This window comes from Mucilaginibacter sp. McL0603 (assembly GCF_049992945.1).
In the GTDB taxonomy this organism is placed as follows: Bacteria; Bacteroidota; Bacteroidia; order Sphingobacteriales; family Sphingobacteriaceae; genus Mucilaginibacter.
Genome location: NZ_CP188251.1, coordinates 1,672,260 through 1,902,945 on the forward strand (window position 1 = coordinate 1,672,260; position 230,686 = coordinate 1,902,945).

At 41.1% G+C, this 230,686-nt stretch carries 206 protein-coding genes, 3 tRNA genes and 1 pseudogene (2 of these 210 only partly in view); 121 read left to right on the forward strand and 89 right to left on the reverse strand.

Translation table 11 applies throughout. The features are described from left to right. On the forward strand, positions 1-478 hold the 3' portion of the coding sequence (locus ACPPVU_RS07740; RefSeq protein WP_426671114.1) for a response regulator transcription factor. It extends 248 nt beyond the left edge of the window; only the last 478 of its 726 coding nucleotides appear in the window; its start codon lies off the left edge, out of view; it ends in the stop codon at positions 476-478. A gap of 137 nt (positions 479-615) precedes the next feature. On the opposite strand, the gene ACPPVU_RS07745 is transcribed toward ACPPVU_RS07740, so the two are convergent. After that, on the reverse strand, positions 616-1,914 hold the full coding sequence (locus ACPPVU_RS07745; protein WP_426671115.1) for a vitamin K epoxide reductase family protein: 1,299 nt from the start codon (positions 1,912-1,914) through the stop codon (positions 616-618). Between the two features lie 155 nt (positions 1,915-2,069). Next, complete coding sequence (locus ACPPVU_RS07750) at positions 2,070-2,411, reverse strand: hypothetical protein (RefSeq protein WP_426671116.1); 342 nt, start codon at positions 2,409-2,411, stop codon at positions 2,070-2,072. A 471-nt stretch (positions 2,412-2,882) separates the two neighbouring features. Between ACPPVU_RS07750 and ACPPVU_RS07755 the strand changes: the two genes are divergently transcribed. Both ACPPVU_RS07755 and ACPPVU_RS07760 read left to right on the forward strand, forming a co-directional pair. After that, on the forward strand, positions 2,883-3,008 hold the full coding sequence (locus ACPPVU_RS07755) for an endonuclease/exonuclease/phosphatase family protein (RefSeq protein WP_426672190.1): 126 nt from the start codon (positions 2,883-2,885) through the stop codon (positions 3,006-3,008). Positions 3,009-3,131: 123 nt separating this feature from the next. Next, positions 3,132-3,653, forward strand: a pseudogene (locus tag ACPPVU_RS07760) (exodeoxyribonuclease III); the annotation flags it as partial. A 9-nt stretch (positions 3,654-3,662) separates the two neighbouring features. Here ACPPVU_RS07760 and ACPPVU_RS07765 read toward each other — a convergent pair. The 5 genes from ACPPVU_RS07765 to ACPPVU_RS07785 form a co-directional block, all read right to left on the reverse strand. Further along, the gene (locus ACPPVU_RS07765) at positions 3,663-4,100 is read right to left on the reverse strand and encodes a DUF1810 domain-containing protein (protein WP_426671117.1); all 438 of its coding nucleotides are present in this window, start codon (positions 4,098-4,100) and stop codon (positions 3,663-3,665) included. Between the two features lie 43 nt (positions 4,101-4,143). Continuing rightward, the gene (locus ACPPVU_RS07770; RefSeq protein ID WP_426671118.1) at positions 4,144-4,809 is read right to left on the reverse strand and encodes an HAD family hydrolase; all 666 of its coding nucleotides are present in this window, start codon (positions 4,807-4,809) and stop codon (positions 4,144-4,146) included. A gap of 177 nt (positions 4,810-4,986) precedes the next feature. Then, positions 4,987-5,385, reverse strand: coding sequence for a hypothetical protein (locus tag ACPPVU_RS07775; protein ID WP_426671119.1), 399 nt, complete (start codon positions 5,383-5,385; stop codon positions 4,987-4,989). Positions 5,386-5,809: 424 nt separating this feature from the next. After that, positions 5,810-7,213 (reverse strand): aminopeptidase P family protein, encoded by a 1,404-nt coding sequence (locus ACPPVU_RS07780; protein ID WP_426671120.1) that lies wholly within the window; start codon positions 7,211-7,213, stop codon positions 5,810-5,812. 144 nt (positions 7,214-7,357) lie between these two features. Continuing rightward, entirely contained in the window at positions 7,358-8,584 is a 1,227-nt protein-coding gene (locus ACPPVU_RS07785) for a vanadium-dependent haloperoxidase (protein WP_426671121.1), read from the reverse strand. Positions 8,585-9,131: 547 nt separating this feature from the next. Between ACPPVU_RS07785 and ACPPVU_RS07790 the strand changes: the two genes are divergently transcribed. The 7 genes from ACPPVU_RS07790 (at position 9,132) to ACPPVU_RS07820 (ending at position 16,156) form a co-directional block, all read left to right on the forward strand. Next, positions 9,132-9,422 (forward strand): YciI family protein, encoded by a 291-nt coding sequence (locus tag ACPPVU_RS07790; RefSeq protein WP_426671122.1) that lies wholly within the window; start codon positions 9,132-9,134, stop codon positions 9,420-9,422. A gap of 382 nt (positions 9,423-9,804) precedes the next feature. Next, a complete protein-coding gene (locus ACPPVU_RS07795; protein ID WP_426671123.1) occupies positions 9,805-11,994 on the forward strand; it encodes a penicillin acylase family protein in 2,190 nt (729 codons plus the stop codon). Positions 11,995-12,033: 39 nt separating this feature from the next. Continuing rightward, a complete protein-coding gene (locus ACPPVU_RS07800) occupies positions 12,034-12,507 on the forward strand; it encodes a hypothetical protein (protein ID WP_426671124.1) in 474 nt (157 codons plus the stop codon). Positions 12,508-13,002: 495 nt separating this feature from the next. Continuing rightward, the gene (locus ACPPVU_RS07805; protein ID WP_426671125.1) at positions 13,003-13,482 is read left to right on the forward strand and encodes a hypothetical protein; all 480 of its coding nucleotides are present in this window, start codon (positions 13,003-13,005) and stop codon (positions 13,480-13,482) included. 101 nt (positions 13,483-13,583) lie between these two features. Next, positions 13,584-13,772, forward strand: coding sequence for a YtxH domain-containing protein (locus tag ACPPVU_RS07810; protein WP_426671126.1), 189 nt, complete (start codon positions 13,584-13,586; stop codon positions 13,770-13,772). Positions 13,773-13,978: 206 nt separating this feature from the next. Then, entirely contained in the window at positions 13,979-15,568 is a 1,590-nt protein-coding gene (locus tag ACPPVU_RS07815; protein ID WP_426671127.1) for a Na+/H+ antiporter, read from the forward strand. A gap of 300 nt (positions 15,569-15,868) precedes the next feature. Further along, positions 15,869-16,156: a DUF3892 domain-containing protein gene (locus ACPPVU_RS07820; RefSeq protein WP_426671128.1), complete on the forward strand. Its 288-nt coding sequence runs from the start codon at positions 15,869-15,871 to the stop codon at positions 16,154-16,156. Between the two features lie 13 nt (positions 16,157-16,169). Here ACPPVU_RS07820 and ACPPVU_RS07825 read toward each other — a convergent pair whose 3' ends face one another. Both ACPPVU_RS07825 and ACPPVU_RS07830 read right to left on the reverse strand, forming a co-directional pair. Next, positions 16,170-16,619, reverse strand: a complete 450-nt coding sequence (locus tag ACPPVU_RS07825) for a KTSC domain-containing protein (RefSeq protein ID WP_426671129.1) — start codon at positions 16,617-16,619, stop codon at positions 16,170-16,172. A 398-nt stretch (positions 16,620-17,017) separates the two neighbouring features. Beyond that, positions 17,018-19,882, reverse strand: coding sequence for a TonB-dependent receptor (locus ACPPVU_RS07830; protein WP_426671130.1), 2,865 nt, complete (start codon positions 19,880-19,882; stop codon positions 17,018-17,020). 254 nt (positions 19,883-20,136) lie between these two features. Here ACPPVU_RS07830 and ACPPVU_RS07835 point away from each other — a divergent pair, with 254 nt between their 5' ends. The 7 genes from ACPPVU_RS07835 (at position 20,137) to ACPPVU_RS07865 (ending at position 29,372) form a co-directional block, all read left to right on the forward strand. Beyond that, positions 20,137-21,213: a sensor histidine kinase gene (locus ACPPVU_RS07835; protein WP_426671131.1), complete on the forward strand. Its 1,077-nt coding sequence runs from the start codon at positions 20,137-20,139 to the stop codon at positions 21,211-21,213. Beyond that, on the forward strand, positions 21,210-21,956 hold the full coding sequence (locus tag ACPPVU_RS07840) for a LytR/AlgR family response regulator transcription factor (protein ID WP_426671132.1): 747 nt from the start codon (positions 21,210-21,212) through the stop codon (positions 21,954-21,956). Before ACPPVU_RS07835 ends, ACPPVU_RS07840 begins: the two co-directional genes overlap by 4 nt. 115 nt (positions 21,957-22,071) lie before the next feature. Next, entirely contained in the window at positions 22,072-23,079 is a 1,008-nt protein-coding gene (locus tag ACPPVU_RS07845; protein ID WP_426671133.1) for a hypothetical protein, read from the forward strand. 901 nt (positions 23,080-23,980) lie between these two features. Continuing rightward, positions 23,981-24,892 (forward strand): sugar phosphate isomerase/epimerase family protein, encoded by a 912-nt coding sequence (locus ACPPVU_RS07850; RefSeq protein WP_426671134.1) that lies wholly within the window; start codon positions 23,981-23,983, stop codon positions 24,890-24,892. 343 nt (positions 24,893-25,235) lie between these two features. Continuing rightward, positions 25,236-25,928 (forward strand): ABC transporter ATP-binding protein, encoded by a 693-nt coding sequence (locus ACPPVU_RS07855; RefSeq protein WP_426671135.1) that lies wholly within the window; start codon positions 25,236-25,238, stop codon positions 25,926-25,928. 2 nt (positions 25,929-25,930) lie between these two features. Further along, a complete protein-coding gene (locus ACPPVU_RS07860; RefSeq protein WP_426671136.1) occupies positions 25,931-28,492 on the forward strand; it encodes an ABC transporter permease in 2,562 nt (853 codons plus the stop codon). A 118-nt stretch (positions 28,493-28,610) separates the two neighbouring features. Next, entirely contained in the window at positions 28,611-29,372 is a 762-nt protein-coding gene (locus ACPPVU_RS07865) for an arylesterase (RefSeq protein WP_426671137.1), read from the forward strand. Between the two features lie 63 nt (positions 29,373-29,435). On the opposite strand, the gene ACPPVU_RS07870 is transcribed toward ACPPVU_RS07865, so the two are convergent. Then, entirely contained in the window at positions 29,436-29,582 is a 147-nt protein-coding gene (locus ACPPVU_RS07870; RefSeq protein WP_426671138.1) for a hypothetical protein, read from the reverse strand. 393 nt (positions 29,583-29,975) lie between these two features. On the opposite strand from ACPPVU_RS07870, the gene ACPPVU_RS07875 reads away from it, so the two are divergent. The 17 genes from ACPPVU_RS07875 (at position 29,976) to ACPPVU_RS07955 (ending at position 47,831) form a co-directional block, all read left to right on the forward strand. Continuing rightward, the gene (locus ACPPVU_RS07875) at positions 29,976-30,170 is read left to right on the forward strand and encodes a hypothetical protein (protein WP_426671139.1); all 195 of its coding nucleotides are present in this window, start codon (positions 29,976-29,978) and stop codon (positions 30,168-30,170) included. A gap of 265 nt (positions 30,171-30,435) precedes the next feature. Next, on the forward strand, positions 30,436-31,014 hold the full coding sequence (locus ACPPVU_RS07880; protein ID WP_426671140.1) for a hypothetical protein: 579 nt from the start codon (positions 30,436-30,438) through the stop codon (positions 31,012-31,014). A 104-nt stretch (positions 31,015-31,118) separates the two neighbouring features. Beyond that, positions 31,119-31,544, forward strand: a complete 426-nt coding sequence (locus ACPPVU_RS07885; RefSeq protein ID WP_426671141.1) for a DUF1801 domain-containing protein — start codon at positions 31,119-31,121, stop codon at positions 31,542-31,544. Positions 31,545-31,729: 185 nt separating this feature from the next. Further along, complete coding sequence (locus ACPPVU_RS07890; RefSeq protein WP_426671142.1) at positions 31,730-32,617, forward strand: AraC family transcriptional regulator; 888 nt, start codon at positions 31,730-31,732, stop codon at positions 32,615-32,617. Positions 32,618-32,841: 224 nt separating this feature from the next. Then, positions 32,842-34,098: an L-fucose:H+ symporter permease gene (gene fucP / locus ACPPVU_RS07895; RefSeq protein WP_426671143.1), complete on the forward strand. Its 1,257-nt coding sequence runs from the start codon at positions 32,842-32,844 to the stop codon at positions 34,096-34,098. 13 nt (positions 34,099-34,111) lie between these two features. Beyond that, positions 34,112-35,470 carry an alpha-L-fucosidase gene (locus ACPPVU_RS07900; RefSeq protein WP_426671144.1) on the forward strand — a complete coding sequence of 453 codons (1,359 nt, stop codon included), beginning with the start codon at positions 34,112-34,114 and terminating at the stop codon, positions 35,468-35,470. 217 nt (positions 35,471-35,687) lie between these two features. Continuing rightward, positions 35,688-36,608: an MBL fold metallo-hydrolase gene (locus ACPPVU_RS07905; RefSeq protein WP_426671145.1), complete on the forward strand. Its 921-nt coding sequence runs from the start codon at positions 35,688-35,690 to the stop codon at positions 36,606-36,608. 17 nt (positions 36,609-36,625) lie between these two features. Next, entirely contained in the window at positions 36,626-36,961 is a 336-nt protein-coding gene (locus tag ACPPVU_RS07910; RefSeq protein WP_426671146.1) for an L-rhamnose mutarotase, read from the forward strand. Positions 36,962-37,105: 144 nt separating this feature from the next. Then, positions 37,106-38,764: a UxaA family hydrolase gene (locus tag ACPPVU_RS07915; RefSeq protein ID WP_426671147.1), complete on the forward strand. Its 1,659-nt coding sequence runs from the start codon at positions 37,106-37,108 to the stop codon at positions 38,762-38,764. Between the two features lie 103 nt (positions 38,765-38,867). Next, on the forward strand, positions 38,868-39,632 hold the full coding sequence (locus tag ACPPVU_RS07920; RefSeq protein WP_426671148.1) for an SDR family NAD(P)-dependent oxidoreductase: 765 nt from the start codon (positions 38,868-38,870) through the stop codon (positions 39,630-39,632). A 75-nt stretch (positions 39,633-39,707) separates the two neighbouring features. Further along, positions 39,708-40,559 (forward strand): fumarylacetoacetate hydrolase family protein, encoded by an 852-nt coding sequence (locus ACPPVU_RS07925; protein ID WP_426671149.1) that lies wholly within the window; start codon positions 39,708-39,710, stop codon positions 40,557-40,559. Then, positions 40,546-41,385: an amidohydrolase family protein gene (locus ACPPVU_RS07930; protein ID WP_426671150.1), complete on the forward strand. Its 840-nt coding sequence runs from the start codon at positions 40,546-40,548 to the stop codon at positions 41,383-41,385. The genes ACPPVU_RS07925 and ACPPVU_RS07930 overlap by 14 nt, the downstream gene beginning before the upstream one ends. Positions 41,386-41,480: 95 nt before the next feature. After that, positions 41,481-42,254, forward strand: a complete 774-nt coding sequence (locus tag ACPPVU_RS07935) for an SDR family oxidoreductase (protein WP_426671151.1) — start codon at positions 41,481-41,483, stop codon at positions 42,252-42,254. Positions 42,255-42,413: 159 nt separating this feature from the next. Then, complete coding sequence (locus ACPPVU_RS07940) at positions 42,414-44,129, forward strand: IlvD/Edd family dehydratase (protein WP_426671152.1); 1,716 nt, start codon at positions 42,414-42,416, stop codon at positions 44,127-44,129. Positions 44,130-44,138: 9 nt separating this feature from the next. Next, positions 44,139-44,906: an SDR family NAD(P)-dependent oxidoreductase gene (locus ACPPVU_RS07945; protein ID WP_426671153.1), complete on the forward strand. Its 768-nt coding sequence runs from the start codon at positions 44,139-44,141 to the stop codon at positions 44,904-44,906. 218 nt (positions 44,907-45,124) lie between these two features. Next, a complete protein-coding gene (locus tag ACPPVU_RS07950; protein WP_426671154.1) occupies positions 45,125-46,783 on the forward strand; it encodes an ATP-binding cassette domain-containing protein in 1,659 nt (552 codons plus the stop codon). Continuing rightward, positions 46,776-47,831 (forward strand): glycosyltransferase family 1 protein, encoded by a 1,056-nt coding sequence (locus ACPPVU_RS07955; RefSeq protein ID WP_426671155.1) that lies wholly within the window; start codon positions 46,776-46,778, stop codon positions 47,829-47,831. Before ACPPVU_RS07950 ends, ACPPVU_RS07955 begins: the two co-directional genes overlap by 8 nt. 114 nt (positions 47,832-47,945) lie before the next feature. Here ACPPVU_RS07955 and ACPPVU_RS07960 read toward each other — a convergent pair whose 3' ends face one another. From ACPPVU_RS07960 to ACPPVU_RS07985, 6 genes are read right to left on the reverse strand one after another with little or no spacing between them, the layout of a single operon-like run. After that, a complete protein-coding gene (locus tag ACPPVU_RS07960) occupies positions 47,946-49,043 on the reverse strand; it encodes a glycosyltransferase family 4 protein (RefSeq protein WP_426671156.1) in 1,098 nt (365 codons plus the stop codon). 14 nt (positions 49,044-49,057) lie between these two features. After that, entirely contained in the window at positions 49,058-49,975 is a 918-nt protein-coding gene (locus tag ACPPVU_RS07965) for a hypothetical protein (RefSeq protein WP_426671157.1), read from the reverse strand. A 24-nt stretch (positions 49,976-49,999) separates the two neighbouring features. Beyond that, complete coding sequence (locus ACPPVU_RS07970) at positions 50,000-50,950, reverse strand: hypothetical protein (RefSeq protein WP_426671158.1); 951 nt, start codon at positions 50,948-50,950, stop codon at positions 50,000-50,002. Continuing rightward, the gene (locus ACPPVU_RS07975) at positions 50,943-51,953 is read right to left on the reverse strand and encodes a polysaccharide deacetylase family protein (RefSeq protein WP_426671159.1); all 1,011 of its coding nucleotides are present in this window, start codon (positions 51,951-51,953) and stop codon (positions 50,943-50,945) included. The genes ACPPVU_RS07970 and ACPPVU_RS07975 overlap by 8 nt, the downstream gene beginning before the upstream one ends. Before the next feature lie 22 nt (positions 51,954-51,975). Further along, positions 51,976-53,124, reverse strand: a complete 1,149-nt coding sequence (locus ACPPVU_RS07980) for an amidohydrolase family protein (RefSeq protein ID WP_426671160.1) — start codon at positions 53,122-53,124, stop codon at positions 51,976-51,978. Beyond that, a complete protein-coding gene (locus ACPPVU_RS07985) occupies positions 53,111-53,863 on the reverse strand; it encodes a class I SAM-dependent methyltransferase (RefSeq protein ID WP_426671161.1) in 753 nt (250 codons plus the stop codon). Before ACPPVU_RS07985 ends, ACPPVU_RS07980 begins: the two co-directional genes overlap by 14 nt. A gap of 234 nt (positions 53,864-54,097) precedes the next feature. Between ACPPVU_RS07985 and ACPPVU_RS07990 the strand changes: the two genes are divergently transcribed. From ACPPVU_RS07990 to ACPPVU_RS08010, 5 genes are all read left to right on the forward strand, one after another. Continuing rightward, entirely contained in the window at positions 54,098-55,600 is a 1,503-nt protein-coding gene (locus ACPPVU_RS07990; protein ID WP_426671162.1) for a B12-binding domain-containing radical SAM protein, read from the forward strand. Positions 55,601-55,614: 14 nt separating this feature from the next. After that, positions 55,615-56,352, forward strand: a complete 738-nt coding sequence (locus tag ACPPVU_RS07995) for a class I SAM-dependent methyltransferase (protein ID WP_426671163.1) — start codon at positions 55,615-55,617, stop codon at positions 56,350-56,352. Positions 56,353-56,354: 2 nt separating this feature from the next. Beyond that, the gene (locus ACPPVU_RS08000; protein ID WP_426671164.1) at positions 56,355-57,401 is read left to right on the forward strand and encodes a radical SAM protein; all 1,047 of its coding nucleotides are present in this window, start codon (positions 56,355-56,357) and stop codon (positions 57,399-57,401) included. A gap of 61 nt (positions 57,402-57,462) precedes the next feature. Beyond that, positions 57,463-58,932 (forward strand): B12-binding domain-containing radical SAM protein, encoded by a 1,470-nt coding sequence (locus ACPPVU_RS08005; RefSeq protein WP_426671165.1) that lies wholly within the window; start codon positions 57,463-57,465, stop codon positions 58,930-58,932. After that, positions 58,929-59,753, forward strand: coding sequence for a class I SAM-dependent methyltransferase (locus tag ACPPVU_RS08010; RefSeq protein ID WP_426671166.1), 825 nt, complete (start codon positions 58,929-58,931; stop codon positions 59,751-59,753). Before ACPPVU_RS08005 ends, ACPPVU_RS08010 begins: the two co-directional genes overlap by 4 nt. A gap of 105 nt (positions 59,754-59,858) precedes the next feature. Here the strand turns inward: ACPPVU_RS08010 and ACPPVU_RS08015 are convergent, their stop codons facing one another. The 8 genes from ACPPVU_RS08015 to ACPPVU_RS08050 form a co-directional block, all read right to left on the reverse strand. Next, entirely contained in the window at positions 59,859-60,779 is a 921-nt protein-coding gene (locus ACPPVU_RS08015; protein WP_426671167.1) for a nucleotidyltransferase domain-containing protein, read from the reverse strand. A gap of 33 nt (positions 60,780-60,812) precedes the next feature. Beyond that, positions 60,813-62,171 (reverse strand): O-antigen ligase family protein, encoded by a 1,359-nt coding sequence (locus ACPPVU_RS08020; protein WP_426671168.1) that lies wholly within the window; start codon positions 62,169-62,171, stop codon positions 60,813-60,815. Further along, complete coding sequence (locus tag ACPPVU_RS08025) at positions 62,110-63,240, reverse strand: DUF1972 domain-containing protein (RefSeq protein ID WP_426671169.1); 1,131 nt, start codon at positions 63,238-63,240, stop codon at positions 62,110-62,112. Before ACPPVU_RS08025 ends, ACPPVU_RS08020 begins: the two co-directional genes overlap by 62 nt. Beyond that, entirely contained in the window at positions 63,237-64,313 is a 1,077-nt protein-coding gene (locus tag ACPPVU_RS08030) for a glycosyltransferase family 4 protein (RefSeq protein ID WP_426671170.1), read from the reverse strand. Before ACPPVU_RS08030 ends, ACPPVU_RS08025 begins: the two co-directional genes overlap by 4 nt. A gap of 145 nt (positions 64,314-64,458) precedes the next feature. Next, on the reverse strand, positions 64,459-65,421 hold the full coding sequence (locus tag ACPPVU_RS08035; RefSeq protein ID WP_426671171.1) for a glycosyltransferase: 963 nt from the start codon (positions 65,419-65,421) through the stop codon (positions 64,459-64,461). Further along, a complete protein-coding gene (locus ACPPVU_RS08040) occupies positions 65,411-67,141 on the reverse strand; it encodes a hypothetical protein (RefSeq protein ID WP_426671172.1) in 1,731 nt (576 codons plus the stop codon). The genes ACPPVU_RS08035 and ACPPVU_RS08040 overlap by 11 nt, the downstream gene beginning before the upstream one ends. Positions 67,142-67,354: 213 nt before the next feature. After that, positions 67,355-68,791, reverse strand: a complete 1,437-nt coding sequence (locus ACPPVU_RS08045) for a lipopolysaccharide biosynthesis protein (RefSeq protein WP_426671173.1) — start codon at positions 68,789-68,791, stop codon at positions 67,355-67,357. Between the two features lie 83 nt (positions 68,792-68,874). After that, positions 68,875-69,687, reverse strand: a complete 813-nt coding sequence (locus ACPPVU_RS08050; protein ID WP_426671174.1) for a glycosyltransferase family 2 protein — start codon at positions 69,685-69,687, stop codon at positions 68,875-68,877. Between the two features lie 400 nt (positions 69,688-70,087). On the opposite strand from ACPPVU_RS08050, the gene ACPPVU_RS08055 reads away from it, so the two are divergent. From ACPPVU_RS08055 to ACPPVU_RS08075, 5 genes are read left to right on the forward strand one after another with little or no spacing between them, the layout of a single operon-like run. Continuing rightward, positions 70,088-70,720: an RNA polymerase sigma factor gene (locus ACPPVU_RS08055; protein WP_426671175.1), complete on the forward strand. Its 633-nt coding sequence runs from the start codon at positions 70,088-70,090 to the stop codon at positions 70,718-70,720. 2 nt (positions 70,721-70,722) lie between these two features. Further along, on the forward strand, positions 70,723-72,159 hold the full coding sequence (locus ACPPVU_RS08060; protein ID WP_426671176.1) for an outer membrane beta-barrel protein: 1,437 nt from the start codon (positions 70,723-70,725) through the stop codon (positions 72,157-72,159). 1 nt (position 72,160) lies between these two features. Then, positions 72,161-72,703: a YceI family protein gene (locus ACPPVU_RS08065; protein ID WP_426671177.1), complete on the forward strand. Its 543-nt coding sequence runs from the start codon at positions 72,161-72,163 to the stop codon at positions 72,701-72,703. A 29-nt stretch (positions 72,704-72,732) separates the two neighbouring features. Further along, the gene (locus ACPPVU_RS08070; protein WP_426671178.1) at positions 72,733-73,701 is read left to right on the forward strand and encodes a DUF5777 family beta-barrel protein; all 969 of its coding nucleotides are present in this window, start codon (positions 72,733-72,735) and stop codon (positions 73,699-73,701) included. An 11-nt stretch (positions 73,702-73,712) separates the two neighbouring features. Next, a complete protein-coding gene (locus ACPPVU_RS08075; RefSeq protein ID WP_426671179.1) occupies positions 73,713-74,138 on the forward strand; it encodes a ubiquinol-cytochrome c reductase iron-sulfur subunit in 426 nt (141 codons plus the stop codon). Positions 74,139-74,545: 407 nt separating this feature from the next. On the opposite strand, the gene ACPPVU_RS08080 is transcribed toward ACPPVU_RS08075, so the two are convergent. Continuing rightward, positions 74,546-75,631 carry a substrate-binding domain-containing protein gene (locus ACPPVU_RS08080; protein ID WP_426671180.1) on the reverse strand — a complete coding sequence of 362 codons (1,086 nt, stop codon included), beginning with the start codon at positions 75,629-75,631 and terminating at the stop codon, positions 74,546-74,548. Positions 75,632-75,762: 131 nt separating this feature from the next. Here ACPPVU_RS08080 and ACPPVU_RS08085 point away from each other — a divergent pair, with 131 nt between their 5' ends. Further along, positions 75,763-76,152, forward strand: a complete 390-nt coding sequence (locus ACPPVU_RS08085; RefSeq protein WP_426671181.1) for an iron chaperone — start codon at positions 75,763-75,765, stop codon at positions 76,150-76,152. Positions 76,153-76,213: 61 nt separating this feature from the next. Here ACPPVU_RS08085 and ACPPVU_RS08090 read toward each other — a convergent pair whose 3' ends face one another. From ACPPVU_RS08090 to ACPPVU_RS08105, 4 genes are all read right to left on the reverse strand, one after another. Beyond that, positions 76,214-76,747, reverse strand: coding sequence for an OmpA family protein (locus ACPPVU_RS08090; RefSeq protein ID WP_426671182.1), 534 nt, complete (start codon positions 76,745-76,747; stop codon positions 76,214-76,216). A 124-nt stretch (positions 76,748-76,871) separates the two neighbouring features. Next, positions 76,872-77,291: a DoxX family protein gene (locus ACPPVU_RS08095; RefSeq protein ID WP_426671183.1), complete on the reverse strand. Its 420-nt coding sequence runs from the start codon at positions 77,289-77,291 to the stop codon at positions 76,872-76,874. A gap of 22 nt (positions 77,292-77,313) precedes the next feature. Continuing rightward, entirely contained in the window at positions 77,314-77,925 is a 612-nt protein-coding gene (locus tag ACPPVU_RS08100; RefSeq protein ID WP_426671184.1) for a class I SAM-dependent methyltransferase, read from the reverse strand. Between the two features lie 60 nt (positions 77,926-77,985). Further along, positions 77,986-78,822: a hypothetical protein gene (locus ACPPVU_RS08105; RefSeq protein ID WP_426671185.1), complete on the reverse strand. Its 837-nt coding sequence runs from the start codon at positions 78,820-78,822 to the stop codon at positions 77,986-77,988. 652 nt (positions 78,823-79,474) lie between these two features. On the opposite strand from ACPPVU_RS08105, the gene ACPPVU_RS08110 reads away from it, so the two are divergent. The 5 genes from ACPPVU_RS08110 (at position 79,475) to ACPPVU_RS08130 (ending at position 86,262) form a co-directional block, all read left to right on the forward strand. After that, positions 79,475-80,089 carry a response regulator transcription factor gene (locus ACPPVU_RS08110; protein ID WP_426671186.1) on the forward strand — a complete coding sequence of 205 codons (615 nt, stop codon included), beginning with the start codon at positions 79,475-79,477 and terminating at the stop codon, positions 80,087-80,089. 98 nt (positions 80,090-80,187) lie between these two features. Next, positions 80,188-81,270: a DUF4856 domain-containing protein gene (locus ACPPVU_RS08115; RefSeq protein ID WP_426671187.1), complete on the forward strand. Its 1,083-nt coding sequence runs from the start codon at positions 80,188-80,190 to the stop codon at positions 81,268-81,270. Positions 81,271-81,348: 78 nt separating this feature from the next. Further along, positions 81,349-82,455 (forward strand): imelysin family protein, encoded by a 1,107-nt coding sequence (locus tag ACPPVU_RS08120; RefSeq protein WP_426671188.1) that lies wholly within the window; start codon positions 81,349-81,351, stop codon positions 82,453-82,455. Between the two features lie 4 nt (positions 82,456-82,459). Then, complete coding sequence (locus ACPPVU_RS08125; protein ID WP_426671189.1) at positions 82,460-83,827, forward strand: HTTM domain-containing protein; 1,368 nt, start codon at positions 82,460-82,462, stop codon at positions 83,825-83,827. Between the two features lie 2 nt (positions 83,828-83,829). Continuing rightward, positions 83,830-86,262, forward strand: a complete 2,433-nt coding sequence (locus tag ACPPVU_RS08130; protein ID WP_426671190.1) for a TonB-dependent receptor domain-containing protein — start codon at positions 83,830-83,832, stop codon at positions 86,260-86,262. 83 nt (positions 86,263-86,345) lie between these two features. Here the strand turns inward: ACPPVU_RS08130 and ACPPVU_RS08135 are convergent, their stop codons facing one another. From ACPPVU_RS08135 to ACPPVU_RS08145, 3 genes are all read right to left on the reverse strand, one after another. Next, complete coding sequence (locus ACPPVU_RS08135) at positions 86,346-87,809, reverse strand: hypothetical protein (RefSeq protein ID WP_426671191.1); 1,464 nt, start codon at positions 87,807-87,809, stop codon at positions 86,346-86,348. A gap of 71 nt (positions 87,810-87,880) precedes the next feature. Next, positions 87,881-90,676 (reverse strand): TonB-dependent receptor domain-containing protein, encoded by a 2,796-nt coding sequence (locus ACPPVU_RS08140; RefSeq protein WP_426671192.1) that lies wholly within the window; start codon positions 90,674-90,676, stop codon positions 87,881-87,883. Between the two features lie 149 nt (positions 90,677-90,825). After that, entirely contained in the window at positions 90,826-91,293 is a 468-nt protein-coding gene (locus tag ACPPVU_RS08145) for a MarR family winged helix-turn-helix transcriptional regulator (RefSeq protein WP_426671193.1), read from the reverse strand. A gap of 813 nt (positions 91,294-92,106) precedes the next feature. On the opposite strand from ACPPVU_RS08145, the gene ACPPVU_RS08150 reads away from it, so the two are divergent. From ACPPVU_RS08150 to ACPPVU_RS08175, 6 genes are all read left to right on the forward strand, one after another. Beyond that, positions 92,107-92,976: a hypothetical protein gene (locus tag ACPPVU_RS08150; RefSeq protein ID WP_426671194.1), complete on the forward strand. Its 870-nt coding sequence runs from the start codon at positions 92,107-92,109 to the stop codon at positions 92,974-92,976. Positions 92,977-93,052: 76 nt separating this feature from the next. Further along, a complete protein-coding gene (locus tag ACPPVU_RS08155) occupies positions 93,053-93,661 on the forward strand; it encodes an RNA polymerase sigma factor (protein WP_426671195.1) in 609 nt (202 codons plus the stop codon). An 87-nt stretch (positions 93,662-93,748) separates the two neighbouring features. Then, entirely contained in the window at positions 93,749-94,729 is a 981-nt protein-coding gene (locus tag ACPPVU_RS08160; RefSeq protein WP_426671196.1) for a FecR family protein, read from the forward strand. A 215-nt stretch (positions 94,730-94,944) separates the two neighbouring features. Beyond that, positions 94,945-98,523 carry a SusC/RagA family TonB-linked outer membrane protein gene (locus tag ACPPVU_RS08165; protein WP_426671197.1) on the forward strand — a complete coding sequence of 1,193 codons (3,579 nt, stop codon included), beginning with the start codon at positions 94,945-94,947 and terminating at the stop codon, positions 98,521-98,523. Between the two features lie 23 nt (positions 98,524-98,546). After that, on the forward strand, positions 98,547-100,079 hold the full coding sequence (locus ACPPVU_RS08170; RefSeq protein ID WP_426671198.1) for a RagB/SusD family nutrient uptake outer membrane protein: 1,533 nt from the start codon (positions 98,547-98,549) through the stop codon (positions 100,077-100,079). A 62-nt stretch (positions 100,080-100,141) separates the two neighbouring features. Then, complete coding sequence (locus ACPPVU_RS08175) at positions 100,142-101,434, forward strand: YdcF family protein (protein WP_426671199.1); 1,293 nt, start codon at positions 100,142-100,144, stop codon at positions 101,432-101,434. 91 nt (positions 101,435-101,525) lie between these two features. Here ACPPVU_RS08175 and ACPPVU_RS08180 read toward each other — a convergent pair whose 3' ends face one another. Together ACPPVU_RS08180 and acpA are read right to left on the reverse strand one after the other, a co-directional pair. After that, complete coding sequence (locus ACPPVU_RS08180) at positions 101,526-103,328, reverse strand: cytochrome-c peroxidase (protein ID WP_426671200.1); 1,803 nt, start codon at positions 103,326-103,328, stop codon at positions 101,526-101,528. A gap of 96 nt (positions 103,329-103,424) precedes the next feature. Next, positions 103,425-104,783, reverse strand: a complete 1,359-nt coding sequence (gene acpA, locus ACPPVU_RS08185) for an acid phosphatase (protein ID WP_426671201.1) — start codon at positions 104,781-104,783, stop codon at positions 103,425-103,427. An 806-nt stretch (positions 104,784-105,589) separates the two neighbouring features. Between acpA and ACPPVU_RS08190 the strand changes: the two genes are divergently transcribed. From ACPPVU_RS08190 to ACPPVU_RS08215, 6 genes are all read left to right on the forward strand, one after another. Next, complete coding sequence (locus ACPPVU_RS08190) at positions 105,590-106,021, forward strand: hypothetical protein (protein WP_426671202.1); 432 nt, start codon at positions 105,590-105,592, stop codon at positions 106,019-106,021. Between the two features lie 261 nt (positions 106,022-106,282). Further along, complete coding sequence (locus ACPPVU_RS08195; protein WP_426671203.1) at positions 106,283-107,506, forward strand: triple tyrosine motif-containing protein; 1,224 nt, start codon at positions 106,283-106,285, stop codon at positions 107,504-107,506. A gap of 20 nt (positions 107,507-107,526) precedes the next feature. Next, positions 107,527-108,168, forward strand: coding sequence for a response regulator (locus ACPPVU_RS08200; protein ID WP_426671204.1), 642 nt, complete (start codon positions 107,527-107,529; stop codon positions 108,166-108,168). Positions 108,169-108,208: 40 nt separating this feature from the next. Then, positions 108,209-108,607: a hypothetical protein gene (locus ACPPVU_RS08205; RefSeq protein ID WP_426671205.1), complete on the forward strand. Its 399-nt coding sequence runs from the start codon at positions 108,209-108,211 to the stop codon at positions 108,605-108,607. A gap of 2 nt (positions 108,608-108,609) precedes the next feature. Next, positions 108,610-109,266 carry a hypothetical protein gene (locus tag ACPPVU_RS08210; RefSeq protein WP_426671206.1) on the forward strand — a complete coding sequence of 219 codons (657 nt, stop codon included), beginning with the start codon at positions 108,610-108,612 and terminating at the stop codon, positions 109,264-109,266. Between the two features lie 631 nt (positions 109,267-109,897). Further along, positions 109,898-111,517 (forward strand): tyrosine-protein kinase family protein, encoded by a 1,620-nt coding sequence (locus ACPPVU_RS08215; protein WP_426671207.1) that lies wholly within the window; start codon positions 109,898-109,900, stop codon positions 111,515-111,517. Positions 111,518-111,552: 35 nt separating this feature from the next. Here ACPPVU_RS08215 and ACPPVU_RS08220 read toward each other — a convergent pair whose 3' ends face one another. From ACPPVU_RS08220 to ACPPVU_RS08270, 11 genes are all read right to left on the reverse strand, one after another. Further along, a complete protein-coding gene (locus ACPPVU_RS08220) occupies positions 111,553-112,605 on the reverse strand; it encodes an NAD-dependent epimerase (RefSeq protein WP_426671208.1) in 1,053 nt (350 codons plus the stop codon). Positions 112,606-112,625: 20 nt separating this feature from the next. Next, positions 112,626-114,980 carry a GumC family protein gene (locus ACPPVU_RS08225; RefSeq protein WP_426671209.1) on the reverse strand — a complete coding sequence of 785 codons (2,355 nt, stop codon included), beginning with the start codon at positions 114,978-114,980 and terminating at the stop codon, positions 112,626-112,628. 36 nt (positions 114,981-115,016) lie between these two features. Further along, positions 115,017-115,814: a polysaccharide biosynthesis/export family protein gene (locus ACPPVU_RS08230; protein ID WP_426671210.1), complete on the reverse strand. Its 798-nt coding sequence runs from the start codon at positions 115,812-115,814 to the stop codon at positions 115,017-115,019. A gap of 39 nt (positions 115,815-115,853) precedes the next feature. Further along, entirely contained in the window at positions 115,854-117,224 is a 1,371-nt protein-coding gene (locus tag ACPPVU_RS08235) for an exopolysaccharide biosynthesis polyprenyl glycosylphosphotransferase (protein WP_426671211.1), read from the reverse strand. Between the two features lie 211 nt (positions 117,225-117,435). Continuing rightward, the gene (locus ACPPVU_RS08240; protein ID WP_426671212.1) at positions 117,436-118,560 is read right to left on the reverse strand and encodes a glycosyltransferase family 4 protein; all 1,125 of its coding nucleotides are present in this window, start codon (positions 118,558-118,560) and stop codon (positions 117,436-117,438) included. Between the two features lie 22 nt (positions 118,561-118,582). Beyond that, positions 118,583-119,656, reverse strand: coding sequence for a glycosyltransferase (locus tag ACPPVU_RS08245; protein ID WP_426671213.1), 1,074 nt, complete (start codon positions 119,654-119,656; stop codon positions 118,583-118,585). Between the two features lie 29 nt (positions 119,657-119,685). Then, positions 119,686-121,542, reverse strand: a complete 1,857-nt coding sequence (gene asnB / locus ACPPVU_RS08250) for an asparagine synthase (glutamine-hydrolyzing) (RefSeq protein WP_426671214.1) — start codon at positions 121,540-121,542, stop codon at positions 119,686-119,688. A 15-nt stretch (positions 121,543-121,557) separates the two neighbouring features. Then, positions 121,558-122,736 carry a glycosyltransferase gene (locus ACPPVU_RS08255; RefSeq protein ID WP_426671215.1) on the reverse strand — a complete coding sequence of 393 codons (1,179 nt, stop codon included), beginning with the start codon at positions 122,734-122,736 and terminating at the stop codon, positions 121,558-121,560. Positions 122,737-122,743: 7 nt separating this feature from the next. Continuing rightward, complete coding sequence (locus ACPPVU_RS08260) at positions 122,744-124,117, reverse strand: glycosyltransferase family 4 protein (protein WP_426671216.1); 1,374 nt, start codon at positions 124,115-124,117, stop codon at positions 122,744-122,746. Beyond that, complete coding sequence (locus ACPPVU_RS08265) at positions 124,117-125,436, reverse strand: hypothetical protein (protein WP_426671217.1); 1,320 nt, start codon at positions 125,434-125,436, stop codon at positions 124,117-124,119. The genes ACPPVU_RS08260 and ACPPVU_RS08265 overlap by 1 nt, the downstream gene beginning before the upstream one ends. Continuing rightward, a complete protein-coding gene (locus ACPPVU_RS08270) occupies positions 125,405-126,769 on the reverse strand; it encodes a lipopolysaccharide biosynthesis protein (protein ID WP_426671218.1) in 1,365 nt (454 codons plus the stop codon). The genes ACPPVU_RS08265 and ACPPVU_RS08270 overlap by 32 nt, the downstream gene beginning before the upstream one ends. A gap of 200 nt (positions 126,770-126,969) precedes the next feature. Here ACPPVU_RS08270 and ACPPVU_RS08275 point away from each other — a divergent pair, with 200 nt between their 5' ends. The 14 genes from ACPPVU_RS08275 to ACPPVU_RS08340 all read left to right on the forward strand — a co-directional run bounded on the left by ACPPVU_RS08275 (position 126,970) and on the right by ACPPVU_RS08340 (position 142,773). After that, positions 126,970-127,851: a heparin lyase I family protein gene (locus ACPPVU_RS08275; protein ID WP_426671219.1), complete on the forward strand. Its 882-nt coding sequence runs from the start codon at positions 126,970-126,972 to the stop codon at positions 127,849-127,851. Between the two features lie 227 nt (positions 127,852-128,078). Next, entirely contained in the window at positions 128,079-129,008 is a 930-nt protein-coding gene (locus ACPPVU_RS08280; RefSeq protein ID WP_426671220.1) for a heparin lyase I family protein, read from the forward strand. 252 nt (positions 129,009-129,260) lie between these two features. Further along, on the forward strand, positions 129,261-131,045 hold the full coding sequence (locus ACPPVU_RS08285; protein WP_426671221.1) for an HAD-IIIC family phosphatase: 1,785 nt from the start codon (positions 129,261-129,263) through the stop codon (positions 131,043-131,045). Beyond that, on the forward strand, positions 131,032-131,274 hold the full coding sequence (locus ACPPVU_RS08290) for an acyl carrier protein (protein WP_426671222.1): 243 nt from the start codon (positions 131,032-131,034) through the stop codon (positions 131,272-131,274). Before ACPPVU_RS08285 ends, ACPPVU_RS08290 begins: the two co-directional genes overlap by 14 nt. Before the next feature lie 176 nt (positions 131,275-131,450). Then, positions 131,451-132,725, forward strand: a complete 1,275-nt coding sequence (locus ACPPVU_RS08295) for an MBOAT family O-acyltransferase (RefSeq protein ID WP_426671223.1) — start codon at positions 131,451-131,453, stop codon at positions 132,723-132,725. 6 nt (positions 132,726-132,731) lie between these two features. Next, positions 132,732-133,637: a hypothetical protein gene (locus ACPPVU_RS08300; RefSeq protein WP_426671224.1), complete on the forward strand. Its 906-nt coding sequence runs from the start codon at positions 132,732-132,734 to the stop codon at positions 133,635-133,637. 251 nt (positions 133,638-133,888) lie between these two features. Further along, a complete protein-coding gene (locus tag ACPPVU_RS08305) occupies positions 133,889-134,479 on the forward strand; it encodes an RNA polymerase sigma factor (protein ID WP_426671225.1) in 591 nt (196 codons plus the stop codon). Next, the gene (locus ACPPVU_RS08310; protein WP_426671226.1) at positions 134,472-135,197 is read left to right on the forward strand and encodes a hypothetical protein; all 726 of its coding nucleotides are present in this window, start codon (positions 134,472-134,474) and stop codon (positions 135,195-135,197) included. The genes ACPPVU_RS08305 and ACPPVU_RS08310 overlap by 8 nt, the downstream gene beginning before the upstream one ends. A gap of 12 nt (positions 135,198-135,209) precedes the next feature. After that, a complete protein-coding gene (locus ACPPVU_RS08315) occupies positions 135,210-136,568 on the forward strand; it encodes a S8 family serine peptidase (RefSeq protein WP_426671227.1) in 1,359 nt (452 codons plus the stop codon). Positions 136,569-136,572: 4 nt separating this feature from the next. Continuing rightward, positions 136,573-139,320, forward strand: a complete 2,748-nt coding sequence (locus ACPPVU_RS08320; protein ID WP_426671228.1) for a CHAT domain-containing protein — start codon at positions 136,573-136,575, stop codon at positions 139,318-139,320. Between the two features lie 166 nt (positions 139,321-139,486). Continuing rightward, a complete protein-coding gene (locus ACPPVU_RS08325) occupies positions 139,487-139,918 on the forward strand; it encodes a hypothetical protein (RefSeq protein ID WP_426671229.1) in 432 nt (143 codons plus the stop codon). Between the two features lie 257 nt (positions 139,919-140,175). After that, positions 140,176-140,763 (forward strand): TetR/AcrR family transcriptional regulator, encoded by a 588-nt coding sequence (locus ACPPVU_RS08330; RefSeq protein WP_426671230.1) that lies wholly within the window; start codon positions 140,176-140,178, stop codon positions 140,761-140,763. Between the two features lie 93 nt (positions 140,764-140,856). Then, on the forward strand, positions 140,857-141,594 hold the full coding sequence (locus ACPPVU_RS08335) for an SDR family oxidoreductase (RefSeq protein WP_426671231.1): 738 nt from the start codon (positions 140,857-140,859) through the stop codon (positions 141,592-141,594). A 141-nt stretch (positions 141,595-141,735) separates the two neighbouring features. Beyond that, positions 141,736-142,773 (forward strand): alpha/beta hydrolase, encoded by a 1,038-nt coding sequence (locus tag ACPPVU_RS08340; protein WP_426671232.1) that lies wholly within the window; start codon positions 141,736-141,738, stop codon positions 142,771-142,773. Between the two features lie 76 nt (positions 142,774-142,849). On the opposite strand, the gene ACPPVU_RS08345 is transcribed toward ACPPVU_RS08340, so the two are convergent. Continuing rightward, positions 142,850-143,218, reverse strand: a complete 369-nt coding sequence (locus tag ACPPVU_RS08345; protein WP_426671233.1) for a winged helix-turn-helix transcriptional regulator — start codon at positions 143,216-143,218, stop codon at positions 142,850-142,852. Between the two features lie 121 nt (positions 143,219-143,339). On the opposite strand from ACPPVU_RS08345, the gene ACPPVU_RS08350 reads away from it, so the two are divergent. Both ACPPVU_RS08350 and ACPPVU_RS08355 read left to right on the forward strand, forming a co-directional pair. After that, entirely contained in the window at positions 143,340-144,302 is a 963-nt protein-coding gene (locus ACPPVU_RS08350) for an NADP-dependent oxidoreductase (protein ID WP_426671234.1), read from the forward strand. A gap of 54 nt (positions 144,303-144,356) precedes the next feature. Further along, the gene (locus ACPPVU_RS08355; protein ID WP_426671235.1) at positions 144,357-144,722 is read left to right on the forward strand and encodes a putative quinol monooxygenase; all 366 of its coding nucleotides are present in this window, start codon (positions 144,357-144,359) and stop codon (positions 144,720-144,722) included. A gap of 339 nt (positions 144,723-145,061) precedes the next feature. Here ACPPVU_RS08355 and ACPPVU_RS08360 read toward each other — a convergent pair whose 3' ends face one another. Next, the gene (locus ACPPVU_RS08360) at positions 145,062-146,177 is read right to left on the reverse strand and encodes an alkene reductase (protein WP_426671236.1); all 1,116 of its coding nucleotides are present in this window, start codon (positions 146,175-146,177) and stop codon (positions 145,062-145,064) included. A gap of 136 nt (positions 146,178-146,313) precedes the next feature. On the opposite strand from ACPPVU_RS08360, the gene ACPPVU_RS08365 reads away from it, so the two are divergent. Next, on the forward strand, positions 146,314-146,682 hold the full coding sequence (locus tag ACPPVU_RS08365) for a winged helix-turn-helix transcriptional regulator (RefSeq protein WP_426671237.1): 369 nt from the start codon (positions 146,314-146,316) through the stop codon (positions 146,680-146,682). Positions 146,683-146,722: 40 nt separating this feature from the next. Here the strand turns inward: ACPPVU_RS08365 and ACPPVU_RS08370 are convergent, their stop codons facing one another. Further along, the gene (locus ACPPVU_RS08370) at positions 146,723-147,118 is read right to left on the reverse strand and encodes a winged helix-turn-helix transcriptional regulator (RefSeq protein WP_426671238.1); all 396 of its coding nucleotides are present in this window, start codon (positions 147,116-147,118) and stop codon (positions 146,723-146,725) included. A gap of 72 nt (positions 147,119-147,190) precedes the next feature. On the opposite strand from ACPPVU_RS08370, the gene ACPPVU_RS08375 reads away from it, so the two are divergent. Both ACPPVU_RS08375 and ACPPVU_RS08380 read left to right on the forward strand, forming a co-directional pair. Beyond that, the gene (locus ACPPVU_RS08375; RefSeq protein WP_426671239.1) at positions 147,191-147,931 is read left to right on the forward strand and encodes an SDR family oxidoreductase; all 741 of its coding nucleotides are present in this window, start codon (positions 147,191-147,193) and stop codon (positions 147,929-147,931) included. 186 nt (positions 147,932-148,117) lie between these two features. Continuing rightward, positions 148,118-148,291, forward strand: a complete 174-nt coding sequence (locus ACPPVU_RS08380; protein WP_426671240.1) for a sigma-70 factor domain-containing protein — start codon at positions 148,118-148,120, stop codon at positions 148,289-148,291. A 31-nt stretch (positions 148,292-148,322) separates the two neighbouring features. Here the strand turns inward: ACPPVU_RS08380 and ACPPVU_RS08385 are convergent, their stop codons facing one another. Beyond that, complete coding sequence (locus ACPPVU_RS08385; protein WP_426671241.1) at positions 148,323-148,706, reverse strand: VOC family protein; 384 nt, start codon at positions 148,704-148,706, stop codon at positions 148,323-148,325. 97 nt (positions 148,707-148,803) lie between these two features. Then, entirely contained in the window at positions 148,804-149,619 is an 816-nt protein-coding gene (locus tag ACPPVU_RS08390) for a helix-turn-helix domain-containing protein (RefSeq protein WP_426671242.1), read from the reverse strand. A gap of 96 nt (positions 149,620-149,715) precedes the next feature. Here ACPPVU_RS08390 and ACPPVU_RS08395 point away from each other — a divergent pair, with 96 nt between their 5' ends. Next, positions 149,716-150,480 carry an SDR family NAD(P)-dependent oxidoreductase gene (locus ACPPVU_RS08395; protein WP_426671243.1) on the forward strand — a complete coding sequence of 255 codons (765 nt, stop codon included), beginning with the start codon at positions 149,716-149,718 and terminating at the stop codon, positions 150,478-150,480. A 153-nt stretch (positions 150,481-150,633) separates the two neighbouring features. Here the strand turns inward: ACPPVU_RS08395 and ACPPVU_RS08400 are convergent, their stop codons facing one another. The 3 genes from ACPPVU_RS08400 to ACPPVU_RS08410 all read right to left on the reverse strand — a co-directional run bounded on the left by ACPPVU_RS08400 (position 150,634) and on the right by ACPPVU_RS08410 (position 155,003). Then, entirely contained in the window at positions 150,634-151,026 is a 393-nt protein-coding gene (locus ACPPVU_RS08400; RefSeq protein WP_426671244.1) for a DUF302 domain-containing protein, read from the reverse strand. Positions 151,027-151,296: 270 nt separating this feature from the next. Further along, complete coding sequence (locus ACPPVU_RS08405) at positions 151,297-152,679, reverse strand: sigma-54-dependent transcriptional regulator (RefSeq protein ID WP_426671245.1); 1,383 nt, start codon at positions 152,677-152,679, stop codon at positions 151,297-151,299. Then, positions 152,676-155,003 (reverse strand): histidine kinase dimerization/phosphoacceptor domain -containing protein, encoded by a 2,328-nt coding sequence (locus tag ACPPVU_RS08410; RefSeq protein ID WP_426671246.1) that lies wholly within the window; start codon positions 155,001-155,003, stop codon positions 152,676-152,678. Before ACPPVU_RS08410 ends, ACPPVU_RS08405 begins: the two co-directional genes overlap by 4 nt. 363 nt (positions 155,004-155,366) lie before the next feature. On the opposite strand from ACPPVU_RS08410, the gene ACPPVU_RS08415 reads away from it, so the two are divergent. From ACPPVU_RS08415 to ACPPVU_RS08445, 7 genes are all read left to right on the forward strand, one after another. Continuing rightward, a complete protein-coding gene (locus ACPPVU_RS08415; protein ID WP_426671247.1) occupies positions 155,367-157,103 on the forward strand; it encodes a sigma-54 interaction domain-containing protein in 1,737 nt (578 codons plus the stop codon). 306 nt (positions 157,104-157,409) lie between these two features. Then, a complete protein-coding gene (locus tag ACPPVU_RS08420) occupies positions 157,410-157,694 on the forward strand; it encodes a hypothetical protein (RefSeq protein ID WP_426671248.1) in 285 nt (94 codons plus the stop codon). 152 nt (positions 157,695-157,846) lie between these two features. Further along, entirely contained in the window at positions 157,847-158,470 is a 624-nt protein-coding gene (locus tag ACPPVU_RS08425) for a polysaccharide deacetylase family protein (protein ID WP_426671249.1), read from the forward strand. Between the two features lie 29 nt (positions 158,471-158,499). Continuing rightward, complete coding sequence (locus ACPPVU_RS08430; protein ID WP_426671250.1) at positions 158,500-158,805, forward strand: hypothetical protein; 306 nt, start codon at positions 158,500-158,502, stop codon at positions 158,803-158,805. 301 nt (positions 158,806-159,106) lie between these two features. Next, on the forward strand, positions 159,107-160,156 hold the full coding sequence (locus ACPPVU_RS08435) for an efflux RND transporter periplasmic adaptor subunit (protein WP_426671251.1): 1,050 nt from the start codon (positions 159,107-159,109) through the stop codon (positions 160,154-160,156). A gap of 16 nt (positions 160,157-160,172) precedes the next feature. After that, the gene (locus ACPPVU_RS08440) at positions 160,173-163,286 is read left to right on the forward strand and encodes an efflux RND transporter permease subunit (protein WP_426671252.1); all 3,114 of its coding nucleotides are present in this window, start codon (positions 160,173-160,175) and stop codon (positions 163,284-163,286) included. A 3-nt stretch (positions 163,287-163,289) separates the two neighbouring features. Next, on the forward strand, positions 163,290-164,573 hold the full coding sequence (locus ACPPVU_RS08445) for a TolC family protein (RefSeq protein ID WP_426671253.1): 1,284 nt from the start codon (positions 163,290-163,292) through the stop codon (positions 164,571-164,573). A gap of 252 nt (positions 164,574-164,825) precedes the next feature. Here the strand turns inward: ACPPVU_RS08445 and ACPPVU_RS08450 are convergent. From ACPPVU_RS08450 to ACPPVU_RS08460, 3 genes are all read right to left on the reverse strand, one after another. Further along, a tRNA-Lys gene (locus ACPPVU_RS08450) sits at positions 164,826-164,898 on the reverse strand. A 110-nt stretch (positions 164,899-165,008) separates the two neighbouring features. Continuing rightward, positions 165,009-165,965, reverse strand: a complete 957-nt coding sequence (locus ACPPVU_RS08455; protein ID WP_426671254.1) for a WD40/YVTN/BNR-like repeat-containing protein — start codon at positions 165,963-165,965, stop codon at positions 165,009-165,011. Positions 165,966-166,015: 50 nt separating this feature from the next. Continuing rightward, on the reverse strand, positions 166,016-166,453 hold the full coding sequence (locus ACPPVU_RS08460; protein ID WP_426671255.1) for a DUF2147 domain-containing protein: 438 nt from the start codon (positions 166,451-166,453) through the stop codon (positions 166,016-166,018). Between the two features lie 203 nt (positions 166,454-166,656). On the opposite strand from ACPPVU_RS08460, the gene ACPPVU_RS08465 reads away from it, so the two are divergent. Together ACPPVU_RS08465 and ACPPVU_RS08470 are read left to right on the forward strand one after the other, a co-directional pair. Then, a tRNA-Leu gene (locus ACPPVU_RS08465) sits at positions 166,657-166,740 on the forward strand. A 92-nt stretch (positions 166,741-166,832) separates the two neighbouring features. Continuing rightward, positions 166,833-166,916: transfer RNA gene (locus ACPPVU_RS08470), tRNA-Leu, on the forward strand. 316 nt (positions 166,917-167,232) lie between these two features. Here the strand turns inward: ACPPVU_RS08470 and ACPPVU_RS08475 are convergent. Together ACPPVU_RS08475 and ACPPVU_RS08480 are read right to left on the reverse strand one after the other, a co-directional pair. Beyond that, entirely contained in the window at positions 167,233-167,685 is a 453-nt protein-coding gene (locus ACPPVU_RS08475) for a hypothetical protein (protein WP_426671256.1), read from the reverse strand. A 24-nt stretch (positions 167,686-167,709) separates the two neighbouring features. After that, positions 167,710-168,387 (reverse strand): terminase large subunit domain-containing protein, encoded by a 678-nt coding sequence (locus tag ACPPVU_RS08480; RefSeq protein ID WP_426671257.1) that lies wholly within the window; start codon positions 168,385-168,387, stop codon positions 167,710-167,712. A gap of 65 nt (positions 168,388-168,452) precedes the next feature. On the opposite strand from ACPPVU_RS08480, the gene ACPPVU_RS08485 reads away from it, so the two are divergent. Continuing rightward, entirely contained in the window at positions 168,453-169,022 is a 570-nt protein-coding gene (locus ACPPVU_RS08485; protein ID WP_426671258.1) for a hypothetical protein, read from the forward strand. Between the two features lies 1 nt (position 169,023). Here the strand turns inward: ACPPVU_RS08485 and ACPPVU_RS08490 are convergent, their stop codons facing one another. Then, entirely contained in the window at positions 169,024-169,476 is a 453-nt protein-coding gene (locus ACPPVU_RS08490) for a terminase small subunit (RefSeq protein ID WP_426671259.1), read from the reverse strand. 163 nt (positions 169,477-169,639) lie between these two features. Here ACPPVU_RS08490 and ACPPVU_RS08495 point away from each other — a divergent pair, with 163 nt between their 5' ends. The 6 genes from ACPPVU_RS08495 to ACPPVU_RS08520 all read left to right on the forward strand — a co-directional run bounded on the left by ACPPVU_RS08495 (position 169,640) and on the right by ACPPVU_RS08520 (position 175,270). Next, on the forward strand, positions 169,640-170,152 hold the full coding sequence (locus tag ACPPVU_RS08495) for an antitoxin Xre/MbcA/ParS toxin-binding domain-containing protein (protein ID WP_426671260.1): 513 nt from the start codon (positions 169,640-169,642) through the stop codon (positions 170,150-170,152). Between the two features lie 130 nt (positions 170,153-170,282). Further along, positions 170,283-170,747, forward strand: coding sequence for an RES family NAD+ phosphorylase (locus ACPPVU_RS08500; RefSeq protein WP_426671261.1), 465 nt, complete (start codon positions 170,283-170,285; stop codon positions 170,745-170,747). 170 nt (positions 170,748-170,917) lie between these two features. Next, on the forward strand, positions 170,918-171,667 hold the full coding sequence (locus ACPPVU_RS08505) for an SDR family NAD(P)-dependent oxidoreductase (RefSeq protein WP_426671262.1): 750 nt from the start codon (positions 170,918-170,920) through the stop codon (positions 171,665-171,667). Positions 171,668-171,799: 132 nt separating this feature from the next. Beyond that, complete coding sequence (locus tag ACPPVU_RS08510; protein ID WP_426671263.1) at positions 171,800-172,381, forward strand: TetR/AcrR family transcriptional regulator; 582 nt, start codon at positions 171,800-171,802, stop codon at positions 172,379-172,381. A 139-nt stretch (positions 172,382-172,520) separates the two neighbouring features. Beyond that, on the forward strand, positions 172,521-173,123 hold the full coding sequence (locus tag ACPPVU_RS08515) for a TetR/AcrR family transcriptional regulator (protein ID WP_426671264.1): 603 nt from the start codon (positions 172,521-172,523) through the stop codon (positions 173,121-173,123). Positions 173,124-173,128: 5 nt separating this feature from the next. Next, on the forward strand, positions 173,129-175,270 hold the full coding sequence (locus tag ACPPVU_RS08520; RefSeq protein WP_426671265.1) for a beta-N-acetylhexosaminidase: 2,142 nt from the start codon (positions 173,129-173,131) through the stop codon (positions 175,268-175,270). A gap of 104 nt (positions 175,271-175,374) precedes the next feature. Here the strand turns inward: ACPPVU_RS08520 and ACPPVU_RS08525 are convergent, their stop codons facing one another. From ACPPVU_RS08525 to ACPPVU_RS08555, 7 genes are all read right to left on the reverse strand, one after another. Next, positions 175,375-175,884: a DUF4760 domain-containing protein gene (locus ACPPVU_RS08525; RefSeq protein WP_426671266.1), complete on the reverse strand. Its 510-nt coding sequence runs from the start codon at positions 175,882-175,884 to the stop codon at positions 175,375-175,377. Between the two features lie 203 nt (positions 175,885-176,087). Further along, a complete protein-coding gene (locus ACPPVU_RS08530) occupies positions 176,088-177,071 on the reverse strand; it encodes an aldo/keto reductase (protein WP_426671267.1) in 984 nt (327 codons plus the stop codon). A 2-nt stretch (positions 177,072-177,073) separates the two neighbouring features. After that, entirely contained in the window at positions 177,074-177,487 is a 414-nt protein-coding gene (locus ACPPVU_RS08535; RefSeq protein WP_426671268.1) for a (R)-mandelonitrile lyase, read from the reverse strand. Between the two features lie 143 nt (positions 177,488-177,630). Further along, positions 177,631-178,221 carry a flavodoxin family protein gene (locus ACPPVU_RS08540; protein ID WP_426671269.1) on the reverse strand — a complete coding sequence of 197 codons (591 nt, stop codon included), beginning with the start codon at positions 178,219-178,221 and terminating at the stop codon, positions 177,631-177,633. 6 nt (positions 178,222-178,227) lie between these two features. Next, positions 178,228-178,737, reverse strand: coding sequence for a nuclear transport factor 2 family protein (locus tag ACPPVU_RS08545; RefSeq protein WP_426671270.1), 510 nt, complete (start codon positions 178,735-178,737; stop codon positions 178,228-178,230). A 29-nt stretch (positions 178,738-178,766) separates the two neighbouring features. After that, a complete protein-coding gene (locus ACPPVU_RS08550; protein ID WP_426671271.1) occupies positions 178,767-179,228 on the reverse strand; it encodes a cupin domain-containing protein in 462 nt (153 codons plus the stop codon). A 65-nt stretch (positions 179,229-179,293) separates the two neighbouring features. Beyond that, positions 179,294-180,280 carry an aldo/keto reductase gene (locus ACPPVU_RS08555; protein WP_426671272.1) on the reverse strand — a complete coding sequence of 329 codons (987 nt, stop codon included), beginning with the start codon at positions 180,278-180,280 and terminating at the stop codon, positions 179,294-179,296. Positions 180,281-180,438: 158 nt separating this feature from the next. Here ACPPVU_RS08555 and ACPPVU_RS08560 point away from each other — a divergent pair, with 158 nt between their 5' ends. The 5 genes from ACPPVU_RS08560 (at position 180,439) to ACPPVU_RS08580 (ending at position 185,143) form a co-directional block, all read left to right on the forward strand. Then, entirely contained in the window at positions 180,439-181,335 is an 897-nt protein-coding gene (locus ACPPVU_RS08560) for a helix-turn-helix domain-containing protein (RefSeq protein ID WP_426671273.1), read from the forward strand. 140 nt (positions 181,336-181,475) lie between these two features. Beyond that, positions 181,476-181,946, forward strand: a complete 471-nt coding sequence (locus ACPPVU_RS08565; protein ID WP_426671274.1) for a (2Fe-2S)-binding protein — start codon at positions 181,476-181,478, stop codon at positions 181,944-181,946. Continuing rightward, entirely contained in the window at positions 181,943-182,557 is a 615-nt protein-coding gene (locus ACPPVU_RS08570) for a hypothetical protein (RefSeq protein ID WP_426671275.1), read from the forward strand. The genes ACPPVU_RS08565 and ACPPVU_RS08570 overlap by 4 nt, the downstream gene beginning before the upstream one ends. Positions 182,558-182,609: 52 nt before the next feature. After that, positions 182,610-184,766: a molybdopterin cofactor-binding domain-containing protein gene (locus ACPPVU_RS08575; protein ID WP_426671276.1), complete on the forward strand. Its 2,157-nt coding sequence runs from the start codon at positions 182,610-182,612 to the stop codon at positions 184,764-184,766. A gap of 26 nt (positions 184,767-184,792) precedes the next feature. After that, the gene (locus ACPPVU_RS08580) at positions 184,793-185,143 is read left to right on the forward strand and encodes a hypothetical protein (protein WP_426671277.1); all 351 of its coding nucleotides are present in this window, start codon (positions 184,793-184,795) and stop codon (positions 185,141-185,143) included. Between the two features lie 210 nt (positions 185,144-185,353). Here the strand turns inward: ACPPVU_RS08580 and ACPPVU_RS08585 are convergent, their stop codons facing one another. Continuing rightward, complete coding sequence (locus ACPPVU_RS08585) at positions 185,354-186,421, reverse strand: SDR family oxidoreductase (protein ID WP_426671278.1); 1,068 nt, start codon at positions 186,419-186,421, stop codon at positions 185,354-185,356. 102 nt (positions 186,422-186,523) lie between these two features. Further along, positions 186,524-187,090, reverse strand: coding sequence for a Crp/Fnr family transcriptional regulator (locus tag ACPPVU_RS08590; RefSeq protein ID WP_426671279.1), 567 nt, complete (start codon positions 187,088-187,090; stop codon positions 186,524-186,526). Between the two features lie 381 nt (positions 187,091-187,471). Between ACPPVU_RS08590 and ACPPVU_RS08595 the strand changes: the two genes are divergently transcribed. Then, the gene (locus ACPPVU_RS08595) at positions 187,472-188,755 is read left to right on the forward strand and encodes an epoxide hydrolase family protein (RefSeq protein WP_426671280.1); all 1,284 of its coding nucleotides are present in this window, start codon (positions 187,472-187,474) and stop codon (positions 188,753-188,755) included. A gap of 175 nt (positions 188,756-188,930) precedes the next feature. Continuing rightward, positions 188,931-189,512, forward strand: a complete 582-nt coding sequence (locus ACPPVU_RS08600; RefSeq protein ID WP_426671281.1) for a PH domain-containing protein — start codon at positions 188,931-188,933, stop codon at positions 189,510-189,512. 84 nt (positions 189,513-189,596) lie between these two features. On the opposite strand, the gene ACPPVU_RS08605 is transcribed toward ACPPVU_RS08600, so the two are convergent. The 3 genes from ACPPVU_RS08605 to ACPPVU_RS08615 all read right to left on the reverse strand — a co-directional run bounded on the left by ACPPVU_RS08605 (position 189,597) and on the right by ACPPVU_RS08615 (position 191,608). After that, a complete protein-coding gene (locus ACPPVU_RS08605) occupies positions 189,597-190,478 on the reverse strand; it encodes a helix-turn-helix domain-containing protein (protein WP_426671282.1) in 882 nt (293 codons plus the stop codon). Positions 190,479-190,481: 3 nt separating this feature from the next. Next, positions 190,482-190,895, reverse strand: a complete 414-nt coding sequence (locus tag ACPPVU_RS08610; protein ID WP_426671283.1) for a DUF1348 family protein — start codon at positions 190,893-190,895, stop codon at positions 190,482-190,484. A 179-nt stretch (positions 190,896-191,074) separates the two neighbouring features. After that, complete coding sequence (locus tag ACPPVU_RS08615; RefSeq protein WP_426671284.1) at positions 191,075-191,608, reverse strand: carboxymuconolactone decarboxylase family protein; 534 nt, start codon at positions 191,606-191,608, stop codon at positions 191,075-191,077. Between the two features lie 259 nt (positions 191,609-191,867). Here ACPPVU_RS08615 and ACPPVU_RS08620 point away from each other — a divergent pair, with 259 nt between their 5' ends. Then, positions 191,868-193,115, forward strand: coding sequence for a hypothetical protein (locus ACPPVU_RS08620; RefSeq protein WP_426671285.1), 1,248 nt, complete (start codon positions 191,868-191,870; stop codon positions 193,113-193,115). A 305-nt stretch (positions 193,116-193,420) separates the two neighbouring features. Here ACPPVU_RS08620 and ACPPVU_RS08625 read toward each other — a convergent pair whose 3' ends face one another. Continuing rightward, complete coding sequence (locus ACPPVU_RS08625) at positions 193,421-195,169, reverse strand: glycoside hydrolase family 13 protein (RefSeq protein ID WP_426671286.1); 1,749 nt, start codon at positions 195,167-195,169, stop codon at positions 193,421-193,423. 277 nt (positions 195,170-195,446) lie between these two features. On the opposite strand from ACPPVU_RS08625, the gene ACPPVU_RS08630 reads away from it, so the two are divergent. Next, on the forward strand, positions 195,447-196,676 hold the full coding sequence (locus ACPPVU_RS08630) for a hypothetical protein (RefSeq protein ID WP_426671287.1): 1,230 nt from the start codon (positions 195,447-195,449) through the stop codon (positions 196,674-196,676). A 137-nt stretch (positions 196,677-196,813) separates the two neighbouring features. Beyond that, positions 196,814-197,392, forward strand: coding sequence for a hypothetical protein (locus tag ACPPVU_RS08635; protein ID WP_426671288.1), 579 nt, complete (start codon positions 196,814-196,816; stop codon positions 197,390-197,392). Between the two features lie 118 nt (positions 197,393-197,510). On the opposite strand, the gene ACPPVU_RS08640 is transcribed toward ACPPVU_RS08635, so the two are convergent. Further along, positions 197,511-198,266 (reverse strand): hypothetical protein, encoded by a 756-nt coding sequence (locus ACPPVU_RS08640; protein WP_426671289.1) that lies wholly within the window; start codon positions 198,264-198,266, stop codon positions 197,511-197,513. A gap of 407 nt (positions 198,267-198,673) precedes the next feature. Here ACPPVU_RS08640 and ACPPVU_RS08645 point away from each other — a divergent pair, with 407 nt between their 5' ends. After that, positions 198,674-198,967 carry an RNA recognition motif domain-containing protein gene (locus ACPPVU_RS08645; RefSeq protein WP_426671290.1) on the forward strand — a complete coding sequence of 98 codons (294 nt, stop codon included), beginning with the start codon at positions 198,674-198,676 and terminating at the stop codon, positions 198,965-198,967. A gap of 254 nt (positions 198,968-199,221) precedes the next feature. Here ACPPVU_RS08645 and ACPPVU_RS08650 read toward each other — a convergent pair whose 3' ends face one another. Both ACPPVU_RS08650 and ACPPVU_RS08655 read right to left on the reverse strand, forming a co-directional pair. Then, positions 199,222-199,572: a hypothetical protein gene (locus ACPPVU_RS08650; RefSeq protein ID WP_426671291.1), complete on the reverse strand. Its 351-nt coding sequence runs from the start codon at positions 199,570-199,572 to the stop codon at positions 199,222-199,224. Positions 199,573-199,610: 38 nt separating this feature from the next. Beyond that, entirely contained in the window at positions 199,611-200,771 is a 1,161-nt protein-coding gene (locus ACPPVU_RS08655) for an MFS transporter (protein WP_426671292.1), read from the reverse strand. A 99-nt stretch (positions 200,772-200,870) separates the two neighbouring features. On the opposite strand from ACPPVU_RS08655, the gene ACPPVU_RS08660 reads away from it, so the two are divergent. The 3 genes from ACPPVU_RS08660 to ACPPVU_RS08670 all read left to right on the forward strand — a co-directional run bounded on the left by ACPPVU_RS08660 (position 200,871) and on the right by ACPPVU_RS08670 (position 202,488). Then, complete coding sequence (locus ACPPVU_RS08660) at positions 200,871-201,431, forward strand: hypothetical protein (RefSeq protein WP_426671293.1); 561 nt, start codon at positions 200,871-200,873, stop codon at positions 201,429-201,431. Beyond that, complete coding sequence (locus tag ACPPVU_RS08665; RefSeq protein WP_426671294.1) at positions 201,432-202,121, forward strand: CPBP family intramembrane glutamic endopeptidase; 690 nt, start codon at positions 201,432-201,434, stop codon at positions 202,119-202,121. Positions 202,122-202,197: 76 nt separating this feature from the next. Further along, positions 202,198-202,488 carry a HigA family addiction module antitoxin gene (locus ACPPVU_RS08670; protein WP_426671295.1) on the forward strand — a complete coding sequence of 97 codons (291 nt, stop codon included), beginning with the start codon at positions 202,198-202,200 and terminating at the stop codon, positions 202,486-202,488. Here the strand turns inward: ACPPVU_RS08670 and ACPPVU_RS08675 are convergent. Next, positions 202,485-202,973 carry a peptide deformylase gene (locus ACPPVU_RS08675; RefSeq protein WP_426671296.1) on the reverse strand — a complete coding sequence of 163 codons (489 nt, stop codon included), beginning with the start codon at positions 202,971-202,973 and terminating at the stop codon, positions 202,485-202,487. The genes ACPPVU_RS08670 and ACPPVU_RS08675 overlap by 4 nt on opposite strands. Positions 202,974-203,054: 81 nt before the next feature. On the opposite strand from ACPPVU_RS08675, the gene ACPPVU_RS08680 reads away from it, so the two are divergent. Continuing rightward, positions 203,055-203,426, forward strand: a complete 372-nt coding sequence (locus ACPPVU_RS08680; protein WP_426671297.1) for a DUF6717 family protein — start codon at positions 203,055-203,057, stop codon at positions 203,424-203,426. A 64-nt stretch (positions 203,427-203,490) separates the two neighbouring features. Here ACPPVU_RS08680 and ACPPVU_RS08685 read toward each other — a convergent pair whose 3' ends face one another. After that, positions 203,491-203,646 carry a hypothetical protein gene (locus tag ACPPVU_RS08685; protein ID WP_426671298.1) on the reverse strand — a complete coding sequence of 52 codons (156 nt, stop codon included), beginning with the start codon at positions 203,644-203,646 and terminating at the stop codon, positions 203,491-203,493. Positions 203,647-203,721: 75 nt separating this feature from the next. Continuing rightward, a complete protein-coding gene (locus tag ACPPVU_RS08690; protein WP_426671299.1) occupies positions 203,722-205,428 on the reverse strand; it encodes a patatin-like phospholipase family protein in 1,707 nt (568 codons plus the stop codon). A 178-nt stretch (positions 205,429-205,606) separates the two neighbouring features. On the opposite strand from ACPPVU_RS08690, the gene ACPPVU_RS08695 reads away from it, so the two are divergent. Then, positions 205,607-205,831, forward strand: a complete 225-nt coding sequence (locus tag ACPPVU_RS08695) for a hypothetical protein (protein WP_426671300.1) — start codon at positions 205,607-205,609, stop codon at positions 205,829-205,831. 247 nt (positions 205,832-206,078) lie between these two features. On the opposite strand, the gene ACPPVU_RS08700 is transcribed toward ACPPVU_RS08695, so the two are convergent. Continuing rightward, a complete protein-coding gene (locus ACPPVU_RS08700; protein ID WP_426671301.1) occupies positions 206,079-207,941 on the reverse strand; it encodes an ATP-binding protein in 1,863 nt (620 codons plus the stop codon). 412 nt (positions 207,942-208,353) lie between these two features. Here ACPPVU_RS08700 and ACPPVU_RS08705 point away from each other — a divergent pair, with 412 nt between their 5' ends. The 5 genes from ACPPVU_RS08705 to ACPPVU_RS08725 all read left to right on the forward strand — a co-directional run bounded on the left by ACPPVU_RS08705 (position 208,354) and on the right by ACPPVU_RS08725 (position 216,750). Further along, complete coding sequence (locus tag ACPPVU_RS08705; protein WP_426671302.1) at positions 208,354-209,082, forward strand: hypothetical protein; 729 nt, start codon at positions 208,354-208,356, stop codon at positions 209,080-209,082. A gap of 204 nt (positions 209,083-209,286) precedes the next feature. Next, positions 209,287-212,673, forward strand: coding sequence for a two-component regulator propeller domain-containing protein (locus tag ACPPVU_RS08710; protein ID WP_426671303.1), 3,387 nt, complete (start codon positions 209,287-209,289; stop codon positions 212,671-212,673). A 163-nt stretch (positions 212,674-212,836) separates the two neighbouring features. Beyond that, entirely contained in the window at positions 212,837-213,358 is a 522-nt protein-coding gene (locus tag ACPPVU_RS08715) for a nuclear transport factor 2 family protein (RefSeq protein ID WP_426671304.1), read from the forward strand. A 112-nt stretch (positions 213,359-213,470) separates the two neighbouring features. Beyond that, positions 213,471-214,814, forward strand: coding sequence for an ATP-binding protein (locus tag ACPPVU_RS08720; protein WP_426671305.1), 1,344 nt, complete (start codon positions 213,471-213,473; stop codon positions 214,812-214,814). A 376-nt stretch (positions 214,815-215,190) separates the two neighbouring features. After that, on the forward strand, positions 215,191-216,750 hold the full coding sequence (locus ACPPVU_RS08725; protein ID WP_426671306.1) for an ATP-binding protein: 1,560 nt from the start codon (positions 215,191-215,193) through the stop codon (positions 216,748-216,750). Positions 216,751-217,542: 792 nt separating this feature from the next. Here the strand turns inward: ACPPVU_RS08725 and ACPPVU_RS08730 are convergent. The 3 genes from ACPPVU_RS08730 to ACPPVU_RS08740 form a co-directional block, all read right to left on the reverse strand. Continuing rightward, a complete protein-coding gene (locus ACPPVU_RS08730) occupies positions 217,543-217,677 on the reverse strand; it encodes a hypothetical protein (protein WP_426671307.1) in 135 nt (44 codons plus the stop codon). A 475-nt stretch (positions 217,678-218,152) separates the two neighbouring features. After that, positions 218,153-218,503 carry a response regulator gene (locus ACPPVU_RS08735; RefSeq protein WP_426671308.1) on the reverse strand — a complete coding sequence of 117 codons (351 nt, stop codon included), beginning with the start codon at positions 218,501-218,503 and terminating at the stop codon, positions 218,153-218,155. A 416-nt stretch (positions 218,504-218,919) separates the two neighbouring features. Further along, on the reverse strand, positions 218,920-221,511 hold the full coding sequence (locus ACPPVU_RS08740) for a BamA/TamA family outer membrane protein (RefSeq protein WP_426671309.1): 2,592 nt from the start codon (positions 221,509-221,511) through the stop codon (positions 218,920-218,922). A 442-nt stretch (positions 221,512-221,953) separates the two neighbouring features. On the opposite strand from ACPPVU_RS08740, the gene ACPPVU_RS08745 reads away from it, so the two are divergent. Next, a complete protein-coding gene (locus ACPPVU_RS08745) occupies positions 221,954-222,724 on the forward strand; it encodes a hypothetical protein (protein WP_426671310.1) in 771 nt (256 codons plus the stop codon). Between the two features lie 284 nt (positions 222,725-223,008). Here the strand turns inward: ACPPVU_RS08745 and ACPPVU_RS08750 are convergent, their stop codons facing one another. The 4 genes from ACPPVU_RS08750 to ACPPVU_RS08765 form a co-directional block, all read right to left on the reverse strand. Further along, positions 223,009-223,809: a hypothetical protein gene (locus ACPPVU_RS08750; RefSeq protein ID WP_426671311.1), complete on the reverse strand. Its 801-nt coding sequence runs from the start codon at positions 223,807-223,809 to the stop codon at positions 223,009-223,011. 270 nt (positions 223,810-224,079) lie between these two features. Next, positions 224,080-224,871: a hypothetical protein gene (locus ACPPVU_RS08755; RefSeq protein WP_426671312.1), complete on the reverse strand. Its 792-nt coding sequence runs from the start codon at positions 224,869-224,871 to the stop codon at positions 224,080-224,082. 158 nt (positions 224,872-225,029) lie between these two features. After that, positions 225,030-226,736: a M56 family metallopeptidase gene (locus ACPPVU_RS08760; RefSeq protein ID WP_426671313.1), complete on the reverse strand. Its 1,707-nt coding sequence runs from the start codon at positions 226,734-226,736 to the stop codon at positions 225,030-225,032. Between the two features lie 143 nt (positions 226,737-226,879). Continuing rightward, the gene (locus tag ACPPVU_RS08765) at positions 226,880-227,281 is read right to left on the reverse strand and encodes a BlaI/MecI/CopY family transcriptional regulator (protein WP_426671314.1); all 402 of its coding nucleotides are present in this window, start codon (positions 227,279-227,281) and stop codon (positions 226,880-226,882) included. A 347-nt stretch (positions 227,282-227,628) separates the two neighbouring features. Between ACPPVU_RS08765 and ACPPVU_RS08770 the strand changes: the two genes are divergently transcribed. After that, on the forward strand, positions 227,629-228,282 hold the full coding sequence (locus tag ACPPVU_RS08770; protein ID WP_426671315.1) for a hypothetical protein: 654 nt from the start codon (positions 227,629-227,631) through the stop codon (positions 228,280-228,282). A 273-nt stretch (positions 228,283-228,555) separates the two neighbouring features. On the opposite strand, the gene ACPPVU_RS08775 is transcribed toward ACPPVU_RS08770, so the two are convergent. From ACPPVU_RS08775 to ACPPVU_RS08785, 3 genes are all read right to left on the reverse strand, one after another. Beyond that, positions 228,556-229,710: a hypothetical protein gene (locus tag ACPPVU_RS08775; protein ID WP_426671316.1), complete on the reverse strand. Its 1,155-nt coding sequence runs from the start codon at positions 229,708-229,710 to the stop codon at positions 228,556-228,558. A 9-nt stretch (positions 229,711-229,719) separates the two neighbouring features. Then, positions 229,720-230,370, reverse strand: a complete 651-nt coding sequence (locus tag ACPPVU_RS08780; RefSeq protein ID WP_426671317.1) for a hypothetical protein — start codon at positions 230,368-230,370, stop codon at positions 229,720-229,722. Positions 230,371-230,531: 161 nt separating this feature from the next. Further along, positions 230,532-230,686: the 3' portion of a hypothetical protein gene (locus tag ACPPVU_RS08785; RefSeq protein WP_426671318.1), read on the reverse strand. 82 nt of this gene lie beyond the right edge of the window; only the last 155 of its 237 coding nucleotides appear in the window; the start codon falls outside the window, past its right edge — the gene reads right to left on this strand; it ends in the stop codon at positions 230,532-230,534.

The following is a 230,686-nucleotide window of genomic DNA, read 5'->3' on the forward strand; positions in this document are numbered from 1 at the left end:
TTTTCCTGCCAAAGAAATTGCGGTTTTAAAAGTGGAGCTGACTAAATTTATTCAACTAAACGACACTTCAAAAGTATATTCTTTTTTTCAGCGGGTAAGGCCAAATCCCGATGTTGATTATAAATGGTACCTTACTAACAGCCGGCTTTACCCAAAATTAGCAAAAGACACTGCGTTAAAAGTTATGCATGTTTCTGTAGAAGTAAATCAGCTCAGTTACGTTGGTAAAAAACTGAATTATTTGTGTGATCAAGATGAGTTTGTAATAAAAAACTATGATAAGTACGCTTTATTGAGTTGCAGGGAAAAAGAGATAATTAAGCTGATTGTTGGAGGAAACCACAGTTATACTATATCAGAGATGTTATTCATATCGTTGAACACGGTGAATAACCACAGAAAAAATATTTTAAATAAACTCAAGCTGAAAAGCCTTTCTGAACTTATTAAATTCGCGATTGCTTTTAATTTATTGTAGGTACTTTGTAATGGCAAACAAACTTGGTAGTTAGTTAATATGTTAGTGACATCAAGCAGGTTCAAATTTTGCCTGGAAAAATTTAATTTATTTTTTTTAAAATTTCTTTACTATAAAAAGTTGAACAAGGTACAGATTTAATTTTTAGCTGTATTTGAAATTTCAGTTGTTGCCAGGCCAGTACGTTGAAGTTCATAATTAATTAGGATTTGCAACGACTGAAAACGAATGTCATTTACGCGACGCCCATCCAAAAATACGGTGGGTGTTGCACTTACCCCCAGGCGGATTGCAAGGTCTATGTTCCTTTTAACTTTGGAGATGGCTGAGTCCCCCACACGGTCATTTTCAAAACGTTGGGTGTTTAGATTCAGTTTTAATGCGATTAAAGAAACGGTTTTATGAATATTATTTAGATCGGTCGCGAATAATTCATTATGAAAGCTCCAAAACTTCCCTTGTCTTCTCGCCGCTTCGGCAGCAAGGGCGGCTTCACATGCTCTTGGGTGGAGATCTTTGGTCATTAAAGGGTTACAAGCTGTTCCGAGAGGGAAGTGTTTGAAAACAATGTTAATCCCGCCTCCATTTTTATTGCTTAAAGCCGCCAATACGCGTGAGAAGTACCGGCAACCAGGGCAGGTAAGGTCACTAAACACAACCAATTGTACCGGTGAATGCGCTGAACCTAAAACAGGGTCGTCACTGTCTATGGGTATATTTTCCTGATGTTGGGATTTAAATTCATTTATAATTGCCAGGGGCTGGGCCGGGGCATCAGGCGAACTGCCATTTGGCGCCGCTATTTGTCTTAAATCAAAATAAAAAGCGCTTATAGTAAGCACAAACATCGATATACCAATTATTTTTTTTCTCGTTAAATCTTTAAAATAACTATTATTCTGATATTCTGAGTTCGCCGGGCGGAATTTAAGGAATTGCGAATAAGAATATCCGATGGCTTTAGGCATTGAGAAAAAAAGCAGCAAATTTATTGCGTGAATAACCGTACAGAGCGGACAAAAAAGTGTTGGTATGAACAGCATTAAGGCTAAAAGGGTTAAACTCGCTACGGAGGCCGTAAGTGTTAAAATAAAAATGCCGGCCATGGCTTCTTTTTTGAAAAGGTTGCCCGCAAGCGTTTTCACCGCCACAAAAATAGCTAAGGTTAAGTAATAAATTATGCCCCAGGCCGCAAGAGGAAGCCCCAATATATAAGAAACTGAACTTTTTAGCGCGTTATCACAACCCTTCCCGAATATTGACGAACAAACATCTGGTTTTGCGGCTGCCTCAACGCCCGTAATAATATTATGACGATAAAACAGATAGCCGGATATAATTGTTCCGGCAATTATTAAAGCTAAAGAACTGAATTTTAAAAAACCAATGCGTTGCTGATTGCCATCTGATGAGCCGGATGCAGTCTTTTTTTCCATAGTCGAATAGCATTTAGGTTATACATATTAAAAAACAAAACACTGCAATGCCAAAATGGGCAAAGCAGTGTTTTGTTAAGTTAAATCAGCTATCATTTTTCAACTGTATCAAATATGGATTTGATCACAGGAAAACTGAAAAGCCCGGCTACACTTTAATGGCTATTAAAGTGGCATATAAGTGTTGCCTGGCCGCTCGCACTCACAGTTTCGTGGCTTTGGGTGGTAACACCAGCAAATGTGCCGCACTCGAAGCCTGAATATACCACTGCCTGGCCTGTAGTATTGCCGACAGTAGCCTCGCATCTGATCATACCATTTCCTGAAGAAGTTACCACGGCATGGCTCATATCGGTAAAAACAAAGTTGCCGTTACCATCAAACATTCCACAGCCGAAGTCATTAATAACTGCCGCGCCGTCTGCAACGCTTTTCCAGCTTATTAATGCAACAGATAAGAAAATAATTGCTATAAAGGAGATCATTAGCTTTTTCATAATTTAAGTTTTTAGATATGTGAATTTTTTTAATAAAATTAGTAATTGGATATTCTTTGTTTAAAAGAAATACAGGAGGACTCTTATTTAAATTGTTGATATTCAATTTCTTTTATTTAATAGAAAGGAAGTAACTTTTGAGCCCAAATCAATTTGACTCAATAAACTTTTTTAAATGCAAGAAAGGATGATGTTCTTTGGCTTAAATTTTGGAATTGGTTGTCAGCAACGGTTATTTGGCAGAGGTTATATTGCGCTAATTGTATGAGTTAAAGTTACTTTCATAGTTTAATTGCCGCAATAGCTATACATAGCTATTTTAGTGCTATTTTGAGAAAATTATCGCAATATCTTTGCTATATCTTAATTATCTTTCGGTCAAATAAACGCAGGGGCACTATAATTCATCAAAAATTGCCCGTCGAGATTAGCCTGGCACATGCAATATTTATAAAATTTTTAATATGAAAAATAGCTACTTATAATGTAAATGGAGTAAATGGACGTTTGCCTGTTCTGCTCCGTTGGCTCAAAGAAACAGCACCGGATGTTGTTTGCCTGCAAGAGCTGAAAGCACCCCAAGGAAAAATTCCCTGAAAAAGCTTTACAGGATGCGGGTTATAATGCGATATGGCACGGGCAAATAAGCTGGAATGACGTAGCGATACTTTCACGCAGCGGAGATATCAGGGAGCTTAGGCGGCCACTCCCGGCGATCCTGATGACAGTCATAACCGCTATATTGAGGCTGTGGTGAACGATGTTACCGTTGGCTGTCTTTATCTTCCGAATGGCAATTCGGCTCCCGGACCGAAATTCGACTATAAGCTGCGCTGGTTTGAGCGCCTCACCGTACACGCCGCTGAACTTCTTGCATCCGATATGCCCGTTATACTCACAGGAGACTTTAACGTGATGCCTACGGATCTGGATGTTTACAAACCTGAGCGTTGGGTGGATGATGCGCTTTTCAGGCCGGAAACGCGGGCGGCTTTCAAGAAACTTGCTGAACAGGGGTGGACCGATGCGATACGAAAACTTTATCCTGATCGGAAAATTTATACCTTTTGGGACTATTTCCGTAATGCGTACGCCCGCGATGCAGGTTTACGTATTGATCATTTACTGCTTAGTCCGAAGCTTGGTGATAGGCTGACTGCTGCAGATGTTGACCGTAATGTGCGCGGATGGGAAAAGTCAAGCGATCATGCACCGGTGTGGATTGAACTGGCCGACGAGTAACCGGAGCATTTATTTCGTTGTTTGTTTATCTATTATTTGTAAAGTCTTATTATCCATTATCCCATTAAAAAACTTATCCAAAACCAACTGGAAAACGGGATTGGCGTTTGGTAGTGAAGAAAACAGTGTAATAGAGGACTTTAATTTTAGATCATCCGGACTTCCGAATATTTTGTGTGCATCATTACCATTAAGTTTAAGCAATTCGTTGCAGATTTGGATCAACCTGCTTCCTAAAACAGGATGCTTAATATATTCTTCGGCTTCCTTAATACCTTTAATAGCGTAATACCGTGAAATTTCGCTAAAACCTAAACCTTCAATCTGTGGAAAAATATACCACATCCAATGACTTTGTTTTCTGCCATTCTTAATTTCCGATAGCGCTGTTTGAAAGACGGCCTCCTGGGCGTCGACAAACCTGTTCAGGGTCTTCTCTTTTATCATATAAGATGATATTTTGCAGAATAATAGTTAATGACTAATATTTTCAAATCAAATCATTTCTGACCATATAATCTTTAGCGCTGTTAAAGTCCGGAAATAACTGATCTGCAATTCCAAGTTTATCATGCTCATCAGTATTGCTTTGAATGGCGAAGCAGGTTAAACCCGCTGCCTTTGCAGATTTTATTCCGTTTATGGTGTCTTCAAATACCAGGCAATTTTCCTTTTCGCAGCCAAGCTTTTCGCGGCAAGTATTATAGCTTTCAGGATCGGGTTTGCTTTTAGTTACTTCGCTTCGGGTAATTATCAGTTTAAAATATTTACCTAATCCATTTCTTTCAAAAATAGCTTCAACATCTTTCCTTGGGCTTGATGTTACCAGGGCAAGTATTAGATCCTTTTGATGAAAATATTCCAATACATCTGCAACATGGGGCATCAGGTTAACATCTTTTGTTTTTAGGCGCTCGAGTGTTAAGTTTTCCCTTCTTTCAATTACTTCCGACAGTGGGGTGTCGATATTGTATTTTTCTATTAAATTTTTAGCATTGGTGGGTAGCGGCACACCAGCGTAGTTTTTCAGCCAGTCGTCATAAGTTAATTTTACGCCTGATTCCTCTAATATCTCATTCCAGCACTCAAAATGGAAAAATTCAGAATCAATTAATGTCCCATCGAGATCGAACATCAATGCTTTTAGGTTTTGCATGATAAAACTTAATTTAGGTAAGATCCAAATTAAAGGGTAAATATTAAAATATTGGTGCTTTTGACCTTTCAATATCTTGCTCTTTCAAACAGCGTTTCGATATACATTACGGAGGAGATGCCTCGCTGCCTAGTCGGAGCGACAAATTCTTTTTTTGTACGTTGTTATCCCTTTAATCTAAAACACTATTGTTAAAAGTACCATCAAAATAAAAAAACCAATATAAAAGCCGACGCCATAAAGCGTCCATTTAAACATTTCTTTGGCTTTCCTGTCGTATCCGTCTGCTTTAAAAGTGCCGGCAAACATCACTTGTATTATTCCAGGACAAATAGCAGCAAATATTTTCCATTCTATTCCGAGCGGCTCATTAGCTTTGCGCTTATCAAGTTGTAGATTCTGTTCAATATCTTCTTTTGCAGTGATAACTTCTGCTTCGGATAAATTGCGCCTGGCAAATTCGTTGGTTGCCGCCTCAAATGCTGCGGGCTGGTAATCGCCTGGTGCACTATTTAATATCCTTATCAGATCAGCATCTGAGCGCTTACGCATTACCTCGTCAAACTCGTTATTCATGTTGTTGGTTTAGGTTGTCTATTTGATTTCTAAAATATGAAATATTTTGGAAAGGATGGAATTCATTTTTGCATCGCAGATGCGGGATTACGTTAATCACTCATTTCTGACTGACAATATCCTCCTATTTGAATCTTCTTACAAAAGGTGCTCCTTTAGGAGCAAAATGTCGGTAGCATAATAAAAGCGGCTTCTTTGTGCCGTAGGTACAATGCCTGGCCATTGTATTTAATATAAAAATGCGGGAGAATGTATTGCACCTATGGCGCAAAGAAATATTATATTATCTTTTCTACCGACATGTTACCCCGCTGGGGTAATTCATAGGAATGCATGCTGTAGGCTAGAAAAGAGATCGGGTTGATACATATTAATAGCAATGGGTTTCAAAGGTTTCAAACCCATCGCTATTGATATGTAATATTTATCCTTTTAATCTCTCAATCTCCTTCAACGTTTTTGGCAGATATTTACCTAATAGTTGATGCCCGGTATTCGTGATCAGGAAATTATCCTCTATGCGTATCCCGCCGAAATCGCGGTAGGTGTTCAATACGTCATAATTAATAAAATCGACATATTTTTTTTCGGCCTGCCAGCGGTCTATCAGTTCGGGTATAATGTAGATGCCGGGCTCAACGGTCAGCACAAAACCGGCCTCCAATTCGCGCCCCAGGCGTAATGATTTTAGTCCGAATATGGATGTTTCTTTTTTTAGGGTATCGGTATAACCTACATAAGGCTCGCCAAGATCTTCCATGTCATGGGTATCCATACCCAGCATATGGCCTAACCCGCATTGAAAAAACATGGTATGCGCACCGGCTGCTACGGCTTCGGCAGGGTCGCCCTTCATCAGGCCAACCTGCGATAAACCTTCTACCAGTTTTTGGCAGGCTGCTAAGTGGATATCTTTATACCTTACCCCCGGTTTCAACATGCTGATAGCATGATCCATTGCGGCAAGAGTTACCTCATAAAGTTCTTTTTGCCTGGTAGTAAAGCTGCGTCCTACCGGGAAGGTACGGGTAAGGTCACCGCCATAATGCATAGCGTTTTCTGCACCTATATCACTTAATACCATCCGACCTTCCTGTAAAGTATTGCCGTAGTAATGGGTATGCAACGTTTGTCCGTATGTGGTGATAATAGCAGGGTAACCCAGATGCGAGTTGTTGGCGATGGCCACTTCATGGGCTTTGGCTACCAGCTCATACTCCTTTATACCAGGTCGAGCATGCTTTATTACGGCAAGCATCATATCGACACTTATGGATACGGCTTTTTCCATTTCGGCGACCTCAAGCGGAGTTTTGATCACGCGTTGCGCTATAACAGCTTTGATCAGTTTTACGGATACATAATCGGCAACATCCTCCAAACTGGTGTTGAACCAATTGGCGAGTTTTATTTTATTTTCGGGGCGATAGGGTGGCAGGATATGCACCTTTCTGCCGGCTATTAAAGCTTTATGAACGTAATGAATGATCTGGTCGTAAGGCTTGGTTTGGGTAACGCCAACCATTGCAGCCATTTCACTTACGGTAGGCAGGGTGCCGGTCCAAACGATATCATCGATGGTCAGTTCGTTACCAAAGATTACTTCTTCGCCTGTATCGGTGTCGATCACAGCAGCCAGAGACTGTACATCCAGTCCGAAGTAGTAAAGAAAACTGCTGTCCTGCCTGAAGAGATAGGTATTGTCCTTATAGTTCATGCTGCTATCCTCGTTGCCCAGCAGCAAAATAAGGCCATCCTGACCGATATGTTGGGTTAAAATACGTCTGCGGTCGGTATAAACCTGTTTGTTAAAAAGGTTGAGTTCCATGCCGCAAATATATTCATCCTGGAGAAGAAAGGATGTATTTGAAATGTAACATCCCTTGTGAATATCGAACACCGAATAAAAAATATCGAATGAGGAATTAAACTTCGATATTCATCATTCAATATTCAGTGTTCGATATTCTAATTATTTCCTCTTAGGTCCATTAACCAGCACATAATCTGCTACCTGTTTGCCCAACTTTTGTGCGGCTTCATTTTCGAAAGTATAATGTATACCGCCATAAATACGGCTCCAGCCATTTTCCCATTCACCATTGCTCAGTGATTTGATGGTCCGGGCAGGTTCGCCTGGCGTGGTTGTATGGAGTTGGATAGTATCCTTATCACCATAAAATTTCTTTAACACTTCGAAGCCTGCTGTAACCGTTCCGCAATGCCCGCAAGGGTAGGATGGATGCGGAGGGGTTTCCAATAATGGTTTCCACTTTGCGTAATTATTGGTTACGCTACCATCGGCATCAGCGTTCAATGCAGTAACAGGTCGCCATAACAAATAATTGTATTTGCCATCCCAGATAGCTATACGTGCATCAGCTTCGGCAATATCAGCCAGAACGAAAGCAAGTGCGTTTACTTCCAACGAGGTTTTGTGTGCAATGGCCAGTGCTCGGGCAGCTTCGTTTACGGTTAGTTCTGCATCCTGTTTATAAAATTGTGCGATGTGGGTTTGATCTTCAGTACGTTTGGCACTCGTGGATGAGCCCAACTCGTCAACTAATGCCAGTGCCTTTTTAAAGTCGTCGGTACCAACAGCAGGCGGAGCTACCGGGCGAAATTGTGTATTCGACTTCAACAGGAAAGGTTTTATAGTACCCCATTGCTGATTGATGCCGGGTATAAATCCGGCTGGCGTAGGGCGGTACTGACCTACACCGGGCTTTGCCGGACCGGGATAGCCTACATTCGGATCGGCCCCGTCATTGGCGCGCAAGGCGATAATGTCTGCTGCTGACGCTGCACCGACAGCTTTTCCCGCATCAACAGGGCCATCATTAACCAGGCTTAAACTATTAGCAAGTGCTGAATCAATATGTGGCTTTTGAGCAGGGAAATAATTGACTAATACGTCATGTGCAGCTTGTGCTACTGCAGCCTGTGCTGACGCAGGACCTGATGGAGGTGCGTAAAAATGATACGGTGTGCCAATATGTTTGATTGAGTTAACAGCGTCGTACACAGCAATGGCTTCAATGGCCTCGATGCGACTGCCCAGGTTGCTGTTATATTTGGCCACTTTGGTAGCCTTTACGGTAATCAAATTCCAATCGGTAATCACATCTGCTGATGCCGAAAAGGTAAACAATATTAATGTGCCGATTGCACCAAAAGTGAGTTTGTAATTGTGACGCATGTTTTTCCTGTTTTTTATGAACCATAAGGTTATAGAAGCAAATCTAAAACAATATTTTAATACTACAAATTCTACATATTAAGTAGATATTAAATTATAGTATCTTGATCTTCGCTTTAATTGTTGACTCACCCTGTCATTTCCGCCTATTGGCGGATCGACATCCCTCTCTATTGCAAGCAATAAAGAGGGAGTTGATTTCGGCCTTTTTCCGTATAACGATGTCGTGTAGCCTCAATCCTTCTCCAAAGGAGAAGGGCCTTAAATAGAAACATGTAGTCAAAGTCCTCTCCTTTGGAGAGGATTATTCACAATTGTTTGTTTCAAAGGGGTTCATGAGGGCTACGCCGTTTAGGTGAGGCTAAATAGGTATAGCTTTTTAAAAAAGGAAAAGCCGATACCTTTCAAAAGTACCGGCCTTGACCTTTTAGGAGAACTATTATAAAACAGTTTAAAATTAACTGCATTTACCTTACGACTTAAAACATTAACATTTTTTAACTTATAAGGGAATATTATATTTGGTCAACAAAATCCATAGACCGATATGCCCCACTACTTTTTAAAACTGAACCCTTGCCGACCAACATTTGCCCAGGATATGACAGATGCAGAAAGAGCTATTATGCAGCAACATGTAACTTATTGGGGCGACCTGATGAGCAAAGGCATGGTTGTAGTTTACGGACCGGTGATGGATCCGAGCGGAGCCTATGGAATAGGTGTAGTTGAAACTAAAGACGAGGAGCAATTAAAGGAACTAATCAAAAACGATCCGGCAACGACTATAAACAATTATCAGTATTACCAAATGCGTGCTATTGTGCCGGCAAAATAGGGATATAAAAAAATGCGTTCCGTATCTCACCCCGGAACGCACTGTCAATATCACTCTCAATGATATCGAATCAACTAAATCTCAGATAATATTTGAATATTGATCCAAGCTCTTTGTATGATCGTTTTGATCATTTGCTATTGGAGTAGCACTATATTATTGTAAATCAATTGATTGTTGCTTTTGTTTTACAAAACTTTAGTATACTCAATAATATTATGAACAGAAGCTTTCTTTAAAAATTGTCCAAAAGAATTTATCTTCCCCCGTTTGTAACAGCAATGTTATTAACTGTTAAGACTACAATTATCGGGAATTTTCTCCGATTGACCTATTTTGGATTAATTTTATGACCAGTTTGTTACAGAAAAAAATTATTTTGATGAAAAATATTGCCTTTAGTATACTTTTTCTTTTACCCTTCGGCTGTTTTGCTCAAAAGTTCAGTACCCAGGAGGTTAAACGGTTTCAAAATGAGGCGCAGGCAGTAACTATCATCAGGGATAACTGGGGTATTCCGCATATTTATGGTAAAACGGATGCCAGCGTAGTTTTTGGTTTGATGTATGCCGAATGTGAAGAGAATTTTAAGGGTATTGAGCGCAATTATCTGTACCAGATCGGCAAGCAAAGCGAAGTAGATGGTGAAAGCAGCCTTTACACCGATGTGCAATTGCAACTGATAGCCGATAGCGCAGATGCCATAAAAGATTATAAGGCGAGTCCGCCGTGGTTTAAAAAGCTGATGGATGCTTTTGCCGATGGCATTAATTACTATCTCTATAAACATCCTGAAGTAAAACCGCAGGTGTTTCATCATTTTGAACCCTGGTATGCACTGATGTTTACCGACGGCAGCGTTTCCGCAACCCAAACTGGAGGTATCAGCCTGAATGAAACAAATAACTTTTACAGCAATGGCCCTGATAAATTGGGCGCTGTTTATGAGCCTCATAAAATAGAAAATATCATTACTGAAAAGGAAACAGGTTCAAACGGGTTTGCACTAGCACCATCGAGAACGGCGTCCAAAAACGCCATGCTGTATATCAATCCGCATGTGCCTTTTTATTTTAGGGATGAGGTGCAGATGGTGAGCAGTGAAGGCCTTAATGTATATGGTGCCGTTACCTGGGGCCAGTTTTTTGTTTACCAGGGATTTAACCAGCATTGCGGATGGATGCACACCACCAGTAATGCTGACGTAGCTGATCTATATGCCGAAAAGGTGACTAAAAAAGACGGCCAATGGTATTATGAATATAACGGCAGTCTTAAGCCCGTTACCACCCGTAAGCTGGTAATGAATGTTAAAAAAGGCGACAAGACAGAGCAAAGAACTATCACAGGGTATTACACACATCACGGCCCGGTATTGGGTAGCCGGAATGGCAAGTGGCTGGCATTACGGTCGAACAACCGTTCGTACAATGCTTTGCTGGAATCGTGGCTGATCACCAGGGCCAATAACTTTGCCGAATATAAAAAAGCCATGGACCTGTTATCCAACGGCAGCAATAATACTGTTTACGCGGACGACCAGGGGCATATTGCATTTTGGTATGGCAACTATATGCCTAAACGCGACCCCAAACTGAATTGGACACTGCCTGTGGATGGCACAACCGTGTCCACTGAATGGCAGGGCGTACATCCTTTGGATGAGATAGTGCATGTATATGACCCTGAAACCGGATGGATACAAAATTGTAACTCTACACCGTACGCCTGTTCGGGCACAAGCAGTCCGGACAAAACAAAATACCCGGCTTACATGGCTCCCGACGGGCTGAATTTTCGTGCAATTAACGCGATAAGGCTATTAACAGATGTCAAAAATGTAACGCTGGATGAACTGATAACCAAAGGATATGATCATTATTTATCTGCTTTTGATGTGCTCATCCCCTCATTGGCTAATGCTTATCAAATGGCTAATGATTCGCTAAAACAAGCGCTTGCCGAGCCTGTACGGATATTGCAGCAGTGGGACAGGCGCTCAGGCGTTCATTCGATTGCAACAACGGTGGCGGAGGGATGGGCCACCAAACTGTTTGCGGCAGAGCCACGTATACAAACACAAGAGGAGTCGACCTATCAGACAGAGCGTTTAAACGCCTTACTGAAAACCATCGACCCAAAAAAAGAATTGGAATTTTTAAATGAGTCTATAAAAAGCCTGCAGCAACGCTACGGCACATGGAAAATAGAATGGGGCGATATTACCCGCTACCAGCGCCCTGCGGATGGTGTAACGTTTGACGATAAAGCGCCAAGCATTCCGGCAGGAGCGGTGGGCTCGCAATTTGGGCAGTTGCCGTCGTTCCAAAGTCGTACCATGAATACACAAAAACGCTATGGCTATAGTGGCAATAGTTTTATAGCAGCAGTAGAATTTGGGCCGCGATTAAGGGCTAAAAGTGTAGTTACGGGTGGAGAATCTTTTGATTCCTCGTCTGCACATTTTACCGACCAGGCTGATGGATTTATCAATGGACGGTTTAAAGATGTGCTGTTTTATAAAGATGATGTGTTAAAACATGCCGAAAGAAGCTATCATCCCGGTGAATAGCATCTGTAGCATAAAAATATATTTGGAACAATCCTGATCATGAGAAGATATTTGTTTGCCATTTTACTGGCATGTATTAGTTCGTTCAGTTATGCGCAAAGCCTCACTTTTGAGGAATTGCAGAAGATGACCAACCTCACCAACGACCAGGTGCATAACTTCCTGATCATATCAAAAGGCTTTAAATCATTGGGGAAACAAATACACTTTGGCAGAAGTTTTGAAGCCTTTGAGAGCACCCGACCCGACCCCAAACTAAAAGAGACCGTATTGCTGGGAGTAGCCGGTGAAATGCCCAGCGGAAATATTGGCCGCCAGGTTTTTTATTATTCGGCGCGTATGAAGGATATTGATGTCATACTTAAACAGGCCAGGCAATCATCAATGACAATGATTTTTGACGGTTCGGATAAGCAACAGAATATTTACCATTTTAATAATACTTTATTTATGGCGATCATTTCCGTGGGGTTGAACAAATCATATGGGAGTGTTCAGTTAGAAGAAAAATAAAGAATTTTCCACAGCATATAATATTCCGAAATTATTTTCGTTCTGTTTTCAAATTTCGAGTTCAACCAATAGTTTACGTTTTTAATACAAGATTAAGAAACTTATATAGGTGAAGGAGAATTATACCTTTTACGATATTCCGATGCTCAATAGCCAGTAAATTGTAAAATACTGGTAATTCCCCTTACTATATATTTGAAAAAGGCGTTGTATTTATAACACGCCTTTTTTTAATTAGTCACTGTCTGGTCAAGCATAGCGATGACCGGGTGAGTCAAATGGGCGTTACCTTCGGCCGGGCTCACGCTTATACTCCACAAGCGTTATCCACAATGCCGCTACAGAATCTAACGCAAAAAAAGACAACCCAAAACCCGCTTTGCGCAGTCGAAAAGGCTATCTGTTTAGTAAAACTGCTTGCGCCAAAATGTCAATAAAATTACTGAACCATTTGTATCGCTTTCCCGTTCAACAAGTTATAAACCTGTCTGCATCATGGAAATCGAAAAAACCTTTAAACAAACTCCCGAAAGTTTAATAAAAACTATGTCCATCATTCACCTGGCCCTGCTGGCCGGGCAAATGCTGTTTGCACTGGTCGCTTTTGCACAGTCGACAAAAATATATTTTGGTATTACGTACCTGGACGATGATTTTGTATACACCGTACCTTTATTGGCGCTGATCGGATTCTTTGGCGGCTACCTGCTGTTCAAAAAACAGCTGAAAGTGATCCGCTATAAAAGCCCCTTAACTGAAAAATTATCGAGTTACCAGTCTGCGCTGATCATCCGGTATGCCTTGCTCGAGGGGCCTTCATTATTTGCCATAGTGGCCTATATGCTCAACGGGAATTTGTTTTTTCTGTCGGTGTCGGGTTCCCTGATGCTCTACTTTATATTTTTACGGCCAACAACAGAAAAGATAGATACAGATCTGCAGCTGGATTTGGATAACCCTATGCGGTTTTTATAAAAATAACGTCATTTATTACATGCTAAAAAAATAAAATTGGGTAACCCATTCTCTCGCACGATTTTTGTAACTTTATTTAAACTAAACTTAAAGGCATTAATATGCGCATGTTAAAATTTATGGCTGTGGGTGCCGCGGTGGGTTACGGCATCTACTATCTGATCAGGGAAAAGGAAAATGGCAAATCTGTACTGGAGGAGTTGTTGGAAGATGCTCCAGAGTATGTAGACCGTGCTAAGAAATATGTGGAATTCACCATTGATCAGGTAGCGGAACGGCTGCATAAATAATTTATTTTTATTAGATCAATCGGTAAGCAATGTCATGCCGTCCATCTGAGATGGATCGGCATCTCACATGCTAAGTCATGGTCATGCCTTGCCACGCGTCATGGCGGTCGATAGTGCGGCCTAAGGTTTGCCGAAATAAAGTAGGCTGTCATTCGGGATTTTTCTGCTAAATTTAGCCTTGTTGCTAATGGTTACCATCATTTACTATGCTGCAAGATAATTTATTAATTATACTCTCCCTTCTGTTTGCCATTGGCATGCTGGCCTTATTAAGTGACAAATTAAAAATTTCCTTTCCCATATTCCTGGTGATTTCGGGACTCGTCATCAGCTTTATACCGGGGGTGCCCCCAGTTAAACTGAATCCCGACCTGGTCTTTGTCATATTCCTTCCGCCCCTGTTGTATTCTGCCGCCTGGAACACCTCCTGGGCTGAATTCTGGCAGCTGAAAAGACCTATCAGCCTGCTGGCTTTCGGACTGGTCATCATTACCGCAACCTCGGTGGCCCTGGTGGCTCATTGGCTAATACCGGAATTTTCGCTTGCGTTAGGGTTTTTGCTTGGAGGCATCATCTCACCATCGGACGCGGTCGCAGCTACCTCAGTGTTCCAGGATCTGAAAGCGCCACGGCGTGTGATCGCTGTATTAGAAGGCGAAAGTCTGATCAATGATGCTTCCAGCCTGATCGTTTTTCGTTTCGCGCTGATCAGTCTGCTCACTGGTCAGTTTATCTTCTGGCATGCGACGACCGATTTTTTCCTTGTGGTCGTCATGGGAATTATTATTGGCCTGATTATCTCTAACATTGCCTACCTGATCCATAGGTATTTGCCGACCACGCCGAGTATCGACACCGTGTTCACGCTGATCACGCCTTACCTGATGTACCTGACGGCAGAGCATTTCCATTATTCAGGCGTATTAGCGGTTGTCAGCGGCGGCCTGTGCCTATCGTACCGCTCATCGGATATCTTTGCCTATAACTCACGGTTACAATCCCTGACCGTGTGGACGGTCCTCGTGTTCCTGCTAAACGGGTTGGTATTTATCCTTATCGGGTTGCAACTCCCGGATATTATCAAAGGTATCGGCAATTACTCTCTACCCAACGTTATATTTTATGCGGTCGTTATCAGCCTGGTCACCATCGTTGTTCGATTGATCTGGGTATTTCCCGCAGCATTTGTCCCCCGGTTGCTCAGTCGTAAGATAGTAAGAAAAGAGGGCAAGCTGAGCTGGAAAATCGTTTTCATGATCGGCTGGAGTGGTATGCGGGGTGTAGTGTCGCTGGCATCTGCACTTGCCATCCCCCTGGCGCTGACTAATGGCGCCAGTTTCCCTCACAGGAGCCTGATCCTATTCATAACGTTTGTTGTTATTCTTTTCACTTTGATCCTCCAGGGGCTGAGCCTCCCCTTTGTTCTCCGGTTAATGAAGCTGGAATTCAACGAAAATGAACCACAGCAGGAACAGGAGATCAGGTTCCGTATGGCAACTGCGGTAGTGGATTACCTTGAAAGTAATTGCCCGAAAGAGATCGCGGAGTTTCCTGTTTTCAAAAGGGTAAAGGAAAGGTATGAGCGAATGGCGCAGAATGCAGACAGCAACTTAAAGGCTGACAATGAGACGTCGCCCTCCTTTTTAAAAACCTACCGGCAGATGCTGCTGGAAGTGATCCGGGTTAAGCGGGAAGAACTTAAAAAAATGCATAGAGGAAAAGAATATTCAGATCAACTGATCAAAGCGCAGGAGCGTGAACTGGATCTGGAAGAGGCACGCACCAGAAAAACCTGAAAAGTTCAGCAAATGCTACCGGACGCCTCGCTCGTGGCAATACTGTCATTCAGGTTCATTACCTTTCAGTCATGCCTATTACCTGATACAAGTAACCAAAACCGAAGTGATGGCGAGCTCATGAACACCATTGAAAAACAAACGATAAGTGAATACATCAAGTCAGCCGACGCTTGTAATCGCCTGGTGTAACAATTTTTTTTCGAATATCGGGTGTTTTCACGGTACCAAATTGGGTGTTTTCACCGTATAAATCATCAGATAATTTGCTTCACTTTAACTGACCAACTGACTTTCCTAATGATTTTACGACACCAGATTAGCTTTATTAACAAGCGTGGAGATCATTATGAGCCGCATGAAAGGATATCACATATTGGTGGGATAAACCATAATAGAGGTCTTTGGAAATTGTCTGAATATGACGCGATCAACTCTATCAGCTATGGAGAATTTGATTTTTTTGTGCTGGTAAACGGGCAGCCCGTAACTGTAATAATTGCCGAACACGAGGGGCGTCAATATCTTAAGACGGAAGCGGATGGATACAGTCCTGACAATTTATTGGCTTTACCCGAATGTCCGTAACCTGTACAATCTATTAAGCACTGGCAACCAGCTTATTAATGCTGCGGTAAACGTAATTGTTAAAAATATGCCTGCGGGCAAACCTGCCGGGAGAATCGGCATTGATGAGTTTGCGATAAACTTCTTTTGGCACGTCGAAATATTCGTAGGTGTTGCCGTCGGCAAAATATATTTTAAGCACCTGTTGTTTGTATTCGAAATCTAAAATACCCGAACCGGCTGTGGTATTGCCATATTCTTCGGCAGATTGCTGCAATGTTTCGGGCGCAATGCTCACCAAAAAGTGATAGGCTTCGATAATTGTTTTGCTTTTTTCTTCGGCTTCCAGCTTGGCCTCCGCACTATCCTGAAATTTATCGGGATGCCAGGTTTTCATTAAACTACGGTAAACGGTTTTCAACTCCTGCAGTTCAGCGTCTTTATTTACTCCTAAAAGTTTTCTGTAGTCTACGATCTTTTTCATGCTATCAATTCGTTAACTTATTGTCATTGAATAGATAGCGTAAGCATTATACTACGCGCTTTTAATGAAAATAATTTTGCAAAGGTACGTTTTTTGGTCGAGATAAATTTTGAAAGTTTAATTATGGTTTTGTTTTGTCGTATCCCCAGTCAACTTTATACAGCATTACAGGTGTAACGTTACACAAAAAAGCGTTCCGGATCTCACCCCGGAACGCGATCAACTAAATCCAGATCAATCTCATGTTCATGATCTTTCGCTTACCATCTTTCTCAGGGATGGTGAAGGTTTTTTATTGGTTGATTAAGTTGATTGGGTTAAGTGGTTGATTGAGTTTGTTTATCGGCTAACTTAATCCAACCTAATCAACTTAATCTAACTCAGTCAACTAACTCCAACTAATCCCCACCCGGCCCGCCGCCCGGAGGAGGGCCACCAGGGCCACCGCCGCCCGGTCCGCGGAAGCCACCGGGTCCGCCCGGACCCATAGCAGGGGCTTTGCCGGCGAATTTCTGTAACCTCAGGGTAAAGGTGAGCAGGTAGTATCTACCCAGGCGGTTCACATTGCTTTGGGTAATAGCACTGCTGGTTTGTGTGCTGGTGTAACCGGTATTCTCGTTAAATACATCATTTACCGAGAAACGCAGCGTACCCACATTGCCCTTTAAAAAGCGGCGTTCCACATATGTATTCAATATATTAGGGTTGGTCGACCCGGTATAGCCCTTATAAATAGTTTTGGTGTAATCATAGCTGGCGGTCCAATCTTTCCACACATAGTTTTTACCATTCACCCCCAGGATAATAGTCTTGAAGTTACTGTTCACATCAGCCTGCGGTATTGAGTTCACCGAGTGATTGATGCTGTAACTGGCGTTCACCTCGGCATCTATCACATCTGTAATATTCACCCTGAAACGTGCACCTTGTGTCAGCACCAGGTTTTTGGCGACGTTCTTCTGGTCGGTCTCCAGAAACTTAACCGAATCTACGTTGCCGATGTAAGAGATATTATTGGCGTAAGTAATATTGCCGTTAATCAATAGGGTGTATTTGCGTTTTTCCCATGGCTTGGCATACAAGTAAAATGCCGATGTAGAATAATAGCCGTCGGCATTCTGGTATTGGGTAAGGATGGTCCCGGCTAAATGAGAGATGGGATAGTTTTTGGGATAAGTAACCGTTTTAGCTGCGATCTTGTTATCGGTCTGCGTGAAATTCAGGTTCGAGAAAAATACATTTCCGCTTGCAAAATCGAATTTATTATAGCGCAGACTAACAACGTTGTTATACTCCGGCCTCAGATTGGGGTTCCCCTGTACCGGGTAATTGGCACTGGAGAAATCGGTCACAGGCTGCAATTCGGCATAAGTAGGCGAGTTGCTGGCCCCGTTATAATTAAAGCTCAGCGACTGGCTGCGCGAGAAATTATAAATAAACCTGGCGACAGGTGAAAAGTTAAAAGTAGTAATGTGAGTCGGCGCGCTTTCTAATGATGAACCTTCTAACAAAGTTGGCAGTGCCGCCACCCCCAATGTATAGTTATATTTCTTTTCGATAAAACGATAGTTTACCCCGATGCGGTTAGTGATAAACTGAAACTTGTAATCATTGCTCAGCAGCGCATAGCGATTGCTCACGCCGTCATCAGTTAATGTATCGGTTGTTTTATCGGCGGTTGTAGTGGCATAATGGTAAGCATAATTCAATTCCAGGTACGATAGTTTGCTCAGCGGTTCCAGGTATGAAAAGGAAGTTCCCACGCTATCGGTGCGGCTGTCGGTATTGATCATCTGGTTTACCGGGGCATTGGCTTTAGTATTATTAAGATAATTATAAACCGGGTTCTGGTACTGATCGCTCTTGGCTGAACCAGACGTTATCAGCACACTGAAGTTACGCCCGTGGCTGTTGAAACGGTGATTATATAAAACATTCAACCCAAAATTCGGCGCTGATGAATTACTGTGCAAATTAAGGGTGTAATCTGATATAGTATCGGTACCTGCCAGCAGGTTGCTTGCTGCATTTTCCAGTGTATGAACCGCGGCGTATGAAAAGCTCGGGCTGATCTTGAAATAGTTAACTGTATCTGGCTTCCACTCCATATTAAAATTAAAGCGGTGATTGATCTTATCATCCTTTTCGGTGCTGCTGGTATTGTTCACTGTCGGGTTATCCAGTGATATATTGTTTTGTATCGATGTGCTGATGGTGTTCACCGTGTTATCAGAGAAACTGTAGCTGCCATACACAGTGATATGTTTACCCCAGCTATCGCGATAATTTAATCCAAATGCACGTGCCGTGGTAATGCCATTATTTGAGTTACTATTGAATCCCGGAGGACCGCCGCCGCCCGGTCTGCCACCGCCGCCACCACCGCCGAAGTTGAACAGGTTAGTATTGGTGTTGTTAAGGTTTCCCGATACTGCTATTTGCCTGTTACCGCTGAAACTGAAGATATTTGCCGAGGCGATATAACGATTTTCATCTTTAGAGCCATCTATCTGAGGTATGGCATCGTGGCCACCACCAACAGTTCCCTGGCCAAAGTAACCGTAGTTTTTATCTGCTTTTATATTGATGTTCAATACTTTTTGAGGGTCGCCGGTTTTAATACCGGTGATGTTGGCCTGGTCGCCGTAATCATCTACCACCTGAATGCTTTGTACCAGGTCGGCAGGCAGGTTTTTGGTGAGGCTGGTTACGTCGCCGGCCATGTAATCTTTGCCATTCAGACGTACTTTAGTTACACTTTTGCCCTGTGCAGTGATGTTACCGTCCTTATCTACATCCACACCGGGTAGCTTTTTGATCACATCCTCAACGGGTGCACCTTCGCGTACTTTATAAGCATTGGCGTTATATTCTACCGTATCTTCTTTTAGTTTAATTGCATTTACATCGACAATGTTTACTCCCTTCAGTGCTATCGCATCGCCTTTTAATACGATGGGCGCAAGATCGGTGGGGGTATTGGCATTGTTTAATATAAACCGCCGTTTTAAGGGCTGATAGCCTACCGACAAAACCACTATACTAAACTGGTTGACAGGTATCGTAGCAAAGCTGAACTTACCGTTAGCGTCAGTAGCAGTAACCAGGCTATCTGTTGCTGATGTAAATAACTTGATGGTTGACCCCGGCAGGGTGATACCTGTCGAGTCTTTTACCACGCCGCTTACCTGGCGCCCTGTTTGGGCGAAGGCCTGCGTAGTTGCGATGAGGATTAAAAGTGTAAATAAGTATTTAAGTTTCATGCCGCAAAACAATCATCTTATTTATACACTAAAAAACAGAATAGACCGGGGGCAGATATGTATAGACAGAGGCAGTTTTTTATCCCATAAAATTTCCGCTTATAACCGACGAATGATGTGTATTTACCTTCAGAGAGTGTGAACGGGTGTTCGTCGGCAAAAAATACCCCCCGGGCGTTTTGCATTGGCCGATAGATTATTCATTTGTACTATTGTGCTTGTATTTAATTAAATGATTGTAAATTAACTGGTCAATGATAATTCCTAAGTCCAAGAGTAAGCTGATAACCATCCTGATCCATATTTTGATATGGGCGGTATTTGGGATGGTCTATTTTTTTCAGCCCATCACTTTAAATATATCCTTACCCTACCAGCTATGGATTAAACAATGTATTCTTTTGGGTTTACTGGTAGCTGCTTATTACACCAATTCATTTATACTGGTCCCCAAATTCTTATTGAAGAACAAAACAAGCATTTACCTTCTGATAGTTGTTGGCATTGCTGTTGTTATTGTTTTCTTAAATATTTACGTAGATAATTGGTTGAATCTCCACCAGTTAATGGAAGCGGCATTCCATAAAAGCGGCCCTGTTAAGCATCGCGGCGGGAGCAGGGACCACGGATGGGATTTAGCTTTGATCGCCATTACCGCTTTAGTGTTAGGTGTAAGTACAAGTATAACTGCTATCCAAAAATGGCAGGACGATAAGCAATTGAACCAGGAACTGGAGCAGGACAGGGTAACCTCCGAGCTGTCTTTTCTGAAAGCACAGATCAATCCACATTTCTTTTTTAATACGCTGAATAATATCTATGCCCTTACCCAGGTTGATGCCGATGTAGCCGGGAAAGCCATCCACCAGCTATCGCGCATGATGCGTTATTTGTTGTACGATACGCAACAGGGACAGACCTTGCTGAGCCAGGAGATCGCCTTTGTAAAAGATTATATCAGCCTGATGCAATTACGGCTTACCGATGTAGTGAAAGTAAATATTGATACGCCGGCAAATTTACAGGATGTTCCGTTGGCGCCAATGATATTCCTGCCGTTCGTAGAAAATGCCTTTAAGCATGGGGTAAGTGCTACCCAACAAAGTCATATCGATATTGTTGTTATGCAAAGGGGCAAGGTGCTTGATCTGACCGTTACAAACTCCATCATAAATGACAATAGTGTCAGTTTAGATACCAATAGCGGGATTGGCCTGGTTAATACCCGTCGCCGGCTTGATTTGCTTTACCCTGGAAAATATAAACTGGATATTGAAGAATTAAATGCCAATAATGAATATATCGTTCACTTAACGCTCGACTTGTCATGACTTTAAATTGCATTGCTGTTGACGACGAACCCCTGGCTCTTGGGCTGGTTTGCAAGTTTATTGAACAAACGCCATTTTTAAATTTGGTAGGCCGGTATTCTGGTGCAGTAGATGCCTTAAAGGCGATACATAACGAAAAGATCGACCTGATATTTCTCGATATACAGATGCCCGATCTGAATGGCATTGAACTGGCCCGTGTACTGGATAAAGGTGTGGATAAACCACGCATCATTTTTACTACTGCCTACAACCAGTTTGCGCTGGAAGGTTACAAGGTTGATGCATTGGATTATCTTTTAAAACCTTTTAATTATGAAGAGTTCCTTCGTGCCGCGCAAAAAGCGTTGACTTATCATGAATTGATAAACAAACCTGCTGCATCCACCGCTGCGTCGGCCTCAAATACTGAGCATGCTGATGATAATTACTTGTTTCTAAAAGTTGAGTACCAACTAGTGCGAATAGCATTGGATGATATCCTTTATATAGAAGGGCTGAAAGATTACGTTAAAGTACATTTGAAGGGTGTTGAAAAAGCTGTTCTGTCGCTCACTAGTTTAAAAGCGTTGGAAGAGAAATTGCCGTCGAAACGATTTATGCGGGTGCACCGCTCGTTTATCGTATCGCTGGATAAAGTGACATCAATGACTAAAAACTCACTGCAAATAGGCAAAATGAATATTGCCGTAGGCGATCAGTATAAAGAAGCTTTCGGTCATTTTTTGGGCCGATGGGTGTAGGTTAGTGATTAGAGATCAGTGATTTGAGATCGGAGATCAGTGATTAGTTGATTAATGATTTTTAAATCATTTAAATCCTTGAATCGTGTCAATGGTTCAGACAAAAATTAAAACAATGAAAAAGTATTTATTGCAATTAGTGTTAATGATAATTCTGGTGTCAGGCTCAGCTTGGGCGCAAAACAAAACCGGTTATCATATAGCTCAAACCTTTCAAATTAAAAGTGGTGGCGGTTATGATTATCTCACAGTTGATAGCGCATCCGAAAACCTGTATGTATCACATGGAATGCAGGTTAACATTTTAAACAAAGCTACCGGTGATTCAATAGGAGTTATCAAAACTCCTAAAGATGTACATGGCATTGCATTGGTGCACGAATTGGGTAAAGGATACATATCAAACGGAACCCTTAATAGCGTGTTGGTATTCGATTTGAAAACAAACGAAGTGCTGGGCCATGTCCCGACAGGAAAATTTGCTGACGGTATTTTTTATGATGACTTTTCTAAAAAAGTGATCACCTGTAATGGCATGAGCAAAAACATGACGGTGATTGATCCCGCTACAGATAAAGTTGCAGCCACCATACAGTTAACAGGTTGGCCTGAAACTGCAGTAAGTGACGAAGCAGGAAGAATATATGTAAACAATGCTGAAAAAAGTGAAATAGATGTTATCGATGCTAAAACATTTAAAATTGTAGCTACCTGGCCAATAGCACCTGCAAAGGGCCCATCTGGTTTGGCTATCGATAGAAGTTCTATGCGCTTATTTGCCGGATGTGAAAATAAATTATTAGCAGTTATTGACGCCCGTACCGGTAAAGTAATAACCACTTTGCCTATTGGTGATGAATGCGACGCGGTAGGGTTCGATAAAAAATTAAAATATGTTTTTTCATCAAACGGAGAAGGTACTTTAACGGTGATTAAAGAAGTAAGTGCCGATAAATTCATCGTCGCCGAAAATGTTGCGACTAAAAAAGGTGCAAGAACAATGACGGTAGATCAAAGCACACACAAGCTTTATTTATCTACCGGGGATACCAAACCAGGCGATACCGGTGAGCGTCCTAAAATAATTCCGGGTACTTTTAAAGTTTTGGTACTTAGTAAATAAAATTTCTATTCAGCAGACTAGTTGACTCACCCCCAGCCTCTTTGCGTAGCAAAGAGGGGAGTGAAGAGAGAAAAATCTCCTCTTTCCGCGCAGCGAAGAGAGAGTGGTCGAGCGCAGCAAAGACCGGGTGACTAAATGGGTGAGAAAATATCTCTATAACCCAGAAATATTTCCATTACACAACGAATCGATCTTTCAAACATCAAACAAAAAAACAGCCGTTACCTCGCGTAACGACTGCAATTCACTAAACTAACTATTAACCAACCATCGCCACCCATAACCAACAAAACAGGTATGCCCTGGCAGGCACCGGCGATGATCTATCTGTGTGGGAACTAAACAAAAAGCGTTTCATCTGTTACGATATGCACGTACCAGTGATTTTTTTTCTTAAATAGCTTATTTATTTGATTTGCTATTGTCAAAAAGTATTTCTTGAGATATGTAATTAATTTTTTCATGTATTTTCAATTAAGTAGTTCGCTTTAAGGTAGCTAAACCGTTGTCGGTTGACAACGGTTGCTACCACACAGCAGGACTTTTAGACCCTAACTATCATCCTGTTGTTTATCATAGATGTTTTATTGCCTTATACACCGGTTAGAATGTAAAGCACTTCTGCATAAGCATATTTGACATAGATCAAATGCTTAATACGACTTATTAATAACACGGTGATTATTATCATTTTGTTTGCTTTGTTGATATCAAATCAAAGTTCGGTATTGGGATGCTTAAAGCAGGTAGTGCTAACACGGTAAATTCATACGTGTTTTTACGCATTTTATGAGATTAAATAACGGTATCAGGGGTTTTATAAAATAAATCTCCTATTGTGTTGAAAAGACGCAATGAATTATTTATATTTCAGAATTAAATTATCAAACCTAAAACAACCATGTTAAACAGAAGAAAATTCCTGGCAGGCACTGGTGCAGCGGCCCTGAGTGCTTTACTATTACCCAAAGCAGCTTCAGCATTTTTTGCTGATGCAGGCGAACACGCACTGGGAGTGCAGCTTTATACGCTATTCAACATTATTGAAGCCGATGTAAAAGGTAATCTTAAAAAAATAGCTGATATCGGCTATAAAGAAATAGAATCGGCTTTTAGCAAGTTGCCAGGCTATTATGGTATGAAACCAAAGGAATTTGCTTCATTATGCAGTGATTTGGGTATGTCCTGGAAATCCCACCATGTATTGGGTGCACCGTTCAAAATGCCGAAAGGAATGAAAATGCCTGCAGGTATGACGCTGCCTCCGCACATGGCTAATCTAAAAGAGGATATGCAGGCGTTGGTTGATCAGGCTGCTGAAGGCGGAATATCTTACCTGGTTTGCGCTAATATCCCAACAGAAACATTGGATGAGATAAAAAACGCCGGAGAAATATTAAACAAAACCGGCGAGGCTTGTAAAAAAGTAAATATCCAATTGTGCTATCACAATCACGATATGGAGTTTAAAGATGTTGAAGGAAAGATACCGTATAACCTGCTTTTATCTGAAACGCAGGACGACCTGGTGAAAATGGAGCTCGACCTTGCATGGGCAACCAAAGCAGGGGTAGACCCTGTTGCATTATTTAAAGCACATCCCGGGCGCTTCCCTCTATTGCACGTAAAAGATATCAGTAAAGATTTTACAACCCTCGAACCTGTAGGTGAAGGCGTAGTAGACTTTAAACGGATATTTGCCAATGCAGAAACAGCCGGAGTTAAACACTATTTTGTTGAACACGACATGCCGAAAGATGCATTTGCCAGCATTGCCACCAGCTATAAGAATTTAAGAGCAATGGGTGTTTGATGAAGTCTGATGTCAGAGATCAGAAGTCAGAAAATAGCTCAGACATCTGACATCCGACCTCAGATTTCTTTCCTCTTTCTCAAACTTTCTCATTTCAAAATCATTTATCAGGGTATTGATAGCTAAAAGGTGTTTGATGAAGTCTGATGTCAGAGATCCGAAGTCAGAAAAATAGTTCAGATATCTGACCTCCGACCTCCGATTTCTTTCCTCATGCCAAAACATTCTCATTTCAAAATCATTTATCAGGGTATTGATAGCTAAAAAGCTGTTGATACCCTATTTTTATTTAGTCGCGGTAACATTTGCTGTGTCAGTTCATCCAAATAAAAAAAAATAACGAGTGGAAACTATTCTGAATATAGCCAGCCTGGGCAAAACTTATAATAGTGCAGGTAAAACTTTAACCGTATTAGACAATATCAACTTCTCTGTAAACGCCGGATCGACCAATGCTATCGTTGGTCCTTCGGGCAGTGGTAAAACTACCTTGCTGGGTCTGTGTGCAGGTCTAGACCGTTCCACAACCGGGATAGTTGAATTGAACGGCATCAATCTTGGCGGATTGAGCGAAGATCAGCGTGCACAGGTGCGTAACCAATATGTAGGCTTTATCTTCCAGAATTTCCAGCTTCTGCCGACACTCACAGCATTGGAAAATGTGATGGTACCCTTAGAATTACGTGGCGAAAAAAATATCAAGGCCCGCTCGATGGACTTGCTGGATAAGGTAGGACTGACAGATCGCGGGCATCATTACCCGGCACAGCTTTCGGGTGGCGAGCAGCAACGCGTTTCATTGGCAAGGGCGTTCAGCAATCAGCCTAAAATATTATTTGCCGATGAGCCTACAGGTAACCTTGATGCAGAAACCAGCGAAAAAGTGGTTAAGCTGATATTCGACCTTAATAGGGAAGCTGGAACCACCTTAGTTTTGGTAACCCATGATCTGGATCTGGCAGCTAAAACACAGCGCATCATCCGCATAAAAGGTGGTAAGTTGGCATCTGACGATAAAACAAACGTAAACGCTTAAAGATGATGGATAATACCCCGGTAAACTTTAAGCGTAAAGTAAATACGCGCTGGCTTTTTGAAATGGCCTGGCGCGACAGTCGCCGCAACCGCTCGCGACTGATGCTGTTCGTGTCATCCATTATATTTGGTATTGCGGCATTGGTTGCCATTTATTCCTTCGGATTTAATCTGAGGAAAGACGTTGATACCCAAGCGGCAACACTTATTGGCGCCGATCTCACTATATCAACCAATAAACCTGTGGACGCTTCTATGCAACCGCTCATTGATTCACTCGGAGACAGGAGATCACAGGAACGCAGCTTCGCTTCCATGATCCTTTTTCCTAAAAGTAAAGGCACAAGATTAGTACAGGTTCGTGCCCTACAGGGAGGATTTCCATATTATGGCAGTTTGGAAACTACACCCGTAAAGGCCGGAATTGATTTTCGTAAAGGCAAAGAAGCATTGGTAGATCAAACCCTGATGCTGCAATTCAATGCTAAAGTTGGCGATTCGATTAAGGTAGGCAATATTACGTTCCTGATTGCCGGAACATTAAATAAAGCACCAGGTCAAACGGGGATATCTTCAAGTATTGCACCTATCGTTTATATCCCGATGCAATACCTTGTTAAAACAGGTTTAGTTGAAAGAGGGAGCCGTATCAACTATACTTTTTATTACAAGTACGATCATAAGATAGATATAGATAAGCTGGCAAAAGGCCTTGATTCACGCCTGGATAAGGCCGGGATGAATTACGATACCATCAATACCCGCAAAGAAAATACTGGTCGGTCTTTTTCCGATCTGACAAGCTTCTTGTCGCTCGTGGGATTTATCGCCCTGTTGTTGGGCTGTGTAGGCGTAGCCAGCGCAATTCATATCTATGTTCGCGAAAAGATAGCCTCAATAGCCATTATGCGCTGCCTTGGAGTTAAAGCACGCGAAGCATTCCTCATATATCTGATTCAAATAGCAGGCATCGGCCTTATCGGCTCCGTAATCGGCTCGGTGTTGGGTAGTTTAGTGCAGCATTTGTTGCCGGTAGTGTTTAAAGATTTCCTGCCGATTTCCATATCTACAGATATCTCGTGGATGGCAATAGGGCAGGGGATAGTTTTAGGTGTGATCATTTCCGTATTGTTTGCCTTACTGCCATTGATCGCTATACGTAATATATCGCCATTAAACACGCTCCGCATATCATATGAGCAGGTTAATTTGCTTCGCGATCCATTGCGATGGCTGGTTTATACCCTTATCGTGATGTTTATTACCACATTTACTTTTTTACAGTTGAATAGCTGGCTGGCGAGCATGTTTTTCACCATCGGTATTTTTATCGCTTTTCTGATACTGACACTGATAGCGAAATTGCTGATGTATGGCGTCAAATTGTTTATAAAAAGTTCATGGAGCTATCTTTGGCGGCAGGGCTTTGCTAATCTGTACCGTCCTAATAATCAAACAATTATTCTTATAGTTTCTATTGGTTTAAGTACCGCTTTCATATGCACGCTATTTTTTATCCAGAGCTTATTGGTTAAACAAGTGGAGATATCTGCAAGTGGCAACCAGGCCAATATGATCCTGTTTGATATTCAAACCAGTCAGGAAAAAGGTGTGGCTAACTTAGCGCGCCAGCATCATTTGCCGGTTTTGCAGCAGGTACCTGTAGTAACCATCCGGCTGGAAAAGATAAACGGTAAAACAGAGACCGATGTAAAAAAAGATACTGCGCTTAAAATACCCTCCCATATTTTCGCCAATGAGTACCGGGTTACCTACCGCGACTCTCTTACACCAACTGAAAGAATAACCAATGGAGATTGGATAGGTCGTGCACCCAAAACAGGGGATGTTCCCATTTCTGTCGAAGATCGTTTCGCAAAACGTAATCATATAAAAATTGGCGATAAATTGATATTTAACGTGCAGGGTATCAGTGTGTCTACAAAAATAGCCAGCATCCGTATAGTGAACTGGAATAAGATGCAAACTAACTTCCTTGTAGTTTTTCCAAAAGGTGCATTGGATGACGCCCCGCAGTTCCATGTACTGCTCACCCGCGTGCCTTCAAAGATGGCATCCGCCTCGTTTCAGCAAACGGTAGTGAAACAGTTCCCCAATGTCTCTATTATCGACCTTGGCTTTGTTTTAAGTATCCTGGACGATCTGATGGATAAATTGGGTGACATCATCCGCTTTATGGCCATGTTCAGCATAATTACAGGTGTGGTAGTGCTTATTGCCTCGGTAAGGATAAGTAAATATCAACGTATACAAGAGAGTGTGCTACTGCGCACCATGGGCGCCAGCCGCAAGCAGATATTGGCTATCACAGCTATTGAATATTTCTTTTTAGGGGCGCTATCCGCAGCCACAGGCATATTGATAGCCTTTGCAGGTAGTTGGCTACTGGCAAAATATAGCTTTGGTATACCATTTAGTGCCAGCCTGCTACCAGCATTATTGCTATTTTTAGCTATCGCAATACTAACCATCATCATTGGCCTGTTTAATAGCAGAGGGATTTTGAACAAACCACCGCTGGAGATTTTGAGAAGGGATGTATAGTTCTTTACTTTGTATCAAGACTGGTAACTAGTACCGTGTCAATTAAGAATTGACGTTTAGTCCTGAGTCGAAAGTCTGAAGTCTTGAGTCAGAAAAGCACAAAATCGACTTAAGACTTATGACTAAAGACTCTTTACTTGACACCAGGCCTGGCGGCCATGAGCTGAACGAAACATCTCATTTACCACAAATGACTATGAAATTATTAAGATCGATGAGCTTTTTGTGTATGGTATTGACTGCATCCGCTTGCGGTAACCAAAACTCATCCACAGATAAACAGCAATCAACCACCAAAACAGATACAATAGCCGCCACAGTATCCAACCAAAAAACTATCCTGTTTTTTGGTGATAGCTTGACTGCCGGTTATGGACTTGATGATCCCTCTGATGCTTTCCCCGGTGTAATTCAGCATAAAATTGATTCGCTGAAACTACCGTATAAAGTAGTGAATGCAGGTGTAAGCGGCGAAACTACAGCAGGTGGTCTTGGTCGTATCGACTGGATATTAAAACAGAAAATTGATGTTTTTGTATTGGAACTGGGTGCTAATGATGGCCTGCGTGGTATCCCGGTAACAGAAACCTCCAGAAACTTACAAGCTATTATTGATAAAGTAAAAGCTAAATATCCGGATACCAAGCTGTTATTGTTGGGTATGCAGGTGCCTCCGAGCATGGGCAAAGATTATGTAACCAGTTTTAAGGATTTATTCCCCAGGCTGGCGGAGAAAAACAAGGTCTCCCTTGTGCCTTTCTTGCTGGCTGGTGTGGGAGGCAATCCCAGGCTTAACCAGGCGGATGGTATTCATCCTACCGCTGAAGGCGCTAAAATAGTTGCCGTGAATGTGTGGCAAATACTAAAAGCAGATTTATAGCGTGTAAACCGACTGAACGGCTGCCACGGGCAATATTCCCGCGGAAGCACATCAATCATATTTTTAGTTACCGTAGGATAACTCTCTTTTCATCATGCTTGGCCTATTGAGCTTGTCAATTTGCTTTTGCAGATATTTTTGCCAATTGTTATAATCTCTTCCGGTATAGCCTGTAGGCACGATTGGTTGTGAAGTAAAGGTACGTTTCATCTTTATAAGTATTTATAGTTAATTGTTATTCTTCCTGCCTTGCCGGATGATGTTTTTGACATCCTTCCGTTGGGGGCCTCTGGTTATTACCTATGCATATTCTGTGCCAAAACCTCTGTAAACCATAATCATCCAGTCATATTTCGCTTACCTGTGGACAGTTTTGCTCAGTTGGGGAGTGTCTCCCCCAATAAAACCGATTATTAAGTATATATTATGGTTTCATTAAGCATAGGTTATTACTTGGTAGTTTTTTTTAATGAACACATGCTGACTGCGAATTCAGACACTTGTATAGAATATTAAATATCGAATTCAACAGTGTGTGGAAAACTATCAGCTTGTTCACAAATTCAATATGATGACATTTGGATATATGCTTGCGAAAACCTTATGAGATCATTGGTGGAATTACAAAAAGAAGTTGGTGAAATACAATTACAGATCAGAAAACTGTTATTGAACAAGAACGGCTTTGATGAAGGCATTGCTGATAAACTAACTACGATTGCCACTATTACCACACTGCGCGATCAGCTTGTAAAAATACAAGTAGAGATAAGGACGAGATTTCCTGACCTGGCTTAATTTTAAATATTGCCGCTTATTAAGAATATTACTGCGTTTACACTTTAAAAATGGTGTAAACGTTTTTGTTTATACACATTCAGTTACCTCCCCCTTTTTTCCTGTCCGTATATAAAACACTGCACCCGATAGATGCATCATAGTCTTATCTCATTGATAATGAATAAATAAGTGAAATTGAACAAAAACAATTTTGCTTTTGGTTTTGTAGTAGGTTTATTAATCAATGGTTTATTTATTTTCTATAAATTAAAAACTTACCGTCATGAAAAAATTTACTTGTGTTTTCTTATTTGCAATAATTGCATTAAATTTCTCTGCCAGGGCTCAAATAGAGCAAGGTAATGTATTAGTTGGCGGCGACTTGACCAATCTTAATTGGCAACTGAATTCTCCTCATCTTTTTAGCTTTAATATCACACCAAAAGCCGCATGGTTTATACAGGATAATATTGCTTTGGGTGGGTATCTTAACTTCGGAATTCAGTCTGGTGCCGGTAATACCGTGTACACTTATGGGATAGGAGCTTTAGGGCGTTATTACACAGGTTCAGATGTATCGGTGCTGAAGCATGGTCGTGTGTTTGCAGAAGTTAATGGTGGTTTTGGAGGAGTAAATGTAAGCGATGGGGGTGGCAACACTAATGGAATAAATTTTGGTTTCGGCCCAGGCTTCGCCTACTTTGTTACTCCAGGTATAGGGCTTGAAACTTTACTAAAATACAATGGCGTACTGGGTTTTGGCGGTACAACTTATCAAAACAGTTTGACGCTAAACTTTGGTTTCCAGGTGTATTTGCCCGGCCAAAGCACTATGCAAAAGGTCAAGGGCGATGTGAAATAAAATAAAGATGTTTTTTTCAATAAGTAAGCTTGCTTGTAAATGCGGGTGAGCTTGCTTTTGGTTAATTTAAAAACATTTATCTTCATATGCTAATCCCGCCAACTATGGCACCGAAAAACGAGACTACCAAGCCGTCAGAGCCGCATAAGGTAGATGCTTATATACAAAAAATGCAGCATCCTTTAAAAAATCTGGTCGAAGCATTAAGACAGCTTATTTTGAGCACGGACGCCGAAATAGGGGAAGAAATAAAATGGAATGCCCCGACCTTCTTTTATTCCGGCGAAATGAGGCCCTCTGATCCGAAAGAATATAAACGATATCTGATCGTGTTCAATTTGTTTAAACAGGATTGTATCCGGCTGGTATTCCCAAGCGGTGCTAAAGTAAATGATACTTCCGTCCTGTTAGAAGGTAGTTATGCCGATGGCAGGCGGCTTGCCCATTTCTATAGCTTTGACGACGTGAATTCAAAAAAGGAAGTTATGCAGCGGGTAATAAAAGAATGGCTGCGGTTGCTGGATAAGTGATAATCCTATTTTGGAGGTTGTTCTATTTTGCCTTCTAATAATTTTATCAAAGTATCCTTTACGTTTTAAATGATAATAAACAGATGTCATTTGTCAAAAAAACAGTCATAAGGTACCATATTTTACCTTTAAAATATCCGGAATAATAAATTTAATGGTAATATTTGCCTAACAATTGGGCGCAAATGAAAGTTCTGCAATTTACCATACCGATAGCACATGACAAAAGTGTGATATCCCAGCAGGATGACCTGCCATATTTTTATCCGCATTTGCACCGGCATAAGGAAGCACAGGTAACCTGGATACTGGCCGGCGAAGGTACCTTAATAGCCGGCAACAATATGCATGCGTTCGGACCCGGCGAGATCTATTTATTGGGTGCCGATCAGCCGCACCTTTTTAAAAGCGGTCCAGAATATTTTCAGCCGGGCAACAAAAAAGGCATTAAAACACTCACCATCTTTTTTGATCCTAACGGTAGTCTTGCTTCGCTGTTTGATCTGCCCGAAATGAAGACATTTAAGGATTTTATCCAGCAAAATACGCAAGGCTTTAAATTGCCAGCCGAATATGTTGATAAGGTATCAAGGAGTATGCTGGATATCCAAAAAACTTCAGGGCCCGATCAGATGATACACTTTTTGCAGATGCTTCGAACATTGCAGGGTATCCCAACCAAATCCGAACCTTTATCTGCATCTGGTATCTCGCATGGCATAACGGAAAGTGAAGGGATAAGGATCAGCAATATCTATAATTACATTTTGCAACACTATAGCGAAGCCATCACATTGGATGATGTATCCCGAGAAGCTTGTATGACACCGCAGGCTTTTTGCCGCTATTTTAAAAAGCATACCGGTCACACTTTTGTGTCCTTCCTAAACGGCATGCGCATTAACGAAGCTTGTAAAAAGCTGACTGGCAACAAATACGAAAGCATCTCAGTAGTCGCTTATAAATGCGGCTTTACCAGCATCACCAACTTTAACCGGGTTTTTAAAAGCGTGATGGGAAATTCGCCACGCGGGTACCTGGATAGCTATTTGAATAAAGTTGGAATAGCATAGTCACCTAAAAGCACTGTAGACCTTAGCCGTCGAAGGGTATGTGCGTAAGACCGGCCTGCGATGCATCGAGCGCCTAAGCATGACACCCGGCTTGGTAAAAGCAATGATACAAGAAGTAATATTTTTTTGATAAATAAGGATTTAATGTTCAAAATTTAGTTATTTGTGATAACCAATTGCACCGCGGAACATTTGCTGGTGAACATTTTTATTCAGAACCAACTATGACCAAAAAAAACGGCTTTTTTGCAGTCGCCCTTATTACTTCCTTGTTTTTTCTATGGGGAATATCGCTTAATCTCAATTCTATTTTAGTTCCGCATTTAAAAAAGGCTTGTCAATTGACGGACACGCAATCGTCATTTGTCGACGTTTTTTATTACCTCGCTTACTTCGTTATCGCAATTCCAGCTGGACTCTTTATGCACAAATATGGTTACAAAAAGGCCATTATTTTAGGTTTGTTGCTTTTTGCTACCGGAGCTTTTCTTTTTTATCCAGCTGCGCAAATAAGGTTATTTAGTTTTTTCCTTTTCGCGCTTTTCGTAATTGCTAGTGGCTGTGGTATACTTGAAACGGCTGCAAATCCTTATATCAACAATCTTGGTGATCCGGAGCATGCTACATTTCGAATAAATTTTGCTCAGTCCTTCAATGGTTTGGCTGCAACACTTGCTCCTTTTTTAGGAGGAATTTTTATTTTATCGGGGAAAGATTTGACAAAAGCTGAACGATTGGCTATGTCTCCCGATCAATTGAACAATTATTTACAGGGTGAATCAGATGCTGTCAAGATTCCTTATATCATTATTGGATTGGTGGTATTGTCAATAGCATTTTTGATCTGGAAAACATCGCTGCCAGATATCAGAGAACATAGCGAAACAGACTCGCAGGCCAGTTGGGGTTCAATTTTTCAAGAAAAGAACCTGGTATTGGGTGCTGGTGGGATTTTCTTTTACGTAGGTGCTCAGGCAGCCATCACCAGTTTTTTTATCAGGTATTCCAAATATGTCGGTGCTATTCAGGAAAAAAGAGCAGCGGCGTTATTAGGTTTGGCGATGTTAGGATTCATGGCGGGTCGTTTCATTGGTAGTGTAGTTATGCGATTTGTCAGTCCTGTTAAGTTACTCATAATATACAGCGCTATTAATTGTATTCTGCTGGTAATGGCATTTACAGTAGACGGTCAATTATCGGTTTATGCCATTATGGGGGTACCATTCTTTATGTCCATTATGTTTCCCACTATTTTTTCATTAAGTATCAGCGGACTAGGGGAGAAAACCAAAAAAGCATCTTCGCTACTAATTATGGGAATCGTAGGTGGTGCGGTCATCCCTTTTGTATTAGGGCGGGTTTCTGATATGAGTGATATAAGGAAAGCTTATTTAATACCATTAATCTCTTTCGCTTACATATTCTACTTTGCTCTGAAAAATATCAAGGTTAAAGAACTTCGAGCTGTAGTTACTCATTAAATCATCTATAATTATGATAAAGAAAATTGTACTTGCATTTTTCATGGTAGCTTTCACCCTATCACTCGCTTCTGCCCAGCAGAAAAAACTTGGTAACGAAACCGAAGCCCAAAAGAAACAACGGATGAAATGGTGGACAGACGCCCGTTTCGGCATGTTCATACACTGGGGACTGTATTCGCAAGCTGCCAGGCATGAGTGGGTAAAGCATAATGAACATTTAACTAACGAGCAGTACCAGAAATATTTCGACCAATTTAACCCAGATCATTTCGACCCCAAAAAATGGGCGAGGGAAGCCAAGGCTGCCGGGATGAAATATGCCGTGCTGACCACCAAGCACCACGAAGGCTTTACCCTGTTCGATTCAAAATATACTGACTACAAAGCCACTAACACACACGCCAAACGCGATTTGGTAAAAGAATATGTGGAGGCCTTCCGTGCCCAAGGGTTAAAGGTTGGGTTCTACTACTCCCTGCTTGATTGGCATCATCCTGATTACACCATGGATAGCGCCCATCCGCTTGTGCAGGAAGACACCAGTAAGGCCAATTATGACCGATTAAACAAAGGGCGTGATATGGCTAAATACCGACAGTATATGCGTAACCAAATCACCGAATTGCTAACCAATTATGGTAAAATTGATGTGCTGTGGCTGGATTGGTCGTGGAATAAAGGCGATAAACATGGAAAATGGGGGGATGATTGGGGGGCAGTGGAATTGCTGAAACTGGTAAGAAAGTTACAGCCGGGAATTATTGTAAATAACAGGCTCGGCCTTTATGACTATAGTGACGGCGGTGATTTTGAAACCCCCGAACAGGTAAGCAGTAAAGAACTGGAAAAATATAAAGGTAAAACCTGGGAAACCTGCCAAACCTTCTCCGGCTCATGGGGATACTATCGTGATGAAAATAGCTGGAAAACACATCGTCAATTGCTTGATCTGCTGATCACCTCGGTAAGTAACGGTGGTAATTTGATACTGAATGTTGGTCCTACCGCCCGTGGCGAGTTTGATTACCGGGCAACGAATGCGTTGGATAGTTTGTCGTACTGGATGCACGCGAATGATAAGGCTATCTACAATTGCACCTATGCACCTGCAGAGTTTAAAACTCCTGAAAATACCAAACTCACCTATAACCCGCAAACAAAACGATTATACATACATATATACAATTATCCGATAGGTGGTAAACTGATATTACCTGCATACAATGGCAAGGTTAAATATGCCCAGTTTTTAAATGACTATTCGGAACTGAAATATAATCTGGCCGCAAACGGCAGCGATTTGGAACTGATATTGCCGCAAAACAAACCGCATTATGATATATCGGTTGTTGAATTAACGCTTCAATAAAAAATGGATATGACTAATAAGGGGAATCGCTTGTTGAAATTTTCAGCAATTTTGGCTAAAGCCTCGCTTGTTTCCTCATCCTTTCCGCCCCGTAAATGGGACGGCAATGAATTTAAGCATTAGCTTTTTTTATTCATTGCCGTTTGGCTTCAGCCAACGGCTAAGTTGAAGATAATTAAATGGCTTTAGCCTAAAATTTTATACGCGATTTTCCAATATGACTAATATGATACTACCCGGTACACGAAAAATATTAATACTTTTTACGCTCTTAACTTTTTTGTCATGTAAAGTATATCAAAAGACTACCGTCGATCTTAATAAAACAAAATGGATTAGCGGGTCAGCTGATTGCAAAGAAAATACTGACCAGCCCATACAGGTTGTTCAATACAATTATAACACCTGGATATTGCGTCAAAATAAGTGCGTCAATTATGAAGCGCCATTTATGTTTTTATTTATCGGGCATAAAAAAGCTTTGTTGATGGATGATGGCGCTACATTCAGCGAAGCCAAATTCCCCATATATAAAACAGTTGATAGCCTGGTTGCTAAATGGAATAAAGCTAATAATCCCAAGGTCGAACTTATTGTGGCTCACACCCATAGTCACGGCGATCACACGGCAGGGGATGGTCAGTTTAAAAATAAGCCAAATACAACAGTTGTTGGTTTAAAGGTTGAAGATGTGCAATCATTCTTTAAAATAGAGAACTGGCCGCAGCAAACCAGTAAGTTTGATTTAGGCGACAGGGTGATGGAGATCATCCCGATACCTGGTCATCATAAAACGTGTATTGCTGTTTATGATAATGAAACGAAAATACTGTTATCAGGTGACAGCTTTTATCCCGGCAGACTGTACGTAAATGATTGGTCGGCTTTCAAAGCAAGCACACAACGTTTGGTTGATTTTACTTCGACCCATACGATTGCTTACATTTTAGGCAATCATATAGAAATGACTAAAACACCCGGTAAGGATTATCCTATTGAAACAACATTTCAGCCCGACGAACACATTTTGCCTTTAACGGTAAAAGACCTTTCATTATTGAATACAACATTGATAAATTTGGGTGATAAGCCGGTACGCAAAACTCTGGATGATTTTATCATTTATCCAACTAATTAGAATAGAAGCCATCTACCATGAAAAGATATTGTTTAACCCTCGATCTGAAAGACGACGCGCAATTGATAGCGGAATATGAAGAATATCATCGCGAAATTTGGCCCGGGATAAAGAAAAGCATCATTGACTCAGGTATTATCAACATGGAAATATATCGTTTTGATAACCGTTTAATGATGATAATGGAAACCAACAATAGATTTACTTTTGAACGAAAAGCAGCAATGGACGTCTCAAACCCAAAAGTACTGGAATGGGAAGCCCTGATGTGGAAATTCCAGCAGCCGCTAAAGAATGCAAAACCGGGCGAGAAGTGGGTGTTGATGGATCGGATATTTAAGTTGAATGGTTGATTAAGTTAGATTGAGTTGATTATGTTAAATGGTAATCAGGTAAATCCTTTAACGGCGCAGCCCTAGTGAACACCATAAAAAATAATTAGACCGTGAAAAATCCTGTAAATCAAGGTTCAGACAAAATAATCAGGTAAAAACAAAATGACACAAGAACATAGCTTTTTACGCATACATCCAAAAGATAATGTCCTGGTTGCCTTACGCGATCTGGAACAGGGGGCGACCATAGAATTTGAAGGACAAAGTTTTGATTTGACCGACCGTGTTGCGGCCAAGCATAAATTTGCGATCAATGCTTTCAAACCAGAAGACTCCATATTTATGTATGGCGTACTGGTGGGTAAAGCCACAAAGGATATCCAGAAGGGCGGATTGATCTCCACGGAAAACATACACCATGCATCAAGCGAGTTTCACCTTGGTAAGCGCAAACTGGACTGGCACCAGCCGGATACTTCAAAGTTTGAGGGCAGGACATTTATGGGTTATCACCGGGCGGATGGTTCGGTTGGTACGGCCAATTACTGGGTCGTGATTCCACTAGTATTTTGCGAGAACCGAAACATTCAGGTGATGAAGGAAGCGTTGGTAGATAAGCTTGGCTATAAAAAGGCGAAGAGCTATGAGAGTGAAGTAGAACAACTGATGAGCCTTTACCAGGCGGGGAAATCGACACAGGAAATCCTGAATGCTGATATGTTGGCAGGGGCTGAAAAATCAGGTAATAAAAGGTTCTTCAAAAACATTGACGGCATCAAATTTTTAACCCATGATCTGGGTTGCGGCGGCACCCAACAGGACTCGCAAGCTTTATGTGGATTATTGGCCGGATATATTACCCATCCAAATGTGGCCGGGGCAACCGTATTGAGTTTAGGCTGCCAGCATGCGCAAGGCAGTATTTTGCAGGCCGAGATCGCCAAACGTGACCCTTCATTCAGCAAACCAATGGTGATACTGGAGCAGCAAAAAATGGGTACGGAGCGCAAGTTATTACAGGAAGCATTAAAGCAAACTTTCGCTGGATTGGCAGAGGCCAATCAAAATGAGCGTAAACCTGCACCGTTGTCTAAACTGTGCATTGGGTTGGAGTGTGGTGGATCTGACGGTTTTTCGGGGATATCCGCAAATCCCGCTTTGGGTTATGCATCTGATATCTTAGTATCGATGGGTGGCTCAGTTATCTTATCTGAATTCCCCGAGCTTTGCGGCGTAGAGCAAGAGCTGAGCGACCGCTGCGTGGACGAAGATACCGCCAAACGCTTTATGGACCTGATGGTCACCTACAACGCCAGGGCCGAACAGCATGGTTCTGGATTTTATGCTAATCCATCCTTTGGCAATATTAAAGATGGTCTGATCACCGATGCAATTAAATCTGCAGGTGCAGCCAAGAAAGGCGGTACATCACCTGTTACTGCTGTGCTGGATTATCCCGAAAAAGTAAGCAAAAGCGGACTGAACTTGTTGTGCACTCCCGGTAGTGATGTGGAAAGTACCACAGCCGAGGTGGGCTCTGGGGCTAATATTGTATTGTTTACCACAGGATTAGGAACGCCTACGGGCAATCCAGTAGCCCCTGTGATCAAATTATCCACGAACACGGTTATCTACAATAGAATGCCCGATATTATTGATATCAACTGCGGAACGATCATAGAAGGCACTGAAACCATCAAACAAGCAGGCGAACGCATTTTGGAATATGTAATAAAAGTTGCCAATGGTGAAGAACAGCCAAAATCAGTACAGTTGGAACAGGACGATTTTATACCCTGGAAAAGAGGAGTTTCGTTGTGATTTCGGAATTCGGAATTTCGATTTCGGAATTGGAAGTCTCAGAATATAAAAATAACAATAAAATAAATCCGAAATCGAACATCCGAAATCCGATATAAAGAACATGTTTAGTCTAAAAAACAAATCAGCGGTTATAACCGGTGGCGGCAGTGGCATAGGCAAGGCTATAGCTGTACTGTTTGCACAACAAGGCGCTTCTGTGCATATCATCGAACTGGATAAAGAATCGGCTTCTGCAACAACAAGTGAAATACAACAGAGTGGAGGCACAGCTTCTTTTCATATCTGCGATGTAAGCAAACAGCAACAGGTGGTAGACACATTCAATGCGATCGGACAGATCGATATTTTGGTGAACAATGCCGGTATTGCGCATATTGGCGCTGCCGCCACGACTGCAGAGGCCGATTTCGACAGGGTAATGAATGTGAACGTAAAAGGTGCTTACAATTGCCTGTTTGCTGCCATTCCATTGATGAAAGCTAAAGGCGGTGGTGTGATCCTTAATACAGCATCTATAGCAGCAAGTGTGGGGCTGGTAGACAGGTTCGCCTACTCAACCAGCAAAGGCGCTATTTTCGCCATGACCTTATCTGTGGCTCGTGATTACCTGCATGATAACATTCGCTGTAACAGTATTTCCCCTGCACGTATCCATACGCCTTTTGTGGATGGATTTATTGCTAAAAACTACCCGGATAACCAGGAAGAGATTTTTGATAAATTATCAAAGAGCCAGCCCATAGGCCGCATGGGTAAACCGGAAGAAGTAGCGGCATTAGCACTTTATTTATGTTCGGATGAGGCAGGATTTATCACAGGTTGCGATTATCCCATTGATGGCGGATTTATAAAAATTAACACTTAAACTTGTAAGAAGGAAATCGTTATTAATTGTTTATACAACAATGCACCGCAATTAATATTATTATAAAACTATCCTATGAAACTAATCCGTTTCGGCGAAGCCGGCAAAGAAAAAACAGGTATTCTGATTAACGATAAGCGATACGATACCTCTGCTTTTGGCGAGGATTATAACGAACAATTTTTTGAAACTGATGGCCTGAAACGCCTCGGTGCATTTGTGAAAAGCAATGACTTGCCTGTTGTTTCTGAGGATATTCGCCTCGGTTGCCCGGTTGGCCGCCCGTCGAAAATTGTATGTATCGGCCTAAATTATGTTGATCATGCCAAAGAAACCAACGCCACCCCGCCGCCGGAGCCGGTGATCTTTATGAAATCAACTACCGCTATTGTTGGCCCGAATGACGATATCATCATCCCCAAAAACTCTGTAAAAACAGATTGGGAGGTAGAGTTGGCTATAGTAATCGGCAAAAAAGCAAGCTATGTTGATGAAGCGGATGCCATGGATTACGTTGCAGGATATGTGCTGCATAACGATGTATCCGAACGCGAGTTCCAGATAGAGCGCAGCGGTACCTGGGATAAAGGAAAAGGCTGCGATACGTTCGCCCCAATAGGACCTTTTATGGCAACGCCTGATGAAATTGCTGACCCACACAACCTGCACCTCTGGCTCAAGCTGAATGGCAAAATGATGCAGGATGGCACTACGGCCAATTTTATATTTAATATTCCGAACGTGATCTCTTATACCAGTCAGTTCATGACGCTGTTACCGGGAGATATCATCTCGACAGGCACACCTGCAGGAGTGGGTTTGGGAATGAAACCGAATTTATACTTAAAACCCGGCGATGTGATCGAACTGGGAATTGATGGTTTAGGCAGTGCAAAGCAAAAACTGGTAGCCTATGCTAAAAATTGACTCGCACCAGCATTTCTGGAAGTATGATCCGGTGAGGGACAACTGGATCACCGAAGATATGTCAATAATAAGGCGCGATTTTATGCCCAATGATCTGCTCCCGATACTGCAGCGCAACGGCATTGACGGGAGCGTACTGGTGCAAACCTGCCACATGGAAGAAGATAACCGCTTTATGCTCCAATTGGCACAGGAAAATGATTTTATAAAAGGCGTGGTAGGCTGGACAAATCTCCAGTCGATGCAGGTGGAAGATAAACTGAAATACTTTCATGATCATCATCCAAAAATGAAAGGGTTCAGGCATGTGTTACAGGCCGACCCAGACGACCAACTTATGCTGCGCGATAGTTTTAAAAGAGGCATTTCATTACTGAATAAATACAATTTTACCTACGATATACTCATCTACCCCCGGCATCTGAAATACGCTGCGGAATTGGCTGCCGAATTTCCTGATCAGAAATTTGTGCTTGATCATATGGCTAAACCTAATATCAAAACAAAGGAAATTGACGTGTGGGAAAGCGATATCAGAGCCTTAGCTGAGCATGAGAATGTGTATTGTAAAATATCAGGCATGCTTACAGAAGCAGACTGGTACGCCTGGCGCACCGATGATTTTACACCATACCTGGATGTAGTTTTCAATGCATTTAGCTCGAATAGAGTGATGTATGGGTCTGATTGGCCGGTTTGCATGATTGCTGGTGGGTACAACAGGGCATTAGAGATATTGGAAATTTATACGTCTGAACTGTCGCACTATGAGCGGGAACAGTTTTTTGGCGGCAATGCAATTGAGTTTTATAATCTTGAATTATAAAAATAATATGATGCCCCATCGGGGCAAAATGTTGGTAGTAGAAAAAAGAAGATAATCCCGTGCCGTAGGTACGGAACAATATTTGGGGCAAACAAATGGATTTAAATCTGAAGGGTAAAGTAATCATTGTAAGCGGTGGTGCTAAAGGCATAGGCGAAGGCATTGTAAGAGTACTGGCTGCCGAAGGAGCTATTCCGGTGATTATAGGCCGAAGTGAGGAAGATAATTTAAAGGTAGTTAATGACCTTAGCGGTAAAACATCACAGGTAGTGGCAGAGCTGACTGACCCTGCCCAATGCGAAAGCGCCATTAAAGCGGTTATCAAAAAATATGGCCGGATAGACGGCCTTGTAAATAATGCCGGTGTAAATGATGGCGTGGGTTTAGAAAAAGGCAGTTACGAGCAATTCATCGCATCGCTGCATAAAAATTTGGTGCATTATTACCTTTTGGCACATCACGCCCTACCGGAGCTTAAAAAGAGCAAAGGCGTCATCGTAAATATCGGCTCAAAAACTGCCGAAACAGGGCAGGGGAATACCTCGGCCTATGCCGCATCAAATGGTGGACGCAATGCTTTGACGCGTGAATGGGCAGTTGAGTTGCTGCCTTATGGCATCAGGGTAAACGCCATTATCGTAGCAGAATGCTGGACGCCCTTATATGAGAACTGGATAAAAACTTTACCCAACCCGGATGAAAAGCTTAAATCCATCATCTCTAAAATACCATTAGAACAACGCATGACCACCGCCGAAGAGATTGCAAACATGGCCGCGTTCTTACTATCAGAAAGATCAAGCCACACCACCGGACAATTGATCCACGTAGATGGTGGCTATACGCATTTGGATAGGGCGATAAGTTAAATAATCCAAAACGGGTGTCATACTGAGCCCCGTCGAAGTATGGTGGGAAGGCCTCACCGCACGCCCTTCGACGAGCTCAGGGTGACAGCCACTTGAGAGATATTTGCAAAATGAGATTTCAGATTAGCTTAACTTTACTTCATAATCGAATAAATTACAATGAAAGATAAAAAGCTGCGCAGCAGCGAATGGTTTGGCCGCACGGGCAAGGATGGTTTTATCTACCGATCATGGATGAAGAATCAGGGTATCCCGGCGCATGAGTTTAAGGGGAAGCCTGTTATCGGTATCTGTAACACATGGTCGGAACTAACACCCTGCAATGCACATTTTCGTGAACTGGCGGAGTCGGTTAAACATGGAATTTATGAGGCTGGTGGTTTTCCGGTAGAGTTCCCGGTGATGTCATTAGGCGAAACATTGATCAAACCTACTGCGATGCTATACCGCAATTTGGTGAGCATGGATGTGGAAGAATCTATTCGCGCCAATCCTCTGGATGGCGTTGTTCTGCTTTGCGGTTGCGATAAAACTACCCCGGCGTTGATTATGGGTGCATGCAGTGTCAATATTCCAACCATCGTAGTTTCAGGCGGGGCAATGCTCACGGGTAAATACCAGGGGCATGATATTGCCACATCGGATGTTTGGCGTTTCTCAGAAGCCCAGCGCGCAGGCAGGATGTCGGAAGAGGAAATGAACGTTGCGGAAGCCTGCATGTCGCGCAGCCGGGGGCATTGTGCGGTGATGGGCACAGCCTCAACCATGGCTGTAATGGCCGAGGCTTTGGGTTTGACTTTACCCGATAACGCCGCTATTCCCGCAGCTGATTCGCGAAGAAAAGTTTTGGCGCACATGTCAGGTATGAGGATAGTAGATATGGTTAAAGAAGACCTGAAACTATCTGATGTACTTACCCCACAAGCTTTTGAAAATGCCATTATCACCAACGCGGCGATAGGTGGTTCTACTAATTTTCTGATCCACTTGCTGGCCATAGCCGGGCGCATCGGTGTCGATTTAACTGTTGATGATTTTGATACCACATCCAAAGGCATACCCCTGCTGGCTAATCTGCAGCCGTCAGGCAAATATTTTATGGAAGATTTGTACTATGCAGGCGGCATCCCAGCCGTAATGAAGGAACTGGATGAAAAAATAAATCGCGATGCTTTAACAGTAACCGGCAAACCGATATCTGATCACTACCAAAATAGTACCTGCTATAATCGTGATGTGATTGCCGCTGTTGATGCACCGTTTAATCCTTTGGCAGGCATTACCGTACTGAAGGGCAATTTATGTGAGAATGGCGCTGTAATGAAACCATCAGCAGCGAGCACGGCATTAATGCAGCATACAGGCAGGGCGGTGGTTTTTGAAAATATTGATGATTATAAATCCCGTGTGGATGACCCTGATCTGGATATTGACGAGAACTGTGTGATGGTGCTTAAAAATGTCGGTCCGAAGGGTTACCCTGGTATGCCGGAGGTGGGCAATATGTCTATTCCTAAAAAACTATTGGATAAGGGTGTAACGGATATGGTCCGCATTTCGGACGGTCGTATGAGCGGGACGGGGTTTGGCACTGTGGTACTGCATGTGTCCCCGGAAGCATCAGCAGGCGGTACTATTGCTGTGATCGAAGATGGTGATATCATTGAACTCGATCACAAAAACAGATCCCTCAAAGTGCTGCTTTCTGACGAAGAGATCGCAGAAAGAAAAAGACGGTTGAAACCGATGGACGATATGGCCAAACGCGGTTATGTTTATCTTTACCAGCAGCATGTGGAGCAAGCCCATTTGGGTGCCGATCTCGACTTTCTGAAAGGCGGCAGCGGCAGCGAGATACATAAGGATTCGCATTAAGATTAGTATATGACAGACGACAGATTCACCAACCAGGTTGCCATTATAACAGGAGCAGGGCAGGGCATAGGTTTCGAGATTGCCCGGCAAATGGCCATGAGCGGCGCAGCAGTATTATTGAACGACATTGACGAACAACTCGCAAACAGGGCCGCTTCTGTTATTAATATGCTGGGGGGTAAATGTCATCCTTTGGCTGGTGATGCTGCGGATATTAATTTTATCCAGCAAATGGTGGACGAGGCTGTCCGTAAGTTTGGATTTCTAACCATTGTTATTGCAAATGCAGGTATCACTTCTTATGGCGAGTTTTTGGATTATCAACCCGAAGACCTGCAAAGTGTGATCAACCTGAACCTCTTCGGCAGTTTTTTCCTCGCGCAAAAAGCAGCTATTCAAATGAAAAAGCAGACCAGTGGGGGCAGTATTCTGTTGATGTCGTCTGTTACAGGTCACCAGGCGCATAAGAACCTGGCAGCCTACGGCATGACCAAAGCCGGCCTCGAAATGCTGGCAAAAAGCCTGGTGCTCGAACTATCCCAATTAAATATTTCTATTAATACCGTAGCCCCCGGCGCCACATTAACCGAGCGTACATTGCAGGATAATAATTATGAACAAATATGGTCGCGCATTACACCAATGGGCAGGGCCGCAACGGTTGAAGATATAGCCAACTCAGTGTTATTCTTTGTTTTACCCCAATCAAGACATATCACCGGCCAAACATTAGTGGTAGATGGCGGGTGGACAGCCACGAGCCCGTCGCCCTATTAAGACACGATTTTAGGATTTTATAGATTTAGCAGGATTTGATTGCCTGTTATTAAGACACGATTTTAGGATTTTATAGATTTGCTAAGATTTTTTTCAATCATACAGGGAAGGTGATCCTGACTAATCCATAAATCCCTAAATCGTGTCAAGGCAACCATCCCTCTCCCTTACCCGTACTGCTTAAAAGCTGTTTCCTGTCACTCTATTAATCAGTATTAGTGCAATTTTTATCAGGTATTTTAAACATACTGGATCAAAAAGAGCGGGTAAGATTATTCTTGCTCATTTTTTTGGATGTGCTCATTAGTGGGTTGGATATTGCTTTTCTTGCGTTTACCATACTGGTTGTCAACTTTTATATCAAGGGTGCTTCACTGCCATATAGCTCGTGGCTGCCACAGTCATTGGCAAATAAAGATTCTGTACTGCTGATTTTGATCTTCTTTATACTATTCGGTATAAAAAATATATTGGCTTATGTCATTTCATCAGTACGATATAGTTTCATCTATAAAGTAGCATCGCGATTATCTGAACAGGGTATCAGGCAATATTTTAAAAGTGATTATTTTCAGTTTGTGCAGGTTGATTCCTCTGTCCATATCCGCAAGATCAATCAGCAACCTATCGAATTCAGCCATTATATCCTGACCAATTTTCAGCAGATTATTTCCCAAAGCGTATTGGTGATGTTTACCATTGCCGCTATACTTTTTTATCATGCTACTTTGTTCCTTCTTTTGTTTGTATTACTGATGCCTGCAGTAATCTTATTGGGTTGGTTATTGAAAAGGCAACTAAAGCATGTTCGTCAGCATATTAAAAAAACAAATGCCGATACCTTAAAAACTTTAAATGAAGCATTAGCAGGTTATATCGAAAGCAACGTTTATGGTAAGGATGATTTTTTTGCAGAACGTTATCACAAGCAGCAGCAGCAAATGAACCAGCAAATTTGTAAACAACAATCGCTGCAATATTTGCCGTCACGTTTGATCGAGATTTTCGCTATCCTCGGATTTTTGATACTGATTGTTGTCAATAAATGGGCTACACATACACCTGTAGTCGACCTGCTAACCATAGGTGTATTTGTCGCTGCGGCTTACAAGATCATTCCCGGTATGGTCAGGATCCTGAACAGCGCCGGGCAAATGAAAACTTATGAATTCACCCTTGATGATCTGCTCGCAAATAAAGAAGTGGCAACAGCTATTGATAAATCCACAGATTACATCCGTTCAATCAATTTTGAAAATATCTGCTTCAAATACAAGAATAAACCCGTTTTAAAGAACATCAATTTTGAGATTAACCCGGGAGATTTTGTTGGGGTTTCGGCAAATTCCGGTCGGGGTAAGACCACACTCATGCACATCCTGCTTGGTTTTATTGAGCAGGATGGTGGGATCGTCTGTATCAATAATAAAGTAAAGACTGCCGTTGAACGAAAGGATTACCGCAACAGGATATCCTATATCAAACAACAGCCCTTTTTTATTCATGATACCGTAGTGAATAATATCATTTTACAGGAGGAAGGATATGATGATAGCAGATTGACAGAAATTATCAGCTTTTGCGGTCTGGACATAATACTGAATCAATATCCTGAAGGGAGAGAACTGATCATCACCGAAAATGGTAAAAACCTGAGCGGGGGGCAACGGCAAAGGATCATGCTGGCAAGGGCATTGTATCATGATTTTGACCTGCTGATACTAGACGAGCCTTTTAGCGAAATGGACGAGGCGTCTGAAAATGACATTTTAAGCCACCTGCAATTGCTTGCCGGCCGTGGTAAAATGATCATCTTTATTACGCACAATAAAGCGGGATTATCTTTTTGTAATAAAATTATTTCACTGGATGACTGAAGCAGGTAAAACATTGGTCATACTAAGTCCCGGCTTCCCCAAAGATGAGGCTGACACAGCCTGTATTCCACCGCAGCAGGTATTTGTAAAAAATCTTAAGCAAAATTATCCTGATCTTAATGTAATCGTATTGGCATTTGAGTATCCTTTTTATTCTTCTCAATATCAATGGAACGGTGTTACTGTTATCTCATTTGGCGGACGAAATAAAGGTAAGCTGGTTCGTCTGCGTAACTGGGTGCGTATTTGGTTAACGCTGCAACGGTTGAATAAACAATATCAAATAATTGGTCTGTTAAGTTTCTGGATAAGCGATTGCGCTTTTGTAGCCAATGCCTTTGCAAAAAAGAATAACCTGAAACATTTTTGCTGGATACTGGGACAAGATGCAAAGCCCGGAAATAAATATTTCAGGCGGATAAAACCGGATGGAGGCTCTTTGATCGCTTTATCCGATTTTATTTCAAAGGAGATTAATAAAAATTATTCGGTGAAGCCTGCCCGCGTTATACCTGTAGGGATTGATGCTAAATTGTTTAGCTGTTCATCCGGTGAAAGAGATATCGATATCCTGGCAGCGGGTTCCCTTATCCCTTTAAAACAATTTTCCGTATTGATCAATATTGTAGGTATCCTCAATGTTTATTTCCCCGGCATCAAAGTAGTTATTTGTGGCGATGGCCCCGAACGCGAGTCATTAAATGAAATGGTAAAAGAACATAGGCTGGAAAACAATGTTCAATTTACAGGAGAACTGCCCCATCAATCAGTTTTAGAATTGATGCAGCGGACAAAAATATTTGCACACCCCTCAGCCTACGAGGGTTTTGGCGTAGTTTGTCTTGAAGCCCTCTATGCCGGCGCACAGGTAGTAAGTTTTGTGCGACCAATGGATTGTAAGATCAAAAACTGGCATTTTACAAACTCACAAGACGGTATGTTGAATGTGATAAAAGAGCTATTGGAGAACCCGGCATCAGATAATAATCCGGTAACGCCCTTTTTGATTGACGATACCTGCAAATCGATAATGGAATTATTTGATTGACAGCTTGGATAGCATGTAGCATATTTGACTCACCTCCAAAGGAGTCCTTCGGACCGGTCTTTTCCGCCTAAAGTCGGATCGACCACCCTCTCTTTGCTGCGCGAAAAGAGGGATTTAAAACCCCGCCGCAATTTTCTGTATCCTTCTTGCAATAGCCTCAAAAGAAAGATTTTCCCTGAAGTATTCCAGCGAAGCCTTTTGCCTTTCCTTTACATCTATCTGCTGTGTTTGCAGCAATGCTAAGAATAAAGCATCCTCATTTCCGGGCTCATATAGCAAACCGCAACGGCCATTGTCCGTTATCATCCTGAAAGAAAAAATATCAGTCACCACAGGCATACAACCGCACGACATGGCTTCACAAACTGCCGTACCACTCCCTTCATAATGCGAACCCGACAGGATAACATCAGCACTGTTAAACCAATATTGCAGGTCGCTGTGCGGAACTTTTCCTACCAATTTCACTGCATTTTTTAGTGCCGATCCATTCAGCAATTGCTGTATATCGGTCAATAATTCTTCGGTATGATAGATCATATACATACGCGCTGAGGGTTTGACCTCAGCAAAACGCAGGAAGGCTTTGATCACAGTTAGCGGGTCTTTATTATCATTCAATCGTCCAACCCATAAAAAAACCGGGTCGCCCGAAACACCCGTTTTTGAAATGGCGGCTATTCTATCCATTGGTGAGAAGATCGACGACACTTCCATCACTTCATGTATCTTCTTAGCCGATGTGATATTGCCTTTTTCTACCCATTCCAAACCCATGTCATGCGAAGCAAACAGGTAAGCGTTAATATACTTGTCGGCCATTTTTTGGAGGTATTTTCTGAAACCGGTTAATGGTTTCTCTGCATGATGCTGGGCAATTACTTTTGTTTTTTTGCTTAATTGGATGCCCAATTGGAGAAATTGTAAAGGCGTATGTAAGCCCTGTAAAAATACAATATCGGGGTTAAAACTTTTGACAAGCCGATTTAATTTCCGGGGGAAAAAGGTTCTCTTTTTGTTGAAATTTATGAAGTAGTAATGAACGCCCTTATGCAGGCAATCACCCTCATAATTGATCTGTTTTATATTGATTACGGTATTATCCTTTGCCAGACTGAATAATGCACCTGTATATCCCTCAGTCCTTTTAAACCAGCTTTCGGGCGAATCAAATTCCAATGAAGAATTATAAGTAACAAACACGTATACCATTTAGTTCCTGCTATTTAAAATATCCCGTCAATGTTCGGATAATTACTTTTCTGATATTCCAGGAAACCCACATGATAAAGTGAAGATGCGTTTTGATCGATCACTTTATGGTTAACTATCTTGCCAACCAACAGCATATGGTAGCCCATTTTTTTATGCTGTATGATCTCTATCTCTTTATATGACCCCACAAATTCAGGAACATAGAAATTAAACAATTCACTTTCACTTACGCCAAATGGCATCTCCTCTATTGGGGTTGGCGCCGTGCTTGAATGTTTGCCCAAATCGTAAACTGTTTTAATATCCACGTGGTCGGTATCACAAACAACCACCTTTTTTGCTTCCAGTATTTTATCCAGGGTGATATTGGTTGTTCGCAATCCAAGTATGTACATTCCCTCTTCTTTAAGATAAGCGTGTATATCCATCGGGAATACATTGTAATATTTATCGTCTCTGTAAGATACAATAATAATGCTCCGGGGATATGAATACAATGCGCTGACAACCCTGCGATGATAATATGTATTATTCTTAGATTTCAGCAGGTAACGTAAAAGCAGCAATCGGTGCAGTGCACTTAACTGATAATTTTTTACCTTTTCAATTTTGTATAACAGCAATTCGCCGTGCGGTGTAGCTATTTTTTCAATAAGATTTAACTCTATTGTGGCGTTTAGTTTTTTCCCTTTGGTAAATTCTATTTCTACATCCCTGGAGTTAATTGAAACAGCCTCAGCCGCCGGCAACCATACCCCAATACAAAATGGGTCGAGGCAGATCATACCATGCCTGCTGCTTATATCTATATTATGTTTGCCATTCTTTAAAACCACTTTTTCTTTTATATCACTTTCCGAAAGCCGGGTGATGTAGAAAGTTTTGATCGTAGCATTATTAAAAAAGACTTTTTTGATCAATGAGTGCATAGGAGTGTAATATTGATTTAATGATCAGAAAGTGTCCACATCTGCATAAGTAAATTTGATCTTATCCAGCGGGATATGTGCGCCCAGATCTTTGAACAGTACATGAAATGAAGGAACAGCATCGTATCTTGATGAAAACAAGGCAGATAGCCTGGTTTGATGACTGGTATGAAATTGAATATACTTTAGGCCCAGCTTAAGGGCGAGCTTTTTTACTTCAGCCATCATTTCATCAAATTCATCATCCCTGCAATTGATATCCCCAATAATAAGCCCGTTCCTGATCTTTACCCATAATGTGGCGTCACCTATTTTGATCACATAAGTATCATGATAGGTTTTATAGTTCAGGTAATGGGCATTCCGGTTTATACCTGCAAATCCATCTTTAAATGAGGAATTTTCTATCCCTTGCCTGGGCACTAAATAATCTTTCAGGATATAGTGCTGGTATTTTTCATATGACTTTCTCAGGAATGGGACTTTTCTGGAGATACCTTCTATTGAGAACATACCGGTTGGTATATTGTAATAATCCAGTGTTTCGGTCATTTGCCATTTCAACCGTACCAAAAAGCCGTGCAGTGAGTTTTGATTAGGAAAACCGAAAATAATGCTGATACCTTCTTCCTGACAAAGATCAAAAGTAAGATTGGCCAACTGCACAAACAGACCCTTGAACTGGTATTTAGGATGGGTCATAGTATCGGCCGACTGAGCCGCTAAATACAAAGTTTCGTCATGCCTGATGAAGCAGGGAATAACCCCATAATAAGCGATGGGATTTTTTTGTTCATTAAAAGCAATGTATCCTACATATTCGACACCCGTGTAAGCGGTATCATATTTTTTTGTAAAATAACCGGGAGGATTGTTGCGGCCGTAAAGGGCATGGTATAATTTCTCAACGCTGCAAAGATTTGTTTTGCTCAGCCGTTCAATGTAATATCCATTTTTTTGAATAATCTCATTCATAGCTTCGACTTATAGTAGCATGCATTTGGTTAATGGTGTTGATGAACGGGTTAACGGTGAATCGTTCTTTCATCAACGGATCTGAGTAATCGTCTGCATAATGAAAGTCCATACATAGCAACTGCTTGTAACCTGCATTTTTAGCTGCATCAACTACATCGGGGGTATATGAACCATAGGGGAAGGCAAAACTATTGACAGAGCGGCCAATTATATCTTCAAGATATTTTTTAGAACGTATCAGTTCATCAGCCGTGTCATTTATATTGATCTGCGCCAGGTCGTTATGGTAGTAACCATGAGAACCAATGCTGGCGAACGGGGATAACGATAGTTCCCTGATCTGCTCCTTGCTCATTTGCAGCCAATAATCTTCATCACCGGGTCTGTCTTTAACACAACGAACCATTGGATACAATAGTCTCATCATCTCTTCTTTAGCATCAAAATCACACGCTCTGAGCATATCTGCCATGCTCGTGTCGTTTTGGGTGGATATATATTTGTTATATCGGTCCTTAAAAAATTCTTCGTTTTTGTATAAAATTTTTGCAGGCCCATGCTTACTCACGAGTCCTAAAAAGTCATTCCATAAAATATCGTAACCTGCTTCTCTTATCGAAGTTATAAAAAAAGTAGCCGGTAATTGATATTTATTTAATAAAGGTAATACATACCTATAATTATTTGCGAATCCATCATCAAAAGTGATACCAATGTTGAATTTATCCGCACTAAAATTACCGTTATAAAAATCATCCAATGACATCACATTAAAGTATCTTTTGTAAAACTGCAAATGCTGCTCAAAGGTTTTTAGTTTTAAAAAAATCGGGTTATAACGGGTATGGTCTTTTAAACAGATTCCATGATAGATCAATATCCTATTTCCCCTTGCATTTCTCAAAAAATGTTCATCAAGCCCTAGCAAATGGTTAACATCCCTGCCAAATTGCCTGGTTTCGCGATATATTTTTGAACGGATTCTTTTCGATATAGACATTATTCAGTATAAGTAATTAAAATCAGAGAACCGGAAACTCGGCCTTCGGGTAATGCCGCTTTATGTTTTGCATCAATAAAGATAGATTCCCTCTAACATATTTATAAGTGCCGTCTATAAAAACTTTACTATAACCTATAAGGTTTAGTTCCTTTAATTGGGGATACAATTCTTCGTCAAACAGGCTGATGTTGCCTTTGTGCATTACCAATAATATATCTTCAGGGTTAATTGAGAAAAATGCATCGGCACCTTCTAAACCGTGTTTTGATTTTGCGATCACCAGGTCGGCATCTCTGCCTTCAGCAATTTCTCCGCTATTCAGTTGCCAGGTATTGGCCGCATTAACAGTTAGGGTATCATACAACTCTTTATCTGTGAGAAACTTAGTCTTTCTGGCCAGGCTGACGTGATCCCATAGGTCCCAATTCCCTGTCAGTGTTGAATCGGTACCGAAAAGCACTGTAATATACTTCTTAAGACGGTTCACCGGAGCAGTTCTATCCAGCAAAAAATAGTTGGACTCCGGGCACCAGACCAAAGCTTTAAAATCCTTAGCCTGCGTCTCATTCATCGCAACGCCGTGTACGGCAATAAGCGGCCTTTTGAATAAGTTCCATTTGGCTAAGGTGCTGATCTCTTTAAAGGATGCTTCATCCGTTCCCTCGCCACTATGAATAACCACGGGGATTTGTTTCCTGAAAGGACGATTAAGGGCGAGCCTCCACTTTTTTTCAAACTGAACTGAGTGGATAGACTGGCAATCCTGGTATACAGTGATTATATCGGGCGGGTTTTTTATCTTTTTTCCATGGTTAACCACTGTTGTAACACCGCAAAGCAGGTTCTTATATACGCCCCACTGTTCCCTTAATGCTTCGGGTACTTTTAATACCTCATTTATTTTATCCTTATAGTTTTTGTGGATGTGCCGACCCCATTCGGTGTAATTGTTATAAGTCCTGTCGCCCAGGGACGGGAATAGATTAAAATCAAGATGATCGTGTGAATTGATCAGTCCGGGAAAAACGATCGCATTATCAAAATTTAGTTCATGTTGGTCGTTTTTATCATGAAAATGTGCAGGCAAGATCTGTGCTATCTTACCCTCATTTACCCTGATGCTGACCTGTTGGTCTGTTAAAGCTATCCTTAAATTATTCAGGACCATTGCCACGCCTTAGATGAATGCCATAAATAACCAGGAAACCCTTAAAACGCTCATAAACTTTTAGAGCGTTTTGCTCTGTATAATAGTGTTTCACGGATTCGTCTATCCTTACTTCTTTTTCATCCATCAGTCTGAAACCGTTTTCATTCAGGATGCTTTTGATAGTAAAAATTGGATGGACAAAATTCTTTACTGCTAAATGCTCATTATTATGTGTGAAAGTCCGTTTGCCGCCAAAAGCTAATAATTGGGGGTGGAAATCAGTTATAATAATATCTGCATCGGGCTTGAGTATCCTGCACCAGGCACCTAAAGCCTGTTCAAGATTTTCAATATGTGCAATGGTAAGCGTAGATAGGATAGTATTAAAAGAAGCATTATTAATATTGGACAGCTGATCGTCCTTTATTTGATAAGTATGTGCGTCCGGGAATTTTTCCCCAAGTTTGCTCAACATGCCTTCGGATACATCAAATCCGGTCAAACTTAAAGGCTTCAATTCTGAAATTTTAGACCAGTGCCGCCCGGTGCCACAACCAATATCTGCAACAGCTTTATTTTGGATGATTGCTTTATTGAGCAGTTTCGGAAACAAAATTTCGTCCAGATCAAGCATCAGGTTACCCGGCTGGCTGTCATAATTTTCAGACCATAGGTCATACGCTTCTGCCGAGTTTTTCTCTGTTACTTCTTGTCTGAAAAAATGTCTTTTTATATAGTTTTTTACTGTAGGTATCACTGTTTACGGGTGTTTACTTCAATTACGCGCTGCTTTAAGTAATGGTTGCCACACCTAAGTTTTTATTTCATACCACAGGCAACCGCGCTGTATTCGATTTCGTAATTGACTATGGGTAATTAATAATTAGTTGAATTGGTACAACAGCGGTGGGTCTTTGGTCTGCTGCTGTTTATCTAACTGTGATCATGGACATTATCCGGTGATTTTTAACCGGAGATATATTAATAAAAAATGAGTAAGATTCTATTATTCAATCCTAAAAGCGCGAACGCGAAATATCGCATCCCGAATTCAATATTAAATATTGCAGCTTCGGTTGAAGGTAAATATGATTGGGCAATTGTTGATGGCAATTGTGAGGCCGATCCCGTAAAAAAGATAGAATCCTATTTAAATACCGGTGAGTATAAATACCTTGGGTTTTCTGTCATGCCGGGGCCGCAATTGCGTCAGGCTATAATTGCTGCAAAATTCATCAAAGAGAATTTTCCCTATACCAAAATGATATGGGGAGGTTATTTTCCCTCAAATCAACCGGAGGCGGTTTTATGTTCACGCTACGTGGACTTCATTATAAACGGCCCCGGCGATCATGCCTTTCCGGCACTGATTGATGCACTGGAAAATGGTACGCCTTTTGAGTTTATCCGTAACCTGATATACCAGGCATCTGATGGACAGATCATTAAAACAGCAAAGGAAGATCTGATAGACCAGGATAAGCTTCCATCTTTACCATACGACAAGCTGAACCAATTTTATAATCTCTCCAAGTTTTTGGGAAAGACTTACCTGGGTGAAAAGACGATGGCTTATCACTCAAGTATCGGCTGTCCGTTCACTTGTTCGTTTTGCGCTGTGGTGCCTATTTATGAGGCACGGTGGAAAGCTAAATCAGCCCAGGCTGTATATAAGGATGTAAAGTACATTAAGGATAACTGGGGCGCTACTGCTATCGAGTTTCATGACAATAACTTCTTTGTATCTGAAAAACGTGCGGTGGAATTTTCCAATCTGATCAAACCAGAAAAAATGACCTGGTGGGGTATGGCCCGTATTGATACGATGAGCAAGTTTAAAGACTCGTCGCTTGCTGCTATACGTGACTCAGGCTGTAAATGTATATTTTTTGGTGCCGAAAGTGGTAACAATGCAATATTGGAGCAGATGGATAAAGGCGGTACCCAAACCGGCGAACAGATCATTGAATTTGCCGAGCGGTTAAAGAAGTTCGACATCACCCCCGAATATTCATTTGTATTAGGAACACCTGCCCCGACAAGGGAACAGGTACAGGCACAAATAGATTTTGAAATAAATTTTATCAAAAGGGTAAAGGCTGTAAACCCGAATACGGAGATCGTTATCTATACGTACAGCCCTGTCCCTACAGAAGGATCGGAACTTTTTAAGCAGGTATTGGCCAGCGGTTTCAAATTCCCGCAAACGCTGGAAGACTGGATAAGCCCTGCCTGGGAAAATTTCGACCTGCGCAAAAACCCTCTAACACCATGGCTCACCCCGGAAATGATAGATAAGATAAGAAATTTTGAAACGGTTTTGAATGGCGTATATCCGACTGTCACCGATATCAAGCTAAATGATATGAAACGAAAGCTGATAAAGGCGGTAGCCGGAGTACGCTACAAAATCAACCTGTACAGTTACCCCTATGAGATAAAGCTGCTGCAAAGATTATGGAAATACAGGCAGCCCGAAATACAGGGATTTTAAAATTGTGAAGCAAATTGAACCAGCCTGTAAAACATATCGCAAAAAGAAGCAGTCAAACCCTTAAACCGGATTTTGAAGACCTCTATATTGCCGTACGCCAGCAGGAAAAAAGGATATATACGGATGAAGAATTACAGCTTTTGCCAGACATTGATCACCTTTATTATGATGAATGGAAGATCAGGAAACGATCAAGCGAAAGATTGATCACCTACCTGGAAAAGAAGCATAAATATTTAAGGATATTGGAAGTAGGATGTGGAAATGGGTGGTTATCAGCAAAGCTGTCAAACATACCAAATACTAAGGTGACCGGTCTTGATATTAACCAGTTAGAGATTGAGCAGGCCAACCGGGTTTTCAAAAAAGACAACCTGGAGTTTATTTATGACAGCTTTAATGATAACACTTTTGATAACGACAAATTCGATGTAATCGTTTTTGCCGCTTCATTGCAATACTTCCCTTCAGTGATCAATGTCTTTAAACAGGCGTTATCAATTTTAAAACATGGCGGCGAGGTACACATCATCGATACGCCTTTTTATACACCATTAGAGGCTGAAAAAGCTAATGAGAGAAGCTGTAAATACTACGCTGCCCTGGGTATTCCTGAGATGTCCCAACATTATTTTCATCACTCTATAAGCGAATTTTGGGGATTTAAATACGAGCTATTATTTAACCCAACCAGCCTGTATAACCGGCTGTTTAAAAAAGATCCTTTTTATTGGGTCACAATACGGAAATAACTATGCTGCTGCAATCTATAAATCATACTTACCAACGATACCGTACACTAAAAACGCATCGGATATCGGCACTGCCGATTGTGATTTTGATGCCGCACAGCGCCTGTAACTGCCGCTGTGTAATGTGTGATATCTGGAAGGATAATAAAAATCTTAAGCAGTTGACCGAACAGGATGTTAGTGGCCTGCTTGATTCGCTGAAGAAATTCGGAACCCGGCAGGTGGTGATGTCCGGAGGGGAGGCGCTGCTGAATCAGAACTTTTTTGGCTTATGCGAAATTCTAAAAAGCGCGGGTATCAAGGTTTCGCTGCTTACTACGGGCCTGTCTGTCAAAGCACATGCTGAGAAGTTATTAAAATATGTAAACGATATCATTGTATCACTTGATGGTGACCAGCCACTGCACGATGCAATTCGTAATATTCCCGGGGCGTTTCAAAAATTAAAGGATGGTGTGGAGCATATCCGGTCAATAAATCCAAAATATCGGATCACAGCACGGACGGTGATACACCGGCTTAATTTCTGGAACTGGTCATCCATTATTTACCAGGCAAGGCTTATGGGGATTGACCAGGTTAGTTTTTTACCGGCTGATGTAAGCAGTCATGCGTTTAACCGCCAGATGGCCTGGGAGGAGCCCCGTCAAAACGAAATTCTGTTGTCCGAAAGGGAACTACCCGAATTAAAGGCGATCATTGAAAGGATCATCGATGAGTGCAGCGAAGATTTTACTAACGGCTTTATTGCCGAATCGCCCGAAAAACTTATGGACATATATCGCTACTATGCCGCATATTATGGGTTGAACCCTTTCCCTTTCAAAAAGTGCAATGCACCCTGGGTATCAACCGTAATAGAAGCGGATGGCAGTGTGCGTCCATGCTTTTTTCATGAAGCAATAGGGAATATTAAGGATTCGTCACTGGCAACAATTTTAAACAGCGATGATGCCATTAACTGGAGAAAAACATTGGACATGAGTACAAACAGCACTTGTGTAAAATGTGTATGCTCATTGAATTTGTCACCGCGGATGAATCCGTAAGAAATATAATATTAATACCATCCGGCAACCCAATAGCTTTTGCAGCCGTAATTTATAAAAGATGGAACAAAATAATATCCTGTTCACGCATTCCTATTTTTTAAGGTTCGATCCCAAGCAATGGGCATGGGGGCAACCATATCCACCATTGGGTACTTTATATGCTGCAGCGCTGATGCGCCAAAATGGATATGAAGTTTCCCTGTTTGATACCATGTTTGCAACCGCACCTGAAGAAGTTGAGCCGGAGCTGGAAAAGCATCAGCCCGACTTCTTTGTGATCTATGACGATGGGTTTAACTACCTTACCAAAATGTGCCTCACCAACATGCGCGAGGCGGCTTTTAGTATGTCCTGGCAGGCCAAAGCGAAAAATTGCAAGGTGATTGTTTGCAGTTCAGATTCAACCGACCGTTACGAGAAATATCTTCAGGAAGGCGCAGACTTTGTAATAATAGGCGAGGGGGAGCAAACCCTGCTGGAGCTGGTTGGCGAACTTAGAAATGGAGTTACAGATTATTCAGCGATCCGCGGACTGGCCTATATTAAAGATGGAAAGGTTGTAAAAACCCTGGGCCGACCAGTATTAAAAGACCTTGATAGTTTGCCTTTGCCCGCCTGGGATCTGGTAAACATGCAGCCATACAAGGAAAGCTGGCTGAAACATGCAGGCTATTTCTCGTTAAATATTGGCACTACCCGTGGTTGTCCGTTTAAATGCAACTGGTGTGCAAAACCAATTTACGGTAACCGCTATAATTCAAGAAGTCCGGAAAATGTAGTACAGGAAATCAAGATGCTGAAACAGCAGTTTGATATGGATCACATTTGGTTTTGTGACGATATTTTTGGATTGAAGCCGGGATGGGTAGAGGAGTTTTCCGCTTTGATGCAAACAGAAAATCTGAAGATCAGATTTAAAATACAATCAAGAGCCGACTTACTTGTGGAGGAAGACCTGGTAAAAGCACTGGCCGATTCGGGCTGTGAAAATATATGGATAGGCGCCGAGAGCGGTTCGCAAAAAATACTGGATGCAATGGATAAAGGTACCACTGTGGAACAGATACACCAATCTACCCGGTTGATGAAAAAGTATGGTATCAGGCCGTCGTTTTTTATCCAGTTTGGTTATTTGGACGAACTAAAGGAAGACATCGAACTAACCATAAAAATGATCAATGAACTGCTGCCTTATGAAATAGGCATATCGGTATCATACCCATTGCCTGGCACAGGTTTTTATGAGAAAGTAAAAGCTGATCTAAAGAGTAAAACCAACTGGACCGACTCTGATGAAATGGCTATGATGTTTACCAATACTTTTCCGCCATCTTACTACAAGCAATTGTACCGGTATGTACACCAGAATTATCGCCAGCATATAGCAAAAAATAGCTTGTCCGAGTTGGTTAAAAAACCGCTGAATGTTAATTTCAGGAATCTAAAAAAGGCGCTTTCTGTTTTCTACTATACACCGTCAGCATTGATTGAAAAAATGAAGCTGAAACGGTTAGAAAAAGCATTATGATGGAGGTACTTACAGATCATATTAACGAGCAAAATGCTGCGGAGGCGTTTACCGGGCAGTCAGTGATATTTGACGATCTGTACGGCGCAAATACCATCATCAACTATAAGCGCGAACGGGTGCGCGATCATGTGCTGAAATATCTCAAGCCCGGCAGTTCCATATTGGAGCTGAACAGCGGCACAGGTGAAGACGCTATATTTTTTGCCGGGAAAGGGCATAAGGTACACGCGACCGATATATCACCCGGCATGCAGCAGCAATTAATGCTGAAAGTTCAGAAACGCCAATTGGGAACGACGGTAAGTAATGAATTGTGTTCTTACACTGATCTTAACCACCTGAAAAATAAAGGACCTTATGACCTGGTATTCTCCAACTTTGCCGGCCTGAATTGCACCGGTGAGTTAGATAAAGTTCTGGCTTCATTATCTCCATTACTAAATCCAGGCGGGCTAGTTACACTGGTTGTACTACCGAAATTCTGTTTATGGGAAACGCTGCTGTTATTCAAGGGGAAATTTAAAACGGCATTCAGACGATTTTTTAGTTCGAACGGAAGAACAGCGCATATTGATGGTAATTACTTTAAATGCTGGTACTACAACCCCTCATATATTACTAAAAGATTAAAAGGTCAATTTGATGTATTAAGCATCGAAGGGCTTTGCACTATCGTCCCGCCATCTTACCTTGAAGGCTTTGCCGAAAAGCATCCATCTGCCTATACTAAACTTAAAAAGTGGGAAGGTAAACTTAAAACCCGCTGGCCCTGGAGGGTTATGGGGGATTATTATATTATTTCGTTGAGGAAGAAGTAAGTAATAGTAGCAGTTGCAGTGGCAGTAGCAGTAGCAGATTTTTAGAGATAGTAAATGTTAAGTGCCACTATCTACTGCAACTGCTACCCCTCATCGCCATCAAGATCAATGTGCTACACTGCTTTCTAAATGATCTAAAAGCTGCGATATCTTGCTTTGATATTTTCCGATCAGCTTTTCCTGAAAAAACCGGGGGTCAGGTTTGGAGTGGTGTTTGCCGCAATCCATTCCCATAATAATGCCCTTATCGTTCAATTTTTTTAGTTCGACATTTTTAAGCCAGCGTTTAGCGCTGATCTTCAGTAACAGATTATCGATTTTATTACCCAGCCAGTTATTAAAGAGCATCTCTGTAAAGCTTTTCAGCCAGGTTTTTTTTAAGGGTTCGGCGGTGGTTAACCGTAAGCATTTATTGGGCAAGTATTCGCGCGTCCATGCATTGGCAATATAAAACTGCTCAAAAACAGTATCGCCGTGTAATGGCATCAGGGTAGCAATTTCAATAGCGGTGTAAATATTTTTTTCGCGTATCTGCAGTTCCTTTTCATCAATATAATAGTTCATGCAGAAATATTGATGCTTATTTACCAGGAAAGTCAGTTTCTTAAAACAATGCATAATGGTACGCGCTAGCCACAGCCTGTTTTTGGCAGTAATAATAAACAGGTCGATATCTGAACTTTCATCAGCAAAGTTTTTTGAAAGCGATCCCGAAATAGCGATCCCCCTTACATAAGGGAAACGGACAAGGAAGTCGCCCACCTGCTTTGCAATACCGATCATCTCTTCGGCCTTAGCATTGCCATTGAGCCTGCGTTCAATTAAAAAGTAATCATTTTTCAGCGTATAAAATTTGCCGAAATGATAGATAACCCGGTCACTAACCAGGCAGCTTAATGCAAATTCAAGCTCCTGCTGTTCACATTTGATTGGAAGGTTTAGAAAAACTTCATCCATAGTCAACGGATAATTGAAAAGATCAAAATAAGCAAGTGCGGCTAAGATATTTTTTTTGATGTCTGACAACTTATTTATTGTTAAATTAACAGCTATTTCCCTTTATAATGATGACGGAACAACCTCATGTTTGGTTGCCACCTTTCTTAAATATTTATGTCGTTTTATAGGTAAATTAAGATGCTCTTTCTGTTCGGATGAAAAAACAAAAAAGCTGAAAAAGAAGCCGTAAAAGATCACCCCTTTATCAACATCCAATACGTTTTCGGATAAGGAAACGGTAGCAATGATCACCATAAAACTGAAGAATACAATATCTCTTTTCCTGATCGCTTTTTTAAAACCATATAGCAGGGTCGCCAGGTAAACAGCGAGCCCCCATATCCCTGATTTGAGCATGAAACTCATATACTCATTATGCGCATTTAAATGGTGTACGTACGAACTGTAGAATTTTTTAGCAAAGTATTGTTGCTGCAAAAGTTGTATCTCTGACCCTGCACCATAGCCAATTACCGGCGACTCGCCAATCAGTTTGACAGCAATTTTCCATCTTTCAAGCCGTGGTTCTACCGTTTGTCCGGCAAAAGATGGGGATAGGTCTTCTTTCAATTCATACAAAAAACGGTCTTTTAAAGCATGCGAGCTAAATATGCAAAGCACAAGAATGCAAAAAGCTGACGCAGAAATTAATATGTATGCTTTTTGTCTCAGACCCCTGATCAAAAAGTAAGGGAACGCAATATTGAGTACCAGGAACAGGGCCACAAATACTGATTTTGAACTTAATTGAATAATTCCGGCTGTGAGTACCAGGCAGCAGATAACATATACTATTCTATTGGTTAACGTTAGCTTTTCACTGATCAAAACTGATAACAGGTATACCAACGCGATGGCTATCTGCATCGAAAAAAATGTAGCATGCATATCTATCGGCTGCGAAAAATTATGATTAGTAAACGCCGGAGACATAATCGAAGACCAGGACATTTTATAATACCTTATGGTAATAAATGCATCAGCATACAGATAAATAATGGTAGCTGTGCAACATAAGGCAAAAGCAAGCAAAAACCGTGACTTGTATTTTTTCAAATCGAGCGGGTTAAAGCACATTATCAGCGGGAATAATAAAATTGGCAGATCCAGTTGCCACTCAATAAATGCGTGTGCAGGGTTGATGGTATATAAAGTACTTACCACGGTAACCAGGAATACTGATAACAACACTGCTGTACGCAGTGTAAATACCGGTTTTACTTTACCCTTTTTTAATTGAATCAGCGTGTGTATCGCAAAGCTTGCAAGTATAAGGTGACTGTAAAAACGGTCGAACGGCAGGCTGAGCAGGAGCAGCATAATGTGATAATAGCTGATCCTGTTAGCCAGGTTGTCCTTAATAAGCAATAATTCTTTCATGCTTTGAACCCTTGTAGCATTCAACAATGAATGCTTCATACTCATTAATGATCTTCTCCCAATTAAACTGGTAGGTAATTTTATTAAGGTTGTTCCTTACCATCATCTGTTCATTTTCTTTACGCTGAACGGTTTCGACAAGGTGTTGCACCTCAATGGCATTTGAAAAGTAAAAAGCGTCAGCATGCAGTACCGATTTATTAAAAGGGTTATTATGTGCAGCTATCAGCGCCTCACTTGCCATCGCTTCCAGAAGTGAAGGATTGGTGCCCCCGACACTGTGCCCATGAAAATACAGGTACGAATTATTTTGCAAAGCGCGAACCCGTGGTGTATCAAAAATTGCCCCTTTGAACTGTATGCGTTCATCATTATTAAACCTGTTCCTGATATACTGACCGAAACGGTTGCTTGTATCACCCAAAACCTTAAAGCTTCTGCGCGAATTGCTGTTATTAAAGCCCTCCAGTATGGTCTCGATATTATTTTCAGGTTCCATACGGGCCATCAGCAAAAAGTAATCTTCTTTTTCTGCTTCCTTTGTGTCCAGTTGTTCTCTTTCAATATCACTAAAAACGTCAGCTCCGTAAGGGATATATTCACTGTAGATGTGGTATTTTTCTTCCAGGTAAGATTTTATCACCCTTGAGTCAGAAACATAATAATGGCTGTGTTTTACTGCCAGCTTTTCGGCATATTTTAGAAATTGCTGTACCCTTTTTGAGTATTTCGATCGTTTCCATTCCAGGCCATCCATATTGGTAATAATGGTGCTGTTTTTAGGATACAAGTTTCCCCATATCGAACAGCTGGTATAACCCATCAGTAAAACCACGTCAAATTTTTGCCTGCGGGCATCCATCAGGCAGTTCAGGTCATAAATAAATTGCCCGGCCGTGCCTATCAGGTATTCGGGGTCATAACAATGCTTAATAGTTACGCCGTTCCATGTATCGGCAGTATAGGGGTGGTTGTGCGAATTATAAACGGTTACAGAGTGTCCCTTTTTTACCAACCCCGCCGAAACATATTCTGATATATGTTCAAATCCACCATAGTAGTTTGGAATCCCTCTTGTTCCTAAAATTGCTATTCTTAAACTTTTCATTGAGTAATAGTTTGCTGGTATGCTTTTAAAGTTTCGGTTGCTGCCTGTTTCCAGGTATACCTATTTAGTATCATGTTATATAAATTCTCGTCGTATTTGCTTTGACTGGCTTTTTCAACCGCTGCCAATATGCTTTCGGGGTTCCCCGGCTCACAGTAAAATGCATGGCTGCCAAAATATTCCGGAGCATCCCCTTTATTGGTGATGACGATATTACAGCCCATCACAGCTCCTTCTATCGAGCTTAACCCGGTGGTCTCAAACCAACTTGGCAATATGTGCACCTTCGCTTTCTGGTAATATTTTAAAAGTTCTGCCTGCGGGATATGATCGATAAACGTGATATTGGATGCTGCTATGCTGCGGCACTCATCATAATAAGGCTTTTGATTTGGTGCATGCGAGCCAATGATGATTAAATTGAACCGGGTATTATTCAGTGCTTTTATCAAGTTCAACTGATTCTTTATGCCTTCAATCCTGGCTACATTCAGTACCAGGTTAGGGTCTTTTTCAGCTTTATAATCGCGTTTAAACAAGTGCTGATCAACACCATTGGGCACCACTGTATGCTTTAATTTGCATGGATAAGCTTTTATAATACGATGGTATTCCGATTCGGAATTGGGTAATACCATTGCCGCATTCTTTAATACTTCGGTGATGCTGCGACGCTGCCCTTTCCATAAATATTCCTTACTGGCCAAATGATCTTTACCTAATACCCAGCGTGCTATAGTTTTGAGGTACTCAATGCTGTTTGCCGGTAAAAATCCAAAAATCATCCCAACGCCTTTACGGTGGTGCTTATCGTACTCGGTATAATTGCATAATATGGTGGATACCACAAAAGGCTTCCCGGCTTTTTTGCTGTGATACAGGATATCTGCCGGGCGTGTGAGGTTAAAGAAATGCAGCAGATCATATTCAGCGTAATTTATTTCATCTTTTGAAAGCTTGACTTCTGTCGATATCCCCAATTGCTCTAAATGCCGGGCAGTTTGCACCACCTGCACCGTGTCGCCGCCGGGTACATCAAATAAAGTGGATCGTGTTATAAAAGCTACTTTCATGTTTTTATGTGTATTAAGAATCGAGAGTTAAGAATCAAGAGTCAGGAAGCAAGAGCCAGGGTAGTCATGAAAAGGCAGTACATCTTTTGATGAACTGTTTTCTTGATTCCTGATTCTTAACTCTTGATTCATATCTATATTCATACTACAGTCTGTTAGGGCTTTTTTTATGCAGCCATGCTATCAATATCTCAGGCAGGTAGCTTACCGCGTAAAGCAGGTAGTTATCCAGCCTGAAAGGGTCAACGCTGATGGCCTTACGCACATGTCCGCGTGCTTTTGACGGCTGATAGTTATTAGCCAAAAACTTCTTTCCGCACAGGGCATGGTAAGCACCCTCTTTTATTTTACCTACATCCTGTTTTTGGATGATGGATAGCAGTTCATTACCCTCATCTTCGGTGATGGCCCCTCGTGTAGTGGCCTGCCTTTTAAGCTGACGGAACCGCTCTCCGCGCCATTTCTCATCAATAGTTGCCGATGCCGGATTGAAGCGAACTTTTATCAAAGGCTCGCGCAGGTTTTGCATTTTACCTGTTTTAACAAGGCTGGTCCACAACAGGTAGTCCTCAAAATGGTGTGCATGCACATTATAGCCACCTGCTTTTATCACCTCAACCCTTCTATACATTACCGACGAATGGATAAATGGGCAGTACACATACATATTCTGTTGCACCTCATCGTTTGAGTGGGCAATACATTTAAAGCTGAACAGGAAATCGCCATTCTCTAAAATGTATTCGGCATCGCTGCCTACCAGTACATAGTCAGGATGGTCCTGTAAAAAATTGAACTGCTTTTCCAGCCTGTCAGGCATACAAATGTCATCCGCATCAAAACGGGCAATGTAATGTGTATCCGCAAGACGCAAACCAGTGTTAAGTGTCGCTGCTATACCCTGGTGATCGTTGTTAACCAACACTATACGCGGGTCATCAAAGGACAATACCTCGCTAACAGTATTATCGGTTGAGCCGTCATTAATAACCAACAATTCAAACTCTCGGTAAGATTGCTCCAATACCGATACTATCGCCTCGCGGATATACTTGCCTGCATTATAGGCAGGCATCAAAACAGTTATTTTATGGCGATCAGCGTACATATTCTGGTATTACTTTGTTAGCGTTTTCTTTGATGTTGAGCAGCAGCAGTAACTCGAAAAAAACGAGTATGGACAGTTGCTCAAACCAGTATTCGATAAAAAACAGGGCCACCACCATCAACAGGATGGGCAGTCCGTAGGTTAGCGCCTTATAATGTTTCAGAAAATAACCCAGGTACCAAACCAGGAATGCGATCAATCCAAGCAGGCCGTATTCGCCCAATAGCTGGTCATATACCGAATCCGGGTTATTGGTAAGCGAATGGTAATCAGTTTTTTTGCTGAAAAAATTAAGAAAAACATCCAGGTGATTTGACAGGAAATATGGGCTGATATAAACCAGTTTTTGCGGATATCCACCGGCAAAACCCAATCCACTAACCCTGAAAGCTAGTTTGGACGAAAAATTACCTATGCCGTTACCCGTCAATATTTTTGAAGGATGGTGTCCTAAAAAACTAATAGTTTGAATACTGCTAATCGCCTTTCCGGGCAAAGCGGACTGATAATTATTTTGTGCCGATAAAGGCAAATTGCTTTTATGCGTGTTAACAAAGGCTAATAATCGCTTTTGATAAGCATTGGTATCAGCGATATGCTGGTATGGTTTTAAATTGATGTTCGGTTGAGGAATAATTATACGGCCACCTTCCAAAACTGTTAATGGTTTTTCCGGAAGTGATTTTTTCTCATTAACCACAGATTTAGGAGTCGGTGTTGTTACCATAGCCGACTGTTGCGCCTTAACGTCCAATACTGATTTAGGGGGATGCGAAATCACATAAACACTATCAATATGGCGTTGGGCAATTTTCTGTTTGATCTCATCTGCGGTCAGCCATTTATCCGGCATTAGGGTAAGAGGGAGATCGGGTTTGCCAGCAGGCGGCTGTGCAGATTGTAGCAATTTGAGATGGAACGTATTCTTAAATCCTTCGTGCACATACATGTAGTTTTGCGGCGATATTTTCACCATAAAAACCACAAGAAACATCATACAAGCGGCGATCAGGCTTTTTTGGTCGCGGCTGCTTTTAAAAATGAATAAAATGGCAAAGCATATAAGCAGCATGATATTAGTAAAATTGCTGCCGGTAAAAAGCATCACAACCATGCAAACAAACAGCATGGTCATATTCTTTTTGGTCAGGAAATAGAGCACACCCAGTGCATTTAAAACAGCGTTGGTTGTAGAAGTATCAAATGTGATGCCCCTGATATAATCGCCGGTGCCTATAAAATATTTCTGATACTGGCCCTGGTAGGTGTAAGGATTGATGGAGCCGGTCTCCCATATAATCGCAGCCAGGTTACAGAATGAAAGTAGGGCATTCAGTATAAAAAAGATAACAATGGTGCGGTGGATGGTTTCGGTATCATCCTGCTCCACAAACAGTTTTACCTGGTGCATGGCCAGTATGCAGAGCGCCCAAAAGCCAACGCCGGTGAGCAGGACAATATTATAATTGAGATTAAAATAATTGATGCTGATTACCCAGTTAAGCACTGCTATTGCAATTGCCAGCAAATAAAAAAGTGGCAGTCGTGAATTTTTAAAACTGAACCCGAATTTGAAATTAAACTGAAGCAGGTAGATGAGGGCAATAGCCGGAATTTTGACCGCTAACTTTACGTTCAGGAAAAGCACCAGGAATAGCAAAAGCTTCCAATCAACCAGTTTTTTCAGGTTTTTAAAGTCAAAAGCGGTACTGACAATCATTCGGTATAATCCCCAATTTATTTAAAGAGAGTACGCCCCGGAAATTGGATTGGTTGCCTGCTGGGTTGAGGGAAGGGAGAATTATTTATTTAAAATAAGACTGTCATCCTGAACGTAGTAAAGAATCTTCTCCGCCACGCCAGTAGACGACTTTTCTATTGAAGAAGATTCTTTACTACGTTCAGAATGACAAAGAGAAGAATAAGTATTCTGTTAATTCTTTAATTCTGGTTCAGACATATTCACCATTCCACTCAAAGCCTTCGCATCAACCAGCCCTACTTGCCCCATAACAACCAATCCCACCACATAAAGCAAAACCGCAGCTCCAACTTCAACCCAAACATTAACAAATAATACCTTCGCACCAAAAACACTTAAACAGGCACAGGCTGTGGATATCAATAGAGGATATACAACTTGGTTCAGTTCCTTTACATCGTTCCTTATCAAAAAGTAGATGGTTTGGGCACTATATCCCGCAAGGTAACCGATAGCGGCGCCTTCATTTTTAAAAATGGGGATCAATATAATATCAGCAATTACATTTACTGCAAGGGTGATAGCAAACGCGGTAAATATCATTTTCAATCGCCCTTTGGCAAAGCTGATCGTCCATAAAAAATTAGTGAGGTAGATGAGCGGTATGCATAGGGTGAGTATAAAAATGGTACGTTCGTTTACGGCCCCATATTTCCCGGCAGTAAGCCTGTCAATCACCGGCGACCAGCAGCTGTTGATCAGTACGATGGTAAATGCCGCAACGATCATTTCCATCCTCGCCAGTAGTTTCAGCTTGTTGGTATCGGGTACGGCTCCATCTTTAAATAAACGGGTGAACCAGGGAATAAGCAAAGGCGCAATAGCCAGCAGGGGGAGGGTGGATAATTCAAAAACCTTGTAGGCAAAGCTATATTCGGCCAGTTTTACGGCCGATAACACGATGCCGATAAATATCCAGTCGAACCGTGCCAGTGCAGAAGTGATCATCACCACACCAAACTGTGGCAGCGATTCTTTAAGCAGGGATATGTAATTGCTCTTATTCCATTTTATGGTTAACGGCAAATGGGTGGCTTGTTTAAAAAGCAAGGTGCCGATGGCTAATTCCAGCAGATCGCCGCTGATAAATACAATAATCACATTTCGTAAGGTGATGCTGTGTAATATAGTCAGGACGACCAAACAGCATGCACGTGCAATATTTGAGATAACGGATAGGTAAGCTAATAATCTGAATCGCTCCATCCCAATAGCCGACTGCTTAAAAGGCGTAGAGAAATAGATCATCAGCTTGCCGGCGCCTATTAATAGAATGATATCGTAAGCATTGATAAAAGGGAAGAGGAGCCTGCCGGCAAATAACAATCCATAGAATACAAACCCGGTAATTAATACATGACTGATGTAAAGAGACAATATAATTGGAGGATCTTCGCCCGAAGCCAGTTTCCTGACCGCAATCTGATCGATACCGAATGAGAGGATATTAAATATGGCCAGCATAAGGGCCAGCGCAAGGTTGATCTGTCCGAAACTATTCTTATCGAGCCCGATGGAAAGGATATAAAAGATGACCAGTCCGGCCAACTGATTGATGATAAGCTGTAAAGTATTGGCCGAAAGATTATTTACAAGCTTGGTTTTCATTTTATTTTTAGTCGTAAGTCTGGAGTCGAAAGTCATAAGTTAGGTATTATTTTGACTTCTGACTTCGAACTAACGGCTTTGGACTAAGACTCAATACTATATTCCGCCACCAAATTATCCTTCACCTTTGGTGTTTCCTGGAGACTAATTAGAGGCTGCTCCTTCAGCAAACGGTATTTTAACCGGGTATGCCTTGATATCATTTTAGCTATCATAAAGCCTTCGCGTCCATCCAGGAAGCCGAAAAATACGATATAATTTTTAAGGAAATGAAACAAGGGTGCAATATGCAGTTTAAGAAAGGTAGGTTTTTTATTGTTAACCAGGTATTTCCCGGCGCTTAGTTGTGCGTAATGATCAGCCTTACGGGTAAATTCAACGGAATCCTTTACCGAATAATGATGCAGATGACCCTTTATTCTTTTTACAGTAGCGGTTTTCGGCAACATCAACGTCTCATGCACCGGCGACTCTGACCATTTCACCATCTTGCGGTTAAACAGGCGGATATGGTGATCTCGGCCCCAACTGCCGAAATGTATTGGCTTTGTTCCGTAATAGGATATAAACTTGATATCGTACACGATAGTGGCATCATTCAGTTTTACTTCATGTAGCGCGCTTACGAGGTCAAGGTCGGCTATTTCGTCAGCATCAATACTCAGTATCCAATTATACCTGGCATATGCTATACCTTTATTTTTATTGACACCGTAGCCATTCCAGTTTTCGCGATAAACACGACAACCATATTTACGGGCGATATCCGGGGTGCCGTCGGTGCTGTCATTATCGACTACGATAATATCGTCGGTAATTAACTTAACCGCATTGATGCACGAGGCGATCACTTCGGCCTCATTTTTAGTAATAATAACAACAGAAACAGGAACCATGTAAATGTGTGCTTGGTATAAAATTATCACGATGGCAGGGAATGAAAGGTTGCCTGAGGGGAATAAAATAATTTATTTTTAACTCACCCGGTCATTATTTCGCTCAGTGGCCCTCTCTTCGTTACGCGGAAAGAGGGTATGGGAGTAAGTCAGCAAGCAGTTCATAATGCAACAATCAACCCAATCTATACGTATTATCACTATTATTACATTATAAAACCCTATATTATTCAAATACTTATCTAAAAATATTGTTGAAAAAATATAAATTTAAATATCTGACTATTAGATATTTAAATTGTGGCTATTATTTTTTTATGACCAAAGGCAACCTTTATATGCCGCACAACGTGATGTAGGCAGATAAGGTTAAATTTATTAAGGATAACAAGGTTACCGGATGGGAGACGAAGAGTTACATCAACTGATCGGCGGCTGTATTAGGCAGGAAAGAGGTAGTCAAAAAATGCTGTATAAAGCGTTTTATGGCTTTTCTATGGGCATATGTCTGCGTTATGCCAATAACCGTGACGAGGCTGCCGAGGTAATGAACCAGGGTTTCTACAAAGTGTTTACACGTATAGAAACCTATGATACCACGCGTCCGTTTAAGGCCTGGCTCGGGAAGATCATGATGAATGTTTCTATTGATTATTATCGCGCTAACCTCAAAATGGCTTATACCGAGGACCTGGATAAGGCCGAAGGCATAAGCGATGGCGAACTGCCCGACCGGAAACTCAACTACGATGATCTTTTGGCTATGGTAAAAAAGCTGCCAAATGCTTATCGTACTGTATTTAACCTGTTTGCTATTGATGGCTATTCGCATGAGGAGATAGGAGAGATGCTGGGTATATCATCCGGCACTTCAAAATCAAACTTGCACAAGGCCAGGCAAAAACTAAAACAAATGATATTGGAAGCCGATCAGTCGGGCAATTCCAACTATAATAAAGGCATGGATTATTCACCCATTGTTGCTATCAATATGGTTGATATCAACAAGATGGATTTTAGGAAAAATATTTAATAATGAGTAAGGAGAAGGACGAAGATTTAGACAAATTATTTAAAAAGGGGCTGGAAGACCCGGTCAGCGAACCCGCATTCAGAGATGCGGATTGGGATGCTATGGAGCAAATGCTCGATAAAGGCAAAAAACGTCCTGCCATTATTTTTTGGCTCCCTATAATAGGAAGCGCAGCAGCCCTGATATTAATATTTTTAGGTTATTTGTTTTTAAAACCCGAAGTGGTTAAGCCAGGCAAAAAGGAGCAGATGGCGATTACAGCTCATCCGGATACCAATTCTGCCAGCCAGGCGAAAAATAATACCGGTACTAGCGGCGAACCTGCCCGGAAAGGGGCAGATAGCAGTAAACAGCAAACACAAACTGCCCAATATGCTGTAAAGCCATCTCCGCAGAGTCATGGCCAAAAAAGCAACTCGTTCTTTACCTTATCTTCCGGGAAGGATCGCCGCACTGCTACCGGGAAAGATATAAACAAGGCTGCTGATGGATCAAAGGCAAATAATGTTCAGCCTGACACCATAGGTGATCAGCGGGTTATTGCTAATAACGTGGTTGCCGGAAAGACACAACCCGGTACAGCCGATAGCAGGACCGCATTGGGTACCGCTGACGATCAAAAACAGAAAGATATTCAGGATAATATTTTAGCCAGTAAGACACAATTGGGCACAGCTGATAGCAAAACCCAGTTGGGCACGGCCGATAGCAAAACCTCATTGGGTACTGCAGATAACCAAAAGCAAAAAGACAATGCAGCTAATGCCCTTGCATCCGCAACTGTTACCACTCCGTCAAGCGTTAAAGTTGGTAATCAGCAAAAAATGGGCAGCCATCCACAGTATGCTGTAAGTATTTGGGCTTCCTCAGATTTGAACGGCGTGAACTCAGCCTTTCAGCAAAGTAAGGTCGGTGGTAATTTCGGTGCTGCTTTCTCGGTTACTTTTGCCCAAAAATGGACCCTCAGCACAGGTGCCACCTATGATATTAAACCATACCTGACCAATTTTGATAACTATAATACAAATTATCAGTTTAAAAATCCGCCAACAACTGTGAATGCCGATTGCCGCATGCTGGAAATACCTTTGCTTGTTAATTACCGGGTTTATAGTCAAAATGCAAACAGGATATCTGTAGGTACCGGTTTATCATCCTATTTTATGCTGCGCGAGGATTATCAGTTCAATTATGCTGATCCATACAACGCTACAGGCCCTACACATTATACAGTAATCAATAAAAACCAAAATATTTTAAGCGTATTGAATTTGAATGCCACTTATGCGCATCAAATAAATTCAAAAATGGGTGTTATTCTTCAACCATATTTAAAAATACCATTAACTGATGTGGGGGCCAGCCAGGTAAGGCTGCGTTCATCCGGCATTGCTTTAGGCCTTAGCTGGAATTTAAACGCATTTTCAAAACCAAAATAAAATGAAATATATCGCTATGATTTTACTTGCCTGGACGATCAACCAGGCAGGGCAGGACATCTACACCTGTAAAAATGCCAAGATCAATATTTATTCAAGTGCACCGATAGAAGATATCGAGGCCAATGCAGCCGATGGCGTATCGGTTTATAATTCCACTACCGGCGACTTAGCCTTTAGTGTGCCTATACGTGACTTCCATTTTCCTAAATCGCTTATGGAAGTGCATTTTAATGAAAATTATATGGAAAGCGATAAGTTCCCAAAGGCTACTTTTAAAGGTAAGGTACAGGAACACCCTGACCTTTCAAAAGACGGAACTTACCCGATAACAGCAACCGGTGATTTCCAGGTACATGGAGTGACACAAACACGCACCATAGCAGGCAACCTTAAAGTAAGCAACGGCGTAGTAACAATGACGTCAGAATTTATGGTTAAATGTGCCGATCATCATATCGAAATACCTCAGATCGTGTTTCACCATATTGCCGAGAGTATTCGTGTCCGTGTATCGGCTACATACACAGCTTATAAAAAATGAAATCCGTCAGAAACTTAAACAACCCTGTTATGAAAAAAATTATCATCGTTTTGACATTCTTATGTCTTGCTGCCGGTTTAAAGGCGCAGCAGAAACCAACCACACCATCCAAAAGCGACTCCAAGCAAACATCAGCAGATTCATTACTGAACGCTATGAGTACTGATGATAAGCATCAGGATGTTTTAGCAGCATTTAAAGCTACCCGCCTGATCTTTTCGCCAACTACAGAAACGGTAAAGAAAAAGAATCTCAATTTCCTGGTGATTCACCGGTTTGGAGATATGGCCACCTCTGAAGCTGGTGCAAAAACTTTGTATGGGCTTGATAGGGTACAAGATGTTTATATCGGGTTTGAATATGGTATTACCGATAACCTGAATGTCGATTTTGGTCGCAGCACCATCGGGCAATTAATTGAACTGGGATTGAAATATGCTGTATTGCATCAAACTGTGGATAATAGTTCGCCTGTGGCAATCACCCTGGTAGGCGATTATGGCGTAAGGCCCTACGGCGATTTCCAAAGTTATGCCGAAAGAAATTCCTTTTTAGGACAGGCGATTATTTCACGTAAATTCTCGTCTAAATTCTCGTTCCAGGTAGCGCCGATTTATGTTTACAGTAATACCCCTCTTGTTTACGATGAAAATAATGTCGCCATCCCGGATATACCATCAAGTGCTAAAGGATTTTTTGCGCTATCAGGCGCGGCACGTTATAAAATAACCACGCATATGAGTATTGTTGCCGACTATGAGCATTCATTCTCCAGCTACAGGACCGGGGCAAATGGTTTTTCTGATCCGTTAGGTTTTGGTATCGAGGTGGAAACAGGAGGCCACGTATTTACGCTGAATATCACCAATGCTAATAGCATTTCGCAAATTAATACATTGAGCAGCACGCGGCAGGATTTTGGCAGGGGCCAGTTCCGTTTAGGCTTCACTATATCGCGTATGTTTGACTTTAACCATGGGGATAAGGCTAAATATTAGTAGATTCGTTCGTGGAACGACACGAATTTATATCAAAACTTGGAATTGGACTAGTAGCAGCATGCACGGGATGCAGCCTGATCTCATGCGGAAGCAAGAGTAATGACCCTACGCCACCAAAAAATAATAGTGGTAATTTATTCTCAGTGGACCTGAGCAGCCAGCTTGCTAATATTGGCGATTCAACGGTGCAGCAGGGTGTTATTCTTGTAAGATTAGCAACCGGCAATATGGCAGATGCATTTACTGCTGTGCAGGTGGCCTGCACGCACCAGGGTGCTTCTATTGGTTACAATGTAGCGCAAGGGATATTTATTTGTCCAAGGCATGGCAGCGAATTCAATGCTTCAGGTGCAGTAATTCAGGGACCGGCATCGGCAGCACTGCAAGAATACACCGTGACAATTAGCGGCAGTACACTTACCGTTTCATCATAATATTTGTTTTAGATTGACTTTTTATTTGCCGGGTGCTGATTGGGGCGCCCGGCATTTTTTTTAAGCGATCATTTTATGACCCAGATCGGTTCTCCCTTACTGGTATAAGTCATAGATCGGTTCCTCCCCAAACTGGCCGAGAATGCCGGGGAGGCAAAAGCGGAGAGTTCCCGTGACTATTTTATTAAAGAGGCAGACCTGGCCAGTGCGTGCCGGACTTTTCTTTTATAGGTGAGATAACTGAAGTTTAATATTGTGGTGACACTGTTTTGTCAGTAGCTATAAAAATATAAAAATCTTATAATGAGGTTGTTAAATGGCGTTCATAAGTGTTCATGTGTGACGTGAACACCAATCTGGCGTTAAGTATGTCAGGTTGGAATATGTGGACGGTGTACTAGTTTTCTCTATTGGTATAGGTCATATATCGGTTCTTCACCCATATAATAAGCTACGTTTTCCTTGGTAATCACATCCAGAGGAAGATATTTAAGCCCTGAGACCACCTTTTTAAATATCATGTGGTTTGCCAATTGCTGTATCCCCCAGTAACCTTGTCCTTTTGGATTTTGATTGATGAGAAAATTGATAGTGCCTTTATTTAAATAGTCGACGTTTTTTGGCAGCAGGTCATACCCAACTAATTTAATATGGGTAATTCTATTTTGCTCAAGACATGCGGCTGCCGCATATGATTTTGAAGATGTCACGTAAATACATCTTAAAGTAGGTTTACTTTCAATAATACTGGCCAGCTGATCAGAAAAACCATTTGCTTCAGGCCTGTTAAGATGCACATTTATTACCGGATACTTATCTTCGAGGTTGTTTTGTTTAAAATAATCACGAAATCCCTGTTCTTTTTTTGCCAGGTGTGAGGCATTGCTTATTTCTTCATCAATATGCAATACCAACATAACACAGGGTTCTGTTTGGCCATAATGTGCCAGCCTGCCTGCCAGCAAACCACTTTGATAGGGGTCTTGCCCCACATAGCTTAGCGCACCCGACTCACTGATCTGGTTATTGAACAATACGAACGGGATTTTTTTATCCTGCCACTCTTTAAAAAGCGGCATAGTGTCCCGGTAAAAAATGGGTGACACAAATATTCCGTCAGGCTTCGTTCTTGTGATCTGTTTAGCTTTATCAATGTATGAATCTACATTGTAAGGATTAAATGTATAATGCTGGATACTTACTCCATATTGCTTTAAGCCGGCTTCGGCTTTGTCAATACCCTCTTTCGGACCAAGCCAGTATGGATCAAAAGAAGGATTAGGGATAAGCGCTGCAATATGGCGTTCTTTTCTTGAACCCAGGGCCCTGGCTATCAGGTTGGGTTCATAACTCATCTCTTTCAAAATTTCACGTACTTGCTGCTGTACGTCGGGTGCTACACGGCCGCGATTGTGGATGACACGATCGACAGTACCGGTTGATACTCCGGCTTTTATAGCAATATCCTTTATTGTTACGTTAGCTTTTTTCATACCGAAATCTGGGGGCTAAATGTACTCCATTTATTAAAAATCGTCGCAAATAAGCTTAAAATAATGCAAATGTCCTCACAGCTTTATACGACTAATTGATTAACTTAGTTTGGAAAAGTTATGTAACAATAATGAAACCCGAAAAAGCCAAGCCAGAATATTCATTCAGCAGTTTCTTATTAACACAGGAACCGCAGTTCAGAGATTGCTTAAATGGGCTTCATCAGCTTATAAAATCCATCGTGCCTGATGCCGAAGAAATGTTTAGTTACCAGGTGCATTGCTTTAAGCACATCTATATGCTGGTAGGAATTGGTGCTACCAAAGAATATTGCAGTTTGTATACAATGAGCAGTAAGCTGGTTAAACAAATAAAGAATGAGTTATCCGGATGCAAATTATCAGGCATGACCTTGCATTTTAACCCTGATGAACCCTTGCCGGTTGAAATAATTACCCGCATTGTTTTAGCCCGAGTACAGGAAAACGAGATGCGGGCAACTACGAGGAGGGAGAAATAGATAAGGCATAAAAAATCCCGGCTGTTCACACCTGCCGGGATTCATCATTAAGAAAATATAATTAGTGTTTTTTGATTTCTACGCGGCGGTTTATAATCCTTCCGGCTTCGGTACTATTATCGGCCACCGGATTGCTTTCCCCATAACCCTGGGTGGTTAAATTGGCCGCGCTTACCCCGGTATTCACCAGGTATGCTTTTACAGAATTAGCGCGATCTATAGACAGTTGCATGTTATGCTCGTCTGTTCCTTCGGCTGATGCATAACCTTTTAGTAAAAATGTTATTGAAGGATCTTTTTTCATTTCGGCTGCTGCCTTATCCAGTATCGGGTATGATTCTGTTGTTAATATACCTGAGTCAAACTCGAATTGAATGTTACTGAAATTATAATCAGGTGGAGCAGGTGCAGGAGCTACGGGTTGTGGATCGGGCGCAGGTGGCGGCGGCGGTGGTGTTTGCTGCACAGGTTGTGCAGGATTTTCTGCAGGTGGTGGCGGCTCCTGTACTATTTTCTTTTTTGCTTTGCAAGCTTGTAATGAAATAATTGCTGTTAAAATAAGAATTAACGAGAAATTGGATTTTAAAAATTTCATAATAAAGATGTTTTAGGATGATAAACGACATCCAACTATGGCTTATTGCCGAAAGCAAGTAAATCCATACTTGTTTTCTTTTTGTTTTGTTGATAAATGCTCATATTGAGGATGATCAATGGGCTCATTTTTTCGCAAAAAGAGCATCAACATTCCACTGATCCCATTGTTGCGGAGTCAATAAAAGTGTGATAAGCAAAATAGCCCTGGGTATTACATGCTGCAAATCCCAAATAGGCTCTAATATGCCATGTCCGAAAGAAACGATAAGCAGATCGACGCCAAGAAAGTATAAGGCATACTCTCTGAAAAGCCCTATGATCAATAAAAACCCGCAGATCAGTTCGACGTAAGAAGTATAATATGCAGTACACCATATCAGCCATTTTGGTAAAAAGGTGGCCTCGAAATCCTTAAAGAACATATTGTACACTTTGGGTACCGTATAGGTAAATATCTTGCCATATCCCTGCATTATTAAGATTATGCCAAGTAATGCTCTTGTAAAGAATATGCCTGCTGCTCTGGATGTTTGATCACTCATAAAGCTTTAAAAGTACTGAAATTTAAAGTTTTTGCAGGCACCAGGTAGTCATGCAGCGCAGGTTTTGCACGTTGGTGGTTTTTATAGGTTCATGCGGCTGTGCATTGAGCGATGCGGTGTAATTGAGCAGTATTTGTTCATTCACCAAATAGCGTTCTGACCCATCTGGTAACAGGTAGCGGCCTTTTCCAATTGGGAATACCAAACTTTCGATACCAATATCAGATGCCAGACGGGCAAACAGGTAGCCGCCGGGTTTTAGAACCCGCCACATAGAATTCAGCATAGTGTCGAAATGTGCTTCGCTTTCTGCAAAATGCAACACAGCGCTACTGATCACCAGGTCGAAATACGCGCCATCAAAAGGCAGGTCCTCAGCTTTGGCAACTTTAAAATTGTTTTGAGAATTTTTGGGTGCAATATCTTTGGCTAAAGATCTAAGCGTCTCTATTGCTTCAGCATTTGGGTCGATGCCATATACCTCGTAACCATTTTTTAGAAAATACAATAGGTTGCGCCCGCTACCACAACCTGCATCCAGCACTCTTTGGCAATTGTCATACGTGCCTTTCAATAACTGATCGAACAGGTAAATATCAATATCGCCGAAGTTTTGCTTAAGGTTGGTTTGCATCGATTTATAAAGCCTCTAAAATAGGATTTTCAATCAAAGCTCACAGTATATAAAAGTATTTTATGATGGAAATATCAACAACGGTACATTTATATTAGTCGGTATAGTATAAGGCATATTATGCCCCACCAATTCTTTAAAGTGGAACTTGTTATTTACCAACACCACCAGGTCGTTATTCATGCCGTTTACCAATATATCAAGCGCCCTGGCCACATTTCTTTCCTTTATATTGCTGAAATAAATGTGTTCCTGATTATCCCGGCTCAATATGGTGTCAGCAAAAACAGTGCGGGCATAATTTTCTTCCATATGCGGCAGGCCCTGTGTGGAGATATTGGCTATCAGCACACTGGCGTTAATGGATTTGGCTAATTGGGTTAAAAATATTACAATTTCACGCCTGCAAAACCGCAGGTCGGTAGCGTATACTATTTTTTCAAACATCCTGTACTCAAATTTCTCCGGAATCAATAATATAGGGCATCCTGATTTGGTAGAGCAGCTAAGTACTTCTGCCTCAATATGAAGTATTTCTTCGCCATCCCCCGTAATTCCCCTGACCAATATGCCTACATCATATTTTTTTACTACGGACAATACTTGCAGTGGCGAGTAATCTATCCCTTCAATAAATTTTACGACAGGTAATAAACCGTTTTCCCAGTTTAATTTTGATTCTAATTTTAATATCCAGTTGGTGTTATCGGCCTTTATTTCGGCATCTTCCTCATTGGCATGAGCAACCGCAAGCTCCCTGGCTACAGGATTTTCATACTTGTCAAAAGTGTTCCACACATATAAATTGGAATTTGTTTTTCCGGCTAAAAGCAGGGCAAGTTGTGTTGCATGCTCAGCCTCGGGAGAAAAATCATTGAATATCAAAATGTTTTTCATAGGTTATTTAATTACAAGAAATTACCCGAAATACTTAGACAATACAAAGTACGGAAAAAGACATTGGTAATTAATATAATTTAAAAGGTATTTTTATTTTATTTATGCTGTATTTACAACCATAGGGGGAATATTTTTGTTTTTTTTATTTGCGGCAGATTTTGTAACATTGCAACGATGAAAACAAAACCAATACAACGCCATTTGCAGCAGGGTATCAACCCAAGAGGATAGCGTGTATTGAAATTAAAATACCTGATGTCCTCTTAGAGAAGCTAAGGGGATTTTTAGTTTAAGGCTTTATATTTTCCTGTAGTGTAACGGTTAACACTTCTGACTCTGACTCAGACGATCGTGGTTCGAATCCATGCAGGAAAACAAAAAAAATTGGAACCACTTTTTTTTCATAGAAAAGTGGTTTTTCTATTTTAACTAAAATTGCAAACCAGGTTTCTGTATAATTTAATTATTTTTTGGTTCGGGGATTATCTTAACTCAACCAATAATCTGATTTATATAAAAACTTTAATGTGATTGCTTAGACTATACACCCTCGTGGCCAGACCGCCTGATTCATGAAAAATTTTAATCATACGCAGTAGGTTTCAAATATCCTCCGTATTATTGTTTAGAATTAGACTAAATTATAACAATGATCAATGTTCTGATTGCCGACAGCCAACTATTGACACGCGAAGGGATTGCTTTCATACTTTCCGGCATGACAGACATTCATATTATAAAACAAATAACTAATAGGGTTGAATTGGAACAAATGATCATAGCATACAAACCTGATGTTATTATTGTAGATCATTTAGATACCGCTGAAGTAAAAAGAATAGGCGCTCGATTTGATTTTGCCCATATGCTGGTGTTATCAAACAAACAGCAAAAAAGCGAAATACTTGAACTTATTGGCTTGGGAATAAAAGCACAGGTAAGCAAGGACTGCAGCAGGCAGGAGCTGATTCAGGCCGTATATGCCGCGGCGAAAGGAAAACAGTTTTTTTGTGAAAGCATCTTAAATACGCTTTTCGGTAATAAAATAAGAGGTAAAAGCATTGATGATATACCGCTGTTGTCCTCTCGCGAAACAGAGATCATTCATCTGATCGCTGAAGGCAGAACAAATAAGGAGATCGCGGAAAAGCTGTTCCTAAGTATCCATACCGTTAAAACCCACCGGAAGAATATTATTAAAAAACTAGGCTTTACTTTTAAAAATACAGCTGAGTTTGCTTCTCTTATTCAATCAACGTTATAATTTATTTAGACTAATTATAAATTACCCCCAAGGGGGTATTGGCTTCCCCTGTCGTTAGCTCTAATTTTGAGCCGAAATAAATATACAACGACTTAATCATGAACAAATCATTTACCGTATTCAGTCTTATATCTGCGGTGTTACTTATTGCTACAGGCTGTAAAAAGTCATCAAGCGACCCGGTGCCAACTTACACAGTACCAACAACCTATAATTTTGCTAATGCGAACTTCGCGGATGCCACTAGCCGTTTGGGCATGGTTACTGAAATGCAAACCGTTATGAAAGCTGCACTCACCGGCACGCTTGACGGAACGAAGTTGAAGAACATGTTCGCGAATACAAGTTCTCCTTTTGTAACCGTTGCCTACAATACCTCGGGTATACAAATAAAAGATCAAAGTGCAGCACTTTATCAAACAGATGCTGCCAATTTTATTGATAGCCTGGTAAAAGTTAGCCAGTCAACCCAATCTGCAACCAGGGGTGTGGCCGGGGTTGGTATAAGTTCGGCTAATACCGCAAGCAAATATGCATTGACAGCAACAGGCGTTAACTACGCACAGGTATTTAATAAAGGTACCATGGGCGGTTTGATCACTTACCAGATCGTTACTACTATGGACGCCATCTCAAAACTTTCTATCGATAATACGACTGTTGTTAATGGCGAAACCGCCATGGAGCATGCCTGGGATATGGCTTTTGGCTACTGGGGCGTTCCGGTTGATTTTCCAACCAATAAAACAGGCGTCAAATTTTGGGGAAGTTATAGCACACAAGTGGATTCGGGTTATAAGGCTAATAAAATTCTGATAGGTGCTTTTTTAAAGGGTAGGGCGGCAATCAGTGCCAAAGATAAACCAACCATCACTGAGCAGGCTAACATTATTATGAGTACTATGGAAAGGCTGACTGGTGCAGCTGCTTTGCAGGAGGTTAAAGAAGTAAAAGAATCAATAAATGATAATATAGCAAGAAACAGCAGACTATCAGAATGCTATGGGTTTGTATACTCTTTAAAATACAATCCTAAAAAGAGTATTACGGATGCGCAGATCAATGCCATATTGGCCCTGTTCCCAAAAAACTTTTATGATTTAACGCTGACTGACGTCAATAACATACGAGATGCTGTGGCTAAACAATACAATTTTGAAGATGTGAAAGACATCCTTTAAAAGAACTATACAAATATCTATAAGAACGACCATCTGTGTTAGTATTGCACGGGTGGTTTTACTATAAAAAATCACATTATGCGTAAACTCATTTTTGCAGCTTTATTAACTGCTTCAACATTGGTAATCATCCAATCCTGTTCTAAATCCGGAGAAAATAAACCATCGGGCAGTAGTTCATTTGACCGTAAAGGCATGCTGACGAATATCAGCACCAACATTATCATGCCGGCTTATACTGCTTTTCAAGCGGATGCAGTTAGCCTGGACGCCGCGGTGGCCGCCTTTAATGCAAATCCGGCCGCTGGTACATTAACAGATTTGCAAACAGCATTTAAAGCCACCTATAAACAATGGCAGGCAACTTCCGTGTTTGAGATCGGACCAGCCGGGCAGATGGATTTAAGGGTAAATACCAATACCTATCCCGCTGATGTTACGCAGATCAACAGCAATATCAATACAAACACATATAATCCGGCTTTGCTGGCTAACCTGTCGGCAAAAGGCCTGCCTGCAATGGATTACCTGTTATTTGGTGTAGGGGCAGATAATAATGCCATCCTGTTACTATACACTACAGATAGCAAAGCTGCTAACCGGAAAACTTACCTTGCTGCCTTATCTGCCGAACTTAAAACCAATGCCACAACAGTGTTGACTGCCTGGAACGGCGCTTATAAAACCACCTTCATTAATGCTGATGGTACGGACCAGGGTAGTTCAGCCGGCCAATTGGTTAATCAGTTGGTTTACGATTACGAGATCCTTAAAAATTACGAGATCGGAATACCTGCCGGTGTACAATCCATGGGAACTACATTCCCGCAAAAGGTACAGGCTTATTATTCCAAAATGTCAGTTCAACTGGCGCTCCTGCACATACAAGCCATTCAGGATATCTACAACGGGAAAGACGGGCTGGGGCTTGATGATTATCTAACGCAGGCCAATGGCAAATACAGCGACGGCAGCCCTTTAAATACAGTGATTGAAAAACAGTTCGCCACCGCCATTACCAAATTGCAGGCCTTAACAGACCCGTTATCCGACAATATAAAAAATAACAATACCGCAGTAACAGCCGCTTATACCGAACTGCAAAAACTAACGGTACTGCTTAAAACGGATATGCCTTCTTCTTTAGGTATTTTAATTACTTACGGGGATAACGACGGGGATTAATCGCATGCTCCATTCTATAAAAGAGCAGTTCAGCGTCTGTTTTGGTAAAGAAAGGCATATTGCTCCGCTTGCTGTATTAAGAATAGCGTTCGGAGTCATTATGCTGATCAGTACTGTCCGCTTTGTGTTAAAGGGATGGGTGAACGCGTATTATATTAAACCCGCGTTTCACTTTACCTTTTACGGATTTGATTGGGTAAAGCCACTTGGTGCTACAGGTATGTACCTGCTTTTTGCTTTACTCGCTCTATCTGCATTAATGATCACCGTCGGTTTATTTTACAGGACAGCGGTCATTACTTATTTTCTTTGTTTTACTTATGTCGAACTGATTGATAAAACCACCTATCTCAATCATTACTATTTCATCAGTGTAATGGCCTTTTTAATGATATGGGTGCCTGCCAACCGCTATTTTTCGCTCGATGTTTTAAGAAAACCAGGAATATTGGTGACCCATGTACCCGGCTGGACCATCAACATATTCAAATTACAGCTATTACTGGTTTATTTCTTTGCCGGTGTTTCAAAATTGAATTATGACTGGCTGATCGCGGCAATGCCGCTCAGGATATGGTTGCCTGCAAATAGTCATCTTCCCGTTATCGGTGGTTTACTTACCCATTTATGGGTCGCTTATGTCTTCAGTTGGTTTGGGGCTTTGTTCGATCTGTTTATTGGCTTTTTGCTGTTAAATGCTAAAACACGTAAGGCAGCGTATTTACTGGTGATCATTTTTCACCTCGTAACCGGCTGGTTTTTTAAGATCGGGATGTTTCCGTATATCATGATCTTTGTAACCATCATTTTCTTCTCGGAAAAAACGCATCTGAAGATCATTCAATTCTTAAGTCGGATAAGATTAAGATCGGCAGTAAAAAAAGAAGTAATCAAAAGCTATCATCTTTCCATTACCTTAAAAGGTATCATCTATACCATACTGATAATTCATTTTACTGTTCAGTTACTGCTGCCTTTCCGCTATTTATTGTATCCCGGCAAATTGTACTGGACGGAGGAAGGATACCGGTTTTCGTGGCGGGTTATGCTAATGGAAAAAGGCGGATCAGCTTTCTTCCATGTAAAAGACCCGTTGACAGATAAGAAAACAGAGATCATCAATTCACAATACCTCACTGATTTTCAGGAAGCCCAGATGTCCACTCAGCCGGACATGATCTTGCAATACGCACATTTTCTTGCAAGCGAGTATCAAAAAAGAGGCATCAAAAACCCAATCGTAACTGCCGAAAGCTATGTAACCCTTAATGGGAGCGGCACCAGGCTGTATATCGACAGTACAGTGAACCTGGCTAATGAACAGGAAAACCTTGAACATAAAAAATGGATCATACCATTTAAAACAAAATAATAATGAAGCATTTCTTCTTTCCTATTATCCTATTATCAATTTTTATATCGCTTAAATGTTCTGCACAAAACTTCACAATCAGCGGAAGCATTAAAACCGCTTCAGGTGAGGATGTCGCTAATGCTTCGGTAATACTGAAGAACACTAAATATGCCAGCACAGGTGATACGGCAGGTTATTATCAGTTAAAAAACATTCAAACAGGTAACTACACCCTCCAGGTTTCGGCAATTGGTTATCAAACAATAACACGTTCCATTAACGTATCCGGCAACTTAACGATCAACTTGGTTATAGACAAAAGTGTTCAGCAATTAAAAGATGTGAACATACGGGCTGAAAAAGAAAAAACATTTGGTGTCACCCGTCTAAAGGCGGTAGAAGGCACTACCATTAATGCCGGAAAAAAAAGTGAAGTAGTAGTATTGGGTGATATTACCGCCAATACGGCAACCAATAACACCCGGCAGATCTACTCCAAAATAGCAGGATTAAACATTTGGGAAAATGATGGCGCAGGCATACAACTGGGTATAGGTGGCAGAGGGTTAAACCCGAACCGGGTAACTAACTTTAATACCCGCCAAAATGGTTATGATTTGAGTGCAGATGCGTTAGGTTATCCTGAAAGCTATTATACCCCTCCTGCAGAACTGACCGACCGTATAGAAATATTAAGAGGAGCTGCATCATTGCAGTATGGAACCCAGTTTGGAGGACTTGTCAATTTTAAATTAAAGGAGGGCGCGATAGACAAGCCTTTTGAGATCACGGCACGTGAAACAGTAGGTTCATGGGGTTTTTTAAATACCACAACCAGCATTGGCGGTACAGACAAGAAGATACAGTACTATGTTTTTTTTCAGCATAAATCAGGTGATGGATGGCGCCCAAATTCGGAGTTCGATGTAAATACGGCTTACGCTGCTGTTACTTATAACGCCACAAAAAAGTTTGCCGTAACATTCCAGTATACTTATATGGATTATCTGGCTCATCAACCCGGCGGCCTTACTGATGCAGAGTTTGACGCAGATCCGCATCAATCTGTACGTGAACGCAATTGGTTTAAAGTAAATTGGGGGCTGGGAGCTGTATTACTGGATTACCAGATCAATGATCATTTAAAGTTTAACTCGCGTTTCTTTGGATTAATAGCTGATAGAGATGCTTTGGGCAATTTGGATTTTATCAACCGGGCTGATCCGGGTGGCGACAGACAGCTATTCAAAGATAAATACACCAACTTTGGTAACGAGAGCCGTTTATTATATTCCTATAAGATTGGTAATGAGTCTCAAAATCTGTTAGTGGGTTTCCGCTATTATGACGGGCATACCCACCGCCAGCAGGGACTGGGTAACAATGGTTCCACAGGTGATCCTTCTGATTTTGATTATAAGAGCTCCGATAGTTATGCTTATTCCGACTATAAATTTCCAAACTATAACGAATCCGTATTTGCTGAAAACATATTCAGGGTCACCCCAAAATTCAGCATTATACCGGGTGTAAGGTTCGAGAACATTATAACTAAAGCGGATGGTAACTATACCAACTATGTACAGGATCAGGCGGGTAATATTATTTTTAGTCAGCCTGTAAACGATGTCAGGAACAGGAGCAGGCATTTTGTTATCGGCGGTGTCGGCTTAAGCTATTATCAAAGTGAGGCCACTCAGTTTTACGGCAATATCTCTCAAAATTACAGAGGCATTAATTTTAACGATATACACTCGGCAAATAAAAATTCTCAATCTGACCCTAACCTGCAGGATGAAAAAGGTTATTCTGCTGATTTAGGGATGAGGGGGAATTTATCAGGTGTTTTCAATTATGATGTAAGCTTGTTTTTTATCAATTATAATAACCGGATAGGCAGTGTGCAGGCAGTGGACCCGGTGAGCTTTAATATTTACAGGTTGCGCACCAATGTATCCCAATCACGTAATCTTGGTTTAGAGTCGTTCGCCGAACTGGAGCTTTTGCATTTTTTCAACCCGCAGTTAACTGATACCAAACTTTCCATATTTACCAACCTCGCCCTAATCAATGCGCGTTATGTAAACAGTAAGGAGCCAGCGTTTGAAAATAAGAAAGTGGAATTGGCGCCTGATGTGATCTTTAAAACGGGATTATCTTATAGGTATAAAAGATTTTCGGCCAGTTACCAGGTAGGCTATACCAGTTCCCAATTTTCAGATGCCACCAATGCAACAGTTAGTGCTGATGCCATTACGGGCCTGATCCCGGCTTATACGGTGATGGATATTTCGGCCGAATATAAACTGAGCAAAGTATTTAGTTTACAGGGTTCAGTCAATAACCTGGCCGATGCGAGATACTTTACCCGTCGTGCGGATAGCTATCCGGGGCCTGGTATTATCCCGGCCGACGCAAGGGGCTTTTTCCTGACGTTGCAGATTAAATTGTAGTAAAACGAAAGTCTTTTGGGGTAAACAACAAAGGCCCACTATAAATAGCGAGCCTTCTGAAATTTAATTTAACCCGGTATTTACTATTTTACCACACCCGGTGTTGTATATGGTAATTTTTGAGGATCGTAACTTGCCCAGCCTGCAGACCAATCTGTTGAGCCAAATGCACCTAAATAAGTAGCCGTTCTGTCGAAAAATGTATCACCGGTAAATTTCGCACTGGTAAATACCGATGCTGTTGTTGCAGCTGCACTACCTGCCTTTACAGTGAAATCAGGTATACCTAAATTGGCATTTCCTGGGGCTTTAAAATCAGATCCGTATTTTAATGGGTCTGTCATCTCATCGGCTGCACCCTTAGTATTGTCAAAAGTATTTGCAGCCCTAAGTGCAGTTTCGAATAAGGCTTTATTTTGGCCCTTTACTTCGTTATTTTTTGAGTTACATGCAAACACCAGGTTATTGGCTACTACGCTTCTGCCAGCCAGGTAGTTTGCAGATGAATTAACAGATGACCCTGCAGGTAAGCCATCGTCATAATAAACGCCTTCAGTGTAATTGGTCAATACCGAATTGAACAAACTTAAAGATGAGTTGCGGCGTATTTGGGCAGCATGCTGAAAGTTAGCATTAATTCCAGATGTAGTTGTTGGTGATAATAACGGGCCAACAATAGTCATGTTTGAAAAAATAACTCCTGTTTGCGGAGTGTTATTTGAGCCTACAGCATCATTATCCGATTCGAAGCCATTTGAACCCGAAAAATCGGCAATTACCTGAGCACGCTGTGCCAAACCAAACTGAACCTTACCAGAGAAACCGAAATCTGTATCAAAATCATCATCCTGGGCGCCTATAGAGATCAGGTGCTTTGCAGTTACCGTTCCACCAAACCATTCGAATGAATCATCGCCTGATTTGTAAACTTCGATATAATCTAAGGTTGTACCTGCTCCTACACCGCCCATAGTAAGGCCATTAATTTCATTGTCAGGTGAAAATGGGATACCGGCATATTCAATGCGGACGTATTTAAGCGTACCAGAGTTGTCATTGGCATCAGTGCCACCGTATTGGATATATTTTCCAGGATCACCTTTAGGGTCTAATCCACCTTCAATATTAGGCGTAGTAGTTGGATTTACTGGTGCTTTTCCTAATAAGATGATACCGCCCCAATCTCCGGCCGACCGGCCACCTGCTGCCAGGTTTGAAGTGAAAACAATTGGCTTTTCTGCTGTTCCGGCAGCTTCGATCTTAGCGCCGCGGGTAATTACTAAAGTGCCTTTTGTGGCTTTGTCGCCTTTAATTATGGTGCCCGGCTCTATGGTTAGCGTTGCGCCATCAGTTACATATACAAAGCCTTTCAGAAAATAAATTTTATCGGCTTTCCATGTAGTGGCAGTTTTAATATCACCACTCACCTCAACTACATCACTTGTAGGAGGGACTACCGGAGGAGTTACCGGTGGCGTCGTTTCTTTTTTAGAACATGCCGCAAATAACATTGCCGCAAATAGTAATAATAATCCGTGCTTTTTCATACTCTTTTTTTTAAAATTTATATTTGATCTTACTTTTTGTTTGTTGATTTTACCAATGATTGATAGCTTTATTAATTAAATGAATAGGTAAATGACAGTGACACATTAGTACCCTGTTTGTACCGGCTGAATATTTTGTCGGTACTGGTTGAGAACTTTCCGTTATTATCGTAGTCAAGGAAAAACAGGTAATTATTATTTAAAAGATCGGCAGCGTTCAATTTAAATTCGCCCCGGTTTTTAAAGGTTTTATAACCCAGCTGAAAATCAAGTACATTTCGTGGGCTCTCATATATGTTTGGGAAGTTGGTACCACGCGATTTAAATATTCGCGCGCCCATCCTGTTGAACAATAAATTGAAGCTTAGTTTCTGCTCAAATTCGGTGTGTAAAATACCGGCATTAACAACGTAAGGCGATTGGCCTACCATGGGCCGTTTTGTACCGATCAGCAAAGGGTCTTCAACCTCTGATTTTATAAGGGCTAAATTGGTATACAGCGTTGTGTTTTTCAACGCTTTTTGATTACCTATGAAATCCAGCGTCTTCCTTAATTCAAACTCAGCACCGTAGGTTGTTGCTTTTTTAACATTCAGGTAGCTTATTTCTGGTGTCGAGGCATTAACATCATTAATGTTTGATTCAATGGCGTCAGTGAATTTCTTGTAAAAGCCTGATATCGACATGATCTGCCCTGCCGAAGGATAGAATTCATACCTTATATCAGCATTATCAATAAGGGCTCGTTTTAGATTTGGATTGCCTGTTTGCAAGGCAAGCAATTCATAATCATAATAGGAGGTACGTGCAAGCTCTCTAAATTCAGGCCGTGCAAGCGTGCGATAGTATGATAAACGGAAATTTGCTTTAGGTGTAATACTGTAGGTAAAATTAGCAGATGGCAATACATCAACATTATTAAGCGTTGTTTTCGGTATTGATGTGCTGTTGGCAGTCAGATTAAGATCAAACTGTTCAACCCGTGCACCCCATACCAGCCTGAATTTTTCGCCGAATTTATTATCAAGCATTACATAGCCCGAATTAACAAATGCATTGGCATAATAGGAGTCGGCATCACCGTTTATTTCCTTCAGATCGTATTTACCCGCATTTATCAGATCGGTGCCAAACAAAGTGGATAATGGTCTTTGTGCAATGGCATTCCGTTCATCACCATCTAGCACCCGATCACTTATCAGCATCCCCAGAAACCTTACATCAAAATTTCTTTTACGGTATTGCGATCCTAAACCGGTTTTAAACGTAGCCACTTGTTTAAACATGGTTAAGGGCAGGGTGTAGTTTACATCGGCCGAATAAATGTTTTCAGACAAGTATGAAAACAGCCTGGTATTTTCCTTACCAATTGTTCCTTGCACATTGGCGGTGTATGGTACAGATGGGTCATTACGATCATTTATATTACGCGAGTAACTGGTTTTACGCTGGTCCGGCTGATCATTAATGATATTGCTATAACCCGCGGTCCACTTTATCTTCGAATTTTTGCTGCCAAATGCATGTTCACCATCTATTGTCGACTTGAACAAGGCTTTTTGTATCAGGTCAAATGCGTAGAACTGTATATCACTTGAGATAGCGGTATTTTCACCCGTCCGATAAAGAAATTGGTCGTCAAAAACACGGTTGTATATATTTTTAAATGTGATTTTGTTTTTGCCAAAGGTGTATGCAAAGTTGGCTAAAGCACCAATATTGGTCGAAAACTTATATTGTGCATCAGAGTAATTGAAGGTGTAGAAATTTCTTTCCACCTCGGGGTTGGTTTGCTGCCAGTTGCGATAGGTAAGCGCTATGATAGCTCCGAACCTATTGCCATTAGAACCTATATCTTTTACCCTACCTAGTGATAGCTGGTAATTTTGTCCCGGGATAGCATTGCTATGGTAGATGTTATAGTCGGGGTTAAATGAATTTAAAGCAGCGATGTTTTGTTGTGGAGTAAGCGAAGAACTAACCACCTGGTTTGTTGTCGGAAAATTGTCCGGCAACTTTCTTGAGCCATTGTCGAAAGCAAAGTAGTCAGATGTATTACGGTACCCGCTTCTGAAATTTTTAAAAGTGGTTTGCGTATTATAGATATATCCCAAACTCAGGGTGGTAAAGTTATTATCCGGGATATCGCGGGTATTGATCTGTACTGCCCCGCCTGCAAAGTCACCCGGAAGGTTGGGGGTTGCTGTTTTGTTTATAATGATATTGTCTACCAGGTTTGACGGCACAATATCAAATGAGAATGCCTTACGGTTAGGTTCTGTACTGGGCAGGGGGGCGTTATCAAGCAGGGCAGTATTGTAGCGGTCACTTAAACCCCTGATGATCACAAATTTATTATCCTGAATGGTTGTGCCGCTAACACGTTTTAATACTTCGGAAGTATTTTTATCAGGCGTGTTTTTTATATTCTCCGAAGATATACCATCGGTTATTGCGGCATTGTTCTTTTGTGCCGCATATAAAGAGTTTAACGATTCTTTCCGGTAAGATGATGTTACCGAGACTCCTGTAAGAGCCCGGGACGCATCCGGCTTCAATATAATATTAAGGCTGGTAATCGTCCCGGGATGTACATCGACATCGTTTATTATTTTGGTTTGATACCCGAGGTATTTGACAACAACGGTATACTTCCCCTGGGTAGCTACATTTAATACATACCGGCCCTCAACATTAGTGGCTGTTGCTTTGTCGCCTTGTATGGCAACGGTAGTACCAATCAAAGTTTCTCCTGATTGTTCATCGGTAACCTTTCCGGCTATTACACTTGTTGATTGCGCAAAGCAGGTAGTGTATCCTGCAAAAAAGGCTGGGAATATGATTAATGATAAAGCTAGTTTCTTCACGTTTTAATGATTGCTGCAAAGCTATTTTGTGCAAAACATCAAAAAGAATTATGGCAATTATCAAACTATCATCATTTTCTTAACATGCAGTTAACAATGGTTCAATTTTACAACTACTTTTAAATTTATGCTTGTCATGTAAAACGTACTCATAATACCGAGTTGTTTTCTATCTCAATTACCTTTAATTTGCCAAGGTTCAACAGGTTTTGATTGATCTTTTTTAGCACATGTAAAAAATTGTGCATTTCCTGCCAGGATATGTCATGTACAATATTGTCTTGTAAAAGGTTGAACGCGTGCATGAAGGTGGTAATTATCTCCCTGGCCTTTTGAGTACAGACAATCATTTTTCCGCGCCTGTCGCGGTAATTCATTTCCCGGGTGATATACCCCTTTTTTTCAAACAGGTCGATGATAGAGACCATATTTGATTTTTCTATTTGCAAATTATCGCACAATACTTTTTGTGTGGTTTTACCGCCCAGGCGGTTGATAAGTAATAACACCTGGTAATGATGGTGAATATCCACATCTTCTAATATTTTAAATAAATGCTGATGATATGTTTTGTTAGCCAGCATGACCTGCAAGCTAAGATCCTCTCCGTAATTCATTGTTGTTTTTGAAGATGCCGGTAAATCCGCTTGGTTTTACAAGCATTGTAACCTTAAAAAATTGTTAGCAACTCAGAATGGTTAGTATTGAAGCCGAAGGCTCAATATTGGGTATTAAAATACCTGCGGAGAAAAGTTCAGATCGTTAATTGTCCAAATAATAAATACTTTGGAAATTTGAGGGTGTTTTTTAAGAATACAGACCGGTGATAGTCGTAAAAGAGCTTGGTGTTGCGTATTAAAAAAGCACAAAAAGAAGTAAGGACAACGCAATACCACAACAGGGCCCTTAATCGTGGATTTGCACGTGGAATATGACTTTGATGCTTGTTTGCCATGTTCCACAAATGCCAGTGACTGTGATCACTAACCGTTGCACCATGACTTTTTTTCAGATTTAACCCGATATGAGTGTTCTTATGGCTGGCAACTGTAAAATAAATGGCAAGACATGGAGTTGCTATCTGAAAGCAAATAACAAAAAGCAATAAGAATTTGATAAAAGTTAACCTTTTCAAATATTCGAATTAAGTCGATCCAAATGTAATTAATCTGTTACAGACGTCGATTACAAACAGATTTATTAACTCAATGATAACATAGATTTTACTTTTAATTGAGTGCATGGATACTGGTACAAACCAAAAATCATTCAGTAAAACTACTTCAAATTGTAGTAATGGTATTGAGATTGTGACGTGGATTTAATGTTTAAATAACATAAGAACTCTTTTTTTGGTAAATCTTGTGGCCTGCTGTCTTGCGTAGTAATATGCAGCTGGGCTTAGTCCGTTTACCGTTTAAAAAAGCAAAATGAAACTTATATCTATCTTATTATTTACTGGTTTAACATCTCTTTTCTTCAGCAGCGATGTCAGCATGAGCATCCGGCATTCTGTAACTATCGATTCGCTGGGCGCCTGTCAGGGGGTATCCATACAAAAGGGCAAGGCTTTGCTCTATGGCGACAGGGAAGTGGGAATGATCAGGCAATTTTCTTTCGATAAGGATACGCTGGTATATGATCATAAAGAATGCAAGCTAACTGTTGACGGGAAAGATGTTATTAACCACCCTACCGGTGTTGCTTATCATGGAGATATGCCTGTATTTATGGGAAATTCCATCAGATTGAATAAAGAAGGTACTTCGTGGAAGGCGATGATCTATTGCATAAACTGGAAAGGGCTTTGGAAAACAGGCACACTGGACGGTAACCTTTTAAATACGATTGAAGATGATGCCTGTATCCAGGGAACAAGGCCCGAATATGTTAAATACAACAACAAATGGTATGTGGCAACTGCCGACTATGGTGACCATGGCAATGAAGTGCGCTTGTATGATCCCGAACGCTTAAGCCATTGTGCTAAAACAAGCGAGCCGGGTGTATTATATAAAAAATTTACCTGTACGCCCTGGGTGCAGAATCTATATTGGTTGGCTGACAAAGGAATAATTGTGCTGATACAAAATCAAATTGAAGGGCGTAAGTGGAGGTTTACTTATGTTGATCTTGAAAAGTCGATTCAAACCGGTCAGCAGCAGGTAATTAAAGTGGTAAATGTTGATGAAAGAAATGATGAACTGGAAGGTTTTGCATTTACCGGTGATAATGGAAAGGGAATAGCAGTAACATCATCTAAAAAGAACAATGTGAATTATATGGATATCAGCTGGTAATTTTTTTGTTAATATGCGCTTAACAAACTTTAGACAATAGTCTGATAGTTTTGCAGCATTAAATCATCTGGGCAATATGGTATATCAAAATTTATCAGACCAATTGCTGTTGGCCAAATGCAGTGATGGTGATAGGGGAGCTTTTCGTGAAATTTATAGCCGGTATAAAGAATTTGTTTTTGCCGTAGTTGCTGCAAGGCTTAGCGATGAGGATGATGCAAAGGACATTACCCAGGAGATCTTTATAAATTTATGGACTTCCCGCGATAAACTGCATGGCTTGCGGGATTTTAAAACCTACCTATATGTTTTGAGCAGGAATCGGGTTGTATCTGCCTATAGGAAACAAAATGTACGTATTAAAGGCGAAAACTATCTTAATCAGAGGCTTTCAGAAATAGAACATTCCGCCGAAGATCATCGCCTGGCACACGAGCTTAACGGTGTCATTATAAAAGTCGTAGAACAATTGCCCGAGACCATGCGCAACTGTTATCATTTAAGTAAAAATGAGGGTAAAGAGAATGGTGAAATCGCCACTATTCTGAGTATTTCTGAAAAAACCGTCCGCAATAATGTTTCAGAAGCCCTCAAGCGGCTTAAACTAAACCTGCAAAACAGCCATCCCGAATTACTGCTGCTTATGCTGTTCTATTTCTTCAACCACAATTTTTGCCTGCAATAACTACGTTGCGTAAAAAAGTAACGTATTGTTAACCTTTTCTTAAAGGACAATCGGCTTTCCTGTGCGAGCTAAGTTAAAATACAATTAGTGGATAACAGGATTAGAGATTTATTTGAACGCTATCAATCTGGATCTGCCAGTGACGAAGAACGCAAACTGGTTGAGGAATGGTTCGATAGTTTTGAAAACGGGCAACAAAAGAAATTCAACTCAGAAAATAAAGCCAACCTGTTTGAGCAGATGGATGCAGAGATCTATCACATGCTGCAGGATGATCAGAAGAAACATTGGTTAAACAGCCGATGGTTACAGGTAGCTGCTGTTTTGTTCATTTGTTTAGGGGTGGCGTTATTCATAACATTCAAAAGTTTGCATCAGCCAAATGTTTCTCTTACCTACACGCTTATTTCGGCCCCAAATGGTGTTAAAAAACAGTGTGAGTTAGCTGATGGCACCGTTGTATATCTCAATTCCGGCTCAACCATTAGAGTGCCATCAAACTATGGTGCTAAAGACAGGCAGGTATTACTTTCAGGTGAGGCTTTTTTTATAGTAAAGCATAATCCTTCCAGTCCATTCAGAATTCACACCGGCAAACTGGTAATAGCTGACATTGGTACCTCCTTTAATGTTAAGGCATACCAGGATGAGGCACAGATCAGGGTGGCTGTTGAAAGTGGTACAGTTAGCGTTGCAGAAAATTCCTTCAGCAACAAAGCTAAAATGTTTGCCGGTGCAATGACTCATAATCAGCAGTTGACATATGATAAAAAAAGCCGGGGCCATGTTTTAAATAATATTCAAACAAACGAGATCACTGCCTGGAGAGAAAATAAACTACAATTTGATAATGCCTCGTTTGATGAAATTGCCAACACACTGCAAAGGTGGTATGGTGTAACTATAAAGCTGAATAATAATACCGGCAATTTCCGCCATTATACGATAAGTTTCAATAACGAGCCTGTTTCTAAAGTGTTAAAAGTGCTGGAGAACCTTTCAGGCATGACTTACGAGATCAATAACAAATCCATTTCCATCAATTTAAAAACTGTGAAAAAATCATGAAATAGAAATCAAATTACAATAGCAGGGAATGTTCCACCATCCCCTGCTGACACGCAATGTACTGCGTCATCATTTTAAACGATCGTGAAATCATTAAAAATCAATCAAAAATGCAAAAATTTTATCGAATCCCGCTTTTGCCTTATTTAATAAAGCGTTTTACATCAAGGATTTTACTTTTACCCTTGGTCATAACCATTTTTTTAGTCTTTAATTTGGTTGCTCCTGTTTACGCAGCCGACGAGCAAACAATCAATAATACCCGCATATCCGTTATAGCAGACGATGTACCACTAAAAGATGTTTTTGATATCATCGAAAAAAAAACGGAGTTTATTATCGGCTATGATAATACAGTCGATGTTAGGAAACATGTTTCAGTACATGTGAACAATAAAACTGTAAACCAGGTTTTACAGGAGGTATTAAAAGACTATAAAGGCACAATTAGCCAGGTGGATGACTACCATGTATTGATCAAGGTAGAAAAGACGGAAAAAGCCCCCGTTGTCCAAAAACCATCTGCCGAAGTTCAACAGGTTCAGGTTAAAATTACAGGAACTGTAGTTGACGAGACAAACAACAGCCTTCCGGGAGTAAATGTTTCAGAGAAGGTATCACATAAGGGTACTGCTACTGATGTTAACGGAAAATATGCCATTACGGTTGAACAAGGTGCAACTTTAGTATTTTCTTTTATTGGATATGGAACCCAGGAAGTTGTTGTTGGTAATCAAACCGAAATCAATATTCAGTTAAAACCGGCCGGAAATATTCTTAATGAGGTAGTTGCTATCGGATATCAAACTGTCCGTAAAAGTGACTTTACAGGTGCAATTGCCAGTGTAAAGGCAAGTGAACTTAATCTTACAGCACCTACAGTTGGCCAGGCCCTGGTTGGCAAGGTAGCGGGTGTACAGGTTTCACAGGTAACCGGTGCGCCATATCAAAGCACTAAAATTACTGTCAGAGGCGTGGGTTCAATCAATGCCGGGTCTGATCCATTGTATGTAATTGATGGGTATGCAGCAGGTAACGATTTGTTTATCAACCCTGAGGATATTGAATCAATAGATATATTAAAGGATGCTGCATCGGCAGCTATTTATGGTTCAAGAGCAGCAGGTGGTGTAGTATTAATTACCACCAAACATGGGGCAAAGGAAAACAGCAAGGGTAAATTTGAATATGATTATCAGATCGGCATTAATCAGTTAGCAAAGAAAGTTGACCTTTTAAATTCTGACCAGTTTGCACAATTGGTAATTGACGGTCGCAATGATACCTATCATGATCTTTGGGTAACTACCGGCCATACATGGAACGATGCCATGTATTCGGATGATAATGCAACCCGTATTGCAAATGTGGGTAATGCTCCTTCGGTAAGTATTCCATCAACGCTGTATAATTTTGGAACGCAATCACTTATTCACCAAACCGTTAACACTGATTGGCAAGACGAATTGTACAGGAATGCTTTAACACAAAGCCATAATCTGTCGTTCTCAGGTAATTCTAATGGTACAAGCTATTATTTGAGTACCGGTTACCAGGATCAGCCGGGTATCATGTTAGGTACGGGCCAACAAAGGATTAACCTGCGTGCCAATGTTGATGGCAACATAGGTAAACGATTAAAAGTTGGAACTAATATATCGTTCACTCAGAATACTAACCAGGAAACTCAGGATGGCCGGTGGGATCACAGCCCGGCATTCGGTGCATTGATCTACATGCCGTTTTTCCCGGCTTACAACCCTGACGGAAGTATTGCTACTAACCTGGCCGCTGCACAATCAGTAGCATATGGTTATCAATCCATTGAAAATCCTATTGCAACTGCCGAGCGCATAAAAATAACCCGTATAGGAGACCGGGCCACATATAATGCGCACGCCAGCTACACCATTTTAAATGGGTTGACATTTAATGCGAACTTAGGTATGCAAACTTATGCTGAGGATTATAATTATTATTTACCTACTAATATTAGTAATGGCGCAAATCCGCCCAATTCTTCTCAATCAATACAGGCTGCAAAAGCTGTACGACAGACAATTGATTACAGGGACGAACTAGGCGAGTTTACTTTGAATTATACCAAACAACTAGGTAAAAACCATTTTGATGGATTAATAGGTTACACTGCCCAAAAAACAGTAAACAATGTTCTCACGTTGCAGGGCACTGGTTTTCAGAATGATAATATACCAAACATAACAGGTGCCGCGCCGAATCAAATAACCCTGATTACGCCCAGCAGCCCGGCAATTGAAGGTGTACAGCCAACTCAGGACCAGACATTTACGCTCCTGTCATATTTGGCAAGGGTAAATTACAATTACGACAGTAAATACTTTTTATCAGCTTCATTTCGTACGGATGGTTCTTCCCGTTTCGGCCCGACTGACCGTTACGCATCATTCCCTTCTGTATCAGCCGGCTGGAATTTGTCTGACGAACCATTTTACCACAGTTGGCTTGGTGATCGGTCGACAGTTAAATTACGTGCAAGCTGGGGGTTGACCGGAAACAACAATATAGGTAACTATAATACACAGCGTGTTTTTAACTCGCCTTCAAACGCGGTATTTGGCACAGGTAGCCTGTCCCCGGCCCTGACAGCCGGCGCTATGAAGGATCCGAATTTGGGATGGGAATCAACTTCCCAATACAACTTTGGCGCCGATTTGGGTTTGCTTAATGGCCGCCTGTTCATTATAGCCAATTATTACCTTAGCTATTCTTACAATTTATTATTTAATGAGCCGGTATCGGCTGTTTCTGGAAATTCTACTATCCTTACTAACTTAAATAATTCAAAAATAAGTAACAAAGGATTTGACTTCCAGGTTGATGCAAAAGTAATTGCCAATAAAGATTTTCATTTAAATTTGAGCGGTAACATCTCCCTTAACCGTAACAAAGTATTAAACCTGGGCGGCAACAACACCATCCTTACCGCTGGTGCAGAGCGATCATATTTAACCAGCATTACAGAAGCAGGCCAGCCTATTGGAATGTTTTACGGGTATAAGGTGGCCGGCATGGTTACACAGGCAGATCTTGCTAATATAGCTATTGACCGTGCAAATTATAACCCAAGTACGCAATCTTATCCTGCAGGTTATAAAATTAAGGGGCCACCTATTTCTACGTTTTCATCAACCCCTTTGTCGGCAGGAGATCTTTATTTTAAAGACGTTAATGGTGACGGCATAATCAATAGCAAGGATTTGGGTATTATTGGCAGTCCCTATCCAAAATTTACTTACGGCTTTGCGATAAATGCGTCATATAAAAGCTTCTATTTCAGTTCTTCGTTTGCTGGCTCTTATGGCAACCAGGTGCTGGATGGACAGGATTATTACCTGTATAACATGGAAGGGTCGGGCAACCAGTATGCAGACGTTGCTAACCGTTACCGTAATCCGTCAGATCCGGGCAATGGCATCGTTTACCGTGCATCGCGTGGTGGCACCCAAAGTAACAGCACAAGGTTATCGACTTTTTATTTACAGGATGGCTCTTTCCTGAGAAATACAAATACTACTATAGGTTATGATATTAAGTCGGATTACTTAACACGTAATCTTGGTCTAAACGGACTGAAACTATACTTCTCTACCAATAACTTATTTACAATCACCAAGTACAAAGGCTATAACCCCGAAGTTAATTACGATTATACCTATGGTGGTTCTCAGGGTGCAAATCTTTCGCCTGGTATTGATTATGGTGTTTATCCTTTGGTACGGTCATACAATCTTGGACTTAAAGCAACTTTTTAATTGAAAAAACTAATTCAGAAGCAATGAAGAATATAAATGTTAAATTATTATGCCTGGTAACATTATTTGCGCTGGGCTCGTGTAAAAAGGATTTTTTGGAGCAAAGTGATCCTAACGCTAATACTATAGCCAATTCGTTTAAAAGTGAAAATGATGTGTTATTGGCAGTTAACGGTTGTTATTCGCTATTAAGAAGCGCCAATACTATAGGCGAAGGTAGTGATCTATGGACAGATCAGCGCTCTGACGATACCGGAACAAATGATAACCAATCTAATGCCGGAGAACCATTTCAATTCAATAACTTCTCATTGGTGCCCACTAACAGCTACATGTATACACATTGGCTGGCAATGTATGCTGTTATAGCGAATTGTAATATCGTATTGTCAAACATTGATAAAGTGACCTTTGCAGCCCCTGCCACCAAACAGAAATACAAGGCAGAGGCTGAATTTATTCGTGCGCTGATATATTTTGACATGGTACGTGAATGGGGAGATGTACCGCTGGTTACCACGCAGCTTACAAGCCCTGCTGATATTACAGCAAATACTTTCCGCACCGCACAGGCAAAAGTTTATGATCAGATTGTTGCAGACCTAAAGGATGCGGCTAACAGTCCGCTGCCTGTAACACAATCTGCAGGCGTAATAGGCCGCATATCACTTGCAGCTGTAAATACTTTGTTGGGACAAGTGTATTTAACTATGGCTACCACCCAGGATCAGGCAAATAGAACAACAAATCTTAACAATGCTTTGGCAAGTCTTACAGCAGCATACAATTCAAAAACATTCACTAATCTATCAGATATCCCTTACACCGATGTGTTTGATGTTACCAAAAAATCTACCTGTCCCGAGCTTATCTGGCAGATAGTAAATATACAGGGCGATCCTATTTATAGCTCAAGTATAGCTGCAAATAGCCAGGCTAAGGGTGAAACCACTAATTCGCAAAAACCATCAACATCTGTAGGCGATAATGTAACGCATGACCTGGTTAATGAATACGAAGCTGGCGACCCTCGTATGACATTTTCAATTAAATACGCTAATGCGCCAACAGTTAAAGACTGGTATGTAACTAAATTCAGAGACGTAAGCGCGGGTGCCGGCATCAATGGCTATGGTGGTAATGACTGGATATTAATGCGTTACGCTGATGTTATCCTAATGCTTTCTGAAGTAAATATGTACCTCGGAAATACCGCTCAAGCCACCCAATACCTTGACATGGTACGCGCCAGAGCCGGCATGCCAACTTATGAAGTTTCATCATTGGATCCTGTTTACAGTGCCAATTTCCCTACACTTAAACTGGCCATATTACATGAACGCCGGGTTGAACTGGCTTTTGAACACCATCGTTGGTTTGATCTTCTGCGTACTTTTACAACTGACGAACTGGTTAATTATTTTCATGCCAAGAGCCAGGCTAATTTTGGGTCAGCTATTTTAAGCAACTTTACAACTAAAGACAGGTATTATCCAATACCGTTCAATGAAACTAAACTCGACCCGACAAAAATGTATCAAAATCCCGGGTATTAATTTCTGATCATAAAGGGGGGGCTTGAGCCTCCCTTTTTTAGTGAATAAAATAAATGAATATCATGAAAACCAATCTTAAAATTTATCCAATATTACTTGCGGCTTGCTTTACGTTATTATTTAATAATCGCGTATTTGCACAGATAAAACAATTAGCCGGATATGATAAAAACTATCATTTTGTGCATTCAGGTAACTTAGTGGCCGATAAAAATTTTTACCTGCTTACTGTAATTGAACATACTCCGGCAGTTAGTAAACTCGTAAGTACAAATAATACCCTGCAAACTATATTGACTAAACGGGTAACTGAGTTGAAACAACATGCAAACGATACCTGCTTTATGCCAGCTTCGCTATTAACAGGTTTCAGATATAACACACAGGATTCGACACAAATTTCGGATGTCTTTAAAGAGTTATATAGTGCTAATAAATCTGTGTTTGATGCCATGATAAATACTCATTTAAGGCCATCAGGTTACTACCAGAGGTTTGTTGGCCTAAATAACCAGGAACTTTTACTTAAGGCATGGGCGCAATATGTTTATGGCATTAATTATATTATTGATCAGTTTGGCTTTGGTAAAAAATTGCGCTTTCCACGTATTGATACAGCCAGTTATGTAGTAACCAGCCGTTATTATCGCGGGGTAATGAAGGATATGTTTTCAATGCTTGATGAACATACCACTGAGATGAAGCTGTTTTATCAGCCTTCACTGGCGATAGCTATGGGATTGATGGATGCCAATGACAGGGACGAGCCGGCAAGGTTTGAACCAATGGAGCAGAAAGATAATAAAAAAGCATTCGACAGGATAAAATTGATACAATGGGATAAATACAAATATGCAACCATTGTAATTCCCGGAAACGGCCCCGAGTTATTTACCACACCCATCAGTCCTGATAATAAAATACATTGTGATATAGCTGCCGATCGTTACTTAAAAGGCTGGGCGCCCTTCATCATTGTAAGTGGTGGTTATTGTTATCCGTTCCGCGGCCCTTATTGCGAAGCCATTCAGATGAAAAAGTACCTTATGGAAAAGTTTAGTATTCCCGAAAATGCTATTATAATTGATCCGCATGCAAGGCATACTACAACTAATTTCAGAAATGCCAACCGTTTAATTATCCGCTATGGTATTCCTGTTGATAAGCAATCTGTATTTATCACCGCCAAAATGCAGGCAAGTTCTGTAAAGAGTGATTTATTTGATAAAAGGAATATGCACGATCTGGGTTATCTTCCATATCGCGAGAAAACTGGAATATCTAATCATGATATTACTTTTTATCCCACTTATGAAAGCCTGCATATGGATCCGCTTGATCCTTTAGATCCATAGTATTTGATTAACATAACCTCTTACAACGGGAAAACAAAAGCCGCCTTTCTAATGCAGAAAGACGGTTTTTGTTATTACAATTGGTGCCAGCTTAATTTAATTTGCTATCCAGGCTTTTCACAAAAGCGATGACAGCATTTTGCTCTTTTTGGGTTAAATCAAGTTTGTCAGGTGGTAAAGTTTGATTGTCTATCGGGAAACCTAATCCTACACCACCTCCTTTATTATAAAAATCCATCACCTGCTCTAAGGTTTTAAACACGCCATTATGCATATATGGTGCCGTGTGGGAGGCATTACGCACCGTGGTAATTTTGAAAGCGTGTTTAAAAGCACCTGTATGCAAGATGTCATATCTGCCCATATCATCATCAATATCAGTTTCTGCCATCGAACGGGGAACACCGATCACTTCACTTTCAACCAGCATATACCTGGGCGGGAAAGATCCGTTAAATAGTGGCATATAATGGCAGGTGGCACATTTTGCTTTCCCCATAAATAAATTAAATCCATTTAGCTCTTCCTCGTTCATGGCTGTTTTATCACCCCTCATATATTCATCAAAACGGCTGTTGAGGTATACCAGGCTGCGGACAAACGAACCGATTGCATTCATCACCTCAAGTGTATCAATCGCAGACCTGTTCTTTTTGGGAAAGGCTGGCGAAAACAGTTCCCTGTAATCCTTATTTTGCCATAGACGGACCGCGACCGCTTTCATGGAGCCGTGCATCTCATCCTGATTTTGAACAACTGCAAGTGATTGATCTTCCAGTGTACCCACCCTCAGATCATAAAACTGTGCCGGTTGCAGTGCTGCATTAATTAAGGTAGGCGTGTTTCGCCTGATGAGTTTTTTACTGCCAATTACTGTGTTTTTTACCACGCCGTCGGTAAATGCTTTTTCAGGCTGATGACAGGACTGGCAGCTTCTCGTATTTGTCCCGGAAAGAATTGGATCTGCAAATAACGCCCTGCCCAAAGCGACCTTTTTAGCAGTCGAAAAGCTTTCCGGATTGGGCGCATAGGCATCGGCGTTAAATGCATCTTTATCAAATAACGTTTTTGCATCCTGGTTCAGTAAGCGGTTATACCGGATGATATGGATCTTTAATTTTTGCTCCAGGTTAGTGATCCTGGTAGTGATCGGGTTCCCATATCGTGTAATAAACTCTGCCCGGTTAAATACGTCAAAATCGGTGTGATGTTTCAAATATCCTAGTGCACTGTCACATAAAGCTGGTAAGTGTTCATCACCCGCCTTATCCTCATAATAAGCAAGTGCATTTTTGACACTTTCTAAACAGGCTGCCGATTCCTGCGAGCTTTTTTTGGTAAGCGGATTATCAAAACCGGTGATGCCCAGGGATAAAACCCTGAATACTTCCAGTTTGGTAGCATCAAATACCTGCCAGTCCAAAATATCAATATTGGTGTAGTACCCCTTGTACCTGTCGCAGCCTTTTTGTAAGAGCGTTATCTGGCGAATCAATTCTTTCTGATTACTCTTGTCATACTTCGGGAACAGGTAAGCTTCTATTACCTGCAAACCCGCCGGTTCAAAAACCTGGCCACTGGCTACTTCGATTTCCTGCACAGGCGGCCCATTTACAAACCTTGACTCGGCCGGGGAGAAATATTCGCTGGCCCATTCAAATTTTTTATATGATAACCTTAATTGGATGAACAACCGCTGTAGTTCTTTTTCATTGGCCGGGCTACGTTTGGCTACGGCAAGCAAGCTATCCTTAGCAAGGATAAAGCTATCCACCTGTGCCAGCAACGTTTGGGCGATAGCTTTCTCAGGAGCTATAGTTTTTTGTCTGCAAGAAAAAAGCGTATATCCGAAAGTGAGAATAAGTAACCCTGAAATGGCGATAAATTTATTCATTCATTGAGCAAAAACGGGGGCCAGCTAATTTAGCTGCCCCCCCTCGTATTGTGTAAAAAAGTTTATTTCCGAACTTGTTAAAGTTCTGACAAAGTCCTAGAAATTAAATGCATTTGAAAGCGGACTGGCGTTTTTGTCCCGTTCGGCCAGAGGCGCCAGGCCCCATCTTTTCTCGATTAAAGAGAGAATACCAACAGTTTCATATTGAGTATGGTCAACAAAACCCTTTTTTGCAAAAGGTGAGATAATGATAGCAGGAACGCGTGTACCTGGTCCCCATTTCTTATCGATCACCGGTGGCGCAACGTGATCCCAGAAACCACCGTTCTCATCATAAGTAACAATGATGACAGCGTCTTTTCCATTCGGGCCGTTAAGCACATCGTTGATCAGTTCCAGTGTGTGGTTCTCTCCATTGGCAACATCAGAATAACCCGGATGCTCGTTATCGATACCAAGCGGTTTTACAAATGATACCGCAGGTAAGGTACCTGCTTTAGCAGCAGCGATAAATACTGTTTCGTCTTTCAGGTGGTCTTTTTTTAACTGAGTGCCGTCTGCGTAGTTTTTGTAATAAGCAAATGGCTGGTGGTGGAACTGAAAAGTCGGATCTGGATTACCGGCCAGTGCATTATCCCATCCGCCTGAATACCATGCCCATGATACGCCTTTATCATTCAAACGGTCACCTATTGTAGGATTGGTTTGATTAGGAATTAATGTAGCGGCATTTGCGCTTGCGGGGTGTGGTGCATTAACCGTATAGCTGGTATTAACAACAAAGCCGTCAGGTGTTACTGCTCCGTCAGTCACAACGTTGCCTGATGCGTCCACTGTAGCAACCATACTGGCAGGGGCATTAGGGAAAGTCGGACTAGCCGAAGCGATCAGCCATTGATGATTCAGAAACGATCCGCCGAATGCACTGTGATAGAAGTTGTCGCATAGGGTATATTGTTGCGCCATGGCCAGTAATGGCAATAAGCTGGTTTTGTAATAACCCTGTGATAATCCGGCCGAATTACTGTTATAAAGTGAATATTTATCCATTTTGCCACCATCAATCTGCATTTGTTCCTGGTAGTAGCGGTGCAGTACGTCCTGGGTGATCTGGTCATTAGGGACATACTGGTCGATATTGAAATAGGTATTAGTTAAGTTTGTCGGAAATGCCGGTGTCCCCGGGATTGCAGGCAAAAAATTATATGGCGTACCCGTTGCATCCACCTGGGTGGTATTAGCCGCAGTTGCATTTTGCAATCCATTGGCACCAGAGAACTGACCATAAAGATTATCGAAGCTGTGATTTTCCAAATAGATAACCACTACATGGTTTATCTTATTGATTCCTCCGGAACTGTTATGGTTGTCATTTTTTTTACAACCCGCAAGGGATAAGCTTAAAAGCAGCACCGCAATTATGCTTGTCTTAAAAAAGTAATGTTTGTTTTTCATAACTTATTGGTTTTCATGAAGTAATTGTTTAATACAAAAGACCAGCATACGCATGAACATAATATTACGACCAGGTAATCATTATGTTACTTTTATATTCCGGTAAAGCATTTGACTTGATAACGGCACTGTAGAGGTTAATTAATAACTGCCTGCGAAAGCATGAATCTGTTTAATGGGGACAAAATTATAGTAATGATATTCAGGCTTATAAAGCGAATAATCTCCTCAAACCCTCTAATAAACTGATTCGAAAAAAAACTGTCCGGTAGGTTAAAAAATACTTTTCTTTAAGCATCGGTCCGATGCTTTTTATGCCCTTCTATGATCGGGAGATTACATTGCAAAGTATATACAGAAATCCATTAGGAGCGAATAGTAATATTGAAAGCGAAATCCTGATTAAAATGCTTTAAATGTAGAAAGCTTCTCGTTTGAGAAGTTTCTTTTAATCGCGCTGGAGGCTTAAATATCCTTGAAGTCTTCTCCGTATTAACCTAAAGATTCAAGAGTGTATTTATTCTTCCGCTCCGGAACATCGTCCCCCGGTAAAGACTGTTAAGGAAGTTCCTAACTAAGCCGATATTGATCCGTCCCAACGCAAACATAAAAACCACCCGTTCAGGCGATTTCTAACTGTGATACACGAAGTAACTTTATCATAAGAAAGGAAGGGTTATACAATGGTTGATCAGGATGAATTAGGCGCATTATTATACCTGGTACTACATCAAATGTAAAACATTGTCGGAACACTAACTGGTGGTATTAAAAACATTTATTCAATTAATTAATCAATTAAAGTCATGAAAAATTTAACTTCTTATTCAGCATTATTAAGCCTTGTTTTAATAATAGCATCTTGCAACAAAAATGATGCAGTACTACCCAAAAAAACAGCTGCAGCCGCAACCGCAACAGATACATCATCTGTTGTGCCGCATCCCTGCGACTCTACAAAGTTGGTTGCTTACGTCTTATACAATTCAACTGGTATAGATTCGTTTACAATTTATTTTAACGGATCGGCAAACTACACATTTGATTTCCCGGCAAACGGCAGTAAAACCGTATATGTTAAACCAGGTACATATAGTATAGCAATACCACCCAAAGGAAATTATTCACCACATAGTTTTTTTATAAATGGTGCGCTGTACGAAAAAGCCCCTGGTGTATATAATAAGGCGGCGCAAATCCAAGCATGTTCAGCTGGATCATCGGTTGAAATACATTAGTCATATTATTCAAAAGCCGCCCTGAATCTCAGAGCGGCTTTTGCCTGCCATCCTGTGCTGATCAGCCAGGATTTTTTTATAGCAGGGCCTCCATAATAGTAACTCAAGTGTATTTTAAAAAATAGACCATTTTCTATAGTGAACCATAGTTTACTTTTTATTAAATTTACTTAAATATATAATATACAGTTACTTATCTATCAATACTAAGATGTGTTAAAACCAGGGGATTAATAACAACTCATTGCTAAAGACGCTCTCATGAAACAAGATGCGATACCTAAGCTAATTACCCCTAAATCCGCAAAAGGGGAATTGGTTTTGAAGGAGGTATCGTTATTGTTTTTTTTAGCAATGGTACTTTGTAACTTTTTTGCAGTTGCTCAGCTTAACCCACATTTTAGGCACTTTACTGCTATTCATAAATCAGGGTCTTTACAGGCTCCGTTGATCACATCTTTCCAGGTGCAGGGGAAAGAAAGAAAAATTAGCCCTTCACAAACTGTGGAAATCGAATATTATGAAAACTCTTTTTCATTCAGTTACACAGTACCTGATTTAGCAAGTCCGCGCTATGCTTATCAGTTGGACGGTTTTGATCCGATATGGACGAATGCCGGGGATCGTCAATATGTAAACTATACCAATTTGCCAGGTGGTATTTATAAGTTTAAGCTAAAAGCAACTGCCGACGGAACGCATTGGGTTGAAATGAATGACCCTGTCCTTATTCGTATAAATATCCCTTTCTATAAAACTGCATGGTTCATTATAGTGATCGCTTTTTCAATTTTCATTACCGCAGTACTGGTAATTTATTTTGCCCAGCGGATGCAATTGCAGCGCATACTCATGACTCAAAAGATTAGAAATAATATCGCAGGCGACTTACATGACGACATAGGATCTTCCTTAAGCAGTATTATGTTAATGAGTGATTTGGCAAACAAACAGCCAGCGCAAACCGCAAATTACTTAAACCAGATAAGTCAGACTGCATATAAAATAATTGAAAGTATGAATGATATCGTATGGGCCATCAATCCGGATAATGATACAGTTGAGCAAATGCTTGCCCGCATGCAGGAGTTTGCATCTGCATTACTGGAAAAAAAGAATATAAACCTGCAGTTTAATACAGTTTTGGAAACAGAGAATTTGAAACTCGAAATGGTGCAAAGAAAGAATCTCTATTTAATTTTTAAAGAAGCCATCCACAATGCTTTCAAATATGCAGACTGCAACAATGTAGAAGTACTGTTTAAGCAAGACGCCGGCACGATCACCCTAAAAATTGAGGATGATGGAAAAGGCTTTGATACCGAAAAAAAAGGTGTGGGTAACGGCATGTATAATCTTCAAAAGAGAGCTGCAGAAATAAATGGCAGCATGCAGATAGTTTCTATTCCTGGTAAAGGCACAACTATTTTACTTGTTTTTAAAATCACCCGAACGGGTAGTTTCACCAATAATTTAAAAAGCTGAATTTTGATTTATGTTATATTATGATGGACATTAAGGTAGTAATATTTGAGGATAACGACGAGCTGAGAGAAATGATCTTCCAAATCATCAATATTTCAGAAGGTGTTTCCTGTACAGGAGCATACCGTGATGCCACGGATCTTGAGTTTAAGATGCGCCGCTCACAGCCCGACGTTGTGCTAATGGATATCGAGATGCCCCGTATAACTGGTATTGAAGCAGTAAGGGTCATCAGTGAAAAATTTCCTGCTGTACTGGTAATGATGCAAACCATTTTTGAAGACAGCGAGAAGGTTTTTGATTCTATCTGTGCGGGGGCAAGCGGTTATTTGCTCAAAAACTCGCTGAGCGACCAGCTTATTCCGGCAATTAAAGAGTTAAAAGCTGGTGGTGCCCCTATGAGCGCAGGGATTGCACGGAAAATTGTATCCCGCTTCCAGGAGCAAAACCCATACATTGAAAGGGATGATTATAAACTTAGCGTCCGCGAAAAAGACGTGTTGATCCACTTGTCAAAAGGTATGAGCTATAAAATGATAGCCGGAGCCTGTTTTATAAGTATTGATACTGTAAAATCCCATCTTAAAAAAATATATGAAAAGCTGCACGTAAATTCAAAAAGCGAAGCAGTAATAAAGGCAATGAGAAATAGAATTGTTTAGTACCAATTAACATATTTATTAACCTTAAATAACAGCAATCATGGGCGCACTTCCTCCTCCAAATTCACATGTTATAGATCTTAACAGTGCAATTAAACAGACTGCGGCTTACAGGGAATTTAATAAAAACCTCTCACCCGACTTCCCTTTCAGGCATGGATTTTGCTTCAACCGGGACATTTTAGACACTGCCCTGCAAGCGCCGGGGTGCCAGGGCCTGAGGTTTTATTTTGGTGTTACACAAAACCCTGTTGACCCATTAATAAAGGTTGGGAATGAAAAAAATGTTCTCACTGTTATTTTTTGCGCGGTTGACGGAAATGGCGATGATATACTTTCTACAAATGTAGCAGGAGCAGTACTCTCTTCGGGTGGCGAAAACTCCTGGCCCTGTCCGCCACATTGCAGCGCCAAAAATGCTTTAAACGGCTTGCCATAGAAATGGAAAATCTCGGATACATTATTTCCGATACTTCCGGTTTAATCCCCGTTGTGGCCGGCATTTACTTTTTTAAAAGCTTAAATGCCGACCGCAGGTGGATTTTGTATTTTTTTATTCTCACCGTTTATGTTGAGTTCAGTAATGCGTGGATGGCCTCGCGGGGCATACACAATTTGTGGCAGATAAATGTTTATACGCTGGCCGAGTTTTCATTCTATATTTTCATACTCAAAAGTTGGGTAGGGGGAGCCTTTATGCGTTGGCTAAGCATTGTTGGGTATGTTCTTTTTTATGGAATTTGGCTGAGTTATATCATCCCTCATAAAACATTAGACACCGATACAGGAGCAGCAGGAATAGTAGAAAGCATTGTAATAATGCTATCAGCCGCATACGTACTTGGCACTTTAAGCATTGCGACGGAATATCCTGTGCTTAGAAATTACAAATTCTGGTTTGCCGGTGTTGCTTTCATTTATTTTTCTGTAAACATCCTTCTCAATTACATTTTTGAATTGATTATTCAAAATAACCCCGCTTACGATCTCAGCATATGGAATATACACAGCGTCGTAAACATTATAACTAATGTACTTTACGCCAACGTTTTTTATTTGGGTGAAGAATCCGTTCTTAAAAGCCGCACGGCGCGCTAAACCTGGTTGCGCAATAACTTCTTAATTTCCAAAAAAACACCCCTTTATTGTTATCTTATTAACTAAAAGTTTAGACCATTAAAAATACGTTTACACTCATAGCATTTTAAGTAAAATGGTTTAGTCCTTTCAAAATTCAAATAGGAGGGGATGACCCTAATCGAGAAAATTATAGTAATCACGATGCTAAGTATATACCATTGTGTTTTTAAAAGAAATAAAACGATCGAAATAAACAATAGGACAAGGGCAATTGTACAATTCCAGATCAGTTTTTTCAATAACACGTTCCGGGTTTGGAACTTTGTTTGATTACCCTGGCAAACTGTGCAGGATTGATAATCTCTTTTCGCGTAAATTTTCACAACTATTATAAGTGAAACAGTATGCCTCAATTGAACCTACTTTTACGCTCTAAAAGAAGTAAAGTTTTATTCAAAGTTAAACTGTTAGGGTTATTTCTCAGTAAATATAGAATAATTGATTAAATTCATCAATGCCTGATAAACCTCGAAATATCGCCCTTTTCCTGGCACGAAACTGGAAGGATGTTTCCGGTTTTGCAGTGTTTGGTTTATTACTGGCAGGAATTTATTTGCAAATAACAACCTCAGATAATTACAGGGTCACGATGGTGGTCCCTTTAAATAAAGTTGCATATCCCGCAAACACAAATGCCATCATAGGAAAAGATTCACTCAATAAATCGTCAGCGAAATACAAACTACAACAAATATATCTACTGTTATCTACCAGCTCTGTGGAGGATGCAGTGAAGCGAGTCACACCTCAAACGGCATATTTTAGAAGGCACCTGTTTTTTTCTGAAGAAATCTTCCGTTGGGATGTTCCCTTTAAAGTGACTTTAATAAATAATAATTTAAAAACAGAAATGACCTTTGTGATTCAGGAATTGGATGGTAATTTTTTTGTTTTAAAAACTAACGGAAAGAATTACCTCTATTATTATGGGCAACACATTACCTTTCATGAATGTGAATTTTTTGTAAGTAAAGCAACTGGGTCTGCAAACGCTGAACAGCCCGTAACTGTGAGAATCAGAAATCTGCAATTTCTTTCACAACAAATTATCAGTTCAATTGACCTTAGGCCCGCAAATGCGGATACGAGTAGTGTGATCTTAACTACATTTACTACTAATCCGCAAAAAACATATGCTGTCTTTTCGCAGCTAAAAAAAAACTATTTAGAAAATAACCCTGAAAAACGGGCTATCAAAATTACTTTAGACGGCATCAACGAGCAGATTGATACGATAATGTATCATTTTTCGCTATTAAAAATGAGTAGGCCGAATGGTCACCAGGCAGGTAAAATTAAGTTTGAAAATCAAGCTAGTTTTAAATTATATATGTCTCTGCTTCAGAAACGCCAGGATTTAATGGCTTTACTATTATCCCTGGAGAAACCATTAGTAAGGCCACACATTGAAGTTGTTAGTGGTAGAGAAAACGTCGTATGGGTTCTATTGTCTGGATTGATCGCAGGGATGATTTTACCTTTATCCTATTTGTACATTAAAAGTCTGGTCTTAGCATATAATACATCTGATAGAAAGTTTTCTATAAATTCTGATATACCTGTATTGGGTGAGATAAAATATATTAACACGCTTAAAAAAGTCATATTGCCTGTTGGCGCTGATACGATTGGCGGCAAACAGATTCTCGAAATAGAACAAAAAATAATTGCCCTATCGCCGAATAAAGTAATTGCAGTTTTATCAATGAATTCTGGGGAGGGGAAATCTTTTTTTTGTAACAACCTGGGCACAGCGTTGGCATTTGATAACAAAATGGTTATCATCATCCAAATAGGCAAGCATAATGATAAGTGCGAACTAATTGATCAGAGTGATCAGCCCGGATTGAATAATTATTTACAAGATTCGTCTGTTTTATCAAACAAAATCATCAGACCAACTCATTTGGAAAAATTATTTGTAATGCCACCTGGTAATACAGAATTAACAGCTTCGGAGGCAATTCATCATCCAAAAATGCATGCGCTATTGGGAGTACTCAGAAATAGGTATGACCATATCATTCTGGACACTAATTTTCAGGCAGGTGAAAGTATTGGAGCCTTTAAAATCTTGCGCGCAGATTTATTTACTTTAGTTGTACCTAATCAATCATCGGTTTTAAGGAATGGCAAACACATCGGGGATTATATTAATAAATTGCTGGATGAAAAAGTTTACCTGGTCATCAATAATCTGGTTGATTGAGCATGGCATGGTAAGTTTTCATATAATTTGGGAAATTAACAATTGTAGTAATTTCGATACCAGGCAACAAATTGATTAACACCATATTGCAGGTCAGTCTGCGGCGCATACCCCATTTCGTTTTTCATAGGAAGCATATCTGCATAGGTGTCGATCATATCGCCAGCCTGAAGCGGTAAAAAGTTTTTAATAGCTGTTAAATTTAACGCATTCTCAATAGCTTTTAGATAATCCAAAAGTTTTACCGGCGACGAGTTTCCCAAATTGTAAATACGATATGGGGCTACAGAAGCTGAAGAATCACGCTGAACATTTGACCATTTTGCGTCTCTTTCAGGAGGATTTTCTAAAACTTTTGTAATACCGGTGACAATGTCGTCTACATAGGTGAAATCACGCATCATATTACCCTGATTGTACAGGTCAACGGGCTTTCCTTCCAATATCGCTTTTGTAAATTTAAAAAGAGCCATATCAGGCCGGCCCCACGGACCATAAACAGTAAAAAAGCGAAGACCGGTAAGCGGGATATTGAATAGATAGCTATAAGAATGAGCCATTAATTCATTTGTTTTTTTGGTGGCAGCATATAAGCTGATAGGATGATCAGTTGCTCCATGTGTTGATAGCGGCATAGTGCCATTCAGACCATACACGCTGGAACTGCTGGCATATACAAAGTGCTTTACAGGATAATTGCGGCATCCCTCCAATAAATTCAAAAAACCGTCAACATTGCTGCTTATGTACGAATAAGGGCTTTCTAATGAGTACCTTACTCCAGCCTGTGCCGCGAGATTGCAAACAATATCAAAATTTTCATTCTTAAATAGTACAGACACGGCGTCTGGATCTTCAAGATTCAAATTGATAAATCTGTAATTGGGATAAATAGAACTTGAAACAAACTTATTATAAGTTGCCTTCTCAGCGTCTATGCCTGTTACTTTAAGCCTGGCTGCTTTCAATTTTGGATCGTAATACTTATTTAGATTGTCGAGTCCAATAACCTCAAATCCGTCCTTTAATAACTTTTCGGCAAGGTGTAGCCCTATAAAACCCGCTGACCCGGTAACTAATATTTTCATTTGAATTAATTGTTTGCTTTTTATTTCAATTTCAGCATCTTGTTGTCATTATAATAACCATGATCTCCCCTTCGGCTGATAGCATAGCTGTCATCCGTTACATTGTTTAAAGCAACAACTACATTCTGGACTATACCTTCAAGAATCAACTCATTTATATATTTCAGCTGGTTTACAGAACTTTTATGTATTCGTAATAAGAATAAATTAACATCACTGTAAGGAGCCACCATCATGGCATCTTTAACTATATCCAAAGGGGCGTTATTGATGATAATATATTCGTAATATTTTTTCGCTTCAGTTATAAATTCGGACATTAGATTAGTGCCCAATAATTCAGAAGGATAATCGGGTTTCGGCCCTGAGGTGACCATATGTAGCCCCTTAATCTGGGTTTCCCTGATAACCTGGCCAAAGTCTAAACGTTCACTCAAATAATCTGAAAGTCCAATTTTGTTATCATTTTCAAAAATCTGGTGAGTTCTGGGTTGTCTCAGGTCTGCATCAATCAATAGAACTTTTTTATTATTTAATGCCAAAATTGCAGCAAGATTTGAGGAGACGAAGGTTTTGCCTTCCCCGGCAATCGAAGAATGGACTGAAATAACTTTGGTGCTCAGGCTTTGAAGCAGATATTGCAGGTTGATCCTGAGGCTACGGAATGATTCTGTGATCTCGGAATGCGGAAATAGCATTACGGGTAACTCATGATTGAATTTATTATGCAGGATATTCCCGACAATAGAAGGTTGAAGTTGCTCTTTAACATCGTCAACGTACATTAACCGGTTTCTGAAAAAGCCTTTAACTACGAGGTATATCAAAGGAAATATCAAGCCAAGGATAAAACCAATGATTAAATTTACCGGGTGTTTAAAGCCTTTTAATGTTGCCGTTCCATAACTGGCCTGATCGATAATTTGAGCGTCAGGGTCGCGCGACGCCTGGGCAATCTGTGCCTCCGATCTTTTCTGCAATAGATAGGTGTATAGCGAATTATTAAAATCGAAATTCCTTTTTATCTTACTAAGGTCCTGCTCTTTTTTAGGAATACTTGCTTTTGAAGAATTGATCGATGCCTCCTGCCTGTCAAGACTCTGTAATTGTACCCTGGCATTGCTGATTAGATTATTCACGTTTTCCTGGATGGATTTTTGTGTGTAAGCGATCTCGTCATCAAGCGAGATCATTTGAGGCGACTTATCCTGGGCAGTTTGCGACAGTACTTGTCTTTGGTGATATAAATCGCCTAACTTAACTACTGATGCATTTAATGACGGATCGGTTATACCAACTACAGAAGGAGCTACGAGGCCCTTCATTGCATCAGCATTTGTTAAGTACCGTTTTAATCCGCTAAAATAATCGAGTTGCATGCGGGCGGAAGCCACGTCTCCCTGTACCTTACTCAAATCGCTTACTATCCTTGATGATTGCTGGTCAATATCCGTTATATTATTGGACGATCTGTAGTTTGTAAAATCATTCCCAGAACTTTGCAGAGAATCTGAAATTCCCGCAATTTGATTGTCAATAAACTTAACAGTATTAGCAGCGCGCCTGTTTTTCTCCGTCAGGCCATAATCAATATATACTTTGTCTAATTCAGTAAGGTAATCAATTGCTTTCTCCGGCGAGGTGCTGATCAATTCCATCGTCACCAAATTTGAGACATCATCACTCGTGATTTTTAATTGTTGCTGATAAGATTTCGCCAGATCAGTTAAATTGTTGAACGTAAGTATAAAACTTTCATCATCATCCACCAATCTACCCCGGATATGGTGAAGTGTGAAATTGAAATACTGATTTTTAAATGGTTTGTCAAAATAGGCTGTTCCCTCAAAATTGATCTTATGCTTATCTCCATTTATTTCCAGTACTTCATTGCATTTTACTAAATATTGCCGATTGTTCAGTTGTTTAATCTTTAACGGAATTCCTTTAAGCTGAAAAGCATTGTTGCCGGTATCAATTATGTAAGGATCATTTTTATATAAATCTTTTGATAGGATCATTTCGTCTTTCGCCCACGAAGTGTTCCATTTAAGATTTTGCAATGTCTGATAATTAAGTGTAAAGGAACTTAGTATTCCAACCTGGTCAGCTACAGTAAATCCTTTCTTGTCTTCCGGAACCTCGGTATGAACAGTGGTTAATGTAGCCTGTGAATTATCATTTTTAATTAATAAACTTGTAACTACCTTGTATTTCTGTGGGAATAAAAAATTGTAACCGAAAGCCAACGCCAAACCAATAATACCATAAAGCAAAAACCAGTATCTATTCCTCTTTATTGAATAGATAAGCTGCGGAACATTTATTCCGGGGTTTTCATCTTTCACTATCCTTGATTTTTTCCTTTTCTTCATAGCCTCGTTATTCGATTTTTTTTTACACCTTGCCTTTTAATGTTTAATGTATTCAAGTACTAAAAATACAGATGTGATTGTGGACAGTATAAGAGCAGCTGTAGTAAATGATACTTGTTGATATTTATTGTTTGCAGGCTGAATAATCACCTGGTCGTTGGGTTGCAGGTAATAAACTTCGGAAGATAACGCGGCTTTATTATTTAGGTTTATCGTATATATCTGAGATCCGGATTCGGTTGGCCTGACAACAACAACTTGTGACAGATCAGCAAATTCAGTATTGCCGTTAGCCATAGCAATAGCATCGGTGATTGAAAAACTATCATTGTAATTATAATAAACCCCCGGTAATTTCACTTCCCCCAAAACCGTAACCCTAAAACTTAATAGTTTAACCTTTACAGTCGCATCCTTCAAAAAATTCAGGCTTTCCTTTTGGATTTCTTTTTCGCACTCAGCAATTGATTTGCCTTCGACAAATATTTTTCCCAGAATTGGCAATTCAATATTACCATCAGTATTAACCTGATAACCATTGATAAACTGAGTAGCTTGATTTTCAAAGAGGTTATTCTGATTGATACTTGCCCCGGCCTGAACGGGGTTATATACTCTGTTGAGGTCAGGATTGGCAGAGATAATGCTGATATATAAATTATCTTTTTTATGAATCTTATAGATTGTTGTGGGTTTAGCTGTGCCTAAAATACGCTCATGTCCGTTTGAATCTCTGTAATACATTAATTCTCTATGAGAACGGCATGAGGTAACGATCAGGAGTACTGCAAATAAAAAAGATAGAGGAGCGTGGCGTAATAGGTTAATCTTCATGTTTTCAATTTGATAGTGATAAATAATTTATTTAAGTTTTTAAAAAGCATTCTTTTTCACTTTTTTACCGGCAATTGTTAGGTAAAGTATATACAAATCCAACCAAAAGTTCCAGTGCTCTACATACCATACATCATGCAGTGTTCTTGCCATATACTGTAAACGGCTCTCCGTCGGCCCTCTCCATCCATTTACCTGGGCCCAACCCGTAATGCCAGGTTTTACCCAGTGTCGTACCATATAACTATTCATTTTTTGCTTGAGCGATAAATTCAGATTTAGCCGGTGCGGCCTGGGGCCAACCAATGACATTTCGTTTCTTAAAACATTGTATAATTGAGGGAGTTCGTCCAGATTGTTTTTGCGTAGAAATTTACCAAAGCTGGTCAGCCTTGAATCATTTTCGGTGGTTGAGCGGTTGCCGGAAAGTTCATCGTCACAAACTTCCATAGATCTGAATTTATAAATAATAAATGGCTTATTATCTGCTCCTAATCTGACAGGTTTATATAAAATGGGGCCTCTGCTTTCGAGCTTGATCAAAATTGCAATAATCAACATCAAAGGCGCCAGGAATACAATCAGGGTCAAAGCAACTATGATATCAAAAGCTCTTTTCCAAAATCTGTTAGGATATCCATCCAGAGGAATTGCTCTTAAATCCAGCATCGGGAAATTACCCAACATGTTAATTTTAAAAACCCTGTCTACCGAACCGTAGTAATTGGGGACAATATGTGATTTAACCCCATTCTTTTCACAATTTTCAATGATGTGTTTAATGTTTTCCATTTCTGATAACGGAAGCGCAATAATTACGTCAGAAAAAGGCTGTTGCTCATACAGACTTTCAAAATCAGCGATAGCACCTATAATTTTATTGGTATTATTTGCTGTGGCATTATTATCAAGTATTCCGATTGGTTTGAGACCGATAAATGAATACTTTGAATAATAACGGAAAAGTTCACGCCCAATTTTAGTATTACCAATTATAATGCAGGGCCGTTCATTGAGTTGATCCCGTAAAGAATAATAATAAAAAAACCATAACGAGATCAGAAGTTTAATAATAATAAAAAGGCTGGTAGTGCCGAAAAAGACCGCGCGGGAAAAATCATCTAGTTTAAAGCTGATAATACTTACAGCAACAATAGAGATAAAAACTACAAATTTTTTGATCTGAGTTTTAAAAACAATAGATAGACCTAACTTAAGATTACGTATATCCTCAATAAAAATAAGGGTAGTAATAAGCCAACCAATAATAAACAACCCCATTAAATTATAAACAGACTGTGGATTCTCAATCGTCTGACCGTAATGTATACGGGATACGAAATAGGTTAAAGTGGATAATACAGCGATATCCAAAAGGAAAAACGAGGCGATCAAATTCCTGGTTCTCATAACACGGTTTGTGGTTAATCTGCTAAGTCACAAGGGAATTGGTCATTTTCCATGATATAGAAAGTCAAAATGAATGAAAATTGTTTGCGTTATTTAATAAAAAAGTGCCTATACGGCAAATTTTGCGATAAATGTAAATTTAAGTACCGTAAGTTGTTGATTTTTAACAAAAAAAATGCCTGTAAGGCAAGTTGTTCAATAAGTACAAAATTTAAGTATTGCCGGTTATTGATTTTTTATAAAGAGCTTCATATTGTAATGCAATATTGAACCATAAATGACTGGTATACACACGCTCCTGTGCCTTTTTTCCCAGCTTGACCATGTATTCCTTATCTGACAATGCAAACTCAATTTTTTCTGCAAGATCGGCCGCATTACCTGCTTGAAAATACAGTACTTCGTCTGCGGAGAAGATCTGCGAGTTTTCTGGAATATTACTTGCGACGATAGGTTTACCAACAGAGGCAACCTCAAGCAGCATGACCGACATACCTTCTGTTTCGGAGGGAAATATAAAAAGTAAGGAGGCATTGACGAGTGCGAGTAAAGTATTTAGGGGAGTAACGTACCCTAAAAAAAAAACATTTAACCCAATCGAAAGCTTTTTCAGTCTTTGCAGATAATCATTTTCTTCTAATTCACCGGCAATGAATATCTGCCCCTTGTATTTTATTTTATGAAGTGCCTCCAATATAGTATGGCCTCCTTTTGTGACCATAAGACGGCGTGCAGAAAACAAAATAAAGGGTTGATGAAGAGATGCACCATCAGGGATGAATTCCTTAGCTTTTTCCATATCATAGGCAAAAGGATCAATTTTGTTTATGCCATTCGGAATAAAATAAATGCCTTTTCCATATTTCTCCCGGTAATATCTTGAAAGCGGCTCGGAAATGCAGGTGCAGATATTGGCAGATTTTATAAATATTCTTTCCGCCAGATGAAAATAAGCTTTTTGAAAAGTATTCCATTTATCACGTTTATACGGTGCTTCATGCGAGGTGGCAATAATTTTAAATCTTAACCTTAATAATGGAAGAAAAATAGCACAATCTGTTTTGTGAGCATGTATCAAATCCCCCTTTGCAAATAATAAAATATGGATCGCCGAAAGAAAAAAATAGATCAGCGAGCCCAGGCTGCCCTTAGCAAGTGGTTTGAACTGGACTACTTTAACGCCTGGAATGTTATCTGCTGCAAGAACATTATTGTAACAATAAACAGTGAAATCATACTTGTCTTTTAGCTGAAGGATCAGATTTTCGGCCACTGTGCTGGTACCTCCCCTGGCCGGGAAGTAGTTTACTCCATATACAATGATCCTTTTTTTCATTCCATTGCTGTCAAATAACCAATCAATTTATCGTTAAATCCGAAATGAATTTGGCATAATTATTTTTAAAGGCGTTACTGCTATAATTATCCCGGATGATCCTGAAACTTTCTTTTCCAAACTTATTTCTAAGCTCAGGGTTGGCGATTAATGTTTTTAGAGGGCCGATCATTTTTTCTGGTGTCCAATCACTTATTAAATATCCGTTAACCCCATCGTAAACTAAACGGTTGTTATCCCCCACATCGGATGCAACAACAGGCATACTATAACTCAATGCCTCCATTACCGTATTGGACAGGCCTTCAAAAAAAGAAGTACAAAGGTATATGTCGCTCTTAATATAATATTCTGGCAGGTTATCCGGGTTGTTTACCATTTCAACCACATCGCCAAGTTTCAGCCGCACTATTTCATCACGAAGCAATGTTTCCAACTCCCCAAAACCGATTATATGGTAGTGAAATTTTATACCCTGCGCCTTTAATTCCTTCATTATTTTTAAAGCCCCGAAATAGCCCTTTTGGTGTACGTAGCGTCCTACTGTTATAATTTTAACTACTTCCTGTAACTCTCTTTCTCTGGGCAGGGTAGTCAGGTCAAAACAGTTCGGTATAACAACCGCGTGCTTCGTCCGGAAGCCTTTTGCCTGTAGTTTTTCAATACCGTCGTAGTTATTAAAAATGGTATGCGTGCTTAAGTAATTATTTATAAATCTCTGAAAGGGCAATTTCTTTTTATCCAGTTGGGCATTTCTGATACCACCAACGCGTACCGGTACTCGGGCAATTTTGCCAACTACCGATCCAATAAGATTTGTTGTTAGCAGGTAAGAAAAAATAATAGAAACCTTATTTTTTCTGAGCAAACTCCAAAAGGAAAGCATCTTCTTCAGGTGGCTTCCTGAAAGGCAGATCACTTTTAATTTGTGTTCAGCAATTGACAGTCTGAATTTTTCTTCAACCATTTGTCCATAGTAAACCACAATTAAAACATCATGAAGGTCTTTAAGACTAATAGCTAACAATAGCGCTTGTTTTTCTGCGCCGCCTGCAATCAGTGTATTAGTGAATATAACGATACTTTTCTTTTCCAAATTTGCAATAAGTTAGATATACTCGAATATTAAAATTGTTTTATCCATTTGGCATAAACCAATAAACGCCATATAAGGGTGCCATGATCAGCCTTTCCTTGTTTATTTTCTGCCACTATTTTTTTAATGAGATCACCATTCAATCCAAATTGATCATAATCCTGATCAAGCCTGCTGTTGAAGGTGTCATCTTTGAACCATTCCCTGAGCGGAACATCAAATCCCTTTTTCTTACGATCAATGATCTCTGCGGGGAGCGCATTTTTCATGGCTTGCTTTAAAACCCATTTTACGTCTTTCATATTAGGCATCTTTACCCTCTTGTCAACGCCATACATATACTCTACGATACGATGATCAAGAAACGGTGCCCTGGTTTCCAATGAGTGCGCCATGCTCATTCTGTCCACCTTTACCAGCATCTGTGCAGGCAGGGATACTTTTAAATTGTAATACATCATATCATAAAATGAATTACTGAAGTGAACATGCTTAAAAACGTTACTAACAAAGTCTTCGATCCTTATCTGATTACCGTTATAAAGCGACTTTATAGAAGCAGGAGCTATTTTAACTGATTTGGAGATCAATCGTTCCTGGAATGGAGCATTAAAGTTGGTTAGTACACGGCTCACACGATTAGCCTTATACCTAACCGACCCTGCAAAAATAGACGTAGATGATGTAATCAGTTTTGGGAGTGCTTTACGTATAAAGCCGGGGACTTGCTGATACTTGTGTACCAGGCTTTCACTTTGATAGGAAGAATATCCCGCCAGTACCTCATCTGCGCCGTCACCGGTTAAAACCATTTTAACTTCGTTTGCTGCGTAAGCTGAAACAATGCCGGTAGGTATTGCGGCGGGATCGGCAAATGGTTCATCGTAATGAAAAAGTACGCTTTTTAAAGCCTCATCCAGTGTATCCGGTTCAACGATGTGTTCATGATGATGTGTTTTAAATTTTTCTGCCACTAATCTGGCCATTCCCCTTTCATCAAATTTCTTTTCATTAAATCCAATTGTGAAAGTTTCTACCGGCTTATCACTAACCTGTGACATCACTGCCACAATACTGGAAGAATCCAATCCCCCACTCAAAAAAGCGCCATAAGCGACGTCACTTCTCATTCTTATCCGAACCGAATCGTAAAAAAGCCTGCTGAATTCTTCTATTACAATATCCTGATCTTTAATTAGTTTTTGTTCATCAACTTCAGGCAAATCCCAATACTTATATTCCTTTATTTGATTGTCGCGCACAATCAAATAATGCCCGGCTTTGAGTTTATGTATCCCTTTGTAAAAGGTATATGGTTCAGGGATATAGCCAAGAAACAAATAAAGTTCCAACAGTTCTGTTTCGGGCCGCAGATCAATTCCGTAAGCGCCAATACTTTTGATTTCTGAGCCAAATAACAACGTGTTTTCAAATAAGCCAAAATTCAATGGTTTTTCACCCATTCGATCCCTGGTAATAAATAATTGTTTTTTATTATCGTCCCAAATAGCCAATGACCACATACCATTCAACTTTTCCTGACAATCAACCCCCCATTGTTCATAGGCGCGAATAATCACTTCGGTATCAGAGGTGGTTCTGAATTTATGTCCGAGTAATTTCAGTTCCTGTTGGATCTCTATATAATTATATATTTCGCCATTAAAAACAATTGCAATTTTGCCATCATCATTATACATGGGCTGTGCGCCGGAGGCAAGGTCAATGATAGATAATCTGCGATGTGCTAATCCAATATTCCCATTCACGTAAAAGCCCTCGCCATCCGGACCGCGATGTGCAATTACATCAGACATCTTTTTTAATTTGTCCTGGTCAACTTTTCGTTGATGATCAAAGTGATATATCCCCGCAATTCCACACATGATTGTCTGATTTACTTATAACCAAATTTTGTTCGTTATAAAATTCTTAAGCCCTGTGGAATACTGTTGATGATCAAAATATGCCATGGCTACCTTTTTGCCGTTTATACCAACTTGCCTGGCAGCATCAGGATTTTCTATAATATCTATCAGTGCAGCTTTTATTTGTTCTTCGTTTTCGGGTTCAACTAAAAACGCATCGTTTTTACTTAAATATTTTTCTACATCGCCTATTTTTGAGGCAATAACCGGTTTGCCGGTAGCCAGAAATTCACCCAGTTTGAATGGAAAACCGGCATTAGCAAAAGCTGAATTGATCCTGGTCATACAAAGCACATTAACTTCATTAGCAAGAATATTAACATAGGATGATCTGTTTAAAAAACCACGGTAATCTACTTCGCTTTTCAATCCGCAATTTTCGACCTCATTCCAAAAATTTATCATTTCCTTATCTGTGCCCTTACCGGATAAGACCAACTTGAATTTCTTGCCCTGATCCTTTACTTTTTTTAATCCCTGTATGAGATAGGGCAGGCCATCCTTTTCATTAAACGAACCGCTGTAAAAGACAACTAGTGTTTGATCCGGGGATGGCTTGCTTTCACCATTCAGCAAGTCCTTGTTAATAGTCACCGGCAAAAAAAATTGTGGAGAGTCAGGAAATTTATCTGAAAATTTGGTCGAAAGATGTGTAGACACAACAACAAATCCGTCTGCAAAACGATTTAATCTTTTTCTAAAAAATACGGCAGATTTATACTTTATTTTATTTTTAAATGATCTGAATTTATGAACAGCATCCAGATCTTCAACCACATCTATAACGATACGAAAGCCTAAGAGTCGGGCCCAAATAACAAAGAAGAAGTTTTTAATATCTACCTCACCGTAGAAATAGATCAGGTTTTTGCTTTTCTTTTTTCTGGATTTTAGAATATACCATGAAGTAGTAAAAATGTGTTTGATGAATTTTCCTATCGAGGGGGCGTAATAAATTTCCTTGTAGTTTTTAAGAAATAGTTCCTCATTACCCTTTTCAAAAAGTTTGCTTTTATCTTCCAGCGCAATGTTTGAAATGGAATCCGTATTTTCCTTTTTTAGAAAATAAATGATATTTTGAAGCCTGTTGGTCCCAGCCAAACCAAAGTTCACCGATGTAGGAAAAAAAACAATATTCAGGGGCCTTTCCATTAGCATACTAATTATTAACAATCAATTCACTTACATTACTTTGCCTTAATTCAATCAACTTTTCTCTGAATTCCCTGATGATTTTTGTTTCATCGTGGTTTTCGTTAACTAAATGCTGTGCAACTGATACAACCTGTTTTCGTAAGTCATACGAAAGAAGGAGCTCACTTACTGCGCGTTCAATATGGGCTTCCTCGTTTGAGATGCAGAGCTGGGCCCAGCCTTCTTTGGCATATTCTACCAAAGCAGTTTTTGGCGGCCCAATAACCAAAATGGGAGTACCAGTAGCCATATATTCACTTACTTTTGTTGGCATTGAATATCTTATGAATTTAACCCCAGGTCCATCAAAATCACAAGGAATTAGCAAGATATCCGCATCAGCCAATTTATCTGGTAGTTTTTCATACGCAATGGGTTTAGTAACATTTACGTATTTGTAACTGCTGAAAGTTTTAACCAACGGATGATCTTGTTCTTTCGTTTGTATTTCCAGGATGATATTTTTTCCGTCACTCCCCATTTTTTCAATTACACTTGCCACTTTTAATATCATTTGATCGATGCCATAACCAATCCTGCCCGCATAAAGCATTTTGGCAGGGTTATGAATATCTTTAATATTGGTTTTACCTCTTTTCCAGAATTCCACGTCGACGGAATTATGAAAGGGGAGGAATTTATAATCATATCTTTCAGCATAGGCTTCTGACATATATTTACAGATACTCAGATGTAACGAAGTGCCAGCAAAAACTTTTCTTACTTTAAGGTCCAGTTTACGCTGCCATAGCCACTTCAATGGGCCAGGTCTTACTGCAAATGAAAACCAGTCGTCCATGACATGTGTGATCATAGGCACGTTAATTCTATTTTTTATTGATAAAGCGAAATCCAGTGCTTTATATGAATTTGGTTGAAAGTAAATTAAATCAGGATTAAAGAATTCGATCCACTCCAATAGTGAAGGGCTCATCCTCTGATTGCCATACATCCAAAAAAATAGCCCTGAATAGTGTAAAAAATTATCGAAGTGATTTTTGATACGGCCTTTTAAAGACCCGGTTGGTTCAACTACTACAGCACCAACTGCAAGCGTCTCCTTTATTGGTCCGCATTTCGTTTTCCTTTGAAATATTGAAAAAGGGAAAGGCATTCTTAATTCTTTATAGCCGATCCTGTAATAGTTTAATGCTTTAGAAAAATCAACTTTTTCTTTACTTTCTACAGCAACAGCCAGTTTGTTTTTTGGCCAGTTCTTAAATAGGTTAGAAAGGGTAATACCTCCTCCGGTATCCGAAGTGAAAGTTTGGCCAAGGATCAAAACACGAGGTAATTCCTTTTCAATGCCTTGTTGGGAAATATTGTTCTGATCTATCATTAATGCAGTAGAAATGTTTCCATATTTTGATTACTTAAACGCATCGGGCGTTTTTTTATATATCGTATCTGTGTTCTTTGCCTCTGTGAAGGCCTGTAAATTAAACTTAAAAAGAGAAGGCTCTTTAGAAAAGCCTCATCAAATATGAGTTCGGAAAAACTCACGATCCATAATAGAAGTATGCCCAGTAAGGCGAGTCTGGCGTTTCTGCTCTTATAATAGTCGCCTATAGTGCGGAACGACAAGTAGACCAAATAAAAATAAGTTATGAAATAAATGAGGCCGTAACATCGCAAAAAATTGGTTAATCCGTTAGGCCTGTGAGTTTTCGAGCTTGAAGTCGTCGTATTAAAAAGTACTTCCATCCGGCGGCTCCAACCAAAAAGAGGACGTTTCTCAATATCTTTCATGTCCATCATTGCCGATCCAAAGCGATTGTTTGAACTACCGCTTTCTGACAATTGTTTAGATATTTTTTCTCCCAGAAAATCAAAGCTGGTGAACGCTAAACCAGCTACCAGGCATATTAAAAATACCCCGGCGTATTTTAAGTTTGACTTGAGCTGAAAACTGTAAAATGTTAGCACTGCGATAAGAGAAAGGATACCCATAGTAGACGCCGCAGAGCATAGCGCAACGATATACACAATAGATTGCCGGTCAAATAGATCTGAGAATTTCTTGATTTTTGTAGTATAATATTTTAGATATAATGCGATGTTTAAATAAACTGCAAATGCGCCGCTTTCCCAGAATATTCCTGCATTACGGGTGTATTTAAAAGTTCCGTTGAAAAACTCCGGTAAAAAAGTGTAAATGATTAAAGTTGGGGTGGAATAATTTTTAAAATCTTTTTGAAGCGGAAACATTACACCGGCCAACTTATATAATCCTTTGCCAATACCCGGGACATAGCACAATACTGTAAAAACAAAAGAAATAATACAGATAATGTACATTGTGAATAGAAAGACCTTTATAAACCGGGTTTTTAGCAGGTTAACTACTGTAAAACCAAAAAGAAGAATTAGAAACAGCTTAACTATCGTTTCACTGTAATCCAAATTAAACATCAATGCATGAATGCATTCATAGCCTATAAAAAAAATGAAGATAAACAGCGTCCTTGCATAGATCGTTTTTTTGTAATTGCAAAAAAGGTAATACAGGGATATAATTGATGCCAGTGAAATGAATATGGGCAGCTTTTGCGAAAAAAAAGGATTTCCTGACAAGGCCAGCAAAAGGAACATCAGAAAGAACTCCGATTTGCTGACAGGTGCCTTATTATTTGTTCCAGATTCCAGTTGCTGTTCCATTTAGAATTTTATTTGATTGAGTTCTCCAAACTATCAAGTTAGGCAGGGTAGTGCAAACCATTGCAATAGTTACACCGGACGGGCCAAAATGGAACGTCTTACAAAGCAGTATAGATAAAGGAATAGTAACAATTATAGAAAGAACAGCAATATAAAGTTGCAGACGTATTTTTCCTGCTCCGTTAAGGAACATATTATAAGAACCGGAAGCAAGACTGATAATAACATACAAAGTTAATGCAATAGTCATTGAAGCAGGTATTTTGACACTGCCGCCAACCCAGAGAAACACGATTTTATTAACCAATATGGCAGAAATAATTACCCCGGTAATAAGGATACCGGCAATGATGTTTAGTTTTTTAAGTGTTTTTCTTATCCAGGTAAAATCTTTTTTAACAAACGCTTCCGTAAATGGGGTCCAAAAAGTATAGGTGACAATTCCATTGATCATAATAGCAATGGAAAAGTATTTAAATGCTATATTATATACTGTGACCTGTTCAGGTCCGAAAAGCTGTGTTAAAATAATATTGTCAGTAGAAAATACGACCAGGATCGCCATTTGGATAATAAAGAACTGAACGCCCAAACCAAGCAACGAATGTGCATACTTAAAGTTGATAAATTTAAAACCAGGTCGTATGGCTTTAAATTTTGTAGAAAAACAACCTATATTGAATAAGATTGTCACCAAAAGCGGGCCGGCGCTGAGCACCATTGCCACCCAAAATAGCGAACTGGGTACCGTTTTGGTAAGGATCAATATGCCTATGTAAGAGAATGTACTTCCTAAAGGGCCCATTAAATTATTTAATGCGGGGACCTGGTTGGCATAAAGTACTACGCTTATCAGGTTAAAAATAAACCGTAAGCAAAAAAATATAAATACGTATAAAACCAGATTGCTTAATTCGTTGCCTATGGCTGGGGTGACATTTAAGATTGATGCCCAATTTAAAAACGGATTAACAAAGCAGAAGAGCAGAATAAAGGTTGAAAAAATTAGCGTAACAAAGGCATACGCCGTACTCACATAGATCCGTGATAAATTATAATCTTCAAGTGCGAGGGATTCAGCCAATTTATTTCTTAATCCATGTCCAATCCCAATATCAAAAAAATTGAACCATTGTAAGAGTGAGGCAAGCGTAAGCCAAATGCCATAATGAAATTTATCCAAATAGTGGAGTGTTAGTGGAACTAGCGCAAATTGGATGACAATGGAATATCCTTTAATGAAAAAAGAGTAAATAATATTTTTGGTAGCACGTGCCGTTCTTAAATTATCTCCAAGTATTTTCTGGCTTAGTTTGTAGGCAGTAGCAATCATTGAATCACCGGATTAACTATTCAAACTTGTAACATCATAATTCAATAAAAAGTTTATTAAGAATTAGATATAAAGAGAAACGAAAATATTTTTTTCATTAAAGGTAACAGATTTTATAAAAATACGTATATGTATTAACCCAAAATTAATAACTAATGATTAAAAAACATTTTAGAACAAGACTGGTATTTAAGCTAATCATGCTTCAACTGATTTTTATTGCAACTTTGCTCTTTACAGGCTGCCAAAAGGAAGACACATCGGTGAATACAATTGCTGCTGCTAAGCCAGCCACCAGTGCAATATCCGTTTCATCACTAGCTTCGCTACAATCTGCGCCAGTGGCATTTTTTGATGCATCTCTTGATCAGAAAAAAAATCTTTCCAGCTATGCTACCGTCAAAGGAGATCCTTACTCGGCGATGGTAATTAATCCCAATAGGATAAGTGTTGTGAATGACCCCGTTTTCGGATCAAAAAGAAAAGTAATGTTAATGGACGTTCGTACGCAGGATAATGGAGGCGTAACAGAAAATCCCCGTGCGCAGGTTCAAACGCCAATGAACTATGTTGAAGGACAAACAGTTTATATAGGTTTTTCAGTCCGGTTTACACAAAGCTTCTGGACTTATTTTCTTACTTTCTCCGAATTATATGGCGCTCCGTATGCGGGGACTTCTCCCTTCCGGTTATCAATACAAGGAAGTAATATTGTTGCCTCAGCAACCAATTCAGGCAAACAGACGAATTTATGGCAGGAACCAATGCAGGCCGGATTGTGGTATGACTTTGTATATTGTGAAACACTAAGCCACGATGCTTTAAAGGGGAGTGTACAGGTTTGGTTAAGAAAACAGGGAGAAACCACCTTCAAACAAGTTCTCACGCTAACTAAAATACCAACTGTTACAGCCGCTAATTTAACAGGCCCCAATTATCATAAACTTGCTTGTTATTATGATAAAGAAAATACGTTTGTTGACGCCAGCAAAAAAACAAGAGTTAGTGAAATTAAAATGTATTTAGGTAATCATAAGGTTGGAAGTAGTTTTGACCAGGTTGCACCTACACTTATTAAATAATTTTAAATTTAAACAGTTCTCTGAAGCGCCTGTGGTAGTACTACAGGCGCTTCAGTCATTTATATTTGGGCTAAACGGCAAAAATTCCTGGCTCCATCACTCACAATCAGTAACCGTTTTGGCGAAAACATGGGTACTCAAATCGGGAAATTATATTTCATTTTGGGAAATAATTTTGAGTATATTGCAATATCTAATTGACCAATGATTAATTTAACTAAATTCTCATGGCAACAAAACAATTACACAAAGTACTGTTAATGAGATTAATCAGGATTCGTCTCCTTTTCATAACTGCGTTCATTTTTGCAGGCTGTAAGAAGGACGCCACCACCCCGATTACTTCCGATCCGGTGATTAGCGAGGCTGATGTATCAACCAATTTGGCATCAACCAAAGTAGTGCAAGCCGGCCCGGTTGCCGTCTTCGATGCCAATCTGAATAAAAATAAAGATCTATCCGCATATGCTGCTGTCGCGGGCAATCGATATTCTGCCGCAGTTATAAATCCAGGCTGTATCAGTGTGGTAAATGACCCTATTTATGGTTCAAGAAGAAAGGTTATGTTTATGGATGTAGGTATAAATGATAACGCAGGAATAACATCAAACCCGAGGGCCCAGGTACAAACCCCAATGAGTTATACCGAAGGTCAAACTGTGTATGTTGGTTTTTCAGTTTATTTCCCTGCTACTTTTTATACTATGTTTCTAACTATCTCTGAAATTTATGGCTCTCCATACAATGGAACATCCCCTTTCAGGATTGCTATCCAAAATAGTAATATTGTTGCTTCGGCAACCAAGCCTGGGGTACAAAAGAATTTATGGCTTGAACCGTTCCAGGCAGGGGTTTGGTATGATTTTGTATATTGCGAAACGCTTAGTCAGAGCTCTACAATTGGACAAGTTCAGGTTTGGCTAAGAAAAACGGGAGTAAGCAGCTTTACCCAAATCGTTGCACCAACAAAAATACCCACCATAACAAGGGCTAACGTAACCGGCCCAAATTATCATAAGTTGGCTTGTTATTATGATAAATCATACATATTTACTGATGCTAAAAAGAAAACAAAGGTGACAGAAGTCAAAGAATATCTAACTAATCATAAAGTAGGTAGTACCTTTGCTTCGGTAGCACCTGCATATATCCATTAATGCTTATTTAAATAGTTAGCCACTACGATAGTTACTTTTATATTGAACGATTGTACGGATGGCTGCAATCGTTCATTTTTTTATAGACCATTATCTTACAACATTAAAATTTTCTATTATTGTTTAAATTAATCAATAGAATTTCTCTGCAACTCTATCTAAATACAATATATTGAGCAATAATTTTTTAACTAAAAATACATTATTGCTCAATATCAAGCGTTTTTAAAACATTATACGCATTTCTGCTGTATGATATTTGTTCACCGCCTTTACACGCCGACAGGAATGCTCCTTGTAAAAGACTTTGCCCAGCTCAAAAAAAGCCTTAAAAAAGATGTTAGTGGGTTAAAAAAGATCCGGGTAGCACTTTTAGGAGATTCAGCCACCCAGTTACTAAACCTGGCATTGAAAGCAACAGGGGTAGACCGGCAACAAAATCTGGATATATGGGAAGCCGATTTTAACCAGGTTGAGCGCCAGATTTTTGATCCAACATCTGAATTTTATGCTTTCAGACCACAATTCGTTATCATTTTTAGATCATCTCATCAATTACTTAAGAAATACAATAAACTTAATTTGGAAGATGCCGGTAAACTTGCTGATAATGAGATAGGCTCAATAAACGCCCTGGTTTTTCAAATAGAAAGCATACTCGATGCACGAATCCTATACTATAACTATCCTGAAATAAATGATAGCGTTTTTGGTAATTACTCCAACAAAACTTCTGTGTCATTTTTATTTCAGATCCGTAAGTTGAATTATGAGCTAATGAATTTCGCGGTTCAACAAAATGGATTCTATATTGTAGATATTTCTACTCTTCAAAACCAGTTTGGTAAAAATGTGGTTTTTGATTCTCCAATCTATGTCAATTCAGAAATGGTATTGAGTTTGGATATTCTTCCGCATGTTGCTGCAATAACCGTGGATGTGATTGATGCACTTGAAGGGAAGTTCAAAAAATGTGTCATACTGGATCTGGACAATACAATGTGGGGAGGAATAATTGGCGATGACGGATTAGAAAAGATATTGATTGGATCTTTAGGTACGGGAAAGGCATTTTCAGAATTCCAATACTGGTTAAAGAAATTGAAAAACCGGGGGATCATCTTAACAGTATGTAGTAAAAATAGCGAATCAATAGCGAAAGAGCCTTTTGAAAAGCACCCCGATATGGTGCTTCGTTTAGAAGACATTGCCGTTTTTGTTGCAAATTGGGAGAATAAAGTAGATAATATCCATCACATACAATCCATTTTGAATATCTCTTATGATTCAATGGTTTTTTTGGATGATAACCCGTTTGAGAGAAATATGGTTAGAGAGCAGATCCCTCAGCTTACTATTCCTGAATTGCCTGAAGACCCCGCAAATTATCTCGAATATTTGTATTCCCTTAACCTGTTTGAAACCGTTTCTCTGTCTGAGGAGGATAAGGAAAGAACCAAAATGTACCAGTCAGAAGCGCAACGTTCTACTGTTCAGAAACAATATTGCAGCGAGGATGATTTTTTAAATAGCCTGGAAATGACTTCGTTGGTTGAGCCTTTCACTAAATTTAATATTCCGCGAGTTGCACAACTATCCCAGCGTTCCAATCAATTTAACTTGCGAACTATCCGCTATACAGAGACCGATCTGGAAGCGATTGTTCAGTCTGATAAATTTATAACCATGTCTTTCCGTCTTGAAGATAAATTCGGTGATAATGGATTGATAAGTTTGATAATTCTTAGAAAAGAAGATCATGATACGCTGTTTATTGAGACCTGGTTAATGAGCTGCAGGGTATTAAAAAGGGGTATGGAACAATTTGTCTTAAACACAATAGTAGCCTTCGGAATCCAAAATGGATTTAAATACTTAACCGGTGAATATATACCCACAGCTAAAAACGATATGGTTAAAAACCATTATGCAGATCTTGGGTTTACTCAAGCCGAAACCTACTGGTGTTTGGATATGACAAACTACAAGGAAAATAAAACTTTTATCAAAAAAATTGAATCAGATGGAAAGAGCTGACATATTAAATAAACTGAATGGGATTTTTGTAGAAGTGCTGGATAATGATGAGATCAAATTAACCCCTGAAACCACAGCCGCTGATGTGGAGGACTGGGATTCGCTCAATCACATTCAATTAGTAGTGGCAATTGAAAAGCAGTTTAAGTTGCGTTTTAATTCCGGCGAAATACAGAGTTGGAAAAATGTTGGTGAAATGATCGATTCTGTACAAAAGAAGATTAGTTGATTACTCGTTAAAAACGTAAAACAATGTTATTTAACTCATTTAATTTCCTTGTTTTTTTTCCGCTGGTAACGCTTGTTTTTTATATTTTACCTCACAAAATCCGATGGGCGCATCTTTTAGTTGCAAGTTGTGTGTTTTATTGCTTCTTTATACCTAAGTATATTTTTATTTTACTGGTGACAATCCTGATCGATTACTTTGCCGGCATCAGGATAGAAAAGTCATCAGGCAGGCAAAAAAGCGTGTGGTTGATCATTAGTATTTTATCCACCTGTTTGGTGCTTTTTGTTTTTAAATACTATAATTTTTTTATAGGTAACATAGACCAGGCGGCCCGTCTTTTTCATTTGAATTATGCGATACCTCTGTTCCATATTATTTTACCCATTGGCCTCTCTTTCCATACATTTCAAAGTTTAAGTTATGTGATTGAGGTATACCGTGGACAGCAAAAAGCGGAAAAAGATTTCGGTATTTACAGTTTATATGTAATGTTCTATCCACAACTGGTTGCCGGACCAATAGAAAGGCCTCAAAATCTTTTACATCAATTTTATGAAAAGCATGATTTTAATTACAGCGATGTAACTATTGGGTTAAAAAGAATGGCCTGGGGATTATTTAAAAAAATTGTCATCGCAGATCGGCTTTCTATTTATGTGAGTGCCATTTATTCAAATCATGATAAACACAATGGAACATCCTTAACCGTTGCTACTTTATTTTTTGCATTCCAGATTTATTGTGATTTTTCAGGCTACTCTGATATCGCGATAGGAGCAGCAAGAACAATGGGTTTTAAATTGATGACAAATTTTAACTACCCCTTCTTCAGCAGAAGTATTACTGAATTTTGGCGCAGGTGGCATATTTCACTATCAACGTGGTTTAATGATTATCTTTTTACTCCACTAATGATTTCCAAAAGAAACTGGGGCAGATACGCTGTGGTTTTCGCTGTGTTAATTACTTTTTTAGTAAGCGGGCTTTGGCATGGTGCAAACTGGACTTATATCGTTTGGGGATTATTAAATGGTATTGCCCTCGCGTATGAGTTTATCACCAAAAAACTTAGAAAGAAATTGTCTCAGCTAATACCGGCAGCTATTTATCAGCCTGTAAGTATCTTATTAACCTTTTTATACGCTTGCTTTACATGGGTGTTTTTTCGTTCACCTGATTTAAAAACAGCCGTTGATGTATTACATAAGATTTTGTTTGTGCACGGAGCGATATTTATCGGCGATAATAAAAATATGATCTATTCTGTCTTATTTATTTGGCTGCTAATCAGCATAGAAGTGATCAGGGAGTATAAACTTTTTAACGGCTTTAGTCTGTTTGAAAATACTAACATGTATGTAAGACGTCTGTCGTATATATCAATTGTGATCATAATACTGATGTTCGGTGTTTTCGATAATAGCCAATTTATTTACTTTCAATTTTAGGTTCTCATGATACAGCACCTTGAAATTAAAAGATTTGCCAAATCGCTATTAATAATAGCTGCTGGGATTCTGCTATTTGACTTTGTAATAGGAAGTGGATTGAAGTATCTATACAACAAACAAAAATCAGGTCTTTTATACAGAACAAGTTATTCAATTGATAGTACAAAGGCTGATTATATTGTTTTGGGATCATCCAGAGCCAACCATGATTATGACCCGAAAGTATTCGAAAATATTTTGAAAAGTTCTTTTTACAATTGCGGCAGAGATAAACAAGGCCTTGTTTATAGTTGTGCAGTATTGTCTGCGATCCTTGAACGGTATCAGCCAAAATGTGTTATTATTGACATTCGTCCGGATGAATTTACCCAATCGGATGAAGGTAGTCTTGCTACATTACTTCCATATCAAAAGAATCCGGCAATCCGGCCTTATCTGGATTATAATGGAAAATTTGAAAGCGTAAAACTCTTATCACATATTTATCCTTATAACTCTTTATTTACCAATTTAATCGTCGGCCTTAAGAAAAGCTGGAAAGAGGATTATAAGGGCTACCGGGCACTTACTAATCTCAATCCAGATCCTGCACTAGATACATTAAAAGAAAGCACCTCTCTTGACACTATTAAACTTAAAGTTTTTCAAGCTACGCTTACACGCTTAAACCAATTGCAAATTCCTACTTACCTTGTTATATCACCCATTCATTACGTATATATCAGCAAGTATACAACAGGAATTTGCGTAAAAAATGCCAAAGCATTTACTAACATAAAGTTTTTGAATTTTACAAATAAGGCAGAATGGCGCGATAATCGAAACTTTAGCGATCATAATCACCTTAACCAACAAGGTGCGGTGTTGTTCTCGGCCAGCCTGGCAGAGGAAATACAAAAGCCTGAATGATTTTTAAAAAATAGCAGTCAGAGTATTCGCAAATAAATTTAGTCAAACTGCGGAAGATGCAATTCAAAGGCCTGTCTCCATGTCGTCAAAAACTGAATCATTTTCGACGGCAAATTAAAGCCTCAGGAGCATTGATAAATATTATCAATATTAATTTATAACTATAGGGATATTCTAATATATTTATTTGTAATTTTAATTATTATTTAAGATTAAAGTTCGATAAATGCCTGAAAGTTAATTTTTTAATCATGATTTCATCTTCAGAAAACTTGATAATCAAAGGGCTTAAATCTGGAGAATCTACAAGGCGCCATTCTGAAAAGGAACTTTATATATCATTTTTTTATTTAATAAAAGAGGCTGCAAAAAAATACGGCATTCCGAATGAAGAAGCTGCAAGTATCTACACTGATACTATTCTGGCCGTAATTAAAAATGTTCTATCCGGTAAATTTGAGGGGCGATCGTCCCTTAAAACTTATGTCTATCAAATATTTTCTAATAAATGTGTTGACCTGCTTCGAAAAAAAACGACTAATAAGGGAAAGTTGGAAGATGCCGTTCCGTATGACAGTTTAGTTTTTGAGCTTCCTGACCAAACAAGAAGTATTATCCAAAAGCTTATTGCTCAGGATCAGAGAAATCAAATAAATGAAAAACTGCAGGAAATAGGTGGTAAGTGCATGGAATTGCTGCTCTTGTTTGAGGACGGTTATAATGATAAGGAGATTGCAGAATCTATGAATTACCAGTCGGCCGATGTAGTTAAAACAACACGTCTGCGGTGTTTGGAAAAATTGAAATTGAAAGTAAAAGGAATCGAAAATCGAAATGAATAATTTATTAAGCTATATAGATGATTACTTCACCGGCGTATTAAATGACGACGAAAAAAGGGAGTTTGAGCAGAGGTGTCATAATGACGAAGCCTTTGCGCAGGAGGTTGCTGAGTACATTAGCATGCGCGATCAAATAAATGCCCGCTTACAACAACGCAAAAAAGAAGACTTTGAGCAACTATACCAACAATTGTCTGTTTCCCAAAAATCAGCAAAGATCACGATTTTAAGGCCACTGGCTCTTTTGGCTGCCGCCTGTGTTTTGTTGCTGATAGGCTGGTTTACGTTTTTTCAAAAGACAAGTCCTCAAAGAATTGCAGATAATTATATATCAACCAATTTAAGTACACTCGGATTAAACATGGGTGTCTCAGATTCGCTGCAGACGGGAATATCCGCCTATAATTCAAAATCCTTTCAAATTGCTGAACGACTTTTCAAACCGATGATAAGCAAGCCGGAAACAGCCGCTGAGGCAATTAAATATCTTGGCTTGACTTACCTTGCCGAAAAAAAATACAACAATGCCCTGGAATGTTTCGATCAGCTATCCGCATTATCCTTATACACCAACCCCGGGAAATTTTACAGGGCTCTTACGCTGATGGAGCGATCTGAAGCCGGAGATAAGGACAATGCAAAAAAAATACTGCAAGAGATTATTGACAAAAACTTATTTGGCAATACAGAAGCCAGAAATTGGATAAAACGACTTTAAATACTTAACGCCATGGGAATCAACGAAAAAAAATCAGATTACGTAGCTCCATCCTTCGCTATCAAATGCAAGCCGGATTACACTCATTTAGAAAAAACGTATCGTAAGAATCAACTCATCGTAACATTTAAAGATTTTCCTTCAGAAGAACAAATTAATACCGTAAAGGGGTATTTTAAAGAGATGGGCTTTGAAAATATTACCATAAAAAAATGCCAGGACTGCAATATGCCGGTACAATTGTGGCTTGCCGAAGGCATTGAAACTGTGATAGTGGATAAAGGTATTAAGGTGGGTTCCGGAGGGGGAACCGGAACAGTAGGTGAAAGTTACTCTTTAAATTTTTTGAGTAATATTCCGCCACATGAATTGAAGAACATCGGTAAGTTTAAGCCAGATTATAATAAGGGTACAGAAGAAGTGGTTATTGCTGTCCTTGACACTGGTTTTGATCCCTACATTGTTGATGAGGGCTACATTTATAAGGGAAATATATCAAAAAAGGAATATGAGTGCTTTAACGGTACTGAATACGGCTGGAACTTTGTTGAAAATAACAAGGATATAGAAGACGACAACGCCGGCCGGCATGGAAGCCTGGTTACCCAATTTATTATAAATGAATTTAAAAATAGCAAAAAAACAGTTAAGATTATACCTGTAAAAACACATGACCGGAATGGACATGGAGACTTGTTTGCTATATTTTGTGCAATATATTACGCCATAGCAAAAGGTGCTCAGATCATAAATGCCAGTTGGGGGTTTTACTCTTATGAACGGGAACCGTTATTTCCACCGCTAAAAACTATAATCGAAAGACTGGAGGAAGAAGGTGTTTTATTAGTTGCCGCTGCAGGTAATCAAACTGATGCAGATGATCGTATTGCCAGTAAAATTTTTTTAGAAAATACGGGGCGTGAGCCTAAACCAGAGGATCTTCGGGATTTGGCTATTCATCATTTTTTGCCGGCTTATTTCAGCAGTGGTGAAGACAATTTGATCACAGTTACTACAACTGATGGCAAAGAGGTGGCTTCGACAGAAAATTTTTCCAATGTCTATGTTGATCTTGGGATAATCGCCGATAAAAAAATAAAAGACGATTTATGGTTTGAAGTCCCGTTTGAACAAACCGGGGAACCAGGTCATGTGAGAGGATCTTCTTTCGCTACCGCAATAGCAACAGGGATTATTGGCGCTTACAGCGAGTCCTCGAATTTCAAAAAAGGCTCCGTCGATAAGCAGAAAATTTTTGAAGATCTCAAACCAATCTCAAACATAGGCTTAAATCCACGGGTACAACCCAATCCTCCGGAACCAATAGCAGAGTTTATTAAAAACGGTTTATGTATAAAAAAACAAGGATGATTACATGAAACCCTTGTGTAAAACAACCGTCTGTTTAAGTTTTTTTATTTTCGGTGCGATCGTATGCCATGCACAATGCCTTTCAGATGATAGCATCCGTTATAAGATCAATGCAATTAAAAATGCCCCAGGCGACGATACTGTAAAAATAGCGGAGCTTGCAGCGTTAAAGGCATCCTATCTGAAATGCCATCAAAAAAATGGTGCCGTTTATGCGGAAATTATCCATCGGCTGGGTGATTTTTATTACAAAACCGGAGATATGGCGCGGGCAGTTGCTTATACTGCGGCGGCGGTTGATGTGAATGAACATACGGGCATTGTTGAGCCATTTTTAAGTAATAGCTTTTATAACCTTGGGGTATTTTATTTGCAATTGAATCTATTACACCTGGCTAATATTTCTTTTAGTAAGTGTATTGCAGCAAGTAAGCCTTTCCCCGAGAAATATCACATCGCGGCTATGGCGCATGTAAAACTTGCCTACCTGTTTTTCAAAGGAGGAGATTATCAGCATGCAACAGAAATTGCTTTAAAAGGAATGTATTTTGCAATTGCAGCAAAAGACACCGTTCAACTTGGTGCACTATGGGCTCAAAAAGCACAGGCAGAGGTTGAGCTTGGTGATTTTAAGTCGGCAGCTGAAAGTATCGCGACAGCTTTACGCTTTCTTAATAATCAAAATAACAGTGAGCTTGCATCTGCTTATGCCATATATGCCAATTTTCTAAACACCTCCGGAAAACATCAGGAATGCTTGGTTTATTACAAAAAGGCTATTTTTTTGGACAAAGCCTTGCAGAACTTTGCGGAGTGTGCTGGCGATCAAAGCGATTTAGGATATGTTTATGAAAACGATTTAAAACAGGAGAATGAAGCAAGGGAGTGTTTCAACGAAGGTCTGAAAATAGCCAGAATGAACAATGACAGTAACCAGATGGTCAGTTTTTTTGAGAACATCGGAGTTACTTACTCGAGACAGAATGATTTTAAGAATGCTTTAATATTTTATCAAAAAGCTTTAACTGTTCTTCCCATAAAATTTAACGATCAATTGATTACCAGTAATCCGACGATCGAGATGCTGGGCCCAATATCGAATGATTATTATGTTATTATGTTGCTGGCAAGTAAAGCCCAAAGTTTGCTTGCCTTTTATAAAGAAAAGCATGACAAAATATTGTTAAAAGCCGCTCTGCAAACATTTATACTAGCCGACCGGTCTGTGGATATGATGCGGTGGAAACAATACGGGCAACGCTCTAAATTACTTTGGCGAAGCCAAACCAAGGAAATGTATGAAAAGGCTATTGAAGTTTGCTATCTGCTCAACGATAGTGAAAATGCGTTTTATTTTTTTGAAAAAAGCAGATCTGTTTTGCTCAATGATCAGATAAATTTTTCAAATAGTTCGCACATCAAGCCTGATGAAAAAATAAATAAAAAACTACGCTCCCAAATAGATAGCCTTAATAAACTATTGATGTCATTAGATGAGAATTCTCTTACTGGCCGGTTAAGAGCTGAATGGTTATCTGTTAATCATGAATGGGAAAAACAACAGAATCTGCATACAGCAAATCTAGCTGGCGAAAATATCCTGCCGGCAAATTTTTTTAAACAGGTTCAGCAACAACTTATCGATAATAAGCAAACGCTTATTGAATATTTTAATAATGATACAGTAGTTTATGTATTGTCTGTTACGCCGGCCAAGGCGCAAATATTCAGGATTGCTTATCCTTTTTTTATTAAAGATTGTGGCGATTTTTTGAAATATTGCTCAAATGTTAGTTTACTTAATCAGCAATACAGTAACTATGTAAGCGTAGCCTATAGGTTATATCATAAGATTTTTGAACCTCTTCAGGTAAAAACGCAAAGAGTGATCATATCCCCCGGAGATCTTTTTATATCCTTCGATGCCTTGCTTTTTAAACCTGATATAAGCGAAAGCTTTTTGGTTAAAAAGTATTCATTTAGCTATGTTTACTCTATGCGGGTCTTAAAAAACCATTCCCGGCAAAATAACGAAAATGGAGTTGTTTTCTTAGGAATAGCCCCGGAAACTTACCCGGCCGCTACTCATCTGCAGTCTTTAACGGGGTCGGTAAGCTCTCTTGAGCGTATTGAAACAGGGTTTGCATCTTCTGTATTACTCAAAGATGAAGATGCTAAAAAGAGTCAATTGCTTTCCAAATTACCGCAATCCCAAATTATTCAAATATATGCTCATGCACAAGCAGACAAGCATACCCTGGATCCTGTGCTTTACATGTCAGATACCGGCGTTTTAATGAGCGATGTTCAAAGGGTTAAATGCCGGTTTGGAGAGATGGTGATGCTTTCGGCGTGTAATACAGGCAGTGGCTATGTGGCTGATGGAGAAGGTGTGTTTAGCCTTGCCAGGGGGTTTCGCCTGGCGGGTATCCCGAGTACAGTAACCAATTTATGGCAGGTTGATAATCAGGCCACCTATGAACTAACGGAAAGTTTCTATAAATATTTAAGGCAGGGACAGCCCAAAGATGTGTCCTTAAGGTTGGCAAAGCTCGACTTATTGAATAAAAACCAATCCCACCTATTGCCATATTACTGGGGAGCTACTATCGTTTTGGGTGATAGTTCAGCCTTAAAAATATCTTTGAAATCAAGTCGCAGTAATTATATTTTTTTCCTCATCTCATTCGCCGCGTTATTGCTGATGTTTGGCTGCTTTTACTTATTCGTAAACAGCCAAAGAAATTCATAACAGGTAAGCAAGTCATTATTATTTTCTTAAATCTTACTTGAACGGAAAATATTTGTTTCCTGTTTCACCACTCTTTTCGACTAATAGAGCAAGTCCGGATTAGTTAACGTGTTTTTATTATACAGTCAATTCAGTTCAAGTTATTCATCATTAAATATTCAAAGTCATGAAAAATTTAGTTTATTATCCTAGCTTGCTATGCCTTTTTTTAATAATCGCATCCTGCAATAAAAATGATACCCCGGTTCCTGTAAAAAGCGCAGGCAAACCTGATACAGCTACCGTAAAACAGATTGGAAAATCAATTTGTGATTCAACAAAGATGGTCCCATTCAATTTAGCCAATTCAACAGGCATCAATTCGTTTATGATCTCATTTGTTGGAGACCGTACATATATTTTTAATTTTCCTTCAAAAGGTAGTAAAACAGTATTAATTAAAGCAGGTACCTACAAGGTATCTATCCCGCCAACCGGGGACTATTCCAATCACGCTTTTGCTTTAGACGGTCAGGCATTTACAAATGGACCCGGTGTCGGCTATTCTCTTATGCAAGTTCAACCTTGCGGTGTTTCTTCAGGCGCCCAAATATATTAACCGTATCCTGAACAGCCGCTCTAAGAACTTGGAGCGGCTTTCAAATTAATATCTCGCCATTTTATACTAGTAAATAAGGTATGCTAATAAACCCCCAGGGGTTTATTTTTATTAACAGGTTTTGAAAAAGTAATTTCAATCAGGTCTCCTAATTGGCGCTACAAATTGTCATCACTATTTCATAAAGCTGTTTTTTTTAAGATTAACTGATATAAATATACTAAAAAGTATATTTTTGTCCCGTTCATAATTAAAACATGACAAAAGCAGAGCGAACAAAACGATTCATATTGGAAAAGGCGGCTCCTATCTATAACGAAAAAGGACTTGCAGGTACTCTTGTAGATGACATTCTGGAAGCCACCAGGCTGACCAAAGGTTCAATTTACAGTCATTTTGAAAACAAAGAGGACCTATCGATCCAGGTTGCTGATTATTTGCTTGACAATATCTGTTACGGTATCGGCCAGGCCATGAAAAAAGAAACCAGCGCGAAGAGCAAAATATTCGCTTATCTGGATTTTAACAAAACACCGTTAAACACATATATCAGCGGTGGCTGCCCTATTTTCAATTTAGCTGTGGAATCAGATGATAACCACGGATTGATCAAATCCAAAGTTTGCAATGTTTTGACCGCCTCCCAAAAGACCTTTGCGAATATTCTGAAAGCAGGTATCGAGAATGGTGAATTTAATGCTTCTCTTGATCCGGAAGCATATGCCTTTAAAATGTTTGCCGCTATCGAAGGTGCTACGGTGATGTGCCGGAATATGAATAACGACCAGCCTATGGCCGGTTTAATTGAAAGCCTCAAAAACGAGTTACGGGCGTATGAAATTTAATTTTTTTTAAACTAAAATATACTAAAAAGTATATTCTGGAGCCATAATAAAATCCAATTAATAAATAATCAAATAACAGTAATTCTCAGTAAAATGAAATCAAAAAACAACACCATTCTAATTACCGGCGCTGGCTCGGGCATTGGATTTGAAACCGCCAAACTATTGGTTGAAAAAGGGAATAAAGTAATTATTACAGGTAGAAATTTAGAAAAATTGGAAGCCGCTGCAAAAAGGTTGGGGAACGTGGCTGTCATTCAGTGCGACATAACTTCCGAAAGCGATGTAAATAACCTGGTTAGGCGGATACGTTCGGAATACCACGACCTGAATATCCTGATCAATAATTCAGGTGCCGCTTTCGGGTACAGTTTGGCTGAAGATGCTGATGCCTATACCAGCGCCCTGAAAGAAATGGAAGTCAACTACCTGGCGCCGGTGCGGCTGACGGAAAAGCTGTTGCCTTTGCTAAAAAATAAAGCGGAAGCAGCTGTCATTAATATTACGTCAGTAGTGGCGATTGTTCCATGGGCTGTTATGCCTACCTACAGTGCCAGCAAAGCGGCATTACAGTCTTATACCAGGTTGTTAAGGTTATCTTTAGTTAAATCATCAGTTAAGGTATTTGAAGTATTGCCTCCATTGGTTGACACAGAATTTTCAAAAAACATTCCGGTTGATAAGTTAGCGCCGTCCGCGGTAGCCGATGCTATCGTTAGCGGCGTTGCAGAAGATAAGTTCGAAATACGGATCGGCTTTACGGACCATTTTTACAATGTAAATAAGGAATCCCCTGAAAAAGCCTTTAATGCGCTGAACGGCGTGTCTTAAATAAACCAAATACACCATTTTTTTTCCACATAAAATATACTAAAAAGTATATTTTATGTGGAAAATCATAAAACTTAATGAATCATCAATTCAATAAAAATCAGGCCCGCAGTTACTCGGTCTTAATAAGAAACAGAAATCATGACAACTACATTCCCAAAAGCCTTTACAATGGCTTTAATCTTAACTACATCCATTTTAATAAATAAAGCTGTGGCTCAAGTAAGCGACCCTGCTGTGGAAAGCCACGTTCAGGGTTTCTTAAAAGCAGTAAATGCAGCCACAACCACGCCCGTATATGAAATGCCTGTTGACCAGGCAAGGGCCACTTATACCTATGCTACCACGGTAGGTGAAAAGCCGGATCTTTCAGGGACCGAGGTAATTGAAAAAACTATTAAGGAGGACAGCTTAGCCGTTAGCTTACATATTGTACGCCCGGCAGGTGTAAATAAAAACATTCCTGCCTTCATGTATTTTCATGGCGGTATTTGGTTTATGGGTGATTACAATACTCATAAAACCCTATTGCACGACCTGGTGGTACGAACCGGAATGGCTGCAGTATTTGTCGACTTTACATGTACACCTGATGCCCATTATCCGCAGCAAAATAATGAGGCTTACGCTGCAACTAAGTGGATAGCAGAACACGGCAAAGAAGTAAAGATCGACGGCAGTAAATTAGCTGTTGCAGGTAATAGTATCGGAGGAAACATGGCGACTGTTGTTGCTTTAATGGCCAAAGATAAAGGTACCCCTCAATTGAAACTGCAGGTACTGATCTCACCTGTAACTGATGCCAATTTTGAGACGGAATCCTACAACAAATTCGCTAATGGTTATTTCCTCACCAAAGCTTTAATGATCAAAGGATGGGATTTGTATATTAAAGATCCCGCGCAAAGGAAAGAGATCTATGCCTCCCCGCTTCAGGCTACTGCTGAGCAGTTAAAGGGACTTCCGCCAGCATTGGTCATCACCGAAGAAAATGATGTCCTGAGAGATGAAGGCGAGGCTTATGCCAGTAAGCTGGATGCTGCGGGTGTTCATGTTGCCTCTATCAGCTACAATGGCATGATCCATGACTTTGTGATCATTAATGCGTTGCACGGTTTGCCGGAAACCCAGATTGCCATCCAACGGATTGCTGATGTGTTAAAAGAGTTTGTCAAGTAATCAGTCATTACCGGCCATATTCTTAAATCCAACATATCATAAAATAGCATATAGTGTATATGAATAAAGCAAACCTTTAGCGTCCGTACAGTTCATGCTGTTCATGCAGTTCATGACCCGGATCACTGGCTACCAGGTCTTCCACCCATTCCCTTAAATATTCGATAAAAGGGATTAGTTTCCGGCCGGACTCTGTTAAGGCATATTCTACCTTGGGCGGTACTTCTACATAGACTTTACGGTTGATCAGTTTGTCATTCTCCAATTCTCTCAATGTCTGGGTCAGCATTTTTGGGGTAATACCGCTGATAGCTTTTTTTAACTGGCCATAACGTAAGATGCCGTGGACATGAATGCTGTAAATGATACGTCCCTTGTACTTTCCGCCAATACGCTGGAAGGCAAAGTCTACACAGCATTCGGGTGTCGGTTTGTGGATTGTCATAACTAAATTATAACTACTTGATAATATGTATAGTATATTTTTAGTATGTAGGATACAAAAAAGTGCATACTTGATGCAAAGATACTATCAATCTAATTTTGAACAAAAAATAAATATAGAAATGAAAGCAATCATATTAAAGGCTGTAGGCGGGCCGGAAAATCTGGAGCTGGCCGAAATAGCCGTTCCGTCCATAAAGAACGATGAAGTTTTGGTAAAAGTAAAGGCAATCAGCATCAACCCGGTTGACGCTTTTGCCCGGCGTAACCAGGACTCCCTGAATTATGTACTGCAGCTAAAGGGTGATGAAAAAAACATCATTCTGGGTTGGGACATTGCAGGTATTGTAACAGAAGTTGGACCGGCAGTTACCACATTCAAAACAGGAGATGAAGTGTTTGGCATGATCAAATTTGTAGGCCAGGCCAACGCTTACGCGGAATATGTGGCGGCACCCGAAACAGACCTGGCGCTCAAACCAGCGAACATCTCTTTCGGGGAGGCAGCCGGCGCAGCATTAGCTGCACTCACCGCCTGGCAGTCGGTGGTAACAGGCGGGAAAGTCAAAAAAGGAGATAAAGTGGTGATCACAGGCGCATCAGGTGGCGTAGGCCACTATGCCATACAGATCGCCAAGCATTTCGGTGCCTATGTGATCGGCGTAGCTTCAGCAGGGAACAAAGATCTTGTATTGGGCCTTGGTGCGGATGAATTTATTGATTACCAAACCCAGGCGTTTGAGGAATTGGTTACCGATGCAGATCTCGTGCATGATGCGGTTTGGAGCGATGACGTACATCATATCGAGCGCTCATTAAAGGTGATTAAATCGGGTGGCACATTGCTCAGTCTTATAGTGGATTTCGATGATAAAATATTAGAGCAGCTTAAATCAAATAATGTAACCGGCTACCGGGTACTGGTGCATACGAGCGAAGAGGATCTGACTGCTATAGCGGAATTGTTAGCTACAGGTGATCTCAAAACCCATGTGTCCCAAACGTTTCCGTTGGAAGAAATAGCCAAAGCCCATGCGCTCATCCAGACAAAAAATGCAGTGGGCAAGATTATCGTAACGGTGTAAACAACAATGGAATAAGCGAATATTGTTCGCTTATTCCTTCAATATTTATGTATCATGAAAGCTAACAAGATTTTACGGCTTATAGCTAAGGTAAGGATTGGTCTGGCTGATCGTCCCCGATTCATACAAATGACCGGCGAACTTAAAGCAATTGTTGCTGAAGAAGGACCTACGCAGGTATTAAGCTATGACTGCTATTTCAAAGACCTGCATACCGGGGAGTGCCTGATCACAGAGACTTATGCTGATGAAGCGGCCCTGCTGTCGCATTTAAAGCTGATCGCACCGGTTTCCGCTAAGTATCAAGTTCCCATGGAGATAATCCGGTTTGAACTGTGCGGCGAATTAGCTGAAACAACCCTCGCATTGTTTAGAGACACGTACGGCGATAGGTTTGAGCATTACGATTTCAGGATATAAGCATGCACTTTATGCGATCTGCTATATGCCCATCATCCACATTACGGCATTCCATAGGGAGCCGCCCTGTCCGTTCTTATTACGGGGCATTAAATGGGCTTTAACAACAGGAAAACAAATAACTATTAAAACGCCTTAATAACGAATACCGAAGCCGGCACTACAAAACCGCTTGAATGAGCGGTTTTGTTAATTACAGGATCATGTTATGGTGACAAAATGGGTCCATGTAAATATATATCCAATTTTCCTCACCCACCAATCATCTGCCATTAAGAACGAAACCGCCGATGCCGTAGGTTCCGCCGACAACCAAAGCAATCTTTCCTGCTAATCTTTTCATTTTGGATCAGTCGCTTTTGGATAATCTGTAAAGCCCTTTTCCCCACCCATATAATAGGTAGTCTGATCTGCGACAGCTAAGGGAAGGGCATGGGCAAATCGGTTTACAAGGTCCGGGTTTGCAATAAAAGGCGTTGCGAATGAAACAAGGTCAGCCAATCCCTCTGCGATGATCTTATTACCGGAATCATAATTAAAGCCCAGGTTTGCGACAATAACCCCCTTATAATTATTTCGAAAAAACGAATAGTACTGATCGTCCCATGATGCAACAGGTGTGTCGGCGAGTGTTACGGCCGGACCTACGATTTCCAGAAAGGCTATGTCATATTCGTTAAGCTTATGAAGCAAATATTCATAGTCAGCTATGGTATTTTCGTCAGGTCTGATAATACCTGGGTTAAAGGCGGCCGGGGTAAATTTAACCGCAACCTTTTTTCCTGGAAATACTTTGATCAAAACATCAAGTATTTCAAATAGTATTCTGCTCCGGTTGGTTATGCTGCCTCCATATTCGTCAGTCCGCTGGTTGGTGGCTGTACTTAAAAATTGCGGAATAAGCGTAAACAATTGCGCATGTAATTCTAACCCGTCAAAACCTGCCGCTTTTGCATTGATTGCCGCCCGGTGGTAGTCTTCAATAGTCTCCCGGATTTGTTCAATGGTATAGGCCCTTGGTGTAACTGTATCTTTAAAGCCCTCCGGTGTGAATGATTTTTCCTGCGGATTGATGGCAGAGGGCCCCAGCGGTAGTTCACCGTTAAAATAATCAGGATGTGATACTGCTCCGATATGGGCCAGTTGCAAGAAAATTCTTCCGTTTTCCTGGTGAACTGCGTTCGTCACTTTTTTCCAGGCTTCCGTTTGTTCGGTGGTGAAGATTCCCGGGAGGTTTGGAAAGCCTATAGCGTTCTTGCTCACCCAAACACTTTCAGAAAGGATCAGCCCTGCGCTGGCGCGTTGGGCATAATAGGCAGTATGTAAATCTGTAGGAACAAGCGCTGCATTGGTTGCACGGCCACGGGTCATGGATGCCATAATGATTCTGTTGGGAAGCAAAATGCCGCCCAATTGGAAGGGGGTGAAAAGTTTTTTTTTATCTTCTTGATTCATGTCTCTTTTTTTTCTCAAATTTCCGGCTATAGGTACATAGCTGCAATAAGGGGGAAAACATACCTATAGGGATAATTTTATCCACTATGGTACATTTTTGTACCTATACTTATCTTTGAATAAAAAGCCATCGAAGATGTACGAAAAAAAAATGCCCCTGCCACTTGATTGCGGTCTCACCGTCACCAAAGAAGTGTTGGGCGGCAAATGGAAGGCAAACCTGATATATGCCATTTCGGAAGGTATCCTGCGGCCCAGTGAATTACAGCGTGCCATACCGGGCTCAACTAAACGGGTATTAAATCAACAGCTTAAAGAGCTGGAGGAGTTCCATATCCTGACGAAGAAGATATATCAACAGCTTCCCCCGAAAGTGGAGTATTCCCTCACCGGACTTGGTGAAACCGTGTTACCGATCATCAAAATGATGAACCAATGGGGGGAGCATAACCGCATACCCCTGGAAACAGTGATCAAAACAAGGAGCGAAAGCCGGGCCGTTTAACAAAATTAACCGGGCCCCCACGGGGAAATGAGATTAGCCCTTAGCCTGACGTTTTGGTTGCCGAACCGGACAATGGCGTCCGTAAGCGCTCCCGGTGATCTTTGCCCCATTTGATCATTTGCAGGATGATGTCGCCGAATGAGTGGCAATAATCAGTAGGGGAATATTCAACTGTTACCGGGCTCGTGGGAATGACGGTCCTTTTCAGCAGCTGATTGGCCTCCATGTCCTTTAGCTCCCGTGATAACATACGGGTAGTGATTCCCGGAATGCTCCGCTCGATCTCGCGAAAGCGCCGGTTACCGTTGCAGATGGCATTGATAATGGGCAGCTTCCATTTGCCGCCGATGACGTAAATAGTGTCCTGCAAAGCTTGTATTTCCTCCTTTTGGTTACGGGGTTCTGATAGTACCTCTTTGATCAGTGCTTCATTCATACTGGTATACTCTGTTATACTGGTAACAAAGTTATACCACTTTGTCCATAGTTTTGTAGAAAATTTTTAAAAATGGAAAAGCTAACAGGAAAAATAGCATTGGTTACCGGCGGTAACAGTGGTATAGGGTATGCAACAGCGCAGGAATTGAAAGCGCAGGGCGCAGTAGTTATTATTACCGGTCGTCGTAAGGAAGCAGTTGAGGCGGCAGCCGTACAGCTGGATGTTACAGGGCTGGTGGCAGACCAGGGCAAACTGGAAGATACAGAACGATTGGCAGCCGACATCAAAACACGTTATGGAAAATTGGATATCCTGTTTATTAACGCAGGTGTTTTAGGTGGAGCAAGTATTGAAAGCGCAACAGAAGAAGTGTTTGACTACGTGATGGACGTGAATTTCAAAGGCGCGTATTTTACGCTGAGCCGGTTTATCCCGCTGTTAAGTGAGGGTGCCTCGGTTGTGTTCTTATCATCCAATACAGCCAGCATGAACGTCTCTAACGCTTCTATTTATTCGTCGAGCAAAGCTGCACTTAACGCGGTGATGAAGATCGCTGCGGTAGAATTGGCACCGCGAAAGATCCGGGTGAACGCGGTAAGCCCAGGCCCAACAGAAACGGAAATATTGAATAAGGCCGGCTACAGCGATGAACAATTACAGGGCGTTAAAGCCTGGATCATCGACAACGTTCCTTTACACAAAATGGGTAAAGCAGGCGATGTCAGTAAAATGGTCGCCCATTTAAGCAGTGAAGATTCCTCGTTTATCACGGGAGCCGAATTTATCATGGACGGCGGGATGAGCTTATAAAACAAAACGCCCTATCATATTTCGCGACCCACTGGCGCCTATTAACGAAATAAAATGACCAAATAAAAAGTAAAATAACACTATGCAATTGACATTCAGACATTTGGCACAACGGCATTAATTTGGCCATGAAACGATCAGAAAGTTGATAAAGAAATCAATATTAGTTGAATCCATTAAATCTCAATGAATAGGAGACAAATAACAATATCAAAAAACATTACGCAGCGCGGGTACAAATCGCTGGGCAAGTACTTTAACGAGGTTGACAAAATAGATCTGATAACAACTCAGGAAGAAATATTGCTGGCGCGAAAGACCCGGGTGTTAAGGCTCAAACAATTGATCAAAAACCTATGAGGATCAAAGATGAATCATTTGACCATAGTGATTATGCTGTTTCCCTGAAAACAGTTTCCAGTAAAATGCCGGTCGGAGTCCGCAGAAAAATCCGCCGTTCGCCTATGTCTGGAAGATCCATCAAGGAAAAGTGTATTTTAAGTGCGGTGAGTCTTAACTTAAATGCCTCGAAGTCTTTCATAAAAAAAGCGGTATGGTCGATTGCTTCAGATGAATTATCGACAGCCATTTTATGAAAAAATGAACTCCGTATCAGGTGAATAATCGGCTTATCCTGATAATAAAGCCAATAGCCGGGAATGTTTGCGGCTATTACAGCCGGTCTTTCCCCAGGCTGAAGGTCAAAGACACGGATTAAAAATTCCTTTGTTTTTTCCAGTTCACTTGTCCGAAGGGTAGTATGATCTATATACATTGTTTTATTCCTTTTACCAATGCAAAGGTAGGTAGGACTGCAATGCAGGCTTATGCAACTAACAGGGAAAAACTTGTATAAAATGAAGACCGTACCGTTAAAATTGATTTGCCTTTTTAAAGGCGGAAGGTGTTTGATGGAAATGCGCCTTAAAGGAATTGCTTAAATGGCTTTCGTCACTGTAACCAAATTCGTAGGCGAGCTGGGATAAGGTTTTATCCCGGTGTATCAACTGGTGGGCAATCAGCTTTAACGCGTACTCTTGTACATACCGCTTATAAGAGCTGCCCGTGGCTTTGTTGAAATACTGGCTGAAATAAGATTTACTGATGTTGAACTTGTTTGCTATATTTTCAGTTGAGAGCAATTCCTTTTCGGTGATATGCTTATCGATATAATTGAGTATCGCCTGGATCTTTCCTTCATGCGGACTAGCCTGGTTGTCATCTACATCCTGCGCCATGAGAATTAATACGAGTGACAAGGCATTTTTGATGACGATGTTTTGATATGGGCCTTTGTTCCTATGCTCGGCTATCAACAGATCCATTAACTGAATCACCTGTTGCCTGTTATTCCCTGACAATATTATTTTTCTATGCGGAGAAGAAAAGCGTATTAACAACTGTTTAAAATCCGCATCCTGTAAAAATTCTTCGAAGAAACCTTCATGAAATTTAATAATACAGATCACCGTTTTCTCCTGGAAAATAAAAAAATGCGAGTCCTGGGGCGGCAGGATGAACAGGTCGCCTTTATGATAATTATAGGTTTGATCATTGATTACATGCTGCCCTTTTCCCCTCATGATATACTGAAGCTCATAATGAGTGTGCTTATGCACCGGTAAGTGCCACTCATCCTTGATAACGTAAGCGATCTCCAGCTTTTGGGTAAGATTCCTGATGTGCATCCGTGAAATTTACAAGTTATTCATTGATTCCTTCATAGTTGCGGATGTCATTATAACACAACTTTGCTTATTGTAAAATTAGTTATTCGTACTCACATGAAATTAACAAATAAAACTATTCTGATCACCGGCGGCGCTACCGGCATAGGCCTGGCATTGGCCACGGCGTTGTCCGCACAAAACACTGTTATTATTGCAGGTCGGAGCCTTGACAAACTGGAAGAAGCGCGGAAAGCGGTTCCGGCATTGAAGATCTTTACCTGCGATATATCTGATCCGGCATCGATCGACCTGCTCTTTGCAAAGCTCAAGGAACAAGGTATCGTGCTGGATGTCGTTTTTAACAATGCAGGTGTCATTGAAACCTGGGACATCCCTAACCAATACATTTCCTCTGCCGATATTTTTACTAAGCTCAATACCAATCTTGCGGGCCCGATCGCTGTCAGTCAAAATTTTATTCGTCAGGCAGATCAAAGCAAACTCAATCAAATCATTAACATAACAACAGAGGCCGCAATTATGCCGGTCCCTATATTGCCTTTATATTCCTCGTCAAAAGCAGGACTGAGCGTATTTACCAAGTCTTTGCGCATGCAGCTGAAAGGAAGCAATTTCAAAGTTATTGAAATTATTCCTCCTGCAGTTGAGACCAGGATGACCACGGAAGACTTGAAAAATACCACAAAACTGGCCAGCCCGGCGGTCTTTGCGTTAGATATGATCAAAAATATAAAAGCCGGAAAATTGGAATATGCACCAAGCGCCAACGCGGTCATGCTGACCCTGATCAGGCGTTTTTTACCAACTGTTGGATTAAAGTTGATTGATAAAATCAGCCGCAAGCAGCTCTTGGGCTAAGAGATGGAGCAACCGGAAGGTGGTCCTTCCGTTAATAATTAGAGGGTGCATTGTAAGGGAATCTGGCTTCCGGTGCGCTCCCGTTTCTGCGACGAAGCTTATTCACATCCAAATTCGAAATTGTTTAAATTGCCAGGCGGATATTGGACGGCCTTAAGAAGTTTTGTCTAACGCTTTAGAAATCAGATCATGCAGTTCCAATGATGACGTTATATCATTAGGCAAACTATACCTTTCTTTGAGATAAGCGGCATCGTTATAAGCAATCCATCTCTTTTTTTCCTGATCTTCCCAGGCGATTATTTTTGAAGGAAGATCAAGCGCAGTAACTGGGTTTTCAATCATCACAGCGCCATTTGATTTAGGATTACTGAACATTAAAAATTCAAGTGGGCCTAAATCCAGACCTGCTTGATTCAACTCCATTTGCTGGTTAATCCTGACATAGATTGTTGCACCATTTTGTTGTAAAAATACAACCAACCTGTTCATGATTTCTTTTACAGAGCATTCACAGGATCTGATAGTAATACCTTTTGGATTCATATAATTTTGGCAATTAATAGTAAATAAGCGGAAGTCATGTAAGCGAAAAGAGCCGGGTGAGATTCAGGCTCGGATTTTACTCCCGATAGAAGTAGTTAAATACTATGCCAAGTATTCAATTAACTAATAATAAGATAGTTAATGTTAATTATCGATTTCTGCGATGTCTTTATTTCGCTATTTTACGATAGGATGATGGTATTGCGCAATCGCTTTGTAAAAGGGCCTTGCTGAATAATTAAGCTTTTGTTGGAGCATTAAGCGAAGAATTTAATCATCGGGGTTTTTGGAAATAATTTTTTTCTCGATCCCGAGTTTTTTCATCCTGGAATTTAGCGTCCAGGCATTCATTTTTAGTATTTCTGCGGCCCCCTTATCGCCAAATACTTTCCATTCACATTTTTCAAGTACCGATAGAATATGGTCGCGTTCATTTTCATCCATTGTTTTAATTGGTCCTTCGGGGCTTTCTTTCTTTTGAATTGTTGGTAATTGCAGGAAATTTATCACCGGCCCATTTGCAAGCAATACACTCCTTCCCATTAAATTTTCTAATTCCCGTATGTTTCCCGGCCAGGAATAGTCTAACATACCCTTAACCACCTGGTCTGACAGCCCGGTTATTGTTTTATTTTCCTTCTTGGCATAGAAGTTTAGAAAGTGGTTAGCTAATGGTAGGATGTCTTCCTTACGGTCGCGCAGAGGAGGCATTGAAATTGGAAAAATATTCAAACGGTAATAAAGGTCCATACGGAAGCGACCTCCAGCCATCTCTTCTTCTAAATTACGGTTGGTAGCAGCAATTACGCGGACATCAATTTGTCTTTTTTTTCCGCCGATTGGATCGATTTCTTTTTCCTGTAATACCCGGAGGAACTTTACCTGTAGATCCGATGGTAATTCACCTATTTCATCCAAAAAAATTGTTCCCCCGTCAGCCTGTTCAAATTTTCCGATCCTTTTATCCATTGCACCGGTAAAGGAACCTTTTTCATGCCCAAACAATTCGGATTCAATCAGGTTAGCCGGAAGTGCCGCGCAATTGACCACGATCATTGGTTTTGTTTTACGGGAAGAAAGCCTGTGGATTGCTTTGGCAATAAGCTCCTTTCCGGTGCCACTTTCTCCCAATATCAATACAGATGTATCTGAAGGTGCTACTATCCTTACATTATTCAAAACCTCAAAAATGCTTTTGCTCTGTCCGATTATGCCCTGAAAATCATTACCGGGAGTTAGATAGGGTGACAGATCATTTTGTTTATTTTTAACTGATTCCTGCCTTTCCTGGTGAAGATACCAGGCAACATCAAGCATCACCAGCACGTCTTTTTCGCGGAACGGCTTTACAAGGAACCCATAGGGCTTAGTAGCTTTGGCTGCATCAAGTATTTGCCTGTTTGAGTTTGCCGAGAGAAAAACGAAAGCAATGTTTTTATCATTTAATGTTTTGGCAAGGTCAATTCCGGTTAAATTTCCTTCCAAATGGATATCCAGCAATACAAGATCTGGGTTTTGTCTTTTAATGATTTTTAATGCTTCCGGGACCGACCGGGCAATCGGGCAGATTAAGTAACCTGCCTTCGTAAGTATTAGTCGCAGGTTATTTGCCTCTATATATACATCTTCAACAATTAGTATTTTGATTTTCACGAGTACTTATTCCTTTCTGCAAAAGAAGCCAGCAGGCGCTCATCACTTAACGAATCAGCATTAAATATAACCGTGATTTTGGTTCCATTTTTGATATCAAAGAAAATTTTGCCATTTATATCCTTGCTTAGCCCTTTCATCAAATCAATCCCTAATGAGTTAACTTCATTTTTCCCGATCCCGGTATGTATTCCGATGCCGTTATCGGAAACGATCAGCTTAATTTGTGCTTCAGACTGATGCAGCTGAACGGAGATTAACCCCATCCTATTTTCCGGGAATGCGTACTTGATAGAATTGGTGACTGCTTCATTAATGATCAGCCCCAATGGTATTGCTTGTGATACTCCGAGCTTTAATGGTTCAATATCCAACTGAAAATGAATAAGATCTATTGAGCCAAAACTATCAGCCAGGTACCGGATAAATTCATGCAGATATACTTTCATATCTATTGTTTTTAAATCCTCCGACTGATATAATTTTTGATGGATCAATGACATCGCATAAATCCGGTGCTGGCTGTTCTCTATCGCTCTTAAAGCATCATTTTCCAGGTAGATCGCCTGCGACTCCAACAGGCAAATTACGGTATGTAAATTATTTTTTACCCGGTGATGTACTTCCTTTAATAGCCATTCTTTCTCTGTCAATAAATGCTGCAGCATTTCATTCTTTTGGGTGATCAGCTCATTTTTTTGAGTGATCAGCTCATTTTTTTGAGTGATTGCCAGGTTTGCTTTTTGTTTTTGCCTGTATTGCCTGTAAAATAGTCCTGCAATGATTAATGCCAATATGATACCTCCGATGGTAATGTTCTTCACGAGGTTAGCCCGTTGAAGACTAGCATGATCCAACTTTGTAGTTTGATTTAATAAACTGATCTGGCTTTCCTTTTTCTGCGTTTCAAACTGAATCTGCAATTGCTGAACCTGGCGGCTTTTGGCTACTGTATATACAGAGTCCTTTATTTGGTGGTACCCTAACAAGTGAGCAATTGCGGATTGATAATGATGCTGGGACGTATCCAGCACGAACCACCAATAATTATTGTTTCCTATTCTTACGGGGTCTCCTGATTTTAGGGCTAAAGAATCATTCTTAGTTAAATAGATACGCGCCAATGAATATTGATTTGAGAAAATATAATATTTTATCAGTAATACATAAATAACGCTTATATCTATTTGTCCTATTTTATTGTTATTGAGCATACTTAACAGCTGATCGGAATAAGTTTTCGCAAGTTGGTATTGTTTAAGAAGCATATAAACAGTTAAGTAACTGCCGGCAATTCTGCTATTAAGTTGGATATCGTCTTTTGGCTTAGCATAATTTTTTGAAATGTTTTCCAGAAATACTTTTGCATCCAATGGTTTTTTGATCTTTACGTATGAATCAACAATATTGATCGCTAACGTATAAATAGTTTCATTGTCCTTATATCTTTTCGCTGTTTCGATCGCATTTTTAAAATAATCTATTGCTTTTTCATAATCTTCCAGATGGAAAAGTGTTATTCCGATATGATTGTTGATTTGACATAGCTGCATGGTTGTGTCGTGAACACTCTCAGCGGTTTTTAATGCCATCAGCTCGTAATTCAGCGATTGCTGATAATCTGTCTGGCTGAAATAAACCTGTCCCAGTGATACATATATCCCTTGAAGCTTCGTATAATGAATTGACTTATAAAGCGCTAAAGAAAGTTTAAGTTTTTCTAAAGCTATGGCCAAAGTGTTATAATAGTTGCCAGGGTTTCCGGAATCAGCAGCATTGCTATAAAGTTCGCCAAGCGTTCTGAGACTATTAGCCACTTGCTCGACGTGGCCGGACTCTTTAAAGCTATTGGCGGCCTGTTCCACCAGCTGTATCTTTCTGGGCAATTGAGCAGGGTCCTGGTAATCATAATAGTCAGATAGTTCTCTATAAGCCTGGCCCAATCGAAATTTATCTGTCGTATTACTGAGAATCTGTATAGCCTTTTCAACCAATGTCTTTGCCTGCGTTCCCTGGCCTTTTTCTCTATGAATATATGATTCAACCAAAGTGATATATCCATAAGCCTCTGCTGATTTTACCTGAACGTTGATTTGCTTAGCCTGATTTAAAAATGCAGCTGCGCTGTCGAGGTCTGTTTTTAATTCACCGGGTTTATGAATTTCAAAAATGGACAATTCCAATAATGAATTAATCAGGGCTGTGTCCGCATTTGCCTTGTTCAATGACTTGAGTAATGAATCTGCTTCATGCCGCGAAATATCCTGCCCCCGGACAGATACAGCCAAAAAAAGAAATATGATAAAAGCCACAAACCTGTTCATAATCTCTAAGTTTTTGAACCAAGCCATTCCCGTTTTTTTTGCAATTGGCGTAATTGTATATCAAAATTGATAATTTTTATTCGCATTAAATATTTCTCAGGAACAGATAAGACGCCCTGTCTCCTAACAATCAGGCCCGCTTTGATTTGCCTTTCAACGACCCGCCTGTGACATTTCCAAATATTTGGAAATATCCCAATTGTATGCACTAATAAATCACGCTAATAATTTGATAATAAGCATATTAATACATGGCATAGCGATTGAAGCCGCTATTATTAAATGCCTTCGGTCTTTTTATTTTGTGAATAAAAAAGAGTAAAAAAAATTAAAAAATGTTTTAACGTCCACAAAAATCAGCTGATGGAAAGCAATAGGAAGTTTCTTTTATCTTACAGTACTGAGCTTGATTCCACTAAAGACATGGAGAGATTGTTAAAGAGCATCAATGTTCAGCTTAAAGACTTATTAAGATTGTCAAACCAGATATCTGCCAGCGTTTCCAACATCATCATCAATGAGGACGCTTCAATAAGAGAGCAGGAAAAAACCTTGTTCCTGTCTTTCAGCAATGATATCGCTACCGTAAGAGATAAAAAAGGGCTCGGATTGGTGATCAAAAGATACCTGAAAAACCTTTTCCTGATAAAGGAATATATTATAACGATCAAAAACGATGATCATGAAACTTACAGCTACTTCCTGCACGAATTGGAAGCGGATACACCTGCCGATAAAGGGTTTCAAATTATAACCGGAACCAGGATGCCTATCGCGGGATCAATGACCGGGGTGGTTCTACAATCGGACGAACCGGTGATATTCGATATCGCTGACGTCCTGCAGCAAGGCAAACTCTCTTTTCCAAGTGCCTCATTTTGGAAGTCCGCTGGTGCTGAGAAAATTTTGGGACTTCGGCTGCGGGTGGCCAGCGAAGATATTGGCATCCTCTGGATACAGCCTGGGCATACGAACGATCACCTTTTGAAAGGCATAACGGCGCAAATGGCTATAGCCCTGGCGAACGCGATAGCAAATGACCGGATTGAAAGGCAGTTAAGCGAGATTGACCGTTACAAGCAGCAATTGGAAGAAGAAAAGATCTACCTCAAAGAAGAAATTGAAACTTCTCATAACAACTCTGAAATTGTGGGAGACAGCCCTTGTATGCAAAAAATCTTCAGGCTGGTAGCGCAGGTAGCGCCGTCTGAAAGTGCGGTTTTGATACTTGGCGAAACCGGAACAGGCAAGGAACTGATTGCCCGTGCTATACATAATAACTCGCCGAGGAAAAACAAGTTGATGGTTAAGGTCAACTGCGCCGCATTGCCGGCTAACCTGATTGAAAGTGAACTGTTTGGACATGAACGTGGCAGCTTTACCGGTGCTATCGAACGCAGGCTGGGCAAATTTGAGCTGGCTAACAACGGAACACTGTTCCTGGATGAAATAGGAGAAATGCCGCCCGAGTTACAGGTAAAAATACTGAGGGCATTACAGGAAAAGGAAATAGAAAGGGTAGGCGGCAAAAGTACCATTAAAGTAGATGTGCGGATCATCGCCGCTACAAACCGCGACTTGTCCAAAGAAATGGCCGAAGGGCGATTCAGGAGCGATCTATACTATCGTTTAAATATCTTTCCCATCGATCTTCCCCCGCTCCGTGAGCGCAGAGCAGACATCCCTTTATTAGCTTCCCATTTTATCCTCCATTATGCAAAAAAAACGGGCAGAAAAATTGAGACCCTAAGTAGCCGGGCCATGCAGGAACTTGTTCAATATGACTGGCCGGGCAATATCCGGGAGTTGGAACACCTGATTGAAAGGAGCATATTGCTGACTTCCGGCGATATGATAAAGCAGATACATCTTCCGCCCCCTAAACAAGCTGCTGCCGCAAATCCATCCGTGGGCATGTTAAATTTGAAAACTATTGACGATAACGAAAGGGATCATATTTTAGAAATATTGAAATACTGCGGTGGCCGTATATCCGGTGAAGGGGGGGCCGCAGAAATCCTGGGGGTGCCTTCCAGTACGCTCAACTCCAAGATCAAACGCCTGGGCATTCAAAGGAAGCACGTCACCAATCATTTTTAAGAACGGACATCAACTTGAAACTTCTTGTTAACGGGAGAGGCCGCTTGGCCACTTTAGCCCTATGCGATCCGATCACATTTGTTTCGCAAAATGCCTTCTTATATCGCCATCACCTGGCCTATCGGCGATATATGAATATCTGTTATTTACCAATAGTCCAATCAAGTAACTCATATTCAATATCTTAACAATTGGCATTTCTTTGGCAATTACCCTTATGCGCATTAATGCTATGACCAAAGGCATAGAATTTTGTGTGAGTCGATCTCAATGATCGTATAGTAATTCCTATTAATCCTGTTTAAAATGTATGTTGTTTATCTGGTAACCCACGTCATCATGGCAATTTGCTCCCTCAGCATTATCCGTACAGGGTCTGATCTACCGAACCAGCGGGTGAAGCGCGAAAAAAGGCGGGCGGGCGTCCCTCTACCAAAGGAGGACCCGGCCCAAAAGAAACCTGGTTTTAAAAAGAGAATATTAAAAAACACTTCGACATTAATTAAGCCGAAGATCGATCAAAAAATATTTTCACAATCGCCAGAATTCAGCTATGATATGGAAAGGTTAACTAATCCGGGCGATTCTTAAAGGTGTTTATTGCAATAATATTTACAAGTTATTCCATTTTTTCTCCAGTGTTGGCGGGCCCGGCATATTCCAACTTTGCACTAGTCAATGACAACAGGAAATGACTATCGGGCGATTCCTGCAAAATTTTCACCATTTAATTCATTCTTCAGATGCAATCAAGAAAAGATTTTATTAAGAGCACCGCACTATTGGGGGCAGGTTCCCTGCTTATCCCTGACCGGGTATTTTCGCAAGACAAATCTGATAGCCTTCCAGGAAATCAACCGGCCCGGGAACAGGGTACCCGCCTGGTGATTTCCGTTTCAATGCAGTTTGAAGCCGGCGGAGAACCTGAAACAGGTTTCGATAGCCCTTTTCCGCCTAACCTTGAAAAAGGGTACACAGATATGCCCGCCAAGACCTGGTTTCAATACGGCTATAAAGAGGGTATCCCCCGGCTATTGAACTTATGGGATAAATACGGCATTAAGGTGACCAGCCATGTAATCGGGGAGGCTGCCAGGCATAATCCCGGGTTAGCCAAAGAAATTGCAGCGCGCGGCCACGAAATATCCGGACACGGTTTAAACTGGACGCCACAGTATACTATGAGCTATGAAACCGAAAAAAAGTTTATAAAGGACAGCATAGATATCATCCGGGAAATAACCGGGAAGACAACAGTAGGCTATAACTGTAACTGGCTGCGCAGGAGCAAGAATACGATCCCCATTCTACAGGAGCTGGGATTTATCTATCACATTGACGACCTAAGCCGTGATGAGCCTTTTTGATACCGGTCAACGGTAAAAACTTCGCTGTCGTGCCCTATACCTTACGATGCAACGATATTCAACTGATCGAAGGCAGGTATTTTTCATCAACACAGTTCGGTGAACAGCTAAAGCTGGAATTTGATCAACTATATGAAGAAGGCGCAACCCGCAAACGCCTGATGTCGGTTAGTACGCATGACCGCATAAGCGGAACACCTGCACAGGTAAAAGTGCTGGATGAATTCCTGGCCTACGTTACCCAAAAGCCGGGGGTGAAATTTATGCGGAAAGACGAAATCGCCCGTATGACATTGAATGATAAAACAGCTGTAGTTGATAAAGACTACAGATAAAAGAATGATCTTAATCAATTAATATGTGGATGCTGAACCCTTTCCTTTAGAAAAGAGCATCCCAAAAATTCCGGTTTAAAAAATCCTGATAAATAGTTGCTCTATATCACTTTCAGATTGCCTAATGGCGATATATCACAAGGCGCAAAAGTCAAATAATTGATTTAATAAACTGACTAACTGTAATTTAAGGTAATGGCACATGGCTTGCCTTGCTGTGAGAAATTTAGATCTGTCAGCTTAAGATCGGAGCACTGAAACTCAATGAAAATTATTTACTATGAAATCAACACCAAATATCATGAGGTTTAAAAATTATGCCCTGCCAATAGCATTCCTTTTTTTGCTGGGTTGCGGTAGCAAGGGGGAACAAAAGGTTGCTATCGAACCCGTAAATGTCAAGGTAATGACTATGAGCTACAATGGCGATGCCGGACAGCAGATCAGTTACAGCGCCACTGTTAAGGAAAATAAGGAGATTTCTCTGACTTTTCAGGTATCGGGTAATATTACCGCTATGAATGCCGATAAAGGACAGTGGGTGAAAAAAGGACAGCTCCTGGCAACACTGGATGCTACCACCTTTACCGAACAATATAATACGGAGCTTGCCCGGCAAAAACTGGCCCAGGACAATTACAACCGTATCAATGATGTCTATAAAAAAGGCAGCATCGCGGAGATAAAACTTGTCGAGGCAAAATCGAACCTTGACCAGACAACCTCAACCGCGCGCGCAGCCTATCAAAATATTGTACATACTAAGTTATTTGCACCCTCCGATGGCTATATCGGAGAAAAAACTGCTGAAGCAGGCGATCTGGCATCACCGGGCAGCAGCATATTTAAGCTGGTCAAAATAGAACAGGTTGATGTTATTGTCCCCGTTCCTGAACTGGAGATTAACAACCTGAAAAAAGGGCAGCCAGCCATCGTCAGGATCGCAGCGTTGGGCGACAAGAAATTTGAAGGCAAAGTTGACGAAATAGCAGTGATTGCCGAGGACGCTTCCCATAATTACAATGTTAAAGTAACGGTTAACAACAGGGACAGGCAGCTCAAACCAGGAATGATCGCTAATGTTTATTTCCCGGAAAATGGAAAAACAAAGGGGACCGATAGTGCCAAATTAAGTATCCCGCTGTCGGCTTTACAGGTTAATGAGCAAAACCAAAACTTTATTTATACGGTCGATAAAAGCAGCTCCAAATCGGTTCGCCGGTTAGTGAATTGCGGCCCGATCCTGGATGACCGCGTAACAATTACCAATGGGCTTTCGGCAGGTGACCAGGTCATTATAGCAGGATATCAAAAAATAACTTCTGGTACACCAATTAAAATTATTCAATAGATAAGAGGTTAATCTAATGGAAAAGGAATCATTTATAGAGGTTGGCCTTAAGAACAAGGTGATCGCGCTATGTTTTGCTGTACTGCTGATCATCGCAGGCCTCTATGCCCTGTTTAACATGGCAAGAAATGAATTTCCTGAGTTTACCGTAAGGCAAGGTCTGATCATTGGTTATTATCCCGGAGCAAATTCAAAGGAAGTAGAGCAGCAACTGACTAAAAAGGTAGAAGAATACCTTTTCGGTTTCAAAGAAGTTGATAAAAGCCGGACGTATTCCTATTCCAAAGATGGTATGATGTATATCTATGTCGAAATAAACGAAAACGTTGGAAAGCTGGAAACTGAAGACTTCTGGAACAAAATAAAACATGGCACATTACTCCTTCAGCACCAATTGCCTGAAGGCGTATTGGGTATAGTCGTAAATAGCGACTTTGGAAATACTTCAGCGGTCGTACTGGCCGTGCAATCAAAAGACCGGTCTTATAAAGAACTGGAAATTTATGTCAAATCAATTCAGGATCAAATCAGGAAGATTCCGGTACTTTCCAAAATCAGTTATTCCGGGGATTTTAAAGAGCAGATAGGTGTATATGTTGATAATAACAAATTGGCATTATATGGATTAAATGCAGCTGCGGTTATGCAGGCGATCAAATATCAGGGTACTATCGGAGTATTAGGGAAAGTTAAGGGAAATACGATTGACCGGCCGATCTATGTGGATGAGTATTACAACACCGAAAGCGACCTTGCAAAACTAATCATCCGGTCAGACCAAAAAGGCAACGTGATACGGCTGAAGGATATCGCGCAAATCAAACGTGAATATCAAGATCCAGACAGTTATGTAACTACTAATGGCACGAAGTGTTTGGTTATTTCGATGGAAATGCAGACCGGGAAGAATATCGTTCAGTTTGGTAAAACCCTGGATGAGCATTTGGATAAAATAAGACAGCATCTTCCCGCTGATATAAAATTAACCAAGGTTGCCAATCAGCCGGCTGTAGTAGATGAATCCATCACGCATTTCATGCGGGAGTTCGGCATTTCCCTTGTTGCAGTGATCATCGTTACTCTGTTACTGCTGCCATTAAGAATAGCTGGTGTGGCAGGTGCAACGATCCCGCTAACCATTTTATCGACTTTGGGTGTGATGTATATGCTGGGCATTGAACTGGATACCGTAACTCTGGCCGCGCTTATCATTGTTTTGGGAATTGTTGTGGATGACCCGATCGTGGTCATCGATAACCATGTGGAAAAGCTGGATCACGGCTATTCAGTATGGGATGCTGCTGTCAGCAGCGCAAAGGAACTTTTTCCTTCCGTTTTTACAGCCACCTTGGCTATTTCCGCCACTTTCGCCCCTTTAATGATCTTCCTTTCAGGTACGCCCAAAGACTTTATCAGCATTTTTCCGGTAACTGTCATTATCGCGCTTACCTTGTCCCTCATCATTTCGATGTTACTGGTGCCTTACTTTAACACTGTACTGATTAAAAGCGGGCTGTTAAAACCCGGAGAAAAAAAAGAAACCAAAGAAAAGAAGAAGTCATTACTGGACAGACTCCAGAATTTTTATAATAACCGCCTCGAGGAGGCTTTTAAACATGATCGTATAACGCTGGCGATTTCATTTATTGCAGTAATTATCGGCGCAATACTTATCGGAAGCGCCTCCCAGCAGCTTTTCCCAAAAGTGGAACGCAATCAATTTGCAATAGAAGTTTATCTCCCTACCGGGAACAATCTGAAAAGCACAGCTACTGTAGTCAAACAAGTAGAAAAGAAACTGGCTGGTGATAAACGGGTAATCAGCTATACCAGTTTTATAGGTTCCAGTTCACCCAGGTTTCATACCGTTTATGCACCAAATCTTCCATCGCCAAATTATGCACAGATCCTGGTTAACACGGTTGACGAGGACGGCACACAGGAAATTCTTACCGAATACCAACATAATTTCAGCAATTCCATTCCAAATGCTTATATCAGGATGAAGCAGCTCAATATGATCAATGTGCTGGCACCCATTGAAGTCAGAATAAGTGGGGACAGCATCGCGGACCTGAAATTGGTTAGTGCCAAAGTGGAGGCAATCGCCAGTGGAGTGAAGGATGTGATGTGGATAAGAACCGACTACGAGGAAATGAACCAGGGTTACCAGTTGAAGATCAAGCGTGATGAGGCCGGGAGACTAGGCTTTACCAGGAAGGACCTGTCCGATGCACTGGCTATGAATTTCCAGGGAATTACCGCCACAAAGGTGTGGGAGGGTGACTACGACATTGATGTTGATGTAAAAACAGCTGCCGATCAGCGAAATAAAATCTCGGACATAAGAGACCAATATATTGCTTCTCCATTAACCCATTCAATAGTACCGATCAGGCAGATTGCTGATTTGAGCCAGGGATGGACAGAAGGCCAGGTTACTCACCGTAATGGCGTAAGAACAATTACGGTCAGAATGGATACGCAGATCGATGTCATCCCGGAGGATGTGCTCGAAAGGATGGAAAAGCAGATAAATGCACTGGCGCTTCCTCCTGGTGTTACCATAGCCTATGGCGGTGAACGGGCGGAGATGATCAAGAACATGGGGCCAATGGGAATGTCCTTATTTGTCAGCGTGATTTTGATCTTCTTCATCCTATTGTTTCACTTCAAAGGATTAAAGTATGCCGCATTAAGCATAGTTACCATGCCCCTTAGTTTATTCGGCGCCGGGTTCGGCCTGTTCGTAACCGGCTATCCATTTGGTTTTACCGCATTTATCGGGTTACTGAGCCTATGCGGGATAGTGGTGAGGAATGGCATTATCCTGATTGACTTTGCCGGAGAGATGCGCCGCCAGGAGGGAATGAGCGTGATGCAGGCTGCCATACATTCCGGTGAGCGCAGGATGCGGCCTATCTTCCTTACTTCTTCTGCAGCTGCTGTCGGCGTTATTCCGATGATATTAAGTAAATCATCGTTATGGGGCCCGTTGGGTACTGTGATCTGTTTTGGCTTATTGTTCTCTATGGCGCTCACCCTGTTTGCCATGCCGGTAATGTACTGGATCCTTTTCCGTAAAGAGGATGAAGTAAAGCAAATAGAAACAGAAATTATTAAAGCTTAAATTATGCGTAATTTCCTCATAATGATGATTCTGGCATTTGCCTTGGCGAAAGCAGACGCCCAGCAAAAATTATCCTTACAACAGAGTAAGGACATTGCTTTCAGCAAAAACATAAGTATCAAAAATGGTGGTCTTCAGACCGGTTATGCCAACGAAGGTAAAGAGGCTGCGCATGCAGCCTATTACCCCAAGTTAGATATGAATGGCTTGATTTTAGGAGGCCCAAAAGATTTGGTACCCGGAGCCTCAGGTATATTTCCACAGGGCATTAATAATTTTTACCTGGGTAGTATAATGGCCCAGCAAACATTATATGCCGGAGGTAAAATCAACACGAGCAATCAATTGGCGAAATTAGAGATGCAGGTCAGTCAGACCAGATTAAAACAGATCAAAGATTCAGTAAGCCTCATCACAGAACAGAAATATCTGCAATTAATTGATTTGGGAGAACAGTACAAGACGGTACTTTCAAATCAAAAGTACCTGGACACACTTTACAAGGAAATGCAGAACTTTTTAAAATCGGGATTGATCGCGAGAAATGAACTGCTAAAAGTCACAGTAAAAATTAATGCCCTGGTGCTGGAAAGATCAAAAATTACGAACATGAAGCAGGTGGTCCTGCTGGATTTCTGCCAGTTTATAGGCATAACCTATGATCCTGGGATTATTTTGACAGATTCCGTAAACCAGGTTACGAATCCGTCGGCACTGTATATAAAACCGGAAACTGTTTTATCCGGTACTGATGATTATAAACTTTTACAGAATGGCGTCTCTGCTGAACAACTGCAAACTAAGTTGAAAAGGGCTGACTACCTGCCAACGGCAGCCCTAGGCTTAAGTGGTGCGGTATTCGGTGTAATCGACAAAGGCATAGGCAGTACTTTTATTCCGGTCGCCCTGGGTGTAGTTACTATCCCGATTTCAGGGTGGTGGGGTACAGGTAAACACATCTTAAAGCAGCGGAAAATAGCGGAGGACATTGCCTCTAATAACCTGTCCAATGGAGAAAACCTGCTTCGGGTCCGTATGCTTAGAAGTTGGTATGACCTTACGGAAGCCTATCAACAGTATAGCATTCTGGAGGAAAATTTGCTTTCGGCTTCTGAAAATCTGAAAGTAAGCAGGGACAATTACAAGTCGGGTTTAAATAACCTTACTGATCTCCTTAATGCGCAGGCAGATCTGCAGCAAACACAAAGCCAACTGGTGGATGCGAAAAACAATTACAGGATAAAGCTATCATCCTATAAATATGTAACTGGTAAAATGGATCAATGAGAGTATTAGAAGTAATGGTAAACTGCGATGACTACAGCAAATAAATATGAATTTCTGTTAAATTTTGCGAAAGATCTTTTTTTATCATCCGGTATTAAAGGCACGTCCGTCGACAAGCTTTCCCGGAGGGCCCTGATTCATTCGTTTGCGTTACATTGATCTGTATTGAGTTATGGAAAATGGGTTTTAAACGAAAAAAGCCACTTTTTCAAGTGGCTTTAGTTCTTTTGAGATGGTTTGGTGACCATTCTGTGATCCCGCTGGGACTCGAACCCAGGACCCCAACATTAAAAGTGTTATGCTCTACCGGCTGAGCTACGGAATCATTTAACCGTTCTGATTAAAGTGGTGCAAATATAGAATTTATTGATATTGGTTGCAAACCTATTTTAAATAAATTTTCAGGTATAAAATAAGCGCTTAATAACCAGTAAACTACATCTTAAAAATGCCTATTTTTCCATCGTTTCCAGCTAATAGAACCAGTTTTCCATGCCTGGCCTTACGACAAACATTGTAGCTTGTATCGTCGATTTTGGTCCAAGTTTTACCTCCATCGGTTGTTAAATTGCTTCCGGGAGTACCGGTTGAGAGGAAAGTTTCGCCTGAAATATACTCCACGCATGACTGAAAGCCGGCAGGCCCCTGACTTGCGGATTTGATCAAATTAGAACGACCAGTAAGATAGGAAGCAACCGAGTCGGTCTTTTTATCATTAGCATAATCACCACCAATAAAGACTCTTGATGAGCCGTTTGCCGACCATGCAAAAGAAAATGCACCCTGGCTCGATTTACCCGATACAATAGGCAATGACGAATAGTCCCATAAGTTGTTGCCGGCTGAATATTCGAGCAACCGGCTTCGGCTACCACCGGTTACTATATTGATTTTGCTTCTATCAACCCTCAAACAAGTGCCACTGGCGGCAAAGGCAGCTTCATCCCTTATCGCATTCGGACATTTCCTGAATGTATTCCAGGTTTCCCCGCCGTCTTTCGTAGCCATCAACACAAATTTGCTGTCTATTGGGTCTCCTAATACATAGCCATTCAGCCTGTCAGAAAAATCCATCGCATCAAAAAAATAGGCAGTATCTGTGTTTTTGTATTTTACCTTCCAGTTTTGGCCGCCATCCGTAGTTTTCAATATAAGAGCAGGCGTTCCTGAACTCATGATGATGGCTTCCTTAGCCGAGAAAGCCTCAATATCCCTGAAATCTGCTTTTTCAAAACCCTTTACTTGCTGCCAATTCCACGTTTTACCGCCATCTTTTGTTATTGCTATGGTTCCTTTGCTGCTACTTACCCAGGCTACATTATCGTCGACAACAGACAATCCGCGTATACTGGTTTGTTTGTCCTGTTGCAAAACCTCTATATGCTGTGCCATTGATCGCGCAGTAAAAAGAGCTAATAGGAATAATAAAGTTATTTTTTGTTTCATTTTACGCGTGTCCAGGTTTCAGAACGTCCAAATAATGAGATACCAACGTATCCGCGAATTTTAAGCTGATTGCCATCAATGGTCATTTTGCAACTATAAGTTTTGCCGCTTTTAGGATCGTAAATGGTACCATCAGTGTAAACCTTTTCACCATCAAAAGTAAAATCTTTTAATAATTCCAGCCCTAGCTCAGGTCGCGATCTTAATGCCGCATCCGGATTCTTTTTGTCTGTTTTAGGTTTGCCCTGCTCATCGTTGGGAAATTTTATCCAGTCGAGCTTGCCGAAAAATTTGTCTCCTCTTTTGTAGATCAGGATATGATCCTCGCCGCTTGGATTGGCCCACGAACCTAATATGGCATCAGCTTGTTGTGCAGATGCAGTAAATGTGATGATCGTTAAAAAGAGTAAGATCATCGTCTGCTTATAATTCATCGTCTTAAAATTGGTTGGACCGAAGTTAATCTTTAAGACCTTTTTTACCAAGTGGCAGATTTTAATATTTATTTTCAGCAATATGCGCTAAACGTTTATATTTGCACCCTTGTTGTCAGTGGCTGCCGGATTATTAGTCGTATTATTTGAATTTTAATGTTCAAACTTCCGACTTCGAACTTCCGACTTCCGACTTCAAAAAAGCCCGGATGGCGAAATTGGTAAACGTTGCGGTCTCAGAAGCCGTTGAGAATTGTCTCTTGAGAGTTCGAGTCTCTCTTCGGGCACACCATCTTTAGATGTGAGATGTGAGATTTTAGATATGAGATATTTATTTTGTCTCACTTCTCAAATCTAATATCTCATATCTCTTTTTTATGCCCAGGTGGCGAAATTGGTAGACGCACCACTTTGAGGGGGTGGCATTCGCAAGGATGTGGCAGTTCGAATCTGCTCCTGGGCACTTCTCTTTAATAGATATGAGATATTAGATTTGAGTAGTGAGATTCTCTCAGAAGCGTCTAAAAATGATAGAAGAGCGTCCTTGCTGCGATAACGAAACAGTCCCCTGCTTACAGAGCCGTTAGGCAGTTCGGATTGTTATACACTTTGTAAGCAGCGGATTGCTACACCACTGATAAAAGTGGCTCGCGATGACGTGCAGATGGTGTTTTTAATTTTATAAGATTATTTGAAAATGAATTTCAGACAGTTTCTCAGGTTTTATTCTAAGAAGTGAATTGTCTCAAATCTCATATCTCACTTCTCAGATCTAAAAATTACGCAGCCGTTTTAAATTCATGCTGATAATACCATTCAAGGATATACACCCCGTCGCTCCACGTTAATTTGCCGTCGGCAGCAACCTGAGAAACGAGTATCGATAAATTATGTAGGAAGGCGCTCTTAATGTCGCCATCAAGATCTTGCAGTACTTTTACGGCACATGCAGTGATTGCCGCAGGATCTGCGAGACCGCTGCAGCTATCAGCCAGTTTTAGTTCGGTTAATATGGCAGGCAATTTGGCGCGCAGCAGGGTTTTGATCTCGTCGTCAATGTCGCCGGGTATTATGGCAGTTAATACATCTGCCGCAGGCGAGTCGACAAAATTTTTTAAATTTTCAGTTATTAATACCCCTATGTGAATGGCGGTTTTGAGTTCAGCCGGTATGCCATTAAATAGTTCTTTTACCTGGTTCCAGATCTTTGTTAAGAAAGTTTGTAAGCTCATTTTTTTAATTAGTGAATTAATGAATTAGTGAATTAGTGAGTTAGTGAATTTGTGATTTGTTAAATAGGGTTTTATGTGTTTTGTGCCGGTTCTTTCTGTCCGCAGTTCGTCCACTTGTTGCTGTAAAAGGCCCACCTGGCTCTCGACGATTTTGAGACGGATGTCATAGACCCTGTTCTGCGTTTCCTGGTTAATGCGGATATCATGTATATCACTCTTTAACTGGAAGTAAGACGTCATAACCGAGGCAACAATACTGGCAGTGCTGATCCGGGTGCGGGTACGCAGGGCCAGTTCGGTGTATATATTCCAGTCGATGCCATTGGCTTCATTTAAAAACAGATAATCACGCTTGCCCGATTTTGCATCCTGTGCATCGTCATAGCTTTTAAATTCGAGCACAGAGCCATTGTTAAATTCAAAAATACGTTCAGACCGGTTGTAAGATCTTATACAGGATGCTACCTGTGCAGAGTCTGAATAGATTTTTAAAGCATCACGCAGCGCACCTGCTTTCAAATTGGGAATATCCTGACCAACGACGGTGATTACCAAGTTTACATTTTCGCAAGCAATACAAAACAGCACCTGCATAATGGCAAAAGTTTTACCAGAGCTTGTGCCACCCTGGTTGATGACGATATGGGCAGTTGCCTGATAATTTTTTGTAAAGAGGACAGAGGCTTGATGTTCGACGGCCATGTTTTAAATAGTTTTTTTATGGTTTTTTTTTAGTTTTGACTGGATTTTATCAATACCTGAATCTGATGAATAAGCTATCCTATTTGTTTATGATATGTATGCTGGTATCCGTATTAACGGCATGCCAGAAAGGCGACAGTAATTCTATTTCTTCCGATGCTGCTCTGATCGTGGGCAAATGGAATTTGCAGCAACAGAAAACCGTGCAGTATGTTAACGATGTAAGGAGAAGCGACACGACTATTATAACTACAGCTGACATCAACAGTAATGTTCAATTTGAGAAGAACGGTAAATTTATCAATGTTAGTTTTAGGGGTTACAATGATGTAGGCTCTGGGTCGTCTGGCGCTGGTGAGCGCGATTCTACTTTCGGTACGTATAGCGTTGCAAATAGTAGTTTGATACTTTCACCATCATACTTGGTATTGCTGGGTTTTTACGATGGCTTGATCCCTCTTTTTTTTGCCGGCGATAACCCGTTACCTACGGTGGTGATGATTTCCGATTCCTCGCAGATAAACACTTTAACCTCGTCGAAACTCACCTTGCACACCGAATATATTTATTCAGAAACAATTAATAATATCACTACCATCTACAAGGATGAGTTGGATTATTATTATACTAAATAGATTATAAAGCAACATCCTGTTCTGACGCGGCCAGCGGCGGGCCCGTTTGGATGATCTCGACTTTAAGAACGGTATTTGCCGGCACATCAGTTGGCTTTTCTGTACGCTCATTCCAGCCCATGCTTTTTAGTGCGAATATGGCACCTGTTGATGAGGTGACGTGCAATTTTTTTTCATAATCAGCCATTACACGCAGCCTGGCACGTTTAAGATTGTCGGCAAACTTGCCTTTGGCTTCATAATCTTCAAATGCCTGCCGGCTGCTAAACCCCAGGTGTAATGCGAGGCCGGTAATGGTGATCTGCTGCGGTTTGCTTTTGATGTTTTTTTGCCCGGAAGCAGAATTTATTTTCTCCTCTTCAGATGTGCTTTTTCCTTCGATATCATTAAAGTATTGGTCGATCATATCGTCCAGCTCGCTGGCTGTTGTAAAAGGATGTTTCTTTTTTGCCATATATGATTAAAATGCCGACTGGCATAATGTATATTCAAAGATACTAAAATTTTTAGTTTTTAACAAGGGTATTTTTAATTATATTTTAGAACGGTGATTATAAATGAATTGAAACAAATTGGAAAAAAGTTTCGTTTTAATTGGGAAAATATTACCTTTGTGTATGGGGGCAAAAGAAAAAGTTACAACACATAGCAAAGCCAACTATATTTATGAAGATGGCAAGCGATACAAGGTATACAACCTGGAAGATGCACCTGTGCAGCAGGTTGCAGAGTTGCTTGTGCCTTATACCACTTATTTCAGATCGCCGATAGCCAAGCTTGATGCGATAAAAAAAGGGTTACAGCCAAACGCTATCAATGATCTTATTGAGATAACCGGGGCTACACAAACCGATGTATCCAAATGGCTTGATATTACCGAACCTACATTACGCAAGCATATACAAAATACTAAAGAGTTAAACCTGGGCATCAGTGAGCACATAATCCAGCTATTTGAGCTTTTTAATAAGGGCCTGGATACCTTTGGCTCTATCAGTGAGTTTAAAAACTGGCTTAAACACTACAATACCGGCATTGATGCTACCCCCTTTGATATATTAGATACTATTACCGGCATCAGTATCGTCATGAATGAACTCATCCGTATTGATTACGGCGCAACCGCATAATAATTATTGATTTAATGAATTAGTGAATTATTGATTTATGAAAGATTCGACAAGAAATAATTCGACAATTCTGTCAACAAATAAATTCAATCAATAATTCAGTAATTCGATAATTCAGTAAATAAATTCCATGCATCTCTACCGCATCGGCCAAACCAAATATGCAAACGACCGGAAAGGGTCGGGGGTTGATGGGCGGTGGAACTCCAACGGGCAATATGTGATTTATACAGGTGGTTCGCTTGCTTTATCGTGCCTGGAAAAGCTCGCACATACTTCCGGCACTTCATTATACTCAGGGACCTTTTCTGTTACCATGTATAATCTGCCTGATAAAATAAAGATCAAAGAGATTAAGTTGGTAGATATTATAAAAAATAACCCGGACTGGACAAAGGTGATCAATTACCCCAACACCCAGTCTATAGGCGATCGCTGGCTGGCTACACAGGAGACAGCCGTTTTAAAAGTGCCTTCGGCCATTATTGACCTTGAATATAATTACCTGCTTAATCCTGCCCACCCTGATTTTAACCAGATCAAAATAGCCGTAGTAAAACCCTTTACTTTTGATACAAGGCTGAAAACCTCTTAGAATATCGAACATCGAATTTTGAATATCGAATAACGAACGCAATCGATCATTTTTTGAAGCGGATTGTCATTCAATCTTAATCTTTGAATTTAATCGGAACGATTGTTCCGATTTGTATTTACCTTTGCGGAACGATTATTCCGAATAGAAAAAGTAATCACACAAAAACAATGAAAAAGTTAGAAAACAAGGTAGCAGTAGTTACAGGAGCATCAAAAGGTATTGGCGCCCAGATAGCAAAAAGTTTAGCTGAAGCAGGTGCATCAGTCGTAGTAAATTATTCTTCGTCAAAAGAAGGCGCAGACAAGGTAGTTGCTGAGATAACAGGTAAAGGTGGAAAAGCCATAGCTGTACAGGGTAACGTTTCTAAAACAGCCGATGTGGACCGTTTATTTGCCGAAACCAATAAAGCTTTTGGTGGCGTTAACATCCTGGTGAACAACGCAGGTATATACCAATTTGGTAATATAGAAGAAATTACTGAAGAGCAATTCCATAGTCAGTTTAACACTAATGTATTGGGTTTGTTACTGACAACGCAAGGCGCAGTGAAAAGCTTTGGTACAAATGGTGGCAGCGTGATCAATATTGGTTCTGTTGTGAGCCGCATCACTCCTCCTGGAAGTGCTATTTATACAGCTACAAAAGGTGCCGTAGATTCGATCACACAAGTATTGTCGAAAGAATTAGGTCCTAAAAAGATCCGTGTAAACTCTATCAACCCTGGTATGGTAGAAACTGAGGGTACGCATACAGCAGGTTTCATTGGCAGTGATTTCCAGACATGGGCAGAAACAACCACACCGCTTGGCCGTATTGGTCAGCCGGAAGATATTTCGCCAATCGCAGTATTCCTGGCATCTGATGATTCGGGCTGGTTAACAGGGGAAACTATTTTGGCCGGTGGCGGATCAAGATAAATTGGTCATTAGTCATTAGTTAATCAGTGATCAAAAATCTACAGGTAACCGGTTATGAATGACCAGTGACTAATGAGCACTGACTAAAAAAAATTAATAGCTTTGCTCATTAACGGGCAAAGCTTTTCTGTTATGGCAAGGACTAAAGATTTTGATGAGAATGAAGTGCTGAAAAAGGCGGTAGACCTTTTTTGGTACAAGGGCTATAACGGCACGTCTATGCAGGATTTAGTGGATGGGTTGGGCATTAGCCGGTCGAGTTTGTATGATACCTATGGCGATAAACATACTTTGTTTATGAAGGCTTTAGAGAGCTACCAGACATCGTCATCAGGTGCGATGTGCAATATCATTAGCAACAGCGTTTCGGCAAAAGTTGCGATAAGGCGGTTACTTGAACTTACTACGTATGAAATGGTAGGTGATAACCTGCACAAGGGTTGTTTTATGACCAATGCGGCCGTTGAAGTTGCCCCGCATGATGCAGAAGTGAACAACATGATTTGCAGGAACGATCAACTGATAGAGGATGCCTTTTACCAGGCAATTAAAAAAGGCCAGGAGAGTGGCGAGATCACTAATAAAAAAGATGCAAGGGCGCTAACCCGTTTCATCATTAATACGGTTCAGGGCATCCGGGTATCGGCAAAATTAACCTCGGATAAGGCCGTTTTTGATGATATCGTTGAACTGACGATGTCGGTACTGGGTTAATATCGTAAACGCCTCACCCCAACCCCTCTCCAAGGGAGAGGGACTTTAAAAAAATCAAGAAAAATTTAATGGAAAATATTTGCTAATTAAAATTTTCCATTTACATTTGGAAAATATAATCAGATAAATATTTTCCAAATTGAAAGAAAAGATCACTGAAGTAGCTCTTGCGCAGTTTTTGCAGCACGGTATTCGTAGTATGACGGTTAAAAAACTGGTTGAACCGATGGGGATATCCACCAAAACGGTTTACAAGTATTTTAGCAGTAAGGAAGAACTGCTGGAGGAATGTTTGCGGGTGCTGTATTCCGGTTATCATAATGAGTTTATGGCGATATTGAGCACTGATGATAGTCCGGTTAATAAATTGCTTATTCTTTTCAGGGCAACTGTTAGTAAGGATTTTGGCGTAAGCCATGCTTTTTTTCATGATCTGAATTATTATTATCCTGAGTTACAAAATACGGCCATCAATCGCATTAGTAATAGCTATGGCAGCTTAATGATCCCGCTTGTACAAAAAGGTATTACAGAAGGCTACTTCCATCGGTTTATTATGCCCGAAGTAGCGCTTAAGGGTATTGGGCTGCTATACGCCTCTATCACCCGATCAGAAGACTATAAAGATTATGAAGGTAGTCCTTACGAGCTATTTAAAAACCTGGTTGAGGTTTACATCCGCGGCATGTGTACCGAAAAAGGCCTGAAAGAAATTGAAAATAATCCATATCATAACGAATAAATCATATGAAGAAGATCCTGTTTGTAGCTACATTATTGATTTGCCAATTGGCAGCCATCGCGCAGCAAAATACATTGAACCTGATGCCTCTGCCTAAACAACTGACGGTGAATACAGGTAAGAACCGCATCAGTAATAAATTTACTGTTTCGGTACAAGGCAACGCTAGGGACACTATTTTATATAAAGCTGTGAACCGTACTTACCAGGTATTGAACCGCAAAACAGGTTTGGTATTTGGGCAGCAGTATATTACTACGGCAGATAAGAATGATTCGGCATCGTTAGTGGTGAATGTAAAAACACAGGTACTGGCCGGGATTGGTGTGGATGAAAGCTATTCGCTGAAAGTAAATGAAAAGCAAATCGTGCTTAATGCCGTAACTTCTATTGGGGCACTGCGTGGATTACAAACGATTATTCAGCTTTGTGATAAGGATGAGAATGGTTATTATTTCCCATTAATTGTTATTGATGATTCCCCTCGTTTTAAATGGCGCGGGTTGATGATCGATGTGGCAAGGCATTTTATCTCTTTTGAGGAAATGAAAAAGAATATTGATGCAATGGCAGCCGTGAAGATGAATGTATTGCACTGGCATTTGACAGATGATGATGGGTTTAGGGTAGAATCAAAAGTGTTTCCGTTACTGCATCAGAAAGGATCGAGCGGTGATTATTACACGCAGGCCCAGTTAAAGGAAATTGTAAAATATGCTGCCGGCAGGGGTATCATAGTAGTGCCTGAGTTTGATATGCCGGGGCATGCGCAGAGCTGGTTTGCCGGGTATCCGGAGTTGGCAAGTCTGCCGGGTCCTTATCACCCCGGTCCGCGGATGCAGTGGCAAAAGGAGCACCCGGAGGTTAAAGTACCGCAGGGTAACTCCATTGCTGATATTATTGCAAATATGGTGGCGCCGACTTTCGACCCAACCAATGAAAAGGTGTATGATTTCCTGGATAAGTTTGTTGGCGAGATGGCCACGATCTTCCCGGCAGGATATATGCATATAGGGGCGGATGAGAATAATGGCATGGCCTGGAAGCTGAACCCGAAAATAATGGACTGGATGACGCAGCACCAAATGCAAAGCACGGATGACCTGCAGCGTTATTTTGTGCAACGGGTTTATGGCGTGATGAAAAAGCATCACCGCCAAATGATAGGATGGGAGGAAATATATAACGATCAACTGCCCAAGGATGCGATTGTACATAAATGGATACCGCAGGATAATGGCATGATCAAATCGTACGGTAACCCAAACGACATCGCGCAGCACAACCCGGTGCTGATATCTGATGGCTTTTATTTAGACCAGTTTTTGCCGGCTTATATCCATTATAATAATGCTTCAATTGCTGCCGCGAATAACCCGAATATTTTGGGCGGAGAGGCTGCGCAATGGACGGAGCTTGCCAATACTGATAATATCGATGGCAGGATATGGCCGCGCGCCGGGGCTATTGCCGAAAGGCTATGGTCGCCTGTAAATGTGACGGATGTGGATGATATGTATCGCAGGCTGAATGTATTGAGCAATGAACTGGACGAGCAGGGACTAAACCACCTGACTAATTATGAACGAGCGTTGCGCAGACTAACGAATGGTGAGTCAACCGAACACCTGCAAACATTGACCGATGTGCTTACCCCGGTAAAGGGCTATAAAAAAATGATTGCCGGAATGATGAAGCCGCCGCAGTCCGCCTATCAAACCACGCCTTTAACCTCGGTGTCGGATATCATACCAACCGACCCCGCAACGAAAAGGAAATTCAGGGCTTTGGTGAAGCTGTATTTGGAGAAGCACGATAAAAATGTGGCAATCGCTATTAAAGCTTATTTGGTGGCATGGCAGCAAAATGATGCGCAGTTGAAACCTTTGTTTGTTGGCAATAAACGGCTGGCGGAGATTGCAGATCATTCAAAAAATCTTTCTGCGGCGGCAGCTATTGGGTTGGATGCTTTGGATAGGATGGATAAGGGCACTGCTAATGATGCCAACTGGGTAAAACAACAATCGGATGCGTTAAGCGCATTTGAAAAAGCACACAATGAAACTGAACTGGCCATTATACCTGAAATTGAGGAGTTGGTGATAGGGCATACCATAGCGGAGCCGGTGGTGTATTCGCAATTTTAGATTTGTTCGTCGCGCGTGTAGTTTACTCACCCGGTCGACGCTGTGCTGGACCTCCCCTCTCTTCGCTGTGCGGAAAGAGGGTTTTTGTTTTTAATTGATAATTTCTAGACCGCCGTTTTAGTAGATAGAAAAAATGGCTTCCGTGGTTTCTCTTTCATACGCCGATCAAGTTGTTCTGCCATCCATTGGAAATACTCGCTAAGGTAGGGGTCGGCATTTTTCTCTCTCATATCTAATATCAGGGGTTTGTACAGCACCCATGTTGTGCTGACGAAAGAGCCTAAGGTTTTGTCAACCAGGTCAATATTAATAAGGCGTTCCGCTAACATTAGGCCGAGTGATTCCATTTGCTGAGAAAGGTGTATAATCCGTATCTGATCTTCCTTTGGCCAGTCAAGCCATTCTTCTACTGTGTATGGTATTTTAATTGTGTTGATATAACTCAGCATTTCGGCAAATTCCCGTGTCTGAAAGCTTCGGAGGGTGTCCAGTGTCAGTCGTTCCCGACGGTCTTTGTTGGAGGTTTTAACCTGTGCAATTCCAAAAATAACGGCGACAATAACAGATAAGGTGAGGGCAATGTTGGCTATGAGGGCCACAAATTGGTTTGACATATTATTAAGGGTTGACTATGTGCAGAAATATCTTTAAGTATTGGATTCTCTAATTTAAAGATTTCCCTCCTATTCCTAATTGGAGAGATAAAACAATCCAACAACTTTTGGTTTCGTTGGATTGTTCTGAGTTTATTAAGAATTAGTGATGTTGCCGCTGGCACAGGGAATAATTACATTTTTCATTTCAAATTAATCAGGTATCATTTGCCTACCCGTTGCTGCAAGTGTGCCGGATACCTGTCACCCTCGATAGTAATTTGGGAAGCGGCTTCTTCAATCATTCGAAGATCATTGGTAGTTAGCTTAATATCAGCTGCGGCCATGTTTTCCTGCAGGCGGTGTAATTTGGTAGTACCCGGAATTGGAACTATCCATGGCTTTTGAGCAAGCAGCCAGGCAAGTGCTATCTGTGCAGGAGTAGCATTTTTTTGCTCCGCGATTTTGCCAAGCAAATCAACCAAAGCCTGATTGGCTTTCCTTGCCTCTTCTGAGAAACGGGGCACAATATTGCGGAAGTCGGTACTGTCAAACTTAGTTTTCTCATTAATCGCTCCTGTCAGAAAGCCTTTGCCCAATGGACTGAATGGTACGAAACCGATACCCAATTCTTCAAGCGTTGGCATTAGCTTTTGCTCCGGCTCTCTCCACCATAGCGAATACTCGCTCTGAAGGGCGGCAACGGGCTGAACAGCATGAGCTCTGCGGATAGACTCTACACCTGCTTCGGACATCCCGAAGTGCTTTACTTTACCTGCTTTGATCAGCTCTTTTACTGTCCCGGCTACATCTTCGATAGGTATGTTCGGATCAACACGATGCTGGTAGAACAAGTCGATACGGTCGGTCCTCAGGCGTTTCAGTGAGGCATCAGCTACTTCCCTGATGCGCTCTGGTCTGCTGTCAAGCCCTGCTTGAGAGTCACTACCCAGAAAACCGAACTTGGTTGCGATCACCACCTGGTTGCGGAAAGGCTCCAAGGCCTCACCCAGCAAGATCTCATTTGCGAATGGGCCGTAAGCCTCCGCAGTATCAAAAAAAGTGACACCCATATCAAATGCAGCCCGGATCAGTTTTATACCAGCCTGTGTATCTACAGCCGGGCCGTAGCCAAAGCTCATTCCCATACAGCCTAATCCCATTGCTGAAACTTCCAGGCCACTTTTACCTAATTTTCTTTTTTCCATGGTTAAATTTCTTTTTTAAGAACACTGCTATATTGTTCATCTGATACATGTTCCATCCAGTCTACCGGGGAACCGTTCTGTTTTTCCTGTATAGCAATATGGCTCATTGCCGTAGTAGCAGAAGCGCCGTGCCAATGCTTTTCGTTCGGGAAAAAATATACCACATCTCCTGAGCGGATCTCCTGTTTTTCGTCACCTTCGCGTTGCACCCAGCCATACCCTGTGGTTACTATCAGTGTTTGACCCAAAGGATGGGTATGCCAGGCTGTACGCGCGCCAGGTTCAAAAGTAACCAGTGCCATTGCAACGCGGGACGGTTCTGGTGGATTGTTAAGCGGATCAATACGAACCGTCCCGGTAAAATATTGTGCGGGACCTTTTCCTGATGGCTGTGATCCGCTGCGTTTAATTTCCATATATAGCTTTACTTTATTATTGTCAACAGCATCCGGCTGTTTAAGTTTATAAAAACAAAGGTATCACAGCGAACCACAGAGTAGTTAATGATAATCAAGACTTTTAAGTTTTAAATCGTTTGTTTGCCTTTTTTACTAAACAGTTATTTCAGAAACTTTAATTTCTGCAACCATTTTTCTATTTCGTCTTGTGCCTGTTTTTCCTTTGCCCCCTCCATTACGAAATAAATCCCGTCTCTTTCTATCCCGCCTTTGGTTGAAAACCCTTCTAATATAGTGCTGTTGGGGCACAACTCCTTCACAGTCTGAAAACTACTACCGATTCCATAACCCGCGTTAGTATTAAATGGCACGATTGTTTTTCCGCTCAAATCATATTGTTTTAAAAAACTCTTAATTGGTGGCGGCAACTGCATATCCCAGGTTGGGAAACCTACAAACACAACATCATAGTTTTGAATGTCAATTTTTGTTTTTAAAGGTGGTAAATAACCTGTTTCATTTTCATTTACCACCTGTTTTACCGTTGCCTGGTAGTTTGCAGGATAAGGCTTTTGCAATTCAATTGGCACCAACGTTCCCCCTATATTGTTATGAATAATTTCCGCTATTGCCTTTGTATTGTTTGTGCGGGACAAATACACGATCAATATCTTTTTTGGAGATATGGATTGTCCGTTCGAGTATGCCGACATTATACACAAGCTAACCAGGAGAAGGATTGTTTTTTTCATTTGGCGTTAATGTTGGGGCTGTGCGGGTTGATTGCTGCTTTTCATTTTAACTGGCCTTAAAAGTGTTGAAAAAGTGAGGGAACCCATTTTCCATTTTCCATTTTCCTTTAGGTAAACCTCTGTCACCATAAAAGCATGCACGACTTCGTTGCCCCCGACTACTGCCAGCAAGTCGATGTCGTTTAACAAGATAGCAGTGTTACCAAAAATGTTTACAGACGCGCCATAAACTTCTGCTTTTTTATACCAGATAAAGCCGCCTTTAATGGTATTCAATTCTTGGGTCTTGCCCCAGCTACCACCCATATGGACGAATACACAATTCTCAGCAAACAAACCACCTAACGATTCAACGTTTTTATCTGACATCCATTTCCATTTTGTTTTGGAAAGATCAAGCAGTTCCTGTTCTTCTTTTGTAACGGTTGCACCTGGCGAGTTCGGCAGTTTAGCCTGAGCATGCAATAGCTGCACACTGGCTATGCACAATAACATGGCGATAATTGTTTTCTTCATGATTTTGAATTTTAAATTAGTTAATTGGTTTAATTCTTCGTGCTGTTGTATTCGGCATCGGTTACACGCTGCAGCCATTGCGTTTTATTTGTTGCGCCTTTTGTACTTACGGCGATGTAGGTGAATGCACTATTGGGAGCGGCCCCGTGCCAGTGCGGTACACCCGGCGCACATTTGATCACATCGCCTTTGTGGACGATTTGTATAGGCTTACCTTTTTCCTGATAATAACCGGTGCCGTCGGTGATCAATAGAATTTGTCCCGCAGGATGAATGTGCCAGTCTAATTTCGCACCTGGAGCAAAGGTTGCCGTAGCAATGTTGCAATCGATCGTACTGTCAGCCTTATTTAATTCTGTCAGCCAAACAGTCCCCGTATGATTATTAACTGTAGATATTTCACCTTTTGGGAAAATGGGCTCGTCCTGCGCCATTGCCTGCGTAAATGAAGCGGTAGATAATAAAATAATCAAATAAATTACTCTTTTCATGGTTTTCGCTTTAGGTGGCTATAATTACTTAGTCTTCTTTAAGCAGGTGTTTAATTTGAGTTACTTTACTTCCCAACCATCTTTTGCATGCTTTCAGGATAACGCGCTCCTTCAATTTCAATTTCCGCAACCGCATCGGCTATTTGAGCAAGATCTTCATTGCTCAACGCTATCTTAACAGCGCCTATGTTTTCCTCCAAACGGTGCAATTTTGTTGTTCCGGGTATGGGAACTATCCACGGTTTTTGCGCCAGCAGCCACGCTAATGCTATTTGTGCGGGGGTTGCTTCTTTTTCTTTTGCAATACTTGTAAGCAAATCTACCATTGCCTGATTGGCCTTGCGTGCCTCGGTTGAAAATCGGGGTACGGTGTTCCGGAAGTCGGTACTATCAAATTTAGTATCTTCATTAATAGCTCCCGTAAGAAAACCTCTGCCAAGCGGACTAAACGGGACAAAGCCTATTCCTAACTCTTCAAGAAGGGGTAGCATGTCTTTCTCAGGCTCTCTCCACCAAAGCGAATATTCGCTTTGTAAGGCTGCGACCGGCTGCACTGCATGCGCTTTGCGTATACTTTCCGCACCAGCTTCGCACATCCCGAAGTATTTAACTTTGCCTTCTTGAATTAAATCTTTAACGGTACCGGCCACATCTTCCATAGGCACATTCGGGTCTACCCGGTGCTGGTAAAACAAATCGATATAATCAGTTTTTAACCTTTTAAGTGATGCTTCGGCAACCTCCCTGATGCGTTTCGGGCTGCTGTCTAACACTGGTAACTCTTTAGGAACGCTCTTAAAACCGAATTTGGTTGCTATTACCAACTTGTTGCGGAATGGCTCAAGGGCCTCGCCCAGTAATTCTTCGTTGACAAACGGACCATAAGCTTCAGCAGTATCAAAAAATGTGACGCCACGCTCAACCGCCGCATGTAAAAGTTTTATGGCATCCGTTTTATTGGTTGCAGGCCCATAGCTAACGCTCAATCCCATACAGCCCAATCCAAGAGTTGATACTTCGAGGCCGCTTTTTCCTAATGTTCTATTTTTCATGTTTATATTTATTTCTTTTTGACAATACAAAGGTATTACCCCTTGTTTGCGCAGATGGTATACAGATTACGGATTGTTGAACCATTATTACTGATTAGGGGAACCTGCAAAGCAGAGCATCAATAAAATGGTAACTTTGAATAAATAAAATAATGAAGATGGATAAGCTGCTAAGATTCAATACCATTAGTGAGTATAATGCCTTTAACAATATTATAACCCGGCACCCTTTAGTTAGCGTAATCGATTTTTCAAAGGCTGATGAAAGGACCGGCTCGCGCATAAATGTTGGCTTTTACGCCATATTGTTAAAAGATGTGAAATGTGGCGATATTACGTATGGAAGACGCACTTACGATTACCAGGAAGGAACGCTTGTTTTCCTTGCACCGGGCCAGGTAGCAGGTATTGACAACAAAGGGGTTTTTTATCAGCCCAAAGGCCATGCTTTGGTATTTCATCCTGACTTGATACACGGCACCTCGCTTGGGCGGCATATACAGGACTATACCTTCTTCGGCTATCAATCAAACGAAGCGCTTCATTTATCGGAGCGCGAAAGGAGTATCGTTTTAGATTATTTTTCAAAAATTAACTACGAACTGGAACAATCTATTGACAAACACAGCAAAAGACTTATTGTAGCTAATATAGAATTGCTACTGGATTATTGTGTACGTTTTTACGACCGGCAGTTCATCACCCGCGACCATGTGCACAAAGGTGTTTTGGAAAGGTTTGAAAACTTATTGAATAATTATTTCGAGTCCGAAAAACCGCAAACGATCGGATTGCCTTCTGTTGCTTATTGTGCAGACGAACTTAATTTATCCCCAAACTATTTTGGCGACCTGGTGAAAAAAGAAACGGGCAAAACAGCCCAGGAGTATATACAATCCAAACTGATTGATATGGCCAAAGAAAAGATATTCGATACGAATAAAACCGTTAGTCAGATTGCTTACGAATTGGGGTTTAAATATCCCCAGCATTTTGCAAGGGTATTTAAGCAACGGGTCGGCCGTACACCTTTGGAGTTCAGGATGCTCAATTAACAGTAACTGAAAAGAAAAGCATTTTAGACAAATTTCTTGAAAACTTAACTTTTTGTTTGATTGTTGTTAACGATATACTAAATATCTTCCGATATTTATATTGGTTTTTAATGTAACTTTATTTACCAATTCATTCGCTTATGATCACCATTACAGTCAACGGGCAACGGCATGACATAGATGCTGACCCCAATATGCCTTTGCTTTGGGCCATTAGGGACATACTGGGCCTTACCGGTACAAAATATGGCTGCGGGGCGGCTCAGTGCGGTGCCTGTACCGTTCACCTGAACGGAGAATCCATACGGTCCTGCTGTACTAAAGTAAGTCGCGCGGCAGGCCAGCAGATCGTTACCATTGAGGGACTTTCTGCCAACAACAACCATCCTTTGCAACTGGCATGGAACGAATTGAATGTGCCGCAATGCGGTTATTGTCAGTCGGGGCAATTGATGTCGGCGGCGGTACTGCTTCGTGAAAACCCAAACCCGACGGATCAGGATATTGACGATGCGATGTCAGGCAACATCTGTCGCTGCGGAACCTATCAGCGTATCAGGGCAGCCATTCACAAGGCTGCAGACTTAGCGCGGGAGGGGGCCAAATCATGAAGAAACTGATCTTTTTAAGTATAGCGCTGGCGATGGCAAGCGTAGTGGTACTGTCTTTATCTTTCAAGCCAGAAACGGTAAGAAGGAAAGTCGATGCTACTGCGGCGAAAGACAGCGTAGGCTCTGTCAAAGCATTCAAGTTGGTTTATAAAGTGTTGATGAGCCCGCGGTGTATGAATTGCCACCCCTCAGGTGATGTGCCTTTGCAGGGCGACGATAGTCATCTGCATACCATGAATGTTAAAAGGGGAGTGGATGGGCATGGCGTTTATTCTATGCGCTGCAGCAATTGTCATCAGCCTGAAAATGATCCCGGCTTACATTTGCCTCCGGGTAATCCTAAATGGGCGCTGCCGCCTGCAAATATGCGGATGGTATTCCAGGGCCGTACACCCCGCCAACTGGCTTTACAGCTGCTCGATCCCAAACAGAATGGCGGGCGCACTAAAGCACAACTGATTGATCATATGGCAAATGATAGCCTGGTGGGTTGGGGATGGCATCCAGGCGTGGGCCGTACTTTGCCACCAATGAGCAGGAATGCTTTTGTTGCACAGGTACGTTTATGGATAGATAAAGGGGCTTATGCGCCGGGCGTAAAAGCAAAATAAAAAGATATTTAAGATAATCAGTCAGGCATATCTGGCTAAAACATCTGTGATTATGGAAACCAAAGAAATATCAAGAAGAAATTTCCTCAGAGTATCCGGCGTTGCCGGAACGGCTCTTTTTTTAGGCTTTTATTTTCCGGCAAGTGCAAAAAAAGGCGAGATTGTTACAGCAGCCGGGGCAGAAGGTTCAGGAGTTGAGATGAATGCCTGGATCATGATCGACACGGATGGCAAAGTGACGCTTACCGATCACCGGGCCGAGATGGGACAGGGTTCGTACCAATCAGTTCCGCAGATCATTGCAGAAGAATTGGAGGTTGATTTGAAAGATATCAATGTCGTTTTTGCCAAGGGTGACAATAAGAAATACGGAAGCCAGATCACAGGAGGTAGCTCCACTATCCGGGGTTCCTACAAAAAGTTATTGATGCTGAGCGCAACTGCGCGCCAGATGCTCGTTACAGCAGGAGCAAACAAGTGGAGCGTTCCGGCTTCAGAATGTTATGCCGAATCCGGTAACGTTATTCATAAGCCTTCCGGTAAGAAGTTTCATTATGGAGAGCTGGTTACCGATGCATCAAAATTGGAAGCACCTAAAAATGTTCAGCTCAAAAAAATATCAGAATATAAGTTGATCCGTAAGCCGCTTCAGCGGCTGGATACACCATTAAAAACCAATGGCGAAGCAATATTTGGCTTAGATAAAAAGCTGCCCGGTATGCTTTACGCTGCGGTAGAACGCAACCCGAGAATGCGCGGCAAAGTAAAAAGCTTTGATGATACGGCCGCAAAGAAAATCCCCGGCGTTAAACATGTTTTTAAGGTAGATATGGCTGTTTTTAATACCACCCGCGAAGGTGTTGTTGTGGTAGCGGATTCTACCTGGGCGGCTATTGAAGGAAAGAAAGCGTTGCGTGTGGAGTGGGATGATAGCGGCTTTGATCATGTGAATACCGCAGACATTTTTAAAAAGCACGAAGAGTTACTGAAAACACAGGAAGGCTTGTCCTACAAAACCCAGGGTGATCCGGATGGAGCACTTAAGCAGGCCGCAAAAACAATTGATGTGATCTACCAGACGCCCTATCAATCACATAGTTCGATGGAGCCGTTGAATTGCATTGCCCATTATCAGGGAGATAAAGTAGAGATATGGGGGCCAATACAGGCGCCTGACTGGATCCAGGCGGATATCAGTGGCAGGCTGAAGATACCGCAGGAAAATGTGATCGTTCATATGACTTTCCTGGGCGGAGGTTTCGGCAGGAAGGCATTTATGGACTATCCTCATGAAGCGGTGATGATATCAAAAGAGATTGGCGGGCCTGTGCAGGTGGTTTGGACAAGGGAGGATGATATGACGCAGGGACCCTATCGTGCAGGTATCTCTTATCGGGGCCAGGGTGCGATCACAGATGGCGTGGTCAGTGCTTTAAAATTCAAAATGGCGGGACAAAATATCGACCATTGGCAAAATGATAAAAGGGACAAGGCGAACGGCAGTACTTCAGAAGGCTTTCTGAAACCATATTTTGATAGTATAAAAAATATCAGCTTTGCTGATGTGCCCTATGAAATGCCGCTGCCTAACATGTGGTGGCGCTCGGTTTATGCATCAACAAATGGTTTTGCTTATGAGAGCTTTTTGAACGAAATGGCTGTGTTGGCCGGAAAAGACCAGCTCGACTTCCGCAGGCAATATTTAAAGGATGACAGGTGTCAAAAGTTGATTGACAAAATGGAAGAAGTATCGGGGTGGAAATCGAGAGAGAAGAATGGTGGGTATGGTGTGGCTATTACGGAGTGTTTTAGCAGCACCGTTGGGCAGGTAGTTAAGGTTTCCCGGCATGCTGATGGTAAAGTTAAAATTGACCAGGTTTGGGCAGTGATGGATTGCGGCTGGTACGTAAATCCGGATATTATAAAAGCGCAGGTAGAAGGCTCTATTGTAATGGCTTTAGGTGCAGCTACTATGCATGAAATTACCTTTAAAGATGGATTGGTAGAGCAAAAGAATTTCTATAACTACCTGATGCCGCGAATGAGTGACGTGCCACCGATTGAAGTACATGTTATGGAAAATGATGCGGATGCAGGAGGGGTAGGAGAACCGGGCCTGCCGCCATTTACGCCCGCACTGACAGACGCCATTTTTGATTTAACCGGAAAACGCATCAGAAAGCTTCCATTTAATTTGAATGCGGTTTAGGGAGATCAAAGGCTGTATATTAGTCTATGGACGAAATAAAACCGTATATACAGGGTGTCAGGATAACTCGCCAGGATAACGGCACATATCATTTAATTTTAGTGACCTTAAATGATATGTGGGCTGATGTTTTGCTGCATACTTTAGGCGACAAAGTAGTATTAAAGTACACCTACGATGGCTACGACATCACCTTTTACCTTGTGTTCGAACTTCCTCATATCGATAAGATGTTTAGCGTACCTGTCAATGCATCATCCGAAACAAAAAAATGGCTGGAATGGATAGATGAAAAAACGGTTACTGCCGTCCGGGTGGCTTATCGGGATGGGAAAGGAGGGGTGGTGCCTTTTGGGAAACCGGTTGGGTTAAGTTAATAGCGCTTAGATATTTGATTCGCTTTTGCCTTTGTGAGTGGGAAACTACAGGAGTTCGGAAGATAGATAAAACAAAGAATTGTCATTCTGAGCGAGAGCGAAGAATCTTCTTCATCAGGACTTTACGGTGAAAAGTATAGCGCATACTTAGTAAACGCAGAAGATTCTTCACTACGTTCAGAATGACAAAATGCATAGAAGGTAAAAATGTTATGGTATTAAATGGTCCGCGCGCAATTGTTCAAACAGATCGTAAAATGATTCGTCTGTTTTTTGGAAAATAGTAAACCAAAGTTTGCGGCTTTTTGACATATCGGTCATTACTTCAATCGGTCTCCCTAAATCAAGATCGGTATGCCACGGTGATGCCAGGCGACTTAGACGCGGTTCTTTCAAATGATATTTCTCAGCAATCTGTTGCCAAAGGGCATCATCATTTGCTATTTCTCTTTCGAGCGGATGGATAGTGCCGTCAAATCCTGCTGCCTCCACTCCGAAGTAAGCAGCCAGTTGTTTCCATAACCAGCTCCAACGGAAAACATCGCCGTTAACCACATTAAATGCTTCGTTCCGGGCAGATGCCGTTGTGGATGCCCAGATCAGGTGTTCTGCCAGTACCCGGGCGTCTGTAACGTCCGACAATCCATTCCATTGTGCTGCTGAGCCCGGCCAGGTAAATGGCCGGCCTGTTTCCTTACAAATTGTGGCATACACGGCCAAAGTGGTGCCCAGGTTCATCATATTGCCTACGGCCTTCCCGATAACGGTATGCGGCCGGTGAATGCTCCAGCTGAAACCATCACGGGCGGCAGCTGCGTACACCTCATCTTCCTGGGCGTAGTAGAAGTTCTCAATATCCAGCCTTGGATGCTCTTCCCTTAAAGGGGTTTCGGGTAAAAATCCTTCTTTGGCATAGGCTTCAAAAGGGCCGAGGTAATGTTTTAAGCCGGTTACTAGGGCAACGTGCTGGACGGAATGTTTTTCAGATAATACGTCTAACAAGTTTCGAACCATCAGGCTGTTGACCCTGATATTCTCCGCTTCTGTTTCGTTACGCATCCAACTGGTAATATAAACGTGTGTTGGGGAAACTTCCGCCAATGCTAATCTAAGGCTGTCTGCATTTAACAGGTCTGCCGAAATTGGCCTGAGGTCTTTAATTTCATGGTTAGGATTACGGGCTAAACCGTACGTTACCCATCCTGCGGAGATCAGCTTTTCGGCAAGATTGCTGCCAGTAATACCACTTGCCCCAACCACTAATGCTATTTGATTCATGATGTTATGCTTCAGAATTGTTTTTTGACTGGTACAAAGTTCGCTAACTTATAACCGGTAGTATAGGACATACCTCACAAAAAAAGTGTGAGGTATATCACATTAATGCTCCACCATCCGGCTTAGTGTTTCCCGTGATATTCCTAAATAAGAAGCGATGAGTGCTTTGGGTAGCCGCTGTGAAAGTTGAGGATATAACTGCAAAAATTGATCATAGCGTTCTTTGGCAGTTTGACTCATTAAAGATTGAATACGCTTTTGTAAGGCGATGTATCCAGCCTGCGTTTTTTTTCTGAAGAAGTACTCCATTTTTCTTGACTCTGCACAAAGCTTCTCCCGGTTTTCTAAAGAGATGGCATAGACCTGGGTGTCTTCCAGGCAATCTATATTTAAGGTTGCGTTAAGGCCATTATGATATGCCTGGGGATCAGAAATCCACCAGTCTTCCATTGCAAACTGCAAAATATGGACTTTACCCGTCTCATCTAAATAGAATGATTTTAACAGCCCTTTAACAACAAAATGATCGTTGGGAGCGGGGTTGCCTGCCTGCAAAACATATTGGTGCTTCCTGAACGATTTTGCGAAAAAGTGAGACAATGCAAATTGAAACTCTTCGTCTGTTAGCTTTACGATCTTTTCTATCTGTTTCCTTAAAATTTCTTTCACAACATGCTGTAAATGCCAGGCAAATTTAGTGAATGTCTATATGGTCTTCTTAACCCCAAAATCATATTATGAAGGATATATATTCCCAAATAATAATGATGAAGACTGTTCCCTCTTTTTTGAAAATAAAGATCATTTTGACAATCAAATGCCTGTCTTTTGCGGGATCTATTCACATCACAGCATTGTTTGTTTTTTTAAGGAGTTCATGAAGGCTTCGCCGTTTAGGCGAGGCCAACAGATAAGGAGCTTATATCGAACTAAAGTTTATTTAAGGCACAAAGAGATGAAAGCCCGAAATGGCTTGAGTGCGGACCGGGTTACTGCCAATCTTAAGCGGAATAATTTACCATTTGATATAAACATTAAAATTTAAAAACAATGAAAATAAACAGACGAACTCTTGCCAGTACAATTATCATAGGTATTACCGGGCCCTTTGTCCTGTTTGCCGCACCGGGCTTCGCACAAACCACAGATAACAAAAGCTCCGATGCAATTCGCCCATTCCATGTAAACATTCCGCAAAAAAAGCTCGATGATCTCAAACGCCGGATCTTAGCAACGGAGTGGCCCGAACGCGAGACTGTTAACGATCAATCGCAGGGCGTGCAGCTTGCCACTATGCAGGCACTGGCGAAATACTGGGCAACAGAATATGACTGGCACAAGTGTGAAGCGAAACTGAAGGCCTTGCCGCAATTCGTCACCACGATCGATGGACTTGACATTCATTTCATTCACGTTCGTTCTAAAAATAAAAATGCGCTGCCAATTATCATCTCACACGGTTGGCCAGGCTCTATCATTGAACAGATGAAGATCATTGCCCCGCTCACTGATCCTGTTGCCTATGGCGGAAAGGCGGAAGATGCTTTTGATGTCGTTATTCCATCACTGCCGGGCTATGGTTTTTCGGGCAAGCCGAATGCTACGGGCTGGGATCCGCAACATATTGCACGGGCGTGGATAGTGCTGATGAAACGCCTCGGATATACGAAGTTTGTAGCGCAGGGCGGTGATTGGGGTAATGCCGTTACTGAACAAATGGCCCTGCTGGCTCCACCCGAATTGATTGGCATTCATACCAATATGCCCGCCACAGTTCCGGCCTATGTTGCCAAAGCACTCCAATTCAACGATCCGCCACCATCCGGCTTCTCAGCTGATGAAAAACATGCGTGGAATCAGCTCGACTTTTTTTACAAGCACGGCCTGGGTTATGCTAACGAGATGGCGAACCGGCCACAAACGTTGTACGGCATACAGGACTCACCTATTGGCATGGCCGCCTGGATGCTTGACCATGACGGAGTCAGCCTTGCGCTCATGACACGCGTTTTCAACGGTCAGTCTGAGGGCTTGACCCGGGACGACATTCTTGACAACATTACGCTCTATTGGTTAACGGGTAGTTCAATTTCTTCCGCACGTCTCTATTGGGAAAGCAAGCTTGCCTTCTTTGCTCCGAAGGGTATCACCATACCGGTTGCGGTAACCGCCTTCCCTGATGAGCTTTATCAAGCCCCGAAAAGCTGGACAGAAAAGGCATACCCCAAACTTATCTATTATAACAAGGTCGACAAAGGCGGCCACTTCGCGGCATGGGAACAACCTAAAATTTTTGTTGATGAAATGCGGGCGAGTTTCAAATCACTTCGGTGATTTCACAACCGTAAGAATATTAGATTAAGGAAAAAGGGATGTGATATCAAATCATGTCCCTTTTTTGGTCTCTCACTAGCCCATAATATAGCAGACGGTTTTGTTGGTGACACCAACAAAGGCGGTATCAGCAACAAAGCTGAAAAATCATTATCTTGCATTAAATATCAAATAAATGCCTTTCCTAGATCCTTATGCAAAAGAAGATCTGTCAATAGAGCTCTTCAATGGCGAAACGTTATTATGGGCTGCTCAACCTAACCCCGGTTTTATTTTCAGAATACATGATCTGTTTTTGACGCCCTTTGGAATCGTTTTGATTGCGTTTGGCTCCTTTTGGCTATCCGTTCTTAACTCTGGCATTTTTTTTCTAATCGTACCCGGACTGTTTTTGGTATTTTTTGGTATTTTTTTGGCGGCAGGCCGCTATTTTTATGATAAGAGGTATAGAGAAACCGCAGCATATGGAATTACCGGACAAAGAATAATTATCAAATCTGGTGTGTTATCGAAACGTGTCTATTCTTTCGCAATTCAGACAATAAAAGAAATAAGTTTTACAAAGGGAAAAAATAAGAGCGGTACAATTATCATTGGACCGAAGGTTTCGGGTCGATATACTATCGGCCCAGGCAACACTTGGTCGTTAGGTGTCCCAAATTTGATGGAAGAAATTGAAGATGTAAAAAATGTTTATGATTTAATATTTGAGGTTCGTAAGAAGATGAAAGCCGAAAGGTACAATGTTGAATTCTGAGGATTATTATAAATTAATCAAATTAACTAAACTTCATTTCTCGTCTGTACCGGGGATTGAAAATCCGTATTAACAATCGATCGCTCAAACCTCCGCTTTTGCAAATCCCACTGTCTCCCGATATAACTGCGGCGATACATCAGCATTATTTTTAAAAAAACGGCTGAAATAGAACTCGTCATTAAAGCCCAGTTCGTAAGCGATGGATTTTACAGGTTTTGAGGTGAGATATAATTCGCGTTTGGCTTCTATTACAATTCGCTCGGCTATCATGTTGGTCAGCGTTTTGTTGAAATGGTTGCGGGTGATCTTAGCTAATGCCTTCGGCGATATATTGAGCAGATCGGCATAGTCGGCAGGGGAGTGCTTGGTTTTAAAGTTTTCTTCTATCGCATCCTTTAGATTTTGTAATACAAAAGGTTCTTTCAGGCCTGAAATGTCTACCGGAACCAATGGACTTTGTTCTATACGCAGGCGCGACCCGTTAATCAGGAATATTTTGAGATAGGATACCAAAAGCTCATACTGGGCCAGCGCAGGGTTCTGCATTTCGACCTGCATCTGCTCTACAATATTTAAAAACCCAGCTACATCCTTGTCTGCCAGCTTAATAAAAGGCGGCTGATAAATATTGTTGAATAAAACGCCATTGCAGGCCACCTCTTTCTGGTGCAGGTGTATACAGAAGAAATCGGGGTGAAAGTTGAGCACGATCCCGCTCATATTCTCACTCTCGCTAACCATATATGGCTGATAAGGTGAAAAACCCATCATAGTTGGCGAGGAAAAGTCGTAAGATGAAAAGTCCGACTTTAGTTTTCCGCTGCCGGTCAGATTAATGATGATACTGTAATAATTATTGCGCTGCACATGGTCGAACGGACAATTGTCGTTATAAGAGAAAATCTTAAATGCCAGGTTGCCATTTTTGGGGTCGACCAGTGTGAGCGGTTTTTGTGTTTGCATGGCTTATTTGAGCTTCCTGTCAGCTTCTTTTATCGGTAGATCGTTTATGCTGGCAAAGCGTTTCTGCATGTAGCCGTCTTCATCAAACTCCCACAACTCGTTGCCATAACTGCGGTACCAGTTGCCAGAGTCATCGTGCCACTCATACTCAAACCTTACAGCCATGCGGTTGTCTTTGAAGCCCCAAAGTTCTTTCTTTAGTTTATAATCCAGTTCTTTTGCCCATTTGCGTTTCAGGAAGGCTATAACTTCTTCGCGCCCGTTGATAAACTCGGTGCGGTTGCGCCATTCGGTATCTATTGTATAGGCTAAGGCCACACGTTCTGCATCGCGGGTATTCCACGCGTCTTCGGCTGCCTGTACTTTCTGCAAAGCAGTTTCCATGTTAAACGGGGGGATCGGAAATCTTTTTTCCATGGCTATTATTTTTTGGGGTGATGAGTGAATCAAAGATAGATCAATGCTTTGCTTAGTTGGGTTGGTTTGATGTCAAATTAATAACCCCGTAAGCCTCACCCCAACCCCTCTCCAAAGGAGAGGGGCTTTTTCTTTTTTTAAGTCCTCTCCTTTGGAGAGGATTTAGGTGAGGCTAAATATTAAATCACCGGTGCCAAAGGAAAATCAACCGGGATATCAGTCAGATTGTGCAGATAGTTCATAATGGTTTTATCGCCAATAAGAATAATTACATCTACCAGGTTGCCTTCATTATAGCCTGCGGCGAAAAAGTTATCTACCAAAGCACTGTCGGCTTTACCCCGGTTTTCGGTAATGTTTTTTGCAAGTTTTACCAAAGCATCCAGTTTGGCATCGAATGAAGCACCGCCTTTGCGGATCCCAATGATCTGATCATCAGTAAGGCCATTCATTTTGCCAATAACGGTGTGGGCGCTCTGGCAATAGGTACAGCCGTTTACCTGGCTTACTATTAGGTTAACCGCTTCTTTTTCTTTAGCGCGTAAAGAGGTTTTACCGCTTTGCAAACCTACATAATTGGCTAAGCCGTTTTCTGAATATGCCATGGTTGCATACAGGTTTGGCACCATGCCAATTGCTTTTTTAAGGTTATCGAAAATTGCTTTGTTGGTTTCTGATACTTGTTCTCTTGTTGGTACTGCGAAAGTTTTCATGATCTCTATTTTTTAAATTTTGTCTTTTGTTTTGACAGATCAAAGTTGCAGCGTTTTGCCACCCTAAAGAATGGATGATAGGAGCAAGGGCATGGACAATTTTCCCTTAGCTATGCAGATAGCTATATTACCCCAATGTTGCTTACAAGTAAAAGAATTGTTTTAAGGTGCAGCAGTTTTTTTTACTTAATATAAAACTTTAATATTGCGCCGATGGTCTTATTGTAAGGCCATATTATAATATTCCCGGAATCTTATTATGAAGCGTGTTTTCGCTATAAGCGTTATGTTTTTTTTATTAATAGCTTTTAGCGAAGGCCTTTATGCACAAGAAAAACAGCTAATCCCGATAACCCGATACCCCAAAAAGGATACGCTGGCTAAAGTGACTACAGACACTGCAGCCGAAAAAGATTTTAATGACCTGATAGGCGCTATTTTCACCAAAAACTATAAACCCGCTAAAACAGATACAATTGGCCCCAAGCCTATTATTTCGTTTATACCGGCGGTGGGGTATTCACTGCAAACAAAGTTTGCGGCTACAATTACAGGGAATATAGTTTTCCGGACTACTCCTACTTCAAAAGTATCTGCCATAACTACCAGCATGGGTTTTACGCAACGTAAGCAATTTACCTTGCCTATTGTGTCTACTATCTGGACAAAAGACAATAAATATGTATTTATGGGTGACAGCCGGTTTTACATATATCCGCAAAGCACCTACGGTTTGGGCAGTAATTCAAATATAAATGATGAAGACCCTATGAAGTATAATCTGCTTCGTATATCCGAGGTAGTATTAAGAAAGGTCGTAGGGAACTTTTACCTTGGTGGGGGTTACAAATTACAGCAACACTGGAACATTACCCATGAAGGGCCGTTGAATGGGGCACCATCTGATTTTGAGGCCTACGGCGCAGCTTCGCACACCACATCATCCGGCATAAGCCTGAATGCCCTTTTTGATAGCCGCGATAATTCTGTAAATTCATCAAAAGGGTTTTATGCTGCAATTCAATATTATGATTATAAAAAGTTTTTAGGCAGTACAAATAACTGGCAATCCATCGTGATCGACCTGAGAAAATACTACCGCTTTCCGGGAGCATCTGATAATGTGATCGCGTTCTGGTTTTACGAATGGTTAACGCTGGATGGGCACCCGCCGTACCTTGATCTGCCAAGTACCTCATGGGATACCTACTCTACCACCGGCAGGGGCTATATTCAAAGCCGTTTCCGCGGGGCCCAAATGGTATACGCCGAAGCAGAATACCGGTTTAAGATCACCCGGAACGGATTTATTGGTGGCGTTGCATTTTTGAACGGTCAATCATTCTCAGCAGAACCCGGCTCTAAATTAGAGTCGATACAGCCCGGTTTTGGTCCAGGGTTACGGATAAAATTAAGCAAGGTATCCAATACCAACCTCGATATCGACTACGGCTTCGGCAACCAGGGCTCACGTGGATTGTTTTTGACGGTGGGTGAGGTGTTTTAATTTGCAAATTCGAAAGATATCTTTTATCGTTTAGTTGCTGTATTTGCAATGATTTTTTGCCCATAAGTAAAGCTATAAGTTTACTTTTATAAGTTAAAAGTAAAGCTATTAGTTGACAAATGTAAACTAAAAGTAAAGCTATAGCTTTACTCATAGCATCGGGTGTCCATTTCCCTGGTTAGATTTTTTCGTTAGCAATTTGTTTTTTTATAGGTAACTCAAGAGGGCTGCACCGTTAAGTCGACCTGCAGAAGACTTAAACCAGGTTAGGGGACGATTTTTTTAATCTTTCAATCTACCCCATTCTACATCTCACACACCAACGCCTCATAAGGTCTCAAACTGACGCCTCCTTTTACTTTATAGATCCCTTTATCTTTGTAATTAGATAGCAGGCCACGGGTGTTGTTCATATCAACATCAACATTTGCGGTGGCGTTTTTTGGGCTGAAGTTTAAGAGGATCAGCATCTTTTTTCCGTTCAATTCTCTGGTATAGGCATAAACATTGGGGTTGTCTTTATCCAGCAAAGTATATTTTCCGTATACCAGTACCAGGTTATCCTTGCGCAACCGCACCACTTGCCTAAAGTAGTTTAAAACAGAATTAGGGTCTTTATCCTGCTCGGCCTCGTTGATGGTTTTGTAATTGTTGCTCACTTTTATCCATGGGGTGCCGGTTGTAAAACCCGCATGGTCGCTACCATCCCACTGAAAAGGGGTGCGCGAGTTATCCCGGGATTCAAATGCAAGGCGCTTCATAAAAGCCTGCATATCGCCGCCTGTGTTTTCCTGGTGTTTGTATTCATTCAGGGCAGCTACATCGCGGTAGTCTTCTATTTTGGTGAAACCCGCGTTGGTCATTCCAAGCTCGTCGCCGTTGTAATAGTAGGGTGTGCCACGCATGGTCATGATAAAGGTGGTTAGCATTTTGGAAGACAACTCCCTGAAAGCCGGAGCATCATTCCCAAACCTGCTTACCAGCCGCGCCTGGTCGTGGTTAGCCAGAAATACGGATAGCCAGCCTTTATCAGCAAATTGATTATCCCATTTGCTGAATATTTCTTTCAAATGCACAAGGCTGTAGCCTTCCAGTTTGGCAATGTCCACGGCATCAAAAGCGTAGGCCATGTTTAGTTCGTGACGGTCTGCGTCAACCAGGTTATGCGCATCCTCAAAGGAGTTGCCCGCGCCTTCGGCTACGCTCATTACATCATATTTGCTTAGCACCTCGTTGTACATTTCCTTCAAATAATCGTGCAGGTGAGGACCCATGGCATAATACTTCGTAAAGTCCTTTTCATACCCGACCGGGAAAACCGGGAAGGTAGTATCCTTCGCCGCAAACTGAAAAGCATCCAGCCTGAACCCGTCTATCCCTTTATCGGCCCAAAACTTCATGATATCAAAAACCTCCTGCCGCACTTTCGAATTTTCCCAGTTCAGATCGGGCTGTTTTCTCGAGAAATAATGCAGATAGTAGGCATTGGTTAATGAATCGTACCGCCAGGCATCATGGTTCACATCAAAAAGACTGTAACGCGGTGCAGGTTTGCCGCGGTCGGCATTCCACCAGTGGTAATAATCGCGGTAGGGGTTGGTGCGCGAGCTGCGGCTTTGCTTAAACCACTCGTGCTCATCGCTGCTGTGGTTCACCACCAGGTCCATCACCAATTTAATATTACGCTGGTGCAGGCCCTTAAGCAATTCGTCAAAATCGGCCATCGTGCCAAAGTCCTTCATAATATTGCGGTAATCGCTCACATCGTACCCGTTATCATCATTGGGCGAACTATAAATAGGATTTAGCCAAACCGCAGTAACCCCCAGGCTTTTGATATAATCGAGTTCGGATATGATACCTTTTAGGTCGCCAATGCCATCGCCATTTGCATCTTTAAAACTGCGCGGGTATATCTGATAAACCACGGCCTCTTTCCACCATTTGCGGTCAACATTATCGTTCATATTAGCATTAGTTTGGGCGCGACAAGCCAGCCCGGTTATAACGAGTATACAAATAACCACAACGAATTGTAAAGGCAATCTTTTCATATAATTAGTTATTAATTGGGATTTATAATTATTCAGGTCACCCGGAGAGGAATATATCGGGTATTTAATAGCCCTAAGATAAGAACTTTATGTTATTTCTCCCGTTAAAGCCAACTATGTAATTGCTGTAGCCAGCCCCCGGCTAACTTGTAACAATAATACTCAAATAACTCATTTAACGTTTGTTTAACAAATTACATAAACTAATTGTCGTTCTTTCGACCATATCTATAAACACCTGGACAATATCAATTATCACGCGCAAAATATAGTACGCTTGACCACAAGCGTACTACTTCTGATCCTGTTTGGAACGATTGTTATGCCTGCAAATGCCCAGCGGAAAAAATATATCCCGCTGGTAAGTGAACCCACTATACATCATGCAGATGTTGATACCGCAAACCAGGAAGATATTGGCGAATTATTGTATACATTGATCCATACAAAAAAGCCATCCAACGAAGTTGATTCGGTAGGGTTAAAGCCGACATTTTCGGTTGTGCCGGCTATCGGTTATTCTTTACAATCGCGCCTGGCTATTTTGCTTGCGGGGAATGTGGCATTCCGCACCACGTTAGACTCAAAGATATCAACCGTAATAAGCAGTATCGCTTACACGCAAAATAAGCAAATCACGCTGCCGATACAATCCAGTATCTGGACAAAAAACAACGACTACAATTTTGTTGGTGAGATAAGGCTTTACAAATATCCGCAAAGCACGTACGGTTTGGGAAGCAGTTCGGACATACACAATGAAGACCCGATGGATTATAATTATCTGCGGTTTTCTGAGGTCGCTCTAAGAAAGATATCCGGCAATTTTTATGCAGGCGCGGGTTATATTATTGATTATCACGCCGATATTACGCATGAGGGAAATAGCAATGGCACTGTTTCTGATTATACAACTTACGGTCCGCAAAGCCATACCACTTCATCCGGCTTAACACTTAACGGGCAATATGATACCCGGGACTCGCCTATTAATGCATCCAAAGGAATGTATGCATCCTATGAGTTCCGCCAAAACCTGGAAGCTTTGGGAAGCACCTCAAACTGGAACTCGCTGATACTGGATGTGCGCAAATACATCCGTTTCCCGGCATGGTCGCAAAATGTGATTGCTATATGGTCGTACGATTGGCTGACGTTGAGCGGCAAACCGCCTTATCTTGATCTGCCTTCAACTTTATGGGATGCATCAACCAATGCAGGTCGTGGGTATATTCAAGGCCGTTTCAGGGGTGCGCAAATGGTATATGCCGAAACAGAATACCGCTACAGGATCACCAATAACGGTTTATTGGGCGGCGTGTTTTTCATCAATGCACAATCATTTTCTGCCGCACCTGGTACGGGTTTGCAGGCTATCCAACCGGCATTTGGCCCCGGCCTGCGCATCAAACTCAACAAGATATCCAAAACAAATATCAGTGCCGATTATGGCTTTGGGCGACAAGGCTCGAGAGGGCTTTTTATCAATGTTGGGGAGATATTTTAAGCACATTTTTTGCTGCTGAGCAATAGCAGCTTAACACAAAAGTTAATTATTGTTAAATTTTAATTTTAAGCAACTATAGGCACTTGTAAAACGTAATTATTTTAGTATTTTTAGAGTATTCTTATACCTTCATGCGTATGGTGAGGTTTTGTACCTGTATTTTTTGCTTTGCTGTACTTATCTCGGCAGGCCTGACCTCGTGCCAGAAGGACGAAAGTGTGAAAAAAGCAGAGATCCAGGTATCCGCAGACACTGTTAAAAAACTCAACTTAGTATCTACTCCCGGCAATTACCTGGCAAGCAAAGGCACACTGGTTATAAAACTCCAGGACTCAACCTATATTTTTGATGCTCAGCAGGATTCCGTCGCCTTTGTAAATGTAGTTATTGATGGCAACGAATATTACGGCATATCGGCTATTAATAAGGCGCATACGGTTAGCTTCGGTATCAGCTCGTCGGGTATGCCTATTGATGAACTGTCGAGCTATGTTTCTGGTGCCCAGTTTTTAATACGCGAAAGTAGTAAAGCCAATTTGGAGTATACGCTTATCCAAAATACCCACCCGCAGGATTTTGGAATCATTTCAATTGAGAAATATAACCAGGATGTTACCCTTGCAAAAGGCACTTTCCATACCTACCTGGCCAAGGATACCAAAGCCAATTCGCCATTTTATATTGTTGATGGCAGCTTTGAACTGAAGGTGAAATAAGACACGATTATAGGATTTTATAGATCAGAGTGATTTTTATCAGGTGGTCATTTGCTTCGCAGAATAAAACGCGGGGTAAAAAAAAGACAGTTTTTCGCCCGCGTTTTACATTAAATAATTATTTCACCCTGTTTAAATGATCAATACGATTAATAGCGATCCAATCAACCAGTATTTTGTGCAATGGTGCATAAGCGCTTTTATTCTGGTCCCTTTTTGCATTTCTTGCCTCGCGGTTTTTGTAATAATCGGTAATAGATTTATCTGGCAGCACCAACATATAAGTATTGGTTGGATAACCATCAGTACACTTAAATACTATAAAATTATATAAAATGCCGTTGGCTACGTCCATTTTCAATTGTTTGCTGGCAGCCGTTTCAAACTCTTTAATTTTATCAGGAGAAACGGTTATGAACTGGAGCTTTCTGAAATCGTAATTATCCATTTTATAATTCGCCTCATAATGGCTTAACGAATCTATCCTTATCCAGATGGAACGCGTTGTGGCCCCATTTATATTCTGCATGTTTTCTTTGCTGATAGCTGGTTCCTTAGCTGTAAAAGCATCGCCTGTTTTTACCCTTTTTGCCATAAAGGCGCCAAAATTATCTGCTCCTTTAAAAAAAGCCAAACTGTATACCCTGCCCGACTCAGAAGTATTGCCAAGACGGGCCCATTCGATACCCGTATCAGCTTTAAGCCAAAATGCCTTTACAATAGGATAGTTTTTTTGAAAAACACTTTCATCATGAACCCGGTACTCAAGCAGGGTTATCCACATGGTAGTGTCTTTTTGCGCCATGGCATAATTGCCTGTCGACAAAAGAAAGGCCATTAACAGGCCAGTCAGGAATAATTGTTTCTTTTTCATAAATCTGGTAATTAAAGTGGTTAAAGAGAATTAAATATAAATTTAATGTATTGTAAATCAATAAATTATAATTTTATTAATTATAGATTATCAGTATTCTTTAAATGCAACATATTTGTTACGTTAATTAACTGTATGGAAAAAGACATGGTCGGAGCCGGGGTTATTGATGCTATTTTGCTGTGATACAGGAGTAAAACAACAAGAGCAATCATTACTTTAGAAAATTTATCGAGAGTAAAAAGACTAGAATTTTGGCCCCGTTTTATAAACCCCGACAACCACCATTAGCTACTCATTTAATCAACATAGCATTGTAAAAAAGGACTTACAGTTGTTACCATTCTGTCGCATGTCCCAGAAATGCAGCTTATTTTTCGTACCTTTACATAAATTTTAAAACATTAATGAAGGTATTTATTGCAGGGCTGCCCCTTGAAGTAAACGAGGCAGAATTATCCGCCGTATTTGGTGATTTTGGGCCGGTTAAATCGCTCAGAATAATCAAAGACCGCGAGACAAAAGAGAGTAGGGGTTTTGGATTTGTGGAAATGGTGAATGACGATGAAGCCAAAGAAGCGATCAGGTGTATGAATGGTGCGAGCTACTATGGCCGCAAGATCACTGTAAATGTGGCTGAGGACAAAGGAGGTCCGGTTACTACTAACGGTGGTGGCAAAGGTGGTTTCAGAAGGAACTAAAGATAATCTCTCATAGATTTTGGAGTCCTGGCTTTGTGAAAGTCGGGACTTTTTTTTGTGCCTTATTTTTGCTGAATGTAGGTAGTGCTAAATAAGATATTTCGTCCCGCTCATTGCCGCGGAGGCCTAGTTACTTTTCTCTTGATAGAAAAGTAACCAAAAGATCAAGACAGAAAAAAGCTTCAGCCCGCCCTGCCGGTTCTTAACGCTTTTCTGGCTGCTCGTGCCTCGCATCACTCGAAAAAGCTAAACCGTCATTCCCGCCATACGCCCGGCCCGCTTTTCTGTCGACCCAATGCTCTTTCGTTTTTGGGTTCATTTATGGAACCAATAAACTTGAAATTTTCCCCGTCAGCAGAACAGCTTCGGACGAAATCAGGCAAAACGATGGTGGCCTTGTGAGTTGGAAAGGGCATAGCAATAGTTGCCGAAGCATCGGCCTGGTGGGAACGCAGTGGGGCAATATTTTGCAGCCCGCGGTTTTGACTGATTTGCAGGGCAAAGGCTCTGTGCTGCAAAGAAGCGTTTCTGCTGACAGCCTTTTTGGTTACTTTTGTGGCGACAAAAGTAACTAGGCCTCCGCGGCTATGAGCGGGACGGAGCATCAATTGAACCAAGAAACCCTGATGCGAAACGAGAATGCTCAATCTTCCTCAATCTTCGATGTCATCCACACAATCACCAACCCCAGCAACCCAATCAAAGCAAACGACCACCGCAGATTAGCAGCCTGGGCTACGAAACCTACTATCGGCGGTACCAGTAAAAATCCTAAATAGCCAACGGTTGATACTGCCGCTATAGCCGGACCGCCGCTCATGGATTTTGATTTGCCCGCTACACTAAACACCAACGGCACCATACATGATACCCCAAGTCCGATAAACCCATAACCCACGATAGCAGGTATGGTATAAGGCAAAGCAATGGCTAATGCAAAGCCGGCAACAATGAGTATACCGCTGTATTGCAGTACGAACTTGATACCATATTTATTTACAAGTGTATCTCCGGCGAAGCGACCGATGGTAACAGCGATCATAAATACCACAAAGGCGGCGTTTGCTGTTACTTTAGATACGTGTACTGCTTTTTGCATATAGATGCCGCTCCAATCATACATTACATTTTCGCAGGCCATGGATGAGAAACAGATGAGCGCGAATTTGAGCAGTTCCTTATCCGGCAGGGAAAAAATGGGTTTGCGCACCTGCGGAACAGGTTTTTGATGCAACGTATTAGGCCATGCATAAAAGGCCAGCACACACATGCCAATGCTCACCGTAAGCAAGTGCCAGGTGGGTGGCACGTTAAAGTAGACCATAATATAACCCGTGCCCGCACCAGCGAACCCGGCAAAACTCCAAATGCCGTGAAAGGTGGTGATAATGGATTTATCATAAAGTTTCTGCACACCTACCGACTGTGTATTGATACTCAGATTAAGCAGGTTGCGCGATGACCCGAAGAAAAATAGGATAGCTATGAACTGCCAGTACCAACTGGTAAAACCCAACAGTGCCAGCATCAGGTTAAAGGCGATAGCACCGACGATCATGATGCGGCTGCTGCTGAAATTACTGAGCAGTCGCCCGGTAATAGGCATTGTAGCCATCAGGCCGATTGGCATGGCAAAGAGTGCCGCACCCAGTTGGGCCTCATTGAGGTGCAATGATTGCTGTATGGACGGTATGCGCGATGCCCAGGTGGTGTATCCAAAACCTGAAACAAAAAAGAATATCGCATTGGCTATCCGTATTTGACGGGGTGTTTTGGTTAATATTATTTCAGAGGCTGCTTCCATTTGTAGGCTGCTAAAATAGGGAAATGACTTAGACTTACGAAGTTTTCAAAACTTCGTAAGTCTGAAAAAAACTATTATATTCGCTGCAACTTAAACTTTATGACATCTTATAAAATTCAGCCTGAACTTAGGTTCGAGTTGATGGAAAATGAAATCCCGCTATGGACGGGGAACCCATCTAAACAAATCGTATTCAGATCAAGTGATATATTTTATATCCCATTTAGCCTCGCCTGGTTTAGCGTTTTTCTGTTCTTTTTTGTTGAACAGTATAATCATGATAAATGGGCGTTTTTTACTTTCTGGTTTTTTGTGTTTATGATAGCAGGTTTACATTTTGTGGTTGGCCGATTTTTTTATGAACGTAAACGAAGGGCAAACATGCTATATTGCATTACGGATAAACGGGTGATTATCCTGTCCGGGATATGGCTGGCTGATTACGAATCTGTTTACGTTGACCAATTACCGGCCCAATTTACTATTAACGAAAGACCTGACGGCAGCGGAACGATCATTTTCGGTCCTAATAATTTCAGACTGGGCATGCTGCCAGGTATTGGCAAATTAGATGTTGGATATACCCGCGCACCGAGACTCGAAATGATTAATGACGTGAAGTATGTTCAAAGTCTGTTGCTTAAATTGCAGAAAAACTAAATGGCAGATAGCCTGGATATTAATAACAAACCAAAAAATATCATCCTCATCTGTGGGATATTATTGGCATTTATTATACCTGTTGGCCTAAGTATGTGGATGGGTAAGGTGAATATTGCCTATTATGATAAACTACTTTATTCGCGGTTTTTCTATTGGGGTACTGCGCTGTACCTGTATTTTTATGCGTCGAAATTTGAGCGCCAGCCGTTGCTAATCGTTAAAGAAAATAAAATTACCATTGGTTTTTTCGTTGGTTCGGTGTTGGTGCTTTACCTGTTATATATTGCAGCGGCAATTGTATCGGCTTTTCCAATATTGTTTGGCATACGCGATGACCTCTCGGTAATAAAAATGATCGCCCGGATACTCAAGGGACATTATTGGCTTACGGTATTTGTAGCCCTTACAGCCGGGGTTACCGAGGAGTTTATCTTCAGAGGATATATGCTTACCCGTCTGCTGCAACTAACCAAAAATCCAGTGGTTGCAATTGTTGTATCGTCGCTGCTGTTCTCGGCCATGCATTATAAATACAACAGCCTGCACGAGCTGATATTTGCTTTTCTGATTGGCATCATATTCAGTATTTATTACCTCAAATACAGCAACATAAAAGCAATAATAGTTGTCCATTTTTTGATCGATCTGATTAGTATGACCGTAGCGCAGCATTTGAAATTGAAATAATATATAAATGAGTTATTTAGACTTACGAAGTTTTTAAAACTTCGTAAGTCTTTTCTAACTTTATAATATTAAGATTATGACAGCAGCATTTGGAAAAAATGGAAACGAACTACACTCTTCTTTAAATTTTCATCCCGGTGAAATGTTATTAGAAGAAGTGGAAGAGAGGAAGCTAAAAAAGGCTGAACTAGCGAAGCAAATAGGCATATTGCCTGGACATTTAAGCGAATTATTTAAAGGTAAAAGAAATATAAATGCAAGGCTTGCCGTACGTCTTGAAAAAGTATTAGGCATTAGTGCAGAGTACTGGCTTGGGCTACAATCTGCTTATGATCTCGCGCAGGCAAGAGAGTTGGAATTGGCTTAGCTACTCCGCCACTTAAACCCCTTCTCATCCACCGCCCGCATGGTACATAGAATACCTTCCAGGTGGTCATATTCGTGTTGCAGTAGTTCCGACAAGCTATCTGTCATTTGCCATTGTTGGGGTTGCCAGTTTTCGTCGAGGTAATTTACGGTGATCTGCTTATGTCGCATTACCTTCACCAGCAGGTTGGGGAAACTCATGCAATCGTCCCAAAGCTCAAATTTTTCATCGCTTAAACCGCTTAGTTCGGGGTTGATGAATACTACCGGCTTGTCGACGTTCATATAGATCAGCCTTTTCATAATACCAAGTTGCGGTGCTGCAATGGCGCGGCCAAAGTGGTAGCGTTCCCTTATTTGCTGCATAACATTGTGCATATCGGCTACCCAATCTTTTACCAATGGCAATTCATTTTGATAAACAGGTTCACACACCTGGTACAGGCGCGGATCGCCGAGAAGGAGGAGATTATCAAGGGTTTTCATTGCGAGGGCAAATTAAGAATTTTATGGCGTGACAGACGAGCGCAAGAATGCGTTTATAGGTAAATAGTATAACTTAGCTGTATGATACAAGAAGTAAGAAAATTTAATTTTAATAAGGATGAGGACGGCAGATGGTACATAGTTTTGCCAGAGTGGACAGGTAATAAGGCAGATTTAGAAATGGTTGAGGGTGCAGATACTATGCTGGAATACGTTGGCGGAGGTGCAGACGAGGTAATTCTGCAGCTTTCCGAACAACCATTTTATGAATCAAGTATATTGAAGTTGATACATGATTACTCAGGACAAACAGGTGGTGGAGGTATTTATCTTCTAAAAGAATACAAAGGGAAGCAAATCAATCAGGAACTTTGGCTTTGTGAGGTTACAGAATATGTTTTTGGTACGTTGCCACCCGTTATCTACTTTAAAAAGGAAGAAAAAATGGCGTAACTACGATTTTCTTATTGGCCATGCCTTTTGGCTCTCACAATTTCTACTTCTGCAGTAATGTCGGCTAATGATGGCTTTTTCTCCTTTGTTCTGAATCGGGCAAGAGCTTTAGAAAAATTGTTTTCAGGAATTTATTGATAGCTATTAAATTCATGTCAGCCAAATCTTTTAAAAGTTTGGCGGCTTTTGGATTTAATATTTCAACCTTTAAAGTGCTCATACACAAATTTACGATTTTTATGTAAATATGTTTGATAAACATTAACAACAAATCGCTGGCAAACTAATACCCTCTTTAACTCTTATCCTTCGGCAATAACTGCCACTCCTGCAAATCTTCTTTTATAGTATCAATTATTTTCCCGGCCAGCATGCCGTTGAGCACTACTTTTGCACCTACCCAAAGCAGGCTTTTGGTAAACCAGTTAAAGGCTGATACATTGAGCAGGATGGCCTGTATACGTGCCTTTAGTCCATCTTTAAACTTGTCAATGTCGCTCTCCTGCACAACGGGCCAGTTTGATCCTGAACTGAATTTAAATACCGGGAAGGTATAATCCGTAGCATCGGCAAATACAGGTATGATCTGGACGCTGCCATCTTTGGTCGATTTGAATTTACTCACATCAGCATTGGCATAACCGTTTTTGAAAATCGGGTTATCATTAACATTTTCGGCAGGGAGGGTAAAGTAATCTCTCAGGAATATTTTACAATTATACCTGCCCAGGAAATAATCATGTACCCTGAACTCTTTATTCATAAATCCACTGAAACCGCTGAGCGCACCGCAGGCCATGGCCATTTCACCTGCAAGTACGGTATCGGCTGCGCCATTCATGCCGGGCACAATGCGCGATGGGGTGATCAGGTACTGACCTGCACAGGCCGCATCCATAGCACTGCTTATATTAAGCGGTTTTGCACGCATCTGCGATAACATGGAAGCAAGCGTGCGGCTGATCACGTTCGACAGATCCTGTGAAATGCTGATTGGCACAGGCGGGGTGGTAGGGAAGGGCTCGATCATTAATACCGTAGAACCGAATTTGCTGAAATTATTGTATTGATCCGGAGTCTCCCCGGTTACGGTTACCAGCACATCCCTTACTTTTTCAAAGGGCTCGTTGTTGATTAATCCGCCATCAACATTTAATGTTACGTATTTGCCCTGCGGCAGGGGCGACTGCTGCAAATAGCCGCTAAGCCATGGGTTTGCATTTACATATTGCGAGTCGCGTGTAAGTATTCTGGATTGTAAACCCACCGGGAAAGCGCCGGTTGCCATTGCGGCATTGGCTGCTACATCTGTATTTACATTAGTTTTAAGGTTAAGCGGCATCCATCCGTCGTTTGGCCCGGCTATATCAACCTCAGTCAGCTCAAAACAGGCATAGTCGTTATGCACTTTCATGTTATATTTTTGGGCGTTTTTAGGGTCCTGGTCATTAAAAGGTACGATGTAATGAAAACCCTGCAGATTGGTTAGCGTGGTAAATATTTTAAGCCCCGGTCTGATAAAAGGAGGCAGGGGTTGCCATTTAGCCACATCGGCGGAAACCACCCGCGTTGCTATCGGACTGATAAAGGTCGAATTAAGCCCCGATATTACACTTCCATCTTTTATATCCGAAATATCCAGCATCTGCGAGAACATATCCACCCCGGTAAGGTCGACCCACGAATGGTAGAGCTTGTTTTCGGGGTGCTCGGCCAGCAGATCGTCAGACGGTTTATCTATCGGCGGCAGAGGGTTATTAAGGGAGGTGGCAGCCATTACACTGGTCATCCCCCCGGCTGATGCACCACCCATTACGGGTATCTGCACTTTATGAGTTGGCACACCCGGCTGGCCCCGGCGTTTCTCCCACTCGGCCAATGCCTCAAGCAAATAATCCATTACCCCGGCCGTGTAAGCTCCGGCTGATACCGCACCTGCCATACACAGGCCCATATAAAATGTATCCTGATCTGTTGCTGATACCGTTGATGCTTTTGCCATAATGCTTTTTTTATATAAATGTCAGTATAAACATGTTATAAATCAATGCGTTAAAACACGTATTTTTTTTGCGTATAAATACTTTTTACGGGACTTTAAGAAAATTAACCATTCCTGGTTGTGCGTGAAAGTTAAATAAAAATTTATTTTTAAGCCATTGATTAATACCTTTACCATTATGGAAAAGAGATTTAACCTTGGCGATGTTGTAGTGATGATAGCCGACGGCCCCAAAATGGCGGTTGAAGGTTATGTGCTTGAAGAAGATGGAAAAGGAGGTTACACTGAAAGTGACGAATTTGTAAGCGTGGTTTATTACACCAATGATGGCTTTAAACGCGATACTTTTCATGAAGACCTGCTGATATCCATTGACGAACTGGATGATGTATCCCAGCAATGAAGTTTTAACTCATCAAACTGCTCTTCTCAAAAATTGCCGGTTACCGGCAGTCATAGAACATTATTGCAATAGTCAGGGAAGTCGGAAGTTGGAGGTCGGAAGTCGGAAGTCGGAAGTCGGAAGTCGGAAGTCGGAAGTCGGAAGTCGGAAGTCGGAAGTCGGAAGTCGGAAGTCGGAAGTCGGAAGTCGGAAGTCGGAAGTCGGAAGAAATTAGCTGATCAAAATAAGGAATAAAAACCACTTACCACTAAACCGGAAGTGTAAACCAAAAGGTACTGCCTTTGCCCAGTTCTGTATCTACGCCAATTTCGCCCTGGTGTTTTTTGATGATCTCGGAGCAAATGTATAGCCCGATGCCCAACCCCGAACTACGGTATCCTGAGTTTTCAGCCCTGAAATAGCGGTCGAATAAATTGGGCACCTTCTCAGGAGCGATACCAGGACCCTGGTCAATCACCGATATTTTAGCATAGTGATCTATTCGTTCAATATGCACTTTGATCTCCTCGCTTTTTGGCGCATACTTAATGGCATTGTTGATCAGGTTTGTCAATACCTGTTCAATACGTTCAGAGTCGGCATTTACCTGCAGTTTCATATCACCCGTTACATGGATGTTGTAGGGCCCTATGGCCCGCATATGGTTGCTGCAATCATTCACTGTTTTTGACAACGTAATTACGTTCTTATTCAGGATAAACTGGCCCTGGCTAAATTTACTGACATTAAGCAGGTCATCAATAAGCGAAGTAACCCGGTTCATGCTTTTGTTTGCCCTACCAATCATGTCGGCAAACTTGTCGGGCTTAGGATTATTTTTCATCATCTCCATTACCTGTAATGATGCCTTAAGGGTAGTTACCGGGGTTTTCAGTTCGTGGCTGGCAATACTTATAAAATCATCTTTTTGCTGTTGCAATTGTTTTATTTCCTGTATATCGGTTGCAGTACCAACCCAAAGGAGCACAGTGCCATTTTCGTCTTTTATAGGCCGCACACGCACCAGGTGCCAGCGGTACATGCCTTCTTTGTTTCTCTCGCGTATCTCAAACTCGCCGCCAACACCGTTTTCAGCAATGGTTCTGTACTGGTCAAGATTATATTCCAGGTCATCAGGGTGCACAACCGTTTTCCAACCCGAAGCGTTGGTTTGTTCGTAATTAAGCCCCGTATATTCAAACCAGCGCCGGTTATAAAAATTTGCTTCTCCGCCGGGGATACTTGTCCAGGCAATCTGGGGAATAGTATCCATTATGTTCTGCAATTTCTTCTCACTTTCCTCCAGTTCCCAGGTACGCTTTTTAACCCTTATTTCCAATTCCTCGTTCAGCGCCTGCAATTTTTGCCTCGAATCGCTTAGCTGTTCATTGGTTGCAGCATACTCTTCGTTTATTCCTGTTAGTTCTTCATTTGCCGCGCTAAGTTCTTCGTTTATACTTGCGGTTTCCTGTTCCTTCAGTTGCAGCAAGTACTGCATGTCTTCTTTTTCCTTTATATCCCCTTCAATCCTTTTAAAGAATACTAATGAGACGGCAAGCGATAAAGCAGAGGAGATCAGGATCATTAAAGGAGAGAGGTCGGCATATTCATTTAAGTCGTTTAGGCGTGTATGCAACAAGTCTGTTTCATCCTTTTCCATTTTGTTTATGGCCGACTTTAGCTGACTCATAGCAGCTTTACCCGTACCCAGGTCGTCAATTAAAATAACTTTTCCCTGGCGTTTCTTTTTGATAAGCTCTCCAAGGGTGATTTGTTCAGTTTTCAGACTGTTTTTCACCACCAGTATGTAATGCTCCTCGTACAAGTTGTCAACCGCTAATTGCTGAACCTGGTTAACCAGGCCCATTGCTTTTTGATAAGCCCCTTCATAGGGCTGCAAAAAATCCTCGTCTTTGGTCAATAAAAAGCCACGTTGCCCTCTTTCGGCATCTTTCATCAGCGACGTAGCCTTTTCCAGTTTTAAAATGATCAGGTTGCTGCGGTCAACCAGTTTTCGGCTTTCGAGTAAATTGGTGATAGTAGAGTATGAAAATGCCGAAATGATAACTAAAATAAGTACAGAAATTCCGAACCAGTATTGTAAATTTCTGTTTACCCCGTTATTCGTCATGTCCTTTAATTAATTGTTTTTCAGGCTATTGGTGATGTGTAATTGCAATATAATTATTAAATTAATAGTTAAGCTAATTTAACAAGATAATGTGTTTACGTTATAAAATCAGCTCCTTTTCATGGTATTGCCCATCTTCTTGTCAATATTTTTGCTCTAAAGTTAATGAATTATAAGGTTTGATAGATGTGTCAACAAATATTTTACCAGGCATCCCGCTGCAAATACATTGATTAACAGGTATTTTAATATATTTATCTGGTCATAGTCACTGGTCACTGGTCACTGGTCATTGGTCATTGGTAAAGTAGCTAATCAAATTACAAATAAACGGCGGAGCCCTCTTGAGCACCTTACGAAATAAATACAAAACGAAAAATCCGAAATCGAAAATCCGACATCCGAAATCACAATGGAAGTACACCACCACCCCGAAGTAGAAAAAAAAGGTTTTAAAGAATATTTACTGGAAGGCTTAATGATATTCCTGGCAGTATTGATGGGATTTATAGCCGAGAATATCAGGGAGAACATCTCGGAGCACAAACGTGCTGCTGAATTTGCCCATTTATACTATGGGGATATTAAAAAAGACACTGCACAGTTGCAGGCTGCAATGCGTTTTAACCGGCACAAAATAGCAGCTATTGATAGCGTGATACCTTTGATGCATCAACCAGAAAGTGCTTATAGTGATACTATTCTTATGCTTAAAGGTCGCGTATCGAGTATTGTTTTACCTTTTCAGCCATCGTCCGGTAATTATGAGCAACTCAAATCTTCAGGGGCAATAAAGGAATTTAAGCCAAAAATGGTGGCGCTGATGAATGAGTATGACCTGCAGGTAAAACAGGTAGTACGACGGGAAGATATCAGCCAGCAGTTCATCACCCAGCAATTGATGCCATTTATTATTGATCATGGCAATATGGAGAATTCGTATGATATAATGACAACAGGAAAAATACAGCATGGCTCCTATATGGGCTGGACACCGGAGTTCAAAAAGAAATACCTTAATATGATTGTTTTTATAAAAATATTGTCGGTACGGTCAATGCAGGAATATGAGCATCTTCTACTGGAATCAAATAAGGTTTTAAAAGAACTGAAGAAAGAGTATGACATTGAGGAGGATTAGTTAATAGTTATTAATACCCGGGTGAACGGGCATGGGGAAGCATTAACATTGATACACAGGAGGGTGAAGTATCTGAATTGTAATAACACTTCCTTTCTGGCGGTCCCGATAGCTATTTTAATAAAGGATTGGATATCTAAGCTTATGTCATGATATCAATAAAGTATCACTATATTGTATTACAATTAGTTAACTCCCGTTCGCATGAGCCCGCGCCTGAAATTATATGTGTTGATTATCATTTTTATGATGTTCCGATACATCGGTTTTACGCAGGATATTCATTTTACTATAGTTGACCCCCCAAAAGATGCCCCATGGATAGCTGTACTTGATATCACTCAAGACCCACAGGGTTATTTATGGATGGCCACTGACAATGGCTTAAATAAATATGATGGGCACCAGTATACGATCTACCGGAACGACTCAAAAAACCCAAATTCCATCTCGCCCGGTAAGATGGAAAAAGTTTATGCAGACAAGAATGGGATAATCTGGATCGCCACTTATACTGCCGGATTAGACAGGTTCGATCCTGCTACCAACACTTTTACTCATTATCGTCATCAATCTGGAAATGCCAGGAGTTTAGCAAATGACACTGTAAGGGGCATTATTGAAGATCATCAGGGAATTATTTGGATTGGAACAAACGGTGGGCTGGATAACTTTGATCCTAAAACAGGGATTTTTAAACATTTTGTTCATCACGCCAATGATCCAACGAGCCTGAGCAATAGTCATGTGCGGGCACTTTATGAAGACAAAAAAGGCACCATATGGGTAGGTACGGGAAGTCCCTGGAATGTAGAAACAGCTAAGGGCGAGGGCGGACTTAATAGACTAGATAGAAAAACAGGGAAATTTACCCGGTACCTGCACGATGCGAACGATCCTCATAGTTTAACAGATAACCGGGTATTGGTAATCTTTGAAGACAGCCACGGCACATTTTGGGTGGGCACCGCAGGAGATGGTTTGCATACTATGGATAGGGGAAAGGGCACTTTTGAACGCCATCTGTATGATCCTGCACACCCCGAGAAACTTAGTCGTCCACCGTTAAAAAAACCGGAGGATGCGGGTGTTGATGACCATATCACTTTTATTAATGAAGACGTTTCGGGGAAAATATGGATAGGAACATACGTAGGCGGGATCAATGTATACGACCCTTTAACCAAAAAAACGGCATGGTATGGCAATGGCTCCAATAGTAAGCAAAAAATAGGAAGGAATGAATTTTGGGCTCTCTGTAAAACCAATGATGGACTACTTTGGATAGCCACATTTTATAGGACAGAGTTGTACAAGATCAACCCATACCAAAACAAGCTGCCTTATAATTATATGGGTAAAGCAGCTGTTGGTTTTATAGACGATGCTAACGGTGGATTTTGGATGACAACCAGTAAAGGATTGGTACATAAAACGAGCGATAATACCCAGGAAACATTCCATATTGATAAGAAGGCCGCGTTAAGGCAGGATCCCCTTTCTACTAAAGATGTCTTTCTTAGTATTGTAAAAGATATTGATAATAAACTGTGGCTTTCGAGCTTCAATGGTTTGTATCTTTTTGATCCTGTAAGAAATTCTTTTACGGGTTATCATCATCAAGGAGGTAATGCAAACAGTTTACTTTCAGACAGCACATATTTCCTGAAGAAAGGCAAAGCCGGCAAATTATGGATCGGCACCTCTTCTGGTTTAGACCTGATGGATATTAAAACCAAAACCTTCAAACATTTCCGGAACGATCCAAAAGACACCACAAGTATTAGCAGTAACGCTATTATAAACATTGAGTCTGATAATAACAGTGCAGTATGGGTTGCCACATACAAAGGAATCAATAAGCTGGATGAAAAAACCGGGCATTTTAAAAGGTACCTCGCCAATCTGAACGTAACCTTATTAAATGATAGTCGTGGTAATTTGTGGGCAGCGACAAATAACGGCCTTTACAAGTACAATGAAAATATCGACAATTTTTCAATTTTCAGCCTGGAGGGGCTGGCTGTCAGTTGGTTTACAGAAGATCACGAAAAAAACCTCTGGTTAGCTACTAATTCAGGCCTCATAAAACTGAATTTGCAAAATAAAGAAACAAGTATTTACGGGAAAAGCCAGGGTGTAAACGCAGACGCCTTGACGAGCGGGTACGTAAGACCTAATGGTGAAATATTATTTGGAGATACATCAGGTTATTTTGCTTTTCAGCCTGGTGAATTGTTGCATCGGGCGCCTGCTCCGAATACCAATATAAACCGGTTTTTATTGGCTGATGTGCCGGTAGCCCCAACTGCAGGGGGAATATTGACTAAACCTGTTTTTAATACCAAAGAAATTAATTTAAACTATAACCAGTCTACTTTCTCTTTTGGGTTTACCAGTATTGATTATGTTAGTGAAGAGGGCGATAAACGCGTTTTTTATATGCTGCAAAATTACGATAGCAAATGGCGTAAGGCAGGATCGGAGGAAATAGCAAATTATTATGATATACCCCCGGGCAATTACATCTTTAAAGTAAAAAGTATAAATGTTGATGGCTTGGTCGCCGAAAAACATATTGACATTATAATTTCACCGCCCTGGTGGCAAAAATGGTGGGCTTATGTCTTATTCGCATTATTATTTATTGGCAGTGTTTGGGGTTTTATACACTACCGTTCGCTGAGCCTGATAAAAGAAAAACGCATCCTGGAGCACAAGGTACATGTACGCACCGAGGAAGTTCTGCAACAAAAAGAGGAAATAGAGGCCCAGCGTGATCACCTTGAAAAAGCATTTGGCGATCTGAAATCCGCCCAAACCCAACTCATCCAGTCCGAGAAAATGGCCTCTCTGGGTGAGCTTACCGCAGGTATAGCCCACGAGATACAGAACCCGCTCAACTTTGTCAATAATTTTTCAGATGTGAACGAAGAAATGCTTGGCGAATTGGAGGAAGAATTAAACAAAGGTGATATAGCAGAAGCCAAAGCCATTGCAGCAGATATCAGAGAAAATGAGCGAAAGATCAATCACCATGGCAAGCGTGCCGACTTTATTGTGAAGGGTATGCTGCAGCACTCGCGTACCAGTACAGGCGAACGACAGCCCACCAATATCAATACCCTGGCCGATGAATTTTTCAGGCTTTCCTATCATGGACTGCGTGCAAAGGACAAATCATTCAATGCAGAATTGACCACCCATTTTGATGAAAATCTACCCAAAGTAAACGTCGTGCAGCAGGACATGGGCCGGGTGCTGCTCAATCTGTTCAATAATGCATTTTATGCCGTGAAGCAAAAAGTCAAAACATCGGGGGCAGATTATAAACCTGGAGTTACCGTAACTACAACATCTGCTAATGGACAAGTCATCATCAAAGTAAAAGATAATGGCGTGGGCATACCGGATGCGATCAAAGAAAAGATACTGCAACCCTTCTTCACCACCAAACCAACAGGCGAGGGTACGGGATTGGGGTTGAGTTTAAGTTATGACATCTTGGTAAAAGGCCATAGCGGTACTTTGGATATCTTAAGCAAAGAGGGGGAGGGCTCGGAGTTTATTGTTAAATTACCGGTGGGGTAGTCATTAGTCATTAGTCATTAGTCATTAGTCATTAGTCATTAGTCATTAGTCATTAGTCATTAGAAAATGGCTAATCAAATTACGAAATAAAAGAATAACCGCCTACTGCAAACTCAAAACTGCAAACTATAAGGTATCTTTATATCCCCAATCCCTCTGCATCATGAAAAAGTTTTTGTTAATCATGCTTATTGCTTGTTCGTTACAGGCTTTTGCCCAAGGTAAGGTAAAGAGTGGTACCGTTTATAGTCAGCATCCTTATATCGAGGTGGTAAAACAATTGGCTGTGCTTTATGAAAAAGGTGATGCTGCAGGCATGGAAAAATTGTATGCGGATACTGCCCAGGTTTACGGCATGACCCGCTATGCCGTTGATACCACAAAGGTGGCTCAATGGTCTGTACCACCGGCTAAACGCTTACCCGGGGCCAAGGCTGGATGGCGCCAGGTTTTTGAGAATTGGGAACAGATAAAAATGCGCCCAATAGTACCGCCCGAAGGCCTTGAACATACCGATGGGACTTTTAGTGTACAATCATTTTGGCTATTCACATTGGTAAATAAAAAGACCAAAAAGGTAGCCAAGGTGGAGATGGTTGTATTTCATGTGTTTAACAAGGCCGGGAAGATTGCCACCCAGGTAGAATTTTACGACCCAACCTCACTACTTGCCGCTATGAAATAATACGATTAGGGTGATATTGCCTATCTTGCTGATTAATAACTCGTTATTTTAATTTAAAAGTAAGTCTTAGTAGCTCCTGTTTAAATATATTTTTTAAATTTGAGCATCTAAAGTGAGTACGCTAACCAATTTTCGTGATAAAATAAGCTTATTATGGCTTAAACTAACGGGTGAACCCACAGTCTTTCCACTCGAATTCAGGATATTTCATGCTATATGCCTGATCCTTATTATCTCGTTGACTTATAATATTCCGGTTAATCTTTTCATCGGCCTGCCGGTAGCAGCATTTTTGAGCCTTGTGGCTGCGGTTACTTTTTTTTTCATTTACTTCAGGTCGCGTTACCGGGGTAAAATGAACGGCAGTATTTTCGTATGTGCCATTATCTGCAATATTTTGTTCCTGGTAAATTATTTCTATAATTCGGGTATAAACGGGCCGAACGATATTATATTCGCGCTGGCACTGTTCCTCATTATATTTATCTCTCCGCCCAAACAGCATAGCCTATGGGCGATCGTTAATATTACGCTGCTATTGGCTATGCATGGCATCGAATATTTTTACCCGCAAACAGTTCCTGATGCTTATAAAAGCCGGCCTGCTCGTTTTTTTGATGTAACATCTGCTTACCTGTTCACTGCGTTTACGATGTATTATACCATTAAGATCATCCGCAAAAACTATGATTATGAGCGGCGCCAGGTGGAGGAGAAAAGACGCGATATTAAGCGCCAGAACCAGCATATTTTAACACAGAATGAACAGCTTGAACATTTAAACTCAGAGAAGAATAAGCTGATGTCCATCATAGCGCATGACCTGCGCGGGCCATTGAGCAATATTCAGAACTACCTTGAACTGGTGTCAGAATTCGGGCTTGACAAAGAAGAGCGCCAGGTAGTAGAAGGCGACCTGCTTAAGGTGACTCAGAGCACACTTAACATGCTGTCGAAGCTGTTGATATGGTCCAAATCGCAGATGGATGGGGTGACCGTAAAGCTGAATGACGTAAACCTGTCCGAAACGCTTAAAAATACGTTGGAAATGGAACGTATATTGGCACTTAAAAAGAATATTACCCTCACTCACAATATCGACCCGGTTATAAACGTGCTTGCCGATAGCGACATGTTGCAACTGGTAATGCGGAACCTGGTAAGCAATGCAATTAAATTTACCCCCAAGGGCGGCAAAGTGGATATAACAACCGAAATGGTAATGCATGAGTGCAAGATCAGCATAATTGATAACGGCGAGGGTATTCCATTGGATCAGCAGGGCAATATATTTTCGCTCAAGGCACGGTCAACCTTTGGTACCGACAATGAAAAAGGCGTTGGCCTTGGCCTGCCGTTATGCAAAGAGTTTACCGGGCACCAAGGCGGCCGCATCGGCTTTGAAAGTATTCAGGGCCAGGGATCAATCTTTTTTATTTTTATGCCGATAAGGTAGTCGACTCACCTCAATTTATGGTTAGTAACGCTGCTTGCATAGTTGACTCACCTCCAAGGGAGTCCTTCGGACCGGTCATTTCCGCCTATTGGCGGATCGACCACCCTCTCTTCGCTGCGCGGAAAGAGGGTAAAAAAGAGAAAAATATAATTTTCTTTGCCCTCTTTATGGCTTGCCATAGAGAGGGTCGACCAGCGTAGTGTAGTTGGGGGGAGTCAATTCGACGCTAAGCATCAGCGTTAACATCATGCCTTTCACTTTCAGTAGTTTTATAAATTCCCGCCTTTTATTAGTATTGTCGCCGCTAATTAATTACCTTAACAAACAAAACATTTTATATTAATGTTAAATGCTTTTATCCTGATTTTTTAAATTGATGGTTGATACCTCCCAGGCAAATTATGCACAATATCTGAAAGGCGGCGGCGAAATGGGCCGTCTTACCCGTGAATTTGATTGGGGTGGGACAATTATTGGCAGTCCGGATACATGGTCGCAAAGTTTGCTCACCACGGTAAGCATTATGCTTAATTCCAGGTTCCCGATGTTTTTATGGTGGGGGTCTGATCTGATACAATTTTATAATGATGCCTACCGCCCAAGCCTGGGTAATAATGGGAAGCACCCAAAAGCCTTGGGACAAAGAGGTGAGGATTGCTGGCAGGAGATATGGCCGGTTATTAAACCATTGATAGACCAGGTAATGAGTGGTTGCGGATCAACATGGAGCGAAGATCAACTGATACCTATTTACCGGAATAATCAATTAGAGGATGTTTACTGGACATTCAGCTACAGCCCTGTAATTGACGAGACCGGTAAATGCGCGGGGGTACTGGTGATCTGTAACGAAACTACCGGCAAGGTGAAATCCTATAACGAAATGCTGGAAGCCAAAAAAGAACTGGAATTTACTATAGAAGCTGCTGAACTGGGCACCTGGGATCTGGACCCCGTCACTAATAGGTTTAAAGGAAATGACCGTTTAAAGTTATGGTTTGGCTTACCTTTAGATGAGGAAATTGATCTCGATATAGCCATCGCCCGTATGATTGAGGAAGACAGAGGTCGGGTAATAGAAGCTATACACAAAGCAATGGAAAAAGGATCGGATGGGAACTATAACGTTACTTATACCATCGCCAATCCTGATAATGGCTTAAGAGTAGTAAAAGCGGTAGGCAAAGCCGTATTTGATGCTGAAGGGAATGCTGAACGTTTTACCGGAACATTGGAGGATGTTACAACGGAGCATCAATTGCAACAACGTAAGGATGAGTTTATCAGCATTGCCAGTCATGAGTTAAAAACACCTTTAACGTCGCTTAAGGCATCCATGCAAATTCTTCAAAAATTAATTAAGACTGATATTTTATCAATCAAACTCCCCTTATTTATAGATAAAGCAAGCAATAACCTGAATAAACTGCTTTACCTGATGGATGACCTGATGAATGTATCAAAAATACAGCAGGGGCACCTGGCGCTCAACAAAACAAGGATCAATATAGTTGACCTGGTAAATGATTGCTGTGAACATTTGCGTATGGGGGCTACGCATCACATTCAGCTTATTGGCGATAAGGAATTATTTATTGATGCGGATTACAGGCGGATAGACCAGGTGGTGATTAATTTGGTGAACAATGCGATAAAATATTCACCCCTGTCAGACAGGGTGGAGATAAAGGTAGAGCATGATGCAGAAAATGCTAAAATATCCGTACGGGATTTTGGGATAGGTATTAGTCCTGAAAAGCTGCCGCATTTATTTGACAGGTATTTCCGGGTAGATTCATCAGGTGTACAATTCTCGGGCCTCGGGTTGGGTTTATATATCAGCGCCGAGATTGTAAGAAGGCACAATGGCGACATCGGTGTTGAAAGCGAATTTAATGAAGGCAGCACTTTTTGGTTCACATTACCAATGGGTTGATAAATTAGTGTTCTACGCCTTTAATAGGTATTGCCACCTACAAAACCACTGTTGTATAATGGAATTAAGTATGCAGGTACTTGTTGGTGACGGGAGCAGGGCCTCTGTGAGAAGCTTGTGATGACAGGAGGAAACCCGAATGGCTATGCCCCAAACAATAGACACAATATAGATTATAACATACAATTATTTAATCTTAACGATTATAATTTTCCTATTTTTTTAATTTATATAGATAAAAATCAATTATGTCTTTATTAGTGACAAAACTAATAAAGGTCAGGGCCATAATTGTTTTCGTAGTATTTTAATGACCCTGTTACACTTTTAATGGCCTTGCCACATATGAGCTAAATGTGGCTTAGGGCTACCGTTAAGCCACAAATTCCCCAATTTGGGGAACTGAAAAATCAATTTACCTCATTTTCTCAAACAAAAAGGCCGTTTTTAGGTTAGATACACAGTGGCAGGAGATTTGCAACTGTACATGAAAACAATAGTACCATGATTTATATCTTATCATTTTTATCATTCATGTTAGTAGTAGCTGTGATAGGAATTATTACCGCAAAGATAAACGCTAAAACTCCATGTAATCATGAGTGGCATGAGCATGATACTACACATAAATGCGCCAAGTGCAACAAAAGCATACGTAAATATGCTAACCCATACAGCAACGCAGCATAAGCCTGCCTGCTTTTAACAGAGCCATCTTTCAAAATCAAACACTATATTGTTGCATTTCCCGTGAAAACGGGAAATGTTAATTTTCCTCCCCTTTTCCCAATACTAGTCAGAAGATTTTACCGAAGGCATCCATAAGGTGAATACTGTTTCATCGTTGGTAGATGCTACATCCAGTTTGTCGCCATGTGCTATAGCTATTTCTGATGCGATAATATTTTTAAAAATGAAAAAATGCACAAGTATTCAAATGGTTTTGTGCGGTTTTTAAATATTTACGAATTGTAGAATGAGTCCTTCGGACCTCGCCCGACCAGCGCAACAAAATCGGGTGAGTTGGTTATGCGAAGTATAAGTTACGGTGAAAACACCCTAAATAAACAGTTAAAAAACGGTGTAAATAGCGTAAAAACACTGATTGTAAATTATTTATAACGAATTAATTTTGGATAGCACATTTAATCCTGAGATGGGTAAAGTATAAAAGCAGAAAGGATTAATCTTTCTTATATAGTTTCTTTCGCCGGTTGAATCAATTGGTCATTGCTTAGATCGGCCACCTTCTCTCCGACTTGTCGGAGAGAAGGTTAAGAAAAAAATATAAGCTTCCACATCCTCTTTACGCATACGGAGAGGGTCGGCTGGCACAGCGTAGTCGGGTACGAAGAATTCCTTTGGAGATTAGTCGGATAGAAAAAAAAAGCTTTCTATAAATTTAAATATAGCACCTTATTTTTTGCTCCATATCCGCTATGTTGAATGGCATTATGATAAAATCGTCAGCACAGGTATTGTCTGCTACGCTTTCATACTTGGTCATCAGCGTTGTTAATATAACGGGAATGTGTTTTGTAAGCGGATGATTTTTTATTTCTAAACATACCTCATCACCCGGTCGCGTGTTCATCGCATTATTCAGCAAGATTAATTGAGGATCTATTTGGTGTATTTGCTCAACTGTTTGATTTACCCGCGACTGTATAACATCAAAACCGCTGCTCTGTAATACACATGTAACTGCATCGTTGAGACCAGGGTCGTTCTCAACAAGTAATATTTTTTTCATTGACAAGCTGTTTTTTCCTATTAAAAATTACCGTAATTGATTGCGGGTAAGCATCGACTCCAAAAACCGGAACTAATGTTATTTTACGTTAGGATTTTGTAAATGTTGCAACATAGAATAGATTTATTTCAAGCGGTCTGTACTAAGTTGGAAAAGGGTAAAAATGTTAATGCATGGTGCACAGTTGACTCACCCGATCATCGCTCTGCTCTACCACCCACCCTTTGCACGTACATGCACTACTACACCTTTATATCTTTTTTGGCGAGCTTGGCCGTGTCAGTAACAGTTGCATCTTTTTTTGGGTGCCACAACGGCACAATTATATAAGCATTAACTGCGTCTAAAGTTTTAATTTATAGCGGAATGGCGCGTAAGGAAAGGGGTATAAACTGAGCTGCTTGCTGCTCCACACATTAAAATCTGAAACCAATAGAAATGTAAGGCAAAACGCCTTCTTTTGAGAAACCAAGTACGCCCTCTATCAAAACCAGCTGTGCGGGCACAATGTATATCCCTCCGCCGTAGCCATCGTGTATCGCGTTGGATGATTCGCCCGGCGACCAAACCCTGCCGATATCATTAAAGCCAAGTATGCCTACGGTTCCGGGTAAAAGGTAGGAGCTAAAATTGAGCACTTTTAAGCGTAGCTCTAAGTTGTTGTAAAAAATGCTGTTCCCGGTAAACCTGTTAGTATGGAAGCCCCGAAAATTTTGAGCCCCTCCCAGTTTCATTTGCTGGAAATAAGCCGCATTGCCCACCGTAGTACCCCCGCCGGTACGGTTGGCTATAACCAATATCGAATCCCGGTCGGGATTTAAATAGAAACTGAATTCAGAAAGAATTTGTCCGTAAGTGTTGTTGGATACATTAACACCTGTAAAACCAGATACGGTGGTGGTCCAGTAAACACCCTTATTCGGTAGTATGGATTTGTCCCGTGTATCAAATTCAATGTTTGAAAGCAGACCGGCATACACTTTCGTTTCAAACACATGCTCATCGGGGTTTTGCTGATCATAAGTGGTTAAAAACCGGTTGGTATTATTTGATGCCTTGCTGTTATAATACTGCCCCGCCAAACCTGCACTTACATGAAATTTGCCATATTGGTGATGTAAGGATACATCGCCGGTTACATAATCATACTTATTGCGGTAATAGGTGATTTTTTTATCACCTTCATTAACAAACGGGGTGCTGTTGCCTATGCCAAAAAAGTTACTCTGATTATTTGGCCCTCTCGACAAGATATTAATGCTCAGATCATTCTGACCTATTATTTTGTTCCACCGCGCCATGTAACTCAACAGAAATGATTGTCGCCCCAGTGTATAATTGGTTAAAAACTCCTGTTTAAAAGCATAAGGCGTGGCACGGAAGCCATGTTTCTCATAAGAGAATCCGCCGATTAATGATATCCCGATATCCGTACTATAATTGGCCAGTATAATGGGTTCGAACCGGTTGTACTTAAAACCTGTCTTGTCAAAATCATTAACTGTACTATCTTTTGAGGTGCGGATCTTCACCTGTGATGGGGAAGGCAAACTGTTTTTCTGATCCGACCGGTCATAAACGTAAAGTTTACTTCTATTGTGGATTTTTTGATCTACATAAAAACTATCTACGCCGGCCCCGCCTATCATGCGTACAACTATAGGCGATGTGCCATTGCCTGTTATTGAAAATACATCATTTCCATCAAAGCCATAAAGCCTAATTTCCTGGGTTACCAATGGATCAAAAGCACGCTGGTAGGTGATCTTATCGATGCTGCCATCTTTCTTTATTTTATTTACAGTTACCTGTAGCTTACCGCTGTCAGTATAGTTGATGGTAAATTTATCCGTCTTATCACTGGCAGGTATTTCTACCTGTCTCGAAATAAACCGGTAATATTCAAGTGCCTGTTTGGGTAATATATTTCGGCGGGCTATCATATTGCTAATGATATCTTTACCCGAAAGAGCATAAATAGTATCGGGCATGCGTTTTATTGCCGTAGTGATCAGGCTATCGGTAAGTTTTTTCTGCACGTAGTTAATTTGCTCCTTCCAGTCATCCTCGCTTAACTGGTTTAAAAAATACCTGTCAAAATACCGGGCGTTAAAGTTCCAGCCCTCAATGTCCCTGATAGATTTACCATATCCCTGGAACTTTGATTTTAGCCATTGATGTGCTACTATCCAGGGGAATAGTCCTGATGTTTTATAGTACACCTGGTCACGGTCGCGGGGTACAGGTTCATAAATAGTCTCGTGCTTGCCGTCAATTTTTTCCCATCGCCATTGGTCTTCGTGCCTGTCCCAGTCGCCCAAAAGCATATCCAGCAGCCTGGCTCTTAGCACTGTTTTTTCGTCTACCCGGGTATCATTATCTTCCTGCAGTTTACGCTGGACTTTTGGTGTATTATCAGTTTTTTCAGCATCGAGGGGTTCGCGCTCTTCAAATAAAAACACCTGGTTGGCAAAATCTTTCCGGTACTTGCCTAAAGCCGGATCATCGGGCATATAAACAATTTCGGGGTTGGAGTGCGGTATACCCAATGCTTCAGCTAACGGAGGCACTGTTAATGCCGAAAACGGATGGGCGGCCGATACCTGGTCCTGCAAAATATCTTTGGCTACGGTAGGCCTCAGGTCGGCTGGTAAGCCTCTCTCCGGGTATTTCTGAATAGTTCTTAATACCCATTGCTGCCCGGTAGAATCCTGCAGGCGCAACGATTTGGTTTGCAGACCGCCTCCCAATTGTACTATTTTTAATCCTCCTTTTTCGGTAGATAAATGGAATATCCGCAGCTTAACAGGTGTGGCCCATAGCTTGCGGTAATTCTCGCCCAAAAAAAATCGGTGAGTTTTGCTTGCCTGGTTATAATCCGGCTCAATGGCTAACTTAACAGAATCGGCACCCGGATTTTTTTGTGCCGATGCATTTACGGAAATCAAAAGCATCCCCCCCGCTAAAAAGAAGGATAGGTGTTTTATAGGTCTTCCCGTTAATCTCATTTAGTTGTTTTAATAAGGAAAAGTATTAACTGCCTTGCAAAGTTTAAAATAGGTCTTGTAGAATGAGAAACAATATTTATGAATATGACAACCGGGGATTATTATCATATTTCGTGTTAAGATAAAATAAATAAAATTAATACTGAAAGGATTTAAATGCGGTGGAGTACAAAAAAATCAAGTTGGATTGGGTTTAAGATTTGAGCGGTAATAGCGTCCACCGGTTTAAAAGTTTTACGCAGCGGGGAAGACTTAAACCAGAGTAGAGCAAAACTTATCGACCTTGTTGGGATAAAATAGGATAGGGCGTATAATTGACTCACCCGGTCATTGCTTCGCTCGACCACCCTTTCTCCGGCAAGCCGGAAAGAGGGAAGAACATTCTTCAGAATGTATAGGATTTTGATTTTGTACTTAATAATTCCTTACATATCTTCATGTTATGAAACCTTATCATCTGTTTGCCTGCTTTTTGATGCTATTAGTTTATAAAACATCGGCACAAACTCAAATCAAAGCTGCGGAAGCTTCAAAATATATAGGTGAAAAGGTGTTTGTTTGCGATACCTTATATAAAATAGAGCGTGCAGGTGATTCAAGCCAAACCTCGCTAATCTTAGGGGGAAATCAATCAAGCTCGAAGCTAACAGTCATTGTCAAAGGCTTTGCTTTAAATACTGGCGATTATTCTAAAGGAAGTTACGTTTGTGTTGCGGGACTTGTGACTAGTCAAGGTGGTAACCCTGATATCGAGGTGACCAATGATGAAATGATAACTGTGCGTAAAAGCTATATACTCGGTAGTAATAGAAATCAAAAAACTACCCGGATAACTACTAAGGTACAACTAACCGCACCGCCGGGTGCACACTATTTTGGTGAGCGGTACAGAGCCATCGATTTAACAGATGTAGACAAGAAGGAATCAGATACGATAAAGATCACAGAGAAGATTTATAGTTATAAGTTAGCTGCCGATTCTGCTCGTATTGACTTCGGTGGTACTTATCCAAACCAAAAGCTGACTATCATTTTAAAGGGCGATGCAAAAAAGTATCTTGATGCGATGCTGGAGATTAAATACAAAAGCAATGATCCATCGCATATACTAAACAACAAGAAATTTATGGCTATAGGTAAGGTTACTTACTTCAGAGACAGGCCTCAGATTGTAATAACCGATCCGAATTTATTTACCATCATATCGGACTAATAACGCCTGCACCATTGACTCACCCGGTCATTGCTTCGCTCGACCACCCTCGCTCCGGCAAGCCGGAAAGAGGGTGGGAGACAGAATATAAATGGTTTTCTGTCTCAGCAGGGTCTCTCGCAGAGGACCCTGCGCTATACGGACTTCTTTGTGCTGCAGGATCGCCTATCGGGAGACCCTGCAGGGACTTTAAAATAGAAATTCTTCCCCCTCTTTATGGCATGCCATAGAGAGGGTCGACCAGCGTAGCGTGGTCGGGGTGAGTCAATATAGGAGCGACTTAATCACTCCTCAATATTCATCCCATTAAAGTTACCGTTTTCACTATGACCGTTAGCAAGGCGTGGGTATTTCTGTTTGTATTTGTTAAATACGGTGTCAGACATTTTTTTGCCATTCACTATCATTTCATCTGCATTCATCCGCAGCGAGTGCAGTGCCTTTTCATTTGGGAGAATGCCATCGCTCACCAGATCACTCACCATCAGCTTTAATTGGCGCTGATCTTCCGCCGCTTCTTCCTGATCGTGTTTAGCTTGTACCTGGTCGCGCTGTGCTTGTTCCTGATCACGTTTGGCATCTTCCTGGTCGCGCTGCGCCTGTTCCTGATCACGGACTGCCTGTTCCTGATCGCGTTTAGCTTGCTCCTGATCGCGTTCTGCTTGCACTTGTTCTTTCCCTGCTTGTTCCTGATCACGACGTGCCTGCTCCTGGTCGCGTTTAGCCTGTTCCTGATCGCGTTTAGCCTGTTGCTGGTCTATTTGGGCCTGCCTGCGGTCTTCCTTTATCTGCCTGCGGATAGCGGAAACTACAGAAGCATATTTCCCGTAGTCGGCCGGGACCATCTTCTTACCCTCAACATACAGCTCGGTTATTTTGCCGCCTGCCGTTTTTATCTCGTATTCCGTTCCGTCCCAATCGGTTTTAATGTATTCTTTTAAAACACCATTGTTAGTGTTATAAGTGTAAACGTTATCATTATGATCTACGTAAGCTGTTTTTTTGTGCGTAGTTTGTGCCATTGTGGTGGTGCCAAATAATAGTGCGCCAATAAGCATGGTGTTTTTTAAATTGATCTTTTTCATCGTCTGCTTGCTTTTAATAAAATATAAATTGTGATACACATGGTTAAAATGATAGTTATGCAAAAGAATCCCATTGTTTAGCGATTTATGGTTAAGAGTCAAGAGTTAAGAATCAGGCATCAAGAACAACAAGGAATTATCCTATTTGTAAATCTCCGCTGTTGAAATCCTTTTGATCCTTTTTCTTTTATGTCTCTTGATTCTTAACTCCTGATTCTTGATTCTTAACTTTTGACTCCTGATTCCTGATTCTTAACTCTTGGTTCTCCGCTACTTCCCTTCGATAACGCCATCCCTTGAGTAAGTGAATTCGCCTTCTGAAATGCGCGGATATTTGTCTTTGTATCTTTTAAATACAGCGTCCTGTTGTTTAACTCCATTCACTGTCATTTCATGGCTGTTAAAAGTCGCTTGATGTAAGCTGTTGGCATCGGGGATGATTTTATCATGCACCAAATCCTCAGTCAGATTCTTTATAAAGCGTTCGTTCTCTGCGGCCTGCTCCTCATTTCGTTTTGCCTGTTCCTGGTTGAGTACAGATTGCTCCTCGTTTCGTTTTGCCTGTTCCTGATTATGTACAGATTGTTCCTCGTTGCGCTTAGCCTGCTCTTCATTATGAACATTCTGCACCTGGTTAACCTTAACCTGTTCCTGATTTTTCACAGCTTGCTCCTGGTTACGTACGGCTTGCTCCTGATTTTTCTTCGCCTGTATTTCATTGCGTACAGCTTGCTCCTGGTTCTTTTTGGCCTGTTCCTGATTTTTCCTGATCTGTTCGCGGATAGCTGCTATTACTTCGCTGTACTTACCCCATTCTGCGGCCGGGATTTTCTCACCGTTCACATACAGATCGGCCATTTTATTATCTACCAGTTCCATTTTGCAGGTCTTGTTGTTCCACTCCATTTGGATGTGTTCAAGCCGCTTGCCATTTGTAATGTTGATGTGATCATAACTATTATGACTCTCATCATTATAAGCTGTTTTGCCCGGGCTTGTCTGCGCCGTGGCGGTCATCGAGGCCAATAGTATCCCCATTAGCCATATGTAATTGGTTTTCATTTTTGTTGATCTTAAGTTTAAAAATTGGACAATACTTTATCACCCCGCTTAAAGCGAAATTTTAAAAAAAACGAAATCTTAGATTTATTAGGGTAGCCGACTCTATGCCTGCGGTTGCGCGTGCCGCCTGCCTAACCGGGCCGGGTATTAGCTGTTATTTATTCTTGTATACTTGCGTGGCTCTGTTCCTGATTTTTCTTTGCCTGTATTTGATTCACTACTGCCTGTTTCTGGTTCTTTACAGCCTGTTCATGGTTTTTCCTCACCTGTATCTCGTTCACCCTCACTTGCTCATTATTGCTGACAGCCTGCACTTCAATTCTTTTGGCCTGCTCATTATTTGTAACCTGTTCCTGTTGTTGTTGTGCACGTTGTGCATCAGCCCGGTCACGGACTGCCTGTTCCTGATCGCGTTTAGCTTGTTCCTGATCACGTTTGGCCTGATCCTGGTCGCGTCTTGCCTGGTCTTGCTCTATCTGTGCCTGTCTCTGATCGCGCAGGGCTTGCTCCTGATCGCGTTTAGCCTGCTCCTGGTCTTTGGCAGCTTGCTGTGTGTCCTGTTCATTCTGCTTTGCTGCCACTAATTTATCCTGCGCCTCTTTTTGCTGATCACTAACAGGAGCCGGAGGAGCAGGCGGTGGTAGTGCAGGTACATTTTCCGTAGCTGTACTATCTTGCTGCTGTTGGTCTGCATGCATGGTAGCAGAATCCGTAACTTCTGCTTGCTCGTCCTCAACAGTATTGTTTTCTTCCGTTGATGAAACAGAAGTGTATGCGCTATCCAGTACCTGTTGTTTAACTTTTGCTATGACGGACTCAGATGTTTTGATCTGCGCCACAGCTGCTGTAGCTATTATTATTGACAGGACGACGATCCCCATCATAAAAAACACCTTTTCTGCAGGCCCCAGGGTTTGGTTTTTATTATTGAGGATACGGGTTACACGGTTAAGCAAATGGTTCTTCTTGCCGGGGAAAGCCACAGCATAATTGCTGCCATACACCGCATGTTCTTTAAAGCTGATGAGCGCCTGCACAAATTCGCGCCGGTTATTGGTTTGTGCTATCGCGATGTCATCGCAGCAGTTTTCCCGCTCGTCACGCAGCAGGGAAGATATCCAGACTAAGCCCGGATTAAAGAAGAATACCGTCTCAGCAATGGTCTGTAAAAAATTGACGAAATAATCATGACGTCGGATGTGTGCCAGCTCGTGCAATAAAACCGCCTCCACCTGTTCGGCAGGCAGATTGGCTAACAGGCCCACCGGCACCAGTATCACCGGTTTTAAGTGACCGATCACCATCGGCATTTTCACGTAGCCCGACTCCAGCAATTGCACCGCTCTTTTTAACTGGAGTTTTTGGCAAAGCACATCAACCCTGTTTTTCCAGTAGGCAGAAGGGGCGCTGGTATATTTGTTTTTAGCACGATGGATGTAGACCAGGCTACCCATCATCCTCATCGAACGGAAAACAAACAATACAAACCACAACAGCACCACCATAGGCGCATTAGCCGTAAAGTAGCTGATGCAGGTTTTGGCAAACTGGCGCACCCCTGCTGCATCCAGGTTAAACAGGTGGGTTGCGTTATTGCCGATTGCCCCGGCCAGCGGCACTATGTTTTGTACCGGCGGCCTGTTCCACTCCCAAATAAAAGTACCTATGCAGGCTACCAGAAACAATAAAAACTGCACAAGCACCAAATTATACCGCACCGCAGCAGCCGACCGTTTGGTGAGCAGCAATATCACCGCGGTTACCACAGCCAGCAGTAATCCCTGCCAAAGCGAGTGGATCAGCATCCAGCTAAAGGCCTGTATCAGGCGGCTGGCAATGGCGTGGGTGGTTAGTAGCAGGTGCATGTTGGTATGGTATTTTAATTATTTATTTGAATCAGGAGTTAAGAATCAAGAGCCAAGAATCGAGAGTTAAGAGACAAGAGTTAATTTTCACTTTTTTCTTGATTCTAATATCCTGATTCTTGATTCTAATATCCTGATTCACGTTATTTGCTATCAACTTGTTTTAACAACTCTTTTATTTTCTCTAATTCTTCTGCCGATGTTTTATCGTTGCCCAGCAGGGCCATCATCAGGTTGCTTGGCGAGCCATTGTACATCGAGTCCACAAAACGTCCCAGTAAATTTCCCTTCACTTTTTCTTCCTGCAGTATTGCACTGTAGACGTGTTTCATGCTGCTTTCGTCACGGGCAAGCATGCCTTTTTCTTTCATCACCTGCATCAGCTTTAATGTGCTGGTGTATATTACGGCTTCCTTCTGCTCATTCAGCTTATCGTGCACAAAACGTACGGTTGAAGGGCCGTACTGCCACAACACCTGCAACACATCCATCTCGGTCTTAGTGGGCACCATTTCGCTGTTCGTATCCTTCTTAAATAAGCTCATGATTCAAAGGTATGTATTAAAAACGTACGTTGCAATAGTTGAGGTAAAATATTTTTATTTTTTTATTTCCCCTCTTTGCGTAGGTGAGAGGGGGCAGGGGGTGAGTCAACTCATTGCGCGACAATTTTACTCACCCGGTCATCGCTATGCTCGACCACCCTCTCTTCGCTGCGCGGAAAGAGGGAATTTTTTGTTTTTGCTTTTTACTCCCCCTCTTTGCATAGCGGAGAGGAGCAGGGGTTGAGTTAACTGAATGCCTTTATCAATTTATATATTAAAAAGTTACGTTCAATATTTAGGATAAAAATATTTTATTTTCTACATTGCGGACTTTATAGCCTAAACTAATGATTAAAAAAATTACTTTATTACTGATTTTAACATTTTTCTCGTTTTCAATCAAATTAAACGCCCAAAGCATAACTGAAAATAAGGTTGCACTAAAAGGAGCTGCAAGACAGGTAGATGTGGCTAAGGACACGGTAACAATTCAGCTATTAACTGAAAAAACTTATGCTGAAAACGGAGCTTTAATTGACACCATTTTAAAGCATCCGAATGATTATAATCCAACAGTTTTATTTGTTTTATCCAAAGTGCTTTTTAATGCTGATCGTAAAGACGATGCGTCATTTTGGTTTTACCTTGCACAATTAAGGACGCGCTATGATTTTAACCGTTGTACCGATCCATCCTGTGAGGGTACTGTAGCCGAGTTGACTTCAACTTTTGGGCCTGATATTGACCAATATGCCATCTTTAAACCTGAGTTTCTGGAAAAAACGATTGACAAGGTGATTGACTTTGAAAAAAACAACAATGAAAATTACGATCAGCGCTGGATCAACCTCCAGGGATTGGCGGTGACTAGTCCGGATAATAAAGACAAAGCTTCAGACATGAGCAAACCCCAGCAAGACTGGCCCCAAATCAAAACCCAAACCATTAGCGATTACGCTAATGAATTTAAGGAGTTTATAGTTACGAAGGGGAGTAAGTAGCCCATTTTACTCACCTCCAAAGGAGTCCTTCGGACCGGTCATTTCCGCCTATTGGCCGATCGACCACCCTCCTTCGCTGCGCGGAAAGAGGGAAAAAGAAAAAAAATTAAACACCCCTCTTTGCATAGCATAAAGGGGCGGGGGGTGAGTCAACTCATCGCCTTGCTCGTCGAAACGCACAAAAAAAGGCTTCCCGAATGAGAAGCCTTGATACTCAATTTTAATAAGGTCGGTTTTTAGTCTCTGTTCAGTTTTTTTTTGCAACATTCTGCCTCAGCCCATCATCTTCCCGAGCAAATTAAAAAACAGTTCCTTTAACGGTACTTGCTGAGCAATAACGGGCAGGAAAGGAATTATAACAGCCGCTGTGAAAGCGATCAGCGTAGTTTTGTCGATCAGGATAATTTTCATTTCATGGGTTTTTTCAAAACTTCCCAGCAGGTCTACATGCCAGGAAGTATCCGGGTGTTCTTTTCCGGTTTTATAAAAAGCCTTCAGTTCCTCTTCGTATTCTCTGGTGATAGGCCACGACTGCAAACTGTATTGCATAAAATAGTGTCGTTTTACTTTAGCAAGCAGGGGTATAAGCAGCAACAATGGTAACATAAAAAGGAGCAAAACAAACACGAGTACAGAGCCGATGGCAATTTTGTAATCTACAATGGATATGCCTGAAAAGATGATCAGATTGTTAGTAACTGCCGCGCTTAGTGCTGAAAATGCCAGTGCTACCGGGAAAAAACTGAGTTGGGTGTATTGCAGAAAGCCAAGGCCGCCCACGCCATCGGGGTGAAGTGAAGAAAGATGCAGATCTAACTTTGAGATCTTTCTTAAAAAAACGATCCAGAGTATGATGGTATACAGCCAGCGATAAAGCAGCAGCTGCAATACAGGCAGGCTGATAACGAGGTACCACCAACCGGCAACGGTGATATGGCCATTCACCAAATGCCAGGGTGCATAGGTGTCGGCATTGTTAATACGATTGTTTGCCTGTAAAAAAAAAGAAAAATAAACCAAAACTATAATGATATAGTCGATGATCTTTGAATTTTTCAATTTTTCAATCCTGTTTATAACCTGTTCAAATGCCTCTTTATTGGCATTGTCAACTATTTTTGTTTGATAAAAAAAGCTGATGGTATTATTAAAGCTGTTATTTACTGAACGCCGCGCAAAGATGAGGATGGGTAATACCAGTAAAAGCCGTACATGTGTAGAAATATCCCGCAGGAAAAGAAGGTAAAACTGAGACCAGCCGAGTATGAACAGCGACAATACTGCCAGGGGCAGCCAGCAAAGTAAAGCCAATCCAAAAACAAAAAGTATTTTTTGCCGCATACTCTTAGCCTGGAATTTTGAGCGATCAAAAACTTTCCATAATATTCCGCCTGCGGCGAAGGCATAATCTTTTGTTGGTACATTCATTTGCGGGCATTACCTCTTTCCGGAATTAAACCTGTAAACTAGTCCACCGCCTATACCAAATTGCAGCATGGAAGCAACAGTTGTTACCCCGGTATAATATCCTGAAGGGCCATAATAGTAGGCCCCGCCAACGGCATGAGTTACAGACAAAAATTGAACCTGGATTTTTAAGGCTACGGCATCAGATAACCAGTAATCACCACCGCCTTTAAAACCCCATGCAAATTTTGTTGCGGTGTTACTATAATTGCCGTTAGGATTGTTCACATCTATGATATCGACACCTGCCATCCATCCTAAAAATCCATTAAACTGACCGGATGGTTTTCCAAAATATTGTGTGCCGCCGAGCAATATAAAATTCGATGCGAATCCAAAATCGACACTTTGCGGTCCTTTATCGTAATAAGTAAATGGCGCCGTAGTACTCTGCCTTAAGTAGGAGAGTTCAAGGGCTTGATTATAGGCCACACCAACTTCAAGGCCAGCGCCATATAACAATCCGCCTTTTATTTTGCCATTAAAATAGCTGGTATTGTTATAATAGGAATTTATGTTGTCGTCAAATACGTACGAGGCGTATCCGTTCAGTTTTACTTGCTGTGCAAACACTGTTGCCGTGCAAAGTAGTAATAAGGCAAGGGTTAGTAGTTTTTTCATGTCTGTAGTAGTTTATGGTTAAAATGCATTGCTGATATGCAGCAAGTAATCAAAATTAACTATGTATAATACCGCCACACCATAATTGAGCTTTAGGTAAGGTGCATATTTAAATATGAAACGCTTTTGCAAAGCGAGCCAGTTGACTCACCCGATCATCGCTATGCCTGGCCAACCTCTATTGGCTGTGCAAGCCGCGCTGTCATGCCCGGCCCGCAAAGTGCCTCCTTTTTTCTGATTTTATATAAATATAAAGATATGAGTCCGCCCGCAATCGGGAGTCTCGATCTGACAGCGGTGGGACCGCCCAAAAACA

What these genes read in the sequence shown, in the direction of transcription:
- ACPPVU_RS08385 (WP_426671241.1), bottom strand. Translation starts at nt 148,706, where the DNA reads ATGTATATAGATCATACTACCCTTCGGACAAGTGAACTGGAAAAAACA.
- ACPPVU_RS08740 (WP_426671309.1), bottom strand. Translation starts at nt 221,511, where the DNA reads ATGAGATTAACGGGAAGACCTATAAAACACCTATCCTTCTTTTTAGCG.
- ACPPVU_RS08570 (WP_426671275.1), top strand. Translation starts at nt 181,943, where the DNA reads ATGAAGAAACTGATCTTTTTAAGTATAGCGCTGGCGATGGCAAGCGTA.
- ACPPVU_RS07990 (WP_426671162.1), top strand. Translation starts at nt 54,098, where the DNA reads ATGAGTAAGATTCTATTATTCAATCCTAAAAGCGCGAACGCGAAATAT.
- ACPPVU_RS08530 (WP_426671267.1), bottom strand. Translation starts at nt 177,071, where the DNA reads ATGGAAAAAAGAAAATTAGGTAAAAGTGGCCTGGAAGTTTCAGCAATG.
- ACPPVU_RS08005 (WP_426671165.1), top strand. Translation starts at nt 57,463, where the DNA reads ATGGAACAAAATAATATCCTGTTCACGCATTCCTATTTTTTAAGGTTC.
- ACPPVU_RS08280 (WP_426671220.1), top strand. Translation starts at nt 128,079, where the DNA reads ATGGCAACAAAACAATTACACAAAGTACTGTTAATGAGATTAATCAGG.
- ACPPVU_RS08565 (WP_426671274.1), top strand. Translation starts at nt 181,476, where the DNA reads ATGATCACCATTACAGTCAACGGGCAACGGCATGACATAGATGCTGAC.
- ACPPVU_RS07915 (WP_426671147.1), top strand. Translation starts at nt 37,106, where the DNA reads ATGACACAAGAACATAGCTTTTTACGCATACATCCAAAAGATAATGTC.
- ACPPVU_RS08095 (WP_426671183.1), bottom strand. Translation starts at nt 77,291, where the DNA reads ATGAGTGATCAAACATCCAGAGCAGCAGGCATATTCTTTACAAGAGCA.
- ACPPVU_RS08365 (WP_426671237.1), top strand. Translation starts at nt 146,314, where the DNA reads ATGTACGAAAAAAAAATGCCCCTGCCACTTGATTGCGGTCTCACCGTC.
- ACPPVU_RS08090 (WP_426671182.1), bottom strand. Translation starts at nt 76,747, where the DNA reads ATGAAATTTTTAAAATCCAATTTCTCGTTAATTCTTATTTTAACAGCA.
- ACPPVU_RS07955 (WP_426671155.1), top strand. Translation starts at nt 46,776, where the DNA reads ATGACTGAAGCAGGTAAAACATTGGTCATACTAAGTCCCGGCTTCCCC.
- ACPPVU_RS07750 (WP_426671116.1), bottom strand. Translation starts at nt 2,411, where the DNA reads ATGAAAAAGCTAATGATCTCCTTTATAGCAATTATTTTCTTATCTGTT.
- ACPPVU_RS08310 (WP_426671226.1), top strand. Translation starts at nt 134,472, where the DNA reads ATGAATAATTTATTAAGCTATATAGATGATTACTTCACCGGCGTATTA.
- ACPPVU_RS08440 (WP_426671252.1), top strand. Translation starts at nt 160,173, where the DNA reads ATGGAAAAGGAATCATTTATAGAGGTTGGCCTTAAGAACAAGGTGATC.
- ACPPVU_RS08745 (WP_426671310.1), top strand. Translation starts at nt 221,954, where the DNA reads ATGAAACCTTATCATCTGTTTGCCTGCTTTTTGATGCTATTAGTTTAT.
- ACPPVU_RS07925 (WP_426671149.1), top strand. Translation starts at nt 39,708, where the DNA reads ATGAAACTAATCCGTTTCGGCGAAGCCGGCAAAGAAAAAACAGGTATT.
- ACPPVU_RS08555 (WP_426671272.1), bottom strand. Translation starts at nt 180,280, where the DNA reads ATGAAAAATAGAACATTAGGAAAAAGCGGCCTCGAAGTATCAACTCTT.
- ACPPVU_RS08580 (WP_426671277.1), top strand. Translation starts at nt 184,793, where the DNA reads ATGGACGAAATAAAACCGTATATACAGGGTGTCAGGATAACTCGCCAG.
- ACPPVU_RS08300 (WP_426671224.1), top strand. Translation starts at nt 132,732, where the DNA reads ATGATACAGCACCTTGAAATTAAAAGATTTGCCAAATCGCTATTAATA.
- ACPPVU_RS07835 (WP_426671131.1), top strand. Translation starts at nt 20,137, where the DNA reads ATGATAATTCCTAAGTCCAAGAGTAAGCTGATAACCATCCTGATCCAT.
- ACPPVU_RS08345 (WP_426671233.1), bottom strand. Translation starts at nt 143,218, where the DNA reads ATGACAATCCACAAACCGACACCCGAATGCTGTGTAGACTTTGCCTTC.
- ACPPVU_RS08655 (WP_426671292.1), bottom strand. Translation starts at nt 200,771, where the DNA reads ATGGAAGCAGCCTCTGAAATAATATTAACCAAAACACCCCGTCAAATA.
- ACPPVU_RS08485 (WP_426671258.1), top strand. Translation starts at nt 168,453, where the DNA reads ATGAATAAGCTATCCTATTTGTTTATGATATGTATGCTGGTATCCGTA.
- ACPPVU_RS08170 (WP_426671198.1), top strand. Translation starts at nt 98,547, where the DNA reads ATGAAGAATATAAATGTTAAATTATTATGCCTGGTAACATTATTTGCG.
- ACPPVU_RS08255 (WP_426671215.1), bottom strand. Translation starts at nt 122,736, where the DNA reads ATGGAAAGGCCCCTGAATATTGTTTTTTTTCCTACATCGGTGAACTTT.
- ACPPVU_RS08670 (WP_426671295.1), top strand. Translation starts at nt 202,198, where the DNA reads ATGACAGCAGCATTTGGAAAAAATGGAAACGAACTACACTCTTCTTTA.
- ACPPVU_RS07765 (WP_426671117.1), bottom strand. Translation starts at nt 4,100, where the DNA reads ATGATAAAAGAGAAGACCCTGAACAGGTTTGTCGACGCCCAGGAGGCC.
- ACPPVU_RS08115 (WP_426671187.1), top strand. Translation starts at nt 80,188, where the DNA reads ATGAACAAATCATTTACCGTATTCAGTCTTATATCTGCGGTGTTACTT.
- ACPPVU_RS08680 (WP_426671297.1), top strand. Translation starts at nt 203,055, where the DNA reads ATGATACAAGAAGTAAGAAAATTTAATTTTAATAAGGATGAGGACGGC.
- ACPPVU_RS08550 (WP_426671271.1), bottom strand. Translation starts at nt 179,228, where the DNA reads ATGAAAAGAGTAATTTATTTGATTATTTTATTATCTACCGCTTCATTT.
- ACPPVU_RS07845 (WP_426671133.1), top strand. Translation starts at nt 22,072, where the DNA reads ATGAAAAAGTATTTATTGCAATTAGTGTTAATGATAATTCTGGTGTCA.
- ACPPVU_RS08545 (WP_426671270.1), bottom strand. Translation starts at nt 178,737, where the DNA reads ATGAAGAAAACAATTATCGCCATGTTATTGTGCATAGCCAGTGTGCAG.
- ACPPVU_RS08500 (WP_426671261.1), top strand. Translation starts at nt 170,283, where the DNA reads ATGCATCTCTACCGCATCGGCCAAACCAAATATGCAAACGACCGGAAA.
- ACPPVU_RS08180 (WP_426671200.1), bottom strand. Translation starts at nt 103,328, where the DNA reads ATGAATAAATTTATCGCCATTTCAGGGTTACTTATTCTCACTTTCGGA.
- ACPPVU_RS08510 (WP_426671263.1), top strand. Translation starts at nt 171,800, where the DNA reads ATGGCAAGGACTAAAGATTTTGATGAGAATGAAGTGCTGAAAAAGGCG.
- ACPPVU_RS08715 (WP_426671304.1), top strand. Translation starts at nt 212,837, where the DNA reads ATGAAAAAGTTTTTGTTAATCATGCTTATTGCTTGTTCGTTACAGGCT.
- ACPPVU_RS08525 (WP_426671266.1), bottom strand. Translation starts at nt 175,884, where the DNA reads ATGTCAAACCAATTTGTGGCCCTCATAGCCAACATTGCCCTCACCTTA.
- ACPPVU_RS08390 (WP_426671242.1), bottom strand. Translation starts at nt 149,619, where the DNA reads ATGCACATCAGGAATCTTACCCAAAAGCTGGAGATCGCTTACGTTATC.
- ACPPVU_RS08595 (WP_426671280.1), top strand. Translation starts at nt 187,472, where the DNA reads ATGAAAATAAACAGACGAACTCTTGCCAGTACAATTATCATAGGTATT.
- ACPPVU_RS08665 (WP_426671294.1), top strand. Translation starts at nt 201,432, where the DNA reads ATGGCAGATAGCCTGGATATTAATAACAAACCAAAAAATATCATCCTC.
- ACPPVU_RS08270 (WP_426671218.1), bottom strand. Translation starts at nt 126,769, where the DNA reads ATGATTGCTACTGCCTACAAACTAAGCCAGAAAATACTTGGAGATAAT.
- ACPPVU_RS08710 (WP_426671303.1), top strand. Translation starts at nt 209,287, where the DNA reads ATGAGCCCGCGCCTGAAATTATATGTGTTGATTATCATTTTTATGATG.
- ACPPVU_RS08415 (WP_426671247.1), top strand. Translation starts at nt 155,367, where the DNA reads ATGGAAAGCAATAGGAAGTTTCTTTTATCTTACAGTACTGAGCTTGAT.
- ACPPVU_RS08275 (WP_426671219.1), top strand. Translation starts at nt 126,970, where the DNA reads ATGCTTCAACTGATTTTTATTGCAACTTTGCTCTTTACAGGCTGCCAA.
- ACPPVU_RS08435 (WP_426671251.1), top strand. Translation starts at nt 159,107, where the DNA reads ATGAGGTTTAAAAATTATGCCCTGCCAATAGCATTCCTTTTTTTGCTG.
- ACPPVU_RS08725 (WP_426671306.1), top strand. Translation starts at nt 215,191, where the DNA reads ATGGTTGATACCTCCCAGGCAAATTATGCACAATATCTGAAAGGCGGC.
- ACPPVU_RS08360 (WP_426671236.1), bottom strand. Translation starts at nt 146,177, where the DNA reads ATGAATCAAGAAGATAAAAAAAAACTTTTCACCCCCTTCCAATTGGGC.
- ACPPVU_RS08445 (WP_426671253.1), top strand. Translation starts at nt 163,290, where the DNA reads ATGCGTAATTTCCTCATAATGATGATTCTGGCATTTGCCTTGGCGAAA.
- ACPPVU_RS08700 (WP_426671301.1), bottom strand. Translation starts at nt 207,941, where the DNA reads ATGACGAATAACGGGGTAAACAGAAATTTACAATACTGGTTCGGAATT.
- ACPPVU_RS07860 (WP_426671136.1), top strand. Translation starts at nt 25,931, where the DNA reads ATGATGGATAATACCCCGGTAAACTTTAAGCGTAAAGTAAATACGCGC.
- ACPPVU_RS08020 (WP_426671168.1), bottom strand. Translation starts at nt 62,171, where the DNA reads ATGAAGCATTCATTGTTGAATGCTACAAGGGTTCAAAGCATGAAAGAA.
- ACPPVU_RS08375 (WP_426671239.1), top strand. Translation starts at nt 147,191, where the DNA reads ATGGAAAAGCTAACAGGAAAAATAGCATTGGTTACCGGCGGTAACAGT.
- ACPPVU_RS08355 (WP_426671235.1), top strand. Translation starts at nt 144,357, where the DNA reads ATGAAAGCTAACAAGATTTTACGGCTTATAGCTAAGGTAAGGATTGGT.
- ACPPVU_RS08260 (WP_426671216.1), bottom strand. Translation starts at nt 124,117, where the DNA reads ATGATAGATCAGAACAATATTTCCCAACAAGGCATTGAAAAGGAATTA.
- ACPPVU_RS08660 (WP_426671293.1), top strand. Translation starts at nt 200,871, where the DNA reads ATGACATCTTATAAAATTCAGCCTGAACTTAGGTTCGAGTTGATGGAA.
- ACPPVU_RS08305 (WP_426671225.1), top strand. Translation starts at nt 133,889, where the DNA reads ATGATTTCATCTTCAGAAAACTTGATAATCAAAGGGCTTAAATCTGGA.
- ACPPVU_RS08220 (WP_426671208.1), bottom strand. Translation starts at nt 112,605, where the DNA reads ATGAAAATATTAGTTACCGGGTCAGCGGGTTTTATAGGGCTACACCTT.
- ACPPVU_RS08230 (WP_426671210.1), bottom strand. Translation starts at nt 115,814, where the DNA reads ATGAAGATTAACCTATTACGCCACGCTCCTCTATCTTTTTTATTTGCA.
- ACPPVU_RS08750 (WP_426671311.1), bottom strand. Translation starts at nt 223,809, where the DNA reads ATGAAAAAGATCAATTTAAAAAACACCATGCTTATTGGCGCACTATTA.
- ACPPVU_RS08455 (WP_426671254.1), bottom strand. Translation starts at nt 165,965, where the DNA reads ATGGCACAGCATATAGAGGTTTTGCAACAGGACAAACAAACCAGTATA.
- ACPPVU_RS08495 (WP_426671260.1), top strand. Translation starts at nt 169,640, where the DNA reads ATGGGGGCAAAAGAAAAAGTTACAACACATAGCAAAGCCAACTATATT.
- ACPPVU_RS08070 (WP_426671178.1), top strand. Translation starts at nt 72,733, where the DNA reads ATGAAAAAAATTATCATCGTTTTGACATTCTTATGTCTTGCTGCCGGT.
- ACPPVU_RS08640 (WP_426671289.1), bottom strand. Translation starts at nt 198,266, where the DNA reads ATGAAAAAGAAACAATTATTCCTGACTGGCCTGTTAATGGCCTTTCTT.
- ACPPVU_RS08215 (WP_426671207.1), top strand. Translation starts at nt 109,898, where the DNA reads ATGGTGGTCCCTTTAAATAAAGTTGCATATCCCGCAAACACAAATGCC.
- ACPPVU_RS07920 (WP_426671148.1), top strand. Translation starts at nt 38,868, where the DNA reads ATGTTTAGTCTAAAAAACAAATCAGCGGTTATAACCGGTGGCGGCAGT.
- ACPPVU_RS08125 (WP_426671189.1), top strand. Translation starts at nt 82,460, where the DNA reads ATGCTCCATTCTATAAAAGAGCAGTTCAGCGTCTGTTTTGGTAAAGAA.
- ACPPVU_RS08675 (WP_426671296.1), bottom strand. Translation starts at nt 202,973, where the DNA reads ATGAAAACCCTTGATAATCTCCTCCTTCTCGGCGATCCGCGCCTGTAC.
- ACPPVU_RS07890 (WP_426671142.1), top strand. Translation starts at nt 31,730, where the DNA reads ATGAAAGTTCTGCAATTTACCATACCGATAGCACATGACAAAAGTGTG.
- ACPPVU_RS08190 (WP_426671202.1), top strand. Translation starts at nt 105,590, where the DNA reads ATGAAAAATTTAACTTCTTATTCAGCATTATTAAGCCTTGTTTTAATA.
- ACPPVU_RS08055 (WP_426671175.1), top strand. Translation starts at nt 70,088, where the DNA reads ATGGGAGACGAAGAGTTACATCAACTGATCGGCGGCTGTATTAGGCAG.
- ACPPVU_RS07815 (WP_426671127.1), top strand. Translation starts at nt 13,979, where the DNA reads ATGCTGCAAGATAATTTATTAATTATACTCTCCCTTCTGTTTGCCATT.
- ACPPVU_RS08060 (WP_426671176.1), top strand. Translation starts at nt 70,723, where the DNA reads ATGAGTAAGGAGAAGGACGAAGATTTAGACAAATTATTTAAAAAGGGG.
- ACPPVU_RS08240 (WP_426671212.1), bottom strand. Translation starts at nt 118,560, where the DNA reads ATGAAAAAAAGGATCATTGTATATGGAGTAAACTACTTCCCGGCCAGG.
- ACPPVU_RS08175 (WP_426671199.1), top strand. Translation starts at nt 100,142, where the DNA reads ATGAAAACCAATCTTAAAATTTATCCAATATTACTTGCGGCTTGCTTT.
- ACPPVU_RS08645 (WP_426671290.1), top strand. Translation starts at nt 198,674, where the DNA reads ATGAAGGTATTTATTGCAGGGCTGCCCCTTGAAGTAAACGAGGCAGAA.
- ACPPVU_RS08120 (WP_426671188.1), top strand. Translation starts at nt 81,349, where the DNA reads ATGCGTAAACTCATTTTTGCAGCTTTATTAACTGCTTCAACATTGGTA.
- ACPPVU_RS08110 (WP_426671186.1), top strand. Translation starts at nt 79,475, where the DNA reads ATGATCAATGTTCTGATTGCCGACAGCCAACTATTGACACGCGAAGGG.
- ACPPVU_RS08520 (WP_426671265.1), top strand. Translation starts at nt 173,129, where the DNA reads ATGAAGAAGATCCTGTTTGTAGCTACATTATTGATTTGCCAATTGGCA.
- ACPPVU_RS08045 (WP_426671173.1), bottom strand. Translation starts at nt 68,791, where the DNA reads ATGAAAACCAAGCTTGTAAATAATCTTTCGGCCAATACTTTACAGCTT.
- ACPPVU_RS08380 (WP_426671240.1), top strand. Translation starts at nt 148,118, where the DNA reads ATGAATAGGAGACAAATAACAATATCAAAAAACATTACGCAGCGCGGG.
- ACPPVU_RS07960 (WP_426671156.1), bottom strand. Translation starts at nt 49,043, where the DNA reads ATGGTATACGTGTTTGTTACTTATAATTCTTCATTGGAATTTGATTCG.
- ACPPVU_RS08325 (WP_426671229.1), top strand. Translation starts at nt 139,487, where the DNA reads ATGAAAAATTTAGTTTATTATCCTAGCTTGCTATGCCTTTTTTTAATA.
- ACPPVU_RS07905 (WP_426671145.1), top strand. Translation starts at nt 35,688, where the DNA reads ATGACTAATATGATACTACCCGGTACACGAAAAATATTAATACTTTTT.
- ACPPVU_RS08335 (WP_426671231.1), top strand. Translation starts at nt 140,857, where the DNA reads ATGAAATCAAAAAACAACACCATTCTAATTACCGGCGCTGGCTCGGGC.
- ACPPVU_RS07805 (WP_426671125.1), top strand. Translation starts at nt 13,003, where the DNA reads ATGGAAATCGAAAAAACCTTTAAACAAACTCCCGAAAGTTTAATAAAA.
- ACPPVU_RS08540 (WP_426671269.1), bottom strand. Translation starts at nt 178,221, where the DNA reads ATGAAAAAAACAATCCTTCTCCTGGTTAGCTTGTGTATAATGTCGGCA.
- ACPPVU_RS08155 (WP_426671195.1), top strand. Translation starts at nt 93,053, where the DNA reads ATGGTATATCAAAATTTATCAGACCAATTGCTGTTGGCCAAATGCAGT.
- ACPPVU_RS07850 (WP_426671134.1), top strand. Translation starts at nt 23,981, where the DNA reads ATGTTAAACAGAAGAAAATTCCTGGCAGGCACTGGTGCAGCGGCCCTG.
- ACPPVU_RS08010 (WP_426671166.1), top strand. Translation starts at nt 58,929, where the DNA reads ATGATGGAGGTACTTACAGATCATATTAACGAGCAAAATGCTGCGGAG.
- ACPPVU_RS08350 (WP_426671234.1), top strand. Translation starts at nt 143,340, where the DNA reads ATGAAAGCAATCATATTAAAGGCTGTAGGCGGGCCGGAAAATCTGGAG.
- ACPPVU_RS08145 (WP_426671193.1), bottom strand. Translation starts at nt 91,293, where the DNA reads ATGAATTACGGAGAGGATCTTAGCTTGCAGGTCATGCTGGCTAACAAA.
- ACPPVU_RS08425 (WP_426671249.1), top strand. Translation starts at nt 157,847, where the DNA reads ATGCAATCAAGAAAAGATTTTATTAAGAGCACCGCACTATTGGGGGCA.
- ACPPVU_RS08475 (WP_426671256.1), bottom strand. Translation starts at nt 167,685, where the DNA reads ATGAGCTTACAAACTTTCTTAACAAAGATCTGGAACCAGGTAAAAGAA.
- ACPPVU_RS07965 (WP_426671157.1), bottom strand. Translation starts at nt 49,975, where the DNA reads ATGCACTCATTGATCAAAAAAGTCTTTTTTAATAATGCTACGATCAAA.
- ACPPVU_RS08690 (WP_426671299.1), bottom strand. Translation starts at nt 205,428, where the DNA reads ATGGCAAAAGCATCAACGGTATCAGCAACAGATCAGGATACATTTTAT.
- ACPPVU_RS08760 (WP_426671313.1), bottom strand. Translation starts at nt 226,736, where the DNA reads ATGCACCTGCTACTAACCACCCACGCCATTGCCAGCCGCCTGATACAG.
- ACPPVU_RS08235 (WP_426671211.1), bottom strand. Translation starts at nt 117,224, where the DNA reads ATGAGAACCAGGAATTTGATCGCCTCGTTTTTCCTTTTGGATATCGCT.
- ACPPVU_RS08635 (WP_426671288.1), top strand. Translation starts at nt 196,814, where the DNA reads ATGGTGAGGTTTTGTACCTGTATTTTTTGCTTTGCTGTACTTATCTCG.
- ACPPVU_RS08200 (WP_426671204.1), top strand. Translation starts at nt 107,527, where the DNA reads ATGATGGACATTAAGGTAGTAATATTTGAGGATAACGACGAGCTGAGA.
- ACPPVU_RS08610 (WP_426671283.1), bottom strand. Translation starts at nt 190,895, where the DNA reads ATGGAAAAAAGATTTCCGATCCCCCCGTTTAACATGGAAACTGCTTTG.
- ACPPVU_RS07825 (WP_426671129.1), bottom strand. Translation starts at nt 16,619, where the DNA reads ATGAAAAAGATCGTAGACTACAGAAAACTTTTAGGAGTAAATAAAGAC.
- ACPPVU_RS07820 (WP_426671128.1), top strand. Translation starts at nt 15,869, where the DNA reads ATGATTTTACGACACCAGATTAGCTTTATTAACAAGCGTGGAGATCAT.
- ACPPVU_RS08265 (WP_426671217.1), bottom strand. Translation starts at nt 125,436, where the DNA reads ATGGAACAGCAACTGGAATCTGGAACAAATAATAAGGCACCTGTCAGC.
- ACPPVU_RS08765 (WP_426671314.1), bottom strand. Translation starts at nt 227,281, where the DNA reads ATGAGCTTATTTAAGAAGGATACGAACAGCGAAATGGTGCCCACTAAG.
- ACPPVU_RS07795 (WP_426671123.1), top strand. Translation starts at nt 9,805, where the DNA reads ATGAAAAATATTGCCTTTAGTATACTTTTTCTTTTACCCTTCGGCTGT.
- ACPPVU_RS08370 (WP_426671238.1), bottom strand. Translation starts at nt 147,118, where the DNA reads ATGAATGAAGCACTGATCAAAGAGGTACTATCAGAACCCCGTAACCAA.
- ACPPVU_RS08025 (WP_426671169.1), bottom strand. Translation starts at nt 63,240, where the DNA reads ATGAAAAGTTTAAGAATAGCAATTTTAGGAACAAGAGGGATTCCAAAC.
- ACPPVU_RS07785 (WP_426671121.1), bottom strand. Translation starts at nt 8,584, where the DNA reads ATGCGTCACAATTACAAACTCACTTTTGGTGCAATCGGCACATTAATA.
- ACPPVU_RS08480 (WP_426671257.1), bottom strand. Translation starts at nt 168,387, where the DNA reads ATGGCCGTCGAACATCAAGCCTCTGTCCTCTTTACAAAAAATTATCAG.
- asnB (WP_426671214.1), bottom strand. Translation starts at nt 121,542, where the DNA reads ATGTGTGGAATTGCGGGGATATATCACTTTGATCATCAACGAAAAGTT.
- ACPPVU_RS08705 (WP_426671302.1), top strand. Translation starts at nt 208,354, where the DNA reads ATGGAAGTACACCACCACCCCGAAGTAGAAAAAAAAGGTTTTAAAGAA.
- ACPPVU_RS08135 (WP_426671191.1), bottom strand. Translation starts at nt 87,809, where the DNA reads ATGAAAAAGCACGGATTATTATTACTATTTGCGGCAATGTTATTTGCG.
- ACPPVU_RS08695 (WP_426671300.1), top strand. Translation starts at nt 205,607, where the DNA reads ATGGAAAAGAGATTTAACCTTGGCGATGTTGTAGTGATGATAGCCGAC.
- ACPPVU_RS08650 (WP_426671291.1), bottom strand. Translation starts at nt 199,572, where the DNA reads ATGCTCCGTCCCGCTCATAGCCGCGGAGGCCTAGTTACTTTTGTCGCC.
- ACPPVU_RS07880 (WP_426671140.1), top strand. Translation starts at nt 30,436, where the DNA reads ATGAAAAAATTTACTTGTGTTTTCTTATTTGCAATAATTGCATTAAAT.
- ACPPVU_RS08150 (WP_426671194.1), top strand. Translation starts at nt 92,107, where the DNA reads ATGAAACTTATATCTATCTTATTATTTACTGGTTTAACATCTCTTTTC.
- ACPPVU_RS08775 (WP_426671316.1), bottom strand. Translation starts at nt 229,710, where the DNA reads ATGAATGTACCAACAAAAGATTATGCCTTCGCCGCAGGCGGAATATTA.
- ACPPVU_RS08080 (WP_426671180.1), bottom strand. Translation starts at nt 75,631, where the DNA reads ATGAAAAAAGCTAACGTAACAATAAAGGATATTGCTATAAAAGCCGGA.
- ACPPVU_RS08290 (WP_426671222.1), top strand. Translation starts at nt 131,032, where the DNA reads ATGGAAAGAGCTGACATATTAAATAAACTGAATGGGATTTTTGTAGAA.
- ACPPVU_RS08315 (WP_426671227.1), top strand. Translation starts at nt 135,210, where the DNA reads ATGGGAATCAACGAAAAAAAATCAGATTACGTAGCTCCATCCTTCGCT.
- ACPPVU_RS08755 (WP_426671312.1), bottom strand. Translation starts at nt 224,871, where the DNA reads ATGAAAACCAATTACATATGGCTAATGGGGATACTATTGGCCTCGATG.
- ACPPVU_RS07945 (WP_426671153.1), top strand. Translation starts at nt 44,139, where the DNA reads ATGACAGACGACAGATTCACCAACCAGGTTGCCATTATAACAGGAGCA.
- ACPPVU_RS08780 (WP_426671317.1), bottom strand. Translation starts at nt 230,370, where the DNA reads ATGAAAAAACTACTAACCCTTGCCTTATTACTACTTTGCACGGCAACA.
- ACPPVU_RS08035 (WP_426671171.1), bottom strand. Translation starts at nt 65,421, where the DNA reads ATGTACGCTGATCGCCATAAAATAACTGTTTTGATGCCTGCCTATAAT.
- ACPPVU_RS08100 (WP_426671184.1), bottom strand. Translation starts at nt 77,925, where the DNA reads ATGCAAACCAACCTTAAGCAAAACTTCGGCGATATTGATATTTACCTG.
- ACPPVU_RS07770 (WP_426671118.1), bottom strand. Translation starts at nt 4,809, where the DNA reads ATGCAAAACCTAAAAGCATTGATGTTCGATCTCGATGGGACATTAATT.
- ACPPVU_RS08085 (WP_426671181.1), top strand. Translation starts at nt 75,763, where the DNA reads ATGAAACCCGAAAAAGCCAAGCCAGAATATTCATTCAGCAGTTTCTTA.
- ACPPVU_RS08585 (WP_426671278.1), bottom strand. Translation starts at nt 186,421, where the DNA reads ATGAATCAAATAGCATTAGTGGTTGGGGCAAGTGGTATTACTGGCAGC.
- ACPPVU_RS07775 (WP_426671119.1), bottom strand. Translation starts at nt 5,385, where the DNA reads ATGAATAACGAGTTTGACGAGGTAATGCGTAAGCGCTCAGATGCTGAT.
- ACPPVU_RS08040 (WP_426671172.1), bottom strand. Translation starts at nt 67,141, where the DNA reads ATGATTGTCAGTACCGCTTTTGACTTTAAAAACCTGAAAAAACTGGTT.
- ACPPVU_RS08130 (WP_426671190.1), top strand. Translation starts at nt 83,830, where the DNA reads ATGAAGCATTTCTTCTTTCCTATTATCCTATTATCAATTTTTATATCG.
- ACPPVU_RS07840 (WP_426671132.1), top strand. Translation starts at nt 21,210, where the DNA reads ATGACTTTAAATTGCATTGCTGTTGACGACGAACCCCTGGCTCTTGGG.
- ACPPVU_RS08615 (WP_426671284.1), bottom strand. Translation starts at nt 191,608, where the DNA reads ATGAAAACTTTCGCAGTACCAACAAGAGAACAAGTATCAGAAACCAAC.
- ACPPVU_RS07830 (WP_426671130.1), bottom strand. Translation starts at nt 19,882, where the DNA reads ATGAAACTTAAATACTTATTTACACTTTTAATCCTCATCGCAACTACG.
- ACPPVU_RS08505 (WP_426671262.1), top strand. Translation starts at nt 170,918, where the DNA reads ATGAAAAAGTTAGAAAACAAGGTAGCAGTAGTTACAGGAGCATCAAAA.
- ACPPVU_RS07885 (WP_426671141.1), top strand. Translation starts at nt 31,119, where the DNA reads ATGGCACCGAAAAACGAGACTACCAAGCCGTCAGAGCCGCATAAGGTA.
- ACPPVU_RS07975 (WP_426671159.1), bottom strand. Translation starts at nt 51,953, where the DNA reads ATGTCTATATCGAAAAGAATCCGTTCAAAAATATATCGCGAAACCAGG.
- acpA (WP_426671201.1), bottom strand. Translation starts at nt 104,783, where the DNA reads ATGAAAAACAAACATTACTTTTTTAAGACAAGCATAATTGCGGTGCTG.
- ACPPVU_RS08685 (WP_426671298.1), bottom strand. Translation starts at nt 203,646, where the DNA reads ATGAGCACTTTAAAGGTTGAAATATTAAATCCAAAAGCCGCCAAACTT.
- ACPPVU_RS07870 (WP_426671138.1), bottom strand. Translation starts at nt 29,582, where the DNA reads ATGAAACGTACCTTTACTTCACAACCAATCGTGCCTACAGGCTATACC.
- ACPPVU_RS08575 (WP_426671276.1), top strand. Translation starts at nt 182,610, where the DNA reads ATGGAAACCAAAGAAATATCAAGAAGAAATTTCCTCAGAGTATCCGGC.
- ACPPVU_RS08490 (WP_426671259.1), bottom strand. Translation starts at nt 169,476, where the DNA reads ATGGCAAAAAAGAAACATCCTTTTACAACAGCCAGCGAGCTGGACGAT.
- ACPPVU_RS08030 (WP_426671170.1), bottom strand. Translation starts at nt 64,313, where the DNA reads ATGAAAGTAGCTTTTATAACACGATCCACTTTATTTGATGTACCCGGC.
- ACPPVU_RS08395 (WP_426671243.1), top strand. Translation starts at nt 149,716, where the DNA reads ATGAAATTAACAAATAAAACTATTCTGATCACCGGCGGCGCTACCGGC.
- ACPPVU_RS08340 (WP_426671232.1), top strand. Translation starts at nt 141,736, where the DNA reads ATGACAACTACATTCCCAAAAGCCTTTACAATGGCTTTAATCTTAACT.
- ACPPVU_RS08535 (WP_426671268.1), bottom strand. Translation starts at nt 177,487, where the DNA reads ATGGAAATTAAACGCAGCGGATCACAGCCATCAGGAAAAGGTCCCGCA.
- ACPPVU_RS08320 (WP_426671228.1), top strand. Translation starts at nt 136,573, where the DNA reads ATGAAACCCTTGTGTAAAACAACCGTCTGTTTAAGTTTTTTTATTTTC.
- ACPPVU_RS08195 (WP_426671203.1), top strand. Translation starts at nt 106,283, where the DNA reads ATGAAACAAGATGCGATACCTAAGCTAATTACCCCTAAATCCGCAAAA.
- ACPPVU_RS08285 (WP_426671221.1), top strand. Translation starts at nt 129,261, where the DNA reads ATGATATTTGTTCACCGCCTTTACACGCCGACAGGAATGCTCCTTGTA.
- ACPPVU_RS08560 (WP_426671273.1), top strand. Translation starts at nt 180,439, where the DNA reads ATGGATAAGCTGCTAAGATTCAATACCATTAGTGAGTATAATGCCTTT.
- ACPPVU_RS08105 (WP_426671185.1), bottom strand. Translation starts at nt 78,822, where the DNA reads ATGAAAAACATTTTGATATTCAATGATTTTTCTCCCGAGGCTGAGCAT.
- ACPPVU_RS08205 (WP_426671205.1), top strand. Translation starts at nt 108,209, where the DNA reads ATGGGCGCACTTCCTCCTCCAAATTCACATGTTATAGATCTTAACAGT.
- ACPPVU_RS08625 (WP_426671286.1), bottom strand. Translation starts at nt 195,169, where the DNA reads ATGAAAAGATTGCCTTTACAATTCGTTGTGGTTATTTGTATACTCGTT.
- ACPPVU_RS07800 (WP_426671124.1), top strand. Translation starts at nt 12,034, where the DNA reads ATGAGAAGATATTTGTTTGCCATTTTACTGGCATGTATTAGTTCGTTC.
- ACPPVU_RS08065 (WP_426671177.1), top strand. Translation starts at nt 72,161, where the DNA reads ATGAAATATATCGCTATGATTTTACTTGCCTGGACGATCAACCAGGCA.
- ACPPVU_RS07780 (WP_426671120.1), bottom strand. Translation starts at nt 7,213, where the DNA reads ATGGAACTCAACCTTTTTAACAAACAGGTTTATACCGACCGCAGACGT.
- ACPPVU_RS07875 (WP_426671139.1), top strand. Translation starts at nt 29,976, where the DNA reads ATGAGATCATTGGTGGAATTACAAAAAGAAGTTGGTGAAATACAATTA.
- ACPPVU_RS08600 (WP_426671281.1), top strand. Translation starts at nt 188,931, where the DNA reads ATGCCTTTCCTAGATCCTTATGCAAAAGAAGATCTGTCAATAGAGCTC.
- ACPPVU_RS07940 (WP_426671152.1), top strand. Translation starts at nt 42,414, where the DNA reads ATGAAAGATAAAAAGCTGCGCAGCAGCGAATGGTTTGGCCGCACGGGC.
- ACPPVU_RS07865 (WP_426671137.1), top strand. Translation starts at nt 28,611, where the DNA reads ATGACTAAAGACTCTTTACTTGACACCAGGCCTGGCGGCCATGAGCTG.
- ACPPVU_RS08225 (WP_426671209.1), bottom strand. Translation starts at nt 114,980, where the DNA reads ATGAAGAAAAGGAAAAAATCAAGGATAGTGAAAGATGAAAACCCCGGA.
- ACPPVU_RS08620 (WP_426671285.1), top strand. Translation starts at nt 191,868, where the DNA reads ATGAAGCGTGTTTTCGCTATAAGCGTTATGTTTTTTTTATTAATAGCT.
- ACPPVU_RS08050 (WP_426671174.1), bottom strand. Translation starts at nt 69,687, where the DNA reads ATGGTTCCTGTTTCTGTTGTTATTATTACTAAAAATGAGGCCGAAGTG.
- fucP (WP_426671143.1), top strand. Translation starts at nt 32,842, where the DNA reads ATGACCAAAAAAAACGGCTTTTTTGCAGTCGCCCTTATTACTTCCTTG.
- ACPPVU_RS08460 (WP_426671255.1), bottom strand. Translation starts at nt 166,453, where the DNA reads ATGAATTATAAGCAGACGATGATCTTACTCTTTTTAACGATCATCACA.
- ACPPVU_RS08210 (WP_426671206.1), top strand. Translation starts at nt 108,610, where the DNA reads ATGGAAAATCTCGGATACATTATTTCCGATACTTCCGGTTTAATCCCC.
- ACPPVU_RS08410 (WP_426671246.1), bottom strand. Translation starts at nt 155,003, where the DNA reads ATGAACAGGTTTGTGGCTTTTATCATATTTCTTTTTTTGGCTGTATCT.
- ACPPVU_RS07810 (WP_426671126.1), top strand. Translation starts at nt 13,584, where the DNA reads ATGCGCATGTTAAAATTTATGGCTGTGGGTGCCGCGGTGGGTTACGGC.
- ACPPVU_RS08735 (WP_426671308.1), bottom strand. Translation starts at nt 218,503, where the DNA reads ATGAAAAAAATATTACTTGTTGAGAACGACCCTGGTCTCAACGATGCA.
- ACPPVU_RS07970 (WP_426671158.1), bottom strand. Translation starts at nt 50,950, where the DNA reads ATGAATGAGATTATTCAAAAAAATGGATATTACATTGAACGGCTGAGC.
- ACPPVU_RS07900 (WP_426671144.1), top strand. Translation starts at nt 34,112, where the DNA reads ATGATAAAGAAAATTGTACTTGCATTTTTCATGGTAGCTTTCACCCTA.
- ACPPVU_RS07930 (WP_426671150.1), top strand. Translation starts at nt 40,546, where the DNA reads ATGCTAAAAATTGACTCGCACCAGCATTTCTGGAAGTATGATCCGGTG.
- ACPPVU_RS07935 (WP_426671151.1), top strand. Translation starts at nt 41,481, where the DNA reads ATGGATTTAAATCTGAAGGGTAAAGTAATCATTGTAAGCGGTGGTGCT.
- ACPPVU_RS08400 (WP_426671244.1), bottom strand. Translation starts at nt 151,026, where the DNA reads ATGAATCCAAAAGGTATTACTATCAGATCCTGTGAATGCTCTGTAAAA.
- ACPPVU_RS08420 (WP_426671248.1), top strand. Translation starts at nt 157,410, where the DNA reads ATGTATGTTGTTTATCTGGTAACCCACGTCATCATGGCAATTTGCTCC.
- ACPPVU_RS08770 (WP_426671315.1), top strand. Translation starts at nt 227,629, where the DNA reads ATGATTAAAAAAATTACTTTATTACTGATTTTAACATTTTTCTCGTTT.
- ACPPVU_RS08605 (WP_426671282.1), bottom strand. Translation starts at nt 190,478, where the DNA reads ATGCAAACACAAAAACCGCTCACACTGGTCGACCCCAAAAATGGCAAC.
- ACPPVU_RS07790 (WP_426671122.1), top strand. Translation starts at nt 9,132, where the DNA reads ATGCCCCACTACTTTTTAAAACTGAACCCTTGCCGACCAACATTTGCC.
- ACPPVU_RS07910 (WP_426671146.1), top strand. Translation starts at nt 36,626, where the DNA reads ATGAAAAGATATTGTTTAACCCTCGATCTGAAAGACGACGCGCAATTG.
- ACPPVU_RS07745 (WP_426671115.1), bottom strand. Translation starts at nt 1,914, where the DNA reads ATGGAAAAAAAGACTGCATCCGGCTCATCAGATGGCAATCAGCAACGC.
- ACPPVU_RS08000 (WP_426671164.1), top strand. Translation starts at nt 56,355, where the DNA reads ATGCTGCTGCAATCTATAAATCATACTTACCAACGATACCGTACACTA.
- ACPPVU_RS07980 (WP_426671160.1), bottom strand. Translation starts at nt 53,124, where the DNA reads ATGGTCCTGAATAATTTAAGGATAGCTTTAACAGACCAACAGGTCAGC.
- ACPPVU_RS08330 (WP_426671230.1), top strand. Translation starts at nt 140,176, where the DNA reads ATGACAAAAGCAGAGCGAACAAAACGATTCATATTGGAAAAGGCGGCT.